The sequence below is a fragment of the Nocardia sp. NPDC056000 genome (assembly GCF_042269265.1).
Lineage (GTDB): Bacteria > Actinomycetota > Actinomycetes > Mycobacteriales > Mycobacteriaceae > Nocardia.
Map to the genome: position 1 here is coordinate 1 of NZ_JBHJXS010000015.1, position 230,686 is coordinate 230,686.

Annotated in this window: 172 protein-coding genes, 5 tRNA genes, 1 other RNA gene, 2 pseudogenes and 1 riboswitch (1 of these 181 cut by a window edge); of the genes and pseudogenes, 109 read left to right on the forward strand and 71 right to left on the reverse strand. The window is 67.1% G+C overall.

Annotated features, from left to right (window positions below; genetic code table 11):
* The 5 genes from ACFC4D_RS36895 to ACFC4D_RS36915 all read left to right on the forward strand — a co-directional run.
* The coding region (locus ACFC4D_RS36895) for a condensation domain-containing protein (RefSeq protein WP_376070419.1) at positions 1-3,123 on the forward strand (3,123 nt) is incomplete at its 5' end.
* Positions 3,124-3,183: 60 nt separating this feature from the next.
* Complete coding sequence (locus tag ACFC4D_RS36900; RefSeq protein ID WP_376070422.1) at positions 3,184-3,387, forward strand: MbtH family protein; 204 nt, start codon at positions 3,184-3,186, stop codon at positions 3,385-3,387.
* A gap of 46 nt (positions 3,388-3,433) precedes the next feature.
* Positions 3,434-3,718, forward strand: coding sequence for an acyl carrier protein (locus ACFC4D_RS36905; RefSeq protein ID WP_376070425.1), 285 nt, complete (start codon positions 3,434-3,436; stop codon positions 3,716-3,718).
* Positions 3,715-5,337 (forward strand): AMP-binding protein, encoded by a 1,623-nt coding sequence (locus tag ACFC4D_RS36910; RefSeq protein ID WP_376070428.1) that lies wholly within the window; start codon positions 3,715-3,717, stop codon positions 5,335-5,337. Before ACFC4D_RS36905 ends, ACFC4D_RS36910 begins: the two co-directional genes overlap by 4 nt.
* Before the next feature lie 37 nt (positions 5,338-5,374).
* Positions 5,375-6,529: an acyl-CoA dehydrogenase family protein gene (locus ACFC4D_RS36915; protein WP_376070430.1), complete on the forward strand. Its 1,155-nt coding sequence runs from the start codon at positions 5,375-5,377 to the stop codon at positions 6,527-6,529.
* Between the two features lie 126 nt (positions 6,530-6,655).
* Here ACFC4D_RS36915 and ACFC4D_RS36920 read toward each other — a convergent pair whose 3' ends face one another.
* Genes ACFC4D_RS36920 through ACFC4D_RS36930 form a run of 3 tightly spaced genes read right to left on the reverse strand, consistent with a single transcriptional unit; the run spans position 6,656 to position 10,909 of the window.
* The gene (locus tag ACFC4D_RS36920) at positions 6,656-9,373 is read right to left on the reverse strand and encodes a non-ribosomal peptide synthetase (protein ID WP_376070432.1); all 2,718 of its coding nucleotides are present in this window, start codon (positions 9,371-9,373) and stop codon (positions 6,656-6,658) included.
* 26 nt (positions 9,374-9,399) lie between these two features.
* Positions 9,400-10,221 (reverse strand): SDR family oxidoreductase, encoded by an 822-nt coding sequence (locus ACFC4D_RS36925; RefSeq protein ID WP_376070435.1) that lies wholly within the window; start codon positions 10,219-10,221, stop codon positions 9,400-9,402.
* A complete protein-coding gene (locus tag ACFC4D_RS36930) occupies positions 10,214-10,909 on the reverse strand; it encodes a thioesterase II family protein (RefSeq protein WP_376070438.1) in 696 nt (231 codons plus the stop codon). Before ACFC4D_RS36930 ends, ACFC4D_RS36925 begins: the two co-directional genes overlap by 8 nt.
* Before the next feature lie 295 nt (positions 10,910-11,204).
* Between ACFC4D_RS36930 and ACFC4D_RS36935 the strand changes: the two genes are divergently transcribed.
* The 10 genes from ACFC4D_RS36935 to rfbD all read left to right on the forward strand — a co-directional run bounded on the left by ACFC4D_RS36935 (position 11,205) and on the right by rfbD (position 44,440).
* Complete coding sequence (locus tag ACFC4D_RS36935; protein WP_376070766.1) at positions 11,205-12,203, forward strand: alpha/beta hydrolase; 999 nt, start codon at positions 11,205-11,207, stop codon at positions 12,201-12,203.
* A gap of 180 nt (positions 12,204-12,383) precedes the next feature.
* Positions 12,384-13,403 carry an alpha/beta hydrolase gene (locus ACFC4D_RS36940; RefSeq protein ID WP_376070441.1) on the forward strand — a complete coding sequence of 340 codons (1,020 nt, stop codon included), beginning with the start codon at positions 12,384-12,386 and terminating at the stop codon, positions 13,401-13,403.
* Between the two features lie 169 nt (positions 13,404-13,572).
* Entirely contained in the window at positions 13,573-14,832 is a 1,260-nt protein-coding gene (locus tag ACFC4D_RS36945) for a glycosyltransferase (RefSeq protein WP_376070769.1), read from the forward strand.
* On the forward strand, positions 14,829-16,175 hold the full coding sequence (locus tag ACFC4D_RS36950; RefSeq protein ID WP_376070443.1) for a hypothetical protein: 1,347 nt from the start codon (positions 14,829-14,831) through the stop codon (positions 16,173-16,175). Before ACFC4D_RS36945 ends, ACFC4D_RS36950 begins: the two co-directional genes overlap by 4 nt.
* Before the next feature lie 478 nt (positions 16,176-16,653).
* A complete protein-coding gene (locus ACFC4D_RS36955; RefSeq protein ID WP_376070446.1) occupies positions 16,654-30,228 on the forward strand; it encodes an SDR family NAD(P)-dependent oxidoreductase in 13,575 nt (4,524 codons plus the stop codon).
* 12 nt (positions 30,229-30,240) lie between these two features.
* Positions 30,241-38,499: an HAD-IIIC family phosphatase gene (locus ACFC4D_RS36960; RefSeq protein ID WP_376070449.1), complete on the forward strand. Its 8,259-nt coding sequence runs from the start codon at positions 30,241-30,243 to the stop codon at positions 38,497-38,499.
* 48 nt (positions 38,500-38,547) lie between these two features.
* Positions 38,548-40,866 carry a thioester reductase domain-containing protein gene (locus ACFC4D_RS36965; protein WP_376070452.1) on the forward strand — a complete coding sequence of 773 codons (2,319 nt, stop codon included), beginning with the start codon at positions 38,548-38,550 and terminating at the stop codon, positions 40,864-40,866.
* Positions 40,866-41,939, forward strand: a complete 1,074-nt coding sequence (locus ACFC4D_RS36970) for an alpha/beta hydrolase (protein ID WP_376070454.1) — start codon at positions 40,866-40,868, stop codon at positions 41,937-41,939. Before ACFC4D_RS36965 ends, ACFC4D_RS36970 begins: the two co-directional genes overlap by 1 nt.
* 31 nt (positions 41,940-41,970) lie before the next feature.
* Positions 41,971-43,422 (forward strand): cytochrome P450, encoded by a 1,452-nt coding sequence (locus tag ACFC4D_RS36975; RefSeq protein WP_376070457.1) that lies wholly within the window; start codon positions 41,971-41,973, stop codon positions 43,420-43,422.
* Positions 43,423-43,471: 49 nt separating this feature from the next.
* The gene (rfbD, locus tag ACFC4D_RS36980) at positions 43,472-44,440 is read left to right on the forward strand and encodes a dTDP-4-dehydrorhamnose reductase (RefSeq protein WP_376070459.1); all 969 of its coding nucleotides are present in this window, start codon (positions 43,472-43,474) and stop codon (positions 44,438-44,440) included.
* Here the strand turns inward: rfbD and ACFC4D_RS36985 are convergent.
* The 4 genes from ACFC4D_RS36985 to rfbA (ACFC4D_RS37000) are packed head-to-tail and all read right to left on the reverse strand — an operon-like array spanning position 44,353 to position 48,434.
* Positions 44,353-45,705, reverse strand: a complete 1,353-nt coding sequence (locus ACFC4D_RS36985; RefSeq protein ID WP_376070461.1) for a hypothetical protein — start codon at positions 45,703-45,705, stop codon at positions 44,353-44,355. The genes rfbD and ACFC4D_RS36985 overlap by 88 nt on opposite strands.
* Positions 45,706-45,718: 13 nt before the next feature.
* Positions 45,719-47,008 (reverse strand): glycosyltransferase, encoded by a 1,290-nt coding sequence (locus ACFC4D_RS36990; protein ID WP_376070463.1) that lies wholly within the window; start codon positions 47,006-47,008, stop codon positions 45,719-45,721.
* Positions 47,005-47,568: a dTDP-4-dehydrorhamnose 3,5-epimerase family protein gene (locus tag ACFC4D_RS36995; RefSeq protein WP_376070466.1), complete on the reverse strand. Its 564-nt coding sequence runs from the start codon at positions 47,566-47,568 to the stop codon at positions 47,005-47,007. The genes ACFC4D_RS36990 and ACFC4D_RS36995 overlap by 4 nt, the downstream gene beginning before the upstream one ends.
* Positions 47,565-48,434: a glucose-1-phosphate thymidylyltransferase RfbA gene (gene rfbA, locus ACFC4D_RS37000; protein ID WP_376070469.1), complete on the reverse strand. Its 870-nt coding sequence runs from the start codon at positions 48,432-48,434 to the stop codon at positions 47,565-47,567. The genes ACFC4D_RS36995 and rfbA (ACFC4D_RS37000) overlap by 4 nt, the downstream gene beginning before the upstream one ends.
* A gap of 206 nt (positions 48,435-48,640) precedes the next feature.
* Here rfbA (ACFC4D_RS37000) and ACFC4D_RS37005 point away from each other — a divergent pair, with 206 nt between their 5' ends.
* From ACFC4D_RS37005 to ACFC4D_RS37050, 10 genes are all read left to right on the forward strand, one after another.
* Entirely contained in the window at positions 48,641-49,513 is an 873-nt protein-coding gene (locus tag ACFC4D_RS37005) for a lipase family alpha/beta hydrolase (RefSeq protein WP_376070472.1), read from the forward strand.
* Positions 49,514-49,807: 294 nt separating this feature from the next.
* Positions 49,808-50,962: an alpha/beta hydrolase-fold protein gene (locus tag ACFC4D_RS37010; RefSeq protein ID WP_376070475.1), complete on the forward strand. Its 1,155-nt coding sequence runs from the start codon at positions 49,808-49,810 to the stop codon at positions 50,960-50,962.
* 108 nt (positions 50,963-51,070) lie between these two features.
* Complete coding sequence (locus tag ACFC4D_RS37015; protein WP_376070478.1) at positions 51,071-52,246, forward strand: alpha/beta hydrolase; 1,176 nt, start codon at positions 51,071-51,073, stop codon at positions 52,244-52,246.
* Positions 52,247-52,357: 111 nt separating this feature from the next.
* Positions 52,358-54,424, forward strand: coding sequence for an alpha/beta hydrolase-fold protein (locus tag ACFC4D_RS37020; RefSeq protein ID WP_376070481.1), 2,067 nt, complete (start codon positions 52,358-52,360; stop codon positions 54,422-54,424).
* A gap of 159 nt (positions 54,425-54,583) precedes the next feature.
* A complete protein-coding gene (locus ACFC4D_RS37025; RefSeq protein WP_376070484.1) occupies positions 54,584-55,102 on the forward strand; it encodes a DUF732 domain-containing protein in 519 nt (172 codons plus the stop codon).
* A complete protein-coding gene (locus ACFC4D_RS37030; RefSeq protein WP_376070487.1) occupies positions 55,099-56,073 on the forward strand; it encodes a cutinase family protein in 975 nt (324 codons plus the stop codon). Before ACFC4D_RS37025 ends, ACFC4D_RS37030 begins: the two co-directional genes overlap by 4 nt.
* 478 nt (positions 56,074-56,551) lie before the next feature.
* Positions 56,552-58,474 carry a long-chain-fatty-acid--AMP ligase FadD32 gene (gene fadD32, locus ACFC4D_RS37035; protein ID WP_375961837.1) on the forward strand — a complete coding sequence of 641 codons (1,923 nt, stop codon included), beginning with the start codon at positions 56,552-56,554 and terminating at the stop codon, positions 58,472-58,474.
* 140 nt (positions 58,475-58,614) lie between these two features.
* Positions 58,615-63,843, forward strand: a complete 5,229-nt coding sequence (gene pks13, locus ACFC4D_RS37040) for a polyketide synthase Pks13 (protein WP_376070489.1) — start codon at positions 58,615-58,617, stop codon at positions 63,841-63,843.
* Positions 63,844-63,895: 52 nt separating this feature from the next.
* A complete protein-coding gene (locus tag ACFC4D_RS37045; RefSeq protein WP_375961842.1) occupies positions 63,896-65,440 on the forward strand; it encodes an acyl-CoA carboxylase subunit beta in 1,545 nt (514 codons plus the stop codon).
* A 63-nt stretch (positions 65,441-65,503) separates the two neighbouring features.
* Positions 65,504-65,704 carry a DUF5988 family protein gene (locus ACFC4D_RS37050; RefSeq protein ID WP_330184029.1) on the forward strand — a complete coding sequence of 67 codons (201 nt, stop codon included), beginning with the start codon at positions 65,504-65,506 and terminating at the stop codon, positions 65,702-65,704.
* 61 nt (positions 65,705-65,765) lie between these two features.
* Here ACFC4D_RS37050 and ACFC4D_RS37055 read toward each other — a convergent pair whose 3' ends face one another.
* The 3 genes from ACFC4D_RS37055 to ACFC4D_RS37065 form a co-directional block, all read right to left on the reverse strand.
* Positions 65,766-66,536, reverse strand: a complete 771-nt coding sequence (locus tag ACFC4D_RS37055) for an alpha/beta hydrolase (protein WP_364637136.1) — start codon at positions 66,534-66,536, stop codon at positions 65,766-65,768.
* Positions 66,537-66,661: 125 nt separating this feature from the next.
* Complete coding sequence (locus ACFC4D_RS37060) at positions 66,662-69,988, reverse strand: arabinosyltransferase domain-containing protein (RefSeq protein WP_375961845.1); 3,327 nt, start codon at positions 69,986-69,988, stop codon at positions 66,662-66,664.
* A gap of 98 nt (positions 69,989-70,086) precedes the next feature.
* The gene (locus ACFC4D_RS37065; RefSeq protein WP_376070491.1) at positions 70,087-73,332 is read right to left on the reverse strand and encodes an arabinosyltransferase domain-containing protein; all 3,246 of its coding nucleotides are present in this window, start codon (positions 73,330-73,332) and stop codon (positions 70,087-70,089) included.
* Positions 73,333-73,521: 189 nt separating this feature from the next.
* On the opposite strand from ACFC4D_RS37065, the gene ACFC4D_RS37070 reads away from it, so the two are divergent.
* Entirely contained in the window at positions 73,522-75,399 is a 1,878-nt protein-coding gene (locus ACFC4D_RS37070) for a protein kinase (protein WP_376070494.1), read from the forward strand.
* A 7-nt stretch (positions 75,400-75,406) separates the two neighbouring features.
* Positions 75,407-76,951 (forward strand): serine/threonine-protein kinase, encoded by a 1,545-nt coding sequence (locus ACFC4D_RS37075; protein WP_375961851.1) that lies wholly within the window; start codon positions 75,407-75,409, stop codon positions 76,949-76,951.
* Here ACFC4D_RS37075 and ACFC4D_RS37080 read toward each other — a convergent pair.
* The 5 genes from ACFC4D_RS37080 to ACFC4D_RS37100 all read right to left on the reverse strand — a co-directional run bounded on the left by ACFC4D_RS37080 (position 76,944) and on the right by ACFC4D_RS37100 (position 85,341).
* Positions 76,944-78,779, reverse strand: coding sequence for a glycosyl transferase (locus ACFC4D_RS37080; protein ID WP_376070497.1), 1,836 nt, complete (start codon positions 78,777-78,779; stop codon positions 76,944-76,946). The genes ACFC4D_RS37075 and ACFC4D_RS37080 overlap by 8 nt on opposite strands.
* A gap of 176 nt (positions 78,780-78,955) precedes the next feature.
* Positions 78,956-80,896: a galactan 5-O-arabinofuranosyltransferase gene (locus tag ACFC4D_RS37085; protein ID WP_376070772.1), complete on the reverse strand. Its 1,941-nt coding sequence runs from the start codon at positions 80,894-80,896 to the stop codon at positions 78,956-78,958.
* A 532-nt stretch (positions 80,897-81,428) separates the two neighbouring features.
* Complete coding sequence (locus ACFC4D_RS37090; protein WP_376070499.1) at positions 81,429-82,832, reverse strand: DUF222 domain-containing protein; 1,404 nt, start codon at positions 82,830-82,832, stop codon at positions 81,429-81,431.
* Between the two features lie 266 nt (positions 82,833-83,098).
* Complete coding sequence (locus ACFC4D_RS37095) at positions 83,099-83,860, reverse strand: decaprenylphospho-beta-D-erythro-pentofuranosid-2-ulose 2-reductase (protein ID WP_364637148.1); 762 nt, start codon at positions 83,858-83,860, stop codon at positions 83,099-83,101.
* Positions 83,857-85,341 carry an FAD-binding protein gene (locus tag ACFC4D_RS37100; protein WP_375963810.1) on the reverse strand — a complete coding sequence of 495 codons (1,485 nt, stop codon included), beginning with the start codon at positions 85,339-85,341 and terminating at the stop codon, positions 83,857-83,859. The genes ACFC4D_RS37095 and ACFC4D_RS37100 overlap by 4 nt, the downstream gene beginning before the upstream one ends.
* Positions 85,342-85,406: 65 nt before the next feature.
* Between ACFC4D_RS37100 and ACFC4D_RS37105 the strand changes: the two genes are divergently transcribed.
* Both ACFC4D_RS37105 and ACFC4D_RS37110 read left to right on the forward strand, forming a co-directional pair.
* On the forward strand, positions 85,407-85,862 hold the full coding sequence (locus tag ACFC4D_RS37105) for a GtrA family protein (RefSeq protein WP_364637152.1): 456 nt from the start codon (positions 85,407-85,409) through the stop codon (positions 85,860-85,862).
* A gap of 44 nt (positions 85,863-85,906) precedes the next feature.
* Positions 85,907-86,644 carry an SDR family NAD(P)-dependent oxidoreductase gene (locus tag ACFC4D_RS37110; RefSeq protein ID WP_376070502.1) on the forward strand — a complete coding sequence of 246 codons (738 nt, stop codon included), beginning with the start codon at positions 85,907-85,909 and terminating at the stop codon, positions 86,642-86,644.
* A gap of 1 nt (position 86,645) precedes the next feature.
* Here the strand turns inward: ACFC4D_RS37110 and ACFC4D_RS37115 are convergent, their stop codons facing one another.
* The 4 genes from ACFC4D_RS37115 to ACFC4D_RS37130 all read right to left on the reverse strand — a co-directional run bounded on the left by ACFC4D_RS37115 (position 86,646) and on the right by ACFC4D_RS37130 (position 92,560).
* The gene (locus tag ACFC4D_RS37115; RefSeq protein WP_375961859.1) at positions 86,646-87,269 is read right to left on the reverse strand and encodes a pyridoxamine 5'-phosphate oxidase family protein; all 624 of its coding nucleotides are present in this window, start codon (positions 87,267-87,269) and stop codon (positions 86,646-86,648) included.
* 156 nt (positions 87,270-87,425) lie between these two features.
* Positions 87,426-88,082: a Crp/Fnr family transcriptional regulator gene (locus ACFC4D_RS37120; protein WP_364637158.1), complete on the reverse strand. Its 657-nt coding sequence runs from the start codon at positions 88,080-88,082 to the stop codon at positions 87,426-87,428.
* Between the two features lie 4 nt (positions 88,083-88,086).
* Complete coding sequence (locus ACFC4D_RS37125; RefSeq protein WP_376070505.1) at positions 88,087-90,303, reverse strand: adenylate/guanylate cyclase domain-containing protein; 2,217 nt, start codon at positions 90,301-90,303, stop codon at positions 88,087-88,089.
* Positions 90,304-90,379: 76 nt separating this feature from the next.
* Positions 90,380-92,560, reverse strand: coding sequence for a molybdopterin-dependent oxidoreductase (locus tag ACFC4D_RS37130; protein ID WP_376070508.1), 2,181 nt, complete (start codon positions 92,558-92,560; stop codon positions 90,380-90,382).
* A gap of 151 nt (positions 92,561-92,711) precedes the next feature.
* On the opposite strand from ACFC4D_RS37130, the gene ACFC4D_RS37135 reads away from it, so the two are divergent.
* On the forward strand, positions 92,712-93,194 hold the full coding sequence (locus ACFC4D_RS37135; RefSeq protein WP_376070511.1) for a LuxR C-terminal-related transcriptional regulator: 483 nt from the start codon (positions 92,712-92,714) through the stop codon (positions 93,192-93,194).
* Positions 93,195-93,316: 122 nt separating this feature from the next.
* Here ACFC4D_RS37135 and ACFC4D_RS37140 read toward each other — a convergent pair whose 3' ends face one another.
* Positions 93,317-93,814: a hypothetical protein gene (locus ACFC4D_RS37140; RefSeq protein WP_364637166.1), complete on the reverse strand. Its 498-nt coding sequence runs from the start codon at positions 93,812-93,814 to the stop codon at positions 93,317-93,319.
* A gap of 338 nt (positions 93,815-94,152) precedes the next feature.
* Between ACFC4D_RS37140 and ACFC4D_RS37145 the strand changes: the two genes are divergently transcribed.
* Both ACFC4D_RS37145 and ACFC4D_RS37150 read left to right on the forward strand, forming a co-directional pair.
* Positions 94,153-94,737: a DUF4282 domain-containing protein gene (locus tag ACFC4D_RS37145; RefSeq protein ID WP_376070514.1), complete on the forward strand. Its 585-nt coding sequence runs from the start codon at positions 94,153-94,155 to the stop codon at positions 94,735-94,737.
* A 40-nt stretch (positions 94,738-94,777) separates the two neighbouring features.
* Positions 94,778-95,650 carry a helix-turn-helix domain-containing protein gene (locus ACFC4D_RS37150; RefSeq protein WP_375961872.1) on the forward strand — a complete coding sequence of 291 codons (873 nt, stop codon included), beginning with the start codon at positions 94,778-94,780 and terminating at the stop codon, positions 95,648-95,650.
* 63 nt (positions 95,651-95,713) lie between these two features.
* On the opposite strand, the gene ACFC4D_RS37155 is transcribed toward ACFC4D_RS37150, so the two are convergent.
* The gene (locus ACFC4D_RS37155; protein ID WP_375961874.1) at positions 95,714-96,115 is read right to left on the reverse strand and encodes a MarR family transcriptional regulator; all 402 of its coding nucleotides are present in this window, start codon (positions 96,113-96,115) and stop codon (positions 95,714-95,716) included.
* Positions 96,116-96,202: 87 nt separating this feature from the next.
* Between ACFC4D_RS37155 and ACFC4D_RS37160 the strand changes: the two genes are divergently transcribed.
* Positions 96,203-97,669: an MFS transporter gene (locus ACFC4D_RS37160; RefSeq protein WP_376070516.1), complete on the forward strand. Its 1,467-nt coding sequence runs from the start codon at positions 96,203-96,205 to the stop codon at positions 97,667-97,669.
* Between the two features lie 106 nt (positions 97,670-97,775).
* Here ACFC4D_RS37160 and ACFC4D_RS37165 read toward each other — a convergent pair whose 3' ends face one another.
* On the reverse strand, positions 97,776-98,342 hold the full coding sequence (locus tag ACFC4D_RS37165) for a dTDP-4-dehydrorhamnose 3,5-epimerase family protein (RefSeq protein ID WP_375963812.1): 567 nt from the start codon (positions 98,340-98,342) through the stop codon (positions 97,776-97,778).
* A gap of 2 nt (positions 98,343-98,344) precedes the next feature.
* Positions 98,345-99,217, reverse strand: a complete 873-nt coding sequence (gene rfbA, locus ACFC4D_RS37170) for a glucose-1-phosphate thymidylyltransferase RfbA (RefSeq protein ID WP_364637176.1) — start codon at positions 99,215-99,217, stop codon at positions 98,345-98,347.
* 245 nt (positions 99,218-99,462) lie between these two features.
* Here rfbA (ACFC4D_RS37170) and ACFC4D_RS37175 point away from each other — a divergent pair, with 245 nt between their 5' ends.
* Positions 99,463-100,458, forward strand: coding sequence for an alpha/beta hydrolase (locus ACFC4D_RS37175; RefSeq protein ID WP_375961879.1), 996 nt, complete (start codon positions 99,463-99,465; stop codon positions 100,456-100,458).
* Between the two features lie 60 nt (positions 100,459-100,518).
* On the opposite strand, the gene ACFC4D_RS37180 is transcribed toward ACFC4D_RS37175, so the two are convergent.
* Complete coding sequence (locus ACFC4D_RS37180) at positions 100,519-101,223, reverse strand: hypothetical protein (protein ID WP_375961882.1); 705 nt, start codon at positions 101,221-101,223, stop codon at positions 100,519-100,521.
* A 437-nt stretch (positions 101,224-101,660) separates the two neighbouring features.
* Here ACFC4D_RS37180 and rfbB point away from each other — a divergent pair, with 437 nt between their 5' ends.
* Complete coding sequence (rfbB, locus tag ACFC4D_RS37185; RefSeq protein ID WP_375961884.1) at positions 101,661-102,665, forward strand: dTDP-glucose 4,6-dehydratase; 1,005 nt, start codon at positions 101,661-101,663, stop codon at positions 102,663-102,665.
* Here the strand turns inward: rfbB and ACFC4D_RS37190 are convergent.
* Together ACFC4D_RS37190 and ACFC4D_RS37195 are read right to left on the reverse strand one after the other, a co-directional pair.
* The gene (locus ACFC4D_RS37190) at positions 102,662-104,254 is read right to left on the reverse strand and encodes a DUF2142 domain-containing protein (protein ID WP_375961887.1); all 1,593 of its coding nucleotides are present in this window, start codon (positions 104,252-104,254) and stop codon (positions 102,662-102,664) included. The two genes, rfbB and ACFC4D_RS37190, sit on opposite strands and share 4 nt — an antisense overlap.
* Before the next feature lie 47 nt (positions 104,255-104,301).
* Complete coding sequence (locus tag ACFC4D_RS37195; RefSeq protein ID WP_364637188.1) at positions 104,302-105,276, reverse strand: glycosyltransferase; 975 nt, start codon at positions 105,274-105,276, stop codon at positions 104,302-104,304.
* 79 nt (positions 105,277-105,355) lie between these two features.
* On the opposite strand from ACFC4D_RS37195, the gene ACFC4D_RS37200 reads away from it, so the two are divergent.
* A complete protein-coding gene (locus ACFC4D_RS37200) occupies positions 105,356-105,871 on the forward strand; it encodes a GtrA family protein (protein WP_364637190.1) in 516 nt (171 codons plus the stop codon).
* Between the two features lie 126 nt (positions 105,872-105,997).
* A complete protein-coding gene (locus ACFC4D_RS37205; RefSeq protein WP_375961890.1) occupies positions 105,998-107,899 on the forward strand; it encodes a glycosyltransferase in 1,902 nt (633 codons plus the stop codon).
* 72 nt (positions 107,900-107,971) lie between these two features.
* Here ACFC4D_RS37205 and ACFC4D_RS37210 read toward each other — a convergent pair whose 3' ends face one another.
* The gene (locus ACFC4D_RS37210; protein ID WP_376070519.1) at positions 107,972-108,565 is read right to left on the reverse strand and encodes a TetR/AcrR family transcriptional regulator; all 594 of its coding nucleotides are present in this window, start codon (positions 108,563-108,565) and stop codon (positions 107,972-107,974) included.
* 21 nt (positions 108,566-108,586) lie between these two features.
* On the opposite strand from ACFC4D_RS37210, the gene ACFC4D_RS37215 reads away from it, so the two are divergent.
* On the forward strand, positions 108,587-108,967 hold the full coding sequence (locus tag ACFC4D_RS37215; RefSeq protein ID WP_376070523.1) for a hypothetical protein: 381 nt from the start codon (positions 108,587-108,589) through the stop codon (positions 108,965-108,967).
* Complete coding sequence (locus tag ACFC4D_RS37220) at positions 108,964-109,491, forward strand: hypothetical protein (RefSeq protein ID WP_376070525.1); 528 nt, start codon at positions 108,964-108,966, stop codon at positions 109,489-109,491. Before ACFC4D_RS37215 ends, ACFC4D_RS37220 begins: the two co-directional genes overlap by 4 nt.
* Here ACFC4D_RS37220 and ACFC4D_RS37225 read toward each other — a convergent pair.
* Entirely contained in the window at positions 109,488-109,943 is a 456-nt protein-coding gene (locus ACFC4D_RS37225; protein ID WP_376070527.1) for a hypothetical protein, read from the reverse strand. The genes ACFC4D_RS37220 and ACFC4D_RS37225 overlap by 4 nt on opposite strands.
* Before the next feature lie 100 nt (positions 109,944-110,043).
* On the reverse strand, positions 110,044-110,892 hold the full coding sequence (locus ACFC4D_RS37230; RefSeq protein ID WP_364637198.1) for an NAD(P)-dependent oxidoreductase: 849 nt from the start codon (positions 110,890-110,892) through the stop codon (positions 110,044-110,046).
* Between the two features lie 242 nt (positions 110,893-111,134).
* On the opposite strand from ACFC4D_RS37230, the gene ACFC4D_RS37235 reads away from it, so the two are divergent.
* Entirely contained in the window at positions 111,135-112,319 is a 1,185-nt protein-coding gene (locus tag ACFC4D_RS37235) for a serine hydrolase domain-containing protein (protein ID WP_376070530.1), read from the forward strand.
* A gap of 55 nt (positions 112,320-112,374) precedes the next feature.
* The gene (locus ACFC4D_RS37240) at positions 112,375-114,003 is read left to right on the forward strand and encodes an alpha/beta fold hydrolase (protein ID WP_376070533.1); all 1,629 of its coding nucleotides are present in this window, start codon (positions 112,375-112,377) and stop codon (positions 114,001-114,003) included.
* 9 nt (positions 114,004-114,012) lie between these two features.
* Here ACFC4D_RS37240 and ACFC4D_RS37245 read toward each other — a convergent pair whose 3' ends face one another.
* The 8 genes from ACFC4D_RS37245 to ACFC4D_RS37280 form a co-directional block, all read right to left on the reverse strand.
* Positions 114,013-114,657, reverse strand: coding sequence for a response regulator (locus tag ACFC4D_RS37245; protein ID WP_376070536.1), 645 nt, complete (start codon positions 114,655-114,657; stop codon positions 114,013-114,015).
* A 46-nt stretch (positions 114,658-114,703) separates the two neighbouring features.
* On the reverse strand, positions 114,704-116,002 hold the full coding sequence (locus tag ACFC4D_RS37250) for a sensor histidine kinase (RefSeq protein WP_376070539.1): 1,299 nt from the start codon (positions 116,000-116,002) through the stop codon (positions 114,704-114,706).
* 330 nt (positions 116,003-116,332) lie between these two features.
* Positions 116,333-116,461, reverse strand: coding sequence for a hypothetical protein (locus ACFC4D_RS37255; protein WP_375961910.1), 129 nt, complete (start codon positions 116,459-116,461; stop codon positions 116,333-116,335).
* A complete protein-coding gene (gene rsgA, locus ACFC4D_RS37260; protein WP_376070541.1) occupies positions 116,458-117,603 on the reverse strand; it encodes a ribosome small subunit-dependent GTPase A in 1,146 nt (381 codons plus the stop codon). The genes ACFC4D_RS37255 and rsgA overlap by 4 nt, the downstream gene beginning before the upstream one ends.
* Positions 117,604-117,841: 238 nt before the next feature.
* Positions 117,842-118,792, reverse strand: coding sequence for a glycosyltransferase (locus ACFC4D_RS37265; RefSeq protein WP_376070544.1), 951 nt, complete (start codon positions 118,790-118,792; stop codon positions 117,842-117,844).
* The gene (locus ACFC4D_RS37270) at positions 118,789-119,604 is read right to left on the reverse strand and encodes an ABC transporter ATP-binding protein (RefSeq protein WP_364637212.1); all 816 of its coding nucleotides are present in this window, start codon (positions 119,602-119,604) and stop codon (positions 118,789-118,791) included. The genes ACFC4D_RS37265 and ACFC4D_RS37270 overlap by 4 nt, the downstream gene beginning before the upstream one ends.
* 7 nt (positions 119,605-119,611) lie before the next feature.
* A complete protein-coding gene (locus ACFC4D_RS37275; RefSeq protein ID WP_376070774.1) occupies positions 119,612-120,430 on the reverse strand; it encodes an ABC transporter permease in 819 nt (272 codons plus the stop codon).
* Positions 120,431-120,560: 130 nt separating this feature from the next.
* Positions 120,561-121,151, reverse strand: a complete 591-nt coding sequence (locus ACFC4D_RS37280) for a bacterial proteasome activator family protein (RefSeq protein WP_375961916.1) — start codon at positions 121,149-121,151, stop codon at positions 120,561-120,563.
* Between the two features lie 101 nt (positions 121,152-121,252).
* Here ACFC4D_RS37280 and ACFC4D_RS37285 point away from each other — a divergent pair, with 101 nt between their 5' ends.
* Positions 121,253-122,458: a cysteine desulfurase-like protein gene (locus ACFC4D_RS37285; RefSeq protein ID WP_375961918.1), complete on the forward strand. Its 1,206-nt coding sequence runs from the start codon at positions 121,253-121,255 to the stop codon at positions 122,456-122,458.
* On the opposite strand, the gene ACFC4D_RS37290 is transcribed toward ACFC4D_RS37285, so the two are convergent.
* Positions 122,455-123,441 (reverse strand): NAD(P)H-quinone oxidoreductase, encoded by a 987-nt coding sequence (locus ACFC4D_RS37290; RefSeq protein ID WP_364637218.1) that lies wholly within the window; start codon positions 123,439-123,441, stop codon positions 122,455-122,457. The two genes, ACFC4D_RS37285 and ACFC4D_RS37290, sit on opposite strands and share 4 nt — an antisense overlap.
* A gap of 358 nt (positions 123,442-123,799) precedes the next feature.
* Here ACFC4D_RS37290 and ACFC4D_RS37295 point away from each other — a divergent pair, with 358 nt between their 5' ends.
* The 5 genes from ACFC4D_RS37295 to ACFC4D_RS37315 all read left to right on the forward strand — a co-directional run bounded on the left by ACFC4D_RS37295 (position 123,800) and on the right by ACFC4D_RS37315 (position 127,932).
* Positions 123,800-124,975 carry an alpha-hydroxy-acid oxidizing protein gene (locus ACFC4D_RS37295; RefSeq protein WP_376070546.1) on the forward strand — a complete coding sequence of 392 codons (1,176 nt, stop codon included), beginning with the start codon at positions 123,800-123,802 and terminating at the stop codon, positions 124,973-124,975.
* 154 nt (positions 124,976-125,129) lie between these two features.
* Positions 125,130-125,540, forward strand: a complete 411-nt coding sequence (locus ACFC4D_RS37300) for a MarR family transcriptional regulator (RefSeq protein ID WP_364637974.1) — start codon at positions 125,130-125,132, stop codon at positions 125,538-125,540.
* 67 nt (positions 125,541-125,607) lie between these two features.
* Positions 125,608-125,692, forward strand: a tRNA-Ser gene (locus tag ACFC4D_RS37305).
* A gap of 135 nt (positions 125,693-125,827) precedes the next feature.
* A complete protein-coding gene (locus ACFC4D_RS37310; protein ID WP_364637222.1) occupies positions 125,828-126,859 on the forward strand; it encodes a HoxN/HupN/NixA family nickel/cobalt transporter in 1,032 nt (343 codons plus the stop codon).
* Between the two features lie 20 nt (positions 126,860-126,879).
* Entirely contained in the window at positions 126,880-127,932 is a 1,053-nt protein-coding gene (locus ACFC4D_RS37315; RefSeq protein WP_364637225.1) for an alpha/beta hydrolase family protein, read from the forward strand.
* An 18-nt stretch (positions 127,933-127,950) separates the two neighbouring features.
* Here ACFC4D_RS37315 and hisC read toward each other — a convergent pair whose 3' ends face one another.
* Entirely contained in the window at positions 127,951-129,027 is a 1,077-nt protein-coding gene (gene hisC / locus ACFC4D_RS37320) for a histidinol-phosphate transaminase (protein WP_376070548.1), read from the reverse strand.
* 191 nt (positions 129,028-129,218) lie between these two features.
* On the opposite strand from hisC, the gene ACFC4D_RS37325 reads away from it, so the two are divergent.
* From ACFC4D_RS37325 to ACFC4D_RS37335, 3 genes are all read left to right on the forward strand, one after another.
* Positions 129,219-129,908, forward strand: a complete 690-nt coding sequence (locus ACFC4D_RS37325) for a dienelactone hydrolase family protein (RefSeq protein WP_375961927.1) — start codon at positions 129,219-129,221, stop codon at positions 129,906-129,908.
* Positions 129,909-130,032: 124 nt separating this feature from the next.
* Positions 130,033-130,122, forward strand: a tRNA-Ser gene (locus tag ACFC4D_RS37330).
* Between the two features lie 43 nt (positions 130,123-130,165).
* A tRNA-Arg gene (locus ACFC4D_RS37335) sits at positions 130,166-130,238 on the forward strand.
* A 62-nt stretch (positions 130,239-130,300) separates the two neighbouring features.
* On the opposite strand, the gene ACFC4D_RS37340 is transcribed toward ACFC4D_RS37335, so the two are convergent.
* The 4 genes from ACFC4D_RS37340 to ACFC4D_RS37355 form a co-directional block, all read right to left on the reverse strand.
* Entirely contained in the window at positions 130,301-131,011 is a 711-nt protein-coding gene (locus tag ACFC4D_RS37340) for a maleylpyruvate isomerase family mycothiol-dependent enzyme (RefSeq protein ID WP_376070551.1), read from the reverse strand.
* A gap of 10 nt (positions 131,012-131,021) precedes the next feature.
* Positions 131,022-131,747: a DUF998 domain-containing protein gene (locus ACFC4D_RS37345; RefSeq protein WP_364637233.1), complete on the reverse strand. Its 726-nt coding sequence runs from the start codon at positions 131,745-131,747 to the stop codon at positions 131,022-131,024.
* 97 nt (positions 131,748-131,844) lie between these two features.
* Positions 131,845-132,258, reverse strand: coding sequence for a very short patch repair endonuclease (locus ACFC4D_RS37350; RefSeq protein WP_375961933.1), 414 nt, complete (start codon positions 132,256-132,258; stop codon positions 131,845-131,847).
* Between the two features lie 60 nt (positions 132,259-132,318).
* On the reverse strand, positions 132,319-133,461 hold the full coding sequence (locus ACFC4D_RS37355) for a DNA (cytosine-5-)-methyltransferase (RefSeq protein WP_364637976.1): 1,143 nt from the start codon (positions 133,459-133,461) through the stop codon (positions 132,319-132,321).
* A 211-nt stretch (positions 133,462-133,672) separates the two neighbouring features.
* On the opposite strand from ACFC4D_RS37355, the gene ACFC4D_RS37360 reads away from it, so the two are divergent.
* Positions 133,673-134,275, forward strand: coding sequence for a putative glycolipid-binding domain-containing protein (locus ACFC4D_RS37360; protein WP_364637237.1), 603 nt, complete (start codon positions 133,673-133,675; stop codon positions 134,273-134,275).
* A 6-nt stretch (positions 134,276-134,281) separates the two neighbouring features.
* On the opposite strand, the gene ACFC4D_RS37365 is transcribed toward ACFC4D_RS37360, so the two are convergent.
* Positions 134,282-135,229 carry a prephenate dehydrogenase gene (locus ACFC4D_RS37365; protein ID WP_376070554.1) on the reverse strand — a complete coding sequence of 316 codons (948 nt, stop codon included), beginning with the start codon at positions 135,227-135,229 and terminating at the stop codon, positions 134,282-134,284.
* A 58-nt stretch (positions 135,230-135,287) separates the two neighbouring features.
* Here ACFC4D_RS37365 and ACFC4D_RS37370 point away from each other — a divergent pair, with 58 nt between their 5' ends.
* The 3 genes from ACFC4D_RS37370 (at position 135,288) to ACFC4D_RS37380 (ending at position 136,427) form a co-directional block, all read left to right on the forward strand.
* Complete coding sequence (locus ACFC4D_RS37370; protein WP_364637241.1) at positions 135,288-135,827, forward strand: tRNA adenosine deaminase-associated protein; 540 nt, start codon at positions 135,288-135,290, stop codon at positions 135,825-135,827.
* A gap of 20 nt (positions 135,828-135,847) precedes the next feature.
* Positions 135,848-136,285 carry a nucleoside deaminase gene (locus ACFC4D_RS37375; protein ID WP_376070556.1) on the forward strand — a complete coding sequence of 146 codons (438 nt, stop codon included), beginning with the start codon at positions 135,848-135,850 and terminating at the stop codon, positions 136,283-136,285.
* 54 nt (positions 136,286-136,339) lie between these two features.
* Positions 136,340-136,427, forward strand: a tRNA-Ser gene (locus ACFC4D_RS37380).
* Between the two features lie 313 nt (positions 136,428-136,740).
* Here ACFC4D_RS37380 and ACFC4D_RS37385 read toward each other — a convergent pair.
* From ACFC4D_RS37385 to ACFC4D_RS37395, 3 genes are all read right to left on the reverse strand, one after another.
* Entirely contained in the window at positions 136,741-137,055 is a 315-nt protein-coding gene (locus ACFC4D_RS37385; RefSeq protein WP_375961942.1) for a hypothetical protein, read from the reverse strand.
* Between the two features lie 76 nt (positions 137,056-137,131).
* Positions 137,132-137,761, reverse strand: coding sequence for a glyoxalase (locus tag ACFC4D_RS37390; protein WP_376070558.1), 630 nt, complete (start codon positions 137,759-137,761; stop codon positions 137,132-137,134).
* 65 nt (positions 137,762-137,826) lie between these two features.
* Positions 137,827-138,450: a TetR family transcriptional regulator gene (locus ACFC4D_RS37395; RefSeq protein ID WP_376070560.1), complete on the reverse strand. Its 624-nt coding sequence runs from the start codon at positions 138,448-138,450 to the stop codon at positions 137,827-137,829.
* A 132-nt stretch (positions 138,451-138,582) separates the two neighbouring features.
* Here ACFC4D_RS37395 and ACFC4D_RS37400 point away from each other — a divergent pair, with 132 nt between their 5' ends.
* Entirely contained in the window at positions 138,583-139,023 is a 441-nt protein-coding gene (locus ACFC4D_RS37400; RefSeq protein ID WP_376070563.1) for a hypothetical protein, read from the forward strand.
* A gap of 72 nt (positions 139,024-139,095) precedes the next feature.
* On the opposite strand, the gene ACFC4D_RS37405 is transcribed toward ACFC4D_RS37400, so the two are convergent.
* A complete protein-coding gene (locus tag ACFC4D_RS37405; RefSeq protein ID WP_376070565.1) occupies positions 139,096-141,435 on the reverse strand; it encodes an MMPL family transporter in 2,340 nt (779 codons plus the stop codon).
* A 227-nt stretch (positions 141,436-141,662) separates the two neighbouring features.
* On the opposite strand from ACFC4D_RS37405, the gene ACFC4D_RS37410 reads away from it, so the two are divergent.
* From ACFC4D_RS37410 to ACFC4D_RS37435, 6 genes are all read left to right on the forward strand, one after another.
* The gene (locus tag ACFC4D_RS37410) at positions 141,663-142,259 is read left to right on the forward strand and encodes a TetR/AcrR family transcriptional regulator (protein WP_364637256.1); all 597 of its coding nucleotides are present in this window, start codon (positions 141,663-141,665) and stop codon (positions 142,257-142,259) included.
* A 38-nt stretch (positions 142,260-142,297) separates the two neighbouring features.
* The gene (locus ACFC4D_RS37415; protein WP_375961953.1) at positions 142,298-142,813 is read left to right on the forward strand and encodes an RrF2 family transcriptional regulator; all 516 of its coding nucleotides are present in this window, start codon (positions 142,298-142,300) and stop codon (positions 142,811-142,813) included.
* Between the two features lie 86 nt (positions 142,814-142,899).
* Positions 142,900-144,633: an ABC transporter ATP-binding protein gene (locus tag ACFC4D_RS37420; RefSeq protein ID WP_375961955.1), complete on the forward strand. Its 1,734-nt coding sequence runs from the start codon at positions 142,900-142,902 to the stop codon at positions 144,631-144,633.
* Positions 144,630-146,594 (forward strand): ABC transporter ATP-binding protein, encoded by a 1,965-nt coding sequence (locus ACFC4D_RS37425; protein WP_364637262.1) that lies wholly within the window; start codon positions 144,630-144,632, stop codon positions 146,592-146,594. Before ACFC4D_RS37420 ends, ACFC4D_RS37425 begins: the two co-directional genes overlap by 4 nt.
* 42 nt (positions 146,595-146,636) lie before the next feature.
* Positions 146,637-147,884, forward strand: a complete 1,248-nt coding sequence (gene tgt / locus ACFC4D_RS37430) for a tRNA guanosine(34) transglycosylase Tgt (RefSeq protein ID WP_364637264.1) — start codon at positions 146,637-146,639, stop codon at positions 147,882-147,884.
* Between the two features lie 109 nt (positions 147,885-147,993).
* The gene (locus tag ACFC4D_RS37435) at positions 147,994-148,242 is read left to right on the forward strand and encodes a hypothetical protein (protein WP_375961959.1); all 249 of its coding nucleotides are present in this window, start codon (positions 147,994-147,996) and stop codon (positions 148,240-148,242) included.
* Here the strand turns inward: ACFC4D_RS37435 and ACFC4D_RS37440 are convergent.
* Positions 148,233-149,003, reverse strand: coding sequence for a queuosine precursor transporter (locus ACFC4D_RS37440; protein WP_364637268.1), 771 nt, complete (start codon positions 149,001-149,003; stop codon positions 148,233-148,235). The two genes, ACFC4D_RS37435 and ACFC4D_RS37440, sit on opposite strands and share 10 nt — an antisense overlap.
* 62 nt (positions 149,004-149,065) lie before the next feature.
* Here ACFC4D_RS37440 and ACFC4D_RS37445 point away from each other — a divergent pair, with 62 nt between their 5' ends.
* Positions 149,066-149,782, forward strand: a complete 717-nt coding sequence (locus ACFC4D_RS37445; RefSeq protein WP_376070568.1) for a DUF4190 domain-containing protein — start codon at positions 149,066-149,068, stop codon at positions 149,780-149,782.
* A gap of 75 nt (positions 149,783-149,857) precedes the next feature.
* Here the strand turns inward: ACFC4D_RS37445 and ACFC4D_RS37450 are convergent, their stop codons facing one another.
* The 3 genes from ACFC4D_RS37450 to ACFC4D_RS37460 form a co-directional block, all read right to left on the reverse strand.
* A complete protein-coding gene (locus ACFC4D_RS37450; RefSeq protein WP_364637272.1) occupies positions 149,858-150,625 on the reverse strand; it encodes an RDD family protein in 768 nt (255 codons plus the stop codon).
* A gap of 52 nt (positions 150,626-150,677) precedes the next feature.
* Complete coding sequence (gene gluQRS / locus ACFC4D_RS37455; protein WP_376070571.1) at positions 150,678-151,592, reverse strand: tRNA glutamyl-Q(34) synthetase GluQRS; 915 nt, start codon at positions 151,590-151,592, stop codon at positions 150,678-150,680.
* A gap of 133 nt (positions 151,593-151,725) precedes the next feature.
* Positions 151,726-152,220, reverse strand: coding sequence for a DUF309 domain-containing protein (locus ACFC4D_RS37460; RefSeq protein ID WP_375963819.1), 495 nt, complete (start codon positions 152,218-152,220; stop codon positions 151,726-151,728).
* A gap of 392 nt (positions 152,221-152,612) precedes the next feature.
* Between ACFC4D_RS37460 and ACFC4D_RS37465 the strand changes: the two genes are divergently transcribed.
* On the forward strand, positions 152,613-152,822 hold the full coding sequence (locus ACFC4D_RS37465; RefSeq protein WP_364637276.1) for a DUF397 domain-containing protein: 210 nt from the start codon (positions 152,613-152,615) through the stop codon (positions 152,820-152,822).
* A 100-nt stretch (positions 152,823-152,922) separates the two neighbouring features.
* Here the strand turns inward: ACFC4D_RS37465 and ACFC4D_RS37470 are convergent, their stop codons facing one another.
* Positions 152,923-154,554: a cytochrome bc complex cytochrome b subunit gene (locus tag ACFC4D_RS37470; RefSeq protein WP_376070573.1), complete on the reverse strand. Its 1,632-nt coding sequence runs from the start codon at positions 154,552-154,554 to the stop codon at positions 152,923-152,925.
* Between the two features lie 97 nt (positions 154,555-154,651).
* On the opposite strand from ACFC4D_RS37470, the gene ACFC4D_RS37475 reads away from it, so the two are divergent.
* The gene (locus tag ACFC4D_RS37475; protein ID WP_376070576.1) at positions 154,652-156,037 is read left to right on the forward strand and encodes a wax ester/triacylglycerol synthase domain-containing protein; all 1,386 of its coding nucleotides are present in this window, start codon (positions 154,652-154,654) and stop codon (positions 156,035-156,037) included.
* Positions 156,038-156,079: 42 nt separating this feature from the next.
* Here the strand turns inward: ACFC4D_RS37475 and ACFC4D_RS37480 are convergent.
* Positions 156,080-156,164, reverse strand: a tRNA-Ser gene (locus tag ACFC4D_RS37480).
* A gap of 74 nt (positions 156,165-156,238) precedes the next feature.
* Positions 156,239-157,243 (reverse strand): hypothetical protein, encoded by a 1,005-nt coding sequence (locus ACFC4D_RS37485; RefSeq protein ID WP_376070579.1) that lies wholly within the window; start codon positions 157,241-157,243, stop codon positions 156,239-156,241.
* Positions 157,244-157,345: 102 nt separating this feature from the next.
* Between ACFC4D_RS37485 and ffs the strand changes: the two genes are divergently transcribed.
* An RNA gene (gene ffs, locus ACFC4D_RS37490) (signal recognition particle sRNA small type) lies at positions 157,346-157,440 on the forward strand.
* A 127-nt stretch (positions 157,441-157,567) separates the two neighbouring features.
* A complete protein-coding gene (locus ACFC4D_RS37495; RefSeq protein WP_364637284.1) occupies positions 157,568-158,866 on the forward strand; it encodes an aminotransferase class I/II-fold pyridoxal phosphate-dependent enzyme in 1,299 nt (432 codons plus the stop codon).
* Positions 158,867-158,928: 62 nt separating this feature from the next.
* On the opposite strand, the gene ACFC4D_RS37500 is transcribed toward ACFC4D_RS37495, so the two are convergent.
* The gene (locus tag ACFC4D_RS37500) at positions 158,929-159,747 is read right to left on the reverse strand and encodes a methyltransferase domain-containing protein (protein ID WP_376070581.1); all 819 of its coding nucleotides are present in this window, start codon (positions 159,745-159,747) and stop codon (positions 158,929-158,931) included.
* Between the two features lie 97 nt (positions 159,748-159,844).
* Here ACFC4D_RS37500 and ACFC4D_RS37505 point away from each other — a divergent pair, with 97 nt between their 5' ends.
* The 19 genes from ACFC4D_RS37505 to ACFC4D_RS37595 all read left to right on the forward strand — a co-directional run bounded on the left by ACFC4D_RS37505 (position 159,845) and on the right by ACFC4D_RS37595 (position 177,889).
* Positions 159,845-160,423, forward strand: coding sequence for an HhH-GPD-type base excision DNA repair protein (locus tag ACFC4D_RS37505; RefSeq protein WP_376070584.1), 579 nt, complete (start codon positions 159,845-159,847; stop codon positions 160,421-160,423).
* Between the two features lie 118 nt (positions 160,424-160,541).
* The gene (locus ACFC4D_RS37510) at positions 160,542-161,246 is read left to right on the forward strand and encodes a hypothetical protein (protein ID WP_376070586.1); all 705 of its coding nucleotides are present in this window, start codon (positions 160,542-160,544) and stop codon (positions 161,244-161,246) included.
* Positions 161,247-161,379: 133 nt separating this feature from the next.
* Positions 161,380-162,087 carry a hypothetical protein gene (locus ACFC4D_RS37515; RefSeq protein WP_376070589.1) on the forward strand — a complete coding sequence of 236 codons (708 nt, stop codon included), beginning with the start codon at positions 161,380-161,382 and terminating at the stop codon, positions 162,085-162,087.
* Between the two features lie 163 nt (positions 162,088-162,250).
* Complete coding sequence (locus ACFC4D_RS37520) at positions 162,251-162,952, forward strand: hypothetical protein (RefSeq protein WP_376070592.1); 702 nt, start codon at positions 162,251-162,253, stop codon at positions 162,950-162,952.
* A gap of 163 nt (positions 162,953-163,115) precedes the next feature.
* On the forward strand, positions 163,116-163,667 hold the full coding sequence (locus ACFC4D_RS37525; RefSeq protein ID WP_364637296.1) for a flavin reductase family protein: 552 nt from the start codon (positions 163,116-163,118) through the stop codon (positions 163,665-163,667).
* Positions 163,668-163,774: 107 nt separating this feature from the next.
* Positions 163,775-163,860: riboswitch (SAM riboswitch) on the forward strand.
* A 10-nt stretch (positions 163,861-163,870) separates the two neighbouring features.
* On the forward strand, positions 163,871-164,752 hold the full coding sequence (locus tag ACFC4D_RS37530; RefSeq protein WP_375961986.1) for an amino acid ABC transporter permease: 882 nt from the start codon (positions 163,871-163,873) through the stop codon (positions 164,750-164,752).
* Positions 164,749-165,513, forward strand: coding sequence for an amino acid ABC transporter ATP-binding protein (locus ACFC4D_RS37535; RefSeq protein WP_376070595.1), 765 nt, complete (start codon positions 164,749-164,751; stop codon positions 165,511-165,513). The genes ACFC4D_RS37530 and ACFC4D_RS37535 overlap by 4 nt, the downstream gene beginning before the upstream one ends.
* 27 nt (positions 165,514-165,540) lie before the next feature.
* On the forward strand, positions 165,541-166,521 hold the full coding sequence (locus ACFC4D_RS37540; RefSeq protein WP_376070597.1) for a transporter substrate-binding domain-containing protein: 981 nt from the start codon (positions 165,541-165,543) through the stop codon (positions 166,519-166,521).
* Between the two features lie 4 nt (positions 166,522-166,525).
* Positions 166,526-167,596 carry an LLM class flavin-dependent oxidoreductase gene (locus ACFC4D_RS37545; protein ID WP_375961994.1) on the forward strand — a complete coding sequence of 357 codons (1,071 nt, stop codon included), beginning with the start codon at positions 166,526-166,528 and terminating at the stop codon, positions 167,594-167,596.
* On the forward strand, positions 167,593-169,257 hold the full coding sequence (locus tag ACFC4D_RS37550) for an ABC transporter substrate-binding protein (RefSeq protein WP_376070600.1): 1,665 nt from the start codon (positions 167,593-167,595) through the stop codon (positions 169,255-169,257). The genes ACFC4D_RS37545 and ACFC4D_RS37550 overlap by 4 nt, the downstream gene beginning before the upstream one ends.
* A 5-nt stretch (positions 169,258-169,262) precedes the next feature.
* Positions 169,263-170,222, forward strand: a complete 960-nt coding sequence (locus tag ACFC4D_RS37555) for an ABC transporter permease (RefSeq protein WP_375961997.1) — start codon at positions 169,263-169,265, stop codon at positions 170,220-170,222.
* Positions 170,215-170,433: a hypothetical protein gene (locus ACFC4D_RS37560; protein WP_364637308.1), complete on the forward strand. Its 219-nt coding sequence runs from the start codon at positions 170,215-170,217 to the stop codon at positions 170,431-170,433. The genes ACFC4D_RS37555 and ACFC4D_RS37560 overlap by 8 nt, the downstream gene beginning before the upstream one ends.
* Positions 170,426-171,331 carry an ABC transporter permease gene (locus tag ACFC4D_RS37565; RefSeq protein ID WP_376070603.1) on the forward strand — a complete coding sequence of 302 codons (906 nt, stop codon included), beginning with the start codon at positions 170,426-170,428 and terminating at the stop codon, positions 171,329-171,331. The genes ACFC4D_RS37560 and ACFC4D_RS37565 overlap by 8 nt, the downstream gene beginning before the upstream one ends.
* Positions 171,328-172,977, forward strand: a complete 1,650-nt coding sequence (locus ACFC4D_RS37570) for a dipeptide ABC transporter ATP-binding protein (RefSeq protein ID WP_376070606.1) — start codon at positions 171,328-171,330, stop codon at positions 172,975-172,977. Before ACFC4D_RS37565 ends, ACFC4D_RS37570 begins: the two co-directional genes overlap by 4 nt.
* Positions 172,977-174,083, forward strand: a complete 1,107-nt coding sequence (locus tag ACFC4D_RS37575; RefSeq protein ID WP_376070608.1) for an LLM class flavin-dependent oxidoreductase — start codon at positions 172,977-172,979, stop codon at positions 174,081-174,083. The genes ACFC4D_RS37570 and ACFC4D_RS37575 overlap by 1 nt, the downstream gene beginning before the upstream one ends.
* An 8-nt stretch (positions 174,084-174,091) precedes the next feature.
* Positions 174,092-175,456: an NtaA/DmoA family FMN-dependent monooxygenase gene (locus tag ACFC4D_RS37580; protein ID WP_376070611.1), complete on the forward strand. Its 1,365-nt coding sequence runs from the start codon at positions 174,092-174,094 to the stop codon at positions 175,454-175,456.
* Complete coding sequence (locus tag ACFC4D_RS37585; protein WP_376070614.1) at positions 175,453-176,289, forward strand: DUF1684 domain-containing protein; 837 nt, start codon at positions 175,453-175,455, stop codon at positions 176,287-176,289. Before ACFC4D_RS37580 ends, ACFC4D_RS37585 begins: the two co-directional genes overlap by 4 nt.
* Complete coding sequence (locus ACFC4D_RS37590) at positions 176,286-177,419, forward strand: LLM class flavin-dependent oxidoreductase (protein WP_376070617.1); 1,134 nt, start codon at positions 176,286-176,288, stop codon at positions 177,417-177,419. The genes ACFC4D_RS37585 and ACFC4D_RS37590 overlap by 4 nt, the downstream gene beginning before the upstream one ends.
* 230 nt (positions 177,420-177,649) lie before the next feature.
* Positions 177,650-177,889, forward strand: coding sequence for a hypothetical protein (locus ACFC4D_RS37595; RefSeq protein WP_364637322.1), 240 nt, complete (start codon positions 177,650-177,652; stop codon positions 177,887-177,889).
* Positions 177,890-177,993: 104 nt separating this feature from the next.
* On the opposite strand, the gene ACFC4D_RS37600 is transcribed toward ACFC4D_RS37595, so the two are convergent.
* Positions 177,994-179,268, reverse strand: coding sequence for an ROK family protein (locus ACFC4D_RS37600; protein WP_364637324.1), 1,275 nt, complete (start codon positions 179,266-179,268; stop codon positions 177,994-177,996).
* Between the two features lie 558 nt (positions 179,269-179,826).
* On the opposite strand from ACFC4D_RS37600, the gene ACFC4D_RS37605 reads away from it, so the two are divergent.
* From ACFC4D_RS37605 to ACFC4D_RS37630, 6 genes are read left to right on the forward strand one after another with little or no spacing between them, the layout of a single operon-like run.
* The gene (locus ACFC4D_RS37605) at positions 179,827-180,594 is read left to right on the forward strand and encodes a GntR family transcriptional regulator (protein ID WP_376070620.1); all 768 of its coding nucleotides are present in this window, start codon (positions 179,827-179,829) and stop codon (positions 180,592-180,594) included.
* Positions 180,594-180,821 (forward strand): ferredoxin family protein, encoded by a 228-nt coding sequence (locus tag ACFC4D_RS37610; protein WP_067574315.1) that lies wholly within the window; start codon positions 180,594-180,596, stop codon positions 180,819-180,821. The genes ACFC4D_RS37605 and ACFC4D_RS37610 overlap by 1 nt, the downstream gene beginning before the upstream one ends.
* A gap of 10 nt (positions 180,822-180,831) precedes the next feature.
* Positions 180,832-182,268 (forward strand): ABC transporter substrate-binding protein, encoded by a 1,437-nt coding sequence (locus ACFC4D_RS37615; RefSeq protein WP_376070623.1) that lies wholly within the window; start codon positions 180,832-180,834, stop codon positions 182,266-182,268.
* Positions 182,265-183,209, forward strand: a complete 945-nt coding sequence (locus ACFC4D_RS37620; RefSeq protein WP_376070625.1) for an ABC transporter permease — start codon at positions 182,265-182,267, stop codon at positions 183,207-183,209. Before ACFC4D_RS37615 ends, ACFC4D_RS37620 begins: the two co-directional genes overlap by 4 nt.
* Positions 183,206-183,958, forward strand: a complete 753-nt coding sequence (locus ACFC4D_RS37625) for an ABC transporter ATP-binding protein (protein ID WP_376070627.1) — start codon at positions 183,206-183,208, stop codon at positions 183,956-183,958. Before ACFC4D_RS37620 ends, ACFC4D_RS37625 begins: the two co-directional genes overlap by 4 nt.
* Positions 183,959-184,000: 42 nt before the next feature.
* Entirely contained in the window at positions 184,001-186,712 is a 2,712-nt protein-coding gene (locus tag ACFC4D_RS37630) for a fumarate reductase/succinate dehydrogenase flavoprotein subunit (RefSeq protein ID WP_376070630.1), read from the forward strand.
* Between the two features lie 6 nt (positions 186,713-186,718).
* Here the strand turns inward: ACFC4D_RS37630 and ACFC4D_RS37635 are convergent, their stop codons facing one another.
* Complete coding sequence (locus tag ACFC4D_RS37635; RefSeq protein WP_376070632.1) at positions 186,719-188,308, reverse strand: DUF2207 family protein; 1,590 nt, start codon at positions 188,306-188,308, stop codon at positions 186,719-186,721.
* Between the two features lie 77 nt (positions 188,309-188,385).
* Between ACFC4D_RS37635 and ACFC4D_RS37640 the strand changes: the two genes are divergently transcribed.
* The gene (locus ACFC4D_RS37640; RefSeq protein ID WP_376070635.1) at positions 188,386-189,774 is read left to right on the forward strand and encodes a neutral zinc metallopeptidase; all 1,389 of its coding nucleotides are present in this window, start codon (positions 188,386-188,388) and stop codon (positions 189,772-189,774) included.
* 63 nt (positions 189,775-189,837) lie between these two features.
* On the opposite strand, the gene ACFC4D_RS37645 is transcribed toward ACFC4D_RS37640, so the two are convergent.
* Positions 189,838-191,121 (reverse strand): ammonium transporter, encoded by a 1,284-nt coding sequence (locus tag ACFC4D_RS37645; RefSeq protein ID WP_375962030.1) that lies wholly within the window; start codon positions 191,119-191,121, stop codon positions 189,838-189,840.
* 106 nt (positions 191,122-191,227) lie between these two features.
* Positions 191,228-192,061: a hypothetical protein gene (locus tag ACFC4D_RS37650; protein WP_364637342.1), complete on the reverse strand. Its 834-nt coding sequence runs from the start codon at positions 192,059-192,061 to the stop codon at positions 191,228-191,230.
* A gap of 428 nt (positions 192,062-192,489) precedes the next feature.
* On the opposite strand from ACFC4D_RS37650, the gene ACFC4D_RS37655 reads away from it, so the two are divergent.
* The 5 genes from ACFC4D_RS37655 to ACFC4D_RS37675 all read left to right on the forward strand — a co-directional run bounded on the left by ACFC4D_RS37655 (position 192,490) and on the right by ACFC4D_RS37675 (position 204,742).
* On the forward strand, positions 192,490-195,441 hold the full coding sequence (locus ACFC4D_RS37655; RefSeq protein WP_376070638.1) for a DNA polymerase III subunit gamma and tau: 2,952 nt from the start codon (positions 192,490-192,492) through the stop codon (positions 195,439-195,441).
* A 255-nt stretch (positions 195,442-195,696) separates the two neighbouring features.
* Positions 195,697-196,908 carry an acetyl-CoA C-acetyltransferase gene (locus ACFC4D_RS37660; RefSeq protein ID WP_375962032.1) on the forward strand — a complete coding sequence of 404 codons (1,212 nt, stop codon included), beginning with the start codon at positions 195,697-195,699 and terminating at the stop codon, positions 196,906-196,908.
* 35 nt (positions 196,909-196,943) lie between these two features.
* Positions 196,944-199,097, forward strand: coding sequence for a 3-hydroxyacyl-CoA dehydrogenase NAD-binding domain-containing protein (locus ACFC4D_RS37665; RefSeq protein ID WP_375962035.1), 2,154 nt, complete (start codon positions 196,944-196,946; stop codon positions 199,095-199,097).
* 455 nt (positions 199,098-199,552) lie between these two features.
* Positions 199,553-203,083 carry a protein kinase gene (locus ACFC4D_RS37670; protein WP_376070639.1) on the forward strand — a complete coding sequence of 1,177 codons (3,531 nt, stop codon included), beginning with the start codon at positions 199,553-199,555 and terminating at the stop codon, positions 203,081-203,083.
* A gap of 219 nt (positions 203,084-203,302) precedes the next feature.
* The gene (locus tag ACFC4D_RS37675; protein ID WP_376070641.1) at positions 203,303-204,742 is read left to right on the forward strand and encodes an alpha/beta hydrolase; all 1,440 of its coding nucleotides are present in this window, start codon (positions 203,303-203,305) and stop codon (positions 204,740-204,742) included.
* Between the two features lie 15 nt (positions 204,743-204,757).
* On the opposite strand, the gene ACFC4D_RS37680 is transcribed toward ACFC4D_RS37675, so the two are convergent.
* A complete protein-coding gene (locus ACFC4D_RS37680; protein ID WP_375962043.1) occupies positions 204,758-206,074 on the reverse strand; it encodes a class I SAM-dependent methyltransferase in 1,317 nt (438 codons plus the stop codon).
* Entirely contained in the window at positions 206,071-207,504 is a 1,434-nt protein-coding gene (locus ACFC4D_RS37685) for an FAD-binding oxidoreductase (RefSeq protein WP_375963826.1), read from the reverse strand. Before ACFC4D_RS37685 ends, ACFC4D_RS37680 begins: the two co-directional genes overlap by 4 nt.
* A 275-nt stretch (positions 207,505-207,779) precedes the next feature.
* On the opposite strand from ACFC4D_RS37685, the gene ACFC4D_RS37690 reads away from it, so the two are divergent.
* Entirely contained in the window at positions 207,780-208,973 is a 1,194-nt protein-coding gene (locus ACFC4D_RS37690; protein ID WP_376070644.1) for an SLC13 family permease, read from the forward strand.
* A 95-nt stretch (positions 208,974-209,068) separates the two neighbouring features.
* Complete coding sequence (locus tag ACFC4D_RS37695) at positions 209,069-209,503, forward strand: SRPBCC family protein (protein ID WP_364637356.1); 435 nt, start codon at positions 209,069-209,071, stop codon at positions 209,501-209,503.
* On the opposite strand, the gene ACFC4D_RS37700 is transcribed toward ACFC4D_RS37695, so the two are convergent.
* Both ACFC4D_RS37700 and ACFC4D_RS37705 read right to left on the reverse strand, forming a co-directional pair.
* Complete coding sequence (locus tag ACFC4D_RS37700; protein WP_364637358.1) at positions 209,500-209,847, reverse strand: VOC family protein; 348 nt, start codon at positions 209,845-209,847, stop codon at positions 209,500-209,502. The genes ACFC4D_RS37695 and ACFC4D_RS37700 overlap by 4 nt on opposite strands.
* A gap of 14 nt (positions 209,848-209,861) precedes the next feature.
* Positions 209,862-210,680 (reverse strand): MerR family transcriptional regulator, encoded by an 819-nt coding sequence (locus ACFC4D_RS37705; RefSeq protein WP_376070647.1) that lies wholly within the window; start codon positions 210,678-210,680, stop codon positions 209,862-209,864.
* A gap of 100 nt (positions 210,681-210,780) precedes the next feature.
* Here ACFC4D_RS37705 and ACFC4D_RS37710 point away from each other — a divergent pair, with 100 nt between their 5' ends.
* Together ACFC4D_RS37710 and recR are read left to right on the forward strand one after the other, a co-directional pair.
* Positions 210,781-211,119, forward strand: coding sequence for a YbaB/EbfC family nucleoid-associated protein (locus ACFC4D_RS37710; protein WP_364637362.1), 339 nt, complete (start codon positions 210,781-210,783; stop codon positions 211,117-211,119).
* Between the two features lie 100 nt (positions 211,120-211,219).
* Positions 211,220-211,828 carry a recombination mediator RecR gene (gene recR, locus ACFC4D_RS37715; RefSeq protein WP_364637364.1) on the forward strand — a complete coding sequence of 203 codons (609 nt, stop codon included), beginning with the start codon at positions 211,220-211,222 and terminating at the stop codon, positions 211,826-211,828.
* Between the two features lie 309 nt (positions 211,829-212,137).
* Here the strand turns inward: recR and ACFC4D_RS37720 are convergent, their stop codons facing one another.
* The 3 genes from ACFC4D_RS37720 to ACFC4D_RS37730 form a co-directional block, all read right to left on the reverse strand.
* Positions 212,138-213,376: a hypothetical protein gene (locus tag ACFC4D_RS37720; protein WP_376070649.1), complete on the reverse strand. Its 1,239-nt coding sequence runs from the start codon at positions 213,374-213,376 to the stop codon at positions 212,138-212,140.
* A gap of 131 nt (positions 213,377-213,507) precedes the next feature.
* Positions 213,508-214,149: a hypothetical protein gene (locus tag ACFC4D_RS37725; protein WP_375962053.1), complete on the reverse strand. Its 642-nt coding sequence runs from the start codon at positions 214,147-214,149 to the stop codon at positions 213,508-213,510.
* A 16-nt stretch (positions 214,150-214,165) separates the two neighbouring features.
* Entirely contained in the window at positions 214,166-214,348 is a 183-nt protein-coding gene (locus ACFC4D_RS37730; RefSeq protein ID WP_364637368.1) for a hypothetical protein, read from the reverse strand.
* 130 nt (positions 214,349-214,478) lie between these two features.
* Between ACFC4D_RS37730 and ACFC4D_RS37735 the strand changes: the two are divergent.
* The 5 genes and pseudogenes from ACFC4D_RS37735 to ACFC4D_RS37755 all read left to right on the forward strand — a co-directional run.
* Positions 214,479-215,750 (forward strand): annotated as a pseudogene (locus tag ACFC4D_RS37735) (transglutaminase family protein); the annotation flags it as partial.
* Positions 215,751-216,428: 678 nt separating this feature from the next.
* Positions 216,429-218,522 (forward strand): annotated as a pseudogene (locus ACFC4D_RS37740) (transglutaminase family protein); the annotation flags it as partial.
* Positions 218,523-218,538: 16 nt separating this feature from the next.
* Positions 218,539-221,481 (forward strand): circularly permuted type 2 ATP-grasp protein, encoded by a 2,943-nt coding sequence (locus ACFC4D_RS37745; RefSeq protein WP_376070652.1) that lies wholly within the window; start codon positions 218,539-218,541, stop codon positions 221,479-221,481.
* 2 nt (positions 221,482-221,483) lie between these two features.
* Positions 221,484-222,359, forward strand: a complete 876-nt coding sequence (locus ACFC4D_RS37750; RefSeq protein WP_376070655.1) for a transglutaminase N-terminal domain-containing protein — start codon at positions 221,484-221,486, stop codon at positions 222,357-222,359.
* Position 222,360: 1 nt separating this feature from the next.
* A complete protein-coding gene (locus ACFC4D_RS37755) occupies positions 222,361-223,407 on the forward strand; it encodes a putative zinc-binding metallopeptidase (protein ID WP_375962063.1) in 1,047 nt (348 codons plus the stop codon).
* A 13-nt stretch (positions 223,408-223,420) separates the two neighbouring features.
* On the opposite strand, the gene ACFC4D_RS37760 is transcribed toward ACFC4D_RS37755, so the two are convergent.
* Together ACFC4D_RS37760 and ACFC4D_RS37765 are read right to left on the reverse strand one after the other, a co-directional pair.
* A complete protein-coding gene (locus ACFC4D_RS37760; RefSeq protein ID WP_376070658.1) occupies positions 223,421-223,876 on the reverse strand; it encodes a hypothetical protein in 456 nt (151 codons plus the stop codon).
* Positions 223,877-224,027: 151 nt separating this feature from the next.
* On the reverse strand, positions 224,028-224,180 hold the full coding sequence (locus tag ACFC4D_RS37765) for a hypothetical protein (RefSeq protein WP_376070799.1): 153 nt from the start codon (positions 224,178-224,180) through the stop codon (positions 224,028-224,030).
* Between ACFC4D_RS37765 and leuA the strand changes: the two genes are divergently transcribed.
* A complete protein-coding gene (gene leuA, locus ACFC4D_RS37770; RefSeq protein ID WP_376070781.1) occupies positions 224,119-225,876 on the forward strand; it encodes a 2-isopropylmalate synthase in 1,758 nt (585 codons plus the stop codon). The two genes, ACFC4D_RS37765 and leuA, sit on opposite strands and share 62 nt — an antisense overlap.
* Before the next feature lie 201 nt (positions 225,877-226,077).
* A complete protein-coding gene (locus ACFC4D_RS37775; protein WP_376070660.1) occupies positions 226,078-227,832 on the forward strand; it encodes a MinD/ParA family protein in 1,755 nt (584 codons plus the stop codon).
* Between the two features lie 225 nt (positions 227,833-228,057).
* Here ACFC4D_RS37775 and ACFC4D_RS37780 read toward each other — a convergent pair whose 3' ends face one another.
* Both ACFC4D_RS37780 and ACFC4D_RS37785 read right to left on the reverse strand, forming a co-directional pair.
* Entirely contained in the window at positions 228,058-229,047 is a 990-nt protein-coding gene (locus tag ACFC4D_RS37780) for an LLM class F420-dependent oxidoreductase (RefSeq protein WP_376070663.1), read from the reverse strand.
* Between the two features lie 131 nt (positions 229,048-229,178).
* On the reverse strand, positions 229,179-230,075 hold the full coding sequence (locus tag ACFC4D_RS37785) for a LysR family transcriptional regulator (RefSeq protein WP_376070784.1): 897 nt from the start codon (positions 230,073-230,075) through the stop codon (positions 229,179-229,181).
* Between the two features lie 351 nt (positions 230,076-230,426).
* On the opposite strand from ACFC4D_RS37785, the gene ACFC4D_RS37790 reads away from it, so the two are divergent.
* Positions 230,427-230,686, forward strand: the beginning of a protein-coding gene (locus ACFC4D_RS37790) for an EamA family transporter (protein ID WP_376070666.1). It continues 736 nt past the right edge of the window; 260 of the gene's 996 nt are visible here — the first part of the coding sequence; its start codon is at positions 230,427-230,429; its stop codon lies off the right edge, out of view.

The following is a 230,686-nucleotide window of genomic DNA, read 5'->3' on the forward strand; positions in this document are numbered from 1 at the left end:
ACGGGTGATTTGGTGCGCTGGAATGATTCCGGTGCCCTGGAGTATCTGGGTCGTGGCGATGATCAGGTGAAGATTCGTGGGTTCCGGATCGAACTGGGCGAAATCGAAGCCGCGCTGTCGGAATGCGACGGGGTCGCACAGGCGGCTGTCGCCGTCCGGGGCGCGGGCGCGGATACCCGCAAGCTCGTCGGATACGTGGTGGCCCAGCCGAATGCCGCAGTCGACGGTTCCCGATTGCGTGCCGAAGTCGCGAACCGCTTGCCCTCGCACCTGGTGCCCGCGCTGGTGCTGGTGCTGGATCGACTGCCATCGACCCCGAACGGCAAGGTGGACCGCCGGGCACTGCCCGATCCGGATTTCGCCGCACTGGCCTCCGATCGTGGCCCGCGCGATGCGCGCGAACAGATGCTGTGTGGATTGTTCGCCGAGATACTGGGCTTGGATCTCGTCGGAATCGACGACTCCTTCTTCGATCTCGGCGGGCATTCGCTGCTCGGGACGCGCCTGATCAGCCGAGTGAAAGCCATTCTCGGAGTGCAGCTCTCCATTCGCGATCTCTTCGAGGCGCCGACGGTGGAACTGCTGGTCGAGCGCGCCCTGACCACCGGCCCGGGAGTGGTGCGTCCGCCGGTGCTGCCGATCGCGCGACCCGCGGTGTTGCCGCTGTCCTTCGGCCAGGCCCGGCTGTGGTTCCTCAACCGCTTCGAAAGCGGTTCCGCGGCTTACAATATGCCCTTCATCCTGCGTCTGAGCGGTGCACTGGACGCGGCGGTGCTCGAACGCGCCGTACTGGACGTGCTGCTCCGACATGAGTCGCTGCGGACCGTATTCCCCGAAATCGATGGTGTGCCCCGGCAGGTGATTCTGGACCCGGCGGCTGTGGCCGCGCGCTGGAATATCCTGTCCCGCACCGTGACCGCCGACGACGCGGCGGCGACGGTCGGCGAGTTCGTCGATCGAGGGTTCGACGTGACGAGCGAATTGCCTTTGCGCGTAGCGGCTTTCGATATCGACTCGGCCGCCGATCCGGTCGATGCGACCGGACAGCGGGAGTTCCTGCTGGTTACGGTCTTGCACCATATCGCCGCGGACGGCTGGTCCCTGGCCCCGTTCGCCCGGGACGTGAGCACCGCGGTTGCCGCTCGGGCGGGCGGTGCCGCCCCCGACTGGGCCGAATTGCCCGTGCAGTACGCCGATTTCACGCTCTGGCAGCAGGGTGTGCTCGGCTCGGAACACGATCCGAGCAGCGAGCTGGCCCGGCAGCTCGGCTATTGGAAGCGCGCGCTGGCGGGGCTGCCGGAGGAGACGGTGCTGCCCGTCGACCGGATCCGCCCCGCGATCGCGTCGTATCGGGGCGGCATCGCGCCGATCGCACTGTCCGCACAGACGCACCGGGCCATGTCCGCCTTGGCCCGGGCGCGCGGCGCGACCGTGTTCATGGTGCTGCACGCGGCGCTGTCGGTGTTGCTGTCCAAGCTGGGCGCGGGCGCCGATATCGCCGTCGGAACCCCGATCGCCGGACGGGGTGACGCCGCGCTCGACGATCTGGTCGGCTTCTTCCTCAACACCCTGGTGCTGCGCACCGACCTGTCCGATGATCCGACCTTCGATGAGCTGGTGGACCGGGTGCGGACGGTGGACCTGGCCGCCTACGAGCATCAGGATGTGCCGTTCGAACTGCTGGTGGAGGCGCTCAATCCGGGGCGTGCGCTGAACCGCCACCCGCTGTTCCAGGTGATGCTGGTGCTGCAGAACAACACTCGGCCCGAGCTCGCGCTGCCCGGTGTGCGGATCGAGGTGGAAACGACCCGGACCGCGACCACGAAATTCGATCTGGAATTCGATCTCACCGAACGCTACGGCGACGATCGCTCGGGTCAGGGCATAGTCGGCGAACTCCGGTACGCGGCCGATCTGTTCGACGCCGCTACCGCGGCGGCACTGGTGGATCGTTTGATACTGGTACTGGAAACGCTTGCGGCGCAACCGGAACAGCGGCTCTCGGAGCTGACGGTCGACTGGGAACACGTCGGCCCGCAGGCCGAGCACGCGCCCGAGCAGGCGTCCGCGCCCGCCGTCACCGCCGATCCCGAGCTCGTCGCGCGGCTCGTCCGGATCGTTTCCGAGGTGCTGGGCGTGCCCGAGGTGTCTCCGCACGACATGTTCTTCGAACTCGGTGGCACCTCGATGAAGGCGATCGCGGTGAGCGAACTCGTGCGCACGACGATCGACTCGTCATTCGAATTGCGCACCCTGTTCGAGGCGCCGACGGTCGCCGCGCTCGCGCTGCGGCTGACACCCGATATCGACACCGCGGACGCCGCGGGCGATTTGCGGCTCTTCGAGCGGATCGTCCGGCTCGGCGGCAGCGGGCCGCACAAGGTCTTCTGCATCTATCCGAACAGCGGATTCGCCTGGTGCTACGGCAATCTGCACAGGTATGTGCCCGCCGGGGTCGAGATCCTGGGCCTGCAGGCTGATTTCACCGGCCGGTCCGATGCGCATGATCTTCGCGCGCTCGCGGCGGATGCGGTGCGCGACCTACTCGCCGTCGAGGGCTCGGGTGCGTACCAATTGGTGGGCTGGTCCTTCGGCGCCGTGCTCGGTCACGAAATCGCCCGGCAATTGGAGGAATTGGGCCACCGGGTGCTGCCGCCGATTCTGCTGGACGGGTATCCGGGCCGGGCATTCGGTGCGGACGAGCGCGCGGCCGCCGATATCGATGACGCGACGTTCTATCGAGGTTTCGCCGCCGCTCTCGGCCTCGGCGACGCGACGCCGACACCCGCCGGAATGGACGACCTCGCCATGTCCGAACTGGTGAATCGGGAGACCCCGTGGCGCCTGCGGCCCGAACAGGTCCGGGCCATTCGCGATGTGTCCACCCGCAATCCACGACTGCTGCACGCGCACGAGCCCGCGAAGATCGACGCCGACCTGGTCGTCTTCACGGCCCGAGAGCGGGCCGAACCCGTCGATCCACTGGTGTGGCAGGCCCATACGGGTGCGAATGTGCTGGTAGTGCCGGTCCCGGGCGGGCACGACGATATGTGCGCGGACGAGGTCCTGCGACAGGTGGGCGAGCGCATCACCCGGCAGCTGCCCGGCGATATCGACGACTGACCGCCCGCGCCCGATGCGCGTGGCCAGATGGACGACCGAAAACCGATGAAGGTAGGGGAAATGAGCAATCCGTTCGACAGCGAGGGCCAGTTCTTCGTCTTGACCAATGCCGAGGATCAGCACTCGCTGTGGCCGGCGTTCGCGGAGATCCCGGACGGTTGGACGACCGTCTTCGGCGCGGACGAACGCCAGGCGTGCCTGGACTACATCGAGCGGAACTGGACCGATATGCGGCCACGGACCTTGCGCGAAGCCATGGGTTGAACCAGCCACGATCGTCAGTCCCACCATCGACCGAAAGAACAAACAAGTGTCGCAAGATATCGATATCCACGACGAGCTCGTCAAAGTCGTCCGCGAGGATCTCGCCTCGGACATCGTCGACATCGACGAATCATCCCGCCTGATCGACGATCTGGGTCTCGACTCGGTGGCGTTCGCCATTGCCATCGTCGCCATCGAGGAGCGCATGGGTGTGCGGCTCTCCGAGCGTGAGCTGCTGGAGTGCCGCACCGTCGGCGATATCGCCGCGCTGGTGCGCACGCACCGCGAAGCGCTCGCGGCATCGACCGCCGAAACCGGGAGCCGATCATGACGCCGGTCACCACCGCCGTGGAAAATGTGCTGATCAGCGCTGTCGAAGAGCGGTTGAACGGTAGCGGTGAGCTGCGCATCCTCGATAAACGGACCGGAGCGTGGAGTGCGCGCCCCTGGGCGGATCTGTATGAGCGTTCCGTGGCGATCGCGGCCCGGCTGCAATCCACACGGCAGCACGAGACCCAAACCGTAGCCGTTATCGGTGAGCCGAATTTCGAGACCCTCGCCGCGATCTGCGGTGCCTGGCTGGCGGGGCACGGGCTCACCGTGCTCCCCGGGCCGAATCGTTTCGCCAGCAGCGAATCGTGGGCCGCCAAGACCCTGGCACAGTTCGAAACCCTCGGTGTCGCCGATGTTTTCGGCTACGGCACCGCGCTCGCCGCGCTGGACCAGCAGCTGGTGGCACAGGCCGGCACCGGCGTGCGGCTGGCCGACCCGGAGCAGGTCGCGACGTGGGGGAGCGCACCCTCGGACTTCAGGTCCACCCCGGCGCACCCGGACGCGCACGCGCTGTATCAGGGCACCGCCGGATCCACGGGGACGTCGAAGACCGTCGCGCTCTCGGCATCGGCGGTGCTGCACCATCTGCTGGCGGTGGTACAGCGCCAGCAATTCGATCGCGGCCGGGACATCCTGTGCAGTTGGCTGCCGCTGTACCACGATATGGGCCTGACCATGGCGCTGGGCGGTCTGGTCACCGGCGCGGACACCTGGCTCGCGCCCACCTCCGCCTTCGCGCAGGGACCGTTCGACTGGCTCACCTGGCTCACGGAGAGCAAGGCCACCATTACCGCCGCACCCAATTTCGCGTACGCGCTGCTGGGCCGCTATGCCCGGGTGGCGAAGGAGGGTGATCTGAGCGCGCTGCGTATGGCGGTCAACGGGGCCGAACCCATCGATGTCGACGCGACCGGGCAATTCTGTTCCGAGCTCGGCAAATTCGGCTTCGATCGGGGCGCGATGGCCGCGTCCTACGGGCTTGCCGAGGCCACCTGCGGCATTACGATGCCGGTGCCGGGCACGGGATTGCGGTTCGATCTGCTCCCCGCCACCGCGACTACGCCGGAGCGCAAGTTGGCGCTGCTCGGCCCCGCGTTCGACGGCGTGGAAATGCGCATCGGCACGCCCGAGCACACCACCGATCTGGCGGGCCTGCGTGCGGTCGGCGAGATCGAATTCCGTTCGCTCGCACAGATGACCGGATATCTCGGCGATCAGCCGGTCGGCCCGGATGAGTGGATCAAGACGGGCGATCTCGGCTATCTCGTCGACGATCAGCTCGTGGTCTGCGGTCGCAGCAAGGAACTGATCACCATCGCGGGCCGCAATATCTTCCCGCAGGATGTCGAGCGGGCTGTCGACGGAGTCGAGGGTGTGCGCCCGGGAGGCATTGTCGCGCTGAGTGTCAGCGGTGGCCGGGTGCGCTCGGACCGGCTGGTGATCGTGGCCGAATTCCAGGGTGCTGACGAGGCGGCCGCACGCGGTGAGATCTCCGATCGGGTGGCCGCGGAATGCGGAATCGTCCCCGCCACCGTCGATTTCGTCGAACCGGGATCGCTGCCGAAGACGACCTCGGGCAAGTTGCGCCGCGTCGAGGTCGCCGGGCGCTACCGCTGACCACACACTGATGAGCAAAGGTGGGTTCGATCCCGTAATGCTGGAACCGAAACAGGACGACGACTTCGGCCGCCTCCTCGACGAGGTCTTCGACGCCGACTTCCAGGCTGTCACCGACGCCGCCGAGAAGACCGGCCGATTTCCCCGGGAATTGATCGAACGTCTCGGCAGCGCAGGCATTTTCGCGAGTAAATGGCAGACGCAGCGTCCCGATGTCGCCAAGCTGGTCATGCTGTCGGAACGTTTGGGAGGCGTCGGGTCGGCGAGTATCGCGGTCGGGGTGAGCCTGCACGATTCGGCGATCGCGGTGTTGCGCAGGTTCGGTCGATCGGACTATCTGCGCGATATCGCCGACCGTGCCGTCGCGGGTACCGCGGTGGTCTGTCTGGGCGCCTCCGAGGCCCGCGGTGGTTCGGATCTGCAGAACGCGGATTCGATCGCGATCAGGACCGAGAATGGTTATCGACTGCGCGGCGCCAAGAAATTCGTCTCGCTCAGCACCATCGCCGATGTGATCATTCTGGTGGTCCGGGTGGTCCCCGAGGACGGTGCTGCCGCCTCCGGTGGCGAGGTCGCGCTCTTCGCGGTCGAAGCCGATCGGGTCGAGATCGGCGAGCCATACGCCAAGCTCGGTGCGCACTGTCTCGAGACCGCCCCGATCGAATTCGACGTCGAGGTCACCGAGGACGCCATGATCGCCAGGCCCGGAACAGGTTTGGCGATTCTCAGCTGGGGTCTGGCGAATGAGCGACTCTCGGTCGCCGGGCAGGTGGTCGGCGCCTGCGATCTCGCGCTCGGGGTGACCGTCGCGGAGATGATGCGCCGAACCCAGTTCGGCAAGCAGTTGTTCGAACACCAGGCCTTGCGGCTACGCCTGGCGGACCTGCGATCCCGGGTGGACGTGCTGCGCTATGCCCTGCTCGGGCTGGCCGCCGCCGGGGAGACGCCGACCATTCGGACCGCCTCGGCCTTCAAGGTGACCGCGGCTCGGCTCGGCGAAGAGGTGATCTCCGAATGCCTGCACATTTTCGGCGGCACCGGATATCTGACCGGGGTCGCACCGGTCGAGAAGTGGTGGCGCGATATGAAACTCGCGCGTACCGGCGGTGGCACCGACGAGGTGCTGTGGGAATTGGTGGCGGCGGGCATGCGCCCGGATTACGACAATCACGACCGCCTGGTCAAGGCCTAGGGAACGGGAGCGTGCCGCCGGCCGATCAGGCCGGCGAGTTCGCCAACCAGAGGATGGCCGCCTTGGCGAAGAACAATAGGTAGTTGATCATGGCGAGGGCTACCCCGCCGAGGCTCATGGTGTTGGTCATGCCGTCTCCTCGAGAGCTGTGCGCAGATCTTTGAACACCGGGCGCTGATACAGCAGGCTCAGGGGCATCGTGACCCCGTTGCCGCTCAGCTCGGTGCTCAGGTGGATGGCCGCGAGAGAATTCCCGCCGGACAGGAAGAAATTGTCGTCATCGTGCGGTTCGACGCCGAGTATCGAACTCCACACCCGCCCCAGGATCGATTGCGCCCCGGCTGATTCCGCGGCGGGCTCGGCGGTGCGGGCGATCGAGAGCGGACCGGTGTTCGGGTCCGGCAGTCGACCGAGATCGACCTTCCCGTTGGTGGTCAATGGAATCGCGTCCACGGTCGTATACGACGCCGGTCGCATGTACACGGGCAGGACGCGTTCCACCGCACCCCGCAATTCGGACAGGTCCACTCCGGCGCCGACCACATAGGCATCGAGCCGGGCAGTGCCGAATCGGCCACCGGCCCTGTTGCACACCACGATCGCGTCCCGGACACCGGGCTGGCGCGCGATGCTGTTCCGGATCTCGTCCAATTCGATGCGGTAGCCGTTGATCTTGATCTGGTGGTCTATCCGGCCGAGATGTTCCAGCGTGCCGTCCGCCCGGACCCGGCCCAGATCACCGCTGCGATACCACCTCCGGCCGTCCGGTCCCGCGACGAACTTGCGCGCCGTCAGGGCGGGATTGCCCGTGTAGTACAGCGCCAGACCGCTTCCGGCGACGAAGATCTCACCCGGGAATCCCACCGGCGCGGGGCGCAGATCGGGGCCGAGCACGGCCGTATCCCATCCCGCGATGGCGCGACCGACGGATCGCGGTGCGCACAGTGCGGTGTGCTTGGACACCGATTGCACCGTGACGTGCACGGTGGTCTCGGTGATGCCGTACATGTTCACCAGTCGGCAACGGCTCGCGGGATAGCGGTCCAGCCAGGCGGAACTGCTGGTCGCCTGCAGGGCGTCGCCGCCCAGCACCACCAGCCGGACCGTATCCAGCGCTGCCGCCGCGGCGTCGGCACTCACCAGGTGCGCGAAGGCGGGCGGCGTTTGACTCAGCACCGTGACCCCGTGCTGGCGCAGCAGCGCGTGGAAGCGTTGCGGATCACGTGCCAGTGACTTGGGCACCACGGCCACGGTGCCGCCGGTGACCAGCGCGCCCCAGATTTCCCACACCGAGAAATCGAAAGCGGGAGAATGGAACGCGCTCCATACGTCCTCAGCCGAGAGGGCGAATTCGGTTGTCAGCGCATCGAACAGCGCGAGCGCGCTCCGATGCGCGATCACCGTGCCCTTGGGGCGGCCGGTGGTGCCCGAGGTGTAGATCGCGTAGGCGGCCCCCTGCCCCGGCAATGCCTTCGGCAAGGCGGTCGCGGTCGACTGCCGCGCCGTCAGGGTCGAGATATCAACTGCTCGTACGGAATCGGGCAGGCCGGCGAGCAGCTCCGCTTCGACCACGGCTACCCGTGCTCCGGAATCCTCGATGATGTACCGCAGCCGGTCGACCGGGAATTCGATATCGACCGGGACATAGGCGGCTCCGCATTTCCAGATCGCCATCATGGTCGCGAAGGTGCGCGCGGACGTCGCCGCCGCGATGACCACGAAATCACCCGGCCGCACACCGAGTTCCAGCAGGCCCGCCGCAATGCGCTCGGACCGCGCATCGAGTTCCCCGAACGATACGGCGCCGGACTCATCTCGGACCGCGACGGCCGCGGGCCGGGCGGCGGCGTGCGCGGCGATCCGCTGTTCGAGCCGTTCTCCCGGCCCCGATATGGGCTCGCCGATCGGAGCGACCGCCGGCACCGCGGGGGAGAAGTGGATATCGGAAATCGGCAGATCCAAACCGGCAGCGTTGATCTGCGCGCACACGCGGGCCAGCACATCGGCTATGTCGTCGACGAACTCCATCGCATCGGCGTCGCCCGCACTCAGCAGTATCCGGGCGGCGTGCGGATCGGTGGTCGGATGGATGGCGATATCGAAATCGTGCGGCGCCGCCGGACCGGGCAGGAACGCTCCCGGCACCGTGCGGAAATCGATGATGCGCACCGACCGCAGTCCGCTGTCCGAACCGTCCGCAGGGGTGCTGTCCGGGGTCAGGGCGTCGAGCCGGGACACCAGATCCTTGATCGACCCGCGCAGCTCCACATCGCACGCGGCGGTGCCCGCCTGCGAGTTCAGCCGGGCCCGGTATGCGGGCGACTCGAGCAGGGCGTCGAATGCCGCCAGGTCGACCCGTATCGCCGGGGTATCCAGGAAGCGGGTCAGCACCAGTACGACCGCGGCGGCTATCTCCTCGGCCCGGTGCCCGGGACCGAGATCGATCTCCCGGATGGCCATCCGGGCCGCACGCGCCGGGGTGAGGCCCGGGATGGGGTGTGCGCCGCGCCGGACGAGATCGGTGAGCAGCGGCCGGAAATCGCTGTCCGCCAGCACCACCACATCGGTGACGGCATCGGAGTACTCGGTGCACGTCACCCGGGCGCGGGTGCGGCCGACCAGCGGATGCGCCAGCTGCTGCCGCACGATGCCGCCCGCACGCGCCGATGTGGAAGCGAAAGGTAAACGCTCGTACCAGATTCCGAGCCTCTCGGGATCACCGCCGAGCGCCGTGCGGATCAGCTCGGAGAGTTCACCGGTGCCGCCGGTGGGCGTGCCGAGACGAACCGCGAACCCCGCCGGATGGGGGCGGGCGGAATCGGCGCTGGCAGGGCAGGAATTCATGTCTGAGCTTTCCTCGAGAGCCGGAATTACCGAGAGGTGAAGCCGCCGTCGACGGTCACGACCGCCCCGACCACACTGCGACTCCGGCCCGAAGCCAGCCAGGCGACGGTTTCGGCGATATCCGCCGCGTCGACAAGGGCATTGGAGGGCTGATCGCGAAGGAACAGTTGTTCGTGATCACCGTTCAACTCGAGTGCGTTCGCGACCTCGCGCAGCATGGTGCCCTCGAGTTCGGGTGCGTCGCGGACCGAACCGGGGCAGACGGCGTTCACGCGAATGCCGTGCGGGGCCAGGTCCAATGCCGCGGCCTTGGTCAGTCCGACCAGGCCGTGCTTGGACGCCACGTATCCGGCGAAGTGCCGGTAACCCACCAGACCCGCGGTGGAGGCGATATTGATGATGCTGCCCGATCCCTGCGGCTTCATGATGCGGGCGGCAGCGGACAGGATCCGGAAGGGGCCGGTGAGATTGATGTCGAGCATGGTCGACCAATCCTGCGCCGAGATCTCGTCCACGCTACGGCCCGAAGGACTCACGATGCCTGCGCAATTGACGGCCGCGTCCAAACGGCCGAAGCGCGCCAACGTGATCCGCATGACCTCGTCGACGTCCTGCTCGTTCCGCACATCGCCGCTGAAGATCTCGGTGTTCGCACCGGCCTCCGAGCACAATCGCCGGGTGTGCTCGAGCTGGCTGCGCGAACCAAGCGCATAGGGCACCTCCGCGGTGTTCGCGCCGATGTCCATCAACACCAGTGACATACCCTCCTCGGCCAGCCGCAGCGCGCAGGCCCGGCCGATCCCGCGGGCCGCCCCGGTGATCAGCGCGACCGAATCGCCGTCAGCCACCGTGCGAGACGCGGGCCGTGGCGGCGATGAATTCCAGGGTTTCGTCGAGCTGGTCGGCCAGGTACATGTGGCCGCCGGGGCGGGTCTCGAGAATGAAAGCGGCGGTGGTCGCCGCCCGCCAGCCGAGCATGTCGGGTTCGGTGACCAGATGGTCGTCCGCGCCGCGCAGCGCGGTTACCGGGACGTCCAGGACGGCGTCGGGGTGCGCCCGGTAGGACTCGTGCATCCGTACATCGCCCCGCAACACCGGAAGAATGATCTGCCGCATCTCCGGATGGGCCAGCGCGGGATGGGTGTATCCGGCGAAAGTCTCGATCTGGGCGATGAATTCGTCCTCGTCGAGATCGGAGGCGCGCTCGGCGCGCGGATGCCACGGATCGGGCGACCCGCTCACGAAGACATGATCGACCATCGCGCCGAGCAGCTGTGCGGTCTCGAAGGCCAGAATCGCGCCGAAGCTGTGGCCGAGGATCATTACCCGGCTGTCCGAATCGTGCGCTTCCCGAATGCGTGCCGCGATGTCGACCGCTGCCGCTCGGACATCGGTGTACATCGGCTCGCCGAATCGCTCTTCACGCCCGGGTAATTGGATCGGCAGCAGCTCGAGCCCCTCGAGAGATTTCGCGTTTCGAAAGAACGAAGCGCCGGAGCCAGCGAACGGCAGGCACACAAGCTGGTGGGTCGACACTATGAGATAGTCCCATATCGGTGAGTTTTGGTCTGTCGCAGTAATTCTCGAAGACGCTCTCGGCTCGCGCGGGATCGGTTTCACCCGGATCGGTATTCGCTGTGATCTGTCGTGATAGTGGGACCGAATCGTCGGCGGGGTGAGCCATCTCACTCTCGCTTCGTACTCGTCACGATCTGGTATCCGAGCGCGTTTCCACGGTGGCCGGCTCCGAATACGCGCCTATAGAGAAGCCGGAGCGTGTGCACTCCGGTTGCGGTCAACGGTGATCGGCGGAAGGCGAGCGATGCGGTTGATGTGGGTACGCGGAACGAAGTCGGCGTGGCGCGGGGGGATTCGGCGGGCCGTTGCCGTCGGGCTGGCGGCGCTGGCGCTGGCCTCGGGCTCGGTGCTGACCGTTGGCGCCGGACCCGCGGTGGCGGCGTTCGACCCGGCCGGACAGGATTTCTGGGTCGATTCGAGCATGGGCCCGATCAAGAGCCGGATATTCCGCGCGCAGGACGGCAATACGAACCGGGTGGTGTACGCGTTGGACGGCCTGCGGGCCCGGAACGATCTCTCCGGTTGGGAGGTGGAGACCGATATCTCCCGTGTTCTCCCGGCGTGGAACATCAATGTGGTGATGCCGGTGGGCGGCCAGTCCAGTTTCTATTCCGACTGGATGGCGCCGAGCAATACCAATGGTCAGCCCCAGCCCTACGCGTGGGAAACCTTTCTCACCCGGGATCTGCGCAATGCCCTGAGCGCCCGGCTCGGCTTCGCCCCGAACGGCAACGGTGTGTTCGGACTGTCCATGGGTGGCAGTGCCGCCCTGGTGCTGGCGGCCTATCATCCCGATCAATTCCGGTATGCCGCTTCGTATTCGGGATACCTGAATATTTCGGCCCCCGGTATGCGCGAGGCACTGCGGCTGGCGTTGCTGGACGCCGGCGGCTACAACATCGACTCCATGTGGGGTCCGCCATGGAGCGAATTGTGGCTCCGCAATGATCCTTTCGTATTCGCACCACTGCTGCGTGCCAACGGCACCCGGCTCTGGATCTCGACCGGCAACGGCGCGCCCGGTGCGCGGGACGCGGTGCGATCGCCACTCGATGCGTACAACCTCACGAATGCGGCCGGGCTGGAAGCCGTCGCACTGGCCAATACCCGCGCATTTCAGATGCGCCTGGACTCGCTCGGGCCCTGCAACGCGGTATTCGACTACACCTCCGAGGGTGTGCACAACTGGCCGTACTGGCAGGATCAGGTTTTCAAGATGCTGCCAGATCTCAGTGCGAATCTCGGTGGTTGACAACGGGTTTATTCCCGAACTGTTGCCCGGCCTGTCCAGATTGGCTATTGTCCACCAGGACCAATCTGACCGAAATCGTTGCTGGAGTCACTGTTTCGCGCGGAGGCCGAAGTTGGGGCGGCGCCGCTATGGCAGAGCGTGACCGGCTGCGTAGTAGCAAATAGAAAGCAGGCAGTATCAATGAGGTTCGGCCAGCGGCGCGAAAGAGCCGAATTGAGCAGGAGCCGCGGGGTACGGACGTGGGCGGCTCGGGTGCTGACGGTTTCAGCTGTCGCCCTCACGATGCCCGCGACCATCGGGATCTCGGCCGCCCCGGCACTGCCCGGAAGCGGCATCGTGCACCGTACCCCCGCCGGCGGTCGCGAGGACTTGATGGTCCCTTCCAGCATGGGTCCGATCAAGGTTCAGGTCCAGTGGGCCAAGCGCGGCGGTAGTTCGGCGCTCTATCTGCTCGACGGTCAGGCTGCTCGCGACGATGTCAATGCCTGGACATTCGAGACAAATGCCCTGCAGCAGTTCGAGAACGATGATGTGACCCTCGTGATGCCGGTCGGTGGCATGTCGAGCTGGTACCAGGACTGGACCTCGCCCTCCAACACCAACGGTCAGAAGTTCACCTACAAGTGGGAAACGTTCCTGAGCAAGGAACTGCCGGACTTCCTGGCGAACTACGGCGTCTCCAAGACGAACAACGCCGTCGCGGGCCTGTCGATGAGTGGTAGCGCCGCGCTGATGCTGGCCGCTTTCCATCGTGATCAGTTCAAGTTCGCCGCCTCGTACTCCGGTGCGCTCAATATCTCCGCGCCGGGTATGCGCGAGGCCATCCGCGTCGCCACCCTGCGGCACGGCGCCTACAACATCGACTCGATGGCCCCGCCGTGGAGCCCGCAATGGCTGCGCATGGACCCCTTCGTGTTCGCGCAGAACCTCAGGGGCCTGCCCATGCACATCTCCTCGGGCAGCGCGCTGCCCGGTGAATGGGATCACCCGGCCAGCGCGGGCGCGGTATTCGATACCGGCGTCGCCATGGGCATCGAGGCCGTCACCCTGTTGAACACCCGGTCCTTCCAGGCCCGGCTGAATTCGCTCGGGATTCCGGCGACCTGGAGCTTCCCGGCCACCGGTACCCACTCGTGGAAGTACTGGGAAGCGGAGCTGTGGTCGTCCCGTACGGAGATCCTGTCCGCCCTCAAGGCGTGACGAATTGTACTGAATGTCAGGAGTTTTCGCGCTCCTGGTGAGAAATAACGCACCGGCCGCCTCCTATGAGGCGGCCGGATTCGTTTGCGCACAAGGGATTTCGTGAATCTTGGCGTCAAATCGCCAGGTTGTCGGGCATTGCAGCCCCGGTTACGCTCGCGCCGTGAAGGTGACATTGCTGACGCATGGGACGCGGGGCGATCTCCAACCACACCTCAATGTCGCGCACGAGTTGCGCGAGCGGGGGCACACGGTGGTGGTCGCGGCGAACAGTAACAACCTCGAAGTGGTCAACAGGGCGGGGATCAGTGCGTATGAAATACCGATAGATACCAGGGAATTACTCGAGTCGACGCGCATGCGGAGGTTGCTGCTTTCCGGCCGGGCTGCGCAGTTCGCGTGGGAGAGCGCGCGTTTCGAGGCCGCGCACGGCGCCGCCATGGATCAGGCCATGATCGGGGCTGCCGCGGGGGCGGATGTGGTGGTCACCGGTCCACTCACGGCGGTGGCCGCGCTCTCGATCGTCGAAGCCGGCGGGCAGGCGCTGGTCGGCTGTTTCCCGTATCCGGTGGAACGCACACGGGAATTTCCCTCACCGTTCATTACCGAGCGCCTCCTTACCTCACCCCGACTATCGATGGCCACGTATGCGGCGGTGGATGCGGTGTGGCAGTTGATGAATCATCGCGGCAGCCGCCGAATACGGCGCACGCTCGGGCTGCCGTACCGCTCGCCGAATCCGCTGGGCCGCATTCGGCGGCAGCGAATTCCCTTGGACGTCATGGCCAGTCCGGTACTGCTTCCCAGACCTGCCGACTGGCAGGAAAATTACCGTGTGGTGGGCGCATCGTTCACCATCCCGGAGCAGCGGAGCATCTGGGGTGAGGAGTCGATCGACCCCGAACTCGACGCATGGCTGGCCGAAGCCGAGCCGCCGGTCTACTTCAGTTTCGGCAGTCTGCCGGTGCTCGATCCGGCCGCCTGTCTGGAGATGATCGCGGAGGTCGCCCGGCGGACAGGCGTGCGCGCGCTGGTCGGCGCTGGCTGGTCCGATTTCCGCGCGGGTGTGAACGCCGACCGCAGCATGCTCGTCACCGGTCACCTCGATTACGCCCGGGTGTTGCCGCGCTGCCGGGCGGCTGTGCATCACGGCGGTGCGGGCACCACCCACGATGTGGCGCGAGCAGGGATACCGGCGGTGATCACCCACGTGTTCCCGGACCACATTCTGTGGGGATGGCGCTTGGCTGCCTTGGGAATCGGCTGCTCGGTCGCCTATCGCAAGGTGAACGCGGATGTGCTCACCCAGGCTCTCACCCCGATGTTGTCGGATGCGGTCCTGCGCAGGGCGCAGGCGGTGGGCAAGGCGATGGCCGCCGAACAGGGCGCGGTCCGGGTGTGCGAAACCATCGAAAAGCAGGTGATATGACCGAGATTCGAACCCATCGGCCGTTGAGCCCGCTTGAGCGGATGTGGACGTTCATGCACGAGCTGTCGCCACTGCACGTCGTGGCGTCGGTGCATCTCGAAGGGGCGCTCAGCGCATCGGCTCTGCGCGCCGGCGCGCGGGCGGCGACGGCTGCGCATCCGCTGCTACGGGTGCGGATTCACGCGCGGGCGGACGGTGCCGATCCATGGTTCATGCCGATGGCCGACCCGGTCCTGCCGATCCGCACCGTCGAGGCGGACATCGCCGATGCGCAAGTCGTGGCACGCGAGATCGATTACGAGAACACCGATCCCGTCGATCCGGCGCGTGGGCCGCTCGCTCGGCTGGTGGATGTGGTGCGGGGCGCGGGCACAGAACACGAATCACACGATCTGATCCTGACCGCGGGCCATGTCATCGCGGACGGCCGGGGCCTGGTATCGGTGCTGCGGGGCATCGTCGAGGAGGCCGCACGCTTCGAAGCGGACGGTGTCGAGCTCGAGGTCCGATCCCGTGACCCGCTGCCCGCGGCCGACGACCTGCTGCCCCGGCGGACGCGCAGCGTGCCGCGCGCCGCGGGGGTCAGCGTGGCCGATGCGCTGCGCACCGCGCTGCGGCGGCCGCTGCGGCTGCGGACCGATGCCGAGGTGCCGATCACGGGGCGATGGACCGCGACGGTGCGCCGGAGGCTCACCCGGGACGAGGTCGAGCTGCTCGGCGCGGCCTGTCGCGAGCACGGTGTGACCGTCCAGGGCGCCCTGCTCGCGGCGATGGCCCTGGCTCTGGGTGCGGACCTGGATGCCGGTGCGCGGGCGTCGGTGGTCATCGGATCAGCTGTGGATATCCGAAGAGATCTGGAGCCCGTGGTGGATCCGGCCGATCTCGGCTTCTACGCGGCAACCGTCCCACTCGGCCTACCCTGCGGGCCCGAGGCCGAGTTCTGGGCTATTGCCGGCAAGTCGGGTGCGGAGCTGCGTGCGCGGGTGCGGCGGCGCACCCATCTGACCATGTTCGCCGCCACGCGCTTGGTGACCCCGAAGTCCAGGGGCCGGGCCGCGCGGGTGATCGATCTCGTAGATCGCAAGGGGCCGATCAACCTGTTCATCACCAATATCGGGCGGGTGGACTTTCCGGAACGGATCGGCGCCTGGGCGGTGAGTGCGGTTCAGTTCACCGGCGGACTGTCGTGCACCGGGCGGTTCGCGCTGACCGTGTCGACCCACTGCGGGGCAATGTATTTGAACTTCATCTATGTGGACCGGCTGATCTCGGCGCAGCGGGTGGAGCGGACCGCCGAGCGAGCGCTCGCGGCATTGCGCGCGCATGCGGTCGCGGTTCGGTAGGACCCGGTTCGCCGGTGTGACGCTGGTCATCGGATGGCTTGACGAGGACCGGGCGGGCCGGGGTCGAGTGCATCGACGGCAACCGTGCCCCGCAGCTCCGCAGAAGGTGGGATGACGGCCGATCCGCGCAAAACTCTTGGTGAAAGCAAACTTTCAGACAATGTCAACGGCCCCGGCATTGGCAACGTTCCGTTTGACGGCAAATTGGACGACTGCTTCACTGGGTTTCGTGTCCGATCCGGACTAGCAGTTCTCAAGTGGTGAAACAGGTTTCGGCTGTGTGATCACGACTTCTGAACTGGGGGTGGGGAGTTAGGCGATCGACAACCCGATCGTCGATATCTCGCTGCGTTCGACCTGGTCGCGCCCACGTTTGTGGCCATATGCTCCGGTAGCCATCGACACCTGACCGACTGACGAAATACCTTGTGTCGCTTGCAGTGGCGCTGGCGTGGTACGACGAGGGTGAGTGCTGCTGATGTATCGTTCGTTCGCTGATGTCCTTGCTTCGGGGAGTTCGCTCCAGCCCGATCGCATCGCCTACCGTTACCTCGAAACCGGCGAAGTCGGCGGGGTAATCCACACCATCACCTACGCCGGGCTCGAACGCCGCTCGCAAGCGATCGCCGCCTGGTTGCAGGATCGCGGATTCACCGATAAGCGTGCGCTGCTGCTCTATCCGCCGGGCTTGGAATTCCTGTCCGGCTTCCTCGGCTGTGCCATCGGTTCGGTCGTCGCGGTGCCCGCGCCGCTGCCGCAGTTGCACGAACTCAATCGTGCGCTGCGCCGGCTGCGGCAGATGATGGCCGATGCCGAGATCCAGGTCGTGCTCACCACCCGGCCCGTTGTCGATGCCCTCGCCGGGGTGGTCGCCGAAATGCCGGAGCTGGCCGAGCTGGCAACGGCTACCTGGGTGGCGACCGAGGAGATCGGCGACGAACTGGCCGCGGCGTACCGGGTCCCCGATCTCGGACCCGATTCGGTCGCATTCCTGCAGTACACCTCGGGTTCCACCTCCGCACCGCGCGGAGTCGTCGTCACGCACGGCAATCTGCTGCACAACGAGTCCGGTATTGCCGAGGCGTTCGCACACACCCCCGAACTGGTTGCCGACTGGCCCGGCGATCTCTTCGCCAGCTGGTTGCCCGTCTTTCACGATATGGGGCTCATCGGCCCGGTTCTGCAGAGCCTGTATCAGGGTGCGACCAGCACCCTGATGGCCCCGCAGCACTTTCTGGAGAAGCCTGATCGCTGGCTCACCGCCATCTCCGAATTCGGCGCACACACCAGTGGCGCACCGAATTTCGGCTATGAGCTCGCAATGCGGCGAACCACGCCGGAACTGCTGGAACGGCTGGACCTGCGGAACTGGCGGGTCGCCTTCAACGGTGCGGAGCCGGTGCGCGCGGATACGCTGCGCCGTTTCGCCACCACCTTCGCTCCGGCCGGATTCGATTCGCGGGCACTGCTTCCCGTATACGGTCTCGCCGAAGGCACGCTGATCATCACGGGCAGTGGCGGGATAGGCCGGGAGCCGGTGATCATCGGGCGAACCGGCGACGAGGCACAGCTGGAGTGGGTCGGTTCGGGCCGGGCGCCGTCCGGGACCACGGTGGTAATCGCCGACCCCGACACCGGGATCTCGTGCCCCGATGGCACGGTCGGCGAGATCTGGGCCGCCGGTGCGAGTATCGCCCACGGCTATCTGGGGCATCCCGAACGCACACGTGAGGTGTTCGAAGCCGCGCTGGCGGACGGTACCGGCCCCTTCCTGCGCACCGGAGACCTCGGGTTCCTCAGGGGTGGAGAGCTTTTCGTCACAGGACGGGTCAAGGATGTCCTGATCGTCGACGGCAAGAATCACTACCCGCAGGATCTCGAGGTAACCGTCGAGTCGGCGCACGCCATCGTGCGAGCGGGTTGTATCGCCGCCTTCACCATCGATGGGGACGACGGCGAGCGGCCGGTGGTCGTCGCCGAGGTGAAGTCCACCGATGCGGCGGAACTGGAGGACGCCGAAGCGGCGATCCGTGCCGCCATCGGCACCGAACACGGATTGCCTTTGCACGCGGTCGTTTTGATCCCGCCACGCACGATCCACAAGACCAGCAGCGGCAAGATTCAGCGTCAGGCCTGCCGCTCGGCCTTCCTCGACGGCACGCTGCGAATTGTCGAGCGGACGGCCGCGGCGCCGGAGCAGCGTTCTGCGGCAGCGATATCCGTGCCGGTGACCACCGTGCCGGTAACGGCCCCGGCCCCGGCCGCGGCGGATCAGTCGGCCGAGGCCATCCGGACCTGGCTGATCGATGCGATTGTCGCCCGTACCGGGGTTTCCGCCGCACGCATCGACGTGAATCGCCCCCTGGCCGAATTCGGTGTGGGTTCGCGAGGGTTGGTGGAAATCGTCACCGATCTGTCCGATCTGCTGGGCCGGACCGTTGACACCGGAGTGGTATTCGAGCACCCGACCATCGCCGCGATTTCCACGGCACTGGGCTCGGCCGCGGCAGCCCAGCCGTTGCTGCTCACACCGGACCGGGATTCCGATGAGCCGATCGCCATCATCGCCATGGCCTGCCGTCTCCCCGGCGGAGTTGAGAATCCGGAAGACCTGTGGCAGTTGCTGATCGACGGCCGCGATGTGGTCGACGAGGTTCCGGACGGGCGCTGGGAGCGTGCGGGCCTGTATGACCCGGACCCCGAAGCCGCAGGCAAGGCGTACACTCTGCGCGGCGGATTCCTCGACGGCATAGACCTTTTCGACGCGGCCTTCTTCGGAATCGGACCGCGCGAGGCCGCCGCCATGGATCCGCAACAGCGCCTGCTATTGCAGCTCAGCTGGGAGGCCATCGAACGCTCCGGACGCGATCCGCGCTCGCTCGCGGGTAGTTCGATGGGTGTCTTCCTCGGTCTCTACGGCAGCGGCTATCTGTCCGGGGCCGGGCTGGAACAGATGAACGGCCATATCGGCACCGGTTCGGCGCTGAGCGTGGCCTCCGGGCGGATCGCCTATACCCTCGGCACCCACGGTCCGGCCATTACCGTGGACACCGCCTGCTCGTCATCGCTCGCCGCGCTGCATCTGGCCGTGCGCGCGCTGCGCGCCGGTGACTGCGACACCGCACTGGTCGGCGGTGCCACACTGCTGGTCTCACCCGCGTCGCATGTCGAATTCAGCAGGCTGGGCGTACTTTCCCCGTCCGGCCGGACCGCGGCCTTCGGTGCGGACGCCGATGGCGCGGTGTGGTCCGAGGGCGCGGCCATGATCATGGTCAAACCGCTCGGCGCCGCGCGGCGCGACGGTGACCGGATTCTCGCGGTGGTGCGCGGTTCGGCCATGAATCAGGACGGACGCAGTCAAGGACTCAGCGCTCCCAATGGCCTGGCCCAGGAACAGGTGGTGCGCGCCGCCCTGGCCGCTGCCGGGCTCGAGCCCGGCGACATCGACTATGTGGAAGCCCATGGCACGGGCACCCGGCTGGGCGATCCCATCGAGGGCCGCGCCCTGGCGCGGATCTTCGGGCCGGGCCGGGCGCCGGGGGACACCGTCGGTGTCGGCACGCTCAAATCCAATATCGGCCACACCCAGGCCGCCGCGGGCGTCAGCGGCCTGATCAAAACCGTGCTGGCACTGCAACATCAGCTGCTGCCCCCGACCCTGCACGCGGAAACGCCCACCGCGCAGGTGGATTGGCAGACCAGCGGGCTGCGGGTGCAGTCCGCGCCGACACCGTGGGCCCCGGGTGTGCGCGCGCGCCGCGCCGGCGTGAGTGCCTTCGGTATCAGCGGCACCAATGTGCACGTGATTCTCGAGGAAGCGCGAGTCCCGGTTCCCGACGATGGGTCGACCGAGGGTGCGCCGGATCGCGAGGCCGCGCTGGTGCCGGTATCGGCCCGCGGCGATGCGTCGTTGCGCGGTCAGGCGCGACGCCTGTTGGCGCTGGTGGAAGCCGATCCGGAGCTGCGCCCGCAGACCCTGGCGCGCTCGCTCGCCCTGCACCGCACTCACTTCGAGCAGCGCGCCATGATCATCGCCGCGGACCGCGGCGAATTGATCGGCGGGTTGGATGCGCTCGCGACCGATCGCGCCGACCTCGGCGTGGTGCGCGGCGCGGCCGACGCGTTCGCCGACGGCAAGCTGGCCTTCGTATTCCCGGGCCAGGGGGCGCAGTGGGTCGGCATGGCGCGGGATCTGCTGGAGCGCTCGGCGGTGTTCCGCGCGGAATTCGAACGTTGCGATGCCGTATTGCGTATCCAGACCGGTTGGTCGGCCGTCGCGGTGCTGCGTGGTGAGACCGAGGTTTCGCTGGAGCGGGTGGAATATATCCAGCCGCTGTTGTTCGCGGTCATGGTGTCGCTGGCCGCCGAATGGCGTGCCGCCGGTGTCGAACCGGATGCGGTGGTCGGGCACAGTCAGGGTGAGATCGCCGCGGCCTACATCGCCGGGGCGCTGAGCCTGCGCGATGCGGCGACAATTGTCGCCCAGCGCAGCCTGATTCAGGCCGAGGTGTGCGAGTCGGGTGCCATGGCCGTCATCGGCCTGCCCGCCGAGCAGGTTGCGCAGCGCCTCACCGGTATTCCCGGGACGCTGTCCATCGCCGCGATCAACAGCCGCCGGGCCACAGTGGTCGGCGGGCAGGCCGACGCGATCGCGGCGCTGGTCGCCGCCGCCGAAGCCGATCGGGTGTTCGTGCGACGACTGGACGTCGATCGTGCCAGTCATACCGAGTTCATGGAACCGCTGCGCGCGCCCCTGGCGGCGGTGCTGGCCGGAATCGACACGCGCCCAACCACTCTCGGGTGGTACTCGACCGTCCGCGGTGAGCTGGTACAGGAATCGCTGCCCGCCGAATACTGGTTCGACAATGTGCGTCGGCCGGTGCGCTTCTCCGACACCGTCGAGCGCATGCTCGGCGACGGCTACCGGTACTTCGTCGAATTGAGCGCGCACCCGTCGATGCTCACCGCGATCGCGACCATCGCCGAGGATACCGAGCACGAGGTGGTGACGACCGGATCGCTGCGCCGCGACGAAGACGGGCCGCGCTGCCTGGACCGTGCGCTGGCCGAGCTGTATGTCGCCGGGCGTGAACTGGATTGGACCCCGCTGATTCCGGCACGGGGCCGGACGGAGTTGCCGACCTACGCCTGGGATCAGCGATCGTTCTGGATGGAACCCGCGCGCCTTGATCCGGCCGGGTTCGGGCTGTCGGTATCGGCACACCCGGTACTGGGCGCGGTGGTGCCGAATCCGGAAACCGGCGGCGTATCGCTGACCGGCACCCTGGCTTCCGGCTCGCAGCCCTGGCTGATCGATCACGCGGTGGCGGGCACCGTGTTGCTACCGGGAGCCGGGCTGGTGGAATTGGCGCTGCGCGCCGGTGACGAGGTCGGCGCGACCGTACTGCGCGAGCTGGTGCTGAACGCGCCGATGGTGATCGCGCCGGACGCCGCCACCCAGCTCCAGATCGGTGTCGGTGGCCCGGACGAGCACGGCGATCGCATCGTCACGGTGTATTCGCGCCCCGGCGCGGACGTCGAAGCGCCGTGGACACAGCATGCTCGGGGTGTGCTCGGCACCGGTGATGACACCGCCGCCGCCGAGCTCACCGCCTGGCCGCCCAGCGGTGCGGAACCGGTCGACCTCGCGGACTTCTATCCCGGATTGACCGAGCGCGGTTACGAATACGGTCCGGCCTTCCGCGGCCTGCGCGCCCTGTGGCGTCACGATGACGAACTGTTCGCGGAGGTCGCGCTGCCGGAGGGGCTGAGCGTCGAGGGCTTCGGCCTGCATCCGGCACTGCTGGACGCGGCGCTGCACGCCGCCGCGCTGGCCGGCTTCGACATCGCCCCGGGCGCGGTACTGCTGCCGTTCGCATGGTCCGGCGTCACCCTGCACGCGACCGGTGCCACCGCCCTGCGGGTGCGCCTGACCCGCACCGGAGACACCGATCTGCGGGTGCGGCTCGCCGACCCGAACGGTGCACCGGTCGCGGATATCGACTCTCTCACCCTGCGCGCGACGGCTCCGGGTGCGGTGCGGTCGGCGGGTTCGGCGGGCGGCGACGCCCTGTACGGCGTGGAATGGGTCGCGGTGCGCGGGTCCGGCGACAGCGCCGCCATCGACTGGGTGGATATCACTGTCGCCGAACCGGATTCGGATGCGCAGCCGGTGTTGCCGCTGGCCGGCGCCGCATTCCCCGGTGAACGCACCGCAGGCACGGCGGATCTCGCGGTGCAGGTGCGGACCGAGACGATCGAGGTGCTGGAGCGGGTGCAGCGGTGGCTGGCCACCGCACCGCAGGACCGCACGCTGGTGGTTGTCACCCTCGGCGCGGTGGCCGTCGACGGTTTCGACGGCCTGCCCGGGCTGCCGCAGGCCGCGGTGTGGGGCCTGCTGCGCTCGGCGCAGACCGAACAGCCCGGGCGCATCATCCTGCTCGATATCGACGATCGCGACGGCATCGAACCGGCGATCGCCCTGGCGGCGGGCGCCGCCGAACCTCAGCTCGCGCTGCGGCGCGGTATCGCCTACGCCCCGCGCCTGGGCCGGCTCGGCGCCGGGATCGTCGGCAATGCCACCCTGCTGGGCGATCGCCCCGATACCCGCACGGCGCCTTGGCGATTGGCGCAGCTGGGGGGCGGCACCCTGCACGCGGACAATGTCGTGCTCACCGACGACACCGCCGCCGCGGCGAGAGCGCTCGCGCCCGGCGAAGTCCGCATCGCGGTGCGTGCCGCGGGCCTGAACTTCCGTGACGCGCTGATCGCGCTGGGCATGTACCCCGATGCGGACGCACCTCTCGGTGGTGAGGGCGCGGGCGTGATCGTCGAAGTCGCCCCGGACATCGACGATCTGGCGCCCGGCGATCGGGTGATGGGTCTGTTCGCGGGTGTGGCGGCCACGGTGGTCGCGGACCGGCGCACCGTGGTGCCGATCCCGACCGGCTGGTCGTACGCCGAGGCCGCCTCGGTTCCGATCGTCTTCGCCACCGCCTATTACGCGCTCGTCGAGCTCGCGGACCTGCGCGCGGGTGAATCGGTGCTGGTGCACGCCGCCACCGGCGGTGTCGGCATGGCCGCGGTGCAGCTCGCCCGGCACCTGGGTGCGCGGGTGCTCACCACCGCCGCTCCGGCGAAGTGGAATGTGCTGCGCGATATGGGTTTCGCGGATTCGGATATCGCGTCCTCGCGCAGTCTGGAGTTCGAGTCCCGGTTCCGGTCGGTGACCGGCGGCACCGGGGTCGACGTGGTGCTCAACTCGCTCGCGGGGGAGTACATCGACGCCTCGTTCCGATTGCTTTCTCCCGGTGGCCGATTCGTGGAGATGGGCCTTACCGATGTGCGCGATGACGCGGAATCGGCGGCTCGCTATCCCGGCGTGGGCTACCACCCGTTCATCCTGATGGACGCCGGCCCCGAGCGCCTGCAGCAGATTCTGACCGCCGTGCTGGAGCTGTTCGAGGTCGGCGCGTTGCGACCGCTGCCGACCACCACGTGGGATGTGCGCAGCACCCCGGAGGCGCTGCGCGGGCTGAGCCAGGCCCGGCACATCGGCAAGAACGTGCTGATCGTGCCCACCCCCCTCGATCCGGATGGCACCGTGCTGATCACCGGCGGTGTCGGCATGATCGGCTCCCGGCTGGCGCGGCACCTGGTGACCGAGTACGGCGTGCGGCACCTGCTGCTCACCGGCCGCCGCGGTGCGCAGACGCCGGGTGCGAGCGAATTGGTCGGGGAACTGGCCGAACTCGGCGCCCGGGTGCGGGTGGCCGCCTGCGATATCGCCGATCGCGACGCATTGCGTGAGCTGCTGTCGCAGGTGCCCGCCGAGCATCCGCTGACCGCGGTTGTGCACGCCGCGGGTGTGCTCGACGACGCGCTGTTCACCGCGCAGACGCCGGAGCGCGTCGAGGCCGTCCTGCGTCCCAAGGTCGACGCCGCCTGGCATCTGCACGAATTGACCGCCGCGAGTGAGCTTTCCGCCTTCGTACTGCTGTCCTCGGCCGCAGGCGTGCTCGGCGGACCGGGACAGTCGAACTACGCCGCGGCCAATACCTTCTTGGATGCGCTCGCCCAGCAGCGCCGCCAGCGGGGACTGCCCGCGGTCTCGCTGGCCTACGGGTTCTGGGAAGAGTCCGGCGGGATGAGCGGCCACCTGGACGGTCGCGACCGTGCCCGGATGAGCAGGGGCGGAGTACTCGCCCTGTCCACCGGGGAGGGTCTCGAACTCTTCGACGCCGCACTGTCTTCCGGCCAGACGCTGGTGCTTCCGGTGCGACTGGATCACGCCGCCATCGCCCGCTCGCACCCGGTGCCGCCGCTGTTGCGCACGCTGGTCCGCGCCACGCGCCGGACCGTGGAGACCGCCGCATCCGGTACGGCGACCGGTATCGTCGCCGAGCTCGCCGGGCGCGGTGCGCAGGAACAGCGGCAGGTGCTGCTGGCGCGGATCCGCACCCAGGCCGCCGCGGCACTGGGACATTCGGGGCCCGAGTCGATCGCGCCCGACCGCACCTTCAAGGAGCTGGGTTTCGACTCGCTGGGCGCGGTCGAATTCCGCAATCGGCTGCAGAGCGCCGTCGGGGTACGACTACCCGCCACCGCGGTGTTCGACTACCCGACACCGGTTGCGCTGGCGGAGTACCTGTTCGCCGAAATTGGAACGCGCACACCCGATTCGGAAGCGACTACGGTGTCTCCGGCCGGTGCCGCGGTCGATACGGATCCCGTCGTGATCGTCGGTGTCGGCCTGCGCTATCCGGGCGGCGCGACCACGCCCGAGGAACTCTGGGACATCGTCGAGCAGCGTCGTGATGTGCTCTCGGAGTTCCCGCGGGACCGGGGCTGGGACCTCGACGCGCTCTACGATCCGGATCCGGCCACCCCCGGCACCACCTATGCGCGAGCCGGTGGATTTCTCTCCGGCATAGCCGATTTCGATGCCGAATTCTTCCGCATCCCGCCCCGTGAGGCGCTGGCCATGGACCCGCAGCAGCGATTGCTGCTGGAAGTGTCCTGGGAGGCCGTGGAACGGGCGGGCATCGAGCCGAAGTCATTGCGCGGCACCGCGACCGGTGTGTACGTCGGGGTTACCTACGCCGATTACGCGGCCCGGCTGACCGGCGCCGTCCCCGATGAGGTCGAGGCCTATCTCGGCGAGAGCAGCACCTTCTCGATCGCTTCCGGGCGGATCGCTTACACACTGGGCCTGGAAGGTCCGGCGGTGAGTGTGGATACGGCCTGCTCCTCCTCGCTCGTGGCCATGCACCTGGCGACGCGGGCACTGCGCTTGGGTGAATGCTCACTGGCGCTGGCGGGTGGCGTGACGGTGATGTCCTCGCCGCAGGTGTTCACCGGTTTCGCCAGGCAGCGGGGTCTGGCGGCGGACGGCCGCTGCAAGGCGTTCGCCGATGCCGCGGACGGAACCGGATTCTCCGAAGGCGTGGGCGTCGTTGTGCTGGAACGACTTTCCGACGCGCTGCGCAACGGTCATCCGGTGCTGGCGGTGGTAGCCGGTTCGGCGGTCAATCAGGATGGCGCGAGCAATGGGCTGACCGCGCCGAACGGCCCCGCCCAGCAGCGGGTCATTCGGGCAGCGCTGGCCGATGCCGGAATCAGCACGGCCGAAGTCGATCTGGTGGAGGCGCACGGTACCGGGACGACTCTCGGTGACCCCATCGAAGCGCAGGCGCTGCTGGCCACCTACGGTCAGGACCGCGCGGCGGGCGATCCGCTGTGGCTGGGCTCGATCAAATCCAATATCGGCCACGCGCAGGCGGCTGCCGGTATCGCCGGGGTGGTCAAGCTGATCGAGGCCATGCGCCACGGTGTCATGCCCGGAACCTTGCACGTGGACATGCCAAGCCGGCATGTGGACTGGTCGGCCGGCGCGGTGGAATTGCTCGTCGAGCAGCGGCCCTGGCCGCGCGGCGAACGGCCGCGCCGGGCGGCGATCTCCAGTTTCGGCATCAGCGGCACCAACGCACACCTCGTGCTCGAGGAGCCGCCGGTCGCCGAGATCACCGATAACGCTGCCCGGCAACGGATTCCGGTCACACCGTGGGTGCTGGCGGCCGCGTCCGAGGCGGCGCTCACCGCACAGCTCGGCCGGCTCCTGGAACAACTCGAGAATGATCCCGACTTCGACGCCGCCGACATCGGCTGGTCATTGGCGGCCACCCGTTCGAACTTCGCCGAACGGGCGGTGCTGCTGGGCTCCACCCGTACCGAGCTGCTCGCGGGTTTGCGGGCTGCCGCCGCGGGGCGGACCGCCCCGGGTGTGCTGCGCGGGCATTCGGACACCGGTGGTGGACCGGTCTTCCTGTTCCCCGGTCACGGTGCGCAATGGGCGGGGATGGCGACCGAACTGCTCGATACCGCACCGGTATTCGCCGAGCAGTTGGCGGTGTGCGCGGCCGCGCTGGCGGAATTCCTGGACTGGTCGGTGCTGGATGTACTGCGCGGTACGCCCGGTGCGCCGCCCCTGGACCGGGTGGACGTGGTGCAGCCGGTCATGTTCGCGGTGCTGGTGGCGCTCACCGAGCTCTGGCGTTCGATGGGTGTGACACCCGCCGCGGTGATCGGCCATTCCTTCGGTGAGATCGCCGCCGCCTACGTCGCCGGCGCACTGTCGCTGCGCGATGCCGCGCTGGTGGTGGCGTTGCGCGGGCGGGCTCTGCTGCCGCTGGCCGGCGCGGGCGGCATGCTGTCCGTGGGTCTCGCGGAAGAGCAGGTGCGCGAGCATCTTTCGGCCTACGGCGAGCGGGTCGTCATCGCGGGTGTCAACAGTCCGGTGTCGACGGTCATCTCCGGCGAGTTGACCGCGCTCGACGAACTGGAGGACCGGTACCGTGCCGACGGCGTGCGTGCGCGGCGGATCGCCATTGAATTCGCTTCGCACTCACCACATATCGATGTTGTCCGGGACGAACTCCAGGCGGCGTGGGCGGAGATCTCGCCGCGCGCCGGATCACTCGGGTTCATATCCACGGTGACCGGGGAGCTCTACGACACCGCCGAGCTCGACGCCGCCTACTGGTTCCGCAATGTGCGCGAACCCGTGCGATACGCGGACGCGGTGCGCCGGGCATGGGATGCGGGTCACCGCACCTTCCTCGAGATCAGTCCGCATCCCGCGCTGGTGGCGGTCACCTCCGAAACCCTGGACGAAGTGGACACCGGCGCGGAAGCCTTCACCGGCGGCACCTTGCGACGTGGCGAGGGTGGCTGGGAGCGTTTGCTGGAGTCCGTTGCGCGCGTGCATGTCTCGGGGACCGATGTGCGCTGGGCGGAATTGTTCGCCGGCACCGGTGCGCGCCGGGTGGCCCTGCCCACCTATGCGTTCGAGCGGTCGCGCTACTGGCTGGACGCACCCGTCGCGACCGGTGACGCGGGCGGACTCGGCCAGCGCGACGCCCGCCATCCCCTGCTGGGAGCGATTGTCGCGCAGCCTGATTCGGAGGCGCTGGTGCTCACGGGCCGACTGTCCCTGCGCGCCCAGCCGTGGCTGGCGGGGCATGTGGTCGGCGGTACGGTGCTGCTACCCGGTACCGGATTCGTGGAACTCGCGGTGCGCGCGGGTGACGAGGTGGGCGCGCCCATGGTGCGTGAACTGCTGTTGCAGGCCCCCCTGGTCATTCCCGAACACGGGAGCGTGCATATCCAGGTAGTGGTCGGTGCGCCCGGAGCAGCGGGTGACCGCACCGTCACCGTATATTCACGTCTCGCCGATGATGTTGAGGCGCAATGGATTCGGCATGCCGACGGCGTACTCGGCGACAGCGCGCCGGAGCTCGGCGCCGCAACCGCGGCGTGGCCCCCCGCCGGCGCCGAACCGCTCGATATCGGAGATGTCTACTCGCGCCTGGCCGGGCGCGGCTACACCTACGGTGCGGAATTCCGTGGTCTGCGCGCCGCCTGGCGTACCGGTGACGACTACTTCGCCGAGGTCGCGCTGCCGGATTCCGCTCAGCGCGAGGCCGGCCGGTTCGCCCTGCACCCGGCCCTGCTCGACGCGGCACTGCATGTCATGGCCTTCGAACAGGACGATGACCGGATTCTGCTGCCGATGGCCTGGACCGGCGTGACCCTGGCGGCGGCCGGAGCGCGGGTACTGCGGGTGCGCATCACCCGTTCCGGCACCGATACGCTTCGGCTCGACGCCACCGATACCGGCGGCAGGCCGGTGCTCGCGGTGGATTCGGTGCTCACGCGCGAGATCACGCCGGATCAGCTGACGGTCGGCGCCGCACACCGGGACCTGTACCGAATGGACTGGACTCCGGTGCGGCTGCCCGAAGCCGTGGCCCGCCCGTCCGCGGTGGCGTGGCGTGAACTGACCGATGCGGTCCCGGAAATCATTGTCTACGACGGTATTCCCGGAAATTCGGCCGAGGCCGTGCATACCGCGTCCGCCGATCTGCTGGCCACGCTGCGGCAATTCCTCACCGACTCGCGATTCGCCGACTCACGCTTGGTCGTACTCACCCAGCGCGCCATGGCCCGCGACGGTGAGCACGTGCTGGACCTGTCCGGTGCGGCCATGTGGGGTATGGCCCGCTCGGCGCAATCCGAGCATCCCGGCCGCATAGTCCTGGTGGACACCGATGACAGCGCCGATATCGCCGCCGCCATCGCCAGCGGGGAGCCGCAGTTGCTGCTCCGCGACGGCCAGGGGTATGTGCCTCGGCTGCAACGGATTCCAAGTGCCGCACCCGCGGAACGGCCGTCGCTCGGCAATGGCACGGTGCTGATCACCGGTGCGACCGGCGCGCTGGGAGCCGTGCTCGCCCGGCATCTGGTCCGCGCCCACGGGGTGCGACGACTGCTGCTGGTGAACCGGCGCGGCGATCGAGCGCCCGGTGCACCGGAATTGGTATCGGAGTTGACCGAACTCGGGGCCGAGGTGACGCTCGCGGCCTGCGATGTGGCCGATCGCGATGCGCTCGAAGCACTGCTGGCCGGCGTGCGATTGTCCGGGGTCGTGCACACCGCCGGTGTGGTCGACGACGCCACTATCACCGCATTGACGCCGAACCGGCTCGCGGCGGTACTCCGGCCGAAAGTCGATGCGGCACTGCACCTGCACGAGTTGACCGCGAACGAGGATCTCGCGCTGTTCGTGCTGTACTCCTCCATCGCCGGGGCGCTCGGCGCACCAGGGCAGGCCAATTACGCGGCCGCCAATACGGTGCTGGACGCCCTGGCCGGGCAGCGCCGGGCCCAGGGCCTGCCCGCGCACGCGCTGGCCTGGGGTATGTGGGAAACCGGTCTGGCCGATGCGGTGAGCGCGGCCGATCGACTCCGCTTGCGCCGGTCCGGGCTCCGGCCGATCTCGCCGGATGCGGGAATGGCACTGTTCGACGCGGCGATCGGGGTCGATACGGCCGTCCCGATTCCGGTCCGCTGGGATCTCGCCGCCCTGCAGGCGCTGCCGCAGATTCCGCCCGTCCTGCACGGGCTGGTGCGGCCGCGGTCACCGCGCGCCGCCGCGGAAGCGGATCCGGCGCTGGCGGCCGGATTCGCGGCGCGTCTGGCCGGGATATCGGACGAGGCGGCGGTGGAGATCACCTTGGAGTTGGTGCGTGCCAAGGCCGCCGCCGCACTCGGGCACGCCGATGCCGCGCAAATCAAGGCGGACCGGGCGTTCCAGAGCTACGGCTTCGATTCGCTCATGGCGGTGGAGTTCCGCAATGCGCTGCGGGCCGAGACCGGCCTGCCGCTGCCGATCACAGCCGTTTTCGACTATCCGAATCCGCTCGAGCTGGCGCGCTACCTCGTCGGAGCGATCCAGCCCGCGCCGTCGGAGCCGGCCGAGGACGCCGAGGATGCTCGCATTCGCGAAGTGCTGCAGCGGATTCCGATGGATCAGCTGCGGCGCACGGGGCTGCTCGACGCCATTCTGGCGCTCACCGAGCCCGCGGAGACCGACCTCGATCCGGATGAGATCGACGGTGCCGCAACGGAAATCGAGGAACTCGATGTCGAGTCGCTCATCGAGATGGCGCTCGGGGGCCACGCGGCCACCGGCGCGGATGAATTCGAGCAGTAGGGGAGTTGCGAGATGACCGCGTCCGATGAGCGGATCGTCAAGGCGCTACGGGCGGCCTTGAGCGACAATGAGAAACTGCGGGCGAGCAACCGCAAGCTGGCCGCGCGCCGCCGGGAACCGATAGCCGTGGTCGGCATCGGCTGCCGCTATCCCGGCGGTATCGAATCCCCCGGCGATCTGTGGTCGGCGGTCGAGGCGGGCAGCGATATGGTGTCCGGATTTCCGGCGGACCGCGGCTGGGATCTCGCGAATCTGTACGACCCGGATCCGGAAGCCACCGGGAAGACCTATGCGCGCGGCGGTGGATTTCTGCGTGACGTAGCCGATTTCGATGCCGCGTTCTTCGATATCAGCCCCCGCGAGGCGCTGGCCATGGACGCCCAGCAGCGACTGCTGCTCGAAGTGTCCTGGGAGGCACTCGAACACGCGGGGATCGACCCGAAAACCTTGCGCGGCAGCTCGACCGGTGTCTACGCGGGCGTGATGTACCAGGACTATCTGCTGCGCCTGGCGGGCCGCGTGCCCCCCGCGGCGGAAGGCTATCTGGCTACCGGGAACGCGGGCAGTGTGGTCTCGGGCCGGGTGGCGTACACGCTCGGTCTCGAAGGTCCGGCTCTGACCGTGGACACCGCCTGCTCCTCCTCGCTGGTGGCGATTCATCTGGCGGCCGCGGCGCTGCACGCGGGCGAATGCTCACTGGCCCTGGCCGGCGGTGTGACCGTCATGTCCTCCCCGACCACGCTGGTGGAATTCGCGCGCCAGCGCGGCCTGTCCCCGGACGGGCGCTGCAAGGCGTTCGCGGCGGCCGCCGACGGTGTCGGCTGGGCCGAGGGCGCGGGAATCGTCGTGCTGGAAAAGCTTTCGGACGCGGTGCGCAACGGGCATACGGTGCTCGCGGTGCTGGCCGGATCGGCGGTCAATCAGGACGGTGCGAGCAACGGCATGTCCGCGCCCAATGGGCCCTCGCAGCAGCGCGTGATCCGCGCCGCACTCGCGGACGCCGGAATCAGCGCCGCCGAGGTGGACGCGGTGGAGGCGCACGGCACCGGCACCACCCTGGGCGATCCCATCGAGGCGCAGGCGCTGCTTGCGACCTACGGCCGTGATCGCGCGGCGGATCATCCGCTCTGGCTGGGTTCGGTGAAATCCAATATCGGCCACACCCAGGGCGCGGCCGGTGTGGCGGGCGTGATCAAGATGGTGGAGGCGCTGCGCCGCGGCGTACTGCCCGCCACCCTGCACGTGGACGCGCCCAGTACGCATGTGGACTGGACGGCCGGGCGCGTGGAGCTGCTCACCGAAGCTCGTCCGTGGGAGCCCTCGGACAAGCCACGGCGAGCCGGTATTTCGTCGTTCGGCATCAGCGGCACCAATGCGCACCTCATTGTCGAGCAGGCTCCGGAAGGCGCCGAGGTCCCGGCGCCGGTGCGTGCGGAGCCACGGTCGACGGCGCTGGTGCTGTCCGCGCGCACGGCCGCGGCGGTCCCGGCGCAGGCGGCTCGGTTGCTCGCGTATCTGGAGCGGCACCCGGACCTCGGCGCGCTCGATGTGGCACACACGCTGACCTCGGCGCGATCATTGTTCGGCGAGCGTGCTGTCGTCATAGGTTCCGGCCGTGCCGAATTGCTGTCGGGCCTGCGCATGCTCGGCAATGACGAACACGCCGCCGCGGTCGTGCGCGGTTCGGCCGGTGAGCTCGGAGCACCCGTTTTCGTCTTCTCCGGGCACGGTGCGCAGTGGGCCGGCATGGCGGTCGAGCTGTACGACTCGGCACCCGTTTTCGCCGCCGCATTGCGCGAATGTGCCGATGTGCTGGCCGAATTCGTGGACTGGTCACTGCTCGAGGTGCTGCATGGCGCTCCGGGCGCGCCGGAGCTGGACCGGCTCGATGTGGTGCAACCCGCCCTGTTCGCTGTCATGGCCGCGCTGACCCGGCTCTGGGACGCGCACGGGGTGCGGCCGGCCGCGGTGATCGGACACTCCCAGGGTGAGATCGTCGCCGCGTACGTGGCCGGCGCGCTCTCGCTGCGCGCGGCCACCAGGCTGGTGGCCCTGCGCGCGGCGGCGCTGGCGCCGCTGGCGGATACCGGTGGCATGGTGTCGATCGCGATGGCGGCCGATGAGGTGCGGGAGCTGATCGCGCGCTGGAACGGTGCGCTGGAGATCGGCGCGTTCAACAGCCCCGGGTCGACCGTGGTATCCGGCGCTGCCGATGCCATCGAAGAGCTGCTGGAACTGTTTGCGGCGCAGGATATTCGGGCCCGGCGAGTGCCGATCCGCTACGCCTCGCATTCCCATCGAATCGATGCCGTACGGGCACGGCTAACCGAGGTATTCGCCGAGGTCGAGGGCGCCGGAACCGAGATCGAGTTCTTCTCGACCGTCACCGGAACCGCGCTGCGCACCGGCGAATTGGATGCGGACTACTGGTATCGCAATGTGCGCGAACCGGTTCGGCTGCACGATGCCGTGCGTGCCGCCTTCGAGCACGGTCACCGCACCTTTCTCGAGGTCGGCCCGCACGCGGTGCTGAATTCGGTGATCACCGAAACTCTCGAATCGCTGACCGAAACCGAAACCGTCTTCGTCGGCGGCACGCTGCGCCGCGACGACGGTGGATTGCCTCGTTTCCTGGATTCGGCGGCGCGGCTGTTCGTCGCGGGTGGCCGGGTGGAGTGGGCGGAACAGACTCGCGGTGGCCGGCGCGCGGAGCTGCCGACCTACCCCTTCCAGCGATCCCGCTACTGGCTCGAACCGACCGGGACCGCCGGCGCGGCAGGCGATTTCGGCCTCGTCGGCACCGGACACCCGTTGGTGAGCGCCGTGCTGGCACAGCCGGACTCGGACAGCCTGGTGTTCACCGGCCGGCTGTCGACGCAGGCACAGCCGTGGCTTGCCGACCATGCGGTCGCGGGCACGGTACTGCTGCCGGGTGCTGCCTTCGTAGAACTCGCCATGCGGGCCGGTGACGAGATCGACCGTCCGGTGGTGCGTGAACTCGTGCTTGCCGCGCCGCTGGTGCTGACGGCCGACACCGAGACGCAATTGCGGGTCGTGGTCGAAGGCGCCGAGTCCGGCGCGGATCACGCCTTCACCGTTTACTCCCGGTCCGCCGAGCACGAGTCGTCGTGGACCACGCACGCGCAGGGCGTGTTGACCGCCGAGACCGGTTCGAGCATTACCGGATTCGACAGTTGGCCACCGGCGGGAGCCACGCCCGTCGCGGTGCCGGACTTCTATGCGAACCTGACCGCGCGCGGCTACGGATACGGCCCGGCCTTCCAGAACCTGCACGCGGCCTGGAGCGGCGCGGATGAGATCTTCGCCGAGATCACGTTGCCGGCGAGCGCCCACAGCGACGCCGCCGAGTACGGGCTGCACCCCGCACTGCTGGACGCGTCACTGCACGCACTGGCGCTGCTCGAAGATGCCGACGACCGGGTGGTGCTACCGCTGTCCTGGTCCGGGGTGCGGCTGGCGGCCTCCGCGGCGACGGCCCTGCGCATTCGATTGGCGCGCTCGGGACCGGATCTGTTCACGCTGACCGCGACCGACAGCGCGGGAACGCCGGTGCTGTCGGTGGATTCGCTGTACGTGCAGGCGGTGACCCCGGAACAGCTGGCCGCCGCCCGGCCCGCCGAGCGGCACCGCGACCTCTATCGACTGGAATGGCAGTCGTTCTCGCTCGCGAATGGCGGCACTGCGCGCGGCGTCGCGTCGTGGAGCGAACTCGGCGATCTCGACCGGATCCCCGAGGTCCTGGTGCTCGCACCGGCTTCCGGCAATGACGCGGATGCGGTGCACACCGCGGTCGGCGACACGCTGGCTGCCTTGCGCGTCTTCGTCACCGACGAGCGATTCGCGCGCGCGCATCTGATCGTGCGCACCCACGGTGCGGTGGCGCTGCCCGGCGCGGATGTGCCGAATCCGGCGGGCGCGGCGGTGTGGGGGTTGGTGCGGTCCGCCCAGTCGGAGAATCCGGAGCGAATCACGCTGGTGGACAGTGCTTCCGAGCTGAACGCGGCCGATATCTCCACACTGCTCGCCACCGGGGAACCTCAGGTGCTGTTCTCGGACGGCAAGGCACACCGGGCGCGTCTGGTGCGCATCGCGGGTGTCGCGGAACCGCGACCGGGTCTGAGCGGCCCGGTGCTGGTGACCGGCGCGTCCGGTGCGCTGGGCGGGCTGATCGCCCGCCACCTGGTGCTCACGTACGGCGTGAAGGAGCTGGTACTGGCCAGCCGCCGGGGTGCGGATGCGCCGGGCACCGGCGAATTACGCACGGCGCTCACCGAACTCGGGGCCGAGGTCACCTTCGCCGCGTGTGATGTCACCGATGCCGCCCAGGTGCGGGAGTTGATCGGGAGCCGGCGTCTGGCCGGTGTGGTGCACGCGGCCGGAATCAATGACGATGCCACCGTCGCCGCCCTCACCGGTGAACAGGTTGCCCGGGTGTTGCGTCCCAAAGTGGACGCGGCCCTGCACCTGCACGACGCCACCGCACATCTGGACCTCGAGCTGTTCGTGCTGTTCTCCTCCGCCGCAGGCACTTTGGGCTCACCGGGGCAGGCCAACTACGCGGCCGCGAACGCCTTCCTGGACGCTCTCGCCACGCACCGGCACGCGCTGGGACTGTCCGCGCATTCGCTGGCGTGGGGTCTGTGGGACACCGGCATGGCCGGAGAACTTTCCGAAGCCGATCGCCTGCGCCTGAAACACGCTGGTGTGCAATCGATTTCACCGCAGCGCGGGCTGGATCTGTTCGACGCCGGGCTCAGCGTCGACCAACCGGTGACGGTGCCCATTCGCCTCGATATCGAGGCGCTGCGGCAATCCCCGGTACTGCCGCCGCTCGTGCGCGACCTGGTGCCGGTCCGGCCGCGCCGGGCGGTGTCCGCGGTGAGCTCCCGGACGGACGACCCCGTGTCTTTCGTGGCCCGGTTCGCCGGGCTCGACGCCGAGCAGGGTGTGGCGGCGGCGCTGGACCTGGTTCGCGAGCTCACCGCACGGGCGGCCGGACAGCTGAACCCGTCCGATATCGACCCGGACGGCACCTTCCAGAGCCTGGGCTTCGACTCGCTCATGGTCGTGGAGATGCGTAATGGCCTGCGCGCGGCCACCGGTTTACCGATTCCGCTCCCGGCCATCTTCGACAATCCCACGCCCGCGGCGCTGGCCCGCTTTCTGGCCGCCGAGATCGCCGCGAGCGTTCCGGCGCAATCACTTCCGGCCGCGCCCGCACCGGTCGCGGATCCGGCCCTGACCGTCCTGGACGAGCGGGGCATTCGGGAGCTACTGGCGACGACGCCGCTGCAACGGCTCAGTGCGACAGGTGTTCTCGCCGGACTCGGCGTGGCTTTCGAACCCGGACTGCCCGAGCAGACACGTGCGCCCGCGACCCGCGATGTCATGCGCCTGCTGCGCAGCGGCCACGGGGTGCCGACCGCGGCGGTCACCCTGGGCCTGGCCATTCGGCTGGGCGGCACGCCGACCACGGAACCCGAACTCGGCGCGCTGTTGCTGCGGCTCGCCGCACGTCACGCCGCACTGCGGCTGACGATCGAGCCGAGCGCCGAACACGGCCGCGAACTGGTCGCACATCGCGAACCACTCGGTCCGCTGCTGCGCTGGACGCCGGTGCCCGAATGCGGTGCGGAGACGGTCGCGGACCGACTGCGCCGGCTGATGGAGCCGCGGTTCGATCCGGCCACCGGAGTGCTGTGGCGCTTCGAACTGCTGCACGCCCCGTCCGGCGATCAAGTGCTCGTTTTCGGTGCGCACCACAGCGTATGCGACGCCCAGTCCATGTTGCTGGTCGCGGCCGAGGTCGATGCCGAACTGGCGGGCGCGCTCACACCGGGGCGGCCGTCCAACCGCGATTTCGACGATCTGCTGCGGGCACAGCCGGGCGGTCCCGTCGTCGAGAACGCGGACTGGCGTGCGGAATTCACCGGTAGCCGCAGGCTGGACCTGACCCTGTCGGGTCCGCGCCCCGCCACCCGCTCGTACCGGGCCGGTACCGCCGTGGCGACGCTGCCGGACGGACTGCTCGAGCAGATCACCGAACGCGCCAAGGAGCTGGGCGTCACCCCCGCCGCCTTCTTCCTGGGCGCGCTGACCGTACAACTCGCCCGCCTGCGCGAGGCCGGTCGTTTCGTGCTGGCGGTTCCCGTGGATACCCGCATTCATGTCGAATCATTCGACGGGGTGGGCTATTTCGGGGTTCCGGTGCCGTATCCGGCAGCGGTGGAGCCGACGGATCGAATAGTGGATGTGTTGCGGCGCACCGGATCTCGTCTACACCGACTGCTCGGTGAGGGCGCGGGTTTCTCCGACACGCTGGCGGCGCTCGCCGCCGAGGGCCTGTACCGCGACAACGCCCCCATGGTGGAGGTGTACTTCAACTATCTGCGATCCAATACCGGATTCCGGCGTGCTGAGCTGGTACCCGCCGGTGTCGGCTACTCCGACCTGGATCTGATGGTTACCGTCATGGCCGACCTCCAGAGCGTGCTGCTGACCTATAACCACGACATTATCGACGACATCGCGGGCGCCGCGCTCGGCGCGGCCTACGTCGCGACGCTGGCCGAAGCGGTGGCCGACCCGCAGACCCCGGCGCAGGTCTCCGCCGTCCCAGCCGCACCCGCCACCGTGATCGGTGTGGAGGCGGCGCAAGCTCCCGCGACCCTGGCCATCTCGGCCTCCTTCGCGCTCGGCGACCTGCCCGGCCTGCTCGGGTACGCCTGCTCCGAGGTCTATCCCGACCGCACCTCCGGGCCCGTCGTGCTGGAGGCGCCGTATCACCAGGTGCTGGCGAGTCTGCGAGATCCGGCGGGTGTACTGCGCCGATCCGGAATCGACGCGGGCGTGGTCCTGATGCGCGTCGCCGACTTCGCACGCTTCGGGCCGCTGTCCGATGAGCAGCTGGTGGAACTGGCCGAGGCCTATCCGGCGGCGCTGGCCGCACTCGTCGAGCGCACTCGCGTGCCGATCGTGGTCGGCCTGCTGCCGACACCTGCGGAGGCGGCCGAGGAACGGTTCACCCGCTGGACCGAGGCGCTCGCCGAACGCCTCACCGAGCTGCCCGGCATCGCGGTGGTGCGCCCGCGGGACTGGACCCGCGTGCACGCGGTGGCCGAGCCATTCGATCGGCATACCGAGGAACTGGCGCACCTGCCGTTCAGTGCGGAATTCCAAGCGGTGGTTGCCCTTACCGTCGCCGATGTCCTACGCGGGGTACACACCGAACTGCCCAAGGTGATCGCGGTCGACGGTGATCACACGCTGTGGAGCGGTGTCGCGGGCGAAATCGGTCCGGAGCAGGTGGATCTCACCGGGGCTCGTGCCGAACTGGCTCGAAAACTGCTGCGACTGCGGGATTCCGGTGTGTTGCTGGCATTGATCAGCAATAACGACGAGCACACGGTACGTGCGGTACTGGATCGACCGGATGCGGTATTGCGCGCCGAGCACTTCGCCGCGATCTCCGCGGGCTGGCATCGCAAGTCCGATCGTCTCACCGAGATCGCAGCACAGCTCAATCTGGGTGTGGACAGTTTCGTGTTCTTCGACGACAACCCCGTCGAGATCGCCGCCATGCGCGCCGCCCGCCCCGAAGTGCTGAGCATCACCTGTCCGCCGGTCGAGGAACTGCCCGCACTGCTCACTCGCCTGTGGCCGATCGTCCCGATCGCCCGCACCCGGGAGGATGCCGCGCGCGCCGAGTTCTACCGGCAGGAACAGGACCGCGACGCCATCCGCGCGCAATCCGAATTCGCCGAATTCCTGGAACAACTCGACCTGGTGGTGGATATCGCCGAGGTTTCCGAGCAGACCGAGGAGCGGGCGGCCCAGCTCATTCGCCGGACCAATCAGTTCGCATTGCGCAAGGTCGTCGAGGGCGAACTGTCCCAGTGGCGGCGGGACGGCGAGGTGTGGACCGTGGCGGCCCGCGACCGCTTCGGCGACTACGGCCAGATCGGGCTGCTCGCGCTGCGCTCGGAGGCGGATGCGCTGCGTGTTACCGGCTGGCATATGAGCTGCCGGGCGCTCGGCCGTGGCGTGGAGGAACGCCTGCTGGCCTTCCTCGCCGAACGTGCCGAAGCCCTCGGCCATCCGGCGGTGCGCGTGATCGCCGAGGTGACCCCGCGCAATATCCCGGCCCGCAGGCTGGTCTCGGCCCTGGGCGGTGGCGCGATCGACGATCCGGCCCTGGAAGCCGTGATCGCGCCCGCGCGGTTGCGCGAGTTCCGGTCGTGGGAGCAATGACAGATCCCGGCGCAGCACGGAAACAACTGATGAGCGAAGGGGTTTGAGGTGGGAGAACGGAACGGGGACGCCGCCGTGGGAAACCCGGGTATCGATCGGCGCGATGAGGCCGAATCGATCGAACGTGGCGGTGGCGGATTGAACGTGGCCGCACTGCTCGCGGGTGCGCGCGGTACGAGTACGGCTGCGTCGGTGACGCCGGACGATGTCGTCACCGCGCCCACCGGGTCGGGGCAGTGGGATGTCGAGGGTTTGGCGGCGGCGATCGCCGCCATCGCCGCCAGGGTCGCGCCCGATGTCGTCATCGATGTCGACACCGACTTCTTCGACAGCGGGGCCACTTCCGTCGCCGCGGTGCGATTGGTCGCCGAACTGGCCCGCGAACACGGTGTGGAACTGGCGCTGGACGATGTCTTCGCCGATGCCCGGCCGAGCCAGTTGGCCCGTCGATGGCTGCGCGCGCACGGGCGAACCTCGGGGACCGCGCTCGCGGTCCAAGTGCCCGATGCCCTCGCGGCGCATACCGTCGGTGTCACCGCGGACGAGGACGAAACCCTCGCCCAGATTCTCGCCGATGTCGCACTCGCCGATCGTCTGCCGTTCGTCGGCCCACCGCCGCAGACCGCGCCCAAGCGAATTCTGCTCACCGGTGCGACCGGCTTCCTGGGCAGTCATATGCTGCTGGATCTCTTGCGGCACAGCGAAGCGCATGTCGTCTGCCTGGTACGCGGCGAGGACGAGGAAGCCGGGGCGCGGCGACTCGCCGACGCGCTGCGCGGCTTCAGCCTGCCCTGGTCGGCGGAGGTGCGACGGCGAATCACCGTGCTGCCCGGCGATATTCGCAGCCCGCGCCTGGGACTCAGCGATGAACAGTGGAATTCGCTTGCGCTGGAAACGGATTCGATCGTCAGTGTCGCCGCCGCCGTCGACTTCCTGCGCGGTTACTCCTCGTTGCGGCAGAGCAATGTGCTCAGCGCGCTCACCCTGGCCGAACTCGCCGTCACCGGCCGGATCAAACCGCTGCACCATGTTTCGTCGATCGCGGTCTTCAACGAGATCGGCATCGCCTCGATGGGCGAGGACGACGCGGTCGCCCATATCGACAAGCTGGGCGCCGGTTACGACAAGACCAAATGGGCCGCCGAGGCGGCGCTGCGCCGGGCTCGCGAACACGGCCTGGTGGTCACCTTCCTGCGGCCCGGCGGTATCGGCGGCCATCGCGAGACCGGGGCGCACAATGCGCAGGACCTCAGCAGCGCCATGCTCGCGGCCATCTCTCGATTCCGCACGGTGCCGGCCTTCCGCTGTTTCAATGTCGCGCCGGTGGATTGGGTGAGCCGGGTCAGCGCCGCGATCGTGGGCGAACCCAGCGCCTGGGGCTTCAACTACAACCTCACCGGCATCCCGAACATGATGGACGACGTCCTGCGGGAAATGAACCTGTCCGGTATGAACGTTCGGGTCCAGGACTGGCAGGACTGGCGAGAGCAGGCAATGCATCGCATTGTCTCCGAGCCGATTCCGGAGCTGGACTTCCTGGGCTGGATGCTCCAGTCGCCGGGCGCCAGCGATCTGATCGTGGCCTCACTGACCGCCCCGCCCGCCCGCTGCGACCGCACCTTCGCCTTCGTGCGCGCGCATAAATTGCCCGAGGCCGTCCGCTACGGCGCGCAGGCACAGCAGCGCGCGTTCGAGCTCATGGCCGAGAGCGGCGTCGCTCGACTACCGCAGCGTGAGGACGCGCCCTACCTGTGGTTCTCCGAGACCATGCGCGGATTCGTCGGTGCGCCGGGCGATTCGGTCACCGAATCCTGCGAACTGGACCTGACGCTGTCCATCACCAGCATGTACCAGCTGCTCACCGAGCGCCGCGTGGATGTGTCCGGCACTTTGGCGTGTGCCGCTGTTCACGCGGAGCCGCTCGTCGTCGAACGGGGCGATCTGTGGATCCGCCCGCAGCAGGGCGTCCCGCGCCGCACCGGCCTGAGTCATCCGCTCATGACGTACCGGCTGCGCCTGCGCGATGCCGACGGCGGAACCTGGTGGCTGGAAGGGGAGAAGACCGCCCGCGCCCGACGCGATGTGTGGCGGCAGGTGCGCGCGCTGTCCGTGCGCATCGGTCCCGACGGCGCCGCCGAGACCCTCACCGGTGAGGTCGTCGTGCCCACCGACACCTACATGCGCGACCAGATCGACGGTCTCCGGGTGAATTCCGAACTGCCGGAACGACAACAGCGCACCGCCAAATTGATCTGGCTCGCCTGGTTCGGGGCCGAAGTGGGCCGCGGCGCACTGCAGCCCATGTTGCGGGCCGCGGCCGAACTGCTCGATCTGCGCCGCGGCGCGACTCTGAAGGAGCTGTCCTGATGAATCTGGTTCCGTTGCACAAGCCGGTCTTCGAAGCCATGGTGGAAGAGATTCCGCTGCGCGTCGCCGACGGCACCGATCTCCACCTGCGGCGCGTCACCACCGACGACCGGCCGCGGCCCGCGGTACTGCTGTTGCACGGGCACACCGCCTCCTCGGACATGTTCCTCGCACCCGGTATCCGCAATATGGTCGAGGTGCTGCTGGACGCGGGATATGAACCGTGGCTGCTGGATTGGCGCGGCAGCTGCCGCCTGCCCTACAACGAGACCGGCGCGCGTTTCACCTACGACGAGGTCGCGGTCTATGACATTCCGGGCGCGGTCGAGTTCATTCGCGGTCGCATCGGCGCACAGTCCCTCTACGTGGTCGCGCACTGCATCGGCGCGCTCACGCTCTCCATGAGCATGACCGCCGGATTGCTCCCGGGCCTGGCGGGCGTGGTGGCGCAGGGCGTCTTCCTGACACCTCGTATGAGCGGGCTGTCCCGGCTGCGGGTGGCCCTCGGCGGTGAGCTGCTGCGCTCGCGTTTCGATCATGTACCGACCGACTTCCGTAAGGTCGGACTCTGGTCGAAGTACACGCCGCTGTTCGGGGCCATGTCCCGCCGCTCGGACTGCCCGGATCCGACATGCCGCATGCTGCAGGGCAATTGGGGAATGGGCGGCGCCCTGTTCCACCACGACAATATCGATCCGCGCACCCACGACCGGCTGGCCGATCTGGTGGGCCCGATTCCGCTGTGGATCATTCCGCACCTGCGCCGGGTCGAACTCGCCCAGACCATGGTGCGCTGGCATGACGCCGACGATCGATTCGCCGTACTGCCGGAGAACGCCCTGGATCAGGCGAGCCGCATCGACTGCCCCGTGCTGCTGTTGTCCGGCAGCAAGAACGAATTCTGGCGCGACTCCAACAAGCTGTGCCACGAGGTGCTTTCGGCCCGCGAGCCGCAGCTGGACGTGCGCTATGTGGAGGTGCCCGGCTACGGGCACTTCGACGCCTTTATCGGCAAGGGCGCCGCGCTCGACGTCTTCGGGCACATTCTGCAATTCCTCGACGACCGCCGCTGAACCATCGCGGCACCAGGAAGTTGGCTTGAACATGGACAGTAAGGTTCGCGAATCCGGTTCGGCGGCAGCGCAAGTCCGCATTCTCGGGGCGCCCACCGGCCGCCGGGTTGACAAGCTGCTCGCCCGCCGGCCGCTGCGCCCGGGACCGCTGGCCGCCGCCCCCGAGGGCAGCGGGCTGAATTCCGTACAGGGTGACCGGGGTCTGCCGTTCGTCGGCATGATGCTCGACTACATGCAGTACGGCGTGGCCTTCCAGTACGAACTGCATCGCCGCCACGGCGATATCGCCTGGTTCTACGGCATCGGCCTGAAATTCCTGTCCGTGGCCGGCTCGGACGCGGTGCAGGCGGTGCTCACCAACAAGGACAAGGCCTACGCCAGCGGATGGGGTTATATCGGACCCTGGTTCGAGGGTGGCCTGGTGATGCGCGACGGCGATGAGCACCGGCGCCACCGGCGCATGATCCAGAGCGCCTATACCCAGCCGGTGCTCGACAGCTATCAGGGGCCCTCGGCGGCGGCCATCGAACGCACCGTCGCCGCCTGGCCGACCGACCGGGTCATCGAGTTGATGCCCGCGATCCGCAAGCTCTCCATGGCCGCCTCCACCGAGGTCTTCCTCGCCGAGCCGTATCAGCGCGACGGCAAGAAGATCATGGATGCCATCGAGGCCTGCGAGATGGCCATCATGACCTCGGTGCGCTTCCCGGTGCCGGGCACCCCGTGGCATCGGGGCCTGCGGGCGCGAAAGTGGTTGCAGGAGTACCTCGCCGCTGCCGTACCGGCGGCGCGCGCTCGCAACGGCGAGGACTTCTTCTCGATCGTGTGCCGCACCACCGACGAGAAGGGCGAGGGTCTCACCCCCGCCGAACTCGCCGATCACATGATCCTGACGCTGCTGGCCTCCGGCGACACCACGGTCTACACCGCCATTGCGACGATCTACTTCCTGGGTCTGTACCCCGAATGGCAGCAGCGGGCCCGCGAACAGTCGCTCGCACGCGGTGACAAGCCGCTGGACGCCACCGCCATGCGCGGGCTGGACGTGCTGGACCTGGTGATCAAGGAGAGCATGCGGCTGCTGCCCGCCACTCCGACGCAGTTGCGGCGCACTGTGAAGGACACCGAGCTCCAGGGGCAGTTCATTCCCGCCGGTCAATTGGTGAGCGTCTGCACCGGGCTCAATGGTCTGCTGCCCGAATATTGGTCGCAGCCAAAGACTTTCGATCCGGAGCGATTCGCCGAACCGCGCCGGGAGGACCGTGCGCACCGGGCGTCGTGGGTGCCGTTCGGCACCGGACATCACAAGTGCATCGGTATGGACCTGGGAACCATGAAGGTCTTCACCATCATCGATGCGATGTTGCGCACCTACGAATGGCGCATGCCGGACACCTATGACATGTCCTGGCGCTTCCGATTCCCGGGCGGTCCGTCCGAAGGGTTGCCGATGACGTTGACCCGCCTGAAAAACACGCAGTAACCGTAGGGGTTCCGCGCGCCCCGATGCGCGCGGACCGGGGGAGGAAGTCATGGAGAAAATCAAGGCGAACACCGGACAGCGCTGGCTGATCACCGGTGCGGGTGGCCTTTTGGGGCGAGAACTACGGGAGCGCTCGCGCGCACGCCCGGATCTGGAGATCATCGCGCTGGACCGGGCCGCACTGGACATTCTCGACGGCGATGCGGTGGCCGAGGCCCTGCACGCGCTCGAGTGCGACATCGTGATCAATTGCGCCGCGTGGACCAATGCCAATACCGCCGAAGCGCACGAGCCGGAGGCGTTGATCCTCAACGCCCACGCGGTGCGGGGTCTGGCCGCCGCCTGCGCGACCGTGAATGCCAAACTCGTTCACATCTCGACCGATTACGTCTTCGGCGGCCAGGCGAACGAACCATATGGCGAATACGATCCGACCGGACCGGTGAACGCCTACGGCAGAACGAAACTGCTCGGCGAGCGAGCGGTGCTGGAGGTTTTGCCACGCACCGGTTACATCATCCGGACGGCCTGGGTGTACGGCCTGCACGGCCGCAATTTCATCGACACCATGCTGACACTGGAACGAACCCGCGACACCATCGAAGTCGTGGAAGACCAAGTGGGACAGCCGACCTGGTCCGCGGACCTGGCGGACCGCATCATCGAGATCGACTACGACCGGGCCCCGGCCGGTATCTACCACGGCACCAATGCGGGTGAGGCGACCTGGTGGGAACTCGCGCGTGAGACGTTCCGCGCGGTGGGGGCCGATCCCGATCGGGTCCGGCCCATACGGACCGCGGACCGCAATGATCCGGCGCCGCGGCCGTCCTACAGCGTGCTCGGCCACGACCGTTGGCAGGTGGCCGGTATGGCGCCACTGCGGCATTGGCGCACCGCGTTGAGTGCCGCGCTACCCGAATTGATCGCTCAGAACTCACTTGCGGCGAGCAGCGCCGTCACCGCTTCGTCCGCGAGTCGCTCCGCTCGCTCGGTGGCGATCAAACCCTCGACATAACCGAAATTCCAATACAGGGCATCCCTTCCGGTGGTTACCGAACAGCCGATACGACCGGTGGGGATGCTCGCGGTGAATTGCGCGTCCGACACCTGCCACGCGCCGACCCGGTCCGGGAATTCGACCGGACCCAGATTCGACAGTCCGACACCGAACGGACCCTGCCGATCGAGCAGGGTGACCACACGCCGATTCGCTTTCTCCCAGCGCGGTGGGAAGAGTATCCGGGCCGCGGCGAGCGTGCTGAGATGCTGACCGAAAGATCTGCGCCGCTTAATATTTCGGGTCGCGGCGCGAGCCGATTCCCAGAAGTCGGAATTCGGACCGAAGGCGATATGACCGGGCAGATCGGTGACATACGATCCGAGCTCACCGGCACCGATCGCGGGCCGCAGATCGGTGCGCAGATTCACCGCCGACCCGATGGTCACCCGCCCGGTGCGGCCCGGCAGGTCGGTGCCCACCGCACCGGCAAGGGCCGCGGTCAGCGCGCCGTGCACCGTCGTCCGCTCCCTGCGGCAGGCGGCCAGCAGCGCGGGGATTCGTTCACCGTCGATGGTGCGGCGGAGCAGCCGGGTCCGGCGCTCTCGGATCGGTGTCCAGTCGTCCACCGGAAGTCGCGTCGGGCGCTGGATCGCGCCGACGATCTGATCCGCCAGCATGATCGCGGCGGTGCGCCCGAGTCCGCGCGCCCGCGACGGAACCAGATCGTACGGGGACGGCAGCGCCGGATGTTCGGTGTCATCGCGGAATCCCGCTGCGGTGGTGATGATCTCGCGCAAGAGTGCGATCAGCGCGGTCGCGTCGACGATCAGATGCGCACCGGTCAGAATCAGATCGTGGGCCTCGTCGGATGTCCCCTCCGCATGGATCACGTCCACCATGCGTACCAGTGGCGCGGTGCGCTGATCGATGGGTGTCGTCAGCTCCACGGAATCGATTTCATCAGCCGCGGCGTCGGCGCTACCGGGGTTCGCCCGAACGATGCGAATCGGCAGCACCGGATCCGCGACAGGCTCGAACCACCGGCCCGTACCGTTGCCCGGCGCGACACGCACTCGTAGCAGGGGATGCGCGGCGACAGCCCGCGCCGCGGCCATGGTCAGCAGTTTCTCGGGCACTCGGCCGTGTACGCGTGCCCACGCCGTCACATTGAGCGGAGACATCTCGTGAATGACCGAGAAGCCATGCTCATAGGCGCTCAATGGTCGCCGTACCCGCGGCGAGACGAGCGTGGTCAGCCGTTCGGAATCGGAAACGCTCATTGTCTACGGACTCTCATCCCCTGGCGGCACGCCGCTCGATCGTGTCGCACATGTGTCGCGCACCGTTTTCCAGCGCGATGGCCTTCGCCGCCGCCGCCGCGCGCGCACCCATCTCGGGAGCGGTCACCTGCCGCAGCGCCTCGGTCAGCCGCTGCCGGGTCAGGGTGCGGTATGGGAGATCCAGGCCCAGACCAGTCGCGGAAACCCGCCAGCCCCAAAGGATCTGGTCACCGAAGACCGGGGTCACCACCGCCGGTATGCCCGCGCGCGCCACATCGTGGGTGGTGCCGGGGCCGCCGGCGTGCACGGCCGCGCGGCAGCGCGGCAGCACCCGGTCATAGTCCATCGGACCACTCACCAGGACGCGGCCCTGCGCGTGCGGCCCGAGCGGGAAACGCGTGTATCCCGCCGCTATCAGCGCTCTGGCGCCCAACCTGCCGGTCACCTCGGTGACCATGGCGAGGTGCGCTGCCGGATCCTCTACCGGAAGACTGCCGAGACTGAAGAAGATCGGGGCCTCGCCCGCCGCGAGCCAGGCGTCGAGTTCGGGGTCGATGGCCTGTTCGCCCCACGCCGCGCGCTGGTCGGGCGACAGTACCGGGGTGCCGCCGATCGTGCAGCGCTCCGGCCAATCCCGCGGTTTGGGGAACAGTACGGGACTCACCAGCAGCTCCATGGGGATCTGCTGTTCACGCAGGCGCGCGAACGGATTCGGGACGGTTTCCGAGAGCCCGAGTTTGCGCCGGGTGCGTCGCAAACTGGCGCGGTTGGTCCGCAGGTAGACCTGTTCGAACACGGTGTGCGACGCGCTGCGAAGCAGCGGTGTCGGTAGCGGGCGACCAGCGATATTGGGGGAGGAGAACTCGCTCGAGCCCTCGAGCGGATAGGGCAGGCAGCCGACCAACGGCTGGCCGGACGCCTCGACGACGGTCAGGGCGCGCGCGAAGGTCAGCGGTCCGGTAACCACGATATCCGCGCCCGCGCACGCCGTGATCAGCGCGTCATCCACATAGCCGCCGCGGCTCGCGTCGAGGCGGGCGATCTTGCGGGCAAATCGCAGTTTGCCAGGGAGATCCAGAATCCCATTGGCGTACAGGAAGCGCTGCGCTGCCGGCGAACCGAGAAAAGCCCGAATGTCGACCGGTATCCGCACCGCGTCGATACCGGCGCCATGCACCGCCGCGATATTGTTCGTATTCGCCGCGACCACGACATCGTGTCCGCGCGTTCGCAATTCCGCGGCTACGGCCAGATGCGGCTGGAAATCGCCCCGTGAGCCATAGGTGAGCACCGCGACCTTCATGGCAGCGACTCTATACCGGCGGCGGCGGCGTCCTTGGGGGACCGAACCAGCGTCAACGGCCGGCCATCGCGCCCGACTGTGGGCCACTCGATGGCCAAACCCGGGTCCAGCGCGTCGATTTCGCGCTCCAGGCGCGGATCGTATTCGCGTGAGCACAGATATACGACCGTGGAGTTGTCCTCCAGCGAGAGAATGGCGTGACCCATACCCGCTCCGAGGTACACCGCCCGACGATCCACATCGTCGAGCAAGACGCTGTCCCACTGCCGATAGGTGGGTGAATCGGGACGCAGATCCACCACCACATCGAGCATGGCTCCGCGCACACAGGTCGCGTATTTGGCCTGTCCTGGCGGATTCTCGGTGTAGTGAATCCCGCGCAGTACACCCGCGTTCGAGACCGAGCAGTTGATCTGCGCGAGGTCGAACGGATGCCCCACGGCCTTCTCGAGGTCCGAGGACCGGTACGCCTCGAGGAACAATCCGCGATCGTCGGCGAAGGCCGATGGCGTGAATTCCCAAGCGCCCGAGACGCTCAATTCGCGTGCATACAAGGTCATCGTTCCGTTTCCCCCAGCAATCCGAGCAGATAGCGGCCATACCCGGACTTCAGCAGCGGTTTGGCCAGTGTGCGCAGCTGTTCGTCGTCGATGTAGCCCTGTTGCCAGGAAACCTCTTCGGGCGCACCGACCTTGAGCCCCTGTCGCTGTTCGATGGTGTGCACGTAATTCGAAGCGTCCAGCAGCGAGCCGAACGTGCCGGTATCGAGCCAGGTGGTTCCGCGACGCAACACCTCGACCTGTAGCTTCCCAAGTTCGAGATAGTTGCGGTTCACATCGGTGATCTCGTATTCGCCGCGCTTGGAGGGTCGCAGCCCGCGCGCGATCTCGACCACATCGTTATCGTAGAAATAGATGCCGGGCACCGCGAAGTCCGAACGCGGCGAGACCGGCTTCTCCTCGATGGAAACCGCTCGGCTCCCGATGAACTCGACGACGCCGTAATCCTGTGGATTCGCCACCTGATAGGCGAAGACCGCCGCGCCGTCGATATCGGCGAACCGGCGCAAACTGGTGCCGAGACCCGGGCCGTGCAGGATATTGTCCCCGAGGATCAATGCGATGTGGCCGTCCCCGATGTGCTCCGCCCCGAGCACGAAAGCCTGTGCGAGACCATTGGGTTCGGGTTGGACCGTGTACGTGATGGAGATTCCGAGTTGCGACCCGTCGCCGAGCAGCCGAACGAAGGCGGACCTGTCCTCGACGGTCGTGATGATGAGGATCTCGCGGATCCCGGCCAGCATCAGGGTGGACAGCGGATAGTAGATCGTCGGTTTGTCGTAGACCGGTAGAAGCTGTTTGCTCGTGCCACGGGTGATCGGATGCAGTCGAGATCCAGTGCCCCCCGCGAGAATGATTCCCCGCATGTCAGGAGTCTCGCTCAATCGCGTTCGTAGTTAAAGAGATTCGTGCGCAATGCCACAAGGCGGACGAAACGGAACGATCTTGGTCGGGCATCGCGTGTCGCTCCGCTCACGCCTCCCCGATCGGATACAACGGTGCGATGGCCGCCGGGCGGCCCACCCTCCCGCGAAGTCGACGGAGCTCCGGAAAGGCACTGCCGCGTATGAGGATGAGGTCGGTCGCGTGTATCACCGCGATATTGCTCGCGTCCGCTGGATCCGCCGCTGCCGCACCGGGGCCCAACGAACCGGTGGCGCAGCCCTTCGCCGGGACCGTGGTCGAACCGGAGATCGACTGCCACCCCACCGAGCGGCGGCCGAATCCGGTCGTTGTGCTGCCGGGCGGTGACGGCAGCACCGGTGACACCGCCGCGGACTGGGCCACCGTGGTGACGGCGCTGCGTGCCGCCGGCTACTGCACACTGATATTCCAGGGCGGCGTGGTGAACGAGAAGCGCTGGGCAGGTGATATTCCCACCGGCGCTCGGCAGACCGCCGATTTCATCGCCCGGGTGCGCGAGCGCACCGGCGCCGAGCGTGTCGACCTCGTCGCGCATTCGGTTGGCACCGTGGTGGCGAACTACTTCCTGAAGGTACTGCGCGGGGCGCCCCAGGTGGCGCATGCGGTATTGCTCGCACCCGAGGCGCGCGACTGTGACGGCGCCGGATTGCTGGCACCGCTGGGTATCGAGAATCCGCCGATCACGCCCGGTAGGGCACTGCGCGAGATGCCCTTCCTGGCCGCTGGATTGACCGAACTCTCACCGGAACTCGCACTCGCCGTGCAACTCACACCGCAGTCGCCGGTCTATCACGCGATCTTCGACGGCCCGATCGCACAGCCCGGTGTCCGCTATTCGGTGCTCGCGTCCCGTCATGACGAATTCGCGACGCCGCCCGAAACCTGTTCCATCATCATCGAACCGGGCGTGACCATGGATTTCTATGAAGATCGGTTCCCGGGTGCGGCGCCCGTCGGGCATTCCGCCCTGCGGTCCAGCGTTCATACGGCGGGGTGGGTGCTGGAACAGCTCGCGCGCTGACACGCACTCGAAAAACCGCGCCGCGCTGGGCATTTGATCCCGTGCTGATCGGGAAGGTTCCCACGAATCGGCTCGGCGCGGTAGAAACCTACTGTGACAGGTGTGGCGGGCGGTAGTAGGTGGAGACGCGGGCGCGCGGGGGTTTCGGCGCTGATCGTGGCCACAACGGTCCTGCTGCCAGGGGGGTCGGCCGGCGCTGATCCGGTTGTGGCGCCGAAGCTTACCGTTCCCGCGATTCGAAATGTGCAGTGGCTCAGCGACCGCAGGGTCGCGCTATGGGTGGATTCTCCCGCGATGGGTACTCGGATACAGGTCCAGCTGCTGCTGGCGCGGGATTGGAATATCACGCCGGGCAACAGATTTCCGGTCCTGTACCTACTCGACGGGCTGCGTGCGGAAGATGGTGAGAGCGGCTGGACCAAGGACGCGGGAGCGCAGGGTTTCTATGCCGACAAGAATGTCACAGTGGCACTGCCGGTCGGCGGCGGGTCCAGCTATTACACCGACTGGCGCCGGCCGGACAATGGCAAGAACTACAGGTGGGAAACCTTTCTCATCAGGGAACTACCACCGCTGCTGGAGAAGGATTGGCGCGGCAGCAGTGTGCGCGGTATGGCGGGACTGTCCATGGGTGGTAGCGCGGCCATGACGCTGATCGGCCGCAATCCCGATTTCGCGCGTTTCGCGGCGTCGTATTCCGGCCTGCTGACCACCACTACTCTCGGTATGCCGCAGGCGATTCGGTATTCCATGCGGGATGCGGACGGTTACGACTCCGACGCCATGTGGGGACCGATCACCGATGCCGAATGGGGCACGCATGATCCGTACGCGCTGGCCGAGCATCTCAAAGGCGTGAGTCTGTACGTCTCCAGCGGCAGTGGTCTGGTGGGTGTCGGCGGTATTCCCCCCGGTATTCCGGGAGTGAGCACCACCTTCACCGGTACGGCGCTGGAGCTGCTGGCCCGAATCTCCTCGACCCAGTTCGTGGCCAAACTGAACAAGCTGAGCATTCCGGTGCAGGTGAATTACCGTCCGTCCGGCACACATTCGTGGCCATACTGGGATTTCGAGATGCGGCAGTCCTGGCCGCAGGCGGCGGCCGCGCTGGGGGTGGAGGCCGCCAAACCGGAGTGTGCGTCGGACGGCGCGATTCTGCCTGTGGCACTGGCGAAATCGTGGCTGGGTGAGTGTGTTACGCCGGAGTTCGCGGTGGCGAGCGGTGCGGCCCAGGATTTCAAGGGCGGCCGGGTGTTCTGGTCGCAAGCGGGTGGGGCGCATGCGGTGGGCGGAATGATCGGTGGCGCGTACGAGGGAGCCGCCGGACCGACTGGGGCACTCGGATTTCCGATTAGCGATGAAAGTCCTATTTCAAATGGCGTGCGGCAGAATTTCCAGCACGGATTCATCGAGTTTCGCGACGGAAAGGCCGAAATACACGCCAGCTGACCGAGATACCCGCCGATTGACCGGTTCGCACCGGTAAAGTGCTGACCTGTCCGTGACGCCGGTCACGTTTGGTGTCGTTCCCCCTTTGCGGTTCAGGAGCACATTCTGATGGCAGTAACGGGTGCGTCATGCCCAGATTCGGTTCGGAAAACTGTTTCGGCCCAGCGCACCTCGGCTGCCGGGCGCGCGCACAATTGGCGTCGGCGGGTGCTGGCGGCCGCCCTGGCCGTCACCGCCCTGCCGGGCGTTGCCGTGCTGCCGGGCATGTCGGGGCTGCCCGGCATCGCCGGGACGGCGCAGGCCGCGCCCGTGGGTTCGCTGCGCCAATCACCCGATGGCACAGTCGAACCCGTTGGTGAGACGGGCGCGACGCCCGCACCGGTGGCCGAGCCCGCCCCACCCGGCGCGCCCGCCGCCGAGCCCGCGCCCGAACCCCCGCCGCGCCCGCGCTTCGAGGAATTCATGGTGCCCTCCAGCATGGGCCCGGTGAAGGTGCAGGTGCAGTGGGCCAAGAACGGCGGTGATGCGGCGCTGTACCTGCTGGACGGGTTGCGCGCGCGAGATGACTTCAACGCCTGGACATTCGAGACCAACGCGTTGCAACTGTTCGCCGACGACAACATCAACCTGGTGATGCCGGTAGGCGGCCGGTCCAGCTTCTACACCGACTGGCGCGCGCCCTCGAGCACCAACGGCCAGAAGTTCACCTATAAGTGGGAGACCTTCCTGACCGAGGAGCTGCCCGCGTTCCTGGAGCCGATGGGGGTGTCCCGCACCAAGAACGCGATCGCCGGACTCTCCATGGGCGGTTCCGCGGCGCTGGCGCTGGCGGCCTACCACCGCGATATGTTCAAGCACGCCTCCTCGTTCTCCGGCTACCTGAACATCTCCGCCCCGGGTATGCGCGAGGCCATCCGGCTCGCCATGCTCGATGCCGGTCGCTTCAATGTGGATTCGATGGCATTGCCGTGGAGTCCACAGTGGTTGCGCATGGATCCGTTCGTATTCGCTCCGCAGCTGCGCGGTCTGCCCATGTACATCTCGGCGTCCTGGGGTGTGCTGGGCGCGCACGATGATCCGGAGAACGGCGCGTTCAACACCTTGAACGCGGTGGCGCTGGAGGCGCTCTCGATGTTGAACACGGTGTCGTTCATGTCGCGGATGAACGAGCTCGGCATCGGCGCGCACTACAGCCTGCCGACCAAGGGCACGCATTCGTGGGGCTATTGGCAAGACCAGTTGACCGGTGCGCGCCCGGACATTCTGGCGGCGCTGGGCGCGTAGCCGGGAACTCGTACCGGACGAGTCCAAAAAGAAACCGGTCGTTTGCTGTAGTGCCCTCGATTACCGCGCGTCCTACCGGGCGGCGGACCTGATCGGGGGTACAACACTTGTGTGGTTGGAGTTGTCAGTGGGACGAAGCGGGCGCGCCGACGCTGGGCGGCATGCGCCGCCGCAGCCGTGTTTCCGCTGGCCGCAGCTATTTTCGGGGGTGCGGGCGGGATAACCGGCGCGGGCATCGCCGCCGCCGAACCCGACGCCGCCCCGAGCGTGCCCGCCACCGTGCAGAAAGCGGTGTGGCTGGGAGATCGCCGGGTGGCCCTCTGGGTCAATTCACCCGCCACCGGAGCACCCGTCGAGGTGCAATTGCTACTGGCCCGCGACTGGCGCGCCAAACCCGACGCCAAATTCCCGGTCATGTACATGCTCGACGGCCTGCGCGCCACCGATGACGAGAACGGCTGGACCAAGGACGCCGGGGCCGCCGGATTCTTCGCCGACAAGAACGTCACCGTGGTGCTGCCCGTCGGCGGCCAGTCCAGCTTCTATACCGACTGGCTGCAACCCGATCAGGGCCGCAACTACAAGTGGGAGACCTTCCTGACCAAGGAACTCCCGCCGCTGCTGGAGAGCCAGTGGCACGCCACCAATGTGCGCGCGGTATCCGGACTTTCGATGGGTGGCTCGGCCGCCATGATGCTCGCGGCCCGCAATCCCGGCTGGGTCCGGCACGCCGCGTCGTACTCCGGCTTCCTCACCCTCACCACGCTCGGCATGCCGCAGATGGTCAATTTCGCCATGAAGGACGCGGGCGGATTCGATTCCGGCGCCATGTTCGGGCCGCCGTCCAGCCCGGAGTGGAAGGCGCACGACCCGTACGAACTGGCCGACAAGCTCAAGGGCATCGGACTGTACGTCTCCAGCGGCAGCGGCACCGCGGGCGCCACCGATCCACCCGGTGAACTGCCCGGGCTGACCACCAATTACGCGGGCATGGGCCTGGAAGTGCTGTCCCGCTTGAGCACTCAGAACTTCGTCGCGAAACTGAACAAGCTGAATATCCCGGTGCAGGTGAGCTACCGCCCGTCCGGCACGCACACCTGGCCGTACTGGGATTTCGAGATGCGCCAGTCCTGGCCGCAGACCGCGGCCGCGCTCGGCGTCGACAGCAGCCTCAGCGATTGCAAGCCCGGCGGCGCCATCGGCGGGGCGCTGGCCCTGAACAATTGGCTCGGCGACTGCCTCACCCCCGAGTACCCCGCCGGCAATGGCGGTGTGGCACAGGACTTCCGCAATGGCGTGATGCTCTACTCGCCCGCGACCGGCGCACAGCCGGTCGGCGGCGCGATCGCGGGCAGCTACTCCGGGCTCAACGGCGCGGCCAGCGGCCTCGGCTTCCCGACCGGCGGTGACGCGCCACTGCCCGACGGTCGCGGCCGGTTCCAATCGTTCCAGGGCGGTTCCATCTACTGGACCCCGCAGACCGGCGCGCAAATGGTGCGCGGCGCGATCCTGGACGCCTGGGGCAAACAGGGTTTCGAGCGCGGACCGGCCGGATATCCGAACGGTCCGGAGATCGCCACCCCCAACAAGGACGGCGTGGTGCAGGGCTTCGAGAACGGCCCGATCTACTTCAGTCCCAAGACCGGAGCGCATATGGTGCAGGGCCTGATCCTGGGGCGCTACGCCCAAATCGGTTTCGAGAACAGTCCTTTCGGCTTCCCGATCAATGAGGAGCAGGGCCTGCGCGACCTCGGCCGCTTCGTGGCCTTCGAGGGCGGCAATATCTACTGGAGCCCGCTCTCCGGCGCCTGGGGCGTGCGCAAGGGACCGATCATGGAGGCTTGGGCCGCACAAGGTTTCGAGAACGGCGGCCTCGGCTTCCCGATCGGCGATGAGGGCACCAACCCCAATGGCACTGTGCAGCAACCCTTCCAGGGCGGCACGGTAATGGTGCAGGACGGCCGCGCCCAGGCATTCGGCCTGGACGGCAAGCCGATCGGCGGCCCCGTCGGCGGCCCGCCCCCGGCCCCCGCCACTCCCACACCGGCTCCCGCCGCCGCACCCGTACAACCGGTAGCCCCGGCGCAACCGGCGGCCCCGGCCGTCGAACCGGCGCTACCGGCGGAAATGTTCCCCCTGCCCATCCCGGCCCTCGGTCCCGAAGTGCGTCCCAACTGACCGGTAGGTGTTTTTCGTATGTGTATTCGGGTACTGCGGGAGGCACTATCAGACACTGAGAAGTGCATGAGGTTCGCGAAGTGAGCGGGGACGTGCGCGAAGGTTGCCGCTAGCCTGGTGGCGACCTTGTGCCCGCAGACAGATCAAGGAATCCATCAAATGCATCGGACCCGTGGAAAGGTTTTCGGCGTGGTGATCACTTTCGCCGCAGCCGGACTGCTTGCCGCCTGTGGCAACAATGATTCGACCGCGACGAGTACGCCCACGCTGGCTCCGACCAAGACCTCCGCGGTGGCCGCCACCACTACCGGCGCCAACAGCCCCACCGATCAGCCCGCGCCGCAGTCCTCGGAGACGGCGCCGCAGCCTGAGCGCCCGCAGCCGGTGCCGAGCCAGCTCACCACTCCCAGTGGCGCCCCCGCGCTCACCGACCGCGATAAGACCTTCCTCGAGGAACTCAAGAAGCGCGGAATCACCCCGGGCGCACCGGATATCGCGCTCACCGCGGGCAGCCTGGTCTGCCAGGGCACCGCCGAGGGCGCCACGCAGGATCAGATCATGACCTACGTGACCGCCATCGCCGGATCCGACCCGTCTTTCGACGAGTCGAAGATGTCCGTGGATCAGGCGGGCAAGATCTACTACGAAGTCGCCTCGAAGAGTTACTGCAACAAGTGAGTATCCGACGCCGCTCCGGAAACCGGTCCAAACCGGCAGGATGCCTACTGCTCATCGCCGCGATCGTGATCGTCATCATCGTGGTGCTGCTGCTGTGGTACTTGCTGGCAGGCCGACTCCGGGTGCCGGGTCCGAAACCGCCCGGCACGAAGGAACCGACCTCGCAGTCGGCCGACTGCCCGGACGTGTTCATGCTGTCCGTTCCGGGTACCTGGGAGTCCAGCAGCACGGACGATCCGTACAACCCGGTCTCGAATCCGGCGTCGCTCATGCTCAATATCTCGAATCCGGTCCGGGACAAGTTCCCCGGGGCGCGGCTCGCGGTCTACACCGTGCCGTACGTGGCGCAGTTCTCCAATCCGATCGCGCTGCCGCCGGATGGTCAGCAGTCTTACAACAACAGCCGCTCCGAGGGCGCGAAACACGCAACCGACCAGCTGGCCGCGACCTACAAAGCCTGTCCGCTCACCAGTTATGTGATCGTTGGCTTTTCACAAGGCGCTGTGATCGCCGGTGACATTGCCGCGCAGATCGGTGCTGACAAGGGGCCTGTCCCCGCGAAGCGGGTGCTCGGCGTGATGGTCATCGCCGATGGACGCCGCGATGTGGGGCCGGGCCAGGCCACCGTGATCGGGCAGACACCCGCCGGTGTCGGCGCCGAGGTCGCACTGCGCGGTCTCAATGTTCCCGGCATCACCATGACCGGTCCCCGGGACGGCTTCGGCGCAGTGGCCGATCGCACCTTCACGATCTGCGCCCCCGGCGACTTGATCTGTGATTCGCCCAAACAGGCGCTCAACCCGATGAACATCCTCAGCAGCGTCGGCACCCTGGTGAAGGCCGCGGGCAATCCGGTGCACAGCCTGTACAACGGATTCGTCGTCGACGAGAACGGCACCACGGCCACCCAGTGGACCGTGAGCTGGGCAGATGGCCTGATTGAGAACGCGCCGCATCCCGCCCACTCCTGAAGTTCCGACCGACCCCCCAGTTTCAGGGTCACGCTGTAAAGTGCTCCGAGTCGTGTTACCGGCGAGTCCGGTAAGCGGTTCGGTCCGGACAGCCAGGAGCAGGTGTTGATGACAGCAGTGGGGTTCGGCACACCCGCGCCGTCCCTCGCCCGGGCGACCCGGGTGCGGCAATTCACATCCCACCCCTCGGGGCGGGGGGTTGCGCACCCAAACCATCGCATTCGCGCCGGTGATCCCGTATGTGCGAGTCGAGTGAGCTGGGATATGTTTAGCCGCTCCGGAGCATGGCAGGGTGGCTCCTCTGTAACATGACCCTGGTTTGAGTACATCTAGCCAATAGACGGTCACCGCGCAGACCGCAACGGAATTCTGCAGGTCGGCTCTTCAAGAGCTTCCCGCGGGCGAAAAGTCGGGGCCTCACAGGCAACAGCGGCATCGTCGCCGCCCATGTCGCGTGTGCCTCGGAGGAGAAGAAGGAATGGACGAGACTTTCGACGATTACCTCGACGAAACGGGGAACATCACGATTCCCGAGGGGCGCACCCTCGTCGACTACGTCGAGAAGCACACCCACGGGAACGACGCCGATGATCTGGCTTACCGGTACATCGACTACTCACGCGAGCGCGACGGTGTGTATCAGGATCTGACCTGGAGTCAGTTCGGCGTTCGGCTGCGCGCGGTGGCTGCACGTCTGCAACAGGTGACCAAGCGTGGTGATCGTGTCGCGATCCTGGCCCCCCAGGGCCTCGATTACGTCATCTCCTTCTTCGCTGCCATCTACGCGGGCACCATCTCGGTACCGCTGTTCGATCCGGACGAGCCGGGCCACACCGACCGCCTGCACGCGGTGCTCGGTGACTGCACGCCCTCGGCGATCCTCACGGCCAGCTCCTCCGCCGCCGGGGTCCGCCAGTTCTTCCGTGGTCTGCCCGCCGCGCAGCGGCCCCGCATCATCGCGGTCGACGCGATTCCCGACAGTGTCGGAGAGTCGTGGATCCGGCCCGATATCGCGGTCGACGATATCGCGTATCTGCAGTACACCTCGGGTTCGACACGCGTCCCGGCGGGTGTCGAGATCACCCACCGCGGGGTCGGCACCAACGTGCTGCAGATGGTGAACGCGCTGGACCTGAACTGGAATTCACGCGGCGTCACCTGGCTGCCGCTGTACCACGACATGGGTCTGCTGACGGTGATCCTGCCCGCCGTGGGCGGTAAGTACATCACCATCATGTCGCCGTCCGCGTTCGTGCGGCGGCCCTCGCGCTGGATCCAGGAACTGGCCGCGGTCTCCGACGGCGCCGGAACCTTCGCCGCCGCACCGAACTTCGCGTTCGAGCACGCCGCCGCGCGTGCCGTGCCGAAGAACGGTGAATCACTTGATCTTTCGAATGTGATCGGCCTGATCAACGGCTCCGAGCCGGTGACCACCGGATCCATGAAGAAGTTCAACGAGGCGTTCGCCCCGTTCGGCCTGCCCAAGACCGCCATCAAGCCCTGCTACGGCATGGCCGAGGCGACCCTGTTCGTATCGGCCACCCGGCACGAGGACGAGGCCAAGGTCATCTACGTCGATCGCACCGAGCTCAATGCCGGTCGCATCGTGAAGGTGGAGCACGGTACGCCGAACTCCATCGCCCAGGTGTCCTGCGGTTATGTCGCACTCTCGCAGTGGGGTGCGATCGTCGATCCGGAATCGCTCGATTCCCCCGAGGGCGCGACCGAACTGCCCGAGGGCCGGGTCGGTGAGATCTGGTTGCACGGCAACAATGTCGGCATCGGCTACTGGGGTCGCGCCGAGGAGACCCAGAAGACCTTCCGCAATCGGATCGTCAACCGGGTCGCCGAGGGTTCGCACGCCGAAGGTGTTCCGGCCGACGGCAATTGGCTGCGCACCGGCGACTACGGCGTCTACGTGGACGGCGAGCTGTACATCACCGGCCGCGTCAAGGACCTGGTCATCGTGGACGGCCGCAACCACTACCCGCAGGATCTGGAGTACTCCGCGGGGGAGGCGTCCAGCGCGCTGCGTGCCGGTTTCATCGCCGCGTTCTCGGTCCCGGCCAATCAGCTGCCCGCCGAAGTCTTTGCCGCGGACAGTCATTCGGGTCTGACCTTCGACGCGGACAACGGTTCCGAACAGCTGGTCATCGTGGCCGAGCGTGGTCCGGGCGCCGGTAAGGCCGATCCGGGTCCGATCGCGGACGCGGTCCGCGGTGCGCTCTCCGCTCGTCACGGAGTGACCGCGCGCGACATTCTGCTGGTACCCGCGGGCTCGATTCCCCGCACCTCCAGTGGCAAGATCGCGCGTGCCGCATGCAAGGCCGCGTACATCGAAGGCACGCTGCGTGGTGGTTACACGCAGCAGGCCTTCCCCGATGCTCCTGACGAGGAGTGAGGCCGAGCATCTAACGTGGAGTGGCGCGGGCCGGACAGGTCCGCGCCATTCATGCTTGGAGCACACCACCGTCCCCGACGGGAACGGTGAAATCTCAATACCGCCGCGCACGGTACGCAGACAGGTAACTTGAGGAATTGATGGCTGAGAACGAGGGCACGTCCCCCACCCAGACGACCGACAATGCTCCGACGGTGTCCGAAGGCGCCGCGAAACCGGCTCCCACCGGTGCGAACATGTCCGTGGGCGAGCTGCAGGAGTGGCTGCGCCGCTGGGTCGCCGACGCGACCGGGCAGCCGATCGAGAAGATCACCACGGACCGGCCGCTGGAGGAATTCGGCCTGGCCTCACGCGATGGGCTCGCGCTCGGCGGTGACATCGAGGATCTGACGGGGGTCATCCTCAATCCGACCATCGTGTTCCAGCACCCGACGATCGCTTCGCTGTCGGAGCGAATCATCAACGGGGAACCCGATCTTCCGGCCGAATCGGCTGACGACTCGTTCTACACCGCGGGCTACACCCCGGGCGAGGCGCACGATATCGCGATCGTCGGGTTGTCCACGCGTCTGCCGGGTGCGGGCGAGACGCCCGAATCCACCTGGGAATTCCTGATCAATCGCGGTGACGGCATCCGCGATCTACCCGAGGGCCGCTGGTCCGAGTTCACCAGCGATCCGCGCGCCGCCGAGGCCGTCGCGAACGCGATGACCAAGGGCGGCTACCTCGATCAAGAGGTCATCAAGGGCTTCGACGCCGAATTCTTCGCCACCTCGCCGGTCGAGGTCGAGCGCATGGACCCGCAGCAGCGGTTGACCATGGAGCTCACCTGGGAAGCGTTGGAGCACGCCAGGATTCCGGCGAACACCCTCAAGGGCAAGCCGGTCGGCGTGTACATCGGCTCGTCCGGCAATGAGTTCATGCTGATCGCGGCGCTGGGCGTCGGCAGCATCACCGGTGACGAGAAGACCCCGCTGTCGGCGGAGGCCTACGGCATCATGGGCAGCGTTTCGTCCATCATCGCGAATCGCACCTCGTACTTCTTCGACTTCCGCGGCCCGTCGGTCGCCATCGACACCGCGTGCTCGTCCTCGCTGGTGGCGGTGCACGACGCGGTGCGTTCGCTGCGCAACGGTGAGACCGAACTGGCCGTCGCGGGCGGTGTGAACGCACTCGTCGCGCCCATGGCCTCGCTCGGCTTCGACGCCAATGGCGGTGTGGCGAAAGACGGTCATATCAAGGCGTTCTCCGCCGATGCCGACGGTATGGTCCGCGGCGAGGGCGGCGCGCTGGTGGTGCTCAAGCGCCTGGCCGACGCCGAACGCGACGGCGACAAGATCTACGCGGTGATCAAGGGTTCCGCGGTCAACAATGACGGCCGCTCCAACGGCATGCTGGCGCCGAATCCGGATGCTCAGGCCGAGGTGCTGCGCAGCGCCTACCGGGATGCCGGAATCACCCCGTCCAGCGTCGATTACATCGAGGCGCACGGCACCGGCACGCTGCTCGGCGATCCGATCGAGGCGGACGCGCTGGGCCGGGTGGTCGGCCGCGGCCGCGAAGCCGATAAGCCCGCGCTGCTCGGTTCGGTCAAGACCAACTTCGGTCACCTGGAGTCGGGCGCGAGTGCGGCCGGTCTCGCCAAGATCATCATGGCGTTGCAGCACAATGTGATTCCGCCGAGCATCAACTACAGCGGCCCGAATCCCTACATCCCGTGGGACAGCGCGCATCTGAAGGTCGTCGAGCAGCCGACCGAATTCCCGCGCTACAGCGGTACCGCCACCGTCGGTCTGTCCGGTTTCGGTTTCGGCGGCACCAACGCGCACGTGGTCATTCAGGAATACGTGCCCACCGCGGCCGCTTCCGCTCCCGCCGCCGATACCGTCGACGGCGATCTCGATGACGAGACCACCGATGTGCTGGCCGAGGCCGAGCGCATCGTCTCCGACGGCACCGAAACCGCTGCGCCGGAACAGGAGTGGACCCGCGAGGAGCCGCTGCCGGTGATCCTGCCGGTGTCGGCGTACCTGCCCTCGCGCCGCAAGCGTGCCGCCGCGGATCTGGCCGATTGGCTGGAATCCGAAGTGGGACAGGCGACTCCGCTCGAGGATGTGGCCCGTTCGCTGGCCAAGCGCAATCACGGCCGTTCGCGCGGCGTGGTCATCGCCACGACCCGCGATGAGGCGATCGCCGGGCTGCGCGCCATCGCGGAGGGCAAGCCGGGCACCGGCGTCTTCACCGCCGACGCCCCGGCCGCCAAGGGCCCGCTGTGGGTGATGGCCGGTTTCGGCGCACAGCACCGCAAGATGGGCAAGCAGCTCTACACCGAGAACGCGATCTTCCGTAAGACCGTCGACCAGGTCGACGAATACGTGCAGGACGAGGCCGGTTACTCGGTCGTCGAGATGATCCTCGACGATGAGCAGGACTGGGATATCGGCACCGGTCAGGTCGGCACCTTCACCATTCAGCTCGGCCTGGCGGCCGTGCTGCGCGCGCACGGCGCACAGCCGGAAGGCGTTGTCGGACATTCACAGGGTGAGGTCGCGGGCTCGTACATCTCCGGCGGCCTGAACCTGGAGGACGCGGTCCGCGTCATCTGCGCCCGCTCGCGGCTGATGGCCGAGGGTGAGGCCATGCTCACCGATGATCAGGTGCGCAATATGGCGCTGGTCGAGTATTCGGCCGAGGCCATCGAGGAAGTCCTGGTCGACTATCCGGATCTGGAGGTCGCGGTGTACGCCGCGCCCACCAACACCGTGATCGGCGGCCCGCCGGATCAGGTGCACGCGATCGTGGCGCGCGCCGAGGCCGAGGGCAAGTTCGCGCGCGTCCTGCAGACCCGCGGCGCGGGCCACACCTCGCAGATGGACATGCTGCTCGGTGAATTGGCCGCTGAGCTGGCCGGTTTGGAGCCGGCCGCGCTGAAGCACGACCTGTACTCGACCGTGCACAAGGACGGCGTCTACCGCGCCGGTCACGCCCCCGTGCACGATGTGGACTACTGGGTCACCAATATGCGCGGCTCGGTGTACTTCACCAATGCCATCCGGCAGGCCGTGGACACCGGCATCACCACCTACCTGGAGCTCGCGCCGAATTCGGTGGCGCTCATGCAGGTGCTGGGCACCACCTTCGCGGCGGGCGTGCACAATGCCGCGCTGATTCCGACGCTCAAGCGCAAGGAAGACGAATCCGCCGCCGTCGTATCGGCTTTGGCGCAGCTGTACGTGCAGGGCCACCCGGTGGATCTGCCGTCGCTGCTGTCCGCCGGCGACTACGCCGATGTGCCGCGCACCGCGTTCGTGCGCAAGCAGTACTGGCCCAAGGTCAACCTGTCCGGTGATTCCGGCAGCAGCCGGATTCCGGGCGCGCACGTCGCGCTGCCGGACGGCCGCCACGTGTGGGAGGTGCAGGCCACCGCCGCCGAGGACCTCACCGCGCTGGTGAAGGCCGCTGCGGCACAGGTGCTTTCGGATGTCGCCGTGGGCGCGTCCGTGGCGCACGGCGCGATTCCGGCCACCGGCACCCTGACCACCACGCTCACCCCGCATCCCGGCGGCGCGTCGGTGTCGGTGCACGCCAAGGAGGGCAACGCCTTCCGTGCACTGTTCGACGCCGTGGTCACCTCGGGTGCGCCGCTGCCGGAATCGGTTGTGACACAGCCGGTTACGGCCGCGGCGAGCGCCGAGACCGCGCTGGCCGCCGCCGTCGAGGTGGTCGAGGAGGCCGGTGAGCGCTGGAACCCGAACGGTTCGCAGACCATCGAGCAGCGCCTGGCGATCATCGTCGCCGAATCCATGGGTTACGCCGTGGAGGATCTGCCGATGGAGATCCCGCTCATGGAGCTGGGTCTGGACTCGCTGATGGCCATGCGCATCAAGAACCGCGTCGAATACGAATTCGACATCCCGCAGCTGCAGTTGCAGGCGGTCCGCGATGCCAGCCTGCTCGAGGTCGGCAAGGTGCTGCGCTACGCCATCGAGCATCGTGATCAGCTGGACGCCATCGCCAAGCGGCAGGCCGCGGGCGAGGACATCGCGGTCGACGCCGATTTCGTGAGTGCGGCACGGGCCGCCATGGCCGCGGGCACCGATCCGCTGGCCGCGCTGCCCGACGCCACCGCCAACGCGGTGCCGTCGCTCGCCGATCGCCTGGACCGTGAGACCACCGACGTGGTCGCTGCGGCCACCGAGATCGTCGTGGAAGCCGAAGCCGCCGAGGGTATTTCGCTGACCCCGGCCGATATCGAGGCCGCGCCGGAGTTCGCGGGAACCGATAAGGACAATGTTCCGCCGCGTAATGCGCCGGAGCGCTTGGCCTTCGCCACCTGGGCGCTGGTGACGGGTAAGTCGGCGGGTGGCATCTTCAATCCGCTTCCGGCACTGGACGACGCGACCTTCGACAAGCTGGTCGCACGTCTGTCCGAGCGCGCCAAGGCGGAGATCGATCCGGCGGAGATTCGCGCCTGCGGAACCATCGAGCAGATCTCCGATGTGGTCGCCAAGTACCAGGAGAACGGTGATGACGTCGAGGGCTTCGTGCGCACCCTGCGTGCGCGGGAAGCCGGTTCGACCGCGACGCCGGTCTTCGTGTTCCATCCGTCGGGCGGTAACACCCTCGTCTACGAGCCGCTGCTCAAGCGTCTTCCGGCGGGCACGCCCATGTACGGTTTCGAGCGGGTCGACGGTTCCATCGAAGAGCGTGCGCGCCAGTACATTCCGGAGATCCGCAAGCGGCAGCCCGAGGGGCCGTACGTCTTCTACGGATGGTCGCTGGGTGCGGTATTCTCGCTGACGGTCGCGCAGATCATGCGTGCCGAGGGTGCCGATGTGCGTTTGGTCGGTCTGATCGATCTGGCCATCCCGGTCGAAGCGGAAAGCAACGATCCGCAGGAGCGGGTTGAGCGGATGCGGCGCTTCCAGGCATTCGCGCAGAAGACCTATGGCTTCAACGGTGAATTGGACGAGGAGCAGCTCGAGGAACTTGCCGCTGCCTCCGACGATGAGCAGATCGATATCGTGTTGCAGTTGATCAAGTTCGCGGGGGTCCAGATCCCCGGCGGCGTGGTCGAGCATCAGCGCACCTCGTGGATTGAGAGCCGCGAACTTCAGAATGTCACGCTCTCCAGCTACGACGGTCCCACGACGCTCTACCTGGCCGATCGGTACCACGACGGAATGATCGAGCTGGAACCGCGATTCGCGGATCGTCGCCCGAATGGTGGTTGGGAAGAGCACATTCCGGATCTCGAGGTCATCCACATCCCGGGTGATCACCTCCAGATCATCGATGAACCGCGTATCGGGGTCATCGGTGCCGATCTGACCAAGAAACTTGGGGCAATCGACACGACCCCGAAATAGCCCCACCGTGAAAAAGGTTCTGCGAAAGTAGGTTTCTACCGAAGGGAGCCCCGTGACCACGACCGCTGAGAAGCTCGCCGACCTGCGACACAAGTTGGCCGTTGCGAGAGAACCGGCGGGTGCGGCGGGGCTGGCGAAGCGGGCCAGGAAGGGTATCCCTTCCGCCCGCGATCGGATCAACATGCTGTTGGATCCGGGCACCTTCGTGGAAATCGGTGCGCTGGTGCGGAATCCGGGCGATAAGAACGCCCTGTTCAGCGATGGTGTGGTCACCGGGCACGGTTTGGTGGAGGGCCGTCCGGTGGCGGTCTTCTCCCATGATCAGACCGTGTACGGCGGTTCGGTCGGAGAGATGTTCGGCCGCAAGGTCGCCGGGATCATGGAGTTCGCGGCCAAGGTCGGCTGTCCGGTGGTGGGCATCAATGATTCCGGTGGCGCGCGCGTGCAGGAGGCGGTCACCTCGCTGGCCTGGTATGCCGAGCTGGGTCGCCGCCAGGAGCCGCTTTCCGGTCTGGTGCCGCAGATTTCGATGATCCTGGGCAGTTGTGCGGGTGGTGCGGTGTACGCGCCGATCAATACCGATGTGGTGGTGGCGACCGAGGCGGCGTACATGTTCGTCACCGGTCCCAAGGTGATTCGCGAGGTCACGGGCGAGGATGTGAGCCTCGAGGAGCTCGGTGGCGCGCGCAATCAGGCCGAGTACGGCAATATCCACCATGTCGCGAAAGATGAAGCGGCAGCGTTCCAATGGGTGCGGGACTATCTCGGTTTCCTGCCGTCCAGCTGTCAGGAGCTCGCCCCGATCGTGAATCCGGGTATGGAACCGGAGCTCACCGAATCGGATCTGGAACTGCGCGGCATCGTCCCCGATGCCGATAACGCGGGCTACGACATGCACGACATCCTGCTGCGCATTTTCGACGACGGCGATTTCCACGAGTTCGGAGAATCCGCGGGGCGCAACGTGATCTGCGGTTTCGCGCGCGTGGACGGTCGTTCGGTGGGTGTGGTCGCCAATCAGCCGCTGGTCTACGCCGGCGCCCTGGACGCCCGCGCCTCCGATAAGGCCGCGCATTTCGTCCGGCTCTGCGACGCGTTCGAACTTCCGCTGGTGTTCGTGGTCGACACCCCGGGCTTCCTACCCGGTGTGGAGCAGGAGAAGATCGGCGTCATCAAGCGCGGTGGCCGTTTCATCTTCTCCTTCGTGGAGGCCACGGTCCCCAAGGTGACGGTGGTGATCCGCAAGTCCTACGGCGGCGGTTACGCGGTCATGGGTTCCAAACAGCTGGGCGCGGATGTGAATCTGGCCTGGCCCACCGCGCGGATCGCGGTCATGGGCGCGGAGTCGGCCGTAACCCTCATCGGCGCAAAGTCTTTGGACGCGGCCCCGGAGGAGCAGCGCGCCGCCATGCGGCAGCAGATGATCGACTTCTACAACGCCACCATCGCGACCCCCTGGGTGGCGGCCGAGCGCGGCTATATCGACGGCGTCATCGACCCGGCTTCGACCCGGCTGGAAATCCGCCGTGCCCTCCAGGTCCTGCGGGATAAGACGCTGCCGCGCAACCCCCGTAAACACCACCTGCTGCCCCTGTAGGCGCGGCTCGCCGATTGTGCTGAATCGGTCGGTCGGGTGGGGTGGATGTGAGAGCCTTCAGCTATGAGTAGCTCACCGAAGGCATTGCTCGAAGGCGGACCTGACGGGCTGGAACAGCGGATCGTGCCCATTACGCCGCCGGGTATCGAGTTGAGGGTTGCGCACGGGGGCGGGTACGAGCGGTTCAAGGTGACGCCGCGGTGGGAGGACACCCCGGAGGGCAGCCTCCCCGTCTACGAGTGGGTCGCGCACACCGAGCACTGAGTTGACTCGGACAGGCACCGAATGAACTCGGACGGGCACTGAGAGAGCATAAGCACTGCGATCAGGCGGGAGCGGCGCGGCGGATGGGCTGTCGCGTCGGGACCGGATCGTTGGTCAGGAAGTCGGCGATCAAGGGGTAGACCTCGTTCGGCTTCTCCATGACCAGCAGGTGCGAGGTGCCGGGAATGATCGCGAGTTCGGAATCGGGAATCGCCCGGTAGAGGGCGATGGTGTGTTCCAGGGAGACGGAGTCGTCGTCACCGGACATGACCAGCGTGCGGGTGGAGACGGCCTTCAGATCCTCGGGGGTGAGATCGGGCTGCGTCTCCCACATTTCGGCCAGTTTGCGGGCCACGATCGGGAAGTGCTCTTCGCCGTCGGGTGAGACCGCGCCGTAGTTCGAGCCCAGGTAGCGCATGGTCTCTTCGTCTTCGAAACCGTCCAGCACACCGGGCAGAATGCCGTCGTAGTGGAAGTTTCCGCTGATCAGCACGAGCTTGCGGACCAGGTCGGGGCGGCGCAATGCCACCAGCAGGGCCACGTTCGCGCCGTCGCTGTGCCCGATGAGATGCGCGGGTTCGCGGACGACCTGTTCGAGGAACGCGATGGTGTCCTCGGCCATGACGTCATAGGAGATCGGGCCGGGCACATCGGGGGTGTGCCCGTGGCCGCGGCGATCGTTCGTGTACACCCGGAAGCGGCCGACGAGCGAGGGCATGGCGGGCGCGAACATGCGCGAATCGACGAAGGCGCCGTGCAGCAGGACCACGGCTTCACCGTCGCCGTGCACGTCGTACCAGGCCGCCACATCGCCGAGTTGCATGTTCACCATGGGCTCTATCCTCCCGGGTGGGTCGCGCCGGTCTCACAACGGGTGCCCACTGGTGGTGAGGCGACCCCGGAAACGGAACCGGCCGCCCGCGTTTCGCGGACGGCCGGTTGTCGTTCGAGGGGAGGTCAGGCCCGGAGTTTGCCCGGTGACCAGAGTCCGGAGCGGGTTTGCGTCCCGGTCTGGATCTCGGCCGGATTCGCCCGGTAGTACGGCGTGTACTTCTCCAGCGAACCCCAGTCGCGCGCCCAGTTGTCCTTCAGATAGGTGGGCACGGTCTCGGAGGAGCCGAGCATTTCCGCCCAGCCGAGCGGCCCGCCGAATTCCTCCGCCTGCCAGGTATTGGTGGAGCTGATGGCGAGCGGCCGGTCCGGCAGGATGCGGAAGTTGGGCACCTCGGCCACGCCGTAGCGGTGGTCGAACGGCCGCTGGCACGGGAATTGCAGGCCGACGGCCCAGTCCTCCAGGATCGGCTGTTCGGTGCCCAGGTAGCTGTTGAGCGTCTGCAACTTCGGCATGCGCGGCGGGGTGAACGCCAGCCACTGATCACCGATGAGGATCGGATCGTTGGCGTTGATGCGAATCACGTCGGTGCCGTCCGGCAGTGCGTCCACCGGCACCCGCAGATTGCGCCAGGACGGGGCCGGGCCGATGTCCTGCGGCCGGTAGTTGCCGGGCAGCTGGCTGACCGACCCGTCCGCGTTCTGATGGCCGAACTCGACCAGCAGCTGCTGCCCGTAGGTCATATTGCCGGTGTCGTCGAAGGACATGATGCGCCCGGCCGCCGAGATCACGATGAGCGGTGAATCGGCCGAGCGGGCGGGCAGTTGGTACCAGCTGGAGATCAGGCTGGCGGGCTGCTGCACGCCGTCCTGCCAGCTGCCCATGATCGGGGTGGTGGCCGGGTCCAGGCCGAACGGCAGTGCCACGGTGGATCCGTTCACGCCCTCCGCACCCTTACCGCCGCCGGTGCCCGCGTTCTGGCCCTTCTCGAAGGCCGGGCCGACGGTCTGGTTGGAGGTGTTGCCGGTGCCCGGCTTCACCTCGACGCTGTCGGCGTCGAGCTTCTCGGGAACTCCGTTGGGGGAGAAGCCCTTCGGATCCGCACCGGCGAGCGGATCGCCGTTCAGCGGCGGATGCGCCGGATCGATGACCGGAGTCAGGTTGCCGCCGTTGACATTCGGTTCGACCAGCACGTCATTGGCGAGCCCGCAGCTCTTACCGGACAGCGCGTCGAAGTTGGAGCGGGCCAGCGAGTACGCCGGGTACTGCGTGGCCGCGCCCTTGACCAGTGACAGCACCTCGAACGCCACCATGAGCGCCGCGACGACCGTCAGCGGAATGGCCGCGAATTTGCGAACTCGCCTGCCGCGCGCGGTCTTTCCGTTCGCCATCGGTTTGGCGTAGCCCTCGCGCAGCGACTGCCAGGCCACCACCGCGAGCGCGAGGCCGAAGAACACCAGCATCAGCGTGTTGGACTGGAAGCCGTGCAGTGAGACGCGCTTGTCGAACCACGGCACGCCGTAGCTGGAGACGTACCAGTAGCCGTTGATGCCCGAGAACGCCAGCGCGAGCGTGAACATGAGCCCGGCCAGGAAGACCGAGCGGTTCTTGCGCGAGCGCAATGCGGTGGCGGACACCGCGACCGCGGTCACCGCCGCCAGCGCGCCCGCGATGCCCGCGTACGAACCGAAGTGGTGGGTCCACTTGGTCGGGTTGAACATCATGAAGAAGATGGTTCCGAACACCACGCCCAGCAGTCGCCAGGTCGGTCCGGAGGCGATGCCCGGCACTTGCCGCCGGCGCAGCAGCACCAGCAGGGTGGTGACCAGGCACAGGATCATCACCAGGAATGCGAAGCGGCGTGCCAGTGATCCGTCGACGGTTTCGACGAACAGGTAGTAGTAGCGCAGATAGTCCTCGTACCAGGCCAGATTCGGTCCGGTGGCCTGCCGCACCCGGTTGGCCTCCATGATTCCGGCGAAGGTCTGATCACCGAAGACGACCACCAGCACCAGGAATCCGGCCGCGGCGATGGGTGCGAGCAGTGCGAGATCACCGAATTGTTTGCGCCTGCGCACCACGATCCGCACCAGCGGCCGGATACCGGCGAGCAGTGCGGCCACACACATCAAACCCGTTGGGGCCGCGGCCAAGGTGAAGGCCGCGACCAGGACCGCGACCGCGGCGGGCAGCAATCGTGAAGTGGCGATGGCTCGTTCGATGGAGACCCAGGTCAGCAGTGCGCCCAGCGCGACGATGGGCTCGGAGCGCAGGCCGTTGTCGTAGGGCAGCCAGAAGGCCAGGAACACCAGGCCGCCGGTCCACAGCGCCACCTTGGAGGTGGCGACGCCGCGCCCGAGCCGGGGCACCACCTCGCGGCTGATGACCAGCCAGCAGAGGATGCCGCACAGCAGCGCGGGAATTCGCACCCACGGGCTCGCGGTGGAGATCTCCGCGAACGCCTGGATGACGTAGTAGTACCAGCCGAACGGCGCTTCCGGAACGCCGAACCAGCGGAAGTAGTTGGCCATGTATCCCGCGTGCGGCGCGACGCGCACCATGGTCAGGATGTAGCCGTCGTCGGAGGTGTTGGCGCCCACGAAATGCCAGAGCGTCAGCGTGCCGATGATGCCGCCGTCCGCCCAGGTCGGCTGCAACCAGTGCCGGGGGAAGATGCGCCGGTGCCCGCGCCCGTCGCTGGTGTCGAGCACCGCCAGCGCGCCCATGGCCAGCAGGGTCAACAGCACGGCCGCGATGATGGCGACCAGTTTGATGAGCGTCGGCGACGACGAGAACCGCGAATCCACATTCATGTGGAACGAGAGGCCCTGCGGCACATCACCTTTCAGATCGGTGAAGACGCCGACCACCTGCGGCCGCAGATCCCCGAGCAGCGAGTTCTCCACCGGCACGGTGACGAGTTCGCGGCCGCCGTCGGCGGTCGGCTTCTCGATGGTCCGGTTGAGGCCCTCGAACTTCGCGTAGGTGCGCTTGGCGTCGGATTCGATGACGATGGCGGAGCATTCGGTCATCTCCGAGCGCTGCGCCGACACCACGACCGCATTGCGATCGAGCACGTCGACGGTGTCGCCGGAGACTCGGACGAACAGTCCCTCCAGGTCCGCGCCCTTGCCCTGCGGCGGCGCGGTTGCCAGCAGAATGCCGCCGCGCGGATCCAATTGCCCGATCGCCGAACAGGGGATGGTGGCGCTCAAATCGATCGGCACCTGCGACATGAGCGGTGCGTCGACATTGCCGAGGGTGCCGTTCTGCGGCCAGTTCACCACCGCGGTGGTCTGGGTGACCGGAAGGAACGGCGTCGCCAGCGCGAACAGCGCACCGAGCACACCGGCGACGATCGCGATCATCTTCGCGATGCGGAAGTCGCGCGGCGTCGCGGTGGGAATCGGCGGCGTTGGCGGTTTGCTCAATACAGCGGAGGCGTCGGGCACGGTTGCTGATGGTATCTGCCCCCGGCCCGAGTGGCGCTCTTCACTCCGGCGGCGCGACACGTATGCCGTGTCGCACCCGATTCCCGCGGTGTCGCCGGTTACTTCGCCCTGATCGGCGAGTCCTTCGCCAGTCCGGAGCGCGTCTGCACCGTCACATCCGGCGCGGCCTGCACCGCGTCCGGGACGTACGGGGTGAACTGCTCCAGCGAACCCCAGTCCCGGCCCCAGTCATGGTTCAGATAGGACGGTTTGGTCTGCGATTTCAGCAGCAGTCCGGTCCAGCCGAGCGGGCCGCCGCCGATATCGTCCTGCCAGGCATTGGAGGCGTCCGCGCCGGTGCGGTCGGGCAGGATGCGCCACTGCGGCACCTCGGCGATGCCGTCGTGGTGGTCGAACGGGCGCTGGCAGGGGAAGGCCAGGCCGACGTGCCAGTCCTCCAGCACCGGAGCCTGATGGCCGACAAGCGAATTCAGGGTCTGCAGTTTCGGCAGTCGAGGAGGGGTGACAGCCAGCCACTGTTTGGGTGTTATGTCCGGATCATTGGCGACCAGGCGGATGCTGTTGGCGCCCACCGGGATATCGGCGATCGGCACCCGCAGATTGCGCCACGACGGTGCGCCACCGATATCCAGCGGCCGAATCCGATGCACCTCGCTCATGGAGCCGTCGGCGGCGCGGGTGCCGTATTCCACCCACAGGTCCGCGCCGTAGGTCTCCACGTGATCCTTGTTGATCGAGCGGATGCGTCCGGCCGCGGTCACGATGAGCACCTGGTAGGCGGGGTCATTCCGAACGCTGTCGGAGAGGTCGACCCTGTACCACTCGGTGGTCAGCTTGGCCGGAGCCTGATCGCTTTCGGTGTAGCTGCCCATGACCGGTGTGCGCGCCGCGTCCAGCCCGAACGGCAGTGCCACCGTGGAGCCGTTGACACCGGCCTGCGTGGTCTTACCGCCGCCGGTGCCCGCGCCGGTGGTGTTGGTGGTCTTGTTGTCGTCCTTGTTCACCGAGTTGGCACCGCCGGTGACGGTCTCCTCGGCATCGGCGGTCAGATCGGTGGCGACGCCGTTCGGGGTGAATCCGGTGTTCTCCGCGGCCAATCCGTCGGCGGCCGCACCGGTCCACGGCTGCAGCAGCGAGTCCGCGGTATTCGTCTCCACCAGTACGTCATTGGCGAGCGCGCACGAATCACCCTTCAGCGCATCGATATTCGACTTGGCGATGCTGTACGCCGGGTACTGGCTGACCGCGGCCTTGGCCAGCGACAGCACCTCGAACAGCACCAGCAGCGCGGCCGCGATGGTGAGCGGCATGCTCGCGAATTTGTCGAAGGCGCGCACCGGTTTCGGTTGCCGGTACGGTTCGCGATAGTGCTGGAAGGCGGCGATGAGCAGGCACAGGATGGCCAGGCCGAGGAAGAGCGTGGACAGGCCCTTGCCCGCGATCAGCGGGGCCTTGTCGAACCACGGCACGCCGTAGCTGGACACGTACCACCAGCCGTTGGGCCCGGTGAAGGTGATGGCCAGCAGGAACAGCACCGCCGCGCAGAACAGCGTCCGGTTGCGCGGAGAGCGAATCCCGTTGACGCCCACCGCGACCGCCGCCAGCGCCGCCACCGATCCGGCGAGTCCGGCGTAGACGCCGAAGTGGTGCGTCCACTTGGTGGGCGTGAACATCATCAGGAACAGCGACATGAACACGATGCCGAGAATGCGCGCGGACGGTCCGCGTGAGGCCCCGGGAATCCGGCCGTTCTTGCGCAGCATCACCATGACGCAGACGCCCAGGCACAGCAGCATGGCGAGAATGCCGAACCGGCGGGCCAGCGATCCGTCGGGGGAGAGCATGAGCAGCGAATCCCAGCGGGTGCGTTCGTCGAACCAGGCCACATTCGGCCCGATGATCTTGCGCACCCGGGTGGCCTCCAGCACCGAGGCCAGCGTCTGATCACCGAAGACGACCACCAGCACCAGGGTTCCGGCGGCGACGCCCGGCGCGAGCAGTGCGGCGTACCGCAGCAGCGCCGATCCGGTTCCCTTGGCCTGCTTGATGATCACCTGGAGCACCGGTCGCGAGCCCGCGATGAGGGCCGCGATGCAAATGAGCCCGGTCGGCCCGGCGGCGAGCGAGAAGGCCGCGATCAGCACGCCGACGGCGGCGGGCAGCAGTCGCCCGGTGGCGATGGCGCGCTCGATGGAGCACCAGGTCAGCAGCGCTCCCGCGGCGATGATCGGTTCCGGCCGCAGTCCGTTGTCATACGGCATCCAGGCGGCCAGGAACACCAGTGCGGCGGTCCAGACCGCGACATTGTCGCGGCGCACCCGAGCGCCCAAGCGCGGCAGCACTTCCCGGCTGATCACCAGCCAGCACACGATGCCCGCGAGCAGTGACGGCAGGCGCATCCAGGGGCTGGAATCGCTGATCCGGGTCATCCAGACCAGCACCTCGTACGGCCACCCGAACGGTGCTTCGGCGACGCCGAACCAGCGGTAGTAATTGGCCATGTAGCCCGAAACCTTGGAGGCCCGAGCCATATTCAGGATGTAGCCGTCATCGGAGGTATTGGCCCCGATGAAATGCCACAGCACCAGCGTGCCCAGCGCCACGCCGTCGACGAGCCGGAAGCGCCACCAGTGCGCGGGCAGGAACCGGCGCGGCCGCCGCCCGTCCCGGGTGTCGAGCAGGTGCAGCGCGTACAGCGACAGCAGCGTGAACAGCACCGCGCCGATGATCGCGGCGTACTTGAGCCAGCTCGGGCTGGAGGTGAATCGGGCGTCGATATCCGCCTGCGCGGCACCGGTTCCGAGCTGTGCGCGGCTCAGATCGGTGAACATGCCGACCACCTGCGGCCGGGTGTCCCCGCCCACGCTGCCGACGAACGGCGTGCCGTCCTTGCGGCTGACACCGGTGAGCTCGACCCGGGTCACGCCGGCATCGGAGTGCAGGGTCAGCGCCGTGCAGTCCTGGATCTCGGCGACGGGCGCCGACAGCAGCGGGATATTGCGCAGCAGCACCGACAGCGTGGGCGCGGCCTCGGCCCCCTCGTCGACCTTGATGACCAGGCCCTTGTCGATGGCCTTGCCCGAGGCGACCGGCACCGTGGAGAACAGCGTCCCCTTCGGCAGTTCCCGCAGCACCTGGCACGGCAGGTTCACATCCAGGTTCAGCGGCACATAGGACACCAGCGGCGCGTCGATATTCGCCGAATCCCCCTGTGGCCAGTGCACGGTGGGCCGGTCCTGCCGGACGGGCAGGATCGGGGTCAGCACCGCCAGCAGGAATCCGAGAATTCCGGATACCACGGCAAGCAGTCGGACTCGATGAAACGCTCGGGTGTCTTCGCGCACGAGTGCCGATGCTATCCACCCTGCTCGGGTACGCGGCGCAGCCGGGCTACCGCGGCGTCGAAATAACCTGTGCCCCCGCCGCGTTCATCTTCCCCCGCGAGGTGGAAACTGGCTCTTCCGGTGGAAACACGTCAGGATGGTTGTTATCCGAACTGGGCGAGGGGCCGGGCCGGGAGATTACGAGGGAGCATGACCGAGCTGCGTCCGGGCGAAGTGATCGCCGGGTTTGTCATAGCGCGGCGAATCGGTGCTGGTGGATCAGGCGTCGTGTACGCGGCGCGGCATCCCCGGCTGCCCAGGTTGACGGCGCTGAAGATTCTGAAGCGCGATGATGTCACCGCGGCCGACGAGGTGTGGAAGCGATTCGAGCGGGAAGCCGATATCGCGGCGCACTTCGATCATCCGAATATCGTGCAGGTGTACGACCGGGGGATCGAGGACGATCGGTTCTGGATCTCCATGCAGTACATCGAGGGCACCGATGCCGCTGAGCTGCAAGGAGTTTCGGCGGATCGGGCATTGCGGATCGCGGAGGAGATCGGCGGCGCGCTGGATTACGCGCACGGCAAGGGCGTGCTGCATCGCGATGTGAAGCCGTCGAACCTGCTGATCGCCGCCCCGGACAGCGGTCGCCCGGAGCGTGCGCTGCTCACCGATTTCGGCATTGCCCGGCTGCGGGACGAGACTACCAATCTGACGAGTCCGGGAAATATCTCGGCGACCTTCGCTTTCGCTTCGCCCGAACAGGTTTCGGGGAAACCGGTCGGTCCCGGCTCCGATCAGTACTCACTCGCCTGCACGCTGTTCGTCCTGCTCACCGATCAGCGCCCCTTCACCGCGGACAATCTGCTCGGCTGGGTGCACGCGCACACGCAGGGAAAACCATTGCGCGTCAGCGATATCCGCCCGGACCTGCCCGCCGCGCTGAACCCGGTGTTCGCGCGGGCGCTGGCCAAGGATCCGGCCGACCGCTATCCCAGCTGCCGCGAATTCGCCGAGGCCGCCACCGCCGCCTACTACTCGGACCCCGCGCTCGCGGTCACCGCGCCCGCTCGCGTCACCGCGCGCGGGGCCGCCGCATCGCCCGTGTCCGCACCACGAAAACCGCTGGCCCGGAGACTGTTTCGCAGACAGATCGGCGTCGCCGTGATCACGGCCGCCATCGTCGCCGCGGGTGTGAGCTTCGCGCTCTACCGCACCGGCTCCGAACCGCCCGCCGTCGACACCGGCACGGTGCCGGACAAATTCGTCGGCACCTGGCTCGCCACCGAGGGCCAGACCAACTATCGCCTCATCGTGCAGCAGGGCCGGGTGGGCGATTCGATTCTGCAGAACCGCGTGGACGGCGTACTGCCCAACGGTTCCCCCTTCCACTGCGAGTTCGCCGCCCCGCTCGGCCAGGTGCCCGCCGACGGCGACCGCCTGCTCATCGGCACCTCCGAGATCGTCGACCGCGAACCGGCCAATGCCTGCCGCGCCAACGGCCCCACCACCCTCACCCTGCTCTCGGATGGGCGGGTGAGCCGCAAAACCGATGTGAGCGGGCTGATCACGTACACCAGCGCGGGCGCGGTCGCCGATTCCTGGGGCCGCGACCACGAACCCATCGCACAGGCTTTCCCGAGCTTGATCGGGCAACTGGCGTCCACCGGCGGTGCGGTGGGCTGGCAGGGCGCGAACTGCCAGAAACTCGATCCGGCTGCCGGTGAACCGGCCCAGGGCGCGCACCGGGTGCTCTGCAATGCCGCGGACCCGACCGGTCAGGTCCGCTTCAGCCTCTTCGATTTCGGTGTCCGCCCGGCCCAATCGGCGGCGGCGCTGTTCTTCGGCGGCAATGCCCGCACCCTCTCGTTCCCGCATCAGGATGTGGCCGGCGCGCTGACCGTCACCACCGGAAACAGCGTGGACCCGGCCACTTTCACCGATACCGATGCCAGGCACGCGATGGCCGCGGTCAGCTTTCCGGACGGCGATCCCAGGTCACGTTTCGTGCTACTGCTCCGCTGGCCGGGCCACACCGTCGATAATGTTTTGAGCGACTGGCTTTCCCGAGCGCCGCTGAAGTAGGTGCGTCATGGCGGAATTGCGTCCCGGCGAGGTGATCGCCGGGTATGTCATTCAACGCGGTATCGGTGCCGGGGGCTCCGGTGCGGTCTACCTGGCCCGCCATCCGCGACTACCCCGGCTGGCCGCCATCAAGGTCTTCGGCAGTGACAAGGTGCACGCCGATGCCGAGGCGTGGAAGCGCTTCGAACGCGAGGCCGATATCACCGCGCGCTTCGACCATCCGAATATCGTGGCCGTCTACGACACCGGGGAAGACGCCGGGCGGCTGTGGATCTCCATGCAGTACGTGGAGGGCAAGGACGCCGACGCCCTGCGCGGTACGCATCCCGAACGGGCGCTGCGCATCGCGAGCGGGGTGGCCTCGGCGCTGGATTACGCGCACGGCAAGGGCGTCCTGCACCGCGATGTGAAACCGTCGAACATCCTGCTCTCCCCGGCCGAGGACGGGCGAGCCGAGCGCGCACTGCTGACCGATTTCGGAATCGCCCGGCTGCGTGACGAATCCACCCATCTCACCCGCACCGGCGATGTGGCGGCCACCTTCGCCTACGCCTCGCCCGAACAGGTCTCCGGACGCGATCTCGATCCGCGCACCGATCAATATTCGCTGGCCTGCACGCTTTTCGTACTGCTCACCGGGCATCGGCCGTATATGGCCAAGGATCTCGCGGGCTGGGTGCTCGCGCACACCCAGATTCCGCCGCTGCGCATCACCCAGGTGCGCCCGGACCTGCCCCGCGCTCTGGATTTCGTGTTCGATCGGGCGCTGGCCAAGAATCCGGAGTACCGGTTCGGCGGTTGCGCCGATTTCGTGGATGCCGCGTGGACCGCCCTGTCCGGGCCGGTGACCGCCGACCAGATGCCGTATATCAGTGCGCCACGGCCGATTCCGCCGGTCGACCCGGCGCGGATGAAGACGACGCTGCGCGCATCGGGGTTCGCGCCCCCGTATACGCAGCCGGAACCGACCCCGCCGCCGACTCCGGTCCCCGTGCCGCCACCCGAACGCGGCGGCTCCCGCGTACTCGCCGGGGTGCTCGGCGGCGCGGTCGCGATACTGCTCGCCGGTGGCGGATTCCTGCTCGCCTACAAGCTGGAGAGCAATGGGAGCACGCCGGGCGCACCGCTGTCGGCCATCGTGCAGACGGCGGCGACCGCGCCGGTCACCCCGGCGTTCACCGCGCCCACCGCCACCGTGCCGACCGCGACCACCGTTGCCACACCCGCCGGTCGCGTGCCCGCCGCGTTCCTGGGGGAGTGGACCGGCTCCAGCGATCAGAACGCCGACGACTACCGCCTCACCATTCGGCAGGGCGAACTGAACCAGGTCGTGGAAACCTCGACGGTGTACCGCAATGGAACCCTGGTGTGCTCCTTCGACTATCGGCTACTGGACGTCTCCGCCACCGATATCACCGTCGGCAACGGCATCACCACAAGCGGCGGTTCGAACTGTCATCCCCAGACCACCCAGGTGTTGCGGCTGACCGGCGGGCAGATAGTCCGGGACCTGGATATCAGCGGACACGTCACCTATACGAGGGTCAGTTGACGAGTCCGCGCACATCCCAGAGCCATACGCCGTCGACACGTTCGGCCGGGATGCCGATCAGCTGATCCACGGTGTACCGCAGTACATCGGCATTGTCGGTGGGCGGCAGCACGATCACATCGGCCTGCCAGAACCGCAGGTCGGCCAGGGCCTGCGCCTTCACGGCGTCATCGATGACCGGAACCTTGTTGGACTGCTGCGCCTTGATCAACAGGCTGGCGGTCGGACGGTCATCCGGCCCGTACCGCCCCTTCTTCTCGGTTCCGGTGGGTCCGACGAAATAGCCTCCGGCCAAAGGGAACTGGAAATCGGCGCGAGTCTGCCACTGCAGCGCGCGGGCATCCGGCGGCGTGGGCGGCGGCGCGATCACCACCGAACCGTGCGAAACATACTGGCGCACAGTGCCATCGGTGAAGAACTTGGGCGCGGCCGGGCGCTGCACCACCGGCAGGATGGTGGGGGCGAGCGGCAGCAGTGCCAGCGTTACGGCCGCGAACCAGGCCAGTGGCCGCCAATCGGTGGCCGACACCCGCCAATAGTCCAGAGCGCGTTGGGTTCCCATGGCGAGCACGATCGCGATGGCCGGAATGGCGGCCATCGTGAACCGCGATTCCAGTACCGAGTTGAGCAGCGGCACCCGCTCGAACCACTGCCACGGCAGGGCGATTCCGGTGTCGCGCTTACCGATCGTGAGGGTCGAACCGAGCGAGAGCAGGGTGCCCGCCGCGATCACCACGACCGCGGCCCGCACCACCCGTTCGCGCCACATGAAGACGGCGGTCATGAGCACCAGCAGCAATAGCGGCCAGCCGAAATACGAGTTCTCCTCGGTCGGATTGATGGCCACGTTCTGCCCGTGCTGGAACACCCCGCCCAGCGATTCGGACGGGAACTGGAACAGCGCCTTGAGATCGTTCTGCATCGGGCCGTGATCGATGGACCGGTAGGACTGCGGCCCGAAGAACTGCCACCACAGCGGAATCTCGGTGAGCGCGAGCGTGATTCCCGCCGCCAGCAGCACGGTCGGCGCGACCGTGCGCACCGCGCGCAGTCCGGTACGCGGTGCGTGCAGGTAGTAGACGAACGCGAACAGCCCGAAGGCCAGCGCGAAAATGAGCAGCGGCTCCTCACCGAGCGCGATCTGCAAGGCGATCAGCAGGCCCAGGATGAAGGCATCGCGCAGTCTGCGGGCCTTGCGGGTTTCGACCGGAGTGCCGGACAGCCTGGCGACCCGGATGAGCTGCAAGGCGATCAACGGAAGCAGCGCCAGCACAACGAAATTCGGGTGCGCATTGGCATGCGAGATCATGGCGGGCGCGAACCCGCAGAACAAACCGCCCACGGCCGCCGCGAATCTGGAGGTGACCAGCTCCCGCGAGAACAGCCAGTACCAGGCGAACGCGGTGCCGAACAGCCCGAGCGTGAGCACCAGCACGAAGGTGACGGTCGGCCCGAACAGCAGCGTCACCGGCGTCAGCGGGACACCGACCCCGAACATGGCGGTATTGGCCATCATGTTCACACCGTCGGGATAATTCTGCAGGCCGGTGCCGAGCGGATTCTCCAGATGCGCGATCTTGTGCGCGGTGACCGCGAAGAACCACTCCCACATGGTCTGGTCCTGACCGCTCTTGATCAGGTACCCGCGATCGGTGTGCAGCCACTGCCCGGACAACACCAGCACGGCGAGCGAGAGGTATCCGGCGGCGACGATCAGATCGGCGCGGGCGGCGCGCACCCGGTGCGCGACACGCTGCCCGCGAGTGCGCTCCGGGGCAACAGTTTTCGGTACTGTTCGGTCGAGAACGGTGTCGAACCCCTGTGCCACGCGATAACCCCTTTTGCCTTCAGAACAGCGGCCCACGCTACCGCGTGCATCTGAGACCGCGCTGGCAAGTTTGTCGAGTTATCCACAGAAAAGGGCCTTCATCCCCAGGTTTCTGCCCCCTTTTGGGGATAAGTACCGTGGGCCACATCACATTTGAGTGGCCCCGGCTATAACTCTCAGGGCTGAACGACCACCAGTGTGAACGGTCCGATCTCGGTGATCCGGAAGTGCGGATCCGCGAACAGCGACTTCGGGAACGCCACCGTGTACCGCTTCACATTCGGATCATTCGGGTACACGTCCTCGGACAGCCGCAGCGTGTAGTCGTCCCCGGAACGCCGGAACAGGAACGCGTCCGGAGCCCGCCACGGCGACTTCGCCAGCGCGTCCCGCAACTCCTGAGGAGACTTCAACTCACTCCACCGCTTGATCTCCGCCGAGCGTGCCGCGAAGTCGGCGAGCGGATTCGCGTAATGCGAAGTGAGCGCCTGGAATCCGTAGTACGGGTAGATCGACAGGAAACTGGTGTCGGCGGTCAGCACCACGCTCTGATCGCGGGCGCGCCCCGTCTGCGCCAGCAGCGCCGCATCCACATCCCGGTAGTGCGACACCGCGGACGGCGGCCGCTTATCCGCCCGCTCACCGTTGCCATCGGTATCGGTGTAGGCGGTGGTGATCTCATTGGACAGCACATGCGGAATCTGCTGCGCGAACGCGACGGCGCCGATCACCGCGATCACCCCCGCCGCCAACGGCATTCGCGCGGGCTCGTTCAGCACCTGATAGATCGCCCGAGCGCCTTCGACGAACCCGAACGCCCCGGCCGTGGCCAGCAGCGCGTACAGGATCGGCTCCAGGCGGAAGGACAGCAGTGTGGTCCCCGCCGCGGTCGCGGTCATGGACAGCAGGCACCACAGGTAGATGGCCACGACGGCGATGCCCAAAGCCTGTGCGCGACGCGAACTTCCGACCCGCAGCACCAGCCACACGGTGCCGAGCAGGCAGAAGACGCCGATCAGGGAGAAGTCGAACATGGGCAGCGGCAGCTGCGACCCGCCCTCGGGCAGATAGTGGAATGCGGTGCCGGACTTGGGGATGGTGCCGCCCAGCAGCTTCAGCAGGAACGGGAACCATACTGTCAGCGCCAACAGGCCCGCGACGACGCCGGCGCCGATCAGGCGCAACAGAATCGGCCACACTACGCGCCAGCGTCCGGGGACGGCCGGTTCACCGTCGACCCGATGCCGTTGGGCCCGTACCGCTTTACCGCGCTCGCGCAGTGCGAGCCCGGCCGCGACCAGTGCCATCAGGCACACCGCGAATACCGCGACGACGAAGTACAAGGTGTAGAGCATCGCCCCCACACCGAGGAACAGTCCGGTTCCCAGCACCGCGCCCCAGCCGCCTGCCGTGGCGGCCGCTGGCTCGGCGGGCCGGTACAACGCACCCCAGGCCAGCACCATCGCGGGCGCGAACAGCAGCACCAGCGGAGCGCTGTACGCCTCGGGCGACCCGTAGGCCAGCGTGACGGCGGTGGTAGCTGCCGCCACAGCGATAGCCCAGTCGGCGCGAATCAGCTTGGACCACAGCACAACCGCGAGAACGGCCGTCACCGCAAGCCCGATGATGGCGAACGGCTTGAACGCCTCCCACCCCGCCATACCGGTCAGACTCGCGAAACGTCCGCCGACCCAGAACCATCCGGCCGGATAGAACGGCGGCAGATCCACGTAGTTCATATCGTGCAGTGCCGCACTGTCCGTCAGCCGCGTCAGATATTGAGTCCGGAACTCCTGGTCAACGGAGATGCCGAACAGATACAGCTTGGTAGCCGCCAGCGGCATCCCCAGGGTGACGGTCGCGAACCCCGAAATACCGACCCAGGACAGCAGTTTCGCCACCCACGGCCATTTGTCCATCCGCACCAGCACGATCGCCGCGACCAGCAGCGCCAGCGTCACCACCTGGCCGACGGTCGTCAGCGCCCGAGTCACGTTGGAAGAGTTGAAGGCGGGCCACTGCACGGTCGAGAACGCCACGAGACCGATACCGGCCACGATTGCCGCCACGGCTGCCGCCAGCGCGCCCTCACCGAGCGCACCTCCGGCCTGCCGCATCAGCATCGCCCCCCGGCTGCCTGCTTTCTCGCTCATTCCCACTCCGCCTCCGGGTTCGCTTCCATGGACCGCTTACCGCAGCGAAGCCTAACGATCTTCGGACCCCCATGAACTCTCGCCCGGCCGACAACACCCCCAGAGCCCCAGGCCCAAGAGACAAAACCCCAAAGACAAAACCCGGAAAGACAAAAGAACCAAAGACAAAAGACGCCCGGACAAGAAGATAAAGAACAAAGACAAAACCCAGACCCAGCCCGGGTTACGTTCACCTTCCAACTCCCGACCCACTCGGGGCCCTTGGGTTCGGGAGGCTCTGAAGGTAACCACGGCCGGTCACCCCGTCCGGTGCGTGAGGTACTGGCCTGGGTTGCGGGAGAGCAAGTCGGGTACGGCAGGCGAAGTAACCAGCACTGCTTCTTTGCCCGGACTGCGGGAGGGCTGGAACCGCACGTTGGCACCTCGAGCGGGATGCGGACATGCCTGTAGGACCGGCAGGGTGTTCCCTGACGGTGGATACAGGTGGTGGTGGAACCTATTGCCGGGCTGGGCAAGCCGGGCGAGGCAAAACCCACGGCCGCGCTTGGCGCATCCGATTCGACGCGCACGCCCGGGGCGGGCGAGCGGGCAGCGGCGGCGCGGCCGGGGCGGTGGCGATCAACTCGTCCGGGTGGTGAAGGTGGTTCACCTTTGGTGTGCGGGTCGGGTCGATGTGCGCGGGCGCGATCCACGCGGTACGTCCCGCGAAGGCCGAATCCTTGCCGAGCTTGATGGTTGTCCAGCCCGTCGGGGTGTCGTTCACCAGCGCGTGGCAGTGATCGCAAGCCAGGGTGAGGTTCTCGATGTCGGTGGGGCCGCCCTTGATGTACTCGGTCACGTGGTGAACGGCGGCCATGCTCGCGGGTGCGGTGCAGCCGGGTCGAGTGCAACCCCGTTCGGTGGCGATCAACGCCATCCGCTGTGCCGGATTCGCAAGGCGGGCTTCACCGATGTGCAGGGGCATGTTGTTGCCATCGGTGACGACCGAAAAGGTCTTGCTCTTGCGTGCAGCCATTTCCAACGCGACCGCGACCGGCACAGTCCCACCGGTGGCGGTGGTCGCCACTCCGGCGGCGCGCTCTACATCGGCGATGGACATGGTCAGGATCGTGGTGACCGGGAGCCCACGGTGTGAGCCCAGGTGGGCGGGGTTGAAGTCGGGGTGCAGGAGCGCGAACAGCGCATCATGCTGACGCTGCACCGTCGTGCGCGTATCCCGTGCGGCCGCAGCCTTCACGACCTCCGGATCGAGCTTGTCATCCACGACGAACGGGCTCTCCGGGTCGGCCGGGTTGCACAGACCGGGCCGGGCGAGCTTGGCCAGCACAGCGTCCATCGCGGCGCGTGCTTCAGGTGTCAACACCACAGTCATGGTGGACATCAGGTCGAAGCCCTGGGGGCTCAACCGCATACTGCGCATACGAGCACGGTCCGCGTCGTCGGTGAGGGTGCCATCAGGATCGAGGTGGCCCAGGATCCGGTCACCGATCTTGGGCAGTTGGTTCGGGTTCAACGCGCGAGCATGGCGGGCCAGATGCTCTTCGGCGAGTGCGCGGTCTTCGGCGGTGACTTGGTTGGGGAGCCGGTCCATGACCTGCCGGATCACGCGCACGTGGTCGAGGCCGATCGCGCCTTCTTCTTGCGCCAGTGCGGTATTGGGCAGCACAGGCGCAGGTGTGGAGATTTCGTTGTTGTCCCCCACACGCGGCCAGATCGCGGCCTGCTCGGCGCAATGCCAGCGGTTCAACGCGTCCCCGTGCGAAATCCGCAGTGTGTCTTGCAGGAACAGTGCGACACTGCCCGCTCCAGCGCGCTTGGGCAGCGACCGCGAGCAGGTCTGCACCACCAGGTCGAGCTTGAGCGCGTCGAGTTTGCGGGTGGCGGTCTCGATCTGCTGCATCAATTCGACAATGTCGTTGTCCGACACCGGAATAAGCGGCTGAGAAACAAGGGAATCGATCGCAGCGGAGAGTGCTGATGCACTGTCCGTGATTGCGATGTTCTCCCTTGGATTCATACCTCTATTCTACTCCCGAAAAACAGACCCCGAAAGCCGAATTCTATTGTGATACAGAGCTATTCAGAATATCCAAGTTTTATCTATCCCCCGAACGAAAAACGAGCGGCAGCCGAATCGGCCACCGCTCGTTGCGTTTTCGCTCCCGCCTACACAGGCAGCTTCCGGAAGACAGGCCGCGGAATATGCCGCAGCACCATCATGATGTACCGGAAAGTCCCCGGGGCCCAGACGATTTCCTTGCCCTTCTCCGAAGCCGCGACAGCCAGCGCCGCCACGTCTTCCTTGTCCACCGTCAGCGGCGCTTCCTTCACATGCGCCGACATGCGGGTGCGGACCTGTCCCGGCCGGATCACGGTGACGCGCGGCCCGTGCGGGCGCAGCGCTTCGCCGAGGCCGAGGTAGAAGCCGTCCAGGCCCGCCTTGGTGGAGCCGTAGACGAAGTTGGAGCGGCGGACGCGCTCACCGGCCACGGAGGACATGGCGATGATGCGCCCGTAGCCCTGGGCTTTCATCTTCTCGCCGACCAGCACGCCGACCGAGACGGCGGCGGTGTAGTTCAGCTCGCAGGCGATGACGGCCTTGCGCTGGTCCTGCCACAGCTCCTCGGCGTCGCCGAGCATGCCGAACGCGACGATGGCGACGTCCACGTCACCGTGCGACCAGGCCGCGTCGATGACCTTGGGGTGGGAGTCCATCTCCAGCGCGTCGAAGTCGATGACCTCGACCTCGGACGCACCGGCCGACTTCAGCAGCGCGACAGACTCTTCGCGCAGCGGGTCGCCGGGCAGCGCCGCCAGAATGATCCGCGCGGGACCCTTCTTGAGGTACTCCGAGCAGATCGCGAGACCGATCTCGGAGGTGCCGCCAAGCAGCAGAATGGACTGCGGATTCCCTACCGCATTGATCACTGAAGCTCCAGCCTTCGCGCCATATCGGACATGAAAACGCCTGTGGGATCGACACTTCGGCGGATTTTGATCCACTCGTCGATCCGGGGGTACATCTTGTGGAAGGTCTCCGCCGTGGTGCGGGAGTCCTTCGCGGTGTAGAGCCGGCCGCCGAATTCGGTGACGCGCCGGTCGAGCTCGGTGACGAGTTCGTTGAGCCCCGCCCGAATCGGGAAGTCCACGCAGATGTTCCAGCCCGGCATCGGGAAGCTCAACGGCGCCGGGTTACCCGGGCCGAACAGCTTGAAAACATTCAGCGCCGAATAGTGCCCCGACGCCTGGATATCGATGATGATCTTCTTGAACTCATCGACGGCCTCGGTCGGCACCACGAACTGGTACTGCAGGAATCCGGCCGGACCGTACGCCCGATTCCACTCCGCGATCATGTCCAGCGGGTGATAGAACTGGGTCAGGTTCTGGATCTTGCCGGTGTAGTTGCCGCCCATGGCGTAGTACGCCTCGCCGACCGAACCGAGGGTCAGCTTGTTCGCGGTGAAGCTCGGGAAGATGTTCGGCACCGTCAGCAGCTGCGGCGCGTCGAACTTCAGCGGATTGCGCTGCTTCTTCTTCGGCAGCTCATCCACCTTGGCCAAGCGCCCGCGAGTGATGGTGGCGCGCCCCAGCTTCGGCAGCGGGTTCATCACGTCGAACCACGCGCTCGAATACGTGTAGTTCGCCTCGCTGCCATCGCTGTGCGCGGCGATGGTCTCGTCGAGGGTGCTGGTCTTCACACCGTCGTTGATGAAGTACGCGGTCTCGGTCGCCACCATCTCGATGGTCGCGCGCAGGATGATGCCGGTCAGCCCGTTGCCGCCGACGGTCGCCCAGAACAGCTTCGCGTTCTTCTTCGGCCCGATGGTCGACACCTTGCCGTCGGCCGTCAGCAGGTCGATGGACCGCACGTGATTGCCGAACGAACCCTCGGAGTGGTGGTTCTTGCCGTGGATATCGGAGGCGATGGCGCCGCCGATCGTCACCTGCCGCGTACCCGGCAGCACCGGAACCCACAGCCCGAACGGCAGCGCCGCCTTCATCAACTGGTCCAGGCTGACGCCGCCGTCCACGTCGACCAGGCGCGAATCGCGGTCGATGCGGTGGATGCGGTTCAGCGCGGGCATGTTGATGACGAGCCCGCCCGAGTTCTGCGCGTGGTCGCCGTACGAGCGGCCGAGGCCGCGCGCGATGACGCCGCGGCGTAGGTGCGCGGGCTTGGAGTCGTTGTCGTCGGCGACCATGGCGACCGCCTTGGCGATCACCTCCGGATCACTGGTCGACAGGACTTCAGATGTGGTGGCTGCGGTGCGACCCCAACCGGTCAGGCGGCGGGTCTGCGTGGGCAGTTCATACGAACCGTTCGACGCTACGTCCGCACCCGCACTCGCCGATTTCGTATCGGGAGCGGCCGTGGTGGTGGTCTGAGCTTTCGTGGACATCGGGATAGAGGCTACAGGCATAACCGTCTCGAGGCTTGTGTCCTTCGTCCCGGGCGATACCCTCATGCCTTGTGACCGCGGAACCCCATCTGCCCCTGCCGCCCGAGCTGCCCCTCGTCGACGAGCCGGGCGGTACGGACGTCGATCTGAAGACCCAGATCATCCGGTTCGGCGTCACCGGCGGCCTGTCGGCCATTGTCGACTTCGGCCTCTACACGCTGCTCTTCAAGGTCTTCGGACTGCCGCTCCCGGTGGCGAAGTCGATCAGTTTCATCGCGGGCACCACCACCGCCTACCTGATCAACCGGCGCTGGACCTTCAATGCCGAGCCGAACCGCAACCGCTTCATCGCGGTCATCGTGCTGTACGCGGCGACCTTCGCGATTCAGGTGGGGATCAACCAGCTCTGCTATTACGCACTGCCCGATCAGTGGTGGCGGATCTGGCTGGCGTTCTGCGTGGCGCAGGGCACCGCGACCGTGATCAATTTCATCGTGCAGCGCGCGGTCATCTTCAAGATCAACTAGACCGCCCTCGCACGTGGCAGGGTGAATCGCATGGTGGTTGAACTATGACCCGGGCGGTACTGGTCACCGGAGCCTCGCGGGGGATCGGCCGAGCGGTCGCGACAGTGTTCGCCGAAACCGGAGATCGAGTCGCGGTGCACTACTCCTCGCGGCGCGAAGAGGCCCAGCGGACGCTCGCCGCGCTGCCGGGATCCGGACATGTGCTGATCGGCGGCGACATCTCCACCCCCGACGGCGCGAAACTGGTGGTGGACACCGCCATCGACGCACTCGGCGGCGTCGACGTGCTGGTCAACAATGCCGCCGTGAATTTGGCGCAACCGGTCGCGGATACCTCCTACGAGCAGTGGCAGCGTATTTGGCGGCAGACCGTCGACGTCAATCTCATCGGTACCGCGAATGTGTCATTCCTGGTGGCGCGGAACATGATCGAGCGCGGCGTACCCGGCCGAATCGTGAATATCGGATCGCGCGGGGCCTATCGCGGCGAACCCGATCACGTGGCATACGGCGCGACCAAGGCCGGCGCGCAGTCCCTCGCACAATCGCTCGCTGTCGCCCTCGCGCCCTACGGCATCGGCGTCGCGGCGGTCGCTCCCGGCTTCGTCGCCACCGAACGGGTGGCCGACCGGGTCACCGATGCGGTCAAGGGACAGAGCCCATTCGGACGAGTGGCCGAACCGCACGAGATCGCCGCGGCGGTGCGCTATCTCGCCTCGGCGGAGGCGATCTGGAGTGCGGGCACCGTGCTCGACGTCAATGGAGCCTCATACCTGCGGTAGGTCAGTAATCCACTAGGGCACCGGATTCGGCCTCGGCCTTGGTGTGGAAGTAATCGCCGCCCTTGGCCCGGACATTGTCGGTGCCCCACTGCACGGCCTCGCGCTGCGCGGGCACCAGATGCGGAATGTGCTTGCGGCAGTGGATGTATGCCTCTTCCACATCGACCACCACCCAGCGCTCAGCCTGCCGCCCGCGCTCACCCGGCGGCAGCTCCGGCACACAGCGGCGCATCAGCGTGTCGTCCACGATGCGGGCGGTGCCGTTGATGTGCAGCCCGATCAGATCGCGCACGAAATCCACCAGCAGGATGCCGACGTGCGGGTTCTCCAGCATGTTCCCCAGGCTGGCGAGCACCCCGTTGCCGCGATACTCCGGATAGGCGAGCGTGCGATCGTCGATCACATGCAGGAAACCGGGTTTTCCGGCGCGAAAGCTGTTGTCGCACTCGCCATGTTTATCGGCGGTGGCGATGAAGGCCATATCCATCCGGCCGATGAATTCGATCATCTGCGCATTCAACCGATTCCGGACCTGATCGGAATAGAACCGATCGGCTCGTTCCTGGGTGCCGTAGCGCTCCTGCAGTTCTCGCTCGCCGTCGCTGCCGTTCCTGATACCGGGCATCGTCCGACCCCTTTGGTAGCTGAATACCGGATGAAAAGAGGCTCGGCCACGAACTCAGGCCATCCGAAATGCTATACGGTTTAGCTATTTTCGTCCGGCGAATGCGCGAGAACAAGGGTCTTCGGACCCTTAACCACCGGTATGCCGCAATCCCCCTTATCGTCCGCGCGTCAACCGCGCCCGGTCCAGCACCAGCACCGAACCCCGCCCCAGCCGCACCACGCCCGCATCCTCCAGCTCGCGCAACACCTTGTTGGCCGTGGCCCGCGTGGTCCCGGCCATGGACGCCAGATCCTCCTGCGTGAGCCGGATGAGCGCGGGCTTACCGTCCCCGTCGCCGTACACCGCCGCCAGATGCGCCAGCCGCCGCAGCACCCGCGTCTCCACCGGCAGGTACAGCGCCTCCAGCACCGCCGCCGACAGTCGCCGCACCTGTGCCGCGAGCGAAGTGGTGAGGAAGCGCTCCACCTGCGGATGCTCCCGCCGCAACCGCTCCAGCTGGGTCCGGTTCAGCGTGAGCGTCTCACCGTCGGTGACCGCCACGATGGTCGCGGTGCGCCGCGCGTCCGGGCTCAGCAGCGCCTGTTCACCGAACATCTCACCCGGCCCGAGAATGGTCAGGGTGGCCGAATTGCCCAGCGGCGTGGTGATGCGCACGACATAGCGCCCGGACAGGATCAGGTGCACGCAATCCCCGGGATCGCCCTCGTGGCAGACGATATCGCGGCGGCGGAACCGCCGCGGTGTGCACGCCGCGATGAACTCCCGCCGTTCCTCCGGCGAAAGACCTTCCAGCAGTTCGAATTCCGCCACTACCTCACCGCAGTCCGTTCAGCCGGTACACCGTCACCGGCAGGCTCTTGCCCTTGATGTCGAAATCGCCCAGGTTCGTCACCTGCGCCCGATCGCCGAGCCGCTGCCGGGTGAGCGGCCCGATCGCGACCGTGCCCGGTTCGGCCAAACCCTCCAGGCGCGCGGCCAGATTCGTGGTGTCGCCGATGGCGGTGAAATTCCGCATCTCCCGCGCGCCCACATTGCCGACGATGGCCGGACCGGTATTCACCCCGACCCGGAACATCGGCCACTCCAGCGCGGTCGTACCGCTCGCGCGCTTGATCTGGACGGTGTCGCCGGTGCCGACCCGGCCGTACCGCACCGTCGCCTCGTCGGCCGGATCGGACCCGGCCTGCCCGGACGGTCCGGTCCGCACCCCTCGTCCCGGGCCGCCGGTGGCTGCCGGGCCGGTGGATCCCGGCGTTCCCGGCTGCCCCGCCGTGACGTATGCCGTGCCCTGGCGTTCGCGTACCGCGGCCGTCGCGCGCTGGATCGCCAGCCCCGCCCGTGCCGCGCGCAGCGCGTGATCGGGTTGCCGCACCGGCGCATTGAAGATCGCCATCACCGCATCGCCGACGAACTGCACCACCGTGCCGCCCTCGGCGAGGATCTCGGGCACGATCACCCCGTAGTAGGTGTTGAGCATGCGCATGACCTGCACCGGCCCGGCCTGTTCGGAGAACGGCGTGTACCCGCGTAGATCCGCCATGAGCACGCTCACCTCGTGCACCTCGCCGCCCAATCCGGCCTGGGACGGATCGGCCAGCAGCGCGGTCGCCACCTGCGGCGACATATAGGACCGGAACAGTCCGTCCAATTGCTGGTAGAGCCGGGCGTTTTCGAGAGTCACCGAGGTCTGGCTGGCGAACGACTGCGCCACCGCGTGTTCGGCGGGCCCGAGCTGCGCCGGCGTACCCGGCCCGGTGCGCGACAGTTCCAGCACGCCGGTGCGAATTCCCTTGACCGTCAACGGGTATGCGAACGCGGCGGGATTCGGCGGCTGTCCGTCGCTGAAATGCAACCGTCCCTGCCGCAGCACCCCGATGCGCACCAGGTCGCGGTCGAAGGCGTGATTGGCCAATTGCTGTATCTCGGTGAGCAATTCGTCCTCACCGCGAATCACATTGGCACGCTCGCCGACCGCGACCAGCGCACCGAGCCGCCGCACCTGTTCCCGCTCATCGCCGAGCGCGTGCGCGCTCTGCTGTAGCACCGCGACCTGTCGCTCGGTGAGGCCGAAGCGCCGCGAAAGCTCCTGTCCCACAGCGCCGAGCGGTTCATCCGGGCGCACCCCGCCGGTGCCGCGCTGATCCAGCGCGATCACCATCTCCTCCAGCGCCCGCGCGTAATCGCGCTGGATGGCGGCCAGGGTGCTGCGCTGGGTGATGCTGTCGAACAGTCCGCGCGCGGAGCCCTCGCGCAGGAAGCTGCGATGCGCGCTGATCGCGATCAGCGCGAACGCCACGCCCAGCAGCACATGCCACTCCCACCAGGACAGCCGCCAGCTGCGCCCGAACCCGACCGCGAACATGGCCTCGGCCAGCAGTACGAACGAAGTGAGCACGCTCAGCAGGATCGTCGACCGATTGCGCAGGTAGAGAACGGCGTACGCGCCCGCGGCCACCAGATAGCAGGCCCCGCCGACGAAGGCCGCCGCCACCAGCGGCCCCTGTACCTCGTCCGGATCGGGCACCGAATCGAACGGCGGCACCCGGGTCAGCGAGGCCAGTGCCCACACCGCCATGAGAGTCAGAGGCAGGGCGGCGAGGAGCTCGGTGAAGCGGTGCGCCCGCGCGGTGGGCCCGTACTCCACGACCGAGGCCAGCGCCGCCAGCCCGCCAAGCACCATACCGACTGGGACGGCTCCGGTGAAGCCCACATTCGGCTCGGAGAGAATGACACCCGGTGTGGCCAGCGCGTGCAGCCCCAGAAAACCCGAATTCACTTGGAACACCAGCGAAACCAGGATCAACCGCATATCCCGGTGCGCGCGGGCGGCGCGCAACAGCAGCACCCCGAGCCCGAGCGACAGCACTGCCGCGCCGAGGATCAGCCAGAAGTGCACACCGCCGTCCATGTACATGTGATCCAGCGGCGGATGCGTGATCAACAGCAGCAGTCCGGCGGCGGGCAGCGCCACGTGCACCGCCCACAGCGCCACCCGCGATATCGAAATCCGGCCTGTGCCAACCGCGGTCACGGCGCGCCCCTCTCCACCCGAGCGGCCGGCATACCCGCCCCGCTCGGTCTCACGATCGTTCTGTCCGCCCGGTGTCTCAGGCGGGTGTCAATGTCACCGGCACACCGTTGAACACGGCATTGCCGGACGGTGCGTCCACCAGCGAATCATCGGTCAGCGCATTGGCATTCACCCCGGCGTGCGCCCGCGCCACCGACTGCTCGGAATCGCCGTGTCCCCAGCCGTGCGGCAGGCTCACCACGCCCGGCATGATGTCCTCGGTCGGCTCCAGATCCACGGTGAGCGCGCCCGCGGCGGACTTCACCACCGCATGTTCGTCCAGTCCGAGCCGGGTCATATCGTCCGGATGAATATGCAGCGTGCACCGATTCGCACCGCCCACCAGCGGCGGGACATTGTGCAGCCAGCTGTTGTTGGACCGCAGCTGCCTGCGCCCGACCAGCACCATGGCGGGCGCGGCGTCCGCCAGCCGCTCATGCAGCCGGGTCACATCCGCCAACAGTGCCTCCGGCGCGAGATCCACCTGCTTCGACGCGGTGAGCAACAACTCCGGCAGTCGCGGCTGGAGCGGGCCGAGGTCGATTCCGTGCGGGTTATCCAGCAGCACTTGCAGATTCAGCGCACGATCCGAGCCCGTCCACTCGCCGTAGGGACCGAGCCGCACCATCAGGTCGATGCGCTGTTCGATGGTGTTCTCGCCCAGCAGTTCCGACCGCCGTTCCGAGAGCCCGGCCTTATGCAGCGTCCCCGCGATCACGAATTCGTCCACGGCCGCGAGCGGATCCACGCCCGGCTGCGTCTCCTGACCGGTGATGGCCAGCGCCAGCCGCGCCATGATCTCGGATTCGGAGAGCTCATCCGGACCCAGCGGCAGCAGCGGCCGCGAGTACCGCGCGTAGTTGTGCACGGCGAAGTTGAGCAGCGCGAAATCGTAGTGCGGTGATTGCAGGATGCGCGGCGGCGGCAGGATCACATCGGCGTGCCGGGTGGTCTCGTTGAGGTAGCGGTCCACGCTCACCATGAAGTCCAGCCCCGCGAAGGCATCGGCCAGGCGCGGCCCACTGGGTGCGGACAGCACCGGATTGCCCGCGACCGTCACCATGGCGCGAATCTGCCCGTCACCGGGTGTGAGGATCTCATCGGCCAGCGTCGCGACCGGCAGTTCACCCATGGCCTCGGGCAGTTCGCGCACCCGGCTGTTCCAGCGCCCGAGCCGGAACGCCCGGGTGCGGACGATGCCGAGCGCCGCCGCGTTGGCGAACATCGCGCCGCCGGGTGAGTCCAGGTTGCCGGTCAGCGCGTTGATCACATCGACCAGCCACTGCGTCACGGTGCCGAATTCGGCCGTGCAGGTGCCGATGCGCGCGTAGACGGCGGCGGTGGGCGCGGCGGCGAGTTCACGCGCGAGCCGGACCACGGTGTCCGCGGCCACCCCGGTGCGCTCGGCCACCACGTCGGGGGTGAAAGGCGCTGCGGCATCGCGGACTTCATCGAGTCCGCGCACCGGCACCCGCACCTCGGTCAGATGCTCCGCGAACAGCGTGTGCACGATCCCGAACAGCAGGTACGCATCACTGCCCGGCCGCACGAACAGATGCTCATCGGCGAGTTTCGCGGTGCGGGTGCGGCGCGGATCCACCACCACGAACTTCCCGCCGCGCTGCCGCAGCGCCTTCAACCGTCCCGGGAAATCCGGTGCGGTGCACAGCGATCCATTGGATTCGAGCGGATTCGCGCCCAGCATGAGCAGGTAATCGGTGCGATCCAGATCCGGCACCGCCACCGTGAGCGGATCGCCGAACATCAGCCCGGACGCCACCTGTTTGGGCATCTGATCGGAGGTGCTGGCGGAGAACAGGTTCCGGGTGGCGAGCGCCCGAATCAGCAGCGGCACATACAGCGCCCCCGCCACCGTGTGCGCGTTCGGATTGCCGAGATACAGGCCCGCCGACTGATTGCCGTGCGCGGCGGTGACCTGCGGCAGCCGCTCCCTGATCACCCCGAACGCCTCATCCCAGCTCACCGCCCGCCAGGTATTCGTGGCGCGGTCCCGAATCATGGGCGCGGTCAGCCGATCCGGATCCTCGTCGAGATGTCCGAGCGTCGCACCCTTGGGGCAGATGAAACCCCGGCTGAACGGATCCGCCTTATCGCCGCGTACAGCCGTCACGTGATCATCGGCGTCGAGCGTGATCTCCAGCCCGCACACCGCCTCGCACAGCGGACAGGTGCGCGGCAGGGTCCGCGAGGTGTTCATGGCGGGGGTCATACCTCATCATCGCGCGGTGGCACGACAACGGAAACAGCAACGCGTCAACTGGGCATCAATTGCGAGTGTCGGTTTTCCGACACACCGACCGTGTCGGCGGAGACAGACGCGGCCGGGCCACCGCGACCAGGCTTGCCACATGCGGTTTTTGGAGCGAACACAAGCACTCGAGGTCCTGCGCGCGGCCTGGGAGGATATCGCCGCGGGCACCGGATCCGCGGTCGTGCTCAGCGTCGGCGGTGAAACCGGCATCTTCATCCCGCTGCCGGACGCCCCGGTGCCGCCTCCGGCCGCCCGGTCGGGCATTCCGCGGCCCGCTCCGGCACCGTCGCCCGGCTCGCACACCGTGCCCGGGCTGACCGGTCGCCAGCAGGACGTTCTGGACCTGCTGTGCGCGGGCCTGACCAATGCGGAGATCGCCGAATACCTCGTGCTATCGGTCCGGACCGTCGATCACCACGTCTCGGCCATCCTGCGCACCCTCGGCGTCCGCAATCGCCGCGCGGCCCGCGCCAAGGTGCTCGGCGATGAGCCGCCGGTGCAATCGGGTCATCCCTCCGGCCCCAGAGCAGCTCTCACACATCACAATTCACACCCGTCACGCCGACTGCGCACCGCCTGAAGAGTTTCCACTTCCAGATACGCCAAAAACCGCGGATGCCGGGGAGCATCCGCGGTTCTGCTGTTATAGCTATTCGCTACCGGCGGTAGTGCCTATTCACATGTGATGCTGCGTCATTCCCCTCAGGAAGCGATGCGGGTGCTCTGCGGCTTGACTCCGCCTTTGGCGGCGGCGCGCACCGCCGCCGAGATGGCGACCACCGGCGGGACCCAGCGGGCCTCGTGCGGTGCCACGCCCCAGCAGGCCGAACCGTCGAACAGCTGGGTCGGCGGCAGCGGGATGCCCGCGCCGTCGGTGTGCACGATGGCGCCCGCGGCACGCAGCGCCTCGATGGCCATGGCGGCCTTGCGCAGCCCCGTGACCAGGTGGATCTCGCGGCGCTCGGCGCCCGGGATCTCGATGACCGGCCCGGTCAGATCGTTGGCCCGCAAGTACCGGCGGACGAAGGCGGCGGTCTCACCCGTTACCTCGATGCCCGACAGGTTCTCATCGGTGACCAGGCTGATGCCATTGGCCGTTTCGGCGACCGTCCATCCACGCTCGGTGTACTCCTGCGCAGAGGCGGCCAGTGCTGCCGCCATGACGGAAGACGAAAACGTCGTTCGCACTGGTTTCTCCATTCCCCGGTAGATCTATGTCCTGCTCTGTGCGGGGTATCGGAACGAGCCGTTCGTTGCGTTACAACGTTGTTTTGCGCCGATATGGTTTTTCCCTCCAAAAGAGACGGCTCGTCCTTGTTCGTGGCGCGACCGAGTCGCTGGCACATCTGTGACAGGTCCGGGGGAGGAGCCCACTGCCTGCGAAGACGCCGTCAGGAGGTCTATCGCTCGCGCTACCCAGGAATGCAACATCCAACCTCGGAGTGTTCTAGAACACACTGTTTCGATCTGTCCCAGAAGGGGGATAGCGATGAGACTTCGCATGGTCGAAAAGGTCTGCGGGAGAGGAGATCGACGGCATGTCCGACCAATCGAACGGCAAGACACCCGAACTCGATGAACTCGAGGTCGAGGAGTTCGAGATCGGGCGGTGGGCCGCTTTCAAGGACTCCGCGGCCCGGCGCATGACCCGGCGGCTGGAACAGGAGGCCGTGGCCGACGAGGAGCCCGTCGAACCCTTCGCCAGCCCAAGCGCTTTCGGGTCCTGGAGTCTCGAGGCCATCCGCGCGCTGCTGGACGTGCAATTCCATCGCGCCGCCACCCGCACCCTGCTGCCGCTGGCCTACATCCTGGGCTTGGCAGCCGCTTTCGCCATCCCGATCGTGGGAACCATTGGGCTGTGGCGGGTTTCGGCCTGGCTGGGCATCGTCTTCGCGGTGGTCTTCGCGATTCCACTGGGCCTGACCATCGCCGCGGTGGTGCGATTGCTGCTGGAATTCGTGCTCAACGCCTCACGGCTGGCAAGCCGGGTGGAGCACATCGCCGAGATGGGTGATGACCTGTTCCAAGCCCTTTCCGACGTGGCAGAACCGGTCAATCAATTGTCGGAAGATGTTCGCGCCGTGCAGTTCTGGCGCTTCGGGAGACGGTCGTCGCGCAAGTAATTGTGCAACAATGCGAGCGCAAGACTCGTAAGGGGGAGGGATGGCACTACCGCAGGGCATCACCGGATCCACCATGCCGCGGCGGCAACTCGGCCGTCACCTGCGCGACCTGCGCAATCGCGCCCGGATGACGACCCGGGTGGCAGCGCAGCGGCTGGAATGGTCCGAAGCCAAGATCTGGCGAATAGAAACGGGGCAGACCTCACTGCGCAGCCTCGATGTCGAGGCCATGTGCCGCATCTACGGCGCGCCCGAGGACGCCATCGAACCGCTCACCGCCCTGGCCCGGGAAACCAAGGCGCGCGGCTGGTGGACCGAGTTCGGCGATGTGATCGACGAGGGGTACGAGGTCTACATCGGGCTCGAAGAGGCGGCGGCACGGCTCACCACCTACGAAAACGAGCTGGTACCCGGGCTTTTGCAGACCGAGGCGTATATGCGCGCGGTGCTGGCCGGTGCCAATCCGGGCATCTCCGCCGAGCAGATGGACCGGCGCGTGCGGGTGCGCACCGCCCGGCAGTCGCTGCTCACCCGCGCCGAATCGCCGGTGCATCTGGACGTGATCATCTCCGAGGCCGTGCTGTGGCATCGCATCGGCGGTGACGAGGTCACCATCGGCCAGCTGGACAAGCTGCGCAAACTGGGTGAGCTGTCGAATGTGCGGCTGCGGCTGCTGCCCGCCGACTGCGGCTATCACCACGGGATGGACGCCGGGCGCTTCGTGCTGCTCGAATTCCCTTCCACCGCAACCGAACAGACCGAACCGCCGGTGGTCTACGTGGAATCGCTGACGGGTGCGTCCTATCTGGACAAGGAACCCGATGTGGAGCGGTATCGCGAGGCGTTCGCGGCGGCGGCCACCATCGCGGTGGACGCGCTCCCGCTGATCGAGACCATTCGCGCCACGGTCTGAACGCGGCTCATTACTCGGCGCGGTGGTGAAAACCGCCGCGCCGCAGTATTTTTCGCGCGAAATCTATTCGCTGAGCGACTGCTCCAGCACCTCGCGGTGCGTGGGCGCGGCTTCGCTGTGCAGTTCGCGGCCCTTATCGGTGAGGCACACGAAGATTGCTCGCCGATCCTCCGCGCACAGGGTGCGGCTGACCAGTCCATCGCGTTCCAGCCGCGCCACCGCACGTGAGAGCGCGCTCTGACTCAGATGGATGTCGTGGGCCAGATCGGCCATCTTGTAGCTCTCGACCCCGGCGTCCATGAGCCGGTCGAGGGTTTCGAATTCGCTGAGCCCGAGGTGGTGGCGGCCTTGCAGTTCCTTCTCGAGGGCGCAGGAGGTCGTCGCGTGCCGGGCGAGAAGATCGCGCCACTGAGCTACTAGAGCATCAGGAACGACCTGTTCGACAGTCGTTGTCGGCTTCGGCATGGCCGCCATCTTAGTGCGAGAGTGCAACTCATGCAACCGCATTAAATGTTTGGACAACATATGCGTGTGCATGTACTGTCCTCTCTCGTGACTTCCACAGACCTACGCCCCGCAGTGAGCACCGCGGCAGACTCCACGCAGTGGACGCTCCGGCTCTGGGGCATGCTCATCACCCTGTGCATCGTGCTGTTCCTCGACGGCCTGGACGTATCGATGATCGGCGTCGCCCTCCCGTCCATCGGCACCGAACTCGACCTGCAGACCTCCACCCTGCAGTGGCTGGTCTCCGGATATGTCCTCGGCTACGGCGGCCTGCTGCTGCTCGGCGGCCGCACCGCCGACCTGCTCGGCCGGCGCAAGGTCTTCCTGATCGCCCTGGCCGTATTCGCCATCGCCTCTCTCGCGGGCGCTCTGGTGAGCTCCGGTCCGCTGCTGATCCTGACCCGCTTCATCAAGGGCCTGGCCGCCGCGTTCACCGCGCCGACCGGACTGTCCATCATCACCACCAATTTCGCCGAGGGCCCGGCCCGTAACAAGGCGCTGTCCATCTACACCGTGTTCGGTGCGGGCGGTTACTCCATGGGCCTGCTGTTCGGCGGACTCATGACCGGTCTCGGCTGGCGCTGGACCTTCCTGCTGCCCTTCCCGGTCGCCATCGCGGCCCTGATCGCGGCCTTCTACCTGGTGCCCAAGGACGGGCCCGCCGAAGAGGGCGGTCACGATCTGCTCGGCGCGCTGCTGTCCACCGCGGGCATGCTGCTGCTGGTCTACACCGTGGTCTCGGCTCCCGAAGCCGGCTGGGCCTCGGCGCGCACCATCATCTCGTTCGTCGCGGTCGCCGCACTGTTCGCCGGATTCGTCGCGGTGGAGAAGCGGGTGCGCTACCCGCTCGTTCGCCTCGGCATCCTGAAGAAGCCCACGCTGTGGCGGGCCAGCCTGGCCATCATCGCGGTCGCCGGTTCCTTCTTCAGCTGGCAGTTCATCACCACGCTGTACCTGCAGGACACCCTCGGCTGGTCGCCGCTCAAGCTCTCGCTGGCGCTGCTGCCCGTCGGTCTGCTGGTGGTCGCCTCGGCCTTCGTCTCGGACAAGCTGGTCGATCGCTTCGGCACCGGGCCGATCATCGCGGTCACCATGACCATCATGGCCATCGGCTACCTGATGTACCTGCGCATCGACACCGCACCCGCCTACCTGACGGTGCTGCTGCCCGCCGTACTGCTGGTCGGCATCGGCTGGGTCGGCTTCCCCGCCATCAACATCCAGGCCACCAGTGGCATCGATGACGACGAACAGGGCCTGGCGGCAGGCGTTCTGCAGACCGCCATGCAGGTCGGCGCGGCCATCGTGCTCGCGGTGACCACCGCGATCATCTCCTCCGGATCGCACACCGACACCAGCCCCGCCGCGGTGCTCGACAACTACCGCCCCGGACTGGAATTCGCCGCCGGTGTCGCCATTGTCGGCGCGCTGGTCGCCCTCACGGTCTACCTGCCCAAGCGCAAGGCGCGTAAGGCCGTCGAGCAGGAGCCGGAGGTCGCACTGGTCGGCTGAGACACCGGGCCGACGCCCGCCGCTCACACGGGCGACGGCCATACCGAAAGACCTGGGGCGCACCGTAGTACACGGTGCGCCCCAGTGGTGTATTCGGAAGTCGTTCTCAGTGCGGCAGTTTCAGATCCGCCAGGCGCGGAGCCGCGGCGTCCTTGGGGGAGCGGGTGAAGCTCAGCGGGTTCCCGTAGCGATCCAGCTCCGGCCATTCGATGCCCAGGTCCGGATCGAAAGCGTCCAGATCCCGGTCGAATTCGGGCGCGTACTCCAGCGAGCACAGATAGATGACGGTGGAATCGTCCTCCAGCGACAGCAGCGCGTGACCCAGCCCCTCGGCCAGGAATACCGATTTACGCTCCACATCGTCGATGACGACGCTGTCCCACCGCCCGAAGGTCGGCGACCCGGGCCGCAGATCCACCACCACGTCCAGGAACGCGCCGCGCACGCACGTCACGTATTTGGCCTGGCCCGGCGGATCCTCGGTGTAGTGGATACCGCGCAGCACCCCCGCCGCCGAGGTGGAGGTATTGACCTGGAGCAGTTCGAATTTCCGCCCCACGATCTTCTCGAACTCCGAGGATTTGAAGGTCTCGGCGAAGACTCCGCGCTGGTCGCCGTGCAGGGCGGGGGTGAACTCCCACGCGCCGGGCACCGCCAGTTCGCGAATTCGCATGCTCATTCCACTCGTCCCTGTTCCAGCAGGCGCAGCAGGTAGGCCCCGTAACCGGAGCGCACCAGCGGCCGGGCGGCCGCGTCCAATTGCTCGTCGTCGATGAAACCCATACGCCAGGCCACTTCCTCGGGTACCCCGATCTTCAGGCCCTGGCGCTCCTCGATGGTACGGACGTAGTTGGCGGCATCCAGCAGCGAATCGAAGGTGCCGGTGTCCAGCCACGCGGTGCCGCGGCGCAGCACCTCCACATTCAATCGGCCCTGTTCGAGGTAGGCGCGATTGATATCGGTGATCTCGTATTCGCCGCGATCGGACGGCTTCAGCTCGCGCGCGATGGCCAGCACGTCGTTGTCGTAGAAGTACAGCCCCGGGATCGCGTAGTTCGAGCGCGGCGTCTTGGGCTTCTCCTCGATGGAAATGGCCTTGCCGTCGGCGAATTCGACCACACCGTACGCGGTCGGATTGGAGACCCGGTACGCGAACACCGCGCCGCCGTCCACGTGCGCGTACCCGCCCAGGCTCTGACCCAGGCCCGGACCGTGGAAGATGTTGTCGCCCAGCACGAGTGCGGCGGTCTCGTTCCCGATGTGCTCCGCGCCGAGCACGAAGGCGCGCGCCAGCCCGTCGGGTTCGGGCTGCACGACGTAGCTCAGATTCAGTCCGAACTGGCTGCCGTCGCCGAGCAGCCGGGTGAACGCGTCCGCGTCCTCGGGGGTGGTGATGACCAGGATGTCCCGGATGCCCGCCAGCATGAGGGTGGACAGCGGGTAGTACACCATCGGTTTGTCGTACACGGGGACAAGTTGTTTGCTCACCCCGCGCGTAATCGGGTGCAAACGCGACCCCGTGCCGCCCGCCAGGATGATTCCACGCATGTCACGAGAGTCTGCCAGTTCCGTTGCGAGCGAGAGCGGGGAGGTTCCGACTGCGCCGCGAAACCGTCACGGTCGTTTGCGGCCATACCATTCCGGCGATATCTGTTGCGTAGGTCACGTTCCCATGGTGTTCTGAAACGACGCTATGTGAGATGTCAGCGCCGACTCTCCCGCGCCGGTAACCCGAGCCCGCTTCGGTTCTCCGGACGAACGGCTCGGCGCGCCAACAATGAGGTAGGTGCGCAATGGCGAAGACCCGCGACGACCACGCCGAGGCCCCGGTCGTCAATCCCGATACCGTCAGCGTCTACGCACGCACCCTGGAGGCCGTCAGCCGCGCGACCATCCGGCCCGCCGGGGAACTCATGACCCTGACCGAAGGCGCCATGCCGATCGTCAGCGGCGTCATCAACAGTCTCGCCAGGCTGCGGCCCGCACCGCGCGGGGTGGAACGGGAAGAGGTGCGGCTCAACGGCTTCCGCATGGAGATCGTGCGGCCCGCCGGAGCGCGCAGCGCCATGAGCGACGGCGTCGTGATGTACATGCACGGCGGCGGCTTCTTCCTCTGCGGACTCGATACGCATCGGCCCGTGGTCGCCGCGATCGCCCGGCGCACCGGAATGCCCGTGGTCAGCGTCGAATACCGGCAACTGCCCCGGACCGATATCGCCGGTTCGGTCACCGACTGCCTCACCGCCTACCAGTGGCTGCTCAGCCACGGCGTGCCCGCATCGCGCATCGTGTTCGCCGGTGACTCCGCGGGCGGCTATATGACCTTCGCGACCGCACTGCGCGCCCGCGATGCCGGACTCCCGGTGCCCGCCGGACTCGTCGGCCTGTGTCCCGCACTGGATCTGGACTGCACCGAGAAGCGCGCGCACCCCAACTACCACCGCGATTCGCTGATCCCGCTCTCCGCCTTGGAAACCGTGGTGAAGCTCGGCGCGGAGGTGAACGGCCGCCTGGATCCGCAACTCTCACCGGTCAACAACCCGCTCGCCGGAATGCCGCCCGCGCTGCTCATCGTCGCCGAGGACGAGGTGCTGCGCCGGGACAGCGAGATCATGGCGCAGCGGCTCGCCCAGGCGGGCGTACCGGCCACCCTGGAGATCTGGCGGGGCCAGGTGCACGCGTTCATGGCCATCTTCCCGAATATGCCCGAGAGCCGGGCCGCGCTCGCGCACGTGGCCCAATTCGTCCGCGCCCGAATCGAATCCGCGCAGATCGCCCGGACGGCCTGATACGACGAAATCCCCCACCCGGGTGGTCCGGGCGGGGGATTTCGTTGTACTGCTTGCGAATTACTTCGCGGGAGCCACCGGGGCGGCGTTGATGGTGGTGAAGTACTGCACCGCGGCCAGGATGGCGACCGGGGCGGTCACGAACAGCTGGCCCGCGAGGGTGCCCAGGAAGCCGATGGCGGCCATACCGGCGATGCAGCCGACGATGCCGGCCGGCAGCGCGCCGAACATGGCGGTCAGGGCGCCGGTCAGGGTCGCGGAAACCGCGCCACCGATGACACAGCCGATGGCCGCGCCGCCGATGCCACCGACCAGGGTGCCGATGGTGGCGCCCATGGAGATGGTGTCCTTCAGGCGGTTCCAGGCGGCCTGCTCACGGTCGTAGTCGTTCTTCCAGGGAGCCTGGTTCTCGTAAGGCAGTGCGACAGGCTTGTAAACGGCCTTGTCCGCGACGAACTCGGGGGTCAGGGTCGCGGTGTGGTCCGAGATGTTGGCCGCGATCGGGAACACGAAGTCGTCCACCCGGAAGTTGAGCTCGGTGCCCGCGATGGTGGCGCCGTTGGCGGCCTTGATCTTGAAGACGCCGTCCTCGACGACCATGGAGCCGGCATCGGTCCGGATGACCGTGTTGGTGTCGGTGGTGGTCGCGGTGTAGTTGATCGCAGCGGCCTCATCGGTCGCGGGCGCCGCGTTCACGGTGCCGGCGGTGATGCCCATAGCGGCGATCAGCAGCGCCGACGTGGCGGCGAATTTCCTCATCAGCATTTTTTTCAGAACCTCATCGGGGAAGAGCTCGGGGGGACAGGAGAATCGAAATCCAGGACAGCTAACGAGCGGTGAACCGGCCGTGACCGTTTGTTCAAATTACGTTCACCTCGCCAGTCACGCGGTTCGTCAGCTTCCGGAAATGTGCTGCGTACGTATGGTTTTCGGGTGTGCTTCCTGTCGGCCGGTTCGTTACTATGCGGTCTCTTTGTGGCGAAGGTCACAGTGTTTTCCCGTAAAACCGGAATGATCCTGACCCGAAAGTCTCGGGTATTCCACGAATTCATGACTTTCCGTATGAAAGTACGAGTATTCGGTGGTCAACTTGTTTCCTTCTTGTGTCCGATTCCGCTCCCGGGAAACGGTGGAACGGTGTAGGAACCGCAACATGGAGACCGCACGCCGCCGGACTCCGAAGGCGACGTAGGGTTTTCGATGTGCGATTGCTCGTAACCGGAGGCGCCGGCTTCATCGGCGCGAACTTCGTTCATCAGACCGTGACCACCCGTCCCGATGTCCAGGTGACAGTCCTGGACAAACTCACCTATGCCGGGAATCGGGCTTCGCTGGCCTCGATCGCCGATCGCATCGAGTTCGTGCACGGCGACATCGCCGACGCGGCGCTGGTCGACCGTCTGGTCGGCGGAGTGGACGCGGTGGTGCATTTCGCCGCCGAATCACACAATGACAATTCGCTCGCCGATCCCTGGCCCTTCGTGCAAACCAATATCGTCGGCACCTATTCGCTGCTGCAGGCCGTGCGCAAGCATCAGGTGCGGTATCACCACATCTCCACCGATGAGGTCTACGGCGATCTCGAGCTCGACGATCCGGCGGCGTTCACCGAGGCCACGCCCTACAACCCGTCCAGTCCGTACTCCGCCAGCAAGGCGTCGAGCGATATGCTGGTGCGCGCCTGGGTGCGGTCCTTCGGGGTGCGGGCCACACTTTCCAACTGCAGCAACAACTATGGGCCGTACCAGCATGTGGAGAAATTCATTCCACGGCAGATCACCAATCTCATCGACGGGGTGCGGCCGCGGCTCTACGGCGCCGGACATCAAGTGCGCGACTGGATTCACGTCGACGACCACAACAGTGCCGTCTGGGAAATTCTGGAGCACGGCCGAATCGGGCAGACCTACCTCATCGGCGCGGACGGCGAACGCGACAACAAATCCGTCGTACAGCTCATTCTGGAGACCTTCGGCCGCGCTCCGGACGACTTCGATCACGTCACCGATCGCCCCGGCCATGACCTGCGCTACGCCATCGATTCCACCCTGCTGCGCACCGAACTCGGCTGGAAACCCCGATATTCGGACTTCCGCACCGGACTGGCCGACACCGTGCGGTGGTACCGCGACAACGAGAACTGGTGGCGGCCACAGAAAACCGCCACCGAGAACGCCTACGCGGCCGCCGGGGAAAAAGTCCTCTAGCCCCAGACGACCGTGGAATAGGTAACCGCCGCGGCCGTCAGCGAAATGACGGTCGCGATTATCACCGTGATCGCCGGACCCCGGCTGGGGGTGCGGTTATCGGAACCGGTGAGGCGCAACGGCATCCAGCGCAGCAACACCGCGAGGGTGAGCAGGGCCAGGGGGACGAAGTAGCGGCCCTGGACGCCGTCGATGATGAAATAGTCGACCGGCGTGAAGGACATGTAGAGGGTTACGTAGATCATCGCGACGCTTGCCGCCATGGTCAGCAGGACCACCCAGGTGCGCAGGCGGTCGCCGGTGAGGCGGTCGGCGATGCCGACGCTCACGGCGAAGGCGACCAGGCTCGCGCAGACGGTCAGTGCCGGAACATCGACGTAGGCGAAGCCCAATTCACCGAAGAACTGCATGAACCAGCGCTGATCGCGGCGCGCGATGCTGTCGCCGAACACCCGGATGAAATGGCCCGGATCGGTCAGGACGTTATGCAGCTGATCGCCGGGACGCACTGTGCCCCACTGCTTCTGCGGCCGCATCAGGCTCATGCCGTCACCGGTCGGCGCGGCGATCTTCATCCACAGCGCGAAACTGATACCGCCGATGGCGGCGGCCGCCCACGGCAGCAGACGCTGCCACACCGCGATGCGCTCGGTACCGCCGAAACCGAGATTGCGCGCCGGGATCACCACGATGAGCATGGCCAGCAGCACGTAGGTCGGCTTGCACACCGGCAGCAGAATCGTGGCGGCAAGCGCCGCAACGGTTTCCGGGCGGGACAGCCGCTCACCCAGGAACAGGCCCTTCACCACCAGCGCCGACACCAGCAGCGCCAGCGCGTTGGTGACGGTGTCCGCGGTGACGGTCCCGGCCTGGAACAGCGCGATCGGCAGCACCGCCACCGTCAGCGCCAGCCATTGGATGCGATGCCCGCGCAGCGTGCGCAGCGCGAACCCGACGATCGCCAGATAGGCGAGCAGTCCGGCCCAGCGCGGCGCGAGAATGGTCCCGCCGACATCGAGATCCAGCACCTCGGCGATCCGAATGCCCGCCGCGGCGGGCAGATACGGAATCGGCGAGTAGGCGGCGGTATTGGTGAACCACACCTGCGTGGTGTGCTTGGATACCGCGGCCGAACCCAGCCGGTCGTAGGCGTCCGGATCGGCGACCTTCGGCTCCGGCTCGTCATTGTTGTTCTGATAGTCGTCGAACGCGTAGCTCTGCAGCGCGTCGATGGTGACCGGAACCTGACCGCCCCAGGCGGGACCGCGATCGTCCTTGATCTTCTCCGGCAGGAACCCGCCGTGCGCCACCTGATAGGCGCGCCCGAACTGGGTGATCTCGTCATGCCCCCAGAACGGCGGCGTCAGCACCGACCACACCGCGCCGAACACCCCGGCGATCAGCAGGAACGCCAAAGCGGCCGCGCCGAAACGCCTTTCGATTCCGGCGATCGCGCCCGCGAGCCCGCTCGATTCCGGTTCCACCGGTTCGGGCGCGGTTGTCGCGGGTGCGGTGATGACGGTCCGCACCGCCCCGTCCGGGGATGCCGTCGCGTTCGCGGCCGTGCTGTCGCTTGCCTCGGTTACCACGATGTCCGATTGTGCTGTACGGCCATTCGTGGGTGTGGCAGGCGGGGTCATCGCCGGGTACCGCCCGAGCGTTCATCGGCGGGTTCATCCGCTCCGACGGCGGAATAGCGCAGGTACATCAGCCGGGCGGCCTCGTGCCGGGACCGGCGGATACCGTCCAGCACCAGGCCCGCGGTCCAGGCCAGACTGCCGAGCAGCAGCAGCGTGAAGCCCAGGAACAGCGTCGGGAACCGCGGCACCTCGTGGATCTCGTAGAACTGGATCACTATCGGGGTGATCAGAATGATCGAGATCAACCAGGCCAGCGTGCCGAACAGGCCGTAGAACGCGACCGGGCGCTCATGCCGGGCCAGGCCGACGATCAGCCGCAGGATCTTGAAACCGTCGGTGTAGGTGCGCAGTTTGGATTCGCTGCCTTCGGGACGATCCTTGAATCCGACCGGCACCGCGGTCTGCGGGACGCGCAGATGCAGTGAATGCACGGTCAATTCGGTCTCGATCTCGAATTCGCGCGAAACCGCCGGGAAACTCTTCACGAATCGCCGGGAGAACACCCGGTATCCGCTCAGCATGTCCTCGACATTCTCGCCGAACACCTGCGCCACAACGCCATTGAGGACCTTGTTACCGGTCTCATGGCCCGGGCGGTAGGCGGATTCACCGGCGATCTCGCGGCGCACGCCCAGCACATGGTCGTACGGCCCGGATAGCAGCGCTTCGATCATGCGCGGTGCGGCGGACGCGTCATAGGTGTCATCGCCGTCGATCATCAAATAGACATCGGCCTCGATATCGGCGAAGGCACGGCGCACCACATTGCCCTTGCCCTTCCGATATTCGTGACGCACGATCGCGCCGGCCTCGCGCGCCCGCTCTGCGGTCGCGTCGGTACTCCGGTTGTCGTAGACATATACGACGATTCCGGGCACGGCGGCCTTGAGGTCGGTGACGACCTGTGCGACCGAGGCCTCTTCGTTGTGGCACGGAACCACGGCGGCAATTCGGAGCTCGGTGGGGTCCACCCGGTCAATCCTCGATGTGATCGGAAGGCGAATACGAACACGGGGAGGGTACCCGAGAATGCTGCGGTACCGTCGCCGAGTGCCCAGCAGTGAGTCGGCGACCCCCGGCGTCAGTCCCGCGGAGTCCGCCGAGAGCGTTCCGCAAACCCTCGTCGACAAGGTGCGTTCGGCGCTACGCCAGGGCGGTGCGTTCCTGGTCGTGGGCCTGCTCGGCTTCGCCGTGGACGCGGGCACCTACAACCTGCTGGTGTTCGCGGGCGGCGAGGGCCCGCTGTTCCATCAGCCGTTGCTCGCCAAGATCATCGCCATCGGCGTCGCCACCGTGGTCACCTATTTCGGCAACAAATGGTGGACCTTCGCGCACAAGAAGGGCGGCAGCCAGACGCGCGAATACGTCCTCTACGCCCTGTTCAATGTGGTCGCCATCGGACTGCAACTGAGCTGCCTCGGCTTCTCCCGGTATGTGCTCGACCTGTCCAGTCCCTTGGCGGACAACATCTCCGGAACACTCATCGGCCAGATCGTCGCGGTTGTCTTCCGCTACTGGGCATATGACAAATTCGTCTTCACCGGCGCGCGCGAAGAATCGCGTTAACGCGGGTTCGCGCTGACGCTATGCCCGACGATTGATATTGTCGCCGGGCCGAGCGGTGACAGTGGGTGTGCGTCCACGTCAAGTGTTGCCGGTGTCTGTTGTTTTCAAAGGATGTCGAGGGAATTCATGGATGCGTCGGCTGGCCAAGCCGTGACCGAAATCAATGACCGGTTGACCGCCGGAGCCCCCGCGACGCTACGTGCGGATCACGCGGCTCCCGAGCGGCTGGTGCTCGCGCGCGGACTGTTCACCGGTCCCGCGCCGCGGATCAGCGATGAGCTGTACGCGGTCGTCAAGGGCGGCAAGGCACATCGCGAACGCTTCAGCCTGCGACTGGACAAAGGCGCGAAGGCGCACACCAACACCTACTTCGGTCGCTTCGCCGCCAGCTACTGGCAGCGCTGGACCACCGTCACCGCAGTCGAGGTCGCCATGACCCTCGAGGTCGGCGGTAAGACCAAGGTGCGACTGGCCGCCTCCGATATCGCCGGGCATCGGCGTGTCGTCGCGACCGCCGAAACCGGCGAGACCGGGCGGGTCGTATTGACCACGGCCCTGGACATGTTCATCGACGGCGGCGCGCTGTGGCTGGAGATCGACGCCATCGGCGGCGAGGTCACCGTCAGCGATCTGGAATGGACCGCGCCCGCACCGGATCACGTGCGCCCGGTGGCCATCGCCATCTGCACGTTCAACCGCGCGCCGGACTGCGCGGCCACCGTGGCCGCGCTCGCCTCGGACGCCACCGTGCTCGACGCCATCGACGCGGTGTACGTGGTCGATCAGGGCAGCGATCTGGTGCAGGATCAACCCCTCTACACCGAGACGGCACCCAAATTGGGTGACAAGCTGCGCTACATCCGGCAGCCGAATCTCGGTGGCGCGGGCGGCTTCACGCGCGGCCTCTACGAGGTGTCCGGCGCCAACGAGCACGCCGACATCATCCTGATGGACGACGACATCCTGTGTGAGCCGGAAACGGTGTTGCGGCTCAACGCTTTCGCGAACATGACCACCGAACCCACCCTGGTGGGCGCGCAGATGCTGTTCCTCTACAACCCCGACTACCTCAATGTCGGTGCGGAGGAGACGAATCTGGCCACGCTGCGGCACGGGCAGAAGGTGTCCAAGGCGCTGCGCAACACCAGCATGCTCAAGAAGAACCAGGAACGCCGCGTTGACGCGGGCTACCAGGCTTGGTGGACCTGCCTCATCCCGGCCGAGGTGGTCAAGAAGATCGGGCTGCCGGTGCCGATCTTCTTCCAGTGGGACGACGTCGAATACGGTTTGCGCGCACGGGAGAACGGTTTCGTCACCGTCACCCTGCCCAACGCCGCCGTCTGGCACGCCGACTTCTACTGGAAGGACTTCGACGACTGGGCGCGCTACTTCAGCTCGCGCAACTCGCTCATCGTGTCCTCGCTGCATCACGATCTCGACGCCAAAGCCATTACCCGCCAGCTCTTCCGGGAGATCGGCGAATACCTGGTCGGTATGCAGTACGGTCTCGCGCACACCACCCTGTCCGGTATCGAGGATTACCTGCGCGGCCCGAAGGCGTTGCGCGACGGCGGAATCGAAGCCCTCGCCACCGCCCGCGGCTCGCGCGCCGACTACCCGGAGACCATCAAGCATCCGGCGGCGACCGCACCGGTCGTGAACGCGCACGTGCACCTGCGCCGCGCCGGCGGTGAACCCAGCCGCCCGCTGCTCATCCTGTTCAAGCGCGCCTTCACCCAGTGGACCGGCCGCACCATTCCGGGCGTCGTCGGCGTCACCCGCGAAGACGCGCACTGGTGGCATATCGGCCTCTACGACCACGTGGTGGTCACCGACGCCTCCCAGTCCGGTGTGCGAATTCGCCGCCGCGACAAGGAAACCGCGCGTCGTCTGCTGGTCCGCGCGTACAAGGTGCTCAAGCAGCTGCGCGAGGAGCTCCCGTCCCTGCAGCAGCAGTGGCGCGCCGCCATGCCCGAACTCACCAGCCGCGAGAACTGGGAACGCCTCTACGGCATCGACCCGAAGTGAGTTCGATCCGAACATCGAAGCGGCCGCACCTCACAGGGGTGCGGCCGCTTCGTTCGTATCGATGTGGCGGGATCAGCGCGGTGCGGTGAGCAGCGTGCGGGTGGCGGCGGTCAGGTCGTCGTCCAGCCAGTCCGGGAACGACGCCGTCTGCGCGAAACGCCGCAGCGCGCCGTAGGGCAGGTCCACCACCGCGCGGCGGACCGCGTCGAGTTCGCGTTCGCCGTCGGAACCGAAGATGCCCCGCGCGATCCGATGGAATTCGGCGAACAGTGGTTCGTTCATGACGGCCAGTCGCTCGTTGAATTCGGTATCCGGTGTGCCGTCGAGCAGATCGCGGAGCCGCAGATTCAGCAGCAGTTTGGCGTCCTCGGGCAACTCCCGTCCGAACGTCAGCGACGCGGTGGTCATGGCCACCGCGGCTTCGATCGGATCCGGCTGCGCCACAGCCGCGTTCACCACCCCGCTCTGAAAACGCTCCAGCGCGCGCAGCCAGGCCGCGATCACCACCCCATTGCGATTGCCGAACCGGTGGTACAGCGTCCCGACGGGCGCGCCACTGGCCTCCGCGATGGCGGCCACGCTGGCCGCCCGCGGCCCATCGCGCAGCACGAGGGTGCGCGCCGCGTCGAGGATCACATCGGTGTCGTGCTTCCGGGGAGGTGCCATGAACTAGTACAGTCCTTCTATATGGAGCGTTTGCCCTATATCGATGAGCATTCCACAATAGTCCCCGCCGACCGCGCCGGAACATGGTCCGCCCTACTGCGCACGACCTGCGAGAACCCGAATGATCTCAGCACACTCCCGCGCGGATTCACCCTCGACGCCGCCGACCCGCCGAATCGGCTCGCCGCCGTGGGCCACCACCCCTTCTCCCGCTACGCCCTCACCTTCACCCTCACCGAGGAAACCCCCACCCGAACCCGCCTCACCGCCGAAACCCGCGCCGTGTTCCCGGGCCTGCACGGCCGCCTCTACCGCGCCCTGGTAATCGGTTCCGGCGGACATCGTCTGGTGGTGCGAGCCATGCTCAGACGCGTAGCCGCCGCCGTGCGGACGCCGGTGTGATCGGGCAGCGCTGGGGCGTAACCCCCGCCGAGATCGCCATGCGATTGCCTTGCGACGGTGCGGCTTCCGGCGCGGCGGTGGTCTGCGACCGGGCCGTTCCCGTCGACGCCGCACCGCAGCTGGTGTTCGATTGGCTCTGCCAACTTCGCGTCGCGCCCTACAGCTACGACCTCCTGGACAACTTCGGCCGCCACAGCCCACCCGGCCGCACCCCGGAACTCACCGAACTGGCTGTGGGACAGCGCTTCATGACCCTGTTCGAACTCGTCGATTTCACCCCGGGAACGCGCATCACCCTGCGCGCCCGCGCGGCGGTCGTCACCTACGCGGTCCACCCCGGACCGGCGCCGGGCACCAGCCGACTGCACGCCCGAGTCCGGTTCCCCGGTCCGCCCTGGCTCCTCGCGCTACCGGTCCTGGGCGATTTCCTCATGATGCGCAAACAACTGCTGACCCTGAAAGCGCTGGCCGAGCGCGAGGCACGCTCCAGCATCTGGAGCCGTGTTCGACCGGGCCACCGCTAGCCGAAGGAGCCGGTGGGCGGGGGTGGCGGATTGTTGTCGACCTGTGCGCTCCGGTACCGAATGGCCTGTGGATAGGTGGGGATGAATTTCCCCGGCACGGTCTCCGGCAGGTGGTGCTGCAAGGTGCCGTCCGGCCGCCTGGTCGGCGGCACCGACTGCGAGGTGGCCGGCTCCTGGTACATGGGGCAGGACGCGACCACCTTCGCGGTGGTGTGCGGCGCCACGTAGGTCTTGATGTGGATGGTCCGACGGCTCATGACCGTCCAGGCGGAACACTCCACATCCGACTCGATCCGATAGGTGTCATCGGTGTCGTTCACACAGCTGTATCCGTTGCAGGACACGCCGGGTGCGAGCTCGTCGGCGGCCGCCTGTGGCGCGCCGGAGCCGATGGCGACCGCGAACAGTATCCCGGTGACACCCAGCCCGACGGCAAACCTTTGCTGCTCCATGTGAATTCGCTCCCTTCGATCGAACGCGAATATACCTGGAGCCGCAGAGTGCCGGAATTACGTTATCGCGCAATCACTTTCGTTGTCGCGGTGCTGTCGGTCAGAGGAACAGGTCGGTGGTGAGGGGGCCGTCGCCGGGGATGACGCGGTATTTGTCGAGGTCCGTGATGCCGTGGGCGGCAAGGACTTCGTCATCGAGGAAGAAGTTGCCGGAGGTGTCCTTGGCGGGGGAGGTCAGGACCAGGTAGGCGGCGTCGGCGTAGATGTCGGGGGTGCGGGAGGTGGCCACCATTTCCTCGCCGCCGAGCAGGTTGCGCACCGCTGCCGTGGCGATGGTGGTGCGGGGCCACAGCGAGTTCACGCCGATGCCGTACTTGCGCAGTTCTTCGGCCAAACCCAGTGTGGTCAGGGACATTCCGTATTTGGCGATGGTGTAGCCGAGTGAGGCCCCGGCCCATTTCGGGTCCAGGTTCAGCGGCGGCGACAGGGTCAGGATGTGTGGGTTGCGGCCCGCCTGGGCGGAATCCTTCAGGGCCGGAATGCAGGTCTTGGAGAGCAGGAAGCTGCCGCGGCAGTTGATGTCCTGCATCAGGTCGTACTTCTTCATGGGAAGAATCTCGGTGGGGGACAGGTCGATTGCCGACGCGTTGTTCACCACCAGATCGATGCCGCCGAAACGCTGCACGGTCTGCTGTACCGCCTCGGCCACCGCGCCGTCATCGCGGACATCGCCGACATACTTGAGGACGGTGCCGCCCGCCTGCTCCAGTTCGGCCGCCGCGGTGTGAATGGTGCCGGGCAGTTTCGGATGCGGAGTATCGGTCTTGGCGATCAGCGTGATGTTCGCGCCGTCCGCCGCCGCTCGCTTGGCGATCTCCAGCCCGATGCCGCGGCTGCCGCCCGACATGATCATGGTCCGGCCCGCCAGCGGCTTGCGTTCTTGCGTCATGGTCAGCTCCCTCTCCCTTGCCTTCGCCCCGGTTCGATAATCCGCGCGTCCATGCGAGGCCGGGGCGAAACCCTGCAATTCGGACAGTAGGCGTATTCGCCGCGTTATGCAACGAGTTGCATACCACCGGTAGCGCTAGCGCTACCAAAGATCAGGGTGTTCACCGGATGGGCAGGTCAGAGCCGTTTTCCTAGGCTGGAATCCGCCGGACAACCCGGCCTGAACAGGAGGAACGCCTTCTCATGAGGACACTCGCGCGGCATCGCGGCCGTACCGCGCTGGCCGGACTCGGACTGGTCGCGGCACTCACCGCGGCCGGATGCGGTAGCGGGGACACCACGCCCGCACCGAACAGCCCCGACCGGAACCGCGCCATCGCCGACGCCATGAACGCGGCCGTGCAAGGCGGAATCCCGGGCGTCCAGGTGGTCATCACCGGACCGGACGGACAGCGCACCCTGACCGCGGGCGTCGGCGATGTCACCACCGGCGCACCCATCGCCGATAACGCGCAGGTCCGAATCGGCAGCAATACCAAGACATTCGTCTCCACGGTCCTGCTGCAACTGGTCGCCGAAGGCAAGCTCGACCTGGACGCGCCCATCGAGCGCTATCTGCCGGGCGTGGTGCAGGGCAGCGGCAATGACGGCAACAAGATCAGCGTGCGGCAACTGCTCCAGCACACCAGCGGTCTGCCCGACTACCTCGCCAGTGCCAACCCGGCGGCGACGGAGCCCCCGAATCCCGCACAGGTGCAGGTGTTGCGGCCCGAAACCCGCTACCGGCAATATGATTCGGCCGAACTGGTCCGCACCGCGATGACGATGCCGCCGCAATACGCGCCCGGCGCGCGCTCGGTCTACACCAACACCAACTACCAGCTGCTCGGCATGCTCATCGAGAAGATCACCGGCCGATCCGCCGCCGCCGAGATCGACGCCCGCATCATCGGCAAACTCGGATTGCATGACACCTACTTCCCGGCCGATGGCGAAACCGTCATCCGCGGACCACATCCCAGGGGATACCAGGTGATCGACGGCAAGCAGCAGGACTACACCGATCTCAATCCCTCCTGGGGCGGCACCGCGGGAGCCATGGTCTCCACCGGAGCCGAACTCAATCGCTTCTTCATCGCACTGATGAAGGGGGACCTGGTTCCCACCGCCCTGCTCGAGCAGATGAAGCAGACCGTGCCCTTCGACCGGATGCCCGGCGCGGGATACGGATTGGGCCTCATACGCGAAGCCAACACCTGCGGTAAGGAGATCTGGGGCCACGGCGGCAGCATCCCCGGCTTCGAAACCCGCAACGGCGTGCTCGCCGACGGCACCGCGATCACCGTCACGGTGAACCAGCTCCCCACCGACGAGGCGACCGACGAGCTGGTCGTCAAGGTCGTGGACACCGCGTTCTGCGCGAGCTGAATCGCACTGAGCCGCAACCCGACCCGTCATCTCAGCATGTTTGGAAGGAATAACTGTGCGCCACTCCAAGCGCGACCGCCCCGGCGATCAGGCGGCGTCCTCGCACGATGCCCCCGACGCGGTGAATTCCCATGATGTCTCCGGCGCTGCAGCCCCGCGCGGCAACCGCCGCACCAGACGCCGCCTGACCATCGGCGCGGGCGTCCTGACCGGTGTCGCCGCGGTGATCGGCGCGCTGCTCGTCACCCCCATCGTCCCGCCCGCCGATGCCGAACCCGCGCTCGACGGGTTCTATGACCAACGGCCGCAGTGGAAATCGTGCGATGTGGCCAGCCTGGACAAGGCGGGTGCGCAGTGCGCCGATATCACCGTTCCACTGAATTACGCTGCCCCGCAGGGCGAGACGATCACCGTCGCGATATCGCGGATGGCCGCCACCGATACCGCGAACCGGCGCGGCATCATGCTCTCCAATCCGGGCGGCCCGGGTGGCGCGGGCCTGGACTTCACCCCGGAGATCGCCGCCGCGATGACCCCCGAGGTGCGCGCCCGCTACGACCTGATCGGCATGGACCCGCGCGGTATCGGCCGCTCATCCGCGGTGCACTGCGGCTGGCCGCGCGGATTCGGTCTGCAATCGGCCGGAATCGACGCCGCGGGTTACGCGGAATCGGTTGCCTCCCAAGCTGAACTCGCGGCCCGCTGCGCCACCTCCGGCGGAGAACGACTGCGGTACTTCACCACTCGCAATACCGCCCGCGATATGGATGTCATCCGCCAGGTGCTCGGGGAGCAGAAGATCAGCTATTTCGGCACCTCCTACGGCACCTACCTGGGCGCGGTCTACACCCAGATGTTCCCCGAGCGCAGTGATCGCATCGTGCTGGACAGCGCGGTCGATCCGGCCCGCTACGGGGCGGTGGACATGGTGCGGGATATGGGCGTGCCGAATGAGGCGGCCCTGGACGCCTGGGCTGACTCCGCGGCCGCGAAGAACAACACCTACCGGCTCGGCGGCACCCGGGAAGAAGTGCGCGCCACCGTTCAGAATCTGATTCGGCGCGCGGCCGAAAAGCCCATTCGGGTGGGCGAATACGATGTGGACGACCATGCGCTGCCGATGATGCTGTTCACCGTCCTCGATGATCCGCGCGCCTACGACGCGGTCTCCGATATGGTCCGGCTGTTCGCCGACGCGGCCGACGGTCTCCCGATCGATCCGGACCCGGGCATTCTGAAATCCCTGGCCTACATGCTGAAGGCCGATCCGGAGGACGGCGCGGCGCAGATGGCCATCATGTGCGGTGATGCCGCGGTGCCCCGCGATCCGGCGTGGTACTGGCGCAATATCGAAGCGGCCCGCCCCACCCAGCCGGTGTTCGGCGCGTTCACCAACAACATCACCCCGTGCGCGTTCTGGGCTCCGCCGCTGGAAGAACGTACGGCCGTGGACAATTCGGTACCCGCGCTGATCGTGCAGTCCACCGGCGACACCCGCACCAGCTACGGCAATGCCCAGGGCCTGCACCGGGCGATGACGGCCTCGCGCATGGTGACGCTGGACAATGTCGCCATCCACTGGATCTTCGGCCGCTATCCGAACAACTGCGTGTACGCGGCGGTGAACAAGTATTTCCTGGACGGCACGCTGCCTGCGAATGATGTGACCTGCCAGCGGGATTGATGCGTCCGGTCAGGCGTTGAGATAGGCGAGCACCGCCAGCACCCGGCGGTGCCCGACCTCGTCGGCGAACAGGCCGAGCTTGGCGAAGATACTCCGAATGTGTTTCAGCACAGCGCCTTCGGACACCGTCAGTCGTTCGGCGATGGTGCTGTTGTCCAGGCCCTCGGCCATCAGCGCCAGCACCTCCCGTTCCCGGGGCGTGAGCGCGGACAGCGGATCATCGGCCTTGCGCCGCACCAGCAGCTGCGAGATCACCTCCGGATCCATGGCGGTCCCGCCCGCAGCGACCCGGTGCAGTGACTCCAGGAACCGATCCACCTTCCCGACCCGCTCCTTGAGCAGATACCCCACCCCGCCCGCACCGTCCCCGAGTAGTTCGGCGGCATAACTGTCCTCTACCCACGCCGACAGCACCAGCACCGGCAGTCCGGGGTGAATCCGCCTGGCCCGCACCGCCGCCCGCAATCCGTCATCGGTGAACGTGGGCGGCATCCGCACGTCCACTACCAGCGCGTCCGGCCGATCCGCCGTCACCACGGCGAGCAGATCATCGGCATTGTCGACCGCCGCCACCACCTCGATCCCGGCGGATTTCAACAGCAGCGCCAACCCCTCCCGCAACAGCGCGTCATCCTCGGCGATGATCACCCGCACGACGACACCTCTCTTTCGCCCCACGGCATAGCGGTGCTCCCGATTCTCACAACCCGCACGGCAACTCCACGCGCACCACGGTAGGCCCACCGGCGGGGCTGTTCAGCAGCATGCGCCCATCCAAAGCCTCTGCCCGCCGCCTGATTCCGGCCAGCCCACCGCCCTCGACATCCTGCGCGTCTCCGACCCCGTCATCGGTGATCACAACGGTCAATACGTCGGTCGCCCCGCCGAGCGTCACCGAAACATGCTCGGCCCGAGAATGTTTGGTCGCATTTGTGAGCGCCTCTGCGATCACGAAATATGCTGCCGCCTCGACCGCTGCGGGCCGCCGGGGAAAGACATCCGCTCGCGGGTGTCCGGAGCCTTCGAGACTCGCGGGTCGTGCGCCATCGCCGAGATCCACCGTGCACGGGATCGGGCAGCGTGCCGCGAGGGCCGAGATCGCGCTGGCGAGACCGCGATCGGACAAGACCGGCGGGTAGACGCTGCGCACCACATCGCGCAGTTCGGACAGCGCGGCCGTGGCGGTGTCCTGCGCCTTGCGCACCAGTTCATCGGCCGCGTCCGGATCCCGTTGCCGCAGTTGGTCAGCCACTCCGAGCTGCATGATCACAGCGGCGATCCGGGCCTGTGCGCCATCGTGCAGATCCCGTTCGATCCGCCGCAATTCCGCCCCGTGCGCATCCAGCGCGGCGGCACGGGTCGCGGTCAACGCCGCCACCCGATCCGCGAGCACGATCCCCTTCGCGGGGCCGAGCAGCGCGGCCGCGATTCGGGCCTGCCACCGCGCCACCACCGGGGCCTGCAAGCCCAACCAGAGGAACGGCAGCGCCGCGATCGAACCCACCAGGGCCCAACCCCAGGAGTCGACGACGAACCCCAGCCCCTCGACGCTGCCCTCCGGCAGCACCTTCCAGAACCACGGCCGCAGCGCCTGCGCCGCCGCGGCCACTGGCAACGCGACGGCGATGGTGCCCACGAAGATGCCGGTCACCGCGTGCAGCACCAGCCACCCCAGATCCCGCCGATTGGCCGGATCCCGCACCAGCGTCCCCCACTGCTGCCGCCAATCCCCGGCCATCGGCTGGTACGGCTCGGCCACCTCGACACCGAGGTACGCCCCCGCCCGCAGCCGATCGAACCGCACCAGCGGCCGCACCACCCGCACGGCCTCCGGCATGAGCGGCAACCCCACCCCCACCACACAGGCCGCCGCAACCAGCAGAAGCCCCACCACCGCGAGCACCGACACCACCGAGCTGACCGCCCCGATCCCGAGGTACACCAGCGCGCTCGGCATGGCCCGCAGCCGACCCGAAACCCACCCCACCACGAAACTCACCGGCTCATCCCGGCCGTCAACTCGCCCCGAGCCGCCACCCACCGCAGGGCAGCACCCAACCCCGCATCGGGAAAACTCGCAGCTCTTCGCACTCTTCCAACCTATCTGCCCCCACCTGTTCGCTCGTCCAGCGCCCCGACACGTAACCGCCCGTTGGCTCGATACGGCCCCTCGTCCTCTCGGCGAAGCTCCCTCGTCATCCCGGCGCGTTTTTGGCCGGGATCCACACCCGCAGTACATGCGCTGATCGGTGTGGATCCCGGCCAAAAGCATGCCGGGATGACGGGGGAGGTGAGGGTGTGGCCCCCGACACTGTGTTTCCGGCAGGCGCTAGGGCCTACCGCCGCCGATCCAGGGTTTCGGGGGTGGGGGTGGCAGGTCGGGGAGGTGGCCCCAGCGCGCCCAGGCTTTGAGGACCTGGGCGGCCAGGGGGTGCGGGGGTGCGGTCGGTGCGGTCATCGGCCGAATTTGGTGCGGTCGCGGTACATGCGGCGTTGGTCCTTGCCGATTTGTTTCCAGGCGCGTTCGCGTTCGGCGCGCAGGCGGTGGTCGGAGCGGGCCGCCATCCACTCGTTCTCGCGGGAGAGCTTGCGGTAGCTGGTGAGGCGGCGTTCGGGGATTTCTCCGGATTCGATGGCCGCCCGCACGGCGCAGCCGGGTTCACTGTCGTGCGAGCAGTCGGTGAAACGGCATGCGGCGGCCAGGGATTCGATATCGCTGAAGGTGCGGCCGATACCCTCGGCGGCATCCCAGAGGCCGATGGAACGCAGCCCGGGGGTGTCGATGAGGGTGCCGCCGCCGGGCAGGGGGCGGAGTTCGCGATGGACGGTGGTGTGCCGTCCGCGTTTGTCACCCTCGCGAACCGCGTTGGTGGCGAACACTTCCGAACCCAGCAGAGCATTGGCGAGGGTGGATTTGCCCGCGCCGGACGGTCCGAGCAGCGCCACCGTGCCGTCCAGTACGGCGGTCAGCACCTCCATGCCGAGTCCGGTCGACGCGCTCACCGCGAGCACGGTCGCGCCCGGAGCCGCCGCCCGCACCTCGTCCAGCGAGAGATCCTGGGCGAGATCGGCTTTGGTGAGCACCACCACCGGTTGCGCCCCGGATTCCCAGGCCAGCGCGAGCATGCGCTCGATGCGCCCGAGATCCACATCCCCGTCACCGGGCGAGCAGATCAGCACGGTGTCGACATTGGCGGCCAGCACCTGATCCCCGGCGCGTGCCCGCGAATCCGAATGCCCGGAGACGGCAGCCCGCACGATGGCGGTCTTGCGCGGCAACAGCTTTCGCACCACCGCCGAATTCAGCATGCCACGCGTCACGGGCCGCTCACCGGATTCGGTGCTCAGCCCCACCCAATCCCCGGTGCACAGTCCGGTGACATCGGAGTCCGAGCGCGGGCAGCGGGCGCGCACGATGACCGCCGCGGCCTGATCGGGCAGGCGAGTGCCGGAAATCGGCACCGCCACATCGCATTCGCTGCGATCCATGCGCAGCAGTCGCGCCGGGGTCAGCGAATCACCCAGCAGCGGAAGGTATTCGGCGGCCACCTCGGCGGTCCAGCCGTAGGGGGAGAGCAGGTCGTAGTCGACCACAGACATGGTGGGAGAGTCCTTCGACGGGCCGAGCCCGTCCGGGACTCAGCGCGAGATATTCGAGGTGGATACGCACGGCGCGGCGAAAACACGCGCGGGCACGACAATCCGAGCTGCTGTAGTCACGTAATCCACCTCCTCATCTCTCCCTTGGCGATCACCGGGGCGATCGCGACGCCGAATAAGAACGGGGCCAACCCTGTCAGGTTCGCCCGATCGGCGCAATCGATTTTCTGACCAGCGCCTATGCCTTGGCTTCCGGCTTGCGGAACTGTTCGCGCCGCCCGAGTCGCTGCAACCGCAGCCACTCCAGGAATCCCTGCGGATCCTTCTGCTGTAACAGGAAGAACCAGCCGAACCGAGCCAGCTCCTGCGGCAATAACTTCCGCATGCCCGGCTGCGCCATGAGGTATCCGCGATTGCGATAGGTGAAGTACCGCTTCACCGGATCGTCCGGATACTGGGTGTGCATCCGCCCGCCCAGAATCGGCTTGAACTCCTCGGACCCGTTGGGGTGCAGGTACGCGGTCTGCAGACAGGTGCCGAACGGCAGCCCGGACCGCACCAGCCGCCGATGCACCTCGACCTCGTCACCGCGCACGAACAGCCGCAGATCCGGTACGCCGATGATGTCCACGGCCTCCGCCGACACCAGCGCGCCATTGAACAGCGAGGCGATGCCCGGCAGGAAATCCTCGTCGCCGAGTTCGGAGCGCAGCCGCCGCCACACCACGCCGCGGCGCAGCGGGAACGCCAGCCGGTCCGGATCGTCGATATCGGCGACCACCGGCGACACCTCGACCAGCTGATGCCGCTTCGCGCAATCGAACAGTGTGGCAAGCACTTCCGGCCCGTCGGGGCGGCCGTCGTCATCGGCCAGCCACACCCAGTCCGCGCCCATGGTGAGCGCGTGCAGCATGCCGAGCGCGAAACCGCCCGCGCCGCCGAGATTGTGCGCGGAGCCCAGGTAGGTGGATTCGATGGGCTGGTTGCGCACCAGCTCACCCACCTCGGCCTCATTGCCGTTGTCCACGACGATGAGGTGGTCGATGGGCCGGGTCTGGGTGGAGAGCACCTTGAGTGACTCCGCCAGCAGTTCCCGGCGTTTATGGGTCACCACGATGGCGACGATGCGGGCATCGTCGCCGAAATGCGGTGTGGTCTGGTCAGCGGTGCCGGATTGACGGTCGCTCATGCGGGATTCCGTTCGGGTTCACGTGCCAGATCCCGCAGCACCTGCGCCACGTGATCGCCCGCCTCCGGGCCTTCGTACGCGCGCACGACTTCCTCGATGCCGCCGTGCATGCGTACCTGTCCATGATCTATCCACATCGCGGAATCACATAGTTGGGCGAGGAATTCGTTGGAGTGGCTCGCGAAAACCAGGATGCCGGAGCGGGAAACCAATTCCTGCAACCGGATTCGCGCCTTCTTCATGAATTCCGCGTCGACCGCGCCGATACCCTCGTCGAGCAGCAGGATCTCCGGATCGATGGAGGTCACCACGCCCATGGCCAGGCGCACCCGCATACCGGTGGAGTAGGTGCGCAGCGGCATCGCCAAATATTCGCCCAATTCGGTGAATTCGGCGATCTCGTCGATCAGCGACAGCATCTTCTTGCGGGTCTGCCCGAGGAACAAACCGCGAATGATGATGTTGTCGTAGCCGGAGACCTCCGGATCCATGCCGACGCCCAGATCGAAGACCGGGGCGACCCGCCCGCGAATCCGGGCGCTGCCGCGGGTCGGCTCGTAGATGCCCGAAAGCAGCCGCAGCAGCGTCGATTTGCCCGCGCCGTTGTGGCCGACCAGGCCGATCCGGTCGCCCTCTTTCAGTGACATGGTGATATCGCGCAACGCCTCCACGACCACCACATCGGACTGATTGCGCCCGATGGCGCCACCGGCCGACCCCAGGACCGCCTTCTTCAGCGATCGGGATTTGGCGTCGAAGATCGGGAACTCGACCCACGCGTGCTGGGTTTCGATACTCACATGGTCGGTCATTGAGCCTTCACACCCAGTAGGGGACGCGGGAACGGAACTTCTTCATGGCCAGTATCGCGACTATCCAGCCGACGACGGTGATGGCCAGCACCACAATCCAGCTGCGCAGGTGAATCGGATCGCCCAGCAGCGGCGCGCGCACGATTTCCAGGTAGTGGAAGGTCGGCACCAGCTCGGCCAGTTTCGCGCGATCGCTCGCGGTGCCGGTCAGCGCGGTCGGCTTCCACATGACCGGGGTCAGCACGAAGAGCATCAGCGTGGTGCTGCCCAGGATCGGCGCGAGATCGCGGTAGCGGGTGCTGAAAATGCCGAACACGATGGTCACCCAGAGCGCGTTCAGGAAAATCAGCAGCAGGCCCGGAATCGCCAGCAGTGCCGACCAGTGCAGATGCCGCCAGATGCTGAACGCCACCAGCATGATCACGTAGATGATCAGGTTGTGCGCGAAGAACAGGAACTGCCGCCACACCAGGCGATACACGTGCACGCTCAGCGCCGACGGAAGTTGTTTGATCAGGCCCTCATTGGCGATGAAGACATCGGAGCCCTCGATGATGCTGGCATTGATGACATTCCAGACAATCAGGCCAACAGTCACATAGGGCAGATACGAATTCAGCGACTGCCCGAACAGGGTGGCGTACAGCACACCCATCGCCGCCGCCTGTAAACCGGTGGCGATGGTGATCCAGAACGGCCCGAGCACCGAACGCCGATAGCGCTGTTTGATGTCCTGCCAGCCGAGCGCCAGCCACAATTCACGCTGGGAGAATCCGTCGCGGAAGTCTTTGAAGGCACGCGCGAAGGACTGCGAATCCGACACCAGCGTCACCGTTTCATCATCCGGGCGCACTTCGGTCGTCGCCGAGTCGGGGGGAGCAGCAGCAGGCACAGTCCCCGACCCTATCTAATAGCCCGCGAGTTGCGTCGGGAACCTGCTGCCGACCCGCAGATGGTCAGAGATATTGGCCACCACCGCCGGAGGACGACCCACCGCGCGAATCGGTTCCGCTCATGCCGGGCGGGAGGGCGTGGCGCATTTGCTCGAGTTGCGCGCGGGCCGCCATCTGCTGTGCGAACAGGGCGGTCTGGATGCCGTGGAACAGGCCCTCCAGCCAGCCGACCAATTGCGCCTGGGCGATGCGCAGTTCGGCGTCGGAGGGGATCACGTCATCGCTGAAGGGCAGGGCGAGGCGTTCGAGTTCTTCGCGGAGTTCGGGCGCGAGGCCCTGCTCGAGTTCGCGAATCGAGGTGCGGTGGATATCGCGCAGCCGGGTGCGGCTGGCGTCGTCGAGCGGTGCGTGCCGGACTTCCTCCAGCAGCTGTTTGATCATGGTGCCGATGCGCATGACCTTCGCGGGCTGTTCCACCATGTCGGCGAGCGACTCATCCTGTTCGCCGGAATCGCCGGAATTACCCTCACCGACAACCTGTCCGGTCACCTCGACCGGTTCGCCGCCGATCTGCGCGGCGGCCGGAATCATCAACGGCTTGCCCTCGGGGCCGATCACCACAATGGATTCCGGCGCCCCATCCGATTGCGTCATCCCCCCATCATGTCCCGTCACCGCCGACGGCGCTAAGCGGCACCCACCCAAACCGCACACACCGTTACGCCGACTTGCCCTCTGCCTTTAGAGTGACCAGCATGACTTACGACGTCGCACGGGTTCGGGGCCTAATACCGTCCCTGGGCGACGGCTGGATCCACCTCGACCCGCAAGCGGGCATGCTGGTCCCCGATTCGGTATCCCGAGCCGTCTCAACGGGTTTCCGGACCTCCGCCTTCTCGCATACCAATCGGCACGGCGCGGCCAAGCGCAGCGCCGCCATTCTGGAGGCCGCTCGCGAGGCGGTCGCGGATTTGGTCGGCGGCGACCCGGCGGGCGTGGTGCTCGGCCCGGATCGCGCGGTACTGCTGGCCTGGCTGGCCGAATCGCTGAGCTCCCGACTGGGTCTGGGCACCGGGATCGTGCTGTCGCGCCTGGATGACGAAGCCAATGTCGCGCCGTGGCTGCGCATCGCGAATCGCTATGGCGCACATGTGCGCTGGGCCGAAGTGGAGATCGAGACCTGCGAAATGCCGGCCTGGCAGTTCGAGGAGCTCATCGGGCCCACCGCCCGGCTGGTCGCGCTGACCGCCGCCTCCCCGATCGTCGGCTCCGCGCCCGCGGTGCGGGTGGCCGCCGATCGCGTGCACGAGGTGGGCGGCCTGCTGGTCGCCGACTGCTTCGGGGCCGCGCCGTACGCGCTCATCGATATCGACGAACTCAATGCCGATGTGATCGCGCTCAGCGCACCCGCGTGGGGCGGACCGCAGATCGGCGCACTGGTCTTCCGTGATCCCGCGTTCCTGGACCGGATTCCGTCCATGTCGCTCAACCCCTACGCCAAGGGCGCGGAGCGGCTCGAGGTCGGCGGGCACCAGTACGCGCTACTGGCGGGCCTGGCCACCTCGGTCGACTATCTGGCCGGACTCGACGAACGCGCCACCGGCACCCGCCGCGAACGCCTCGAGATGTCCATCACGTCGCTGCAGGACTATCACGATCAGCTCTTCGAACATCTGATGTCGGTGCTGGACACCATCCCGAACCTGACGGTCATCGGCCGCGCCTCCACCCGCATCCCGACGGTGAGCTTCACCATTTCGGGCATGCAGGCGGAGAAGGTCTCGGCCAAACTGGCCGACGCCCGCATCGGCACGCTGAGCGGATCGCACGGCGGCTCCCGCCTGCTCGACGCGCTCGGGGTGAACGATGAGGGCGGGGCGGTCACCATCGGTCTCGCCCCGTATACGACCAAATTCGAGATCGATCAGCTCGGCCGCGCCCTCACCGCACTCGACACCTAGTCGACCCGCAGGATCACCTTCCCGAAGTTCTCCGGCGAGTCCAGCAGCCGATGTGCCTGTGCCACATCGGTTATGGGCAGTTCGTCGGAGACCACGGGGACGATGGTGCCGTCGGAGATCATCGGCCACAGGTGCCTGCGCAGCTCGGTGATGATCTCGGCCTTGGAGCCGCGACCGTGCTCGGGGCGGCGGCGCAGATTCGTGGCGTGAATGGTGCCGCGTTTGGCAAGCAGCGCACCGAGATTCAGTTCCGCTTTGATCCCGCCCTGCATACCGATGATCACCAGTCGGCCGTCATCGGCGAGCGCCTCGACATTGCGTTCCAGATAGGCCGCACCCATATTGTCGAGAATGATGTCCACACCGGGATATTCGCTGTGGATGACGGTGACGAAATCATGTTCGCGGTAATTGATCAGCACCGTCGCGCCCAGTTCCCGGCACAGTTCCAGCTTCGCGTCCGAACCCGCGGTCACCGCGACCCGCGCACCGAGCGCCCGCGCCACCTGAATGGCATGCGTCCCGATTCCACTGCCGCCGCCGTGAATCAGCAGCAGATGTCCGCTGTGCAGGCCCGCCGTCATCACCAGATTCGACCAGACCGTCGCCGCCACCTCCGGAAGTGCCGCCGCCGCAACCACATCCAGATGTTCGGGCACCGGCAGCAATTGGGATTCCGGCGCCAGCACCCGCTCGGCATAACCGCCGCCGGAAAGCAGTGCGCAGACCTTGTCGCCCACATGCCAATCCCGCACGTGCGGGCCGAGCGCCGCGATCACACCGGAGACCTCCAGTCCCAATGTTTCGCTCGCACCGGGTGGCGGCGGATAGAACCCCTGCCGTTGCAGCAGATCCGCGCGGTTCACACCGGCCGCCGCCACCTCGATCAAAACTTCACCGGGTCCGGGCGCGGGCAGGTCGGGTACCTGCGCCCATTTCATGACCTCTGGCTCACCGAAACCGTCGAGTGTCACCGCATACATGAAAGCGAGCCTACGGCGGCGGATCAACGATTACTGTCAGGCCGGGCTCGCTTATTGCCAGGCGGGCCTGGGCGGGCGCACAGCCTCCTGTCAGCTTCGGCGGTCATTGTGTAATGACCACATCCGAAAGGGAGAATCCATGATCGGCTTCGTGACCGCGCTGTGTGCGCTGACCATCCTGACCGCAATGGCCATTTCCGGCTTCGTCGCCGCCGAATCCCCGCGCGCACTGGTGCGCGTACGCAGCAACCGACGCTGATACCAGCGCATTCCGGCCGGAACCTTTCCGGAAGTTACGCTCCGGGAAAGTATTTCCGACACCCCCCGTACCACCGGTGTTGGTACTAGCGTTTGCCGAATGAGCAGTTTCGTCGACTTCCAGAACGAGATCTACCTTTCCGGACTCGCCGGCAATGTCCCCGCCCTACCCATGACGGCGGCCGGACTCGAAGCCCGGGCTCGGGAAGTACTGGAACCGGCGGCCTTCGCCTATGTGGCGGGCAGCGCCTCCGCCGAGCGCACCGCGGCGAACAATCTGCACGCCTTCGAGAAATACCGGCTCATGCCGCGGGTACTGCGCGGCACCAGCGGCCCGGACGTTCGCGACCTGTCGGTCGAAGTGCTCGGAACCCATTTGGCCGCACCGATTCTCACCGCACCCATCGGTGTACTGGGGCTGCTGCACGAGCGCGGGGAAACCGTGGTCGCCGATGTGACCCGCGAACTCGGCATCGGCATGGTGCTCTCCACCGCGGGCTCCTCCACCATCGAGGAAGCCGGGGCGCTCGCGGGGGACTGGTGGTATCAGCTGTACTGGCCCAGCGATCCCGAACTCGCGCGCTCCTTCGTCGAACGGGCCGAAAAGGCCGGAGCCAAGGCCATTGTCGTCACCGTCGACACCCCGTCCCTGGGTTGGCGGCCGCGCGATCTGGAACTCGGGCACCTGCCGTTCCTGGCCGCAAAGGGCATCGCCAACTATCTCTCCGATCCGGTCTTCCGCGCCAAACTCCCCGCACCCCCGGAGGAGAGCGCGGACGCCATGCGCGCGGCCGTGCTCACCTGGATCGGCCTGTTCGGCAATCACGGGCTGCGGCCCGCGGATATCGCGAAACTGCGCGACTGGACCACCCTGCCCATCGCGGTGAAGGGCGTCGTGCACCCCGATGACGCCCGGCAATGCGTGGACGCGGGCGCGGACGCGGTGGTCGTCAGCAATCACGGCGGTCGCCAGGTGGACGGTGCCATCGCGGCCCTGGACGCGCTGCCGACCATCGTGGCGACGGTCGGCGATCGCGCCGATGTGCTCTTCGATTCCGGCATCCGCACCGGCTCCGATGTCATGATCGCGCTGTCCCTCGGTGCGAAAGCCGTGCTCTACGGCCGTCCCTGGGCCTACGGTCTCGGCATCGCCGGACGCGACGGCGTCCGGCACGCATTGCGCACCCTGCTCGCGGATTTCGATGCGGCCATGGGACTTTCGGGCTGCACCACCGTGCACGACCTGAGCCGCACCATGATCAGCAGCTTCCGCTGAACTGATCTTCGGGAAAAACTCCACCGCAGCTCGCCCGGGTTCGACACGCCTGTTTGGCTACAATCAGCGCGTGGCTTTCGAATCCGGCGGCCGCGGTATAGCCGCCGAACCGAGGTGGCTCACCCCCGAGCAGCAGCGCGCGTGGCGGTCCTATATGGACGGCGGCCAGCGCCTCATGGCCGACCTCAATCGCCAACTGCAACGTGACAGCGCGCTCTCCTTCGCCGACTACCGCATCCTGGTCAAACTCTCCGAAGCGCCCGGCCGCTCGCTGCGCATGAGCGATCTCGCCGACGGCGTGCTCTCCTCCCGCAGTCGCCTCACCCATCAGATCCGCCGCCTCGAAGGCCAGCACATGGTCCGCCGCACCGCCTGCGAGGACGACGGCCGCGGCGTGCTGGCCCAGCTCACCGATGAGGGCCTGCGCCGCCTGCGCCTGGCCGCCCCCGGCCACGTCGCCGCCGTCCGCCGCTACTTCATCGACCTGCTCACCCCACAGCAGCTCGCCGCGATGGCGGCGGCGATGGAGGTCATCGACCGGGCGGGCGACCACCGCGCCGATTAGCAGGTCGGTCACGGACCCGGCCGGAGCGAAGCGGTGGATAACTGGACGCTGCTAACATCAACGCGCTGGAAGCGTGGCAGAGCGGCCGAATGCACTCGCCTTGAAAGCGAGCGTCGTGAGAGCGACCGGGGGTTCAAATCCCTCCGCTTCCGCTGAAGATACGTAGATGGGCACCGGATCAAGTTGCCGGTGCCCATTTGCGTCGACGCCCGCGCCTTGGGCTCCGAGGATGTGGCGCAGGTGCGGGCACGGCGAGATGAGGTTGTGTCGTGCGCGGTTGGGTGGCAATGGGTCTCGCGGTTCTCGCGCTGCACATCATCGGCTGGGGCACCCTGCTGATATTCGTGGTGCCGGGCCATCACATGGTGCAGGGCGCGGTCTTCGGGGTCGGGCTGGGCGTGACCGCCTACACGCTCGGCATGCGGCACGCCTTCGACGCCGACCATATCGCCGCCATCGACAACACCACCCGCAAACTCGTCGCCGAGAACGGCCGCGCCAAGACGCATACCGTCGGATTCTGGTTCGCCCTCGGCCATTCCAGCATCGTCTTCCTGATGGTCGCCCTGCTGGCGGCGGGCGTGCGCGCGCTCGCCGGGCCCATCGAGGACGAAGGCTCGGCCCTGCACAGGTGGACGGGGCTGTGGGGCACCAGCATCTCCGGCATCTTCCTGATCGCCATCGGTCTGCTGAATCTGGCGTCGCTGGTGGCCATTTGGAAGGTGTACCGGCGCATGCGCGGCGGTGACCTCGACGAGGCGCGCCTGGAATACGAACTCGAACACCGCGGCGCGCTCAACCGGATTCTCGGGCCGGTGGTGAAGCTGGTGCGCAAACCGTGGCAGATGTACCCGGTCGGACTGCTCTTCGGGCTCGGCTTCGACACCGTCACCGAGGTCGGACTGCTGGTGATCGCGGGCGGCGCGGCCGCCACCGGATTGCCCTGGTACACGATTCTCGTTCTGCCCGTGCTGTTTTCGGCCGGTATGACGCTGTTCGACGCCCTCGACGGCTCCTTCATGAGCTACGCCTACGACTGGGCGTTCGCGCGACCGGTGCGCAAGATCTACTACAACCTGGTCATCACCGGGCTGTCCGTGGCCGTCGCACTGCTGATCGGCGTGCAGGAGATCATCTCGATCTTCGTCGAACGTCTCGATATCACAACGGGTTTCATCGCCTGGATCGGAAATCTGGACCTCGGCGACCTCGGCTTCGTCATCGCCGGGCTGTTCCTGGGCACCTGGGCGGTCGCAATCGCCGTGTGGCGCTTCACCGATGTGGAGACGCGCTGGGAACGTGATCTCGCCGCCGATTGATTTCTGGCAGGATTGGCAGGGTGCTTCGCCGCAGTGCAGTACGGCGTCGCCTCGCCGGCGCCCTCGCCAGCGCCGCACTGCTCGCCGGTGCGGCGTTGTTCAGCCTTCCGCAATCGCTTGCCGAACCGCCCGTGGACTCCGGGTCCAACGAGGAGGCTCCGCCCGCGGTCGACGCCGTGCATCCCAGCCACGCTGCCATCGCGCGCATCGAGAATCTGAACGATCGGCTGCTGCAGGTCTCGGTCAACTCACCCGCCATGGGGCGGACCGTGGACGTGCAGGTGCTGCTGCCCGCCGTCCGCGATTCCCCGCGCCCCACCCTCTACATGCTGGACGGGCGCAGCGCCGCGGCCGACGCCAACAATTGGGCGAACAAGGGCGGCGCACTGCGCTTCTTCGCCGATAAGAACGTGAACGTGGTCTTCACCCTCGGCGGACCGGCCAGCTACTACACCGACTGGCTGCACGCCGACCCCAAACTCGGCACCAACCGGTGGGAAACCTTCCTCACCCGGGAACTGCCGCCACTGCTGGACGCCCGCTTCGGCGGAGACGGCGTCAACGGGCTCACCGGCGTCTCGATGGGCGCGGAGGCGGCCATGATGCTGGCCGTGCGCCATCCGGAGCTCTACCGGGCCGTGGGGGCGCACAGCGGCTGCTACGCAATGAGTTCGGACTTCGGCCAGGCGCAGGCGCGCGCCGTGGTCGGCACCTTCGGCGGCGATCCGGACAATATGTTCGGCCCCTCGGACGATCCGCAGTGGGCCGCGCACGATGTGCTGCTGCACGCGGAAGCCTTGCGCGGCAAGACCATCTACCTGTCCTCGGGCAGCGGGCTGCCCGGTGAACATGACGGTCCGGGCAATCCCGATGCCCGCCAATCGATTCTGTTCGGCGGGCCGCTCGAAGCGGGTGCGGACATGTGCACCGCGCAGCTGTCGGACCGGCTCGGTCAACTCGGCATTCCGGCCGTGGTCGACCGTCGCCTCACCGGCACCCATTCCTGGCCATACTGGGCCGACGAACTCCCGCGCTCCTGGCCGACATTGGCCCTGGGGCTCGGAATCGGCTAGCCCAGCCTCGAAATCGGGCTAGCCGAGGAAGCGCGCGACGGTTGCCGGATCGGTGGCGAAGCTCAGGAACAGGTCGTTCTCGTGCGGGTCGCCCGCGGTGATGCGGACGCCGTCATCACCGTAGGGCCGCACCAGGACTCCGGCCTCGGCGCTGGCCTGACCGTATTCGCCGCTGCGGTCGCCGAGCGGCAGCCACAGGAAGTTGGCCTGGCTGTCCGCGACCCGGTAGCCCGCCGCGACCAGTGCGTCCCGCATGCGATTGCGTTCGGCCACAACGGCGTTGGTGCGCTCGAGCAGCTCGTGCCTGGCGTCCAGCGAGGCGATGGCGGCGGCCTGCGCCACCCGGTTCACGCTGAACGGGATGTGCACCTTCATCAGCGCGGTGACCACGTCGGGATCGCCGACCGCATAACCGACGCGCAGCCCCGCGAGGCCGTACGCCTTCGAGAAGGTGCGCAGCACAAGCACATTGGGCCGGGTGCGGCCGATCTCCACGCCATTGGGCTGATCGTCCAGCCGCATGTACTCGTAGTAGGCCTCGTCCAGCACCACCAGCACGTTCGCGGGCACCGAATCCACGAAGCGGATGAGTTCGGCGGTGCCGTGCGCGGTCCCGGTCGGATTGTTCGGGTTGCACACGAACACGACGCGGGTATCGGGCGTGATCGCCGCCGCCAGCGCGTCCAGATCGTGCGCGAAATCGTGATCGAGCGGCACTCGCACCGCCGTCGCACCCGCCACCTGCGTCACGATCGGGTACGCCTCGAACGAGCGCCACGCGAAAACCACCTCATCGGTGGGCGCGAGGCAGGTGATCTGCACCAGTTCCTGGCAGAGGGCGACACTGCCGCAACCGGCCGCCACGTTCTCCACCGCGACGCCGTGGAATTCGGCGATGGCGCTGCGCAATTCGAGCGCGGCGTTGTCCGGGTACCGGTTCACCAGTTCGGCGGCCTCGGCGATGGCCTTGGCCACCGAGGGCAGCGGCGGAAAGGTGGTCTCGTTGCTGGCCAGCTTCACCAGGTCGGGGTGGCTGCGGCCGGCGATGTACGCCGGGATGGCATCGAGATCCGGACGAATGTGCGCGCTCACCATCCCACCCTATGCGGTGCCCGATTCGCACCGCCCCGGTGGTGCCGTACCGATGCGCCGCGGCCGCCGATCGGTGACCCCCGCGAAAGTGGCACGGCGTTTGCCACGCGGGTGTTTGTACCGGAAAATGTTCTGCGCATTGACCCCGGCAAAACATTAATCCCGAAGTTACCTTGCGCAACTACTCTGGCTGCATGGCGGGCATTTTCCGAGATCTAGCGCCTGTGCACGAGACGATGCGGGTTCCTCTCACTGTGATCGAACCGGATGGTCATGCACGAGGCGGCATCGTGGTGTTGCACGAATCGCGCGAATTCACCGATCCTTTGCTGGATCTCATGCGATCCCTGGCCGATGACGGCTGGACGGTGGTCGCGCCCGACCTCTTCCACCGCGCCAATGGCGTGGTGCCGGAACAGGTTTTCGGCGCGGACCTGGTCGAGGATTTCGACGCCTGCTTCGAATGGCTCACCGGGCACGGCGTCTTCGGTGACTGCATCGGGGTGCTCGGCTTCGACTCCGCGGGCACCGCCGCCGCCCTGGTCGCCACCGATCGCCGCATCGGCGCGGCGGTCAGCGTGGCCGCCCCCGGCATCGAAACCCCGCTCACCCCACAGGCTGTCGCGCTCGCCATCGCCGCGCCCGGTCTCAAAGCGCCCTGGCTCGCCCTGTTCGGCGCGGACGATCCGCGCACCCCGCCCGATCAGGTCGACCGCCTGCGCGACGCCGCCGCCCGCGCCGATGTCGCCACCCTCGTGGTCAGCTATCCGGGCCTGCGGCACCGCCCCGATCACCCCGGCTTCGATCCGGCCGTCCCCGAGGACGCCGCCACCCTCGACGCGCAAACCCGCATCTTCGAATGGTTCGACAGTCACCTGCGCTGAGACCACCTCGGCAGATGGCCCGCATCGAGCCTCTGACCAGCCGTTTTGCCTATTGGTCACCCGCTGTGTAATCTTTCGTCCCGGCGGTTCGAAAGGACCGGCGCCCTCGTAAGAGAAGGCTCCAGGAGGCGTGCCAGAGCGGCCGAATGGGACTCACTGCTAATGAGTTGTCCCTTCACGGGGACCGGAGGTTCAAATCCTCTCGCCTCCGCCAAGCCCGGTTCGCCGGGCTGCTACAACTGAATATGTTCGACCATGCGCCCGTAGCTCAACGGATAGAGCATCTGACTACGGATCAGAAGGTTAGGGGTTCGAATCCCTTCGGGCGCACAGCAGAATGTCCCCGCACCAGCAGGTGCGGGGACATTCTTGTTATGCGAGGGCGGTGCTCGTTATTTCCAGTCCGCCAGGTCCGGGAGGGTGCCGGTGAGATCCGCGCCACTCGAGCGGCCGATGAGCCAGGCGGCGAGAGCCGGTGCGGGGCCGGTGATTTCCGTCTCAGGGGTGCCTACCGTGCCGGTGTAGCCGGTGTCGGTCGCGGTGACGGTGAAGCCCGGGCCCTCCTTGGCGGACAGGTCACCGATGGCCTGGGGGAGCAGGCGGGCGACGAAGGGGGCGGGCCAATCCTGGGGCGTGTAGCCGACATTCAGGTCCACGTGGTGAATCTGGACTTCCAGCAGGCGCATCCACAGCACCCGGCTGGCGGGCAGTTCGCCGCCCTGGCGGTTGCGCACGATCGCCTGCCAGGATTCGGCGGGCATCACCCGGGCCAGGGCGAGCCAGCGCTCGGCGGAGGCGGTGAGGTCCTCGAATTGTTCGCGCATGGCGCGCGGGGCGCCGGCTTCGATATCGGCGTCGCGCAGGAAAGCGCTTGCGTACTGCGGGGTTTCGATACCGGTGCGAGCCCACAGCAGCAGGTTCACCAGGCTGTCGGCATTGCGGGACAGATGCGTCAGCACATGCCCGCGGGTCCAGCCGGGCAGTAGCGACGCCTCGATCAGATCGGCGTCGGTGAGGCCGGAGGCGGCGTCGAGCAGCAGGGTCGTCGCGGCCGCGACGGTGTCGAGCTGCGTGGGAATCTCGGTGCGTGCGTCGCTGGTCACAGCATCGACCCTACCCAGCGCGGCGGTCGGAATCCCGTTCGGCGAGAACGATTTGCACCGCGAGCACGACCAGCCACAGCGACATCGCGCCCACCTGGATGCGCTGTGCGATGCCGAGACCGTAATTGCCGGGCAGATTGTCGGCGATCAGCATCCAGGCCGTCACGACCGAACCGATGATGAGAATCCACAGGCCGGTATGGCGCAGAATCGGCCAGCGCTTGTATTTGAACGCCGCCACACTGAACGCGATCATCGCGATGTAGATGGAGAACACCGCCAGCGAACTGGTGAGCGCGTGAATCTGATGCAGCTGCGGAACCAGTCCGGATTCCGAATACGTATGCGTCACAGTGGGATCGATCGGCCACTGGGCATCGGCGATGGTGGAGAGCCCGAAACAGGTCAGCGCGATCCAGCCGATGGTGGAATAGCGGCGGCGCGAGAACAACAGCAGGCCGCCGATACCGGCCACCGCGAGCATCGTCCCCGACACGGTGTCACCGGTGGTGAAGACCCAGCGGAACGGCGCACCCTTCTCGGCCAGCTGACTCAGGAAGGTGTTCGTCGGATCGCTGGGGATGGGTAGCAGGAATTCCAGCACCCAGGACGAATAACCGAGCCCGGCCAGCCCGATCAGGATGGCGATGCACCAGCGCAGTACCCGTCGCCAGCGTGGAGTGGGCGGTGCGTCACTCGGGGCCGCCGCTACCTGTTTCTCCTGGGTCCGGGTCATAGCCGTACTCGCTTTCGCTGGCCTCGCTCGCTCTCGCAGCCGTACTGGTCGGACGGTCCGGTGGTACGTCCATTGTCGCGCATCGACCGCACGGGCTTCACGCCCCGCGGGCCAATACCAGCAATACCAGGTCGGCGGCCGCTTCCGCCGATTCGTGTTCCCACACCCGCACCACCGTCCAGCCCTGCGCCGTCAGCCGCGCATCGGTATCGCGATCCCGGGCCACATTCCCGGCCAATTTCTCGGCCCAGAACTCGGCGTTGTTCTTCGGCGACGTGGCGTGTTGCGGACAGCTGTGCCAGAAACAGCCGTCCACGAATACCGCCACCTTCCGCCGCGGGAAAACGATGTCGGCTCGCCGCCGCATCTTCGGCAGCGGAGCCCTATCGACGAAGAACCGCGCACCCCGCCTGTGCAATTCCCGGCGCAGCGCCATTTCCGGCTTGGTGTCGACCCGCCGCTGCTTCGCCATTCGCGCACTGGTCGCCGCATCGGTGATCGGACGCGGCATGACTACTCCTGAACGGCATAGCGACTCGTGAAGTGCGATCGGCGAATTCGCCCGTCCGGCTCAGGCGGCCTCGCGGGGGAATCCTCCCATTCGGTCGAGATGGTTCTCCACGTCCTCGATGAAACCGGGCGGGAAGCGCAGTGTGCCCATGGTGGTGCGGCGCAGGAATCCGGCCGTGGCGCGCGCCGAGAGCAGGCTCACATCGTCGAGGAACCAGCGCAGATCCTCGTAGGGCGCGTGCACGGGCCAGGTGGACACCGGAACCCGGTACACCGCGCCGTCGCGGCCCCACGCGGCCAGCGGCCAGGCGCGGCGGGTGTGCGGTTCGCCCGCCGGGAACGGGTCGTCGGCGGGATCGGCGAGACGGCCCGCGATCCAGGACGCCATCCGCACGCTCACCGCATTGCCGACCAGCTTCCAGCGGTGCCCGCGCCGTACACCGGGGACATCGAGAGCCGGTGTCGTCCAATCCCGATCGAAACCCTGTAACCGTTCGCAGTCGGTGATGCCCGGGGTGACCAGTTCACCCGAGGGCAGCCGCACAGCGGGCGGGCTCGCGATGCCCAGGCCGGAACCGCCCTTGAGGGTCGGCACCGCGTTCACCGCCCAGCCGAGTCCGCGATTGCCCTCGGTCCAGTAGAAACCGCACGGATCGTGCGCGGGATCGCCGACCGGATGCGGTCCGGCATCGGTGCCGAACAGCACCGGCCGCGGGTCCTCGGTGCGCGAGGCCAGCATGAGCACCCGCTGACGGCGCTGTGGCAGCCCGAACGCGCGCGCGTCGACCACCCGGTATGCCCAGGTGTATCCGAGCTCCTCCAGCGCGCTCGTAATGTGCCGCATGGCCGCGCCCGCGCCCAGCTGCAGCATGAACGGGACATTCTCGATGAGCAGCCAGCGCGGTCCGCGCTTGCGCTTCACCAGGCGGAACACCTCGTCCACCAAACCCGAACGGGCACCGGTGATTCCGGCTGTTCGCCCGGCTTGGGACAGATCCTGACAGGGGAATCCGGCGGCCACCAGATCGGTGCCGGCCGGTAGCGCGCGCAGCCGGGTCACATCCGAATGCAGCTCCACCCCGGGGAACCTGGCGGCGAGCACGGCCTGTGCGCCCGCGTCGATCTCACACAGCAGTTCGCTCTGCCAGCCGTGCGCGGCCAGTCCGAGCTCCAGCCCGCCGATCCCGGCGAACAGCCCGACCATCCGCGCGCCAGTCACAAAAGTCCCTTCCAGCCCCGAGTTCCCCACACATGCCCGCGAACACGTTACTCGAGTCCCCGGGACCCGACCTCGAGCAACACCGGGCATACCGGGCGGTCTGCATCGCCTGCGGTCGTCAGCGTCCCGACACGCCGCCGGGAAACGCGCGCCGGGGGTCACCGGAGGAAAACCGGCTGCACGTACGGTTATAGGCGTGACGGAGAGCGGGAGCGAGGATTCGAAACCGGCGGCGCCGAAATGGCCGTCGATATTGACCTGGCGCGCGCATAACGCATCGCGAATGGAATCGGTGCGGGTTGTGCTCAGCGGCAACCGGATTCGCGCCGCCGGACGCATCATCGCGGGGGAGTGCGAGGATCATCCGGCCTTCAGCGCGTCCTACGACCTTGTCACCGACGAGAACGGCGTCACCCGGCGACTGTCCCTGCGCAGCACCCTCGCCACCGGTGAGCGGCACGCCTCCATCGCCCGCGACGAGGAGAACTACTGGCTCATCGACGCCGGTGGCACACATGTGCGCTCCACCTTCGGCGGTGCGCTCGATGTCGACGTGGTGCTGAGCCCGTTCTTCAACACCCTGCCCATCCGCCGCTACGGCCTCGCGCACGCCAGCGAGGACGTCCAGGTCCCGGTCGTCTACGTCCGCCTGCCCGATCTGCACGTCCAGGAAGCCAGCCTCACCTACAGCAGCGGCGCCGACGGCATCCACGTGCTGTCACCGGTATCGAGCGCGACCGTCAAGGTCGACGACGACGGCTTCCTGCTGGATTACCCCGGCCTCGCCGAACGCATCTGAGCCGCCCTACAGCGACTCGATCACCCCGCCGCGTCGTCCCGCCTCGGCCAGCCGCTCGGCCCAATCCTGGTCTCCCGGGCGGATATCGGTGATCGCCCAGCGCTCGTTGTCGTCGAAGTCGACGCGTGCGTCATGTCCCGCATCGGCCAGCTGCCCGATGGTGCCGTTCTCGCGCAGGCTGTCCCGCGCGCCCTCCAGCACCCGCAGCGCGTCCTCCAGCACCTCCAGCAGTGCGGTCGCGTTCGGATCGCAGATGGCCCGCACCAGATCCGGCGCGGTGGCCGCGACCCGGGTGCCGTCGCGGAACGAGCCCGCCGCCAGGCCCAGTGCCAGCGCTCCGCCATTGCGGCCCTGGATCGCGAGCGCCTCGGCCAGCACGTGCGGCAGATGCGAGATGCGCGCAACCGCCCGATCGTGTTCCTCGCTCAGCACCGGCACCACCACGGAACCACAATCCAGGGCCAATCGCGCCACCCGCTCGAACGCGCCCGCGTGCGTCCCCGGATCCACGCTCACCGCCCACGCGGCCCGCTGGAACAGATCGGGAGTGGATGCGGCCCAACCGGACTCGCTGGTCCCGGCCATCGGATGCCCGCCCACGTAGCGGGCCGCCAGCTCATGCCGTTTCATAGCCGCCGCCACCGGGGCTTTGACGCTCACCACATCGGTGAGCGCGCATTCGGGTGCGAAGGACTTCACATCCGAGAGGATGGTGTCCAGCGCGGGCATGGGCACGCCCACCACGATCAGCGCGTCCTCGCGGGCCGCCCGCCGCAGCACCGGTTCGATCTCGCTGGTCACGTCGACATCATCGGCGCGGGCGGCTTTCGCACCGGCCTCGGATCGGTTGAAACCCCACACCTCGTAACCCGCCGCGGCGGCGGCGCGGAGCACCGATCCGCCGATCAATCCGGCGCCCAGGACACAGACAGCTGCTTTCGGATGGCCCGTCATGCGATCAGATTCGCATACGACTTCAACATTTCCCCCGAAGCGGACTACCGTTGCGCCCATGGCAGCACAGCGCTCGAGCACGAACAGGGCGGCGTCGGACGAGTACGACGACGTGGAAGGGTTCGCAGTGGCGGTTGTCCGCGAAGAAGCCGATTGGAAAGTCACGCCGTTGAGCGCGGCTGCCCTCTCCAGTCTTTCCGCGGCCGAGGCCGAGTTGCGTGAGCTGCGAGCTTCCGGCGCGGTATTCGGCCTGCTCGATATCGACGACGAGTTCTTCATCATCCTCCGTCCCGGCCCGACCGGGAGCAGAATCCTGCTCTCCGATGCGACCGCGGCCATCGACTACGACATCGCGGCCGATGTCCTCGAGGAACTGAATATCGAGATCCCGGATATCGATCCGGACGAACTGGACGACATCGAACCCTGGGAGGAGGGCGACCTCGGCGTTCTGTCCGATCTGGGCCTGCCCGAACCGGTGCTCAGCGTCATCCTCGCCGAAACCGACCTCTACCCGGACGAACAGCTCGGCATGGTGGCCCGCTCACTGGGCTTCGCCGACCAGTTCGCCGCGGCCCTCGACAAACTCCCGCGCTGAACCCGCTCGTAGACGAGGACATGATCCGCGCGGCCATCGAGGCCGCGCGCACAGCCGACCCCCGGGACGTTCCGGTGGGCGCGGTCGTGTTCGACGCCTCGGGCCGCGAACTGGCCCGGGCCGCCAATGCCCGTGAGGCGCTCGGTGATCCGACCGCGCACGCCGAAGTGCTGGCGCTGCGCGCCGCCGCGCGGGTCATGGGTGACGGCTGGCGGCTGGAAGGCGCGACCCTCGCGGTCACCCTCGAACCCTGCACCATGTGCGCGGGCGCGCTGGTGCTGTCCCGGGTGGGCAAACTGATCTTCGGCGCGTGGGAGCCGAAAACCGGTGCGGTGGGCTCGCTCTGGGACGTGGTACGTGATCGACGTCTCAATCATCGCCCCCAGGTTCGCGGCGGGATTCTGGAATCCGAATGCGCCGCCCTACTGGACACCTTCTTCAAAACCCAGCGCCCCTGACCCCCTCCGCAGGCGATTTCGGGATTCGGCAGGTGGTCCGGTAAAGTCACCGGCGGTGGCGTGTCCGAGCGGCCTAAGGAGCACGCCTCGAAAGCGTGTGAGGGGTAACCCCCCTCCGAGGGTTCAAATCCCTCCGCCACCGCTGCAAGCCCCTCGCCCGAATTCGGGCGAGGGGCTTTTTGCTTGTGCCGCAACGTATCCGGATGCGCCGGTGGCGCACATGTGATATCGGTAGTCCCGGCGGAATGTGGTCCGCCCATCCACGGGAGTTAGGAATTCAGGGGACATGGAACTTATCAGCATCTTCTTCGCGAAGGCTCTCCAGCTGGCGAGCGCGGGTTCCGCTTACGCGAACACCCCGCACTGACCGGTTGACGGGGCGGGAGAATCCAGTCTGAGCGACCAATGCTGAAGCCGCCCACCTGATTTCAGGTGGGCGGCTCTTTGTCGGAATGTCATCCGATCGGGGTTTTGCCGAAGAGGCCGTTGAAGCAGCCGCTGGGCCCGTGGTTCATCATGCTGCTGCCGAGGCCGAGGTTGTATGTGCCGCCGGTGAGGCGGCACAGCAGCATGGCGGTGGGGAGATCTATCGCCGCCGATCCGGTGCCGGAACCGGTTTGCACGACACTGGCCTGGCTCGATCCGGAATCGGCCGCGATCGGGGCGGGCTGGAGTATCGGGGCTTCGGCGTTCGCCAGGCCCGATCCGGCGGCGATGAGGCCGGCGAACAGGGCGGTGGCGGCTGATGCCTTGGTCAGGATTCGTGTCATGGGCCGGAACGGTAATCGCGATACCCATTGAATGAAATGTAAACGTTTCAAATATCCCGGTGGGCGCGATGCGAATTTAGATCCGCTCCCAGTCGAAACCGTCCAGATCGGTGAAGGGGGCGGCGGCGGTCTGGATGGCGACGCGGTGCGAACCGCTGCCCTCGGCGCTCACGCCCGCGTCCTTGGCTGCGAATTTGCGGGTGTAGAGCGCGAGCTTGACCGGGGCGGCCTCGGGGGCCTCGAATTCGACGTACTTGCTGCCGAAACTCTTGGCGACGGCGAGGCCGTGCTCCACGTAGAACTGCTTGGTGGCCTTCACATCATCGACGCCGAGCAGCAGTACGAAGGCGTCGACTTCGCGGGTGAACGGGCCGGTGTCCTTCTTGGCGGAGGTGGCGATCTTCCACACCACGCCGTCGGGGGACTGCAGGACGCCGCTGTAGCCCCAGAGGCTCTTCTTGGCGGGCTTCACGACCGTCGCGCCCGCTTCCACGGCGGTGCCCATGAGGCTGTCCACGGTGCTCGGCTGCGACACCACGAGCGAGAGGACGAAGCCGCGGAAACCGGTGGCCGGGGCCTGGGCGGCGCGCACCCGCAGGCGGTCGCCGAGGCCGAACGCCGCGGCGTAGAAGGCGGTGGTCGCGGCCGGGTCGTCGGCCTCCAGGGTGATGGCGGTAATGGTGGTCTGAGCTGCTGTGATGTTCATGAGAAGAACATTATTTGGCGCAGGGGTGTGCGCGCTTCTCGATTCCTGATCGCTTCGCGGAGGGGCTAGCCCGCGGTCAATTCCAGTGCCGATCCGATGGCGGCGAAGGCCCGGTGCATCCGCTCGATGAGAGCCCCGCGGCCGCCGTCGCCATCGGTGCCGACCCAGGCGCGGCCCGCGATGCTCCAGGCGGTGGTGGTGAGCTCGGCGAGGATGTGCGGGCGCAGATCCTCCGGGGGGAGGTCGAGTTTGGTTGTGAGACAGGCGATTACCTGCTTCTCGACACCGGAGCGGTGGTATTCCACGTGGCCCATGAGCGTGGGCGCGGTCAGCACCAGGCGGCGGGTGGCGATGTAGCGGCGGTCCCAGTCCTCGGGCAGTTCCCGCGCGGCGGCGGCGAGGGTATCGCGCAGTTCGTCCAGTACGGGACCGGACAATTCCCGAACCTCCAGTGCCGCAAGGTAATTCGCCCACAGTTCGGTTTCGGCCTCGGTGGCCGCGGCTTCTTTGGTCGGGAAGGTGCGGAAGAAGGTGCTGCGCGAGACCTCGGCCTCCTCGACCAGCTGCTCCACCTTGGTGCTGTCGAAGCCCTGCTCGGTGAACAGGCGCAACGCGACATCGGCGAGGGCGCGGCGGGTGCGCAGGCGCTTGCGTTCGCGCAGTGGAAGCGCGCGGTCGTCCGTGGTCATGCCGGTGATCATAGCCGGTGCCGAAACTGAGTCGCTGAAGAAACTCAGTTCAAATTGGTACTTGCGCACTTCTGGAACTGAGTGTCATGATTGCTGCACACCGAACGGAACACCCCGCATGAGGAGCTCGAAATGACCACCACCGCCCCCGTCCTGAACCCCTCGATCATCGGCCAGGCCGAGAAGCACCACACCGCGGTACTGACCCGCGTCCTGGCGGGCACCACCCTGGACGAGCGGCAGTGGATCACCCTGAATCAGGCTCTGGCCCAAGGTGTTCCGGTTGCCCGCACCGCCCATGTCGCCCGGGTCGCCGGTATGACCCAGTGGGACCCCGCGGATGTCGAAGCGGCCGTCGCGGCGCTGGTCGGCAAGGATCTGCTGGTCGCGCTGCCCGGCGATGAGATTCGGATCAACGATGCCGGTAGCGAATTGGTGGCCCGGGTGCGGGCGGCCTCCGGCAAGATCGTCGGCCCCGCCTACGGCTCGGTCTCGCCCGCAGACCTGGAGACCGCCGCCCGCGTGCTGATCACCATCACCGCCCGCATGGGCGAGGAGCTGGCCCGCGCGTGACCACATTCGGAAACGACTCGGCCCCGCACCTGAATCCAGATGCGGGGCCGAGACTTTCGAGCTATCGGGGGATCAGACCCCGGCCGGTTCCTTATCCATCGACACCGGAGCCGACGACTCCTTGAGCGCCGCCAGCTTGGCGCCCTCGACATCGATATCGGGCAGGATGCGATCCAGCCACTTCGGAATCCACCACGCCCACTTGCCCATCAGCACCAGCAGCGACGGGATGAGCACCATGCGGACCACGAAGGCGTCCAGCAGCACGCCCGCCGCCATGGCGAAGCCCATGGACTTGGCCACCACGTTCGGTTCCAGCATGAAGGCGCTGAACACCGAGATCATGATGATGGCCGCGGAGGTCACCACGCGCGCGCCGTGGTGGTAGCCGCTGATCATGGCTTCCTTGGCGGACTTGCCGTGCACGTATTCCTCGCGCATGCGGGTCACCAGGAACACCTGGTAGTCCATCGCGAGACCGAATACCAAGCCGATCAACATGATCGGCAGGAATGACACCAGCGGATGCGCCTCGACCAGGTTGAACTTGCCCTCCTGGAAGATGAGCACCGTCGCGCCGAAGGTGGCCGCCATGGACAGCAGGAAGCCGAGCGCGGCGGTGAGCGGCACCAGGATCGAGCGGAACACCAGGATCAGCAGCAGGAATGCCGCACCCGCCACGATGGCCAGGTAGGGCACGATCTTGCTGAGCAGACCCGCCGACACATCCGCGTAAATCGCTGTGGTGCCGGTGATTCCGTACTCCATGCCGTACTTGTCGTTGAACTTCGACTCGGCATTGCGGGCGTCCTTGACCAGATCCTTGGTGACCTTGTCATTCGGCCCGGCCTTGGGGACGACGGTGAACAGGGCGGCTTCGCCGTCCTTGCTCGTCTGGGCGTGCGTCAGGTATTCCACACCCTGGTACGGACCCTTGGGGCCGAGTTGAGCGCGCAGCTCGTCCAGGGCCTCGGTGCGCTGATCGGCGGGGGTCTTGCTCATATCCACGGCGATCATGAGGGTGCCGTTCGCGCCCTCGCCGAATCCGGCGGTCTGCAGGTCGTACGCCTTGCGCAGCGTCGAATCCTTCGGCATGGAGTCGCCGCCGGGCAGGCCGAGCTGCATATTGAGCGCGGGCGCGGCCAGCAGGCCGAGCAGCACCACCGAGACCGCCAGCGTCAGAGCCGGCGCCTTGCCGATGAATCGGGCGAAGCGCTGTCCGTTGGTGACGGAGTTCTCGTCCTCGGGATCGTGCCGGGCGACCAGCGGCAGCTTCGGCTTGAACAGGAAGCGGCCGAACGCGCCCATCAGCGCGGGCATCAGGGTGACCGCCACGAGCACCGCCATGAAGGCCGCGACCGCGCCGAAGATACCCATGTAGGTCAGGAAGCTGACACCGACGAACGCCAGGCCCGCCAGCGCGATGATGACCGTCAGACCGGCGAAGATGACCGCGGATCCGGCGGTGCCGACCGCGGTGCCCGCGGCTTCCTCCGGCGAATTCGATACGGCCAGTTCATGTTTGTACCTGGACACGATGAACATGGCGTAGTCGATGGACAGCGCCAGGCCGATCATGGACGCCAGGATCGGGGTGAAGGTCGGCACCGTGAGCCAGTGCGTGCCGAACATGATGATGGAGATGGCGGTGCCCACGCCGACGAGCGCGGTGAGGATCGGCACGAAGGCCGCGACGACCGCGCCGAAGCCGATCATCATGACCACCAGCGCGACCGCGATGCCGATCATCTCGGAGGTGCCCTGTGAGCCGCCCTGTTCCTGTGCGATGGAACCGGTCAGTTCGATGGTGAGGCCGTTGGCGCGCGCCTCGTCACCGATGTCGTACGCCTTCTTCTGGTCATCCTTGGTGATGTCCGAGAACTTGGCGATGTCGTACTTGGCCTTGACGGTCGCGACCGAGTCGGCGGTGCCGTCCTTGCCGAGCACGTTCAGCGGTGCGGCCGAGCAGATGCCGGTGAAGTCCGCCGAATTACGATCGCCGGTGAGGCAGTCGATCTTGGCGGATTCGCCGATCTTCTTGGTGACATCGATCGGGTTCATCGCCGGAACGGCCTTGTCGACGATGTCGAGCCCGTTCAGCTTGTCGACGAACGCCTGCAGCTGCGCCGCGTTCTTCGGATCGGTGAGCTTCTCACCGGCGGGCGCGCCGATTACATAGGTGCCGGTGACCGCATCGGGGTCGAAGTCGGCCGAGGCGCCCGGGAAGTGCTTGTCGAGGATTTCGGTGGCCCGCTCCGAGGGGAGGCCGGGCATGCTGAAGCTGTCCTGGAAGGGTTTGGCGAGGGAGCCGCCGACGCCGCCGATGACGATCAGGGCGGCGAGCCAGACTCCGATGACGAGCCATTTCTGGCGGAAGGCGAACTTTCCCCACCTATAGAGGTATACGGACACGAGGGGTTCTCCTGGCGATGGTCTCGGGGCGATGGTTTCATTCGCACTGCACCGTGCGTCGTGAGCGCGTAGACAGCCCTGCCGCGGGAGCGCGCTGTCCGCTCCTCGCCTCCACGTAATTTCTGCCTACCGTGCGGTAGGTAGACTAACCGTTGAGTAAGCGGAGGAACAACCTCGACTTTTCCGACGTTCCTCGCGTCGCGAAAGCCGGTGAGAGGATGATGCGCATGGCGGGTCGTAGCGTGGCGGGAACAGTTGTCGCAGGTAGAAGCACGAAAGACGCGATTCGGGACGCCGCGATTGAGCTATTTACCAGCAAAGGCTTCGAACAGAGCAGCTTACGCGAGGTAGCCGATGCGGTGGGAATCACAAAAGCATCGCTCTACTATCACTATGCCTCGAAAGTGGATCTGCTCATAGCGATTGTCGAGCCGATGGTCGATGACCTACGCGCTCTGGTAGAGGGCCTCGACGCAATTCCGCATTCACCGGAGACCGTGCGCGAAGTACTCGAAGCGCATCTGCGCTCGACGCTCGGCCATCGCACCGCGGGCACCCTGTGTATGCGCGATACCGTCGCAATCCTGAACGCACTCGGTGATCGTTATCCGGACATGATCGAACTCAGTCGCCGCATGTGCGCCTGGCTCGCCGGACCCGGCGCAGATGACGAGACCGTGCTGCGCGCGTACGCCGCCATGCAGGTGCTCGGCGCGGGGCTGATGTCGAAGGACAGCGTCCCCGGGGCCTCGGAGGAACTGATCGGTGGCGTATTACTGGAAGCCGCACTGGGCGTGCTGAATCCACGGTTGGTGGCGCGATAAGGTTTCGTTCACCCGCCGGACGAGATCAGGAGAGCGCAGTGCACATCACCGCGAAGGTCGATTACGCGGTGCGCACCCTCGTGGAAATAGCGAAGGCGCAATCGGATTCGGTGAAAGCCGATGCCATCTCGGCCGCGCAGGATATTCCGCCGAAGGTGCTGGAATCGGTTGTCGCGGATCTGCGGCGCGGCAAATTGGTGACCAGTCGCCGCGGTCCGGACGGTGGTTATCGGCTCGGCCGCCCGGCCGGCGAAATAACCATCGCCGATGTCATTCGCGCCGTCGAAGGGCCCCTCGCGTCGGTGCGCGGACAGCGTCCGGAGGACGTCAGCTACGCCGGAGCGGCCGAACCGCTGCAGCGGGTGTGGATCGGTTTGCGGGTGAATATCCGCTCGGTGCTCGAGCGCGTGACCATCGCCGATATCGCGCACGATCTGCTGCCGTCGTTCCTGGACGAGCTGCTGCACGATCCGGACGCCTGGACCCGCCGCACTCGATCCTCGGAGGGTTCGACCGCCACGCAATGGCAGGATCTGGACCGCCCGGACATCTGAATCCCGCAGGTCATCCGGGGATTCACCGGCAAGCTGGGAAAACGTCGCGCCGAGGCTCCCACTATGGCGGTAGCCTGCCAAGCATCATGTTGATTCGACTACTCCGCACCTTCTTGGCGCCCTACCGCAAGCAGTTGGCGGGGGTCGTCGTACTGCAATTGATATCGGTCATCGCCATGCTCTATCTGCCGAGCCTGAACGCCGACATCATCGACAAAGGCGTCACCAAAGGCGATATCGGCTATATCTGGAGCACCGGCCTGATGATGCTCGCCGTCACCGGCGTGCAGATCATCGCCCAGGGCATCTCGGTCTATCTGGGCGCACAGGCCGCCATGGGCGCGGGCCGCGATATGCGCGCGGGCCTGCTGCACCGGGTCGGCACCTTCTCCGCCCGCGAGGTCGGCGTCTTCGGGGCGCCCTCGCTGATCACCCGCAATACCAATGACGTGCAGCAGGTACAGCTGCTCGTGCTGATGAGCGCGACCATCCTGGTGATGGCCCCGATCATGTGCGTGGGCGGCATCATCATGGCGCTGCGGCAGAGTCTGGGCCTGTCCTGGCTGCTGCTCATCGCGGTGCCCGCGCTCGGCCTGGCCATGGCCCTGATCATCGCCCGTATGGTGCCCGGCTTCCGGCGCATGCAGGAACGCATCGACGCGGTGAATCGCGTTCTGCGCGAACAGATCACGGGTATCCGCGTGGTGCGCGCCTTCGTGCGCGAACGGCAGGAGGCGTGGCGTTTCGGTGTCGCCAATACCGAGCTCACCGAACAGTCGCTGTATGTCGGCCGCTATATGGCGCTGATGTTCCCGCTGGTCATGCTGATCTCGAATGTCACCGCCGTCGGCGTGATCTGGTTCGGCGGGCACAGTGTCGACAACGGCACCATGCAGATCGGCTCGCTCACCGCGATGCTGTCCTACATCATGCAGATCCTGACCGCGGTCATGATGGCCTCGTTCCTGGCCATGATGGCCCCGCGCGCGGCGGTCTCGGCCGAACGCATCGCCGGGGTGCTGGACACCGAATCCTCGGTGACCGAACCGCGGCTGCCGCAGGACTTCAAGGAAGATCCGGCGATCGTGGATTTCCAGTTCGCCGAATTCAAGTTCCCGGGCGCGGAAAAGCCTGTGCTGCGGGCGATTCGGTTCCGCGCCGAACCCGGCACCACCACGGCCATCGTGGGTGCGACCGGTGCCGGTAAGACCACGCTGGTGAATCTGATCCCGCGGCTCATCGATGTCACCGACGGCGCGCTCTACGTGGGCGGCACCGATGTGCGGCATATCGAATTGGAGCGGTTGCGCAATCAGATCGGCCTGGTGCCGCAGAAGGCGTATCTGTTCTCCGGCACCGTCGGCTCGAATCTGCGCTACGGCAAACCGGACGCCACCGATGCCGAACTGTGGCACGCGCTGGAGATCGCGCAGGCCGCGGACTTCGTGCGGGATATGCCGCAGGGGCTGGAAACCCCTGTCGCACAGGGCGGTACGACCGTCTCGGGTGGTCAGCGCCAGCGTTTGGCCATCGCCCGCGCCCTGGTGCGCAGGCCGCGCGTCTACCTCTTCGACGATTGCTTCTCCGCGCTCGACGTCGCCACCGATGTGCGGGTGCGCGACGCCTTGCGCCCCGAGACCGCCGATGCGTCGGTGATCATTGTGGCGCAACGCATTTCGACCATCCGGGATGCCGATCAGATCGTGGTGCTGGAGGACGGCGCCATGGCGGGCATCGGCACGCACGACCAATTGCTGCGCGACTGCAAGGAATACAGGGAGATCGTGGAGTCCCAGTTCAGCGCGGAGGAGGTCCGATGAGGCCCGGAGCACCGAATCCCGGCGCGCCGGATACCAAGGCCAAATCCTTCGGCCCCTCGCTCAAGCGGCTGATGCGCCGCCTCGCGCCCGAACGTTTCTATCTCACAGTCGTTTTGGTGCTCGCCATCGGTTCGGTGGTGCTCAATACGCTGGGCCCGCAGATTCTCGGCAAGGCCACCAACCTCATCTTCGACGGTGTGGTCGGCAAACAGCTCGGGCAGAGCCTGCCGCCGGGCACCAGCAAGGATCAGGCCGTCGAGGCGCTGCGCCAGGGCGGTGACAAGACCTTCGCGGACATGCTCGCCAGCATGGACGTGATTCCCGGTGTGGGCGTGGACTTCACGGCTGTCGGACATGTGCTGGCACTGGTGCTGGCGCTGTACGTCGGTTCCTCGGTATTCGGCTGGTTGCAGGCGTACCTGCTCAATGTGGTGATCAACCGGACCGTCAAGCGCCTGCGCGGGGAGATCGAGGAGAAGATCCACCGCCTGCCGCTGAGCTACTTCGACTCCATGCCGCGCGGCGATGTGCTCTCCCGCGTCACCAATGACGTCGACAATGTGGCGCAGACGCTGAATCAGACCATGAGCCAGCTGCTCATCTCGGTGCTGTCGGTGATCGGCATCCTGGGCATGATGTTCTGGATCTCCTGGCTGCTGGCGCTGATCGCGCTGCTCACCGTGCCGCTGGCGGTCATCGTCACCGCGCAGATCGCCAAGCGCTCGAAGCCGCATTTCGTGGATCAGTGGAAGCTGACCGGCCAGGCCAACGCCCAGGTCGAAGAGGCCTTCACCGGGCACGAGGTGGTGAGCGCGTTCGGCCGCGTGCGAGAGGTCGGCGAGCGCTTCGACGACACCAACGACAAGCTGTACAACGCCTCGTTCCAGTCGCAGTTCATCTCCGGGCTGATCATGCCCGCGATCATGTTCCTCGGGAACCTGAACTATGTGCTGATCGCGGTGGTCGGCGGTCTGCGGGTGGCCTCGGGTCAGCTGTCCCTCGGTGAGGTGCAGGCGTTCATCCAGTACTCGCGAGGATTCACCCAGCCGCTCACCCAGATCGGCTCGATGATCAACATGCTGCAATCCGGAGTCGCTTCCGCGGAGCGCATTTTCGAGATCCTGGACACCGCCGAGCAGGTGCCCGATCCCGAGATCGAGGATTCGCGGCCGGTGGATCGCGGGCGCGTCGCATTCGAGAACGTGTCCTTCCGGTACGAGCCGGAGACCCCGATCATCGAGGAACTCTCGCTGGTCGCCGAGCCCGGGCACGTGGTGGCGATCGTCGGGCCGACCGGTGCGGGCAAGACCACGCTGGTGAATCTGCTCATGCGGTTCTACGAGGTGGATTCGGGCGCCATCACCATCGACGATGTGGATATCACCCGAATCACACGGGACCACCTGCGTTCTCGCATCGGCATGGTGCTGCAGGACACCTGGCTGTTCGGCGGGACCATCAAGGAGAACATCGCGTACGGCAATCCGAACGCATCCGAGGACGAGATCCTCGCGGCGGCGCGGGCGGCGTATGTGGATCGTTTCGTGCACGCGCTGCCGCACGGCTACGAGACCATGATCGATGAGGAGGGCTCCGGCGTCAGCGCCGGTGAGAAGCAGCTCATCACCATCGCGCGCGCGTTCCTGGCCAAGCCGTCGATCCTCATCCTGGACGAGGCCACCAGTTCGGTCGACACCCGCACCGAATTGCTGGTGCAGCACGCCATGGCGGCGCTGCGCCGCGATCGCACCAGTTTCGTTATCGCACACCGGCTTTCGACAATCCGCGATGCCGATCTGATCGTCGTCATGGAGAAGGGCCGGATCGTCGAGACCGGCACGCACGATCGCCTGCTCGCCGAACGCGGCGCGTACTTCCGCCTCTACCAGGCGCAATTCGCCGCCCCGATCGACGAGGACGAGGAACCCGAGGCGATCGAACTCTCGAAGTCGAGCAGCTAGACCGCATGGGATGCGCGGGCACCCGCCTGGGAGGATGGGCGGGTGTCTGCATCCGAATTCTCGTTCAAGGTCGGTACCCGTCTGGAAGGTCAGCACGGCCGATCCGGGCTGATCAGCACCCCGCACGGGGATATCGCCACGCCCGCGTTCATCCCGGTCGGGACGAAGGCGACCGTGAAAGCGGTGCTGCCCGAGACCATGAAGGAAATCGGTTCGCAGGCGCTGCTGGCCAACGCCTACCACCTGTATCTACAGCCGGGCTCGGACATCGTGGACGAGGCGGGCGGGCTGTCGAAGTTCATGAACTGGCCCGGCCCCACCTTCACCGACAGCGGCGGCTTCCAGGTCATGTCGCTGGGCGTCGGTTTCAAGAAGGTGCTGGCGATGGAATCGGTCGGCGTGCAGAACGACGATGTGATCGCCAAGGGCAAGGAACGCCTCGCGCACGTCGACGATGACGGCGTCACCTTCCGCTCACACCTGGACGGTTCCCGGCATCGCTTCACGCCCGAGGTGTCCATGGGCATTCAGCATCAGCTCGGCGCGGACATCATGTTCGCCTTCGACGAGCTCACCACGCTCATGAATACCCGTGGCTACCAGGAGGAATCGCTGGAGCGCACCCGCCGCTGGGCGCAGCGCTGCCTGGACGAACACGAACGCCTCACCGACGCGCGCACCCATCGCCCGTATCAGGCGCTGTTCGGCGTCATCCAGGGCGCGCAGTATGAAGACCTGCGCCGCAAGGCTTCTCGCGATCTGGAGGCGTTGCGCGGCGCCGCCGGAACGGAATTCGACGGTTACGGCATCGGTGGCGCGCTGGAGAAGCACAATCTGGGCACCATCGTCGGCTGGTGCTGTGATGAGCTGCCCGAGCACAAGCCGCGCCATATGCTCGGCATCAGTGAGCCGGAGGATGTGTTCGTCGCGGTCGAGAACGGCGCGGACACCTTCGACTGCGTGAATCCGTCCCGGGTGGCCCGCAATGCCGCCATCTATGTGGACAAGGGCCGGTTCAATATCGACACCGCCCGGTTCCGCCGCGATTTCACCCCCATCGACGAGACCTGCGACTGCTACACCTGCGCCAACTACACCCGCGCCTACCTGCATCATCTGTTCAAGGCCAAGGAGATCCTGGCCTCCACGCTGTGCACGATCCACAACGAGCGCTTCACCATTCGCCTGGTGGACCGCATTCGCGAGAGCATCGACGGCGGCTACTTCGCCGACTACAAGACCGAGTTCATGGGTCAGTGGCGGGGCCGGATCAAGGCTCCCGAGCTGTAACCCGCACCGGATCAGTGAGCCTGGCTAATCGATCCATGCACAGATAGCCATTGTTCCGCGTACCCCGTACGCGCGACGATCATCTCGACGCCGAGATGAGGAGGCAGGGATGCCGGGACTGACAATGATCGAGGCGAACGGATCGACCGCGGCGCGCGCGGTATTGCGGGTGAGCGCGGTGCTGGGATTCAAGGCGGCGCTGGTGCGCACGCACGGCGAGGTCACCGATGGGCACCTCGAATTCGCGCGGATCTGCGGGTTGTCCGATGCCGAGATCATCGATATGGCAAGGGAATACGCGCGTTTGCGCGATCGCCGCGACGCACGCGGCGATCGCGCCGTGGCCGCCTACTCGTAGAGCGCCGAGCGCTCGCGCGGGCGGTAGCTGGTCTCGCGCTTCTTCAGGAAGGCGATGCAGCGGTAGCTGATGGGCAGGATCATGGCCTCCACCAGGGTCTTCCAGATGAACCCGACCAGCACGTAGTTGATGAAGTCGGGCCAGGTGTGGATGCCGATGGCGGTGGCGGCGATGGAGCAGAACACCAGGGTGTCGCCGAATTCACCGGCCACGGTGGAGCCGAGCAGACGCGCCCAGAGATGCTTCTCCTTGGTGCGCTCCTTGATCATCACCAGGGTGACCGAGTTCAGGAACTGGCCGACGAAGTATCCGGCGAGTCCGGCGAGCACCAATTGCGGTGTGGTGCCCAGGACATTGCGGAACGAGTCCTGGTTCTCGTAGAAGTCCGCCGCGGGCAGGCCGATGGCGATCCAGAAGGTGCCGACCATGAGCAGCAGCATTCCGAAGCCGTAGTAGACGGCGCGGCGGGTGGCCTTGAAGCCGTAGACCTCGCTGAGGATGTCACCGATCACATAGGCGATCGGGAAGAGGAAGAACGCGCCGTCGGTATTGATCGGCAGCAGTTGGATCGGGCCGAGCGAGGCATGCTTGTCGGCGAAGAATTGCACGCCCTTGGTGGCGCAGATATTGGAGATCAGCAGGACCGCGGTGAAGACCACGACCACCTGCGTGTAGTAGCCCCCCGCGGCCGAGGCGAATGCTGCGTGCTCGGGCGCGGGGTGTCCAGATCGGTCCGAATCGACCGTTTTCGTATCGCTCACCCGAGCAGTATCCCCGCTGCGATCGATGGTTATGGGCTGGTGGGGTGGCATAGGCTGAAGCAATGACGCAATCCGGGGATTCCGACGAGTGGTGGAAGCAGTACGGGGGTGAGAGCGCGCCCGCCGACGCGGGGGCGCAGCAACCGCCACCGCCTCCGGCCGGATACTCGTCCGCACCGAATCTGCACAAGCCCGCGGACGCCAGCCCGCAGCCCCTGCAGTATCCGAATTATCCACCGCCGCAGGCGAATCCGTCCGGCGGCTATGCGCAGCCCAACTCCGGGGGTTATGCACAACCCAACTCGGGCGGGTACGCGCAACCGAACTCGGGCGGTTTCGCACAGCCCAACTCCGGGGGTTACGCACAGCCCAACTCCGGTGGTTTCGCACAGCCGAATTCGGGTGGGTTCCAGCAGCCCGGGTCGGGCGGTTTCGCGCAGCCCGCGCCGGGTGCCTATCCGCCCGCCGCGCCCTACGGCCAGCCGCAGGGGTATCAGCCGTACGGCTTTCAGCCCGCCGGTCTGGGTACCAACGGCATGGCCATCGCCTCGCTGATCGTCTCGGTGCTGGGCCTGTCCACGCTGTTCTTCTGCTTCCTGCCGATCGGTTCGCTGGTCGGCCTGATTCTCGGCGTGATCGCGCTGAATCAGGTGAAGAGTTCCGGTCAGGACGGCCGCGGTCTCGCGCAGGGCGGTATCTGGGTCGGCGCTGCGGGGCTGGCCCTGGGCATCGTGCTGTGGCTGATCATCGGCGCGGCGTTCATCGGAGCCGGTTCCTAGTTCGGCCGAAAACGATTGCGGGGCGCATCCATTCGATGGATGCGCCCCGCTTCACCGAGCCGCTGTCGGCTGCTGTCAGCCCTTGACGACCTGGGTGCCGCCGGCGAACTTGTCGTGCCAGCCCTGCTTGTTCGGATCCTGCTCGATGGTGACCGCGATGTAGATCTGCGCACCGATGCTGACCAGCCAGCCCAGGCACGGGATCAGCTGCACGAGCACGAACAGGTTGCGCTTGGCCGAGGTGGCCGGATCCACATTGCCGCCGCCGGGGGCGAGCACCTTGAGGCCGAGGATCTTCTTGCCGAGGGTCGCGCCCTGCGAGGTCTCCATCAGCACGAAGTAACCGAACAGCAGAACCGGGACCAGCACCTCCCAGGCCCAGCCGAGCTTGCCCGGCAGTACCGCGTAGATGATGCCGGCCGGAATGCCGACGATCAGGCTGTCGATGATGCGCGCCGCGAGGCGCAGCCACAGATCACCGGGCTGTGCGCCGCCACCGAAACCCGGTGCGTTGTAACCCGGCTGGCCGCCGTAAGGCTGGTACGGCTGCTGACCGCCGTAACCCGGCTGCTGGCCGTAGGCCGGAGGCTGCTGGCCGTAGCCGTCGGCCGGCTGCTGGCCGTAACCGGGCTGCTGGCCGTAGGCCGGAGGCTGCTGCTGACCGTACGGATCCGACGGCGGCTGCTGCCCGTAAGGCTGCTGCGGCTGCTGACCGTAGGGATCGGACTGCCCATAGGGCTGTTGGGGTTGTTGACCGTAAGGCTGGCCCTGCGGGTACGGCTGCTGCCCGTACGGCTGGCCGCCCTGCGGATACTGGTTGGGGTCGTACCCACCGCTCGTCATTGTTCTCGCCGTCCTCGTCGAATTCGTTCGGGATCTGGGTCGGTTGCGTACGTTACGGACCTGACCAGGGTTGCAACAACCCGTTAGGGTCGAGTCGCCATGGTTCTTTCGGCAGGGTGTCCGGCCGGAATCCGGTGAGTAACTGCGAGGTTGTGGTTGCGTTCGGATAGCCCAGCGAGGCCGCGAGCACGCCCCGGACCTGCGCCGGAGATTCACCGAGCGCGATTCGATCGTGCAGGGTGACCGCGCCGTCGCGTTTGGCCAGCCGCTGTCCCTCGGTATTGAGAACCAGTGGCACATGGGCGTATTGCGGGATCGGCAGCCCCAGCAGCGTCGCGAGGTACACCTGCCGCGGTGTGGAGGGCAGCAGGTCGTCGCCGCGCACCACCTGGTCGATGCCCTGTGCGGCATCGTCGACCACGACGGCGAGGTTGTAGGCCGGGCTGCCGTCGCCGCGGCGCAGCACCAGATCATCGATAGCGCCGCGATAACTGCCGAGCAGTTCGTCGGTGATCTCCAGCTCGGTGATGTCCGCGCGCAGGCGCAAGGCCGCTGGTCGGCCCGCCGCACGCCGTTGTGCGCGTTCGTTTTCGGTGAGATCGCGACAGGTGCCGGGATACGCGCCCAGGGGTCCGTGCGGTGCGGTGACGGCCTGCTGTATTTCCTTGCGGGTGCAGAAGCATTCGTAGGTGCGCCCGGCGGCGGTCAGGCGCGCGATGGCGTCCTCGTACAGCGGCAGGCGTTCGGATTGGCGGACCACCGGATCGTCCCAGTCCAGTCCGATGGCGGCGAGGTCGGCCAGTTGGCGTTCGGCCGCACCGGCTTTCACCCGATCCAGATCCTCGAGGCGGATCAGGAAGCCGCGTCCGGTGGAGCGGGCGAACAACCAGGCGAGCAGGGCGGTGCGCAGATTCCCCAGGTGTAGATCACCTGAGGGGCTGGGGGCGAATCGTCCGAATCCGGGCACGGTGGCCAATGCTAGGCGGGTTGCTCGGCGGTGAGTCGCGGCCCCGGCCTTCGCAGCCTTCGCTGATCGGCGGTCCTTCGCATGTTTGCGGGTGCACACATCTCGGGTGTGCGGTGGCAGCGGTTTTGCGTATTCAGTGAATCCGCAGCTGCGGGCTCAGATCGGCCTCCGACAACGGCGTTTCCCGGTCCAGCGCGGCGAGCAGGGTGTGCGCGCGGGCGATGAGTCCGGCGGCGTCGATACCGTACGGAGGTGGTCCGAAGGCCGTGAGCCGATGCGCGGCGCGTTCGAGCAGGGTGCGCGCGCCCTTCGAATTTCCACGCTGAATGTGGGTCAGGCCAACGGCGTATTGGGCGAGGCCCTGCCACAGCATCCGCTCGGCGAACGGACCGTTCTTCCAGGCGGCCTCCAGCACCTCGTGTGCGTTGAAGGCCAGACCCTCGTCGAGCAGGCGTTGTGCGAAGTCGAGGGTCTCCTCGGGGGTGAGCTGTAGATCATCGGGAATGCGCGGTACGCCGGTGCTTCCGAAGGGCAGCGGTCGCCCAAATCGGTCACGCGGTCGGGCATTCCGGGCACGCCCCTCATCGTCGCGGTCTCGTCCGGTCTCGTCCTGCGGCTGTTCGCCCATGCGGTCCATGATCCCCGATGCCGTGATGACCAGCGCGGTGTGCGATAGCGGAAAGGTGCGCAAATGCGCCGACAACTTAATTGCGGCCTTCACAATTCGTGCGCTCGAAGTACGGCTATTTCCGGGCAAATAATTAGCTGGTTAACCTTGCCCTAAATTTGCTGATTGAAAACGAAAGAATGCGATCTCCTTATGACGAACCCTGCTAGTGTTTAGCGCGGGAACGGCCATCGGGGGTGCATTCCCATCGTGAAGTGCAGAGAGCAGGTTGTACGGAGAGGTTGCGTGCAACTCGCGGCGTACGCAGGATCCGCTGTAAAAGCCGGATTCCGGCGTCACCAAGATCGATGCCAGCAAGATCTCGTGCTTGACGCAGCAAAGGAGCTAGTACAGTGAATGTGGATTTCACAGGCGCCGTATGGCGCAAGAGCAAACATAGCGGCCCCAACGGTAACTGTGTAGAGGTCGCTTTTTCCGAAGACGGCAATGTCGGCGTGCGTGACAGCAAGCAGCACGGCAATGGCCCCGTCTTGGCGTTCACCCCGGGTGAGTGGGATGCGTTCGTAGCGGGCGTATCCGATGGGGAGTTCAAGCGGGCCTGAGCGGTCGGCAGAACCGAGATAGCAGGGCCCCGAGTCGAATTGGACTCGGGGCTTTTCGCGTCAGTGCCTGCTTCGGTGCGTCAGCGCCTGATTCGGTGAGTCAGTGCCCGTTGCCGTTGCCGTTGCCGTTGCCGTTGTCCTGCGCGCGCCGCAGCACGGCCAGCTGCGTGTGCTCGGCCTCGCGTTCGACCTCGGCATTGCTGTCCCGCTCGGCGGGTGGATCGGCGCGGAAGAAACTCCCGGTGCCCGGCCGTCCGGCCGCCCCGAGTTCGTTCATCTTCCGGGGCACCTTCGCGCCCTGATATTCCAGCGGAACCGGATGCCCGTGTGCGTCCACGGGTCCGAGCGGCTGATGCACCTCGATGTACTCGCCGTGCGGAAGTCGCCGCACCACACCGGTTTCGATGCCGTGCTCGAGTACCGCGCGATCACCGCGTTGCAGGCCGAGGCAGAGCCGATAGGCCGCGAAGTAGGCCAGCGGCGGTCCGAACAGCAGCGCGATGCGGAATCCCCAGGTGGTCGCGTTCAGCGAGATGTGGAATTGCAGCGCGATGATGTCGTTGACGCAGGCCAGGGTGAGGATGAGATAGAACATCAGGGACATGGCCCCGATTGCCGTGCGCACCGGTACATCTCGCGGCCGCTGCAGCAGATTGTGCCGGGCCACATCGCCGGTGAGCCGTTTTTCGATCCACGGGTAGCCGATGAGCAGGCCGAAGATGATCGGCATGACCAGTCCCACCGAGAACGCGCCGGGCACCATATGTCCGAAGATATGCAGTTCCCAGGCCGGGAACAGGCGCAGGAAGCCGTCGGTCCACATCATGTAGAAGTCCGGCTGGGTGCCCGCGGAAACCTGGGATGGGTTGTAGGGCCCCAGATTCCAGATCGGATTGATCTGCAGTATGCCGCCCATGATGGCGACGACGCCGAGGGTGAAGGCGAAGAACGCGCCCTGGTCGAGGGAGAACACCGGCACGATGCGGGTGCCGATCACATTGCGTTCGGTGCGGCCGGGGCCGGGGTACTGGGTGTGCTTCTGATACCAGACCAGGGCGATGTGAGCGGCGATGAGCGCCAGCATGATTCCGGGTATGAGCAGCACGTGCGCGATGTAGAGCCGCGGAATGATGATGTCGCCCGGAAAGTCGCCGCCGAACATGAGCCATTGCAGCCAGGTGCCGATGATGGGCGCGCCCATGGTGATGCCGGCGAAGGCGGCGCGCAGCCCGGTGCCGGACAGCAGGTCGTCCGGGAGCGAGTAGCCGAAGAAGCCTTCGAACATGGCCAGTATCAACAGGATCGCGCCGATCACCCAGTTCGCCTCGCGCGGTTTGCGGAAGGCGCCGGTGAAGAAGACACGGCACAGGTGCACGATCATGGAGGCGGAGAACAGCAGTGCGGACCAGTGGTGTACCTGCCGGACGAACAGTCCGCCGCGGACGTCGAAGGAGATATCGAGCGCGGATTCGTAGGCGCGCGACATGGTGACGCCGCGCAGTGGTTGAAATGCGCCGTTATAGGTGACCTCGGTCATGGACGGGTCGAAGAACAAGGTCAAATACACGCCGGAGAGCAGCAGAATGATGAAGCTGTACAGCGCTATTTCTCCGAGCAGAAACGACCAGTGCGTCGGAAACACCTTGTTGATGGATCTTTTGAGGAATGACGCGGCCTGATACCGCTCATCCGCCGCATCGGCCTGTTCGGCCAGACGATTACGAGTTGCCATTGCGGTCACCCGCCCCCGAAGAGAATGGTAAGGCTTCTACTACAAACGGTAGCACCCAGAGTCCGTGCCCCGTATGGCCTTTCGCTAGGCTCATCGAGTGAACCTGGCCGGTACCGCCCTGACGCCCCGGGACGCCACCATGTACTGGCTTTCCACCCGCACCCCCAACGACTTGTTCCTGCTCTACGCATTCGCGGAGACGGGGGAGCCGACCGCCCTTCTCCGGCGATCCATCGCGAATCGGGTCACTCGCATTCCGGATTTGCTGGTGCGCGTGCTGGACCCTCCTGCAAACATTGCGTATCCCATTTGGGCGACTTGCGAATTCATCGACGACCAGGTGCTCGAGCATGAACCGCCCGCGTGTGAGTGGCCCGAATTCGGTACCGCGCTCGGCGGCCTGCTCGGCACCGTCCTGGATGCCGCCCACCGCCCCTGGCGTCTGCATCTGTTCCGGAACGTCACCGGCGCTCCGGGTTTCGCCACCGGAGAACCCGCCCTGATCGCCGTACTCCAGCTCTCGCACGCTCTGGCCGACGGCCGCCGCGCCGCCGCCCTGGCCCGCGCCCTGTTCACCGATTCGATCGCCGACACTCCGAAAACCAATGGCTCCCTGTGGAATTCGTTGTCCAGGGCGATCCCGCCGGAATGGTCGGCCACCGCCTCGGCCATCCCGAACTTCCCGATAGCCATGGCGCGCACGGTATTCCGAGGTTTCGCCGCCTACCGAGCCGAACAGCGCCTAGCCGAGCTGACCTCCGCCGGTGCGCTCCCGCCCCCGGCCCCCACCGCCCCGCCGAACCCGCTGAACGGCACCGGCTCCGCCCCCGCGGCCCACACCGCCCGCATGCTCGTGCATCCTGCCGCGGACCTGAAGGTTCCCGGCCACACCGTCACCGTGATCGCCGCGACCGCGATCTCCCTGGCCCTCCAGCGCTACCTGGACTCCCGCGCTGAACCCGCCGATACCCTCCTGGCCCAAATCCCGATGGCGGTTGCCACCGACTCCGGCCCCCGCAACAGCTACCGCGACCTGACGGTCGACCTGTTCATCCGGGAGCCGGATATCTCGCACCGCGCCGCCCGCATCGCCGCCGATCTGGCCCAGCGCCGCCACCGCGCCGAACATCCGCTACAGGAAGCCAGATCCCGCGCCACCGAGGCCATTCCGGCCCCCATCCTGCACCGAGACATCATGGCCTACCCGATAGACGTTCTACCCCAAACGGTTTCGGGCCACACCGTCATCTCCAGCGTTCACCGCGGCCCCGCCGACCTGTCCTTCGCCGCCGGCGGGGTCCGTTTCACCGCGGGTTTCCCGGCCGTCGGCTCGGTGATGCGTCTCACGCACGGCATTCACGGCCTCGGCGACACCGTCACGATTTCCCTGCACGCCGACCCGGCCGGCATCCCCGACCTCGACGCCTATGCCACCCTGTTGAGCGCGGCCTTGGCGGAGGTCGTCGCGACCCAACGGGAATGACGAAGGCCCCCACCGAAACTGGTTCGGTGGGGGCCTCGTGAGCGGAGGATAGGGGATTTGAACCCCTGAGGGCGTTAACCCAACCCGCGTTCCAGGCGAGCGCCATAGGCCACTAGGCGAATCCTCCGTGGAGCAATATACCGGTTGCACCCCTGTCGAAAGCAAATCGCGAGGTTCGGGGGAGCATTCGCCAGGGGGTGGTCAGTTTTTGCGGAGGCCGGTCAGGGCCTTCTGGACCTGGTCCTTGGCGACCTGGGCCACATCGTCCTTGGTGATGGTTTCGCCGCTGCCGCGGTCGACGCTGATCTTGACCTTGACCGAGACATTGCTGTCCTGAGCGGCCACGGTGTAGTCCAGGACGGTGAAGGAGGAGTAGTCGCGGGTTTCGGCGTGCCAGTACGCCTGCGACCCCAGGCCGGTGACATCGCCGGAGGAGCGGCCGCTGCCGGTGGTGCCGGTGTCGTACGACTTCCAGGAGTCGTAATCGGGTTTGCCGTACGCGCTGAGGAAGGTGACATCGAGGGTGATGTCCGCCTCATTGGTGTGGTACTTGCTGGTGCTGGACTGCCCGGAGTAGCCGGCGGTGCAGTTGAGGCGGCCGCCGCTGTAATCGGTGGGCTTGGTCTCCGAATGCGTCGGACTGCCCTTGGAGGTGGTGGACCATTTGGTCAGCACGGTCGGGTCGATCAGGCTGCACGCGTTGCCGACCTTGTCCATGGAGTAGTTGCCGTCCATGGCCTTCTTGTCATTGCCGAGCGTGGTGAGCGGCTTGTCCTTCTGGGTGAGCGCGACCGCCGCGATACCGATGCCGACCAGCACCACGAGTCCGAGCACACCGCCGATGATCCAGCCGGTCTTACCGCCGCCGCCGGACGGCGGCTGGTTGTTGTAGATGGTGTTCATGGGCGGCGGCCCCGGCTGGTACTGCGGCTGGCCGTACCCGCCGACCGGCGGCGCGGCCTGGTATCCGGGCGCGGCCTGATAGTTCGGCACCGCCTGCTGCGCGGGCGCGGACTGATAGTTCGGCGGAAACTGTTGCGGCGGTGCGGCGTACTGGTTTCCGGCGGTGCCGTAGTTGAGCATGGTCGGATCCGCGCCGGTGACCGGCTGCCCCGCATCGGTCCCGGTGGGCGGGGTGGCCCACCACTGCGCGGTCTCCTGATGATTGGCCGGATCCTGCGGCCCACCCGCTCCTGAGCTCGTCACTACTGGTTCCCCTCCGGTACCGAGCGGGGGTCACCCCGCGCTGTCGCAAAGGATCGTAACGACCCCCGGCGGCGCGGGTGTTCTCGAGCCGCTACACTGGCTGACGGATCCAGCGCGGCGCGCATCCTGTGAACTCCCCCAGGGCCGGAAGGCAGCAAGGGTCAACGGGCTCTGCCGGGTGCGCTGGGTCCCCTTTAATTTTCGGGGTGTGCGGGGACGTATATAGCTCCCCACCGGCCGGTGCTACCAAGTAACGTGACCAGTTGGGTCGCGCATGCGCGCGGCCCGCACACATTGCCCCTAGCCCCTGGAAAGGCTGCACTGATGCCTCGGCAGACGCAGATCGGTTTGATGAGCCATGCGGAACTCGTATCCGAACACGAGACGCAGACCGCGAACTACGCGAAGCTCAAGACCGAAAAGCTGACGCTGGACATTACCCGCGGTAAGCCCGCGCCCGAGCAGCTCGACCTGTCGCTGGATCTGCTCTCGCTGCCGGGCAATGACGACTACCGCGACGGCAACGGCACCGATGTGCGCAATTACGGTGGCCTGCACGGGCTTCCGGAGCTGCGCGCCATCTTCGGCGAACTGCTCGGCATTCCGGTGTCGAATCTGCTGGCCGGGAACAATGCCAGCCTGGAGCTCATGCACGACGTGATCGTGTTCTCGATGCTGCACGGCAACGCCGATTCGGTCCGGCGCTGGGTGGACGAGCCGGTCATCAAGTTCCTGTGTCCCGCACCGGGTTACGACCGGCACTTCGCCATCACCGAATCGCTCGGTGTGCAGATGATCCCGATTCCGATGGATCACGACGGCCCGGATGTGCACGCCATCGCCGAACTGGTGGCCACCGACGCGAGCATCAAGGGTCTGTGGGCGGTGCCGAACTACTCCAACCCGACCGGTGTCACCTTCTCCGAAGCCATTACCCGCGAACTGGTTTCGATGCCGACGGCCGCGCCGGACTTCCGCCTGTTCTGGGACAACGCGTACGCGGTGCACCCGCTCACCGATGCCGCGGATCCGGTGCTGGACGTGCTGGGTCTGGCGGCCGCGGCCGGAAACCCGAACCGCCCCTACGTCTTCGCCTCCACCTCGAAGATCACCTTCGCGGGTTCGGGCGTGAGCTTCTTCGGTTCCTCGACCGCGAACCTGGACTGGTACCTCAAGCACGCCGGTAAGAAGAGCATCGGCCCGGACAAGGTGAATCAGCTGCGCCACCTGCGTTTCTTCGGTGATGCGGAGGGTGTGCGCACGCATATGCAGAAGCATCGCGCCATCCTGGAGCCCAAGTTCAAACTGGTGCTGCGCATTCTGGAGGATCGCCTCGGTGCGTCGAAGATCGCGTCCTGGACCGAGCCCAAGGGCGGCTACTTCATCAGCCTGGATGTGCTGGAGGGCACCGCGACCCGGGTGGTGGCGCTGGCCAAGGACGCGGGTATCGCGCTGACCCCGGCGGGTTCGTCCTACCCGTATGGAAAAGACGTGGAGGACAAGAACATTCGCATCGCCCCCAGCTTCCCGTCGCTGGGTGAGCTGGAGAAGGCGATGGACGGCCTGGCCACCTGCGTGCTGCTCGCGGCCACCGAGAAGATCCTGAGCCTCAGCGGCGAATAATTCGCAATGAGAAAGGCGCGCACCGGAATCCGGTGCGCGCCTTTGCTTTTGCCGAATATTTCCTATGCGGGCTTATGTGCCAGCACGGCGAAGATGGTCACCGACAGGTGGATGTCACCGCTGGCCGCCCCGGCCTCCAGATCGGCGATGAGCTGATCACGCTGCTGTTCGGTGATGGAGCCGCGCGCCACGGACATATCCGCGATCCGCGCCACCAGCGCACCCGCGCCGATGCCGCCGTCCTGAATCAGTGCGTGCGAACCGATATCGTCGACGACCAGTCCGGCCGCGGTGAGCTGTCCGGCGAGCCGCCGCCCCGCGAACGGATTGGTGGTTCCGGCGATCATGGTTTCGATCACCTCGTGCACGACGGCGCGATCGCCCGGGTGCACGACCGCCGTGCCCCAGTCGCTGTCCATCACGACCACGCGCCCACCGGGCTTGAGCACCCGGGCGATCTCCCCGGCCGCGCGGGCGGGCGAGGTCAGATGCTGGAAGACCCGCTCGCACAGGGCGACATCGAAGGTCTCACTGCCGAACGGCAGCCCGTAGGCGTCGCCGGAGACGAATTTGGCGGTGGATCCGGACTGGCGCACGCGCCGTTCGGCCTCGGCCAGCAGTCGCGGATCGGGCTCGACGCCGAGCGCGGATCCGGTCGGGCCGACCCGGTCGGCGAAGGTGAATACTTCGGATCCGGTGCCGGAGCCGATATCGACGGCGCTTTCGCCGGGCTGTACCGCCAATGCGTCCTGCGCCCAGTTCCGCAGTCGGCGCACGCCGGGCAGCGCGGCCTGCAAGTCCTGGACATCGACCAGTTGATCCTGGCCGTCGCGATCGAACCGATCCGGTTTCGAGCCGGATCCGAGGCCGTCGTGCGGCACGGTTCCCACTGAAGAATTAGCCATGGTGTCGGGCATGGGGCCGACCCTACTCGTGACCCGCGTCACCGCAACGCGGACCGGGTGGGATGATCGAGCCATGGTGAGCCGCGCTGTGTGTATCGCTCAAGAACCCGCCGCCGACGCCCTGCTCTCGGCGGACGATTTCGCGCTTTTGGTGGGTATGACCCTGGATCAGCAGTTCCCGATGGAGCATGCGTTCCGCGGCCCGCAGAAGATCGCCGATCGGATGGGCGGCTTCGACATCAATAAGATCGCCGCCGCCGATCCCGCCGAATTCGAGGAGTTGGCCGCCACCCCGCCCGCCATTCACCGCTACGGCCGCTCCATGGCCCGCCGCGTGCAGGAGCTGGCGCATTTCATAGTCGAGAACTATGACGGCGACACCTCCGGCCTGTGGACGGCCGGAGATCCGGACGGCAAGGAAGTCCTGAAGCGCCTCAAGGCCCTTCCGGGCTTCGGCGATCAGAAGGCCCGAATCTTCCTGGCGCTCTTGGGCAAACAAAAGGGTTTCACCGGTAAGGGCTGGCGCGAGGCCGCTGGCGCTTACGGTGAGGACGGCTCCCGGCGTTCGGTGGCCGATGTCGTCGACGCCGAATCACTTTCTCAGGTAAGGGAATTCAAGAAGCAGGCCAAGGCCGCCGCCAAGTCGAAGTAGTCCCCGGTACGCCGGCCCGATCGAATCAAGCTGGTTTTTAACCTCTGGTAATCGGGTCGGTTGCTTAATGCTTGCCGCCATCAGTTCGTTTCAGGCAGTGGTGAGGGAAGCAGTACCAATGAAGATGAGGAAATTCGCCGGGGTCGCGGCCCTTTTGATAGGCGCGATCGGCGTGACGACCGGGACCGTGGCAGCGGCCCCGGCGCAGGCCGATGCGGGTGCGATCAACTACAGCGCCACCAATACCAACACGAACACGGTCATCACGACCGATGCCGGATCCTTGGTGGTCGAGGACGGCGTGTTCAAGGTGAAGGCGGCCAACGGCACCACGGTCGCGGGTACCGAATTGAGCTTCCGGGTGGACGATTTCGTCTTCCCGATCGCGGCGGAGATCAAGGATCGGACGGCGACCCTGACACCGCAGTTCGATCAGGCGCACGCGGTGTACAAGCCGGTCGCCCTGCCGTATGAGAACCAGGCCCCGTGGAAGACCGAATACGACCGTGAGCAGGCCGCCTGGAGCCGTCTGACCAGCACCATCAGTGCGGGCGCCACCATCGGTACCGCAGTCGGCGGCATCGCCGGCGCGGCCATCGGCTGCGTGCTCGGCGGTGCGGTGAGCGCGACCCTGACCGGTGCGCTGACCGCCATGTTCGGTGCGCTCCCGGCCGCCGTGGTCGGCTGCATCGCGGGTGTTGCCGCGGTCGGCTTCCTGGGCACCCTGGTGGGTCAGCTGTTCATCACCGCGCCGGTCGCGATTCTCGCCGCGGCGCAGTACTTCACAACCATCAACACCCCGTTCGTCGCCCCCGGTAAATAATTCGGGGCGGTTTGCCCGAGGTTGCCGCGACAGTGTTCATGTTCGCGGCATCCTCGGGCAATCTCATGTTCGCGTCAACGGGTTTCGATTCCCTCGTTCCCCCTGCGGATCCCTGATGAGGAAAACCGAAAAAATGCTTTCGAAGAAATTCGCCGCCACCGCGGCGCTGGTGATCGCTGCTCTCGGCGTCGCCACCGGTACTGCGGGAGCTGCCCCCGAGGCCGCCGACGCCGGTGCCATCAACTACACCGCCACCAACACCGATACCAACACGGTCATCCGGACCGACGCCGGTTCCATGGTCGTCGAGGACGGTGTCTTCAAGATCAAGGCCGCCAACGGCACCACCGTGGCCGGCACCGAGCTCAGCTTCCGGGTGGATGACTACGTCTTCCCGATCGCCGCGGAGATCAAGGATCACACCGCGACCCTGACCCCCGAATTCGTCGCGGACAAGGGTGTTTACAAGCCCATCAACCTGCCGTACGAGAACCAGGCTCCCTGGAAGTCGGATTACGACCGTGAGCAGGCCGCCTGGAACCGCATGACCCAGACCATCACCATGGGCGCCACCATCGGCACCCTGGTCGGCGGCATCGGCGGCGCGGCTGTCGGTTGCGTCATCGGCGGCGTCGCGGGTGCGGTGCTGACCGGCGCCCTGACCGCCATGTTCGGTGCGCTCCCGGCGGGCATCGTCGGCTGCATCGCCGGCATGAGCGTCATCGGCTTCCTGGGCACCCTCGCGGGCCAGATCCTGGTGACCGCTCCGGTCGCGATCATCGCCGCGTTCAACTACTTCACCACGATCAACCAGCCGACGCTGCAGGCGCCGGCGAAGTAGTTTCCACGGTTTCACAGTTCCGCGGCACGGCCCCCGCTCACACAATTCGAGCGGGGGCCGTTGCTGTCAATACTTCGAATCATCAGGGTTGCAAGACTCCCGCCCGGCCCTGTCTTGCTCGATGCTTGCCGACGCACTGCACGAGAGATGAGGGAAGCAGTACATGAAGATGAGTAAATTCGCTGCTGTCGCCGTTTTGGTGACGGCAGCTCTTGGCGTGTCCGCGGGCACGGTCAATGCCGCTCCTGAATCGGATTCGGCCGCAATCAATTTCACGGCCACCAATTCCCAGACGAATACGGTCATTCACACCGATGCGGGTTCGCTGGTGGTCGAGGACGGTGTGTTCAAGATCAAGGCCGCCAATGGCGCCACGGTCGCGGGTTCCGAACTGAGTTTCCGGGTGGACGATTTCGTCTTCCCGATCGCGGCCGAGATCAAGGATCGCACCGCGACCCTGACCCCGGAGTTCGATGTCGACAAGGCTGTCTACCAGCCGGTCGCGCTGCCCTATGAGAACCAGGCTCCGTGGAAGACCGACTACGACCGTGAGCAGGCGGCCTGGAACCGCCTGAAGGACACCGTCGCGATGGGCGCCACCATCGGCACCCTGGTCGGTGGCATCGGCGGCGCGGCCGTCGGCTGCCTCATCGGCGGCGCCACCCTGGCCACCGTGACCGGTGCGCTGACCGCCATGTTCGGCGCCCTGGGCGGCGCGGTGTTCGGCTGCATCGTCGGCATGAGCGTCATCGGGTTCCTCGGCACCCTGGCGGGCCAGCTGTTCGTGACCGCCCCGGTCGCGATTCTGGCTGCCGCGCAGTACTTCACCACCATCAACCAGCCCTCGGTGCAGCCCGCCAAGTAGTCCGGACGCATCCGTTCCACCGATGGTCCCGGCCGGAACGGATGGCACCGCGAGGATGGATGAACCCGCTCGGTCGAACGACCGAGCGGGTTCGTCGTATTTCCTTGCGATCTCCGTGAATCCAATGCTGTCCGGAGTGCGCCCGCGGTGGTGCACTGGGGTGATGGGTGAGCTGACCTCGATTCGCGGCGATGCGGCCGCACTCACGACGGTGGATGGGGCGGATCTGCGAAAGACCTTCGCGCACTTCCCCAGTGGAGTGGTGGCGGTCTGCGCACGGATCGGCGGGGTGCCGCACGGCATGGTGGTGAGCACCTTCGTGCCGGTATCGCTGGATCCGCCGCTGGTATCGCTGTGCGTGCAGTACTCCTCGGAGACCTGGCCGCGGCTGGAGAAGGCGTCGCTGCTGGGGCTGAGCCTGCTCGGTACCGAGCAGCAGGCCGCGGCGCGCAGTCTGAGTTCGCGCAGCGGTGACCGCTTCCGGGATGTGGAGCTGCGCAGCGGGCACGGCAATGCCGCGTTCATCGCGGGCGCCAGCGCCTGGCTGGAAGCCTCTGTGCACGAACAGGTTCCGGCGGGCGATCACGCGGTGGTGCTGTTGCGGGTGCACCGGCTGACCGCGCATCCCGATACCGAGCCGCTGGTGTTCCACCGCAGCGGATTCCGTTCGCTGCACGACGGCGCGCCGCCGGGACTGACCGAGGCCGCCAGCTGACCGGCCGGGACGGCGTGCGGTGGAGCCGCCGAGAGATACTGCCGCGCCATTGAATTCACGTTGATCCGGACCGGCGACAGTCGCCGCACCGGCTCGTAACGTCATCCTCACCATCCAGAGCGACCGAGAGACCTGGCTCGTAGAAGTCGCAGCAACCCCCCGAATCGGGTGCTACCGCCGGGACCGATGGAGGACAGATCCACATGAGTACCCTTGCCGCGCCGCCCGATTCCCGGGAGGAGGACGCACATCATGACGACGGCGCGCTGACCGTCGCACCCACCCGCCATCCCTGGCGCTGGGTCGTCGGCGGCATCGCGCTGCTGCTGGTCGCGCAGTTCGCGCACGGCCTGGCCGTGAATCCGGGCTGGGACTGGTCCACGTTCGCGCAGTACATCACGGCCGCCTCGGTGCTCTCGGCACTGAAGGTGACCATCGAGCTGACGTTCTGGGGCACCCTGCTCGGCTTCTTCATCGGCGTCTGGCTCGCGATCGGGCGGCTGTCGAAAAATCCGGTGCTGCAAGCCATTTCGTGGGCCTACATCTGGTTGTTCCGGTCCATTCCGCTGATCGTGCAATTGCTGTTCTGGTTCAATATCGCGTACCTGTACAAGACGCTGTCGCTGGGCGTGCCGTTCGGACCGGCGTTCTACACCTTCGATGTGAATGGTGTGATCAGCGGATTCACCGCCGCCGTCATCGGTTTGGCATTGCATCAGGCCGCGTATTCGGCGGAAATCATTCGTGCCGGGATCATTTCGGTGGATCAGGGCCAGTGGGAGGCGGCCAGATCGCTCGGTTTGCCCTGGCGCAGGCAGTTCTTCGGGGTGATCGCGCCGCAGGCCATGCGCGGGATTCTGCCCAATGCCGCCAATGAGGTGATCAGCCTGTTCAAGGGCACCTCGATCGTCTCGACGATGGCGATCGCGGAGCTGTTCTACCAGGTGCAGGTGATCTTCGGCCGCAATGGCCGGGTGGTGCCGCTGCTCATGGTGGCGACGGTCTGGTACATCGTGCTCACCTCGATCCTGAACGTCGCGCAGTACTACATCGAACGCCACTTCGCGAAGGGGAGCGAGCGATGAGCGAGTACGCCGTCGAATTGCGCGGCATCCGAAAGTCTTTCGGCGATCTCGAGGTGCTCGGCGGGGTGGATCTGGCGGTGCGCGCGGGTGAGGTGACCGTGATCCTCGGCGCGTCCGGCTCCGGGAAGTCGACCCTGCTGCGCACCATCAATCACCTGGAGAAGGTGGATGCCGGAACCGTCCGGGTGGGCGGTGAGCTGGTCGGCTACCGCCGCAAGGGTAATCGGCTGCACGAACTGCCCGAGCGCGAGATCCTGCGGCAGCGTTCGCGTATCGGTTTCGTCTTCCAGAACTTCAATCTCTTCCCGCACAAGACGGTTCGGGACAATGTGGCCTTCGCGCTGATCGGCGCGCAACGGCGGCCCAAGGCCGAGGCTCGCTCCGAGGCGCTGCGGTGGCTGGAGCGAGTCGGCCTGGCGGACAAGGCCGATGAGTATCCGCGCCGCCTGTCCGGCGGTCAGCAGCAGCGGGTGGCCATCGCCCGCGCGCTGGCGCTGCGCCCGCAGGTGCTGCTCTTCGACGAGCCCACCTCGGCGCTGGATCCGCAGCTGGTCGGCGAGGTGCTCGATGTCATCCGGGATCTGGCGCGGTCGGGTTCCACGCTGGTGATCGTCACGCACGAACTGGGTTTCGCCCGCGAGGTGGCCGACACCGTCGTACTGCTGGACGCCGGGCGAATAGTCGAGCAGGGCCCGCCCGCCCAGGTCTTCGACGATCCCGCGCACGAGCGCACCAAAGCTTTTCTCTCGCATGCGCTCTGACGCATTGCCTCTCAGTGAAGGATTGTCATGTCTTTGTCGAGTCGTCGCAGACGGATAAGCACCGCGCTCGCGGTCGCGATCCTGGGCCTGTTCGTCGGCGCGTGCGGTAACGGCGACGGCGGCGCGGACAGCACCCGCACCGTGAACGGCCTGACCTACGATCTGACCCCGCAGCAGTCCGGCCGCGTGCACGCGGACAAGGTGGATTCCATTGCCGCGCAGGTGCCCAAGGCGATCCGGGATCGCGGCACGCTGATCGTGACCGGTTCGGCGGCATCCGCGCCGCCGCTGCGCTTCCTGGCCAATGACGATCGCACCACGGTCGGCTCCGAGGTGGATTTCGCGAATCTGTTCGCCGACATCCTCGGCTTGAAAGTCGATCTGCGCACGGCGGATTGGGCGCAGAACTCGGTCAAGGTGGATTCCGGTGAGGTGGACGCCTTCATCTCCAATGTGACCGTCACCGAGGAGCGCAAGGAGAAGTTCGACTTCGCCACCTACCGCCTGGACAATCTCGCGCTGGAGGTGCCCAAGGACGCGACCTGGACCTTCACCGATCGAAAGTCGGTGGCGGGCAAGCGGATCGGCGTCGGCTCCGGCACCAATCAGGAGCAGATCCTGGTGCAGTGGAACGAGGCGAATATCGCCGAGGGCCTGCCCAAGATCGATATCGCCTACTTCCAGCAGATCACCGACTACTACCTGGGACTGTCCTCGGGCCGCCTGGACGGCTACCTGGGTCCGAACCCGTCGGCGCAGTACCACGCCGTCACCGCCGGTCAGACCAAGGTGATCGGCACCCTCTCCGGTGCGGGCGATGCCCTGCAGGCCGAGATCGGCGTGCTCGTCAAGAAGGACAACGGCCTGATCGGGCCGATCCACGAGGCCATCCAGTACGCCATCGACCACGGCCTCTACCAGAAGGTGATCGACCGCTGGGGTCTGAAGAACGAGACCGTGACGGCCTCCCGGATCAACCCGCCCGGCCTGCCGAAGAAGAAGGGCTGAGCACGTGAAATTCCTTCTCCTGACCCTGATCACGCACACCCCGGACCCGGTCACCGGCATCCAGGAGTCACCCCGGCAGCGGTTACGGCGGGTGATCGACAGCGCGCGCCTGGCCGAGGATCTCGGCTATGACGGTTTCGCGGTGGGGGAGCGGCACGAGGATCCGTTCATCTCGGCCGCACCGCCGGTGGTGCTCAGCCATATCGCCGCCGTCACGAATCGGATCGCGCTGTTCACCGGTGTCACCACGCTCAGCCTGCTGGATCCGGTGCGCGCCTTCGAGGACTACTCGACGCTGGACAATCTCTCGGACGGCCGCCTGGAACTGATCATCGGCAAGGGCAATGGCGCGGCGCAGGCGCAGCTGTTCCACGTCACCACCGAGGATCAGTGGGAGCGCAATCGCGAAGGCTACGAACTGTTCCGGCAGCTGTGGGCCAGTGACAGCGTCACCTGGAGCGGTAAGTTCCGCCCGTCGCTGACCGAGGCGAAGGCGCTGCCGCGCCCGCTGCAACCGCGCCTGCGCATCTGGCACGGCAGCGCCACCAGCGAGGAATCCGCGGATTATGCGGCGCTGCACGGTGATCCGCTGTTCTCGGCGAATGTCACCTATCCGATCGAACCGTATGCGGCGCTGGTCCGGCACTACCGCGAACGCTGGGCGGCCTACGGGCATGATCCGGCGGAGGCGCTGGTGGGCGCGGGCACGGCGGGTTTCCTGGTTACCCGGGATTCGCAGGAGGCGCTCGATCTCTACCGCCCGATCTTCGAGGCCCGTAAGGCCGCGGCCGCGAAGTTCAATGTGCCCATCGTGTTCGAGACCGTCGAGGACTTCGCCGCTCGCTCGTCCGCCCTGCTCGGCTCGCCCGCGCAGGTGCTGGACAAACTGCACCGCTACCACGAGCAACTCGGTCACGAGGTGCTGCACCTGAGCGCCGACGCGGATGGCCGCACCGAGAAGCAGCACCGCGAAAGCCTCGAACTGTTCCAGGCGGAGGTGGCGCCCGAACTGCGCCACCGCATTCCGAGCCGTCCGCTCGGCGCCGATCGCTACCCCTCCGGAGATCCACAGTGAATTCATCCCCAGCCGTGCACACCGAGCCCGCCGGGGCGTCGCCGAGCCGATCGGCCGCGGCTCGCCTGCGGCGTCCGGTCGCCCTCGCCGGTGTCCTGGCCGCCGCGCTATCCCTGGCGGCGTGCGGTGGCGACGACGGTGCGGCCGCGTCCGGTCCGGCGCAGCCGGGCGGCACCCTGCGCTACGGTCTCTCGACGGCCCCGACCTGCTCGGATCCCGCACAGTCGGCGACCAATCAGACGCTGTACGTGACCCGGCAGATCGTGGATTCGCTCACCGATCAGGATCCGGCCACCGGTCAGATCCGGCCGTGGCTGGCGGACAGCTGGTTCGTGAGCCAGGACGCGCGCAGCTTCACCTTCCATCTGAAGGAGGGCGTCACCTTCAGCGACGGCACCCCGCTCACCGCGGATACCGTGCGCAAGAACTTCGATTCGATCGTCGCGCTGGGTGGGGTGAAGGCCCCGCAGGCCGCCAGCTTCCTGGCCGGGTACACCGGCAGCACGGCGGTGGACCCGCGCACCGTGCGGGTGGACTTCAACGCGCCGAATGCCCAGTTCCTGCAGGCATCCTCGACCACACAGCTCGGCATCCAGTCCGAGGCCACCCTCGCCAAGTCGGCCGATGACCGCTGCCTCGGCGGCAATATCGGCAGTGGCCCGTTCACCTACGCGGACTGGAAGCAGAACAGTTCCGCCACGCTGGCCAAGCGCAATGGATATCGCTGGGGCTCCGCGCTTTTCGCGACCCAGGGTGAGGCGCTGCTGGACAAGATCGTCTTCACCGTCGTGCCCGAATCCGGCGTCCGCACCGGCAGCCTGTCCTCCGGGCAGCTCGACGCGGTCAGTGACGCGCTGCCGCAGGACGCCCCGCAGATCGAGGGCGCGGGCGGCAAGGTGCAGTACACCGCCAATCCGGGTGTGCCATTCGGCTTGCAGCCCAACCTGACTCGCGGTGCGCTGCGCGATCCGGCGGTGCGCAACGCGCTGCTGACCGCCATCAATCGCAAGGAACTGGTGGACACCGTGCTGGGCCCGCAGTTCAAGTACGCGACCAGCGTGCTGGCCTCGGCGACCCCCGGCTATCTGGATCTGTCGTCCCGGGTGAAGTTCGATCAGGCCGCTGCGAAGAAGATTCTCGACGACGCGGGCTGGGTGCCCGGGGCCGACGGCATTCGGGTCAAGGACGGTCAGCGACTGTCCTTCGGCGTGCTGTTCTCCGCCGTATTCGCCGGTAACCAGGCGATTCTGGAGCTGACCCAGCAGCAGGTGCGCGGTGTCGGCATCGATCTGCGGCTGGAGCCGGTATCGGTCGCCGAGAGCACCACCCGGCAGAACAACAAGGATTACGACGTCGTCTACTACAACGTCAGCCGGGCCGACGGCGATATCCTGCGCCAGTTCGCGGTGAACGGCCGAAACCTCAACGCCCGCAGCGAGACCGACAAGCTGGATACGCTGCTGGATCAGCAGCTCGCGGCCACCGACAACGCCGTGCGCACCCGCCTGCTGGGCGAGGCGCAGAACGCGGTGCTCGACGACGGCCTGTGGATCCCCACCATCGAGCTGTCCCAGGCGATCGGCGTCGGCAAGAACGTCGCGGACATCAAGTTCGACGCCTCGGCGCGCCTGCAGTTCCACGACGCCGGACTGCGACGGTAATCGCCATGCGCCGGTACGTGATCGGACGGATTCTGCAGGCGGTGCTCGTACTGTGGGCGGCCTTCTCGCTGTCCTTCGTGGTGCTCTACCTGCTGCCCTCGGACCCGGTGGACATGGCCGCGAACGCGGCCGAGGGTCTGCCCACCGATGCCGCCGCCATCGCCGAGATGCGTGCCAGATACGGCCTGGATCAACCGATCTGGGTGCAGTACTGGCATGCCATCTCGCATGCGGTGCACGGGGATCTGGGGTATTCGATCAGTACCGGCCAATCGGTCACCGGCGCGCTCGCCGACGCATTGCCCTCGACGCTGGCGCTGGCCGCGCTCGCCATGGTGTTCGCGGTGCTCGGCGGTACCGGGCTGGCCGTCGCGGCGGCGTACACCGAGCGGCCGCGATTGCGGATCCTGCTCACCGCGCTGCCGCCTCTGGGCGCGTCCATGCCGCAGTTCTGGGTGGGATTGCTACTGCTGCAACTGTTCTCGTTCCGGTTCAAACTGGTGCCCGCGTTCGGCGGCACCGGATTCGCGGCGACCATCCTGCCCGCGATCACGCTGGCGCTGCCGGTGGGCGCGGTCATCGCGCAGGTGCTGTACTCCAGCCTGGTCACCACCTGGCGGCAGCCGTTCGTGGAGGTCGCCTTCGCCAAGGGCGCATCGCGCTGGTGGGTGCAGCTGCGGCATGTGCTGCGCCCGGCCGTCGCGCCCGCGCTGACCGTGGCGGGCCTGTGGGTCGGCACCGTACTGGCCGGATCGGTGGTCACCGAGACGGTGTTCTCCCGGCCCGGAATCGGCCGCCTCACCCAGCAATCGGTGCTGTACCAGGACATTCCGGTGGTGCAGGGCATCGTCGTGTTCGCCTCGCTGGTGTTCGTGACGGTCAACCTGCTCATCGACCTCGCCTATCCGCTGCTCGATCCCCGGGTGGCACAGCGCAGTTCGCGTAAGGAGTCCGCGCATGCCTGAGATCTTCTACCTGCTGGCGGTCCTGACCGTCGCCCTCGGCGGCCTGTCCCTGCTCACCAGGACGCGGCCGGATACCGAGGTCGCCGGGAGTCACAGCGCGGCAGCCGAACCCGCGCGCCCGCCGCGACTGCGGGTGATCACCCTGACCCACGCGATGCTCGATCCGGGCATGGCCTACTGGTTCACCGGCGATGAGGTCAACGATGTCTGAGGCCCTCACGCTGGGCGCGCCCAGCGCAGCGCCCGAGACCGGCCGCCGCACCGGAATCCAAGCGGTCCAGAGTGTTTCGGCACGCCGGGCGCTCACCTGGTTGCGGCGGAACTACGGCCTGGTCGTGGCCGGTGTGATCCTGCTGCTGGTGCTCGGCTGGGCAGCGGTTCCCGGTGTATTCGCCAGTGGCGATCCGCTGCACGGGATTCCGGCGCAGAAGCTGCGCGGTCCGAGCGCCGAGCACTGGTTCGGCACCGACAACCTCGGCCGCGATCTCTACACGCGCATGGTGCACGGTGCGGGACTCTCGCTCAGCGCCACCGTTTTCGCGGTGCTGCTCGGCCTGGTCATCGGTTCGCTCGTGGGCCTGGTGGCGGGTACCGCGGGCGGTGCGGTCGACAGCGTGATCATGCGCGTCACCGATGTGCTGCTGTCGATTCCGGATCTGCTGGTCTCACTGGCGCTGATCACCGTGCTCGGCATGGGCACCCGCAATGTGGCACTGGCCGTGGGTATTTCGCTCATCGCCCGGTTCGCCCGGGTGATGCGCGGTGAGGTGCTGCGGGTGCGCCGCGCACCGTACGTGGAGGCCGCGTTCGCCGCCGGCGTGCGCTGGCCGGTGGTGCTGTTCCGGCATGTGCTGCGCAACGCCTACGGGCCGGTGGCCGCGCTCGCGGTGATCGACTTCGGGATGGCGGTGCTTTTCGTGGCCTCACTCAGCTTCCTCGGGTACGGCGCGGTGCCGCCCACCCCGGAATGGGGCTCGCTGGTCTCCGAGGGCCGGAACTTCCTGGCCACCGCCTGGTGGCTGACCACCCTGCCCGGCCTGGTGATCATCGCCCTGGTGCTCGCCACCCAGCGCATTGCCCGCGCCCTGCACAAGGACAACGCCCGATGAGCGACGCACTGCTGAGTATCAGCGATCTGCAGGTGGAGTACCGGGGGAGCACCGGGACCACCGTCGCGGTGGACGGCGTCTCGCTCGAGGTGCGGGCCGGGGAGACGGTCGCGCTGGTGGGCGAATCCGGTTCCGGTAAGTCGACCCTCGCGCACGCGGTGATCGGCCTGCTGAACGGCGGGGTGATCACCGGCGGTTCCGTCGACTTCGACGGACAGCGCCTGGATCAGGCGAATAAACATGCCCTGCAGGCGATTCGAGGCGCGCGCATCGGCCTGGTGCCGCAGGATCCGGGCACCGCGCTGAACCCGGTGCTGCGCATCGGCGATCAGGTGGCGGAGGTGCTGCGCATTCACGGCCGCGCCGACCGCCGCACCGCGCATATCGAGGCGGTGCGGATTCTCACCGAGGCCGGACTGGACCGGCCCGAGACGCGGGCGCGCCAGTATCCGCAGGACCTGTCCGGCGGACAGCGCCAGCGCGTGCTGATCGGCATCGCGCTGGCCTGCGCGCCCGAACTGGTCATCGCCGATGAGCCGACCAGCGCTCTCGATGTCACCGTGCAGCGCCGGATCCTGGACCATTTGGCCAGTCGCACCGCCGAATCCGGTAGTTCGGTACTGCTCATCACGCACGATCTGGCGGTCGCCGCCGAACGCTCCGATCGCATCGTGGTCATGCAGCACGGGCGCGTGGTCGAAACCGGCGATACCGCAGAGGTTCTCGGCAATCCACAACACGAGTACACCCGGCGGCTGATCGCCGCCGCACCCAGCCTCGTTACCGAACTCCCGCCGCGCCCGGAGCTCGCGGACCGCACACCGCTGCTGTCGGTGAACGGGCTGCGCAAGGTCTTCTCGATCGGGCACGGCGTCTCACTCACGGCGGTCTCGGACGTATCGTTCGAGGTGGCGCGCGGTGAAACCCTCGCGGTGGTAGGCGAATCCGGTTCCGGCAAGTCCACCACCGCGCGCATCGCGGCGCGGCTGGAACAGGCGGACGCGGGCGTCGTCACCTTCGACGGCCGGGAGGTCGGCGGGCTGCGCGGGGCGAAGCTGCGCGAGTTCCGCCGCCGCGTCCAGGTGGTCTATCAGAATCCCTACGTTTCGCTGAACCCGAAGCTCAGCATCGCGCGGATCATCGCGGAACCGTTGCAGGCCTTCGGGATCGGGGATCGCAAGTCCCGGCGGGAGACCGTCGCCGAACTGCTGGATCAGGTGGCGCTGCCCGCCGCATACCTCGATCGCCGCCCCGCCGAACTCTCCGGCGGACAGCGCCAGCGCGTCGCCATCGCCCGTGCACTGGCGCTGCGCCCGGACCTGCTGGTGCTGGACGAACCTGTATCGGCCCTGGACGTCTCGGTGCAGGCGCAGATTCTCGACCTGCTCGAACACCTCCAGACCGAACTGAATCTCGCCTACCTGTTCATCTCGCACGATCTCGCGGTGGTGCGCCGCCTCGCCGATCGCGTCGCGGTGATGCGGCAGGGCGTCATCGTCGAAACCGCGACGACCGCAGCACTATTCGACAATCCCGTGCACGAGTACACCCGGGAGCTGCTCGCCGCCGTGCCCCGCGCCGGGGCGGCCGATGCGGCAGCCGCCGATGCTCCCGCCCTGCTCACCCCTCTCGAAAGGACAGCGTGATGCCGCAATCCGCACCGCTGCTGCTGGGCCTGGAACTGTCCGGCACCGGCGCGCACCCCGCCTCCTGGCGGCGCGCGGATTCACGCGCCGAGGAGCTGTTCACCGGCGGCTACTGGGTGGACGCATTGCGCGCCGCCGAGCACGCGGGCTTCGATCTGGCGTTCCTGCCGGACTCGTTCGCGCTCCAGGCCGCGGGTGCGACCGGCCGCCTGGACGCGGTCGCCATCGCGGCCCGCGCCGCCGCCGCGACGCAGCGGATCGGCCTGATTCCACAGGCCCCGGTCACCCATACCGAACCCTTCCATCTGTCCAAAGCCATTGCGAGCCTGGACTTCGCGTCCTACGGCCGTGCGGGCTGGGAGGTCACCGTATCGGCGGACGGCGAGGCGAAACTGTTCGGCCGCAAGCCCGAACAGGATGCGCACTCGCGCTGGTTCGAGGCCGATGAAGCCATCGAAGTGGTTGCCCGCCTGTGGGATTCGTGGCAGGACGATGCCGAGATCCGGGATATCGCGACCGGGCGTTTCATCGACCGCGATCGGCTGCACTACATCGATTTCGTCGGCGACAACTTCTCGGTGAAGGGGCCCTCCATCACCCCGCGCCCGCCGCAGGGACAGCCGCCGGTCACCGTGCGCGCCGCCGATTCGCACAGTGCCCGGCTCGCGGTGCACCGCGCCGACCTGATTCGCGTCACCGCCCAGGATCTGGACGCGGCCGCCGCGCTGCGCACCGAACTCCGCACGGCGGTGGCCGCCGCCGGTCGCGATCCGAATCAGGTGCGAATACTGCTGGATATCGATATCCACCTCGCCGTGAACGCCGATGACGCCGCCGTGGAGGTGTCGCAGTTGGAGGACTGGATCGCCACCCCCGCACCCGGCACGTTCTTCCACATCGGCTCCGCCGCGGAACTGAAGGATCTGCTGGACCGGATCGACACCGACTGCCACGCGGACGGCGTCGTACTGCGCCCGCTGGCCCTGCCCGCCGCGCTGCCGTACCTCGCCGAGCTGACCGCCGGTATCCCGGCCGATTCCGGCACACCCACGCTGCGAGATCGCCTCGGGCTGCCGCGCCCCGTCAATCGCTACCTGAACGCCTGAGGAGAGCCATGCCGGAACAGCGGATACGTAAGCAGATCCACCTCGCCGCCCACTTCCCGGGCGTCAACCACAACACGGTGTGGACCGACCCGAATTCGGGCAGTCAGATCGATTTCGACTCCTTCGTACACCTGGCGCGTACCGCCGAACGCGGCCTGTTCGACTTCTTCTTCCTGGCCGAGGGCCTGCGCCTGCGCGAACAGCGCGGCCGCATCCACGATCTGGACGTGGTGGGACGGCCGGACACCTTCACGGTGCTCAACGCGCTCGCGGCGGTCACCACGCATCTCGGGCTCGCGGGCACCATCAACACCACCTATAACGAACCCTTCGAACTGGCACGGCAATTCGCATCGCTGGATCATCTGTCCGGCGGTCGCGCGGCCTGGAACGCGGTCACCTCCTCGGACGCCTTCACCGGCGAGAACTTCCGGCGCGGCGGCTATCTGGAGCACGCCAAGCGGTACACCCGCGCCAACGAGGTGATCGAGGCGACCCGCGCGCTCTGGGACAGCTGGCCCGCCGATGCCCTCGTGGTGGATCGCGAGCGCGGCGTCTTCGCCCAGCCCGCACCCCGGGTGCGCTTCAGCAGCGATCAATTCGATATCGACGGCGACTACGTGCTGCCGCGCAGTCCACAGGGCTATCCCGTGCAGATCCAGGCCGGAGACTCCGATGACGGTCGCGAATTCGCCGCCGCCAAGGCCGATGTCATCTTCAGCGCGCACGGCGAGCTCGAGGACGGGCAGCGCTTCTACACCGACGTCAAGGATCGCCTGGCCAAATACGGTCGCGCCCGCGACGATCTGAAGATCCTGCCCGCCGCCGGATTCGTGCTCGGCGACACCACCGAGGAAGCCGCCGCGAACGCGAAACGCATTCGCCGCCAACAGGTCACCCCGCAGACCGCGATCGCCTTCCTGGAGCAGGTGTGGGGCCGCGACCTGTCCGAATACGATCCCGAGGGCCCGCTGCCCGATATCGATCCGGTCGACAATGCCGACATCACCCGCGGCCGAGTGCGGCATGCCAAGGATCCGCGCGCGGTGGCCGAAGCCTGGCGCGCCAAGGCGGCGGCCGAGCACCTCAGCATTCGCGATCTGATCATCGAGACCACCGCGCGCCAGCAGTTCGTCGGCACGCCCCGCGAGGTCGCGGTGGCCATCGATCACTACGTGCAGAGCGATGCCGCCGACGGTTTCGTGCTGGTCCCGCATCTCACCCCCACCGGCCTCGACGAATTCGTCGACAAGGTGATCCCCGAACTCCAGGAACTCGGCAGCTTCCGCACCGAGTACACCGGCCCCACCCTGCGCGACCACCTCGGTCTGCGCCACCCGCACCGCAGCACCGAAGGAGTACGCGCGTCATGACCGCCATCGTCACCGAATTCGAACAGCAGTGGGCCACCTGGCAATCCGAGCGGGACGCCTGGGCGCGGCAGCCCCTGGGCTGGCTCAGCCTCACCGGACTGCACTGGCTCGGCAATGCCGACGAGACCGTGCCGGGGCTGCCGGGCCGCTGGCGCGCGGATGCCGAAAACGTCTACGTCACAGCGGAATCCGACACCGCGAACCCGGCGGGGGAGGGCGTGGCGACACCCCTGACCCGCGACGGCGCGGTACTGTCCGGCAGCACCGTCCTCACACCCGGTGAAGGCGCGCCCGGCCTCGAAGTGCGCCACGGCGATCGGCTCATCGAAGTCATCCGCCGCAGTGGGCAATTCGCGCTGCGCGTGCACGATCCGGCCGCACCGTCCCTGGCGGCGTTCACCGCGATCCCGGCCTACGCGCCCGATCCGCGCTGGGTGGTCACCGGCCGGTTCACCCCCTTCGAGGTGGCGCGCGTGGTCACCACCGGCGCGGTCGTGGCGGGGCTCGAACACCACCATGTCGCCACCGGCACGGTCACTTTCGAGCTGGACGGGACCGAACACACGCTGGTCGTGTTCGGCAACCAGACCTCCGGCCTGCACCTGCTCTTCACCGACGGCACCAGCGGCGTCACCACCTACGGCGGCGCGCGCCGCCTCGATCTGCCCCGCCCGGCCGCCGACGACACCCTCACCATCGACTTCAACCGCACGGCGAACCTGCCCTGCGCCTTCACCGATTACGCGACCTGCCCGGTCGCCCCGCCGCAGAACCGTCTCCGGGTGGAAATCACGGCGGGCGAACAGGATCCGCGCAAGGGGCAGGCGCTATGACCACTCCGCTCTCGGTCCTGGACCTCTCGCCGATCAGCGCGGGCTCGGACGCCCGGCAGGCGCTGCGCAACACCATCGATCTGGCCCGGCAGGCCGAACGCTGGGGCTACCGGCGCTTCTGGATCGCCGAACACCATTTCGTGAATGTGGCCAGCTCGGCATCCACCACCCTGATCGGCCTCATCGCCGCCGCCACCGAATCCATTCGGGTCGGCACGGCGGCGGTGCAGCTGGGGCATCACACCTCGGCTGCCGTGGTGGAGGCGTTCGGCACCGTGGACGCGCTCTACCCGGGCCGCCTGGATCTGGGTCTGGGCCGCTCCGGTCACCGTGGCGCACAGATCCGTTCCGCCGGGGTGCCGCCGGTGCCGAAGCAGGACCGGCGCACCGAGGTGCGCGACGGTGTGGTGCTGCCGCCGCCCTTCAATCCGGGGCAACTGCTCGACACCTCCCGTATCGCAGCGGGTTTGGAGGCGCTCAGTCTGCCGGGCGCGCAACCGCTGCCGTATACCGAACAGGTACAGCAGATCCGGGACTTGCTGGCGGGCACCTATACGGCCAGCGATGGCGTGCACCTGCGGGCGTTCCCCGGTGAGGGCGCGGATGTGCAGCTGTGGCTGTTCGGCAGCAGCGGCGGTGAAAGCGCGCAGCTCGCAGGCGAATTGGGACTCCCGTTCGCGGCGAACTATCACGTGTCACCGGGCACCATCATCGAGACGGTGGAGGCGTATCGCGCCGCTTTCCGTCCCTCCGAACGCTTCCCGCGCCCCTACCTGGTGGTATCGGCGGATGTCGTGGTGGCAGAAGACGATGCGACCGCGCGGCACCTGGCCTCCAGCTACGGGCACTGGGTCTACAGCATTCGCAGCGGGGCCGGGGCGGCCGAGTACCTCGATCCCGCCACCGCTCCGGAGCTCTCGGATCATCAGCGCCGCCTGATCGATGACCGGGTCGCCACCCAGTTCGTCGGTTCACCGGGTTCGGTGGCCGAACGGCTGCGCGCCCTGCAACAACTCACCGGTGCGGACGAACTCGTGATCACCAGCGTCACCCACGATCACGCGGATCGCCTGAATTCGCACCGCCTGCTTGCCCGCGAATGGGGGTTGACCCACGTTCGCGCGGCGTGAATCCGCCGCCGCTCGCGAGCGAACGGGGACTCCGTGAGCGAGCGGCGCGGGAAAACCGCATCTGCGCCCTAGGGCCAACCCGCAGATGTGGTCGTCGAGCCGGGCCCGGACCGTGGACCGTCCGGGCCCGGCTCTTCCATGTTTCGAAACCTCTTGTGCCAGTCATGAAATGGTCACGATGCGACCTATTGAATGTGGTGCAGAGGTCATCGAACGATAGGAAAACCCCCATGAAGAAGACTCTCGCCGTCACCGCTCTCGCGCTCGCCGCCGCCGGACTGGGCGCGGGTGTGGCGCACGCCGAGGAGCTCCAGGTCGACGGCAGCTACGGCTCCGTGCAGGCCTGCGACGCCGACGGTTCCAACGGCAGCTTCCAGGCCGGTGGCGTCAACCTGCGCGGTGAGGATGGCTGGCGCTACCGCTGCGACCAGGGCAACGACGGTCTCTGGTACATGACCATCTTCCGCTGATCCGCCGCGCCGCCCGACGGGCGTAGGCGAGCCTGAAAAGGCTGCGGGACAAAGGAAAACGCCCGGCTGGGGACCATCCAGCCGGGCGTTTTCTGGTCGGTGGGTCAGCGAGCGGTGCGGGTGGCGCGGCGCATGGCCGAGACCGGATCGGCGTAGAACACGCTCAGCGAGGTGACCGCCGCCGCGAACTCCTGCACCCGGCCGCCGAAACGGCTGATGCGCAGATCCGCCGCCGGGAGCGTGGTGCTCTCCGCGAAAGCCTGTGCCACCCGCTCCATTCCGGGCCGGTAGCCGGTGAAAGCCTGACCGCCCAGCACGACTCGATCCGGGTTGAACATATCCCGCACCAGAGCCGCTGTGCGCCCGAGGATTTCGGCCCGCTCCAGCAGCAGATCCTTGGCCGCGGCCGAACCCGAATCCGCGGCCCGGTACAGATCGGTGATCACCGGGCGGCGCGGCGCCTCCGGCTTGGGCAGTACGCCGCGGCGTACCGCGCGCTCCAGGAAGAAGCGCTCACCGATGGTCGCCTCCAAGCAACCCTTACGGCCGCAGGTGCAATCGGCGTCCGAACCGGTCGGCAGATGCGCGATGGAACCCGGGCCGTTGGCGGGCGTGTGCACCCGATCATGCAGTGTCACAGCCACACCCGCGGTCTCCCGCGCGTAGATGTACAGGCTGGAACCCGGTCGCTGACCCTCACCCGGCTCGCGCCCGGCCAGTAGCAGTTCCGCGGCGGCCATGGCCTCCACGTGCGCGGACACCGACACCGGCAGATCCAGCACGCTGCTGAACACCGCCGCCACCGGCGCGGCCTGCCAGCCCAGGCGCGGATGATCCACCACACCGGCGGCCGGATCGACCCGGCCGGCCAGCGCCACACCGGTCCACAGCGGACGACGGCGCGGCAGTCGATCCAGGAAAGCCTTGGCACTGCGGGCCACTATGGTCAGCGCCGCGTCCTGACCCGTTTGGGGAGTGGCGATTTCGAGCCCGCCCAGAATCCGGCCGGACAGATCCGCTGCCACGATGCGGGTGAGCGTGGAACCGATGTGCACACCGAGCGTCACGAACGAATCGGTATCCACCTCGAACGGCACGCGGGGACGGCCGACCGCGCCGGAGGCGGTCAGATCGGCGCGCTCGCGCAGCAGTCCGGCCGTAAGCAGCGCCGACACTTGGCGATTCACGGTCGCGATGCTCAAACCCGTGCTCTGCGCGGCGATATCGCGGAAGATCGGGCCGCGTGCGGCGGCCCGCAGCACGGCCGCGGCGGGGTTGTCGGTAATGCGCAGCTCCGGCGGCACCGCGGGGCGGGCCGGGGCCAGGCGAGCGGTGGCGACGGTGCCGTGGGTACGTTTTTCAAGGGTGGGGCTGGTCATAATATGAAGTCCTTGCCGCGGTCCCGGCCTGGAAAAGGGGGGACGAGTGCCTACATGAAGAGATTCAGCGGTGCAGCGAGGAGGCCCGGACCCGGGAGCGAATCACGAAGGATTCGAGGCCGATCGGGGAATCAGAGCTCGGCTGCCTAGAAGCAGCGACAACAAAGTTCGCGTTGGCGAGGCAGCCGAACACCGAGCGCCACGGTCACATACGTGACCCGTGCGGCAGCGGTGCGATTGGCGGACATGGGTACAAAGTTAACATCCCGCTCAGGGCGAACGGAATCCGTTCTCCCATATCTCGAGAAATGAGTGCCTGCTCACTCCACCTCGTCGCGCCCGCGAGCACAGGTATTCCGATCACCGTGATTACAAGACTCAGCTGGTCGGCGCGGGGTGGCGCAATAGCCCTCCGAGCGCGGATCGCGGCAGGCCGGGCGCATGCGCGGGCGGCGCAAATCCGCAGCCCGTGCCGGGTGGCGTGCAGCGCTCGAGCGGTACCCTCCGGCGTCCCCGTTAAAGTCTGAAACCGCTGGTCAATGGCGGAAAGGAGATGACGTGACGCCGGAACCCACACCGCTGCGCACCCCCGCCCGCCGGGCCGATCGAGCCCGCCAGGTGGCCGATATCGTGCGCCAGCAGATTCACGCCGGGGCGATCGAGGATTCACTGCCCACCGAGCAGGAACTGGCCGCCGAATTCACGGTCTCGCGCAACACCGTGCGCGACGCCCTCGCCCTCCTGAAGGATGAGGGGCTGATCGAGCGCGCGCCCAAGATCGGCACGCACGTCGCACGCCGCAAATACGACCACGGGCTGGACGCGCTGCTCGGGTTGAAGGAAACCCTGCGCGGCCACGGTGAGGTGCGCAATGAGGTGCGCGCCGCCACCCGCACCACCCCGCCGCCGGCGGTTGCCCGCAAATTGCGGCTCGCACCGGGCGAACCCGCCGTATATATCGAGCGGCTGCGCTGGTTCGGTGATCTGCCTCTCAGTCTCGATCTCACCTACCTCGTCCCGGATATCGGCGATGAGGTCATCACCCGCGATCTGGAGACGAACGACGTGTTCGCACTCATCGAACAGATCAGCGGCGGCCCGCTCGGCTCCGCCGACCTGGCCCTGGAAGCCATTACCGCCGACACCCATTCGGCCGCCACCCTCCAAATGCCCGAGGGCGGCGCCCTGCTGTTGCTGGAACGCCTCACCAAACTCGACGACGGCCGCCCCGTCGATCTCGAATACATCCGGATGCGCGGCGACCGGATCACCATGCGCGGCAGCCTCACCCGGCCGCCCGAACGCACCGATTGGAGGCTGACCTGATGGCACTGGTCAATCAGCGCGCCGACGTCCCCGTCACCATCGACGAATCCCTGTGTATCCAGGGCTGCACGCTCTGCGTGGAGATCTGCCCGCTCGACTCGCTGGCCATCAATCCGGAAAACGGTAAGGCCTTCATGCACGTGGACGAGTGCTGGTACTGCGGCCCGTGCGCCGCGCGCTGTCCCACCGGCGCCGTCACCGTCAATATGCCCTACCTGCTCCGCTGAAGGACCACGCATGAAGCACCACCGCATCGCCCGTCTCGCCGCCGCCGCGGTCGCCGCCGCCATCGCGCTCACCGCGTCCGGCTGCTCGCTGGAATCCTCCGGTGACGGCGATACCGTCAAGGTCGTCATCGGCTACCAGTCCAAGACCATCAATACCGTCACCGCCGGAACCCTGTTGAAGGCCAAGGGATTCCTGGAGCAGCGGCTCAACGATCTGTCCGCGCACGGTGGGCCCAAGTATTCGGTGGAATGGCAGGACTACGACACCGGCGCGCCCATCACCGCGCAGATGGTGGCCGAGAAGATCGATATCGGCTCCATGGGCGATTACCCGCTGCTGATCAACGGTTCGCGCACGCAGGCCAATGAGCGGTCCCAGACCGAACTGGTCTCGATCACCGGGTACAACCCCAAGGGTGCGCTGAATATGGTTGTGGTCGCGCCGGATTCGAAGGCGCAGACCATCAATGATCTCGCCGGGCAGAAGGTGTCGGCCAGCGTCGGCTCCGCCGGGCACGGCACCCTGGTCCAGGCGCTGACCCGCGCGCACATCGATCCCAAGACCGGGGTCGAGGTGCTCAACCAGCAGCCCCAGATCGGTTCCTCCGCACTGGAATCCGGTCAGGTGACGGCGCTGTCCCAGTTCGTGGCCTGGCCCGGACTGCTGGTATTCCAGAACAAGGCCAAGCTCCTCTACGACGGTGCGGAGCTGAACGTCCCGACCTTCCACGGCGTGGTGGCCCGTCGCGACTACGCGAAACAGCACCCGGAGGTGCTCGATGCGTTCCTGCGCGCACAACTGGACGCGACCGATTTCATCCACAAGCAGCCACTGGAAGCGGCCGAGCTCGTCGCCCAGGGCAGCGGCCTGCCTCAGGAGGTCGTGTACCTCTACAACGGGCCGGGCGGAACCTCCTTCGACACCACGCTGAAGCCGAAACTGCTCGACGCCTTCAAAGCCGATGTGCCGTACCTGAAGTCGATCGGTGACTTCGCCGACCTCGATATCGACAAGTTCGTCGACGACACCGCGCTGCGCAAGGCCTTCCAGGAGAGTGGCGCGAACTACGATGCGGCACTGGGCAATAACGCCAACCCCGCACCTGTGACCGGCACCGATCCGCTCACCAACCGCCCCGCCGACAACCCGGCCCAGGCCGGTGAGATCTGGTTCACCGGTTCCGACACCACCCAGCCCGCCGCCGACCCGACCAGCCTGCTGCGCGCCATCAAACAGGCTCGCGCACAGGGCAAAACGGTCCGCGCCGCCTACGTCCCCGACGCCGAACTCGGCACCCGCTGGTTCGCCGACAAGGCCATCTGGGTTCGCGACGGCGACACCTACCTGCCCTTCACCACCCCCGCCGCGGCCCAGCGCTACCTGACCCAGCACCCCTCCGGCGCGATCGTGAGCTACGACCAGGCCATCACCGAGGTCCGGCAATGACCTCGCAGGCCGCCACCTCCGCCTCGGGCCAGACATCCCCCCGTCATCCCGGCACGCTTTTGGCCGGGATCCACGGCGACTCGAGCGAAAACGGTGGATCCCGGCCACAAACACGCCGGGATGACGGAGTTGGGGACGCCCGCGCGGGGCGGGCGATCCGGGTGGTGTGGACCTCCCGCCTGGTCAAGCTCATCTCGGTGCTCGTGGCCGTAGGGGCCTGGCAGTTCCTGACTGCCAATAACATTCGGCTCTGGGTGCGGTTCGACACGCTGCCGACCGTGACCGAGATCGTGCGGGCTTTCCACAAGCAGCTGGGGACCGATACGTACTACCTCGATCTCGGGCAGTCGCTGATCCGCATTCTCACCGGATTCGGGCTCGCGGCCGTGTTCGGCGTGACACTCGGTGTGGCGCTGGGGCGTTCGCGCTGGATCGCGGACACCATCGGGCCGCTCACCGAACTGGCCCGGCCGATTCCGGCCATCGCCGTTGTGCCCGTGGCGATTCTGCTCTTCCCGGATGACGAGGCCGGGATCGTGTTCATCACCTTCCTGGCCGCGTTCTTCCCGGTCATGGTCTCCACCCGGCACGCGGTGCGTGCGCTGCCGACCATCTGGGAGGACTCGGTGCGCACGCTCGGCGGAAGTCGCTGGGATGTGCTGCTGCGAGTCGTGTTGCCCGGCAGCCTGCCCGGCGTCTTCAGCGGGTTGTCCGTCGGCATCGGGGTGTCCTGGATCTGCGTGGTCTCCGCGGAGATGATCTCCGGCCGCCTCGGTGTGGGGTACCGCACCTGGCAGGCGTACACCATCGTCGACTACCCGGGTGTGTTCGTCGGCATCATCACCATCGGCGTGCTGGGGTACGGCACCTCCGCCGCCGTCGAACTCATCGGACGGCGGGTCACGCACTGGCTGCCGCGGGTACCGGAGGTGACCAAATGACCAGCGGTATGAGTCTGCGGGTGGATGGCATCGACCTGTCCTACACCGGTGCGCCGGTGATCCGGGACCTGTCCCTGGAAGTCCGGCCGGGCGAGATCCTGATTCTCACGGGGCCGTCCGGCTGCGGTAAATCCACCGTGCTGCGTGCCCTCGCCGGACTGCTGCGACCCGATGCCGGGCAGGTGCTCGCCGACGGGACACCGGTCACCGGAACGAATCGGGATCGCGCCGTCGTCTTCCAGGACAACGCGCTATTGCCCTGGCGCACGGTGCGATCCAATATCGAGTTGGCGCTGAAACTGCGCGGGGAACCCCGCGCGGGCCGGAAGGCGCTGGCGGAGAAGTGGATCGAGGAGATCGGTCTCACCGGATTCGCCGACTTCCTGCCCAAGAGCCTGTCCGGCGGTATGCGCCAGCGCGTTCAGCTCGCGCGCGGCCTGGCCGGTGCGCCCCGCTCGGTGCTCATGGACGAACCCTTCGGCGCGCTCGACTCGCAGACCCGCGCCACCATGCAGCGCCTGCTGATCGACACCTGGCGCACCCACCCCACCACCCTGGTCTTCGTCACCCACGATGTGGACGAGGCGCTGCTGCTGGGTGACCGAGTCGCGGTCCTGGGCCGCGCCGGAGCACCCCTGCGCGCCCTGCTGGATGTGCCGCAACCGCGCGAACTCGGTGTGGACCGCACCGCGTTGCGCGCCGAAATCATTACCGCCCTGGATCATTCGGGCGATCTCGCCGCGCTCTGACGGCGTCCCCGACCGATCCCCTCACGAATGTTGGTGTGCCTGATGGAGATTCCCGACCTCGCCGCGACCACCCGGCTCGACTGCGACGTCCTGGTCATCGGCGGCGGCACCGCGGGCACCATGGCCGCACTCACCGCCGCCGAACAGGGCGCGAATGTGCTGCTCATGGAGAAGGCGCACGTGCGGCACTCCGGTGCGCTCGCCATGGGCATGGACGGCGTCAACAACGCCGTCATCCCGGGCAAGGCCGAACCCGAGGACTACGTCGCCGAGATCACCCGGGCGAATGACGGAATCGTCAACCAGCGCACCATCTATCAGACCGCCACCCGCGGCTTCGCCATGGTGCAGCGGCTCGAACGCTACGGCGTGAAATTCGAGAAGGACGCGTACGGCGAATACGCGGTGCGCCGCGTGCACCGCTCCGGGTCGTACGTGCTGCCCATGCCCGAGGGCAAGGATGTCAAGAAGGCGCTGTATCGCGTACTGCGGCAACGCAAGATGCGCGAGAAGATCCAGATCGAGAACCGGCTCATGCCGGTGCGGGTGCTCACCGAGAACGGGCGCGCGGTCGGCGCGGCCGCATTGAACACGCGCACGGGCGAATTCGTGGCCGTCGCCGCGAAAGCCGTTATCCTGGCGACCGGTCCGGCCGGACGCCTCGGACTGCCCGCCTCCGGCTACCTCTACGGCACCTATGAGAACCCCACCAACGCGGGCGACGGCTACGCCATGGCCTACCACGCGGGCGCGGAGCTCTCCGGTATCGAATGCTTCCAGATCAACCCGCTCATCAAGGATTACAACGGCCCGGCCTGCGCGTACGTCGCCAATCCGTTCGGTGGCTACCAGGTCAACGCCCTCGGTGAGCGCTTCGTCGACTCCGATTATTGGTCCGGTCAGATGATGTCCGAGGTCAAGCGGGAGATCGAATCCGCGCGCGGGCCCATCTATCTCAAGGTGTCGCATCTGCCGACCGAAACCCTGGACGCGCTCGAAGGCATCCTGCACACCACCGAGCGGCCCACCCGCGGCACCTTCCACGCCAATCGCGGACACGACTACCGCACCCACGATATCGAGATGCACATCTCCGAAATCGGTTTGTGCAGTGGACATTCCGCCTCCGGCGTGTGGGTCGACGAGAACGCCCGCACCACCGTCCCCGGCCTCTACGCCGCCGGCGATCTGGCCTGCGTACCGCACAACTACATGATCGGCGCCTTCGTCTACGGCGACCTCGCGGGTTCGCACGCGGCGAGCACCCTCGCCGACACCCCGGCCCCCGCCGAACTACCCGCCGACCAGCTGGCCGCCGCACACGAACTCGTCTACCGCCCGCTGCGCAATCCCGAAGGCCCGCCGCAGCAGCAGGTCGAGTACAAACTGCGCCGCTTCGTCAATGACTATGTGGCCCCGCCGAAGACGGCCACCAAACTCTCCCTCGCCATCGAGACCTTCGACCGCATGCTGGACGACATCTCCGCCATGGGCGCGCAGACCCCGCACGAGCTGATGCGCTGCGCCGAGGTGACCTTCATTCGCGACTGCGCGGAGATGGCCGCCCGCTCCTCGCTGACCCGCACCGAATCCCGCTGGGGCCTCTACCATGAACGCGCCGACCTCCCCGAGCGCGATGACGTCGAATGGCGCTACCACCTCAACCTCCGCAAGGCGGATGACGGCGAGATGGAATTCCTGAAGCGCCCCGTCGCACCGTATTTCGTCCCGGTTCCCGGCCTGGACGATCTGCCCACCGACGACCCCACCGTCATCCTGGTGCAACAGCCCGCCCTGATCGGCAGCCCGCCGAATCTGACCACCGCACCGACCACGCCCGGCACGGCCCTCGATGCGGAAACCCCCGCGAAAGCCCCTGTCGCCCCGCGGATCGCACTGCTGCTGAGCCTGGACGGCCCCGCCGTCGAAGAACTCGAATCCTTCCTCGCCGATCCAGATCCCCAGGTGCGCGCCACCGCCCTCTCGGTGCTCACCGAAGGCACCCCGGACGGCTTCGACGCGCCACTCATCGCGGCGCTGGCCGACTCCGACTCGGTGGTGCGCGGCAATGCCGTCGCGGGACTGCGGGAACTCGTCGAAATCCTGCCCGAGCGCAGTGGCGGCACCCTCGCCGAGCATGCCGATTCCCCGGACCCGGCGGTCCGCGCGACCGTGGTGGATCTGCTGCGCGCCCTGCGCGCCGGTTCGGTGGAACTGTTCGCCAAGGCCGCCGTCGACCCCGATCATCGAGTTCGCATAGAGGCGATCAACGGTCTGGTGTCACTGGATGATTGGTCCACGCTGGCTACCGCCGCCCATGACGAGAACCGTGAGGTTCGCATTGTCGCCGCCAAGGGTTTGGCCACCATCGGCATCGGTGGACTGGAAGCGGTTCGGGCCCTGCTCGCCGACCGCGATCCGCTCGTCCGGGCCGCAGCCCTGACCGCACTGGCCCGGCTCGGCAATGCCGATGACATCTCGACTCTGACTGTCGCCCTGAAGGATTCGGCCTGGCAGGTGCGCGAAGGCGCGGCGCGCGGGCTTCCGGCCGTCGGCGCGGACCTGGCCGCCGAACCATTGAGCCTGGCGCTGGCCGATATCCATCCGGATATCCGCAAGGCGGCCGTGCTGACGCTCAGCAGCTGGCCCGAATCCACCGCCGCCCGCGATGCCCTGAACATCGCCCTGGACGACTCCGACGCCGACGTCCGCGCCTACGCCCGGCGCGCGCTCGCCGTTCATTCGGGAGCGTGACGGGCCTCAGCTCTCGGTGAAGAGCTTCTCCAATTCGGTTATGCAGTACGGGAAGTGGGCCGCGAAACGGTAAAGATCGTGATCGGATTCGAAACCGCCGAACCAGTAGAGGCCGGGGGTGCCGTCATCCGTCGGGTTCAGATCGCGGAAGGTGCGCACCCACTGATCGGTACGGCGGCCCGCCACCATGAAGGGCAGCGCCCGGGAGAAGATCATTTCGCGGTCGGGTGCCGGAATATTCTGCGGCACAACGGCATCCAGACTGCGCAGCATGGCTTGGACGCGGCCAGCCAGCTCCCGGCCGAGGGCGGTGCGGGACGGTAGGTAGCGGGGGAGCAGCAGGGCCGCCACACCACCCAGGATCAATGCGACACCGATCAGGGCGTGACCGGGACCCAGCGCCAGGGCGAGGGTGGTGACGGCACCGGCCACCACCAGCGTTGCGCCGAGCCAGAATTCGAAGCCCCGGCGCGAGCGGTCGATGAAACTGCCCTGCGCGGTGGCCTCGTCGATGAGGGTGCGGCGGACCGCGCGGGCGTTCACCTTGTCGCGCAGCGTCGACACCATGACCGCATCGGTGCCCTCGGGCAGGAATGTCTCGTAGACCGCGCGCTCATAACCGGTGAGCTGGTCGTCGATCGGGTTCATCCGGCTGATCCGCCAATCGGATTCACCGATCGCCGCGATCCAGATATAGCTGCGCACAGCCAGATCCACCACCGTCGCCGCCATATCGGGGGCGTCGACATAGCCGTCGATCAGCAGACCGGCGGTGCCGGGCAGGATGCCGTCGGGGGAGGTGAACCGCATGTGATCGCCCTGGCGCTCCAGCGGATCGAGCACCTGCGCGCTCGGCTGCTGCCTGCGCGCCCACACCACATATCCGGCGGCCGCCGCCAGCGCCGCCAGCAGCGCCCCGAACGCCGCCAGCACCGGGCCGGTGATGGAGAACGGGCCGGGTGAATCATCGTCCTGGATATCGGCATTCGGTTTCACCGTGCCGGGCGGGATCTGCAGGGTCACATCGATGACATCGCCCTTGCGCAGATCCGTCTTGTCCAGATGCGCGACGCCGTCCGGTTCGACGCGGATATCCGCGCAGTCCTCCGGCTTACCGGGCGGGCCGATGGTGCACTTGGTGACGCCCATCCGGAAATCGGGACTCGTCACCACCACGCTGATGGACGCCACATCGGTATTGAGCACCCCGGTCCACCGGAACGTCTGCGCCCCGGCGGAATCGGCGACGGTGTTGTGCACCGTGTACTTGAACGTCACCGTGCCGGACCGGGCGTCGATGGTGAAACGGTCGTCCGCGACGGTCGCCTCACCGTCACCGGTGGCCTGGATATCGCTCACCTGGAAGGTGCGCTGAATGGCCTCGGTGACCTGCACCCGCAGCGGCAGCACCTGCCGGAACTCGTTGCCGGCGGGCACTTCCACGGTTTCGGTCACCCGGAGCAGGCCGTCATCGCCCAGATCCACATCCGCGGTGATCTTCACACCGTCGGGCTGCTGCGCCTGGGCGGCCGGGGCTGCCACGCCCGCCAGCGCGAGCAGCAGCGCCACGAGGACGCCGCCCCGAAAAATCTGCATGGATGGTCACTCTAGCCAGCTTGCTATTCTTCCTCAGCGGCTGTCGGTTATCGGTGAGAACGAGGGGGTGCGGGGGTATGACTCGCCCACCGTCCGGCTACGGACCGAATAACCACGGCGGCTGGCCGCCCGAACCCGATCCGCGCCGCCCCCAGCAGCCGCCCGGACAACCGCGGCAAGGCAATTCGCCACCGCCCGGCGGTTATCCCCAGCGGCCCGGCGGCCGTCCACAGCATCCCGCACAACCCGGCGGGCAGCCCCCGCGACCCGGTGGGAATCCGGCGCAGCCCGGCGGCTATCCAGGTCAGCCGGGTGGGTACCCCGGTGGGCCGGGTGGGTATCCCTCGCGCCCGGGCGGCTATCCGGTGCAGCCGCCGCACCCCTCGGCGCCGCCGGGAGGGATTCCGGCGCAGCCGCGCACGGGTTATCCACAGCAGCCGAGTTATCCACAGCGGCAGGGGTTCTCGTCGCCGCAGGGTTCCGGGCCCGCGCCCACCTTCGCGCAGCCGCGGCAGCCCGCGTATCGCCCGCCGATGCCGCCGCCCGCCGCGCATACACAGACCGGGATGCAGGCGGTCCAGCGTCCGGCTCCGCCGCGCCGCCGCCGCTGGGGCACGCTCGTGGTCATTCTGATTCTGCTGGTCAGCACCGTTGTGCTGCGCACCGCCATTCGAACCGGGTTGAGCGCCTTGGGAACCGGCGACAAGGTGCAGACCGGATACAGCAACGATCCGGGCAGTGAGAACGCGGGCGTCGCCAAGACCTCGGACAATCCGCTCGTCACCGATGACAGCCTCACCCTGCTGCCGGAGAACTGCGCGTACACGCCGTGGAGCACCGACGTCGACGTCGCGCGCACCTTCTTCCAAACGGCCGCGGACTGTCTCGCCGAAGCATGGAAACCCCTCTTCACCGATATCAAGCTGCCGTTCGAACCGCCGAAACTGAACGTCTCGGCCACCACCAGCGGCATCACCACGCTGTGCACCGGCAACAGCAGTAATTTCGCCGCCTTCTACTGCTCGGCCGACAAGACCATCTACATGCCGATCAGCCAGTTGCAGACCGATATCTACAAGAACAACTGGGTGGTCTACCTGTCGGTGTTCGCGCACGAGTACGGGCATCACGTCCAGGCCGAATCCGGCATCCTGGGCAAGGTGCATCAGCAGCGCCGGGATGCGGGCGCGCGCAGCGATACCGGCCTCGAACTGTCCCGCCGCACCGAACTCCAGGCCAACTGCTTCGACGGCATGTTCCTGTCCTCGTCGAATAGCGGTGGCGCACTGAGCAATGCGCAGATCGGCGTCGCCCGCAACGATATGTACCACCGCGGCGACGCCCCCGGCGATATGCGCGATCACGGCACCTCGCAGAACGGCGGCGCGTGGTTCGAGATGGGCTACGACAAGAACCGCACCGCGCAGTGCAACACCTTCGCGGCGGCACTGAACAAGGTCAACTGACCACACGAAAATGGCCGGGGCGGCGAATGATTCGCCGCCCCGGCCATTCTCATGGCTATCGGCTCAGTGCCCGAACGGCCCGTCCCGCTTGATCTGATGACCGTGCCCGTTCACGCCCTCGGCGTACGCGGTCTCGGCGTGCAGCGCGAAGTCGATACCGGAGATCTCCTCCTCGCGGCTCACCCGGAATCCGATGGTCCGGTCGATCACCTTGCCCAGCGCGAACGACACCCCGAACGCGAACGCCGCCACCGCGAGCACACCCACCAACTGCTTGCCCAGCTGTGCGAGCCCGCCGCCGTAGAGCAGCCCCTCGGGACCGTTCTCACCCGTCATCGCCCGGTTCGCCAGGAAACCGATGAGCAGCGTGCCCACGATGCCGCCGACGAAGTGCACGCCAACCACATCGAGCGAATCGTCATAGCCGCCCTTGAACTTCCAGCCCACCGCGAACGAACACACCGAACCCGCGACCAGACCCACGATGAGCGCGCCCATGGTGTTCACCGAACCGCAGGACGGGGTGATGGCGACCAGACCGGCTACCGCGCCCGACGCCGCGCCGAACGTGGTCGGACGGCCGTCGCGCACCTGCTCCACGATCAGCCAGCCCAGCATGCCCAGGCAGCCCGCCACCAGCGTATTCAGGAACACCGCCGCGGCGGTCGCATTGGCGCCCAAGGCCGAACCGGCATTGAAGCCGAACCAGCCGAACCACAGCAGGCCCGCGCCGAGCAGCACGAACGGCAGATTGTGCGGCCGCATGGCATCGACCTTGAAGCCCACGCGCGGGCCGAGCACGATCGCCAGCGCGAGTGCCGAAGCGCCCGAGGCGATCTCGACGACCAGGCCACCCGCGTAATCCATGGTGCCGAACGAGGCCAGCCAGCCATTCGGCGTCCACACCCAGTGCGCGATGGGGGCGTACACAATCAGCGCCCAGATCGGAACGAAGATCATCCACGCGGAGAATTTCGCGCGGTCCGCGATCGCGCCGCTGACCAGTGCCACGGTGAGAATCGCGAATGTCAGCTGGAAGGTGACGAACAGCAGTTCCGGAATTCCGCTGCCCGCGTGCACAGTCGTGGGATCAATTCCGGAAAGTCCGAAATGACCGAGATTTCCGATGAGTCCGCCACCCGCGTCATCACCGAACGCCAGGCTGTACCCCGCCACCAGCCACACCACCGTGACCAGCGGAATCGAGATGAAACTCATCATGAGCATGTTGAGCACACCGCTGGAGCGCACCATGCCGCCGTAGAAAATAGCCAGGCCGGGCGTCATGAGCAGCACCATCGCCGTGGCCGCGAGCAGCCAGGCGGTAGCCGCCGGATCGATGTTCATGAACAAACTCCTTCCGCGCGAAATCGCGTTGCACGGAAGTTACCGAATCCTCACGTTTCGGCGCTGTTACGAAAATGAGGACTTGGATACGTGCATGTAACAGCGATCAGGCGCGGCGCTCTTTGTTCTTGCGCGACAATGCCCGCATTCCACGCGGTCCCGGCACGGGCAGGTCATCCGTCAGCGCCATCCACTCGGCGGTAGTGAGCCACTGCTGCTGCGCCCGGGCGTCGGCTGTGTCGTTGAACACGCGCCGGCCGCGATCATCGCGCAGCTCATAGGCGAGCACCGACCAGCGCGGCGGCCGCTCGTTCTCCGCCAGCTGATCGCGCAGATACGCCGCCACCAGCGTGCCGATGGCGTTCACCGGCCGCAGCGACACCCGATTACCGAACCGGGCGGCATGGAAACGCCTTCCGGCACACAGGGATCGGGGTGTCGCGTTGTAGGCGATCCAGCCCGCGCGCTGCGCCCGCTCGATCAACCACAGATGCTTCACCGCGGTCGGCGGGATATCGCCGACACGGTCGCGAATCAGCGCGAACACCGGCTCGGACAGCAGAATGTCCCGGCGCGTCGGCCCGGTGCCGTGCGCGGTCCAGTATTCGTCGGTGAGCTTGGCCAGCACCCGGCCGAAATCGTCGACACTGCGCTGGGCACGGCGGCCCAGGCGTTCGATGCGCTCGGCCTCGGCGCGCATATCGTTCTGCACGATGAGGGTTTGAATGGCCGCCAGCGTCGGCACCTGACCGCGCTGCAGCAGTTCCAGAATCGCGCCCGCGGTGGCCGGATCCGCGGCTGCCGACACCGGTAGCGAATCACGCTTGATGTCGTAGTCCTGCGGGCTGATGGCTCGACTGAGCAGTCCGACCGCGGCGAGATCACCGGCGAATTCGGTGCTGGAGAGCCAGGCGTGGGCGATGTCGTCGTGCGACGGCACTTGGGAGATCCTCCGATGAGATTTGGTTGTGCCCCGGTCGGGATGAGGGACCGGCCGGGGCCACCAACCTGATGAAGGTTTGGCTACCGAAGTTGCCGATGTCCACGGTAGCCAAACGATTGCGATCTTGCTGCATCGGTTCACTGGATCGTTATGTCCGGTCTGCGTGGATGAAACCGAACACTCATCCGTAAATGGCGATCTTGGGCGGAGCCGGTGTCCGGCTATCGTCCCTGGACACCCACGCCAAGAATTTGCTCACGGGTCACAGCAGAATCGAGTTCAGTCCGGTCGGTATCGAACGGGCATCCAGAATGGATGTGACATAACCCACAGTTTGACGCGCCGGAGTGCTGGAACGCGACGCATGGGCGGCCGCGCGGGCAGCGAATCGCTCGATGTCAGGGGTACTCGGTAACCTGTGGGCCGTGGCTCTGTACCGGAAGTACCGACCGGCAACGTTCGCTGAAGTGGTGGGGCAGGAGCACGTCACCGATCCCCTGAGTATCGCCCTGGACACCGGGCGGATCAGTCACGCGTATCTGTTCTCCGGCCCGCGCGGTTGCGGCAAGACCTCGTCCGCGCGCATCCTCGCGCGCTCGCTGAACTGTGTGGAGGGTCCGACCTCCACGCCGTGCGGGGTCTGCTCGTCCTGCGTCGCGCTCGGGCCCGGCGGCTCCGGCAACCTCGATGTGATCGAACTCGACGCCGCGAGCCACGGTGGCGTCGACGACACCCGCGAACTGCGCGACCGCGCCTTCTACGCGCCCGCCGAATCCCGCTACCGCGTCTTCATCGTCGACGAGGCGCACATGGTGACCACCGCGGGCTTCAACGCGCTGCTCAAGATCGTCGAAGAGCCGCCCGCGCACCTGATCTTCGTCTTCGCCACCACCGAACCGGAGAAGGTGCTGCCGACCATTCGGTCCCGCACCCACCACTATCCGTTCCGGTTGCTCCCGCCCGCCACCATGCGCGGCCTGCTCGGCAAGATCTGCGAGCAGGAACATGTGGAAGTCGAAGAATCCGTGTACCCCTTGGTGATTCGCGCGGGCGGCGGCTCACCTCGTGACAGCCTCTCGGTGCTGGATCAGCTGCTCGCGGGTGCGGGACCCGAAGGCGTCACCTATCCGCGCGCGGTCTCCCTCCTCGGCGTCACCGACGTGGCCCTGATCGACGATGCCGTCGACGCCCTGGCGAACTCCGACGGGGCGTCCCTCTTCGGCACCATCGACCGCGTCGTCGAAGCGGGCCACGACCCCCGCCGCTTCGCCACCGACCTGCTCGAACGCCTCCGCGACCTCATCCTGCTGCGCGCGGTCCCCGACGCCACCGAACGCAACCTGGTCACCGGCCCCGGCGATGTCCTCGCCCGCATGCGGGACCAGGCCGCCCGCCTCGGCCCCGCCACCCTCGCCCGCCACGCCGAACTCCTGCACGAGGGCCTCGGCGATATGCGCGGCGCAACCGCCCCCCGCCTCCTACTCGAAGTCGTCGCGGCCCGCATGCTCCTGCCCGCCGCCTCCGACGCCGAAACCGCCACCCTGCAACGCCTCGAAACCCTCGAGCGCCGCATGGCGGGCGGCGCCATCCCGCAATCGGCCCCGGCCGCCCCCGCCCCCGAACGGTCCGCCCCGGCTTCGGACTCCGACCCCTCCCCGGCGTCCGCCCCGTCCACACCGCCGACCGGAGCCCCTCGCCGCCGCGGCGCGGAAGCCCTCGCGGCCCTGCGCGAAAACCGCCCTGGCACAACCCCTCCCGTGCCTCAGCAACAGCAAGCCGCTCCACCTCCGCAACCGCCCCAGGCTGCCGTGTCTCCACAGCCCCAGGCTGTAGTGCAACCGGAACCGGCTCCCGCCCAGCAGACTTCGGCTCCCGTTGCGGCGGTTCGGCCGCCGGAGATGAATGCCGTGCGCGGCCCGGTGGCTGACGCCGAAACACCCGCTTCGCCTGTGTCCTCCACGGAGACCGTTGCAGTGCAAGGCATTGCCGATATCGCCGCTGGTCCGGACGGGTCCGCTGCCGACATTCCGCTGCCCGGATTGGTTGCGGAAGAGGATTTGGCCGCTGCTGCCGCCGCCAAGGAAGCGGCGGCTCGGGCCGCGGAAGCCGCTGCGGCGCAGGGAGGTTCGGCGGATTCCGCCGGTGCCGCGGGCAGTGCGCAGCTGGCTGTGGCCGAACCCGAAGCGACCGAACCGGAAATCGATCCGGATCAGATGGCACTCGGCATGGACGAGCCCGATGGCGCCTCGGCCGATGAACTGACGCCCGCGTTCGCGTTCGCGGCGCAATCCGTTGATGTGGCAACCGCTTCCGAGGTCGTCGCGCAACTTGTGGCGGACTCCGAGGCGGAGGTCGATCCGCAGGCTGCGGCTGAGGTCGCCGCTCCGATGGCCGAGCCGGAACCTGTTGCGGCCGAGGTTGTTTCATTACCTGACCAGGCTGCCGAGCCCGAGTTGATCCCCGAGCCCGAACCGGTTGCCGCTGTGAGTGAACCCGTCGCGCCGGTGGCCGGGGGTGACTCGTCCGAGGATGTGTTGCGGGAGATCGAGGCGGCGTGGGCTGATATTCGGGCCAAGGTGCGGGAGTTCGGGGCGGCGGTGCAGGCGCTGCTGTCCGGGGCTTCGGTGTCGCGGCTCGAGGGCGGGACGATTGTCTTCGCGCATCAGCATGCGCCGTTGGCGCAGCGGTTGTCGCAGCCCGCCAATCTGGATGCGGTGCGGTCGGCGGTCAAGGCCGTGCTGGGGCGTGAGCATGACGTGAAGTGGGAAGTGGGGAGCGGGACCGCGCCCGCCGCTCCGCAGGCGAGTGCCGGTGGAGCGGGTAAGGGACCGGCGGCGGGTGCGGGAGCCGCGCCGAAGAAGGCCGCGGCCAAGTTCTCGCGGCCGAGTCAGGCCAAGGCCGCTACGGCGAGTGCGGCCACCACGGTCGCCGCCCCGGCGGCGTGGGGGAGTCCGGCGACCGCGCCCGGTACGGCGGGTGACGGTGTGGCCCCCGGCACAGCGGGTGATGCGGCAGCGGGCGGTTCGGGCTTCGGCGGCTCGGCGCAGGGCGGTTCGGGCGCGGCGGCCGGGGGTGCGGGAACCGCCGCGGCGGGTGCGCAGGCTCGCGGCGGCAACGGTGGCGCGGGGGTGCGGAACGCACCTCCGGAGGACGATATTCCGCTGCCTGACGGGCCGGACTATCCGGACGACCCGGGGCCGTCGGACTACTCACCAGTAGGTTATGACGGCGTCCCACCTGCTACTACGGACGAGGAGGAGCGCGAGCTGCTGGCGGCCGCCGCCGTGCCGATCCCCGCCGAGGAGCGTCGCGACCCTGATGATGTGGCCTTGGAACTGTTGCGGTCGGAACTGGGGGCGACTCCGCTGGAGGGTTGACAGTTGCCCTGTGAGACGCATTAAGTTAACCGGAGTTCGCATCGGGCGGTACTATGATCGGGTGGCCGTGAGTATCGGTTCGGCGAGGTTCTAAGGTATGCCCAGGCGTACGGGTTGCCAGAGAGCGCGTCGGTCCGCCTCTGAGGCTGTTTGTACAGCGTCAGACGGTCGCCCGAACAAGTCGATCGGCGAGGCTACCCGCGGCCGCCCCGCACAACGCGGTGTCGGCGCACATTACGGAAGGAAAACTCCGATATGACCACAGAGGCCTACATTTACGAGGCCATCCGCACCCCGCGCGGCCGCAACAAGAAGGGGTCGCTGCACTCGGTCAAGCCGATCGATCTGACCACCGGTCTGGTCGAAGAGCTGCGGAACCGTTTCCCGAACCTCGATGAGGATCGGATCTCGGACATCATCCTGGGTGTTGTTTCCCCCGTCGGTGACCAGGGCGCGGATATCGCCCGCACCACCGTGCTGACCGCGGGCCTGCCCGACACCGTCGGCGGTATCCAGATCAACCGCTTCTGCGCCTCCGGCCTCGAGGCCGTCAACCTGGCCGCCCAGAAGGTCCGCTCCGGCTTCGATGACCTGGTCATCGCCGGTGGCGTCGAGTCCATGTCCCGCGTGCCGATGGGCTCCGACGGCGGCGCCATGTTCATGGACCCGAAGACCTCCTACGAGGCTTACATTGTCCCGCAGGGCATTTCGGCCGACCTGATCGCCACCATCGAGGGCTTCACCCGCGATGACGTCGACGCCTACGCCGTGCGCTCGCAGGACCTGGCCGCCAACGCCTGGAAGAACGGCTACTTCGCCAACTCCGTCGTACCGGTCAAGGACCTCAACGGCCTGACCGTGCTGGACAACGACGAGCACATGCGTCCCGGCACCACCGCCGCCGACCTGGGCAAGCTGAACCCGGCCTTCGCCGGCATCGGCGAAATGGGCGGTTTCGACGCCGTCGCTATGCAGCGCTACACCTACGTCGAGGCCATCAACCACGTGCACCACGGTGGTAACTCCTCGGGCATCGTCGACGGCGCCGCGCTGGTGCTGGTCGGCAACGAAGATGCCGGTAAGGCCTCCGGCCTGACCGCGCGCGCCCGCGTCGTGGCCACCGCCACCTCCGGCGCCGACGCCACCATCATGCTGACCGGCCCGACCCCGGCCGCGTTCAAGGCTCTCGCCAAGGCGGGCCTGACCACGGACGATATCGACATCTTCGAGATCAACGAGGCCTTCGCCTCCGTCGTGCTCAAGTTCCAGAAGGATCTGGCGATCCCGGACGAGAAGCTGAACGTCAACGGCGGCGCCATCGCGATGGGCCACCCGCTGGGCGCCACCGGCGCGATGATCACCGGCACCGTTGTCGACGAGCTGCACCGTCGCAACGCGCGCTACGGCCTGATCACCCTGTGCATCGGCGGCGGCATGGGCGTCGCCACCATCATCGAGCGCGTCTAACGCCCACCGACTTTTCTCGAGGAGAACCAAAGACAATGACTGAGAACATGATCGGCTGGGAAAAGGACGCCGACGGCATCGTCGTGCTGACCATGGACGACCCCAACCAGGGCGCCAACACCATGAACCAGCTCTACAAGGACTCCATGAAGGCGACCGTCGATCGCCTGGAGGCCGAGAAGGACGACATCACCGGTGTCGTCATCACCTCCGGCAAGAAGACCTTCTTCGCCGGCGGCGACCTCAAGAACATGATGAAGACCACCCCGGAGAACGCGGCGGACATCATGGAGGAGCTGGGCAGCATCAAGGGTGACCTGCGTCGCCTGGAGCAGCTCGGCAAGCCCGTCGTCTCGGCGATCAACGGCGCTGCCCTCGGCGGCGGCCTGGAGATCACCCTGGCCACCCACTACCGCATCGCCGCGGACGTCAAGGGCGTGCAGCTGGGCCTGCCCGAGGTTTCCCTCGGCCTGCTCCCGGCCGGTGGCGGCGTCACCCGCATCACCCGCATGCTCGGCATCGCGAACGGCCTGATGGGTGTGCTGCTGCAGGGCAACAAGTTCAACCCGCAGAAGGCCAAGGCCACCGGCCTGATCAACGAGGTCGTCGGCTCGATCGAGGAGCTCGTCCCCGCCGCGAAGGCGTGGATCAAGGCCAACCCGGACAAGGGCGTGCAGCCCTGGGACGTCAAGGGCTACAAGATCCCGGGCGGCACCCCGACCACCCCGGCGCTCGCCGCCAACCTCCCGGCGTTCCCGGCCAACCTGCGCAAGCAGCTCAAGGGCCAGAACATGCCGGCGCCGCAGGCCATCATGGCCGCCGCGGTCGAGGGCGCGCAGGTCGATTTCGACAACGCGTCGCTGATCGAGTCGCGCTACTTCGTCTCGCTGCTGACCGGCCCGGTCGCGAAGAACATGATCCAGGCGTTCTTCTTCGATCTGCAGTCGATCAACAACGGTGGTTCGCGTCCCAAGGACGTGCCCAAGCGTGAGATCAAGAAGATCGGCGTCGTCGGCGCGGGCATGATGGGCGCGGGTATCGCGTACGTCTCCGCCAAGGCCGGTTATGAGGTCGTGCTGAAGGACGTCACCATCGAGGCGGCCGAGCGCGGCAAGAACTACTCCGAGAAGCTCGAGGAGAAGGCGCTCTCGCGTGGCAAGACCACCGAGGAGAAGTCCAAGGCGCTGCTCGCGAAGATCACCCCGACCGCCGATGCGGCCGACTTCGCCGGTGTCGACTTCGTCATCGAGGCCGTCTTCGAGAAGCCGGAACTGAAGAACGCGGTCTTCCAGGAGATCGAGGACATCGTCGACGCCGACGCCCTGCTGGGCTCGAACACCTCGACGCTGCCGATCACCCTGCTGGCCAACGGTGTGAAGCGGGCCGAGGACTTCATCGGCATCCACTTCTTCTCCCCGGTGGACAAGATGCCGCTGGTCGAGATCATCCGCGGTGAGAAGACCTCGGACGAGGCGCTGGCCCGGGTGTACGACTACACCCTCGCGATCCGCAAGACCCCGATCGTGGTCAACGACAGCCGCGGCTTCTTCACCTCGCGCGTGATCGGCACCTTCATCAATGAAGCGATCATGATGCTGCAGGAGAACATCGATCCCGCGACCATCGAGCAGGCCGGTCTGCAGGCGGGCTACCCGGCCGCGCCGCTGAAGCTGAGCGATGAGCTCAACTTCGAGACCATGAACAAGATCTTCAAGGAGACCAAGGCCGCCGCCGAGGCCGAGGGCAAGGTCATCTCGGCCGCCTCGCTCGCGTCGGGCAACGTCATCGACACGATGATCGACAAGTTCGACCGCAAGGGCAAGCTGGGCGGCGCGGGCTTCTACAACTACGTCGACGGCAAGACCGCCGGCATCTGGGAGGGCCTGCGTGAGGCCTTCGGTTCCAAGCGTGAACTGCCCGAGGGCGTTTCGCTGCAGGACCTGAAGGACCGCATGCTGTTCATCGAGGCCATCGAGACCCAGAAGTGCTTCGACGAGGGTGTGCTGACCACCACCGCCGACGCCAACATCGGCTCGATCTTCGGTATCGGCTACCCGGCCTGGACCGGTGGCGTGCACCAGTTCATCGTGGGCTACCCGGGCGGCACCGCCGGCTTCGTGGCTCGCGCCGATGAGCTGGCCGCCAAGTTCGGTGAGCGTTTCGAGGTTCCGGCCTCGCTGCGCAAGTAAGCGAGAAGTACGAAAACGCCTGTCGCGCTGAGGGTTCGGATAACCTCGGCGCGATAGCGGGTACGGACAGGACCCGGGTCGTCGCCACGGCCCGGGTCCTGTCGTATCGGTGCCCTGTCGAGCGGGGGTGACGTTCGTATCGTCCGAAGCGATATCCGGGTATGGCGAGGCGAGGTTCGGGCCGGGCGCGGCCAACGTTCGGCATCCCGTGGATTTCGGGGCGGTCGTACCGGATTTCAGCGCGCGCGGAACCCCGGTGCTGTGCCGAATTCCGCACACATACGTGCCCAGCGCGCTACGTTTGAATATGCGCGGGTAGAACACCGGTATCGCCCGTAGATTCGGTGCGCGCTCGTCCAGTGCGAGGTGGGGTAGAGATGGAACCACAGCCGCGCCCGGGAGGCTCCCGGAGCGACTCTACTCGGCCCGAAACGGCCACGCAGGCATATGTTCCCGTGAGCATCACCGATGAGCTCGAGGCCATGGGACTGATCGATGCCGAGGAGGTCGGCCGCGGCGGCTTCGGGGTGGTTTTCCGCTGCACGCAGCGCGTACTCGATCGGGTCGTCGCGGTGAAGGTGCTCTCCACCGAGATCGACGATGAGAGCCGTGAGCGCTTCCTGCGCGAGGAGCACGCCATGGGGCGGCTCTCCGGGCATCCGAATATCGTCGACATCCTCCAGGTGGACGTGACCGCGAGCGGGCGGCCGTACATCGTGATGCCGTATGCCACGCACGGTTCCCTGGAGCAGCTCGTGCGCGATAACGGTCCGCTGACCTGGTCGGATTCCCTGCGGGTCGGGGTGAAGCTGGCGGGTGCGATCGAGACCGCGCATCGCGCGCAGGTGCTGCACCGGGATGTGAAGCCCGCCAATGTGCTGCTGAGCCGATACGGCGAACCGCAGCTCACCGATTTCGGCATCGCCCGGATTCCGGGTGGTTTCCGCACCTCCACCAGTTTGATCACCGGATCGCCCGCGTTCACCGCCCCCGAGGTGCTGCGCGGTGACGAGCCCACCGTGCGCTCGGATGTGTACGGCCTCGGCTCCACCCTGTTCGCACTGCTGACCGGGCACGCCGCCTATGAGCGGCAGGCGGGGGAGAAGATCGTCGCGCAGTTCCTGCGCATCACCAGCGCACCGCTGCCGGATCTGCGGGAACAGGAGATTCCGCCGGATGTGGCCGCGGCCATCGAGGCCGCGATGTCCCCGGATCCGCGCGATCGCCCGGAATCGGCGGTGGAATTCGGTGATCTGCTGCGCACGGTGCAGACCGGACACGGGCAGGTGCCCGATGAGATGGCGCTGCTGGACAGCGCCGGTGACGAGGCGGATTCCGAAGCCACCGAACAGTATTCGCGCCAGCGCACGGTGATGAACTCACCGCGCAACCGCTCGCTGACCCTGCGCCCGCCGACCACCCCGAGCGGGACCTTCACACCGGTGGGCGGGTCCGTCACGCCGAGCGGGCATACGCTACCGCCAACGGCCGCAACGAAATTCCGGCCGCCGACGCCCGCACGCGAACCGGTGGCGCGGCCGCGACTGCTGGAACCGCTGCGGGCGGGCGGCAGGCGACGGCTCGCGGTCATTCACGGTCCGGCGGGATTCGGCAAGAGCACGCTGGCCGCGCAATGGTGCGCCGAACTCACCGATCGCGGGGTGTCGGTGGCCTGGATCGCCATCGACCGATACGACGACAACGAGGTGTGGCTGCTCGCGCACATCATCGCCGCCATTCGCAGGGTGCGGCCCGAACTCGGGGCCGGACTGGAGCAGGTGCTGGAGGAGCGGCCCGCCGAGGCGGTGCCGTACGCGGTGTCCGCGCTGATAGACGAGGTGCACGCGGGCGGGAACACCATTGTCGTGGTGGTGGACGATTGGCATCGGGTGACCGATACCGGCGCGCACCGGGTGATGGACAATCTGCTCGACAACGGCTGTCACCATCTGCGTTTCGTGATCACCAGCCGCGAGCGCTCCGGATTGCCGTTGAGCCGCATGCAGGTCGCCGATGAACTCGTCGAAATCGATTGCGATCAACTGAAACTCACCGAGGCGGAGACGCGGCAGATTCTCGTCGACCGCACCGGGCTGCAACTCACCGACCGTCAGGTCGAGCAGATCTACGCCGCCACCGACGGCTGGCCCGCCGCCATTCAGCTGGCGAGCCTGTCCCTGCGGGCCGCCGGAGCGGACGCCGATCAGCTGATCACTCGAATATCCGGTGACAGCAAGGCGATTCGCGAATACCTCGCCGAGAATGTGCTCGACAGCCTGGAACCGGCCATGCTTGACTTCCTGTCCGCCATCGCCGTGCCGGAGCGGGTGAACGCCTCGCTCGCCGAGGCGCTGAGCGGCAGCGCCGAGGCCGGTGCGCTACTGGATCAGGCCGAGCAGCGAGAGTTGTTCGTGCACCGGCTGTCCGATGACTCGTCCTGGTATCGCATGCAGCCGATGGTGGCCGAACATCTGCGGGCGCGACTGGAACGCGCCCAGCCTGGACAGGTCAAAGCGTTGCACCGCAAGGCTTCCCGCTGGTTCGCCGAGCATCAGTTGCTGCGGCAGTCGGTGGATCACGCTTTGGCCGCCACCGATTTCAAGTTCGCCCTGGATCTCATCGAGAACGGCGGCATGGATCTGATCGACCGCTCCCGGTTGGCCACGCTGTTCGGGACGGTATCGAAACTGCCTGTGCAGCAGGTGACTTCGCGCAGCAAGCTGTTGATGGCGCTGGCCCGGGCGAATGTGAATCTGCAACAGTCCGGTGCGGCCCGCACCGCGCTGGGCCGCCTGTCCAGCATGCTGGCGCGCAGTTCGCCCACCGATGCCGAGGCGGTGAATCAGCGCTGTCAGGCGGCCGTGCTCGATGCCGCCGATCAGGTGGCGCGCGATCGCACCGACGGCGTCCTGGACAAACTCGCCGACAGTCTGCGCCTGGCGGAGGAACTGCCGCCCTGGACGGTCTCCACCGCCGCGAATCTGGCCTCCTTCGTGCGGCTCTGCGAATTCGATTTCGACGGCGCGCGCCGCATGCAGGAGTGGGCCGCGCCGTATCACGCACTGTCCGCGGATCCGCTGGGCGCGGTCTTCGGTCTCTGCGGTCAGGGCGATGCCGCCTACGAACAACTCGATATCGATTCCGCCACGGCGTTTTTCGAACAGGCCTGGCAGACCGCGCGTGATCGCTCGGGCCCGCACTCGCAGCCGGTGCGGGTGGCCGCCGCCCTGCTCGGCGAGCTCGCCTATCGCCGCAATGATCTCGACAGCGCCGAACGCCTGCTGGACCAGAGCTATCAACTCGCCACCCACGTGGGGCCGGTCGACTTCCTGATCAGCACCTTCGTCATCGGTGCCCGCGTGAAGGCGGTGCACGGCGATCTGGACACCGCCACCGCCAGACTCGATGAGGGCGCGCGAATCGCCCTGGATCGCAAGCTCAATCGCCTCGCCGCCCATATCCGGGCCGAGCGCTTCCGCCTCGGCCTGCCGCCGGATCAACTCACCGCGGGCCTGGTCACCGACCCGATGACCCGCCCGGTCCGGCATCTGTCCGGTGCGGCCGCCCTGGCCGCCGAGGCCGAGGAATTCGCCACCGTCCGAGCACTGCTCTACCGCCACTACCGCGGCGACGATCGCGGCCCCGCCGATGACCTGGCCCCGCTGGGCACCGATGACACAGCCGTCAAACGCGCCCGCGCCCTGCACGCCCGCATTCGCGAGAAGAACCGCCCGCGCGCGGAAATGGATGCCGCCCTGCTGCTCACCGAATGCCTGTCCGCGTCCGGCTGGGTGGGGGAGTCCATCGCGGTGCTGACCCCGGTGGTGGTGCGGTTCGCCCCGCTCGGCTGGACCAGGCCCTTCCTGGACGCGGGCCCCGGCGTGCGCAATATCCTGCGCACCATGCGCACCCAGCTCCCGCTGGTGGATATCGGCAGTCCCGACGCCCCCGAGTTGCCGCGCGCCTTCCTGGATTCGCTGCTCTGATCGCGCGCCGCCGCCCTGATTTCGCGGTGGGTTCCGGTGGGAATGTTTCGCCGGGGTGTCGGTCCTGTCATGCCGGTGTGGCGGGGTTCGCCAGGCGACCTCGAGGGGGTTCACAGGGTTTCTCGAGGAACGGCGTTGAGAATCGCCGTCGTGCTGTTCACCCGTGTGCTGTCGCAGAGTCCTCCGCTCGGTCCTCCTCCCGCACCGCACGTTCCGGTGATGACGGGGCGGGGTGGGAACTTCCACCATGGGATTTCGCTGTTGCACGGGTGGTTACCGCAGGTGGTGTTGTTCGGGACGGTGTTCGCGCTGATCGTGGCGCTGGCCCGGTTCAAGCGGAATTGGTGGCTGTTCTCGGTGCCGGTGTGTGTGGCGCTCGGGGTGGCGGCGGCCTGGGGTGCGTGGCTGTACATGATGGACGAGGGGCTGGCCTCGGATCCGGCGCCGATGCTGCTGTGGGTGTGCATCGCCATGATCGCGGCGGCGGGCGGGGCCTTCATTGTCGGCTGGCGGTCGGGCCCGTGGTGGCAGCAGGGGGCGGCGCTCTTGGCCGTGCCGCTGGCCCTGGTGAACGCGCTGATCGTGCTGAATCAGTGGGTGGGTTACTACCCGACGGCGAATGCCGCGTGGGAGGCGCTGACGGCCGAACCGCTGCCGCATCAGACCTCGCTGGCGTCGCTGGCCTCGCTGCGCAATACCAATGTGGGCTCGGGACGCATTGTGCCGGTGGATATTCCGGAGTCCGGGAGTCATTTCAAGCATCGCGAGGAGTACGTGTACCTGCCGCCCGCGTGGTTCGCCGGTGACAAGCCGCCCGCGCTGCCGGTGGTGATGATGATCGGCGGGGAGTTCAACACCCCGGCGGACTGGGTGCGCAGCGGCCAGATCATGCCCGCCGTCGACGATTTCGTGAACGGCAACAACGGTCAGGCGCCGGTGCTGGTGTTCGTCGATTCCGGCGGCAGTTTCAACAATGACACCGAATGTGTGAACGGCAGCCGCGGTGACGCCGCGGACCATCTCACCAATGATGTTCCGGACTATATGAAGTCGGCGTTCGGGGTGTCGGCGGATCCGGCGAAGTGGGCGGCGGTGGGCTGGTCCATGGGCGGCACCTGCGCGGTCGATCTGGCGGTCATGCACCCGGAGCTGCTGCACACGTTCCTCGATATCGCCGGTGATCTCGGCCCGACGGCGGGCACCAAGGAGCAGACGATTCGCCGCCTGTACGCCGGAAACGCCGACACCTGGGCGCAATTCGATCCGCAGACGGTGATGGCCAAGCATGGCCCGTACACCGATATGGTCGGCGTCTTCGACGATCTGACCCCGCCGCAGCATCAGGGCGGTATGCGCAACGGCGGCAACGGGAACGGCAACGCCAATGCGAACGGCTACGGCAACGGCGGCAACTTCCGCCCGAAACAGCCTGCCGCCGATGATGATTCGGTCGGCCTTGGCGGTCACGACGGCGTCTTCGACACCGGTGAACTGGGTGCGGCGAACACCCTCTGCGAGGATGGCCGCCGCGTCGGCATCGATTGCACGGTGCACACCGCGGAGGGCGGTCATACCTGGCAGTTCGCGTCGTCGGCGTTCACCTCGACGCTGCCGTGGCTGACCGCCCGTCTCGGGCTGCCGGTGCCGAACCTGTCGTAGGGCCTGTTCCCGGGCCTAGGGCTTCCACCACGGGCGCAGCGGTACCGTCCACGCCTGGTCCTCGCCGAGCTTGACCCCGAGCACCTGGTGTAGCTGCACCACATTGCGTTCGAAGCCGAGCTGACAGCCCGCCATGTACAGGCCCCACACCTTGGCGGTGCCCTCGCCGACCTCGTCGACGGCGGCTTCCCAGTTCTTCACCAGGTTCTCGCACCATTCGGCCAGGGTGAGCGCGTAGTGCCGGCGCAGGTTCTCCTCGTGCAGCACCTCGAGACCCACGTTCTGGATATCGGAGATGATGCGCCCGGAGCCCGCTAGCTCACCGTCGGGGAAGACATAGCGGTCGATGAAGTCGCCCGCCTTGGTGGTGCGGGTGTTCTCCGGCCGGGTGATGGAGTGGTTGAGGAAGGTGCCGCCGACCCGGAGCTTGGATTTGATGAATTCGAAGTAGGCCGGGTAGTTGTGCACGCCGATGTGCTCGGTGAGCCCGATGGAGGAGACGGCGTCGAAATCGCCCTCGCGCACATCGCGGTAGTCCGAATGCCGCACCTCGGCGAGTTCGGTCAGGCCCTCTTCGGCGATCTTCTGCTGCGCCCATTCCGCCTGTTCGGCGGAAAGCGTTGCGCCGATGACCTTTACGCCGCGCTTGGCGGCGTAGCGCACCATGCCGCCCCAGCCGCAGCCGATATCGAGCAGCCGGTCTCCGGCCTTCAGGTTCAGCTTGTCGAAGACGAGCCGGTACTTGTTCTCCTGCGCCTGTTCCAGGCTCCACTGCTCGTCCTCGTACACCGCGCAGGTGTAGGTCATGGAGGAGCCCAGGACGTACTCGTAGAAGGTGTTCGAGACGTCGTAGTGGTGGTGGATGGCCTCGGCGTCGCGAGTCTTGCTGTGCCGCAAGCCTTCCAGCGCGATGCGTCGCCAGCGCGGCAGCGTCTCCTGCGGCGGCGGGGCGACCGGCTTGAGCAGTTCCCAGCCCAGCGAGCGCGCGATGACGACCAGCTGCATGGCGGTGGGGCGCCGGAACTTCAAGCCCGCCATGGCTTTCAGCAGTTCGTACGGGTCACCCGCGTGCACGCCGTGCGCGATCATATCGCCGGAGATGTAGGCGCGCGCCATGCCGAGATCACCGGGTGCGTTGGCGACATAGTTGACGCCGCGCGGATGGATGATCTCCAGGCCGAACTCGGAGTCCTCGGGGCCGGTGCTGCTGCCGTCGTACGCGGTGAAGCGGATCGGCATCGGGCCCTCGATGAGGGTCTCGAAGATCTCGGCAATGGTGAGTTTTGTTCCGAGCTCGGCGAAAACGTCGGAACGATCCTTGAACGTGGTCACTTGCGTTGCACCGCCTTCGAGTACAGATCCAGTAAACGAGAATCCGGGTCGTAGGTTGCCTTGAGTTGGGCGTAGGTCTTGCCGCCGTAGTAGAGCTCGGCGAACTCGTCCTGCTCGTAGTAGGAGTCCGAGTAGAGGGATTTGTGCCCGTCGAGCGCGGACACCTCCTTCTCGATGGCGCGGTTGGCCGCGCCCTCCTGCTGTCCCGGCCGGGTCGGCACGGCCGACCAGAAGCCGACGTTCACATAGGTGCGATCGGGTTCCAGGGGGTAGAGCGGCCACGGCCGCTCCGGTCCGCCGGAGTCGCGCAATCGCAAGGGGCACAACCAGATCGGCTCGATCGGTATCTCGCGCAGGAACCAGTCCAGGAAGTCGGCGGTGCGCTCGATGGGCACCTCGATGTCCTGCACCACGCGTTCGCGCGGCAGATTGCCCTGCCGGGCCTCCATGCGGTCGCCGATGTGGTACTTCTGGTCGAGTCCGATGAGCTTCCAGTAGAAACTGCTGCGCCGGTACTTCTTCGGCCAGAAGCGGCGGATCTTCGGGTTCTGCGCCCCGAACGCCCGTGAGCACCAGAACCAGTCGGTGTCCCAGCGCCACAGGTAATCCGAGATGGTCAGCCGGTCGCGCTTGGGCTCGGTCGAATCGTGCTGGATGGACCGGTAGAAGATGTCCATATCGGTGTAGTCGCTGACCGGTCCGGGTTCATCGGTCTGCCGCCCGAGCACCAGGTAGCTCTCGTCGGCGGTGAACACCACGCCGTCGAGATAGTCGACCCGCTCCCCGGCGTACGAGCGGTCCGCGATGATCTGCGCCATGGTCGTTTCCAGCTCCCGCAGTTCATGAAACCTTATGTGGCGCAGTGCCACATAAGGTTCGACCGCTTCGAGCTGGATCTTCAGCCGGGTGGAGTAGCCGAGCGTGCCGTAGGAGTTCGGGAAGCCGCGGAACAGGTCCGCGTGCTCGCCGTCGGGGGTGGCGGTGATGATCTCGCCCGCCCCGGTGAGCACGTCGATCTCCAGGACGGATTCGTGCGGCAGCCCATTGCGGAACGAGGTCGACTCGATACCGAGTCCGGTGACCGCGCCGCCCAGGGTGATGGTCTTGAGCTGCGGCACCACCAGCGGCGCGAGCCCGTACTGCAGGGTGACCGCGACCAGATCCTCGTAGGTGGTCATGCCCGCGACATCGGCGGTCTTGGCATGCCGGTCGACCGCGATGACCTGTGTCAATCCGGAGACGTCGAGTCCGGGCGCGGTGCTCTTGGCCCGGGCGCGGAACAGATTGGAGGTCTTCTTGGCCAGCCGGACATTCGCATCGGGCGGTATGGCTCGATACGAAGCGAGTAGCCGATCGACCCCTGCCTGATGCGCTGCGAACCCTGATTCCCGCACGGCCGGTATCCGGCCTGCCTTCCCCAACAGACTCACTGCCACCCCCGGAACGCTAGCCTGCACCGACCGGTACGGCCAGCAGGAGCACACCGGCGGGGCGGTTTTTCACGCACAGTTTGCATACGCATCAACACCCGCTACCAGCCGCATATCGAGTCTATTCCCGTTATCCCGGTGATTATAGTTACTAGAGCTAACTATCTGGATGTATTTCCGCTCCGGAGTTTTTCCGGTCTTCGCGCCTGTGCCGAACGCCGCGACTGCTCGGGGGCGGACGGCGCTAAAGCGCGCACCGCTGCTTGAATGAGGCGGTGCGTTGGCGTCCGAGCAACCTGGATAAAGTCCGGCTGGCGCTGCTGGCCGCCGGATTGCTCTGTGTGGCAACCGGATTGCTACCCCGCGCCGAGGCGGCCGACAATATGCGCCGGATCGCGCCGCTGCTGTTGTTTCTCGGCAGTGTGATCGTGCTGGCCGAACTGGCCCGCGCCGCCAAGGTATTCGATGTGATCGCGCATCGGCTCGCGATCGTGGCGGGCGGCGACTACGCCGCGTTGTTCCTACTGTGCGGGCTCTTCGCCACGGTGACCACCGTCGTGCTCAATCTCGACACCACCGCGGTCCTGCTCACCCCGGTCATGCTGGCCCTCGCGGTGCCGGCGCGGATCGCCCCGCTGCCGCTGGCCATGACCACGCTGTGGCTGGCCAATACCGCGAGCCTGCTGCTGCCGGTCTCGAACCTCACCAATCTGCTCGCCGCCGATCGCGTCGGCCTCGATGTGACCGGTTTCGCCGCCCGCATGTGGCTGCCGCAGCTGCTGTCCACGGTGGCAACCATGGTGTGCCTGTGGGTGTTCTACTGGCGGCGTTCGCGGCGCGGCGCGGATCGCTACGTGGTGCCGGAACCGGTGCGCCCGGCCGATTCCCGGGAACGGTGGCTGCTGTGGTCGACCGGCGGCGCATGCCTGGCCTTCGTGCTGGCGATCCCGCTGGCCGGTGATCACATCGGTTACGCGGCCGCCGCCGCGGCGCTGATCGCCCTGGTGGCGTTCGCGATCTTCGACCGCTCGGTGCTGCGGCCGTCGCTGTTCCCTTGGCAGCTGCTGGTATTCGTCGCCGGACTGTTCCTGGTGGTGCCCACCCTGAGCCGGTTCGGCCTCTCAGATCTGATGCACGGATTGGTCGGCGACGATCCGGGAGCGTCCGGTGCGTTCCGCGCGGCGGGTGCGGGCGCGGGCCTGTCCAATATCGTGAACAACCTGCCCGCCTACACCGCCGGTGAGGCCGTGATCCCGGACGCCAACCGAAATCAGTTGCTGGCCTTGCTGATCGGCTCGAACGTCGCCCCCATCGTGACCCCGTGGGCCTCCCTGGCCACCCTGCTCTGCCTGGAGTTCTGCCGCGTCTATCGGGTGCGGGTTCCGCTGGCGCGCTTCGTACTCTCCGGTCTGGTGCTGGCTGTCACCGCGACCACACTGGCCGTCGCGGGTCTGCTGCTCACCGGCTAGCGCGACGCGGAACCGAATCTGAAAGTGTTGTGCGGCTGGGGCTGGGGCTAAAGTCTGGGAGGCGGAACAGCACAGCGGGAATTAAGGAGCACATGGTGGGACAGGTCAGCGCCTCCAGTTCGATCGTCGTGACGGCGGATCCGCAGCGCACCCTCGAGGCGATCGCGGACTACGAATCGGTGCGGCCGCGCATCAACTCCGCGCACTACCTGGACTACAAGGTGGTCGAGGGCGGCAAGGGTGCGGGCACCGTGGTGGATTGGACGCTCAAGGCCACCGAGAAGCGGTCGCGCAATGTGCACGCCACCATCTCGGTCTCCGATTCCATGGTGACCGAACGGGATTCGAACTCCTCCATGGTCACCACCTGGACCGTGACCCCGCAGGGCAGCGGTTCGCTGGTCACCACGCGCACCAGCTGGAAGGGCGCGGGCGGCATCGGCGGCATCTTCGAGGGCATCTTCGCACCGCTCGGCCTGAAGAAGATCCAGGCCGAGGTGCTGGAGAACCTGAAGCGGGAACTTTCCTAACCGGCGATATCGAAGAGGTTGCCCTCGGGGTCGGCGAGCGTCGACCACTTGATGCCGTACTCGTCGAAATCGGCGATGTGCTTGGCGCCGAGGGCAACCGCGCGTTCGATCTGCTTGGCGAGGTCCTCACCGTGCAGATCCAGATGCACCACATTCTTGCCCGGCGTCTTGTCCGGCACCCGGATGAACATGAGCGTCGGGGTGACCCCGGTGCTCTGCCCGACGGTGGCGAATTCCCGGTTGGCGTCCGGATCGACGGTGCGCTCCAGCAGCTGTGCCCAGAATCCGGCGAGTTCGGCGGCGTTGTCGCAGTCGACGGTGATGTTGGCGATGGTCAATGGCATGGCGGTTCTCCTGTTCAGAGCCGGCCGATGGGCCAGCAGATTTCGGTGATGTAGTCGGCCTCGGCGACATCGCCGGGACCGGCCAGATAGCGTTCGCGGACGGGTTCCGCGAGCGCCGAGTCATGTTCGGCGACATAGCTGCCCAGTGCGCCGTAGGTGCGGTCGAAATCGGTGAACGGACCCAGGTGCACCGCCACCGCGAAGCGGCGGGCGGGCAGATCGATCACCGTGCCGAGCGCGGCGCAACGCTCCCGATCGGCGGGTGCGATGGGGACGAAGGCCACCACCACACCGCGATCGTTCTCGAAGAACTCCATGGCGTAGGTCGCGCTGCCCGGGCCGTCCGGTGCTATGCCCGCGGCCTCCAGAGCCTGGTACAGCGTGCCGAAACTGGCGTCGCACCACACATCGATGCCGTCGCGGGACACCACCTCGGCGATCGCGAGCGCGGGAAAGCTGGGGACGGAACGATATTCGACCTTCAGCGGCTCATCGCCGGGCGGCAACAGCAGCGCCCGCAGCGAGGCCACCACATCGCGGGTGCGGGCGAGTTCGGCTTCCATCCGCTCGAGATGTGCGCGCAGTGCGGCATCGCGCGTCCCGCGATCCGGTGCGTCCAGCACCGCTTTGATCTCCGGCACCGGCATATTCAGCTCGCGCAAGCGGCGGATCAGATGCGCCCGCTCCACCTGATCGGTCGAATAGAAGCGGTACCCGGTGCTCGGATCCACTGTGGCGGGCGGCAGCAATTCGATCTCGTGGTAGTAGCGCAGCGCTTTCACGCTGAGATAGCTGAGCCGGGAGAACTCCCCGATCGGAACCGTCGCTGTCATGCCTTCAGCGAACACTCTCCCACCGGGGGAGAGTCAAGAGCGCCGCGCGGAACGGCGACTAGGCTGGGCACCGTTACTTCCCCCGCAGAGAGGACACGCCGTGCAACCCGGTGGAGAGTTCGATATCCAGCAGTTGATGGCCCAGGCGCAGCAGATGCAGGCAGCCGTGATGGCCGCACAGCAGGAGATCGCGGAGTCCGAGGTCGAGGGCGAGGCGGGCGGTGGCCTGGTGCGCGCCCGGATTCGCGCCACCGGTGAGGTGCTGGCGCTGACCATCGACCCCAAGGTGGTCGATCCCGAGGATGTGGACACCCTGCAGGACCTGGTCATCGGCGCGCTCAACGCGGCCATGGAGAATGCCCAGCAGCTGGCCGCCGATCGGCTCGGCCCGCTGGCCGGTGGTCTGGGCGGACCCGGCGGGGCGCTGCCGGGTTTCTGAGCCCGGGCTGCTGAGATAGGCGCTGCCCGGCTGATATGACCGCGTCCGGGTTTCGGACAGGAATACGGCCGGGCGGTTTCGGCCACGGGAAGGTGGAGGCGTGTACGAGGGTCCGGTTCAGGATCTCATCGACGAGCTGGGCAAACTGCCCGGTGTAGGTCCGAAGAGCGCACAGCGCATCGCGTTTCACCTACTCGGCGTGGAACCGCCGGAGATCGACCGGCTCCAGGCGGCCCTGCAGAAGGTGCGCGACGGCGTGCGCTTCTGTGCCGTCTGCGGCACCGTCTCCGACGGTGAGCTGTGCCGGATCTGCTCCGACCCGCGCCGCGATCGCACCATGATCTGCGTGGTCGAGGAGCCCAAGGACGTGCAGGCCATCGAGCGCACCCGCGAATTCCGCGGCCGCTACCACGTATTGGGCGGAGCCCTGGACCCGCTGTCCGGTATCGGCCCCGATCAGCTCCGCATTCGGGAACTGCTGCAGCGCATCGGCAATCAGGAAGACGGCATCGACGTCAGCGAAGTCATCATCGCCACCGACCCCAATACCGAGGGCGAAGCGACGGCGACCTACCTGGTCCGCATGCTCCGCGATTTCCCGGGCCTCAGCGTCACCCGCCTCGCCTCGGGCCTCCCCATGGGCGGAGACCTCGAATTCGCCGACGAATTGACCCTGGGCCGAGCCCTTTCCGGCCGCCGCGCGCTTTAAGTCGTCTAAGTCCACACCGGCGGTGCCAGTGCCGCCGGTTGCGGGCAGGGAATGTGCTGGCTGTTCCTGGGTATATCGGCACCCGCCCCCGTGGCGTGCAAAGCGACTACCGCGGCCAGCGCGGCGGCTATTCCGGCGAGTACCGCCAGGCTCTTACGTAGCCTCGGTGTCGCTTTCTTCGGGCGTAGCTTCACAGTTCTCTCCTGCCTCAGGGGAACAGCACAGCGCGAAATTAGTGAAAGGCTAGCGTTCCTACGCCTGCGCGGACTTAATCTCTCGGGTGCCCAATCCCGAATCGAGACGCTGTTGTTATTCGGCCGCGCACATCGACCGCAGTACCCCGCGCATGATCGGCCACCCGTATTTGGCCGGAGCGAACGCCATTACCTTGGCGATATTGATCGGCGTAAGCACCGCTGAGCTGGCGAAACCGCCGATTCCCGCTACCATGCTCGCCAGGCTGATGAGCAGGCTCGCACTGTCGAGCGCGGCATAGGCCAGGTCCCCGGAGTTCTCGATGGAAACATCCGCGAGCGGCACGGTGTCGAGCAGCCGCCCCTGGTGGATATCGAATCCCAGATTGGTGAGGAAGGTCAGCGGCCCGTAATCGATGGCATTGGGAATCGGCCCGAGCTCCTCGACCGGCCGCATGACCAGCGGCCCGGCGACTTGATGGTCCCGCAGGAATGCCTGAATCGAATCATGCGCATTGTTCAATGTGTCCCGATCGACCGGCAGCTCGGGATGATTCGCCAGATACGCACGGGTCCGCTCGAATATCTGCCGGGTGCTGAGCCCGCCCGCCGGACGGCAATCCTCGCTCGCGAGCACCAGTTGATTCGCGAGATCCTCGATATGCGCGGGCACTTCGAAACTCTGATAGATCTCGTCATCGGTGAAGGAGAGATCCAGCGGCGCATAAGAATTGGGGATATTGCAGGTATCCCCGACGCGATCCTGAATAACCCGCGCCATCCGGTGCACGCCCTTGAACATGCCGCCGACCATGCCGCGCAACATATATCCCACGCGCGGAACCATATTCGCGGCCATCTGGGTCGGAATCTTCACGATCCGATTGGAAAGGACGAAGACCTCGATGGCGTCGTTCACGGTGAGTTCGGAGACGGTGACGGTGGTATCCATCCGCCCGGTGCGCACGGCGTCGAGGCCATTCACGATGTAGGTGACGATCGGATCATCGATATCGTCCAGCCGCTGCCCGACGGTGCCGGGATCGACCGGCAACAGATTGCGGTGAATTCTGGTGGCGGCCACGGTCTGCCGGAATTCGTTCACTTGCTGGTCGTATGCCACCAGCTGTGGCGCGGGTACGACGGTGCGCAGGGCCGAGGCGGCTGCGGTGATGACATTGTCGAAAGTGGGTGCGCCGGTGGCGCAGTCGGCATCGCTGATGGCGATGTCCGCGAGGGTGCCGTCGGTCGGCGCGGCCTGCGCCGTATTGCCCATCGGGGTGAGTGCGGTGGTGCCGACCAGGGCGGCGATGGTGCATGCGCCCGCCAGTGGCGCGAGTCGAGAGAACCTCATCGTGTCTTCCGTGCAGGGTCCGGGCGCGCCGAAGCGCACCGGGAACGACTAATCAGTTAGGTAAGGTTTACCTCACGTTGTCCGATTTGTCGCATGGTTGCTAAACCATTGCCCTGTCTGGTAAGCCCAGCTCAGAAGGTGATGCGCTGCCAATTCAGGGCATCGAAGTTGGACCGATCGCCGAGCGTCCACGACCAGATCAGATCCGCGACCGTGCTCGGATCATCCACGCGCACGGTGAAATGGCGGTCCGGTGACCCGTCCCGGTACTCCACGTCGTAGCGGCCGTCCTCATGCCGGTAGGTCTGGATGTAGGTCTGATCGCCGCTCTCCACGATCAGATACGGACCGGGCGCGGTGAGTTCCGGCACCCACAGGTGCGCGAGTTCGCTTGTGAGATACGGGAAATCGCCCGCACCGCCGTGCGACACCGATACCGGCACCGCACCGGCGGGATCGATGAGCCAGGCCAGCTGCGGATCGTAGACGGCGTACCCGCGCGGGGTCGCCAACTCGAAAAGCAGTGCCCGCACATGCCCGATGGCGTCGTACGGGCTGGAGATGAACAGCGCCTCGCCCATGGCCCCGTCGGCGGCGGGCGCACCGAGGAAGGCGTCCTCCTCGATGAGCTCACCATTGCGCGCGTCGAGCTCGGCGGCCATCGCGGCCACCGGCTCGGCGGCGGGCTTGCGATCCTGCGCGGTCAGGAACGCGTCGATCTCGGCGGCCGTGGCGGCGACGCCGGAGGGTAGTAGAACGTGGTCGTAGCTCACCTGACCAGGCTAGTAGTCACCCGGCGAGGGTCTGCGGGCCGGTGCTGAACTCGGGCTCGACGCATTCACAGCCGCCCGCGATATCGGAGCAGTCGGCCAGATAGGGGTGGCGTAGCCGGTCGGTGTCCGCGCATGCCCAATCGGTGCACTCGGCCGAACCGTCGGCATGTGCGATGAGCGTTCCATGGCAGGAATTCATGCGTCCTCCTTCAACCGTCTACTCGAAATCCAAGCACCCGGGTCCGACAAGCAGGGGGAGGTCACCGCGTGTCGTCCGATCTGTCGGGAATAAACCCAGCGTGTCTCGGCCTGGCGTGGTGAACTTGACTATGGGGATTCGGGTTTCCCTCGAACATCGCACCACTTACACCTTCGATCGCCCCGTGCGGATCCATCCGCACGTGGTTCGTTTGCGACCCGCGCCGCATACGCGCACCGCGATTCAGTCGTATTCGATGCACGTCACCCCGGCCGAACACTGGGTGAACTGGCAGCAGGACGCGTTCGGAAACTTCCTGGCGCGCCTGGTGTTTCCCGAACCCGCGCAGGAGTTGTCCATCACCGTCGGCCTGATCGCCGATATGGATGTGGTCAACCCCTTCGACTTCTTCGTCGAAGAGGCCGCCGAGCATTTCCCGTTCACCTATGTGCCCGCGCTGGCCGCCGATCTCGAGGCGTATCTGCGCCCCGTGGACGAAGGCGAATCCGGTTCCGGCCCAGGCAAAGCCGTACTCGACTGGGTGGCCCGGCATCGGCCCGCGGACGAACCGCGCACCATCGAATTCCTGATCGCCCTCAATCAGGCGCTGTGCCAGGACGTCGCGTACACCATTCGGCTGGAACCCGGTGTGCAGACACCGGATCACACGCTGGAGTCCGGTCTCGGCTCCTGCCGTGATTCGGCCTGGCTGCTGGTGTCCATCCTGCGCGAATACGGGCTGGCCGCGCGCTTCGTCTCCGGCTACCTCATCCAATTGGCCCAGGACGTACCGTCTTTGGACGGACCCTCGGGCCCGCCCGCCGACTTCACCGATCTGCACGCCTGGACCGAGGTGTATCTGCCCGGCGCGGGCTGGATCGGTCTGGACCCCACCTCCGGCCTGTTCGCGGGTGAAGGCCACATACCGCTGGCCGCCACCCCGCACCCGGTCTCCTCGGCCCCCATCACCGGTGCGACCGATCCGGTGCAGGCCACCCTCGACTTCACCAATACGGTCCATCGCATTCACGAGGACCCGCGAGTCACGCTGCCCTACAGTGATATTCAATGGGAGCGCATTACCGAGGCCGGAGCCGCCGTCGACGCTCGCATGAGCGCCGCGGGCATCGACCTCACCCTCGGCGGTGAACCCACCTTCGTCTCCCTCGACGATCAGACCGGCCCGGAATGGACCACCGACGCCGACGGACCCCGAAAGCGTGAGCGCGCCGCCGATCTCGCCCAGCGTCTGCGCCGCGTCTACGCCCCGCGCGGCCTGACCCAGTACCGCCAGGGCAAGTGGTATCCCGGAGAACCCCTGCCGCGCTGGGAGATAGCGCTGCTCTGGCGCACCGACGGCGAACCCCTGTGGAATCACCCCGAACTGCTCGCCGACCCCTGGCTGTCCCCGCCGATCGCCCAGCTGAACCAGGTCGCACACCGCTCCGGCGGCCGCTCCTCGACCCGCACCACCGATGAACAAATCCGGGCGAGCCGCGCGAACGAGGAACGCCGCGCCGCCCTGCTCGGCGAACAACGCCGCGCCCTCCAAGCCAACGCGGCGCTCGGCGCACCCATCGTGCCGACCCCACTCCACCTCAGGCCGGATCCCCTTGCGCCGCAGCCGGAGAACGCGGTGCCCGCGCCTCCCGGGACCGATCCCCATGGTGCGCGAGCTGCGCATTCGGCGGACGCGAGTCCCGACATCGATTCCGCCGCGCCGCAACGCGATAGCGCGGCAATGCCGCCGGTCGAGGCAGATCCGGAGTCGGCCGAATCGGTCCCGTCCGGGTCTGGCGACCGGGACGTTCCAGCTGATAGCTCTGCGGACCTCGATGCCGGTAACGGTGCACACCACCCGGCTACGGATTCCGATACGGCGCAGCGAGCCAGCGCGGGAGCTCCGCACGTCGAGGCGGACACGCTCGAATCAGGTGGCGGTCGCGGCGATTCTGCCGCCGGTAACGGTGCACGCCACCTGGCAGAGAATGCGCACGAGGATTCGCCGCTGGAAGACGATGGGGGAGATGTTGTCCGGAGCGCTTCTAGTGCCGACGACAGTGTGGATGACGCGCGTGATCTGATCGCGCATGTGGTCGCCGGGCTGGGGTTGCCGCGGTCGCAGGTGCGGGCGGCATATGAGGATCCGCTGCTGCGGATGGCCGCGCACGCGGCGCTGCCGAGTGGCGATCCGGTCGAGCGCGAGGATGATATTGCGCCGGAACGTGATTCGGCACTGGCGCGGCGAGAACTGCTGGAAAGACTCGATGCCGGGGTGGGCGCACCTGCGGCGTATGTGCTGTCGCTGTATCGGCGCGCCGATGAGGCGGGCTGGGCCAGTGCGGACTGGCGGCTACGGCGCGGACGAATCATCCTGACGGAGGGGGATTCTCCGGCCGGGCTGCGGTTGCCGCTGGGGTCGGTGTCATGGCAGGCCCCGCCCGCGCGGCCGGAGGCGGACCCGTTCGCACCGCGGCTGCCGCTCGCGGCGGATGAGCCGTCCGCGGTGCTGGAATCGGCCGATCGAGCGCCGATCTCCGCGCTGGTGGCGGAGATTCGCGATGACCGGCTGTACGTCTTCCTGCCGCCGGTGCCGGAATTCGGCGCGTTCTGCGATCTGGTGCGCCGGGTCGAGGAGGCGGCACTGGCGATCGGGCGGCCGGTCGTGCTGGAGGGCTACGGCCCGCCGGCCGATGACCGGCTGCAATCGCTCTCGATCACCCCGGACCCGGGCGTGATCGAGGTGAACGTGCAGCCGACGACGAGTTTCGCCGAACAGTCGACGCTGCTCGAAACCCTCTACGAACAAGCCAGATTGGCGCGGCTGAGCACCGAATCCTTCGATGTGGACGGCACCGATCGCGGTACCGGCGGTGGCAATCACATCACGCTGGGCGGTGCCACCCCGGCGCGGTCGCCGATGCTGCGGCGTCCCGATCTGCTGGTCTCGATGCTGCGCTACTGGCAGCGGCATCCCGCGCTGTCGTACCTGTTCTCCGGCCGTTTCATCGGCCCCACCTCACAGGCTCCGCGCGCCGATGAGGGCCGGGTCGAGGCGCTCTACGAAATGGAGATCGCCTTCGCCGAGATCGCCCGGCTGAGCCGCGATTCCACCTCGGGTACCGGGGGAGCGGGCGGTCACGTGAGATTCGACGACGGTGTCCTGCCCGGATCGCAGGGTGCGATCCCGCGCGAGAATGCCGCCGCCCCCTGGGTTGTCGATCGGGCACTGCGTCATCTGCTCACCGATCTGACCGGTAACACCCATCGCGCCGAATTCTGCATCGACAAGCTGTACAGCCCGGATTCCACGCGCGGCCGTCTCGGTCTGGTGGAATTGCGCGGGTTCGAGATGCCGCCGCATTTCCGCATGGCGATGGTGCAGTCGCTGCTGGTGCGGGCGCTGGTGCTGCGGTTCTGGGAGCAGCCGTACACCGCGCCGCTCATTCAGCACGGTGCGAATCTGCACGGCCGCTATCTGCTGCCGCATTTCCTGGCCGCCGATATCGCCGATGTGGTGGCCGATCTGCGGTCGCACGGTATCGAATTCGATATCAGCTGGCTGGAACCGTTCTCCGAGTTCCGTTTTCCGCGCTTCGGCACGGTGGTGCTCGGCGATGTGGAAATGGAATTGCGCGGCGCGATCGAACCGTGGAACACCCTCGGCGAGCAGACCACCGCCGCCGGGACCGCGCGCTATGTGGATTCCTCGGTGGAGCGCATGCAGGTGCGGGTGACCGGAGCCGATCGTGGCCGATATGTGGTGACCTGCAATGGATTCCCCATCCCGCTGATGGCCGCGGGCAAGGCCGATGTGCAGGTCGGCGGTGTCCGGTATCGCGCCTGGCAGCCGCCGGAATCGCTGCATCCCACCATCACCGTTGACGCCCCGCTGACCTTCGACGTGGTGGATCTGGAGACCGGTCTGTCCCGCGGCGGCTGCACCTATCACGTCGCGCATCCGGGCGGCATGTTCTATGCCGGGCCGCCGGTGAACGCGATGGTGGCGCAATCGCGGCGCAACCGGCGCTTCGAACCGGCCGGGCATACCTCCGGTCCGGTCGACATCGCGGATCTGCGTGCCAAAATGGCCATACAGGCCACGGATATCGGCGCGCCTGGGATCCTCGACCTACGCCGGGCGCGCACGGTCTGGGGTACCGGCGACCGGTAGGCACACGCTGAAAGTGGTGACGGTGGGAGCTGCCGGGGAGTACGCGAAATACCGTGCGGCGGCAGCCGATACGGGTTCCTTCGATGCCGTCGGCCTGCCGGTCGACGGCTACTACGACGAACTGGTGAACGACGGCGGCCGCCTGCGCCCGCTGTGGGCCGAACTGTCCGCCGAATTCCTGGAGCAGGGCCGGGACGGTCTGCACGCCCTCGATGCCCGGGTGCGCCGCCGCATCGAGGACGACGGCATCACCTACACCGATCTCGGTGGCGATGCGAATGAGCCCGCCGCACCGCGACCCTGGCGACTGGACCCGATTCCACTGCTGCTGGACGCCGCGGACTGGCAGGGCCTGGAGGCGGGCGTGGTGCAGCGCTCGCGACTGCTGGACGCCCTGCTCGCCGATGTGTACGGGCCGCGCCGCACCCTCACCGCGGGTCTGCTGCCGCCCCAGGTGGTGTTCGGCTGCCGCGGCTATATGCGTGCGGCGCACGGGATCTCACTGCCCGGGCGGCATCAGCTGTTCCTGCACGCCTGCGATATCAGCCGCCGCAGCGACGGCGGATTCCGGGTGCTGGCGGATTGGGCGCAGGCGCCCTCGGGCGCGGGGTACGCGCTCGCCGATCGGCGGGTGGTGTCCGCGGCCATTCCGGCGGCCTTCGAACTGGCCAGTCCGCTACCGCTGAATCCGTTCGTGCGCGCCATGCGGCTCATGCTGGTGGAGGCCGCGCCGCCCGCCGCCGCGGAGGAACCCGTGGTGGTGGTGCTGAGCCCCGGCCCGCATTCCGAAACCGCCTTCGATCAGGCGTATCTGGCGTCGGTACTGGGTTTCCCGCTGGTGGAGAACGCGGATCTGGTGGTGCGCGACGGACGTTTGTGGATGCGTTCGCTGGGCACGCTCAAACAGGTGGACGTCGTATTGCGCCGAGTGGATGCGGAATTCTCCGATCCGCTGGACTTGCGGCCGGATTCGCGTCTGGGAGTGGTGGGATTGGTCGAGGTGCTGCGGCGCGGTGCGGTCACCGTGGTCAATACGCTCGGCAGCGGACTGCTGGAGAGTCCGGCCCTGGCCGCGTTCCTGCCCGAACTCTCGCGCGCGCTGCTCGATCAGGACCTCATCCTGCCGAGTGTCGAAACCTATTGGGGCGGAGACGATTCCCAGCGCACCAAACTGCTCGCCGACCTGCCCCGGCTGATTCTGCGCTCCACCGTCGACGATGCCACCGTGTTCGGATCCCTGCTCACCCGGCCGCAACTCGACGAATGGCGGGACCGCATCACCGCCGAGGGCTGGAAGTGGGTGGGCCAGGAACCCGCCCGCTTCTCGGTGGCTCCGGCCGTGGCCGGGTCCGGCGAATTGGCCGCCGCACCGGTCGCGGTCCGGCTGTTCTCACTGGCCGGGCGGGTCGGATATCGCGTCATGGCGGGCGGACTCGGCCAATTGCATCAGCGCACCGGCCCGGACGGCATGATCGGCGAGGCCACCGCCAAGGACGTCTGGGTGCGCGCCGCCCCGGCCGCGGTGCCCGCCACGGAGATCCCGGAGGAGCACGAACGCCGCGCCCCCGTCCTCCCCACCCTCGACGTCATCAGCTCACCGCGCGTCCTGAACGACCTGTTCTGGATGGGCCGCTACGCCGAACGCGCCGAGGCCGCCGTCCGCCTGCTCGGCGCCACCCACGACCGCTACCAGGACTACCGCTACCGCCCCTGGATGGAGGGCGCGGAAGCCATGCCCATCCTCATAGCGGCCCTGGGGCATATGACCGGCACCACCCCGCCGCCACCGAGAAAGACACCACCGCAACCGGATTCGACCGGCACGGCAGCGGATGTCATTGGCGCTGATCCGTATCCAGCCGGGCAGCAACAGAATTCGAGCGACCAACGGCAGAGCGAAGGCGGCCTGTCCCAAAGCCAAGGGTCGAGCGGGCAGACCCAGGGCTCCGGTGGCCAGAGCCAGAGCCAAGGTTTCGGCGGCCAGAGCCAGACTCAGGGTTCCGGTGGGCAGAGCCAGAGTCAGGGCTTCGGTGGGCAGAGTCAGGGCTCCGGTGGGCAGTGGCAGGGCCAGGGCACTCCGTCGCCGGAGTTGTCCGCGGCGGCGCGGCGGCGCGAGTTCTCCGATCAGCCGACGGTGCCCATCGCGCTGCCGGGTGCTTCGCGGCGCGATCACGGCTATCTGGTGTCGTTGACGGTCGACCGGGAGCTGCCCGGGTCGCTGGCGTTCGCCATCGAGCGGTACGGGAAGGCGGCTCGTGCTGTGCGAGACCAGCTTTCACCGGATACCTGGATGATTCTCGGTGCCATCGATCGTGCGCTGTCGGAATACCGTGGCGCGCGCGGGGATCGGGGTGCGGCACTGTCGGCGGTGCATTCGCGCGCACTCGCCGCACTGCTGTCGCTGTCCGGTATCGACGCGGAATCCACTGTGCGCGATACCGGTTGGCATGTGATGGATATCGGCCGCAGGCTGGAGCGCGGTCTGGCGCTGTCGTCCCTGCTCGCCGCCGCGCTCACCGATTCCTATCCGGATCCGGTTACCCGGGTGGTGACCGAGGCGGTGCTGCAGGCCAGTGTGTCCGCGGTGAGTTATCGCAGGCGGCACGGTGATTCGGTGCGGGTCGCCGCGCTCGCGGGCCTGCTGCTGTTCGACGCGGGCAATCCGCGCTCGCTGGCCTATCAGCTGGAACGCCTGGAAGCGGACTTCCTCGCGTTGCCCGCCGCTTCGGGATCCTCGCGCCCGCAACGGCTGTTGACCGATGCTCAGCGAATGCTGCGCCGCGTCGACCCGGCCGATCTGGAGGTCACCGACAGCGCGGGCTGCCGCACCGAACTCGCCGAACTGCTGGACGGGGTGCACCTGCGCCTGCGCAAGATCTCCGAATCCTTCGAGACCACACGGCTTTCGGTGCCGCGTGAGATCCAGCCGCTGTGGGGCTCCACCCGGGTGGTGGAGTGAGGATGCGCCGCTATCGGGTTGTGCACAGCACCGTCTACGTGTACTCGGACGCGGTCACCAGTTCCTACGGCCGCGCCTATCTCACACCGCGCGAATTTCCGAGCCAGCGTTTGCTCTCCCATGAGGTCCGGATCGATCCGGTGCCGTCGGATCGTTCGGTCGGCACCGATGTGTACGGCAACACCACCCTGTATTTCCATGTCACCGCCGATCATCGCCGCCTGGAGGTGACCGGTGAATCGGTGGTCGAGGTGCACAATCCGCCGGATCCGCCCGCACCCGCCCCGTGGGAGAAAGCCTGCCCGTCCATCGAGAACGGCCCGCTCGCAGTGGAATTCACACTCGATCTGAATCCGCCGGAGATCATTCCCGAGGTCGCGGCCTATGCCGCCGAATCCTTTCCGCCCGGTCGGCCGCTGCTCGAGGCCGTCGAGGAGTTGACCGCCCGCATCTACACCGATTTCACCTACGAATCCGGTTCCACCAATGTCAGCACCCGCGTCGCGGACGTCTTCGCCGATCGGCGCGGCGTCTGCCAGGATTTCGCCCGGCTCGGCATCGCCTGCCTGCGCTCGCTCGGCCTGGCCGCCCGCTACGTCTCGGGTTATCTCGCCACCGATCCGCCGCCCGGTAAGGAACGCATGGTCGGCGCGGACGCCACGCACGCCTGGGCCGCGGTCTGGCTGCCGGACGGCAGCGCCGAGGGCCACTGGGTCGATTTCGATCCCACCAACAATCAATTCGCCGATGAACGCTATGTGACCGTGGCCTGGGGCCGCGATTACGCCGACGTACCGCCGGTGCGCGGCATCATCTACACCGACGCCAAGGAGAGCAGTATCCGGGTCTCCGTCGACGTCGCCCCGATAGAGGTGTGACATGCGTGATTTCGCCTGCCCCAACTGCGGTCAGCAATTGGCCTTCGAGAACTCGCTGTGCCTGCACTGCCGCAGCCCACTGGGTTTCAGCCTCGCCGATCGCACACTGCTGGTGCTGGCCAAGGACGCCGCGCCCGAGGAGACGCACGACCATCCAGAGGGCGAAGTCATCGACCCCAACCTGGACGGCGTCGTGGACGCCAATACCTTCCGGCTCTGCGACAACCGGCATGTGGCGCAATGCAATTGGCTGGTGCGCGGCTCCGGCCTGTGCGAATCCTGCCGCCTCACCCGCACCCGCCCGTCCGATCAGGACGAGCATTGGCTGCCCGCCTTCGCCGAGGCCGAGGCCGCCAAACGCCGTCTGCTGGTGGAACTCACCGAACTCGGCCTGCCCATCGTGGACCGAATCGCCGATCCGGAGTTCGGCCTGGCCTTCGATCTGCTCGCCAGCGCCGACCATCAGGTCATGACCGGTCATGAGAACGGGGTCATCACCCTGGATCTGGCCGAAGGCGATGACGTGCACCGCGAACAATTGCGCGTGGAGATGTCCGAGCCCTACCGCACCCTGCTCGGCCATTTCCGGCACGAGATCGGCCACTACTTCTTCCCGGTACTGGTGACCGATGCCGAGCTGGAGCGGTCGCGCACCCTGTTCGGCGATCCCTTCGCCGACTATCAGGCGGCACTGGACAAGCACTACGCCGACGGCCCGCCGCCCGGCTGGGAATCGAGCTTCGTCTCCTCGTACGCCACCATGCATCCGGCCGAGGACTGGGCCGAAACCTTCGCGCACTACCTGCACATTCGCGACACCCTCGATACCGCCGCCGCGTTCGGCTTCGCCCCGGCGGGCGCGACCATGGATCGCCCGCAGGTCGGCCGCTCCGGTTTCGACCGCATCATCGAACTGTGGCTACCGCTGGCCTGGTCGCTGAATATGGTGAACCGCTCCATGGGCCATCCGGACCTCTACCCGTTCGTGCTGGCCGGGCCGGTACTGGAGAAAATGCGGTTCATCCACGAACTGTGCACCGCCGCTTGATCATTCGCGGCGATCATCCGCGATGTGCGGTGAGCTCCATGGCGGTGTACGCGCCGACGCCGGGCTTGTACGACTCGGGCACCACATTGTCCATCCGCAGCCGGAAGACCCCGTCCACGGTGTCGTCCACCATGATTCGCCATTCCCAGTCACCCGCGTAGGTCGCCGACAGTTCGACCTGCTTCCCCGGCAGCGCGGTACCGGTCAGCACCGACGGCCCCGGTTTCTGATGCCAGGTGTCACTCCACAGCGCCTGCGCCTGCCCGTCCGCGTCCGCGCCGACGACCAGCATCCCCTGCTGCGGTCCGTCCGCCGGATGGCTCCAGGTGTAGCCGATCGACGCCAGATTCCCGCCCGCCCCGAAGCTGACCGTGACGGTCGCGGCGGAGGTTTCCATGGTGTCGGTCGGCATCAGCCGAAAATCGTTCGCGCCGGACCATTGCCCCAGCAGATTCGCCAGCATCGCCATGCGGCCGAGGGTAGCCGTGCACCTGGGTTCCGGCACCGTATTGCCACGCTGTAAACTCGTGATCATCATGCAGCGGGCAAGCCTTCTCCTCGGCCGCCGCGGCGGGGTCTGATACGGACCGGCTCCCGTCGCGGGTGTTCGTCGTGCCGGTCTACCCCATACCTGGGATCCAGCCACACTCTCGGAGATAAATCGCCATGTCACCCGCTGATGCTTTCGTTTCCGGTTCGCGCACGATCAACGTGCCGTCGAAGCCGGCCCCTGCCGACCAGCCTGCCTGGAACACGCAGAAGAACTCCTCCATGCCGACCTTCCGGTACCGGCCGTTCGCGGAGGAGGTCGAGCCCATCTCGGTGCCCGACCGCACCTGGCCCGACAAGATCATCGATCGCGCCCCGTCCTGGTGTGCGGTGGATCTGCGCGACGGCAATCAGGCGCTCATCGATCCGATGAGCCCGGCCCGCAAGCGCCGCATGTTCGATCTGCTGGTGCGGATGGGCTACAAGGAGATCGAGGTCGGCTTCCCCGCCGCCTCGCAGACCGACTTCGACTTCGTCCGCGAGATCATCGAGGACGGCGCGATCCCGGACGATGTCACCATTCAGGTGCTGACCCAGTCCCGCGCCGAACTGATCGAGCGCACCTTCGAGGCGTGCGCGGGCGCACCGCAGGCCATCGTGCACTTCTACAACTCGACCTCGATCCTGCAGCGCCGCGTGGTGTTCCGCGCGGACCGCGAGGCCGTCAAGAAGATCGCCACCGACGCCGCGACACTGTGCCTGGAGATCGAGAAGAAGTACCCGGACACCCGCTGGCGCTACGAGTACAGCCCCGAGTCGTACACCGGCACCGAGCTGGATTACGCACTGGACGTATGTGATTCGGTATCGGCGATCATTCAGCCGACCCCCGAGAAGCCGCTGATCATCAACCTGCCGGCGACCGTCGAGATGGCGACCCCGAACGTCTACGCCGACTCCATCGAATGGATGAGCCGGAACCTGGCGCGCCGCGATTCCATCGTGCTGTCGCTGCACCCGCACAATGACCGCGGCACCGCCGTGGCCGCCGCCGAACTGGGCTACCAGGCCGGTGCGGATCGCATCGAGGGCTGCCTGTTCGGCAATGGTGAGCGCACCGGCAATGTCTGCCTGGTGACCCTGGGGATGAACCTGTTCTCGCGCGGAGTGGATCCGCAGATCGACTTCAGCAATATCGACGAGATCCGCCGCACGGTCGAATACTGCAACCAGCTGCCCGTCGCCGAGCGGCACCCGTACGGCGGTGACCTGGTCTACACCGCGTTCTCCGGATCGCATCAGGACGCCATCAACAAGGGCCTGGACGCCATGAAGGCCGCGGCCGACGCCGCGGATTCCGATGTGGCCGATATGACCTGGGCGGTCCCATACCTGCCCATCGACCCGAAGGATGTCGGCCGCACGTACGAGGCTGTCATCCGGGTGAATTCGCAGTCCGGCAAGGGCGGCGTCGCGTACATCATGAAGACCGATCACGGGCTGGTGCTGCCGCGCCGCCTGCAGATCGAGTTCTCGCAGGCGGTCCAGAAGATCACCGACGGTGAGGGCGGCGAGGTCACCCCGAAGGAGATGTGGGACGTCTTCTCCGAGGAGTACCTGACCCCGATCGTGCCGCTGGAGCGCATCCGGCAGAAGGTCACCGCCTCCGAATTGGACGGCGGCGTCGACCATATCGAGGCCGTGGTCAAGGTGGACGGCGTCGAACAGGCCATCTCCGGTGAGGGCAACGGCCCGCTCGCCGCGTTCGTGGACGCGCTGGCCACCATCGGATACGACGTGCGCGTCCTGGATTACAGCGAGCACGCCATGTCCTCGGGCGATGACGCGCAGGCCGCCGCCTACGTGGAATGCGCCATCGGCGACAAGGTGACCTGGGGCGTCGGCATCGCCACCTCGATCACCACCGCATCGCTGCGCGCGGTCGTCTCGGCCGTCAACCGCGCGGCCCGCGGCAACTGATCCACATCGATCCACAGCGCTGATCCCGCTCCGAGATTCGGGGCGGGATCATCGTTTTCCACAGTGAACTCCCGGTAGCGGCGCAGTTGCGCGGGGGTGCGAGGTATTACCAGGCCAGGGTGGGAGAGCGTCGGCAATGCTAGCGTGGAACCGCATTAGCGCCGAGCTCTCTGTTCGAGCTGTCGAGCAGATGGGGGACACGTGACTACGAACGATCAGAATTCGACCGCACAGGCCGCGGCCGGGCTGCCGGTGGACGCCGACGATGTCAAGGATGAGCACGCCTCGTCCGGCGCGGGCGCCCCGGAGCCGGGTAAGGCCGAGGCCGAAGCCAATGGCGAGGGTGAGCAGGGCGCGGGTTTCTTCCCGCCGGTGCCGGACTCGATCGAGCAGACCACCGTCTTCCCGCCCGAGGCCGCGCCCTACGGTGCGGGCCAGCCGGGATTCCCGCAGCAGGGTCCGTACGGCCAGCCGTACCAGGGCGGCCCGAACGGCCCGTTCGAGGGACAGGGCCCGTTCGCGGGCAACCAGTTCCCGCAGGGGCCGCCGCAGGGTTTCCCGCCCACCGGCAATTACCCCGCACCCGATGCCGGACAGTTCGCGCCGCCGCCGAATTCGGCTGCGCCGGGCCAGTTCCCGGTTCCGGACGGCAGCTACGGCGAGGTCCGCGACAACACCCCGTACGGTGAGATCCGGCAGGAAATCGGCAGTGACGGCATGGTTCGCCGGGTGTTTCCCGACCAGCCCGCTCAGCCCGATCCGGGCGCTCAGCACGGACCGGAGGGCGCTGCCGGACCGGGCGGCGCACCCGGGCAGTTCGGTCACCCCGGGCAGTTCGCGCCGTCCAATGATCAACCGGGCGGGCCGATCTACAGCTGGTCGCCGCCGCCCGCGCAGGCGCCGCAGCAGCAGCTGCCGCCGCAGGGTTTCCCGCAGCAGCAGGGCTGGAATGGTCAGCCGCAGCAGGGATTTCCGCAGCAGCAGGGCGGATTCCAGCAGCAGCCGCCGCCGGGGCATTCGGTCAATGACCTGAATCTGTTGCGCCGGGCACGGCGCGCGCCGCGCAGTGGCTGGCGGCGTGCGGTGCACAAGGCGTCCGGCGGTGTGATCAACCCGGGGGAGTCGCCCGCGGATCTGATGCACGCGCAGCTGGTGGATCGGGTGAATCAGCCGGTGCGCGGTGATTACCGGATCGCGATCCTGTCGCTCAAGGGCGGTGTCGGAAAGACCACCACCACTGTCGGTTTGGGGTCCACCTTCGCTTCCGAGCGCGGTGACCGGGTCATCGCCATCGACGCCAATCCCGACCTGGGCACGCTCGCCCACCGGGTGCCGCGGCAGACCCGCTCCACGGTGCGAAACCTGTTGGAGGACAGCCACATCACCCGGTACTCCGATGTGCGCGCGCATACTTCCCAGGCTCCGAGCCGACTGGAAGTGCTTGCCAGCGAACAGGATCCGGCGGTGTCGGAGGCGTTCAGCGAGGCCGACTACCGCAAGGCGATCGGCATCCTGCAGCAGTTCTACAACATCATTCTCACCGACTGCGGCACCGGACTCATGCACTCGGCCATGTCCGGCGTGCTGGATATGGCGAGCTCGCTGGTGCTGGTGACCTCACCCGCCATCGACGGCGCGCGTAGCGCCTCGGCGACGCTGGACTGGCTCGATCATCACGGCTACCACAAGCTGGTGGAGCGAACCGTGGTGGTGGTCAACGCATCTCGCAAGGGTTCCTCCACGGTCGATCTGGATCAGCTGCGCAAGCTGTTCCTGGATCGCACCCGCGCGGTACAGGTGGTGCCGTTCGACGATCACCTCGCCGAGGGCGCCGAAATCGACCTGGAACTGGTCTCCAAGCCGACCCGCCGCGCCCTGCTGGAGCTGGCCGCCATGGTCGCCGACGATTTCGGCTACCACGCCTCCCAGCGCTTCTCCCCGAACAACCAGCGCTGAGCCGAAAAGCACTGCACCACAGCTGAATACGACAACGCCCCGCGACATCTGATGTCGCGGGGCGTTGCGGCGGGTGGGGTGTGAGCCGGGGCGTCCCCCCTTCGTCATCCCGGCATGCTTTTGGCCGGGATCCACACCCGGCAGTTGCTGCGCCGATGGTGTGGATCCCGGCCAAATACGCGCCGGGATGACGAGAGGCTGGTCAGCCCGAATGCCGGAGGGCTGTCAGGCGTGCACCAGCGGGGCCAGGGCTCGGCCTGCCAGATCCACGGTGCCGGGCTCGTGGCCGTTGGTGACCAGGTTGACGATTAGGCCGTCGATGCCGTGGTCGAGGACGCGGGCCTGGAGCTGTTCGGCCACCTCGTCGGGGGTGCCGACGAATTGGCGGTCGGCGGGGGACTGCTTCAGGGCCTCGACCGGCATGGAGGACAGGTCCGTAATGCCAATGCGGGCAAGGAGATCCGCCTGGGTCTTGCGGGCGCGGTCGCCGTCCTCGTCGACGATTACGAAGGCGAGGTAGCTGGTCTCCAGGGATTCGCGGGCGCGGCCGGCCTCGTCTAGGCGGGCGTGCAGGGCCTCCAGCTTGCGGGGCAGTTCGGAGGCGTTGCAGATGATATTGAGGTGGTCGGCGAAGCGCGCGGCCAGCGCGAACGTCTTCTTCTCGCCACCGCCGCCGAGCATGATCGGCAGATCATCGCGCACGCGCGGCTCGTTCATGGCGTCCTGGGTCTGATACCACTTGCCGTCGAAGGTGGAGTGCTGACCGCGCAGCATCGGCGTGATGATCTGCAGGGCCTCCTCCAGGCGTTCGAACCGCTGGGTGAAGGTGCCGAAATCGAAGCCGTACGCCTGGTGTTCGAGCTCGAACCAGCCCGCGCCGATGCCGAGCACCGCGCGCCCGCTGCTCACCACGTCCAGTGTGGTGACGGTCTTGGCGGTGAGCGCCGGATTGCGGTAGGTATTGCCGGTCACCAAGGCGGACAACTGAATTCGCTCGGTGACCGCCGCCAGTCCGGACAGTGTGCTGTACGCCTCCAGCATGGGCTGATCGGGCGTGCCGAGCAGCGGCAGCTGATAGAAGTGATCCATGACGAAGGCGGCGTCGAATCCGGCCGCCTCGGCTTCGCGCGCCTGCGCGGCCACGGCCGCGAACAGCTCGCGCGGCGCTACCCCGTAGCTGAAGTTGGGCATCTGATATCCGAGACGAATGCTCATGCGTTCACGCTATGACCTGGAGTGCACTCCAAGTCAAGTGCCGCACCGGATGTTCATTGCGCGGCAGCGTATTCCCGGGCGCGACAGCTCGTTCCGCAACAGCGCCCAGCGCGATAGCGGGCGATGGTGCGCTAGTCGGCGGTGACGCGGCGGGCGGCGCGCTGGAAGGCCGCCAGTACGGTGGCAACGGCGGGCCTTTTCTCCGCATGCGGCCGGGTCGCCAGATCGTAGAGCCGGGCCGCGCGCACGCCCGCCAGGCGCAGCATCACCAGATCCGGATGCCGCACCGCGTGGCGCGGCATGAGCGCGATGCCGTAGCCGGAGGCGACCAGCGCCTCGATCACGGTGAAATCGTTGAGCCGCTGCGCGATTCGCGGCTGCACGCCGGTGACCGTGGCGATCGACCGCAGCACATCATCCACCGGGAAGCCGCCCCGCACACTCAACCAGGTCTCATCCGCCAGCTCGGCGGGCACCACCGCCCCCTGCCGCGCCAGCCGATGCTCCGGTCCCACCACCACATCGATCGGCTCGCGCATGAGCACCCGCGAGGCCACCCGCGCCCCGCTCATGGACGCCGACCGCTCATCGCGATGGGTCAGCACCACGTCGTAATCGGCAAGCAGCCGAGGCACTTCCACGGGCGGCACATCCTCATCGGCCGCCACCATCTCCACCCCGGTCTCCGCCAATTCGGCGAGCACATGCGGCAGCAGCAGCGCCGCCCCCGACGGAAACAGCGCCACCCGCACCTGCCCGCGCGGCGACCCCCGATAGGACGCCATCTCGGCCGCGGCCTTCTCCATCGCCGCCAGCACCTCATCGGCCCGTACGACGAGCGCCCGCCCGGCATCGGTCAATCGCACCCGCCGCCCGTCCGGTTCCAGCAGCGCCACCCCGGCCTCGCGAGCCAGCACCTTCAACTGCTGCGAAACCGCCGACGGTGTCATCGACAGCGCCGCCGCCACCGCCGCCACCGTTCCCCGATCCGCCAATTCGCGCAGCACCCGCAACCGCTCCACAGACATGAGCGGCCCCGCGCCGCCGACCTCACTCGAATCACCCACGCGCCCGGTATTTTCCGCACCGCCGCCGGGCGAATCGGGCCGAAGTCCGGGTGGCCGCAGGCTCGCTGTGCCCGGATTGTCCGCCCCGGCCGGTGCCGCGACGGCCTCCGCCAGGGTTCGGGGTGGGGTACCCGCCGGGAGGTGGCGGGGCCCCATCGTGGTCGGGGTGGTGATGCGGCGCGGGCGGGGAACGGTGCGAGGTGGGGTGGGGTGTTCCGGGTCTTCGGGGTGGTGCATAGATAAGTTCTACTACATCATTGGTGCAGAATTATTCGATTGTTCTTACCTATGGATGGCTTCAGTATTTGCCGCATGACCAATCGTGATCGGCTGCTCGGCCTGGGTGTCGTGGTGCTCTGGGGACTGAATTTCCTGGCCATTCGGGTCGGGCTCGATCACTTCGAGCCGTTCTTCTTCGCGGCCCTGCGGTTCGCGGTGATCGCGGTGCCGGTGCTGATGTTCGTGCCGCGGCCGCAGGTGCCGTGGCGCTGGTTGCTGCTGTACGGCGTCGGGTTCGGGATTCTGCAATTCGCGTTTCTGTTCAGCGCCATGCGGGCCGGGATGCCGACGGG

Bases quoted from the DNA above. Each gene is read 5' to 3' on its own strand.
- ACFC4D_RS36900 (WP_376070422.1), top strand. From the start codon at position 3,184: ATGAGCAATCCGTTCGACAGCGAGGGCCAGTTCTTCGTCTTGACCAAT.
- ACFC4D_RS36910 (WP_376070428.1), top strand. From the start codon at position 3,715: ATGACGCCGGTCACCACCGCCGTGGAAAATGTGCTGATCAGCGCTGTC.
- ACFC4D_RS36915 (WP_376070430.1), top strand. From the start codon at position 5,375: ATGCTGGAACCGAAACAGGACGACGACTTCGGCCGCCTCCTCGACGAG.
- ACFC4D_RS36920 (WP_376070432.1), bottom strand. From the start codon at position 9,373: ATGAATTCCTGCCCTGCCAGCGCCGATTCCGCCCGCCCCCATCCGGCG.
- ACFC4D_RS36935 (WP_376070766.1), top strand. From the start codon at position 11,205: ATGTGGGTACGCGGAACGAAGTCGGCGTGGCGCGGGGGGATTCGGCGG.
- ACFC4D_RS36940 (WP_376070441.1), top strand. From the start codon at position 12,384: ATGAGGTTCGGCCAGCGGCGCGAAAGAGCCGAATTGAGCAGGAGCCGC.
- ACFC4D_RS36950 (WP_376070443.1), top strand. From the start codon at position 14,829: ATGACCGAGATTCGAACCCATCGGCCGTTGAGCCCGCTTGAGCGGATG.
- ACFC4D_RS36955 (WP_376070446.1), top strand. From the start codon at position 16,654: ATGTATCGTTCGTTCGCTGATGTCCTTGCTTCGGGGAGTTCGCTCCAG.
- ACFC4D_RS36960 (WP_376070449.1), top strand. From the start codon at position 30,241: ATGACCGCGTCCGATGAGCGGATCGTCAAGGCGCTACGGGCGGCCTTG.
- ACFC4D_RS36970 (WP_376070454.1), top strand. From the start codon at position 40,866: ATGAATCTGGTTCCGTTGCACAAGCCGGTCTTCGAAGCCATGGTGGAA.
- ACFC4D_RS36975 (WP_376070457.1), top strand. From the start codon at position 41,971: ATGGACAGTAAGGTTCGCGAATCCGGTTCGGCGGCAGCGCAAGTCCGC.
- rfbD (WP_376070459.1), top strand. From the start codon at position 43,472: ATGGAGAAAATCAAGGCGAACACCGGACAGCGCTGGCTGATCACCGGT.
- ACFC4D_RS36985 (WP_376070461.1), bottom strand. From the start codon at position 45,705: ATGAGCGTTTCCGATTCCGAACGGCTGACCACGCTCGTCTCGCCGCGG.
- ACFC4D_RS36990 (WP_376070463.1), bottom strand. From the start codon at position 47,008: ATGAAGGTCGCGGTGCTCACCTATGGCTCACGGGGCGATTTCCAGCCG.
- ACFC4D_RS36995 (WP_376070466.1), bottom strand. From the start codon at position 47,568: ATGACCTTGTATGCACGCGAATTGAGCGTCTCGGGCGCTTGGGAATTC.
- rfbA (WP_376070469.1), bottom strand. From the start codon at position 48,434: ATGCGGGGAATCATTCTCGCGGGGGGCACTGGATCTCGACTGCATCCG.
- ACFC4D_RS37005 (WP_376070472.1), top strand. From the start codon at position 48,641: ATGAGGTCGGTCGCGTGTATCACCGCGATATTGCTCGCGTCCGCTGGA.
- ACFC4D_RS37010 (WP_376070475.1), top strand. From the start codon at position 49,808: ATGGGTACTCGGATACAGGTCCAGCTGCTGCTGGCGCGGGATTGGAAT.
- ACFC4D_RS37015 (WP_376070478.1), top strand. From the start codon at position 51,071: ATGGCAGTAACGGGTGCGTCATGCCCAGATTCGGTTCGGAAAACTGTT.
- ACFC4D_RS37025 (WP_376070484.1), top strand. From the start codon at position 54,584: ATGCATCGGACCCGTGGAAAGGTTTTCGGCGTGGTGATCACTTTCGCC.
- fadD32 (WP_375961837.1), top strand. From the start codon at position 56,552: ATGGACGAGACTTTCGACGATTACCTCGACGAAACGGGGAACATCACG.
- pks13 (WP_376070489.1), top strand. From the start codon at position 58,615: ATGGCTGAGAACGAGGGCACGTCCCCCACCCAGACGACCGACAATGCT.
- ACFC4D_RS37050 (WP_330184029.1), top strand. From the start codon at position 65,504: ATGAGTAGCTCACCGAAGGCATTGCTCGAAGGCGGACCTGACGGGCTG.
- ACFC4D_RS37055 (WP_364637136.1), bottom strand. From the start codon at position 66,536: ATGGTGAACATGCAACTCGGCGATGTGGCGGCCTGGTACGACGTGCAC.
- ACFC4D_RS37070 (WP_376070494.1), top strand. From the start codon at position 73,522: ATGACCGAGCTGCGTCCGGGCGAAGTGATCGCCGGGTTTGTCATAGCG.
- ACFC4D_RS37075 (WP_375961851.1), top strand. From the start codon at position 75,407: ATGGCGGAATTGCGTCCCGGCGAGGTGATCGCCGGGTATGTCATTCAA.
- ACFC4D_RS37085 (WP_376070772.1), bottom strand. From the start codon at position 80,896: ATGCGGCAGGCCGGAGGTGCGCTCGGTGAGGGCGCGCTGGCGGCAGCC.
- ACFC4D_RS37090 (WP_376070499.1), bottom strand. From the start codon at position 82,832: ATGCAGCAGATCGAGACCGCCACCCGCAAACTCGACGCGCTCAAGCTC.
- ACFC4D_RS37110 (WP_376070502.1), top strand. From the start codon at position 85,907: ATGACCCGGGCGGTACTGGTCACCGGAGCCTCGCGGGGGATCGGCCGA.
- ACFC4D_RS37115 (WP_375961859.1), bottom strand. From the start codon at position 87,269: ATGCCCGGTATCAGGAACGGCAGCGACGGCGAGCGAGAACTGCAGGAG.
- ACFC4D_RS37130 (WP_376070508.1), bottom strand. From the start codon at position 92,560: ATGAACACCTCGCGGACCCTGCCGCGCACCTGTCCGCTGTGCGAGGCG.
- ACFC4D_RS37135 (WP_376070511.1), top strand. From the start codon at position 92,712: ATGCGGTTTTTGGAGCGAACACAAGCACTCGAGGTCCTGCGCGCGGCC.
- ACFC4D_RS37140 (WP_364637166.1), bottom strand. From the start codon at position 93,814: ATGGAGAAACCAGTGCGAACGACGTTTTCGTCTTCCGTCATGGCGGCA.
- ACFC4D_RS37145 (WP_376070514.1), top strand. From the start codon at position 94,153: ATGTCCGACCAATCGAACGGCAAGACACCCGAACTCGATGAACTCGAG.
- ACFC4D_RS37150 (WP_375961872.1), top strand. From the start codon at position 94,778: ATGGCACTACCGCAGGGCATCACCGGATCCACCATGCCGCGGCGGCAA.
- ACFC4D_RS37155 (WP_375961874.1), bottom strand. From the start codon at position 96,115: ATGCCGAAGCCGACAACGACTGTCGAACAGGTCGTTCCTGATGCTCTA.
- ACFC4D_RS37165 (WP_375963812.1), bottom strand. From the start codon at position 98,342: ATGCGAATTCGCGAACTGGCGGTGCCCGGCGCGTGGGAGTTCACCCCC.
- rfbA (WP_364637176.1), bottom strand. From the start codon at position 99,217: ATGCGTGGAATCATCCTGGCGGGCGGCACGGGGTCGCGTTTGCACCCG.
- ACFC4D_RS37175 (WP_375961879.1), top strand. From the start codon at position 99,463: ATGGCGAAGACCCGCGACGACCACGCCGAGGCCCCGGTCGTCAATCCC.
- ACFC4D_RS37180 (WP_375961882.1), bottom strand. From the start codon at position 101,223: ATGCTGATGAGGAAATTCGCCGCCACGTCGGCGCTGCTGATCGCCGCT.
- ACFC4D_RS37205 (WP_375961890.1), top strand. From the start codon at position 105,998: ATGGATGCGTCGGCTGGCCAAGCCGTGACCGAAATCAATGACCGGTTG.
- ACFC4D_RS37210 (WP_376070519.1), bottom strand. From the start codon at position 108,565: ATGGCACCTCCCCGGAAGCACGACACCGATGTGATCCTCGACGCGGCG.
- ACFC4D_RS37215 (WP_376070523.1), top strand. From the start codon at position 108,587: ATGGAGCGTTTGCCCTATATCGATGAGCATTCCACAATAGTCCCCGCC.
- ACFC4D_RS37225 (WP_376070527.1), bottom strand. From the start codon at position 109,943: ATGGAGCAGCAAAGGTTTGCCGTCGGGCTGGGTGTCACCGGGATACTG.
- ACFC4D_RS37230 (WP_364637198.1), bottom strand. From the start codon at position 110,892: ATGACGCAAGAACGCAAGCCGCTGGCGGGCCGGACCATGATCATGTCG.
- ACFC4D_RS37235 (WP_376070530.1), top strand. From the start codon at position 111,135: ATGAGGACACTCGCGCGGCATCGCGGCCGTACCGCGCTGGCCGGACTC.
- ACFC4D_RS37255 (WP_375961910.1), bottom strand. From the start codon at position 116,461: ATGACCGCACCGACCGCACCCCCGCACCCCCTGGCCGCCCAGGTCCTC.
- rsgA (WP_376070541.1), bottom strand. From the start codon at position 117,603: ATGTCTGTGGTCGACTACGACCTGCTCTCCCCCTACGGCTGGACCGCC.
- ACFC4D_RS37265 (WP_376070544.1), bottom strand. From the start codon at position 118,792: ATGAGCGACCGTCAATCCGGCACCGCTGACCAGACCACACCGCATTTC.
- ACFC4D_RS37270 (WP_364637212.1), bottom strand. From the start codon at position 119,604: ATGACCGACCATGTGAGTATCGAAACCCAGCACGCGTGGGTCGAGTTC.
- ACFC4D_RS37280 (WP_375961916.1), bottom strand. From the start codon at position 121,151: ATGACGCAATCGGATGGGGCGCCGGAATCCATTGTGGTGATCGGCCCC.
- ACFC4D_RS37285 (WP_375961918.1), top strand. From the start codon at position 121,253: ATGACTTACGACGTCGCACGGGTTCGGGGCCTAATACCGTCCCTGGGC.
- ACFC4D_RS37290 (WP_364637218.1), bottom strand. From the start codon at position 123,441: ATGTATGCGGTGACACTCGACGGTTTCGGTGAGCCAGAGGTCATGAAA.
- ACFC4D_RS37295 (WP_376070546.1), top strand. From the start codon at position 123,800: ATGAGCAGTTTCGTCGACTTCCAGAACGAGATCTACCTTTCCGGACTC.
- ACFC4D_RS37300 (WP_364637974.1), top strand. From the start codon at position 125,130: ATGGACGGCGGCCAGCGCCTCATGGCCGACCTCAATCGCCAACTGCAA.
- ACFC4D_RS37310 (WP_364637222.1), top strand. From the start codon at position 125,828: ATGGGTCTCGCGGTTCTCGCGCTGCACATCATCGGCTGGGGCACCCTG.
- hisC (WP_376070548.1), bottom strand. From the start codon at position 129,027: ATGGTGAGCGCGCACATTCGTCCGGATCTCGATGCCATCCCGGCGTAC.
- ACFC4D_RS37325 (WP_375961927.1), top strand. From the start codon at position 129,219: ATGGCGGGCATTTTCCGAGATCTAGCGCCTGTGCACGAGACGATGCGG.
- ACFC4D_RS37345 (WP_364637233.1), bottom strand. From the start codon at position 131,747: ATGACCCGGACCCAGGAGAAACAGGTAGCGGCGGCCCCGAGTGACGCA.
- ACFC4D_RS37350 (WP_375961933.1), bottom strand. From the start codon at position 132,258: ATGCCGCGTCCGATCACCGATGCGGCGACCAGTGCGCGAATGGCGAAG.
- ACFC4D_RS37355 (WP_364637976.1), bottom strand. From the start codon at position 133,461: ATGGTCGGGCTGTTCGCCGGGATCGGCGGGCTGGAGCTCGGACTGGCC.
- ACFC4D_RS37365 (WP_376070554.1), bottom strand. From the start codon at position 135,229: ATGACGGGCCATCCGAAAGCAGCTGTCTGTGTCCTGGGCGCCGGATTG.
- ACFC4D_RS37370 (WP_364637241.1), top strand. From the start codon at position 135,288: ATGGCAGCACAGCGCTCGAGCACGAACAGGGCGGCGTCGGACGAGTAC.
- ACFC4D_RS37375 (WP_376070556.1), top strand. From the start codon at position 135,848: ATGATCCGCGCGGCCATCGAGGCCGCGCGCACAGCCGACCCCCGGGAC.
- ACFC4D_RS37385 (WP_375961942.1), bottom strand. From the start codon at position 137,055: ATGACACGAATCCTGACCAAGGCATCAGCCGCCACCGCCCTGTTCGCC.
- ACFC4D_RS37390 (WP_376070558.1), bottom strand. From the start codon at position 137,761: ATGAACATCACAGCAGCTCAGACCACCATTACCGCCATCACCCTGGAG.
- ACFC4D_RS37395 (WP_376070560.1), bottom strand. From the start codon at position 138,450: ATGACCACGGACGACCGCGCGCTTCCACTGCGCGAACGCAAGCGCCTG.
- ACFC4D_RS37400 (WP_376070563.1), top strand. From the start codon at position 138,583: ATGACCACCACCGCCCCCGTCCTGAACCCCTCGATCATCGGCCAGGCC.
- ACFC4D_RS37410 (WP_364637256.1), top strand. From the start codon at position 141,663: ATGGCGGGTCGTAGCGTGGCGGGAACAGTTGTCGCAGGTAGAAGCACG.
- ACFC4D_RS37420 (WP_375961955.1), top strand. From the start codon at position 142,900: ATGTTGATTCGACTACTCCGCACCTTCTTGGCGCCCTACCGCAAGCAG.
- ACFC4D_RS37425 (WP_364637262.1), top strand. From the start codon at position 144,630: ATGAGGCCCGGAGCACCGAATCCCGGCGCGCCGGATACCAAGGCCAAA.
- ACFC4D_RS37435 (WP_375961959.1), top strand. From the start codon at position 147,994: ATGCCGGGACTGACAATGATCGAGGCGAACGGATCGACCGCGGCGCGC.
- ACFC4D_RS37445 (WP_376070568.1), top strand. From the start codon at position 149,066: ATGACGCAATCCGGGGATTCCGACGAGTGGTGGAAGCAGTACGGGGGT.
- ACFC4D_RS37450 (WP_364637272.1), bottom strand. From the start codon at position 150,625: ATGACGAGCGGTGGGTACGACCCCAACCAGTATCCGCAGGGCGGCCAG.
- ACFC4D_RS37460 (WP_375963819.1), bottom strand. From the start codon at position 152,220: ATGGGCGAACAGCCGCAGGACGAGACCGGACGAGACCGCGACGATGAG.
- ACFC4D_RS37470 (WP_376070573.1), bottom strand. From the start codon at position 154,554: ATGGCAACTCGTAATCGTCTGGCCGAACAGGCCGATGCGGCGGATGAG.
- ACFC4D_RS37495 (WP_364637284.1), top strand. From the start codon at position 157,568: ATGCCTCGGCAGACGCAGATCGGTTTGATGAGCCATGCGGAACTCGTA.
- ACFC4D_RS37505 (WP_376070584.1), top strand. From the start codon at position 159,845: ATGGTGAGCCGCGCTGTGTGTATCGCTCAAGAACCCGCCGCCGACGCC.
- ACFC4D_RS37510 (WP_376070586.1), top strand. From the start codon at position 160,542: ATGAAGATGAGGAAATTCGCCGGGGTCGCGGCCCTTTTGATAGGCGCG.
- ACFC4D_RS37515 (WP_376070589.1), top strand. From the start codon at position 161,380: ATGCTTTCGAAGAAATTCGCCGCCACCGCGGCGCTGGTGATCGCTGCT.
- ACFC4D_RS37520 (WP_376070592.1), top strand. From the start codon at position 162,251: ATGAAGATGAGTAAATTCGCTGCTGTCGCCGTTTTGGTGACGGCAGCT.
- ACFC4D_RS37525 (WP_364637296.1), top strand. From the start codon at position 163,116: ATGGGTGAGCTGACCTCGATTCGCGGCGATGCGGCCGCACTCACGACG.
- ACFC4D_RS37530 (WP_375961986.1), top strand. From the start codon at position 163,871: ATGAGTACCCTTGCCGCGCCGCCCGATTCCCGGGAGGAGGACGCACAT.
- ACFC4D_RS37535 (WP_376070595.1), top strand. From the start codon at position 164,749: ATGAGCGAGTACGCCGTCGAATTGCGCGGCATCCGAAAGTCTTTCGGC.
- ACFC4D_RS37540 (WP_376070597.1), top strand. From the start codon at position 165,541: ATGTCTTTGTCGAGTCGTCGCAGACGGATAAGCACCGCGCTCGCGGTC.
- ACFC4D_RS37555 (WP_375961997.1), top strand. From the start codon at position 169,263: ATGCGCCGGTACGTGATCGGACGGATTCTGCAGGCGGTGCTCGTACTG.
- ACFC4D_RS37560 (WP_364637308.1), top strand. From the start codon at position 170,215: ATGCCTGAGATCTTCTACCTGCTGGCGGTCCTGACCGTCGCCCTCGGC.
- ACFC4D_RS37565 (WP_376070603.1), top strand. From the start codon at position 170,426: ATGTCTGAGGCCCTCACGCTGGGCGCGCCCAGCGCAGCGCCCGAGACC.
- ACFC4D_RS37570 (WP_376070606.1), top strand. From the start codon at position 171,328: ATGAGCGACGCACTGCTGAGTATCAGCGATCTGCAGGTGGAGTACCGG.
- ACFC4D_RS37575 (WP_376070608.1), top strand. From the start codon at position 172,977: ATGCCGCAATCCGCACCGCTGCTGCTGGGCCTGGAACTGTCCGGCACC.
- ACFC4D_RS37580 (WP_376070611.1), top strand. From the start codon at position 174,092: ATGCCGGAACAGCGGATACGTAAGCAGATCCACCTCGCCGCCCACTTC.
- ACFC4D_RS37585 (WP_376070614.1), top strand. From the start codon at position 175,453: ATGACCGCCATCGTCACCGAATTCGAACAGCAGTGGGCCACCTGGCAA.
- ACFC4D_RS37590 (WP_376070617.1), top strand. From the start codon at position 176,286: ATGACCACTCCGCTCTCGGTCCTGGACCTCTCGCCGATCAGCGCGGGC.
- ACFC4D_RS37595 (WP_364637322.1), top strand. From the start codon at position 177,650: ATGAAGAAGACTCTCGCCGTCACCGCTCTCGCGCTCGCCGCCGCCGGA.
- ACFC4D_RS37600 (WP_364637324.1), bottom strand. From the start codon at position 179,268: ATGACCAGCCCCACCCTTGAAAAACGTACCCACGGCACCGTCGCCACC.
- ACFC4D_RS37610 (WP_067574315.1), top strand. From the start codon at position 180,594: ATGGCACTGGTCAATCAGCGCGCCGACGTCCCCGTCACCATCGACGAA.
- ACFC4D_RS37615 (WP_376070623.1), top strand. From the start codon at position 180,832: ATGAAGCACCACCGCATCGCCCGTCTCGCCGCCGCCGCGGTCGCCGCC.
- ACFC4D_RS37620 (WP_376070625.1), top strand. From the start codon at position 182,265: ATGACCTCGCAGGCCGCCACCTCCGCCTCGGGCCAGACATCCCCCCGT.
- ACFC4D_RS37625 (WP_376070627.1), top strand. From the start codon at position 183,206: ATGACCAGCGGTATGAGTCTGCGGGTGGATGGCATCGACCTGTCCTAC.
- ACFC4D_RS37630 (WP_376070630.1), top strand. From the start codon at position 184,001: ATGGAGATTCCCGACCTCGCCGCGACCACCCGGCTCGACTGCGACGTC.
- ACFC4D_RS37635 (WP_376070632.1), bottom strand. From the start codon at position 188,308: ATGCAGATTTTTCGGGGCGGCGTCCTCGTGGCGCTGCTGCTCGCGCTG.
- ACFC4D_RS37640 (WP_376070635.1), top strand. From the start codon at position 188,386: ATGACTCGCCCACCGTCCGGCTACGGACCGAATAACCACGGCGGCTGG.
- ACFC4D_RS37645 (WP_375962030.1), bottom strand. From the start codon at position 191,121: ATGAACATCGATCCGGCGGCTACCGCCTGGCTGCTCGCGGCCACGGCG.
- ACFC4D_RS37660 (WP_375962032.1), top strand. From the start codon at position 195,697: ATGACCACAGAGGCCTACATTTACGAGGCCATCCGCACCCCGCGCGGC.
- ACFC4D_RS37665 (WP_375962035.1), top strand. From the start codon at position 196,944: ATGACTGAGAACATGATCGGCTGGGAAAAGGACGCCGACGGCATCGTC.
- ACFC4D_RS37675 (WP_376070641.1), top strand. From the start codon at position 203,303: ATGACGGGGCGGGGTGGGAACTTCCACCATGGGATTTCGCTGTTGCAC.
- ACFC4D_RS37700 (WP_364637358.1), bottom strand. From the start codon at position 209,847: ATGCCATTGACCATCGCCAACATCACCGTCGACTGCGACAACGCCGCC.
- ACFC4D_RS37705 (WP_376070647.1), bottom strand. From the start codon at position 210,680: ATGACAGCGACGGTTCCGATCGGGGAGTTCTCCCGGCTCAGCTATCTC.
- ACFC4D_RS37720 (WP_376070649.1), bottom strand. From the start codon at position 213,376: ATGAGGTTCTCTCGACTCGCGCCACTGGCGGGCGCATGCACCATCGCC.
- ACFC4D_RS37730 (WP_364637368.1), bottom strand. From the start codon at position 214,348: ATGAATTCCTGCCATGGAACGCTCATCGCACATGCCGACGGTTCGGCC.
- ACFC4D_RS37750 (WP_376070655.1), top strand. From the start codon at position 221,484: ATGCGCCGCTATCGGGTTGTGCACAGCACCGTCTACGTGTACTCGGAC.
- ACFC4D_RS37755 (WP_375962063.1), top strand. From the start codon at position 222,361: ATGCGTGATTTCGCCTGCCCCAACTGCGGTCAGCAATTGGCCTTCGAG.
- ACFC4D_RS37760 (WP_376070658.1), bottom strand. From the start codon at position 223,876: ATGGCGATGCTGGCGAATCTGCTGGGGCAATGGTCCGGCGCGAACGAT.
- ACFC4D_RS37765 (WP_376070799.1), bottom strand. From the start codon at position 224,180: ATGGAGGAGTTCTTCTGCGTGTTCCAGGCAGGCTGGTCGGCAGGGGCC.
- ACFC4D_RS37780 (WP_376070663.1), bottom strand. From the start codon at position 229,047: ATGAGCATTCGTCTCGGATATCAGATGCCCAACTTCAGCTACGGGGTA.
- ACFC4D_RS37785 (WP_376070784.1), bottom strand. From the start codon at position 230,075: ATGTCTGTGGAGCGGTTGCGGGTGCTGCGCGAATTGGCGGATCGGGGA.